The sequence below is a fragment of the Devosia soli genome, assembly GCF_000970455.1.
Classification (GTDB): domain Bacteria; phylum Pseudomonadota; class Alphaproteobacteria; order Rhizobiales; family Devosiaceae; genus Devosia; species Devosia soli.
The window spans coordinates 57,672-282,951 of the sequence record NZ_LAJG01000014.1; the positions used below are offsets into that span (position 1 = coordinate 57,672).

A 225,280-nucleotide genomic window follows, 5' to 3' on the forward strand; every position below is an offset into this window, starting at 1 on the left:
CTCGTCGGTAGCCCCGAGATCGCCATAAGCAATGTTCTCGCGCAATGTTCCGCCAAAAAGGAACACGTCCTGCTGAACCACCCCGATCTGCCGTCGCAGGGACGCCTGTGTCATATCCGCAATGTCGATCCCATCGATGGTGATCCGGCCGTCGGTTGGATCGTAAAACCGCGGCAGCAACGAACAGAGCGTTGTCTTGCCTGCGCCCGATGGCCCCACGATCGCTATCGTTTCCCCGGGCGCCACGTCGAGATTGACGTCGCGCAGAATGCTCCGGCCGGCATCGTAAGAAAAGGAAACGTCCTCATAGCGGATGTGCCCGTTGAGCCGCTGAACCTCGATGGCATCCGGCTTGTCTGCGATATCGGGCTCGGTATCGATCAGCGTCGTAAAGCGCCGGAAACCGGCGATCCCCTTGGGATAGCTTTCGAGCACCCCGGTAATCTTGTCGATCGGGCGAAGGAACACGTCGACCAGCAGCAGGAAGCTGACAAAACCGCCATAGGTCAGTTCCCCGATCACGACCAGCCAGGCGCCCGCCAGCATGATCACGAGCTGCACGAGGCGCGTCGACATGAAGGTGATGAGCAGGCTTGCCGTCATGATCCCGTAGGCCTGAAGCTTGGTCTGTCGATAGGCGAGGTTGTTGCGGTGAAACAGCCCCGACTCGTGGCTCTCATTGGCAAATGCCTTGACCACTCGAATGCCGCCGATCGCGTCTTCCACCCGCACATTGAAATCCCCGACCCGCCGGAACAGCTCCTGCCAATTTTGTGTCATGCGTGAGCCATAGCGACCGACGAGCCAGCTGATGACCGGCACCAGCGCGATGGCGATCATTGCGAGCTTCCAGTTGGTCGCAAACATCAGCGCAAAAGCGCCGATAAAGGTCATGATGGCGATGAAGACGTCTTCCGGCCCGTGATGCGCCACCTCGCCTACGTCTTCGAGATCCTTGGTGACGTGGGTAATGAGATGCCCCGTCTTGTGGTTATCGAAGAAGCGGAAGCTCAGCTTCTGCATGTGGTCGAAAGCCTGCCGCCGCATGTCGGTTTCCATCGACACCCCGAGAACATGGCCGAAATAGTTGACCACGGCCTTCAGCCCCGCGCTGACGAGATAAACCGCCAGGAGGCCGGCACAAGCGGCAAGGATCAGCGAATAATTGGACTGCGGCAGGAGCTTGTCGATGACATAGGCGACGGCCAGCGGGAAGACGAGCTCGAGCAGCCCCGCGATCACGGCGCAGCCGAAATCGAGGACGAACAGCCCGGTATAGGGGCGATAGTAGGAGTAAAAGCGCTTGAGCATGGCAGGTCCATCAAAGGGCAAATACTGCCGCGATGGTAGGCCGGCAGGAAGCGCCCTAGGGCTTAGTCAGCTTTGGGCGCCGTGGCAACTTGCCCCCATGCACCGTCTTGACCTTGTCGCATGACTTGGGCATGACCCCGGCACAGTTTTTTTCCTTAGAAGTCCATGCCCACCGGTTGCACCGACATCGATCCTTATGCCGAGCTCGAAAGCCGGGCGGACGCAGCCGAACTGTCGGACGGGTATCGCCCGCCGGTGGCTGTGCACCGGCGCGCGCCGCGCAGCCGCAAGGGCGATTTTCCCACCGGGCGGCATCGCTGACGGCTGCCAGAATCGCGCTGTCGCCTTAAAGTGCCGGCGAAACCCATTTCAGGAGGCGGCGTGTCTCAAGATACAATGGATCTTCTCAAGGTCCTTGCAGCTGTGCTCCTCGTGTTTGCCGCTTCGACGCTGGCGATGCTCTATGTCATTTATCTGATGGCGCAATATGGCGCGAACCTGCCCATGGTCGGCGCCGTGCCGCTGACTGCGCCGCCCGAACTCATCCCGCTCCTTGCGCAGAACCAGGTCTTTGCCACTCTGGCCGCCGTCCACGTCACGGCCACCGGCATCGCCCTGGCGCTGGCCAGCAATACGCTCGATACGGCGCTCCTCATCACCGCCAAGGCGGTGACGGTCGTCATCACTTCGCTGATCGGCTTTGCCGGCGGCCACATGATCTACTTGCAACTCAACGAAAACACGCCACTCTCGGCCAGCGGCATTGCTCCGGCGCTGATCGCGTTGGCTGGCTACTTCGCGCTGTCGACGGCGTTGAGCGTGCCGTCGCTGCGGCAGCTGGGAAATCTGCGGTTTGCAGTCGCCATCGGCCTCGTGCTTCTCGGGCCGCTGCTGCTGGTCTGGCTGTAACGTCCTAGGGAGAGCCCCCCAGATCCACCGCCTGTCACCCCGGTGAGGGCCGGGATGACATCGCGTTTGTTATAGCTTCAGTCGGCAACCGAGCTGCCGAATACCCCAACTTAAATCAAGCTGCCAGCGTCACCACCAAGGCTCCGCGCGGCGTCGCGACGATCGTGTGTTCATATTGCACGCAAGGCGCCATCGGCTCGGCAATCAAGGTCCACTCGTCGTCGTCGCTCTTTTGCGCCGCCATCTGCCCACCCATCGAGAGAAACGGCTCAATGGTGAAAACGAGGCCGTTCGAGATCCGCCGGCGCTCCGAGCGGTCGGGCCACGTCGGGATTTCGCCCGGCTCGTCGTGGAGACTGTCGCCGACGCCATGGCTCGCGAGGTTGCGGATCAACGTATAGCGGCCCTTTTTCGCCACCTTGCCGATGGCATGTCCGATATCGGCAAAACCCGCGCCGGCCTTGACCGCATTGATCCCGGCCCACATCGCCTTCTTGCCATCGCGGCACAGAACGTCGAGCCGAGGGTCGCCCTTGCCCAAGACGTACGACGCGCCGCAATCGGCAAAGACGCCATCAAGCTCTGCCGAAACGTCGATGTTGACGAGATCGCCCTCATGCAGGACCCGGTCGCCCGGAATGCCGTGCGCGATTTCCTCGTTCACCGAAATGCAGGTCGTGCCCGGAAAATCATAGGTGAGGATCGGGGCTGAAACTGCCCCGTGCTCGGCCAGGATTTTGGCGCCGATCTCGTCGAGCTCCAGCGTCGTCATCCCCGGTCGCATCGCCGCCGCCATCGCCTCGCGGGCCACGGCACAGATCCGGCCAATGGCCTTGAGCTTTTCGAGCTGCTCGTCAGTGGTAATGGTCAATGGTCAGGCCTTGTTGGCGAGGTAGTATTTGAGAAGGCCCTGGGTCGAGCTGTCGTGCCCTTCCCCGCTTGCTTCACCCTGCACCTTCGGGAGCAGCGCCTTGGCAAGTTGCTTGCCCAGCTCCACGCCCCACTGGTCATAGGAATTGACGTTCCAGATCACACCCTGCACGAACACCTTGTGCTCATAAAGGGCAACGAGCGAACCCAGCATTTCCGGCGTCAGCTGCTTGTAAAAGAGTGTATTGGACGGACGATTGCCCGGAAAAACCTTATGGGGCGCGAGCTCCTTGATCTTGTCCTTGTCGAGCCCCTGCGCCTTGAGTTCGGCGACAACCTCTTCCTTGGTCTTGCCCAGCATCAGCGCTTCGGACTGCGCCAGGACGTTGGCGACCAGCTTGTCGTGATGCGGCGGCAGCGATTCATGCGGCTGCGCCGCGATGAGGAAATCGGCCGGGATCACGTCGGTGCCCTGGTGAATGAGCTGGTAGAAGGCGTGCTGGCCATTGGTCCCCGGCTCGCCCCAGACGATCGGCCCCGTCGACCAGCCGACCTTCTTGCCCGACAGCGTCACCGACTTGCCGTTCGATTCCATATCCTGCTGCTGCAGGTAAGCTGGGAAACGGCTCAGCCGCTGGTCGTAGGGCAACACGGCATGGGTCGAAAAACCCCAGGCATTGCGATACCAGACGCCGATCAACGCCATAATGACGGGAAGGTTCTGCTCGAGCGGCGTTTCAAGGAAATGCCGGTCCATGGCATCGGCGCCGGCGAGGAACTTTGCGAAATTGTCGTAGCCAACGGCCAGCGCCACCGGCAGGCCGATCGCCGACCACACCGAATAGCGGCCCCCGACCCAGTCCCAGAACCCAAAAATCCGGTCCTCGCGAATGCCGAACTTGGCGCATGCCTCGATATTGGTCGAAACGGCAGCAAAGTGGTTGGGTACCGCTTCTTCACCCAGCGCACCCGCCAGCCACTTCCGGGCCGAATGGGCATTGGTCATCGTCTCGTCTGTCGTAAACGTCTTCGAGGCGATGATGAACAGCGTCTTGGCCGGATCGAGGCTCTTGAGAATGTCGTGGATATGGGCGCCATCGACATTGGACACGTAATGGGCGCGCAGGTCAGGCCGCGTATAGGGCGCCAGCGCCAGCGTCACCATCACCGGACCAAGATCGGACCCGCCAATGCCGATATTGACGACATCGGTGATCTGCTCGCCGCCGTGGCCGCGAATGTCGCCATTGCGCACCGCATTGGTGTAATTCTCGATGGCTTTGAGCACGGCGCGAACGTCGGGCATCACGTCCTTGCCATCAACCATCACCGGCTTGTCGCCCTGATAGCGCAGCGCCATGTGCATGACAGCACGGTCTTCGGTGATGTTGATATGCTCGCCTTCGCACATCTGGGTGCGGCGCTCTTCAACGCCAGCCGCCCGAGCCAGATCGACAAGCGCGGCCATGACGTCTTCGTCGATTCTGTTTTTCGAATAGTCGAGCAGGATGCCGGCGCCGGAAGCCGAAAAGCGCTGGAAACGGTTCGGATCGAGCGCGAACATTTCGCGCATGGTCGTCTCGGCAAGCCGCTTGCGGTGCTTGTTGAGCGAATTGAATCCAGCGTCCTTGGCCATGTTTTCCTCTTACAGAACCGGCAAATCGCCAGCGGCCCAGGCCGCCCGCGTTTCCGCCGCAAAATCAGTCATGCGCTGGGCCTTGATTGCGGCCCGCGCGCCTGCGGTCAGCTCTTGATAATAGGCAAGGTTGATCTGCGAAAGCACCATCGCGCCCAAAATCTCCTCAGTCCTTACCAGATGGTGGAGATAGGCGCGGCTCCAGCGCCGGCAGTTTGGGTTTGGCGAAGCCTCGTCGAGCGGCCGGTGATCGTCCTTATGCCGCGCGTTCTTGAGGTTGATGACGCCGAAGCGCGTATAGGCATGGCCATGCCGCCCTGCGCGCGTCGGATGCACGCAGTCGAACATGTCGACGCCGCGCTCGATGGCGCCCAGAATATCGTCAGGCTTGCCGACGCCCATAAGGTAGCGCGGCCGGTCCCAAGGCAGATCCGGCGTAATGTCAGAGAGCACGCGGAACATGACGTCCTGCGGCTCACCAACGGCCAATCCGCCAATCGAATAGCCGTCAAAGCCGATCGACTTCAGACCCGCCGCCGACTTCGCCCTCAGCTCGGCATCATCGCCGCCTTGCACGATGCCGAACAGCATCCTGTTCTGCTGATTGTTGAACGCTGTCTTCGAGCGATCTGCCCAACGCAGCGACAATTCCATCGCGCGCTCGATTTCCTTGCGCTCAGCCGGCAGGGCGATGCATTCGTCGAGCTGCATGATGATGTCGCTATCGAGCAGCGTCTGGATTTCGATCGATCGCTCCGGGGTCAGCTCATAAGCCGAACCGTCGATATGGGACTTGAAGGTCACGCCCTTCTCGGTGAGCTTCCTGAGCTTGGCGAGCGACATGACCTGGAAGCCGCCGCTATCGGTCAGAATCGGTCGCTGCCAATCCATGAAATCATGCAGGCCGCCGAGCGAGGCGACGCGTTCCGCACCAGGGCGCAGCATCAGGTGATAGGTATTGCCGAGAAGAATATCCGCGCCAGTCTCGCGCACCTGCTCGGGATACATGGCCTTGACCGTGCCGGCCGTGCCCACCGGCATGAATGCAGGCGTACTGATCTCGCCGCGTGGCGTATCGATCCGGCCGCATCGGGCCATGCCGTCGCTCGCCGTCAGGGAGAAGGTAACAAGTTTGCTCGTCGTGCTCATGGGGCGGGTTCTAGCGGGTTGGCCCGCCGGAAGAAAGGCCCTGCCCCATTTGCAGCCAGTTCAAAACTCAGGCAGTTGCCGGAGCGAAATTGTTGTTCTCTTCGAGCGTATTCTTGATCCGCTCCTGGATGATGGAACGGGCATCCCACCAATCGCGGCTGCGAACCGGCACGCGGGCAGCCAGCGTCATGGTGGTATCGGCCAGGGTATCAAGCCAGATTTCGGGTTTCATGCCCGTATCCGAAAACTCTGTTGCGAGCGCACTGCCGATGGCGGCTCGGACCGCACCGAGATTGGCCGAACGCGGCACATTGAATTTGACCTCGACCACCCGAGATTTTTCGCGGCTATAATTGATAATCTTGGCATTGGAGAGCTTCGAATTCGGCGCGAAGAGATATAGCCCATCGATGGTTCGCAACTGCGTTGCAAACAGCCCAACCTCGACAACCGTACCGACGATCCCATCCGCATCGATATAGTCGCCGGTATTAAAAGGCCGCAGGAAGACCAGCATGATCCCGGCCGCGATATTTGAGAGCGTGCCCTGTAAAGCCAAGGCAATGGCCAAGCCCGCCGCGCCGAGCACGGCGAGAATGGAGGCCGTTTCGACGCCAAACTGACCCAGCACGATAATGATCGTGACGAACAAGATGCCGTAGCGCACTGCCTGCCCTGCGAGCGGCGCCACGGTCGCGTTGTTGCGCAGACGGGTGCCAAGCAGGCTTGTGACGTAGCGCGAAACGAGGTTGGCGATCAGCCAGCCTGCCACCAAAACAACAATGGCGATCACGACTGACCAGACATTTGCGATGATCCAGGCGGTTGAGATTCCAAAAATTTCGGCTTCCTGCACGACGCGCTCCTTGGTGTGGCTCCCTTTCGAAAAATCCCCACGCCAGAGATGGTTGCAGCGCGAGGTGGCCGGATTTTCGCCATCCTGCCCTGCACAAATCGCAAGTCTGTGATCAATGAAAGAGGCTGTCCATGTTTCGCACCGCACTTCTCGCCGTCGCCCTTCTCGGGACGACCATCCATGCCTTTGCTCAGGATGTGCCCGACTACAGCGGAACGTATCTCGGCAGCGGCGAGGGCGACCTGACCTTGGAGCTGAACAGAATCGAGGATGATCGCTACGGCATTTCCATCGAAACCGTGGTGCCGATCGAAAACGACATGCCCGGCTGCGCCGGTGGCATCGACGGCGAAATGCTGCTGTCAGAAGGCGGTGGGAATTTCTTCGTCGAGAACGAGATGTACGACCCCGAGAGCGACTCGCCCATGTTTTCCGAGCGCTACTGCGAGATCGGCATCATCTTCAACGAGGATGGCACCGTGACAACAGAAGAGCGGGACGGTTGCCTCGAATATCATGGCGCCTCATGCGGCTTTTCGGGCAATCTCACTCACGCCAATGCCGCCGGTTGAGCTAGAACACCGCATTCCATGCCTGGCCGCCGAGATTGACGGCCGCCAGGATCAGGGCAATCTCGACCCCTAGCCCGATGATGCAGATCAGGGTGCCGACGATGACGCCGGCCCCGTCGCGGTTGAGCATCGAAAACGCCAAAACACATAGCCCGACATTGGGAATGGCATTGGTAAGTGGGATCGGCACGGTCATCGCGATGCTGATCACCATGGCAAATATGCCATAGGGCACGGTCGCTGCCGCCCCCGTCATCCAGCGCAGGCGCGGCTTCGAAAAGCGCGCGATGATGCCTGTGACTTTTGCGACTTGCTGGCTCGCCTTGAGCAGCGGCGCAACAGGGAGTTTGCGCTTGCCAATCAATTCCGGCAGCCGTATTGGCCTCCCCATAACCATGAACAGCGCCACGGCAAAGGTGGTCCACGCGATCGTGCCGCCGAACCCTGGCGGCCCGGGGATCATATTGAGCAGCGTCAGCATAAGGATCAACAGGCGATGCGCGCCCGGTCCCATGGCGTCGATCAGGCGATCGAATGTAAGCTTCTGATCCCCGCTCGCCGCTATGGTTTCAAGAACGGAGACGATCCGCCGCGTGTATCGAAGGATCGGCCGGCGCCGTACCGTCACACCTCGTCATCCCTGTCCGCGGACCGGTCGCGGAACAGCAGCGAAGAGTCGCCATAGGAATAGAAGCGGTAACCGTTCGCTATCGCGTGATGATAGGCCGCCTTCATCGTGTCGAGCCCGGAAAAGGCACTGACCAGCATGAAGAGCGTCGATTTGGGCAGATGGAAATTGGTCATCAGCACATCGACCGTGCGGAACCGAAACCCGGGCGTGATGAAAATGTCGGTATCGCCCATAAAGGGCTGCAGCATCCCCGTCGCCCGCGACGCTGTTTCCAGCAAGCGGAGGCTCGTCGTACCGACCGCAATAACGCGTCCGCCCGCGGCGCGCTTGGCATTGATGCGCTCGACCGTCGCCTGGTCGATTTCGCCCCATTCCGAATGCATGACGTGGTCTTCGGTGTCGTCGACCTTCATCGGCAAGAAGGTCCCTGCCCCGACATGGAGCGTCACCCGCTCCATACTGACGCCGCGCTCGACCAGCTGCTGCAGAAGTTTTTCGGTGAAATGCAGCCCAGCGGTTGGCGCTGCAACAGCGCCATCCTCGGCGGCATAGACCGTCTGGTAGTCAACCTTGTCGCGCTCTTCGACATCGCGCTTTGCGCCGATATAGGGCGGCAGCGGCATGGCGCCATGCGATTTGATCGCTTCGTCGAGCTGCGCTCCGCCCAGCTCGAATTCAAGCGTGACTTCGCCCGTGTCGCCCTTGCCGGCCACGCGGGCCTTGAGCGCGTCGGTTTGCCCATTCCCAAGTTCGAGCTCGTCGAGCAGCGCCAGTTTCTTGGCCGGCCGCGCAAAAGCGCGCCAGGTATGCGCGTCGACCCGCTTGTGGAGGTTGAACGAAACATTGGCCCGCGTCTCCCCGCGCACCCGCACGCCCCGCAATTCAGCGGGCAATACCCGCGTGTCGTTGACCACCAGCACGTCGCCCGGCTGCAGGATCTCGAGAAGATCGGGAATATGCCGGTCTTCCACGCCACGACCGGGCCTGACAACCAGCAAGCGGGCGGAATCGCGCGGCTCGGCAGGGTGAAGAGCGATCAGGTTTTCAGGCAGGTCGAAGTCGAATTCAGATACACGCATGGCCGCTCGTTAGCATGTGTTCAGCCGATCGAAAACGGTGCATCGCAGCCTAAGTTGCCACAGCACGCGGCCAACCAGCCATACGCTAAAGCACGCGGATCATCACCGCCCCGACGATCAGCAGCGCCGCGCCGGCCACCCGGCCGAGCGAAATCTCGCGCACGGCCATGCCCATGAACCCGACCTTGTCGAGCAAGAGGCCCGCGATGAGCTGTCCAGCCACCGACAGCGCCATCACCGCGGCAGCACCGATCATCGGCGTTAGCGTGATATTGGAGAAGACGTAGAACGCCCCGAGCAGCCCGCCCGCAATCAGCGTCCAATGCGCCGGCGCGGCAAAGTTGATCGGCGTGGCCGTGAGGTGGCTATAGCCAAAGGCCAACGCCCATAGGACCACGCCACCGGCGAGGAACGAGACCGCTGCGGCCGCGATCGGCACCTCGAGCGCGCGCCCCAGATTGGCGTTGATCGGCGCCTGCACGGCAATGCAGGCACCTGCAAAGACGCCCATCAGCGCCCAAAGCACAGTGTCCATCTTCAACTTCGAACCGTCCAATTGGCCGAGCCACAAAAAACTGGCGGCCCGAGAGCCGCCAGTTCACTTATTCTGCGATATCGGCCGCAACCTTGACCGAGACCATCTTGTCCGGATTGATCACCGGCTCACCGCGCTTGATCTGGTCGACATTTTCCATGCCTTCGATCACCTGGCCCCAGACCGTGTACTGACGGTCGAGGAAGCGTGCGTCCTGGAAGCAGATGAAAAACTGCGAATTGGCACTGTTCGGGTCCTGCGCGCGGGCCATCGAGGCGACGCCACGCACATGCGGCTCAGCCGAAAATTCCTGCTTGAGGTTCGGATACTGCGAACCACCGGTGCCGGCGCGCGAGGGGTTGAATTCGGGCTTCTCGGAATTGCCGAACTTGACGTCGCCGGTCTGGGCCATGAAGCCGTCGATCACGCGGTGAAACACCACGCCGTCATAAGCGCCTTCGCGGGCCAGCTTCTTGATGTGTTCGACATGGCCGGGAGCCAGGTCCGGACGCATCGCGATAACCACTTTGCCCTTGGTCGTTTCGATGACGAGGGTGTTTTCGGGATCGGCGTAATCAGCCATGATTTTCGCTTTCTGATGAAATGAAGTGGCCCGGATTTAGGCCGAAAGGTGGGAGAGCGCAAGGTTTTGAGGGAGCGACGCAGTCACTCCCTCCCGGCCTCCCGCATCAAGGGGGAGGTGTCCGGCTGAAGCGTGCCGCTAGATCGTGCCAAACACTCGATGCGACACCTCCCCCGATAAGGGAGAGGATGGGAGGAGGTAACCGGCAAGCACCACTACCCTCACTTATACTCGATAACGGCCTTCACGATCTTGTCCGGATTGGCCACGGCGCCATTGGCTTCCTGCGGGCCCTTTTCGAGTCCATCAACGGCTTCCATGCCGGAAACGACCTTGCCGAAGACGGTATACTGGCCATTAAGGAAGCTCGCATCGGCGTAAACGATGAAGAATTGCGAGTTAAACGAGTTCGGGTCTTGCGCACGGGCCGCGCCGACCGCGCCACGCTGAAAGCTTTCCGAATTGAATTCGGCCTCGACATCGGGCAGGTCCGATCCGCCCATGCCGGCCTGCGACAGGTTGAAGCCCGGCGCATCGGTCTTACCATATTGCACGTCGCCGGTCTGGGCCATGAAGCCGTCGATCACGCGGTGAAACACCACGCCGTCATAGGCGCCTTCATTGGTCAGCGTGATGATGCGTTCGACATGCTTGGGCGCGATTGCGGGCAGCAGTTCGATATCGACTGTGCCGTCTTCGAGCGTGAGGATCAGATGCGGCTGGCCCCCCTGCGCAAACGCGGGAGCAGCAGAAGCGACGAGGGCGGCGATGGCGAGGCCACCAAAAAGGCGACGGGAAAGGGTCATCGTGTTGCTTTCAAAGCCTTGAGGACGATGGGTGGTACGAAAGCGGAGATATCTCCGCCCATCTCGGCGATCTGACGCACCAATGTGGCCGAGATATGCCGCACGGGCGGGCTCGATGGCAGGAAAACGGTCTGCAGGTCCGGCGCCATCTGCGCGTTCATGCCCACCATCTGCATTTCATAATTGTAGTCCGTCGTGTCGCGCAGCCCGCGAATAATGAGCTTGGCCCCGTTCTCGCGCGCCGCATTGACCATGAGCCCGGCGAAATCGACGATCTTGAATTCGGTATTTGTGCGAATGCCGATCGGCCCCAGTACCTGTTCGAGAATGGCGCGACGGTCGCCATGCGAAAACATCGGGTTCTTCTTGGTGGCGCTGACGCCCACTCCAACCACAAGTGTGTCGACCAGTTTGCAGGCTCGCTCGATCACATCGAGATGGCCGTTGGTCAGCGGATCGAATGAACCGGGATAGAACCCGACAAGACCGTTCATCGGCCCCTCCCTCTTGATTTCATTCGGGTTTTCTCACGCGTCGCCTCGCGAGGCAAGAGTCACCGCGCCAAGGACGATGAGCAGCAGCCCTCCGGCAAGAAAGGCAACCGGCGTACCGAACCGCTCCGCAACAAAACTGCCGATCAGTGGCGCGGAAAGCATGGTAAGCGTTATGACCGCCTCGCCGGCCGCGTAAACGCGCGCGATCCGATCCGCTGGCGCCTCCGCCTGAATGACAGTGCGATAGGGCACCAGCATGAAGGCGGTCGCGCCGCCCATGAAGCAGAGAACAAGCAGAAAAAGCGGCAGCGGCACAGGCCATCCATAGCTGGCCGCCAGTGATACGGTAGCTGTTGTTCCACCCGAAATAATCGCAGCAGACGACATGGTCAGCATGGGGCGCGCGCCCGAAACGCGGCCCGCCATCAGCGCTCCAATAAGACCGCCGAGCCCCGAGGCCGATATCGAAAGCCCGAACGCCGTCGCATCAAATCCGAGCTCTCCTGCCAGGAGCGCGAGGAGTGCGTCGTAAAGAAAGAACGCGAAGTAGGCGCAAGCCGAAAAGATGAGTGCGACCAGAAGTGGCCGCTTCCGCCGGAATTCGCTAATCCCCACAAGCGATTCGGTGAAGAACTTGCCGCGCTCTGCGGCGCTCTCGGTGCGTGGCGGCAAGAACACCGTCAACGCGATCCCCGCAGCGATCAGCGACAACAATGCATTGAGCATAAAGACCTGCTGCGGCGCCAAGAAGGCCAGCAAGATGCCGCCGAGCGCCGGCCCTGCGATCTTGGACGTCTGGTTGATCGCCTGATGCAGCCCATTGGCGACACCGCGCAGATGCTCGGGTGTACTAGCCTGGATCGCAGCCTGCCGCCCTGGCGTAAATGCAGAATCGACCGCTCCACGCACGAAAACGAGCGCCAGCAAGAGCGCCGTATCGCTAGCGAAAGCAAAGCTCAGCGTAACGATTGCCCGGCCAAGATTGCTCAACACCAGCACCGCCCGAGTGGGCGCCCGGTCGACGATCACGGCTAGAAAGGGTCCGACAAGAATGTATGGAAGAGTGAGCGCCAGCGCGAAAAGCGCCAGGGCAAACGGTCCTTCATTCCAGCCAAATGCCAGCAACGCGACGATAGCGGCATAGTCCAGCCAATCGGCAAAATCCGCTGGAACACTCGCCAACGCCAGGCGCCGCGGCACGGACAACCTTAGGAGTGCGACGTAGCCGCCCTTCTCTGCCTCACTCACCGCGCGGTCCTATGTCCAGAATGAAAATATCAAGACGATCGGCTCCAATGCCTTCTTCAATCAGTCGCCAGCCATAACGAAGATAGTAGGATCGCAAGTGCTGGCGTGCTGCTAAAAAACACTGCCGATAGCCTAGTGACAGCAATCCTCTGAGCGCGCAGTCCATCAATGCATGGCCAACCTTGTTCCCCCGCGCGCCAGGCTCGACCCAAAGCGCAGCAATCCATGGGCTGAAGCTTGGCCGCTCGGCAATGTCAGAACCGATGGTGGTGACCGTACCGAGAAACTTGTCGTCTGCGACAGATACAAGTGTGACCGGGAAACGCGAGGCAGCAACGACTTCGCGCAACGCGCTCTCAACGTCAGTCAAAGTCCTGCCGTCCGGCCGCCAAAAGGCATTCCAGATCCGGTCAGCGACCACATCAAAAAATTCGGTCCGTTCGCGAAGATTGAAGATTGCTATCAAGTGCGCCTCTGCGAAATCAACTGGATACCTCGGGCAATCCATCCCGACTAGGCGTGAGACGTATAGACCCGTTCAGTGCACTCGGGAGACGTAAGATCTCAAGATAAAGGGGCGCCAAAGCGCCCCTTACGAAGGTCAGATGCCGAGAGCTAGAGAGGCTTCAATCCCCTGAGTTTTCCCCGCCTTCAGCTGCCGGCGGCGCAACGTCATCGCCGTCTTCGGCTTCCGGCTCGCTGATGCGTTCTACCGACACCACCTTCTCGCCCTCAGCCGTATCGAACACGATCACGCCCTGCGAGCCGCGGCTGACGATGCGGATCGGCTTGTCGCCGCCAACCGGCAGGCGAATAGTCTGGCCGCCGTCGCTGATCAGCATGATCTGGTCTTCGTCTTCCACCGGGAAGCTCGCGACCAGGTTGCCGTTGCGCTTATTGACCGCCATGGCAACGATGCCCTTACCGCCGCGACCGGTAATCCGGTATTCGTGGCTCGAGGTGCGCTTGCCATAGCCGTTCTCGGAAATGGTGAGGATGAACTGCTCGGTCGCGCTCATCTGCGCATAGAGCTCGGGGCTCAGCTCCCCGGCGACAACGTCGCCTTCGTCCGAGCTGCCCTCTTCGCTCTCGGCTTCGCCACGTACCGCCCGGCTCATCTTGAGATAAGCAGCGCGTTGCTCGGCATCGGCATCCGAATGGTTGATCACGGCCATCGAGATGACCTTATCGCCATCGGCAAGCTGGATGCCGCGCACGCCCATCGAATCGCGGCCCTTGAAGAGGCGCACGTCGTCAACGCGGAAGCGGATGGCCTGGCCGAGCGCCGTCGTCAGCAGCAGGTCGTCGTTTACCGTGCAGGTGTCGACGCCGACGATCTCGTCGCCATCGTCGAGCTTCATGGCGATCTTGCCATTCTGGCGTACTTCGACGAAGTCGGCGAGCGAGTTGCGGCGAACCGTGCCGCGCGTCGTCGCGAACATGATGTCGAGATTTCCCCAGGAGGTTTCGTCCTCCGGCAGCGGCATGATCGAGGTGACGCGTTCGCCCTGTTCAAGCGGTAGGATGTTGATCAGCGCCTTGCCGCGGGCATTGGCGGCCGCCAGCGGCAAGCGCCAGACCTTGAGCTTGTAGGCAATGCCGCGATTGGTGAAGAACAGCACTGGCGTGTGCGTATTGGCCACGAACAGCCGGGCGACGAAATCCTCCTCGCGCGTCGACATGCCGGAGCGTCCCTTACCGCCGCGGTTCTGAGCCCGATAGGTCGAAAGCGGCACGCGCTTGATGTAGCCGCCATGGCTCACGGTGACGACCATGTCTTCGCGCGCGATCAGGTCTTCGTCTTCGAAGTCTGCAGCATGATCGCTGATTTCCGTGCGGCGCGGCGTCGCAAATTCATCGCGCAACGCTTCGAGTTCTTCGCGGATAATCGTCCGCACGCGCTCGCGCGAGCGAAGGATATCGAGATAATCCTCGATTTCCGCGCCAAGGCCATTCAGTTCCTCGCCAATTTCGTCGCGGCCGAGCGCCGTGAGGCGGGCGAGACGCAGCTCGAGAATGGCGCGCGCCTGCTCTTCGGAAAGGTTGAAGGTGCCGTCCTCGTTGATCCGATGGCGCGGATCGTCGATCAGCTTGATCAGCGGCTCGACGTCTGCCGCCGGCCAACGCCGCGACATCAGCTGCTCGCGCGCCGTCGCCGGATCGGGGGCCGTCCGGATGAGCGCGATGACTTCGTCGATATTGGCCACGGCAACCGCTAGGCCAACGAGAATATGGGCGCGATCGCGCGCCTTGTTGAGCAGGAACCGCGCGCGCCGCGTCACCACTTCCTCGCGGAAGGCGACAAACGCGTCGAGGATCTGCTTGAGGTTCATCAACTCCGGCTTGCCGCCATTGAGCGCAACGAAATTGCAGCCGAACGAAGACTGCAGCGCCGTGAACCGGTAAAGCTGGTTGAGCACCACATCCGGCAGTGCGTCGCGCTTGACCTCGATGACGACGCGCATGCCTTCGCGGCTCGATTCATCACGAAGGTCGGCAATCCCCTCTATCCGCTTTTCGCGCACGAGTTCGGCGATCCGCTCCACCATCGCCGCCTTGTTCACCTGATAGGGGATCTCGGTGATGACGATGGCCTCGCGCTCCTTGCGCACCTCTTCCACGCTCGAGCGTCCGCGCACGATGATCGAGCCCCTGCCCGTCTCATAGGCCTGGCGGATGCCAGCACGGCCCAGGATCACGCCGCCCGTCGGAAAATCCGGTCCCGGCAGGTGCTCCAGCAGCTCTTCCGTCGTGATCGAGGGATTATCGAGTACGGCGAGCGTCGCGTTGATCGTCTCGGCAAGATTATGCGTCGGGATATTGGTCGCCATGCCCACGGCAATGCCGCCGCCGCCATTGACCAGCATATTGGGGAAGCGCGACGGCAACACGGTCGGCTCGCGTTCCGAGCCGTCATAGTTGTCGCGATAATCGACCGTATCCTTGTCGAGATCATCAAGCATGAGGCCCGTGATCTTGCGCATGCGGACTTCGGTGTAACGCATTGCCGCTGGCATATCGCCATCGACCGAACCGAAATTGCCCTGGCCCTCGACGAGCATCTGGCCCATCGAGAATTCCTGCGCCATGCGCACGAGTGCCATATAGACCGCGCTGTCGCCATGCGGGTGATACTTACCGATCACGTCGCCGACGACGCGCGCCGATTTGCGGAATGGCTTGTTATATTCGTAGCCATTCTCGCTCATCGAGAAGAGAATGCGGCGGTGCACCGGCTTGAGACCGTCGCGAACATCGGGTAGCGCGCGGCTGACAATCACGCTCATGGCGTAATCGAGATAGCTCTTGCGCATTTCGTCGGTGATGTAGATCGGAGCGATGTCGCCGCCCGAACCTTGTGGCGTATCTGTCACGGGGTGATTCTACGTTGGTTTTTCTTGGGTGATATGTAGGTCATTTCAGCCAAAAATGCCAATTTTGCCCCAAAAGCCTGTGGAGAGCATTGATCGCCCTCTCAACGACGCAACTGACCGACCCGCGCATCGCCGTTGACATGCTCAAAATCATGGCGCATCGTATTTGCATCATTGGCTAAATACGCAAATGCAAGATCACCTGACATCGACTTTCTCCGCGCTTGCCGATCCCACCCGCCGCGCCATGCTGGCGCGCCTGGCTCAGGGACCAGCCACCGTTACCGAGCTCGCCGAGCCCTTCGCGCTTGCCCTGCCGACGATCTCACGACACCTCAAAGTGCTTGAAGGCGCAGGTCTCATAACCCGCGAGAAGTCGGCGCAATTCCGTCCGTGCCGGCTCGAAGCAAGACCGCTTGAAGAAGCCGATGCCTGGATAGGCACCTATCGGGAGTTTTTCTCCCAGCGTTTCGACGCCCTTGAAGCGCAGCTCAAAACCATGATGGCCGCAAAGGCCAAAGAGGAGGACAAACAATGACTCATCCTGCTTTTTCGCTCGGGCGAGGGTTTACGCTCACCCGAACGTTCGAAGCGCCGCCGGAAATGGTTTTCGCCGCCTGGACGCAGCCAGAGCACCTGAATTGGTTCTTCAACCCCGGCTTCACCAGTGACCTGCCGATTACAGTCGACCTCCGGGTGGGCGGCGCCTGGCGTCAGGAAATGATCGTCAGCGATGAGCTGCGCTATATGACCGGCGGCATCTTCCGTGAAATAGAGCCGTTCAGGAAACTCGTCTTCACCTGGGGTGCCATAGACGGCTGGCCCAAGATCGATCCCGACCGGCTAGACCTCGCGCCGCAGGTTACTCTTTTGTTCAACGAAGTCGCCGAAGGCACGCAGATGGTTCTGAAGGTGCAACTGGCAGATCAGTTGACCGAAGCCGAGACCACAGAGTGGATGAGCACAGGGATGTTCGCCGGCTGGAACATGACGATCGATCGGCTGCCGTTTTAGTGTCGAGAGCAGTGTCATCCCCGCCTTCGCGGAGTGGCACGCGCCCAGCTTGCTTTTGCGCAGTCACCGCAATGCAGTATTCAACGGAAAAATGCAGCGGATGAAATATCTGCGCGCCCACTAACTCTGCTGCATCGCATCAATCAGATCTTGCCGTCAAACACTTGCCGCGCAGCCCCGATCTGCCCGATGCTGCGATTGGCCCATTCGATCAGATGGCCGAACGGCACGATGAGCGAGTGCCCCAGGTCCGTCAGCCGATATTCCACGGATGGCGGCTTGGTGTCGAACACCTGCCGGGAAACAAGCCCGTCGCGCTGCAGATCGCGCAGCGTCTGTGTCAGCATTTTTTGCGAAATGTCCGGCACTTCGCGATGCAGTTCGTTGAAACGCTTCGGCCCGCCCGCCAGGGTCATCACCAGCAGCATGCTCCACTTGTCGCCGATCTTGTCCAGCACGTCGCGCACCGGACAGGGCCCGCTCTCCCCGGACGCAGCATTCCAGCGCTGGATATAAATGGCGGCAGTTTCGATCTGGTCCAGCATGCACTTACCTCCAGGTAATCTTCGCTCGAAAAAGTGCCTCCTTTTCAGTCCGTCCCAAAAGACCTAGTTAGCACTCTCCTTTTGATACTTACTCTCCGATATGTATGAGAGCAAGTCCGTCGAAACAGCAAGCTTTATGGGAGACTGAAATGACTACTTTTGCCAATTCCGCCCTGCTCGTTACCGGTGCCTCCGGCAATCTCGGCCGCATTGCGGTCGAGGAGCTTCTGGCACGCGGCGCCACGCGCGTCATCGCCGGCACGCGCGATCCGGCCAAGCTTCAGGATCTTGCGGCCAAGGGTGTCGAAGTGCGTAAGCTCGATTTCGACGATGCCTCGACCTTTGCTTCAGCCCTTGCCGGCGTCGAGCGCCTCCTGATCGTCAGCACCGACGCCGTCGGCCGCCGCGCCGAGCAGCAGAAGGCGATCATCCATGCGGCCAAGACCGCTGGCGTCAAGCACATCGTCTACACCTCCGCCCCGGCTGCCCGGCCTGATGCCGATGCCGGCCTCAATCCCGAACATTTCTGGACTGAAGTCGAAATCGCTGCCAGCGGCCTCGATTTTACGATCCTCCGCAATCACATGTATGCCGAAAACACGCTGGCAGACGCCGCCCATGTCGTCTCCTCCGGCCAGCTCTTTGGACTCATCGGCGACCGCGGCACGTCCTATGTCACGCGTGAAGATGCTGCCCGCACCGCTGCCGGCGCCTTGCTCAAGGCTGAAGGCAAGACCGTCGAGGACGTCACCGGCTCCGCTCCCGTAACCAATGTCGAACGCGCCGCGCTCTTTTCGAAGCTGGCAGGCAAGCCGGTCCAGGTCATCGCCATCACCCCGGCTGAACTGCAAAAGGGCATGGTCGCTGCCGGCCTTCCAGAAGGCTTCGCCGGCGCGCTCGTTGCATTCCAACGCGACGCTGTGATTGGATACCATGGCGTCGTCACCGACGTCGTCGAGCGCTACACCGGCCGCAAGCCGACGAGCTTTGCCGATTTCATCTCCGCCAACAAATCAGCGCTTGGCGCCTGATCGGCCTCTGGCGCGGTTGCAACACTCGACCGCGCCACACTTCCCGCCCTGCTGCGACCGCTGGACGCACCAGCGATAAACACATAGACATCTCTGAGATTGCCTCATCTGGCGGAGTCGGGTCTCGGTGTCGTCTTCCTCTGTGTTCAAGCGCGTTCTGGCCCGTCTGACTTATGATCGCTCCATTGGTTTCGGCCTCGAACACATCGGCCTGACCACGGTTCGCTTTCCGCGGCTGATGGCCTTTCTTGTTCTGGCCTTCTCAATTCTTTGCTTCACGCAGATTCCCAAGGTCAATGTCGATGGTGACCTGCTGCGCGTCTATGCGCATTCGGGCCATTACTATGATGCCTACGAGCATCTGTCGGAAACTTTCGGCACCTTCGAAAACGACCTCTATATCCTCGTCAATTCGCCGCGCCTTGCCGATCCCGAAATCATCGAGCAGGTGCGCAATCTCGCCTTCGAGCTCGAGCTCAATGATTTCGCTGTCGGCACCATGTCGCCGTTCACGCTGCGCAAACCATCGCCCGGCGGCGGCTCCGAGCCAGCCGTGCCCGAGGGCTTGCAAACGGCCGATGAAGTCGCTTTTGCGCTCATGGATTTGCAGCAGAACGATCCGATGATGCGCAACCTCATCACGCCGGATCTCGATGGCGTGGTGCTGATCATGTTCCCCAACCAGGAATTGGTGGCCGAGCGCGGCGCCAAGGCCATGATCCAGAACCTTCGCGACACCATCGCGCCTTTCCAGTCGGACGACATCTCCATCGAAATCACCGGCCCGCCGGTGTGGACGACGGAAATGCTCAATGCCGCGGTCGACGATCAGGTCAAGTTTACCGTCTATGGTTTTGCCCTGGGCTCGATCATCGCCCTTCTCGCCCTCCGGTCCATTGCCGGCGCCCTGATCGTCGCCGCAACACCGTTCCTGGCCGTCATGTGGGCCATGGGGATGATCCTGCTTTTCTTCGGCTCGTTCTCCTTCCTCACCATCATCGTCACGACATTGGTGCTGGTCATTTCCTTTGCAGAGTCGATGTTCTTCACCTTCAATTGGCTTGCCTATTGGCGCGACGGCATGGAGCCCAACAAGGCAGTCGACGCGACGATCAAGCTTGTGGGTCCAGCGACAGCGCTCACCATGCTCATCTCCATGGTGAGCTTCGCGTCCCTGTCGCTCACCCCCGGCCAGGGCGTTCGTGAATTCTCCATGGCCGGCGCGATGGGATCGTTCCTGCTCTTTGCCTGCACCATGACATTCCAGCCGCTGCTGCTCAAATTCGCGGTGCGCGTCGGCTTCAAAGCCCCGCCGAAGTCGAGCGTAGTCTTGACCGCGCCTCTGCCCCTGTCCTGGTTTCTCGCCAGCCGCTTTGGCCGCCCGATCGCCATCGCCGGCATCGTCGTCACTGGCCTCCTGCTGATCCCCTATTTCCTAATTCAGCCACGGTTCTCCTTCGAGGATTTCGTCGCCACCAATTCGACGGCGCTCACAGCGGCGGAAAATATCGATCAGGGCGTCGGCGGCGTTGCGCCGCTTTACGTCCGCGTGCCTCTCATCGAAAACAACCCCGATGTCGGCGAAGTCGATTTCCAGCGGATCAAGGTCGTCCACGATATCCTTGAAAAGGAGCTCGGGGAGAACAAGGTCATCTCCGCCGCGAGCATGACCAATTATACCGAATCCGGGTTTACCCGCGCCGAAGTGCTCGATGCCGTTGGTCCCTTCATGCGCCAGCGCTTCGTCACCGATGATGGCTCGCAGGCCCTCGTCACCGGCTTCATGCCCACCATCATCGACAGCACAGTCCTCAAGGATCTCGTCCATCGCGTCGAAAACGAACTGACTGCTGCCGGCATAGACGGCGCCGAAGTTGGCGGCTTCCGCGTGCTCACCACCTTTGCCACCGATGATATCGTCCGAGGGCTTCAGCTCGATCTGACGGTCAGCGTGCTTGTCAATCTCGGGCTCATCGGCTTCGCCTTCCAGTCCTTCCGCGTTGCCGCCGCCTCGGCTATTCCCAATCTGTTCCCGATCCTCGGTACCGAGGCCTGGCTCTGGTGGTCGGGATCGGGCCTACAGCTCACCACCGTCATCGCGCTCACCATCGCCTTCGGCATTGCCGTCGACGATACGGTGCATTTCCTGTCTCACTATCTCCATGGCCGACGAGAAGAAGGCCGCACGCATGAAGATGCAGTCAAGCACACGCTCCTGCGCATCGGCGGCGCTATCGTGGCGACCACCATCATTTTGTGTGCCGGCACGGCCATCATCATGTTCTCCGAACTTCCACAGGTGGCGCTTTTTGGCTCCCTCTTCGTCATCACCCTGGCGCTCGCCATTCTGGGCGATCTCTTTATCCTTCCTGCGCTTCTCATGGCCGGCGGAAAGTTCTTTCATCCCCTCGGCAAGATTCGTGTACGCACCGCCGACCATGACGCCACCCCGGACGATCCGACCGGCGATACATTGACCGGCGACGATGGAATGGAAGGCGGAGTTGCAGCTGCCAAGGGCGTGTGAACACTGGGTCCTCTTGATTCCCACTGTTCACTGTTGCGAAAACACAGCGCCGAATCTGGCAATATTTGCTATTGAGGCAAGCGAACGACCAGCGGGGGGGCTAGTTGTGACACTTGGAGGCTTAGCGCTATGACCTTTCTCGGACCCCTGTCCCGTGCCGTCGCACTGACAGGTCTCCTTTTTTCGGCAGGTTTTACAGTCGCGCCGGCCTTTGCGGGCCCGGCCGAAGTGGCTTTGCTGAAATCCTATATCGGTGAGTGGCGCGGCCGCGGCACGCTCGTCGGCGCATCGACCGAAAGCGTCGTCTGCCGCTTGTCCCTCACCCCGGGCAATCAGGATAAGGTCAACTATAACGGGCGCTGCACCCTCGCTGGCACGAACCTCTCGGTCAAAGGCACCCTCGCCTATGTCGACGCATCGCGGCGCTACGAAGCGGCCATGACGTCGAACGCCACCTTCTCCGGCATCGCCGTCGGTCAGAAACGCGGCGGCGGGCTGATCTTCAACCTGCGCGAGCGCACGCCGGACGAAGAAGGCAAGGACATGAACATTTCCGCCTCGATCGGCCTGACCGACGAAGCGATCAGCGTTTCGTTCGAAGTGGTCTACGTCGAATCCGGCGACAGCCTCTCCGCGCAGGTGCCGTTTGCGCGCTGACCAGCGGCCCAGTTTCCTTGCAAGGGCGGCCATCGTGCCGCCCTTTGATTTTTTGAGTCGAGGTTCTCGCGCAATCAAAACTTCAATTCGTTAGGCCTTTCTTCAGCACGTTTTGAGTTCCTAGGCAGCCATTCAACCGCCGCGCGTTCTCTGTCCACATCACCCCGTGACTTCGTGAGTTCGCCGATGCCGCAGTCGCACAATGCCGAGCCGTCCGTTCCTGCCGTCCTCGATATTGTCGAGCGCGCCGTTCTTGCGGTGATGTTCAGCTTTTTTGCCTGGGGTCTGCTCCGCTCATTTCTCGATACCGGCAATTTCCTCTCGCTGATGTTGCTCGTCTCCGAGGGCGCCGTCGTGGTCTTCGTCCTCATCCGCCGCCCAACCGGCGAAATCTCCATCCGCCCCATTGATTGGGCCATCGCCTTCATCGGCACCGCCCTGCCGCTCTTTGCCAAGCCGGACGGCGAGCCACTTGTCGCTCCGCTCTTCTGCGCCATCGTCATGCTGTTCGGCATCAGCCTGCAACTGGCCGCCAAGTTGACCCTCCGGCGCAGTTTCGGCGTCGTCGCGGCCAATCGCGGCGTCAAGGTCAGCGGCCCCTATCGCTTCGTACGCCATCCCATGTATGCCGGCTATGTGCTGACCCATATCGGCTTTCTCCTTGCCAACCCGGCCTTCGCCAATCTCGCGGTCTATGTCGCCGCCTTCGGCTGTCAGCTCGCCCGCATCCTTGCCGAAGAAAACATTCTCTCGCGCGATCCCGCCTATCGCGACTTCGCCCAATCGGTGCGCTACCGCCTGCTGCCCGGCATCTTCTGATGACGCAGCCGCGTTTTTCCTGCTGACGCGACCCGGCTCTTGGGTTTAAGCAAGCGCCATGCGAGCCCTCGTCCAACGCGTCCAATCCGCCTCCGTCACCGTCGATGGCCAAGTCACCGGTGCAATCGGCATAGGCTCGCTCGTCTTCGTCTGCGCCATGCTGGACGACACCTGCGCAACTGGTGATTGGCTTGCCGCAAAAATCGTAAAGCTGCGCATCTTCCCCGACGATGCCGGCACGATGAACCGCTCGCTCCTCGATATCGCTGGTTCCGCCCTCGTCGTCAGCCAGTTTACCTTGGCTGCAGATACGCGCGGCAACCGCCCCGGCTTTTCCCGCGCCGCGCCGCCCGATCGTGGTCGCGTGCTATACGAGCGCTTTTCCGCCTCTCTTGCGGCCGCCGGCGTTCCGGTCGCCAACGGCATTTTCGGAGCCGATATGAAGGTGGCGCTTGTCAACGACGGTCCTGTCACTATCTGGCTGGACACGGCGGAATGACGCCGCCCCCGCTGCCGAACCGATTGGTCCGCGCCCTCTACTTCGTTCTCGGCATCCTGCTCCTCCTCGCCGGCATCATCGGCATCTTCGTGCCGCTCATGCCCACGACGATTTTCCTGATCCTAGCCGCCTGGTGCTTCTCGCGCTCTTCCCGTCGCCTCGAAACCTGGCTCCTCGGCCACAAGACCCTCGGCCCCACGATCGTCAATTGGCGCCGGCATGGCGTCATTCCGCGCCGCGCTAAAATCCTCGCCTCGACCGGCATGATGCTCGGCTTCGTGATCTTCCTGATGGCCGCCCATCCAGCCTGGTGGCTGGTCCTCCTCGTCGCCTTCAGTCTTGCCGCTTGCGCCTGGTATGTGCTGTCGCGCCCGTCCCAACCCTCTCCGGAAGCCTGAAACGAAAAAGGGCCGCTCCCGCGACCCCTTTGCCAAAATCCTCAGAACGGGATGTCGTCGTCGAGCCCGCCCGGCTCGAAGGCCGGTGCGTTGGACGATGGCCGGCGGCCGCCGCCGCCTCCGCCATTGTTGCTGACGCCGCGGAAGCCGCCGTCGTCGCTGTTGCGATATCCGCCGCTGCCTTCGCTCGCGCCGGCGCCATCGCCGCGACCGTCGAGCAGCACCATCGAGGCGTTGAAACCCTGCAGCACGATCTCGGTCGAATACTTGTCCTGGCCCGACTGATCCTGCCACTTGCGCGTCTGCAACTGGCCCTCGAGGTAAACCTTGCTCCCCTTATGGAGATACTGTTCGGCGACCTTGGCCAGCCCTTCCGAAAAGATCACCACGCGATGCCATTCGGTCTTTTCGCGCTGTTCGCCGGTATTGCGATCGCGCCAGCGTTCCGAAGTCGCAACGGACAGGTTTACCACCTTGCCCCCGCTCGGCAGGTTCCGCACCTCGGGCTCATTGCCCAGATTGCCGACCAGGATCACCTTGTTGACACTGCCTGCCATCGCTCGTTCCTTTCAATTCAGTCCCGGGCCTTGCGCCAAGCGGAACCCTCACATCCATAGCGGCGCGACTCTACCCCTCCGCGCCTTCCCCCGCCTGCATCTTGCCGGAGTTTTGAACACAAGTTTTGTTCCCTTTATGTTCCATTTTCACTCCAACGAGTCAACAGCCATTTTACCTCCCCAGTTCTCACCCCCAAGGACGGGCCCTATTGTAGCTCAGGAGCGCAAATTGACCGGTCCATTCAAATCCCTCCCCTCGGCCTCATTCTCGCCAAACCAACGCTTTCGTCTTCGCGCAACATATTGAGCGGATTTGAATTGATGATTGGCACCATTCTCAGACCACTCGGTCTCGTCGCCCTCGCCCTCGCCGCCTGCCTGCCCGCTAGTGCCAAGGAAATGACATTGGGGGGCGCAGTATTCGACGTTCCCGACGGTTGGGAAAAACAGGATGACGCCGAGGGCATCCTGCTCGTCCGGTCCTTTCCGGAGACCGAAGATACCGAACAGGCCGCGGCCATGATCCAGCTCCTCAATATCAAGGGCGCGCCCGCCTCGCTCGATGCCAACATCGCCGAAATGGTAAGTTGGGTCGACGGCATGTACGAGGAAGACCCGATGGTCGACAGCGCCGGCACGACACTTCATGGCCATTCGATCAAGGTCGAATACCGTTGCTGTAGCTATTCCAGTGATGTGCCCATGGGCCAGACCATCGCCGGCGTCGCCGCCGAAAACGAACAACTTCTTGCCGGCCTGATTTTCGTCAACACGAGCAGCGACCATCAGGATGAGGCCGATGAGGCTTTCGAAGCGCTGGTTCGCTCGGTCCGCTTCAAGGGCGACAGCGCCGAAGGCATGAAACCGCAAGCAGGCGATGGCGGGCTCGATGGCGTCTTCACCCATCTCGATACGGGCCTGATGCCCAATGCCTTCGGTGGCCTCGATTTCAATTCCGAAAGCGAGATCATGGTCTTCGATCCCGATGGCCTCTTCAGCTCCGCCATCCCCGCCGGCGGCGATATGGAAACCCATTGCGCCGCCAATCCCACCGATTGCGGCACCTATAAAGTCTCCGGCGGTGGCTGGTTTGGCGGCGCGCGGCAGATCGAGATGCGCTCCATGGTCGATGGCTATGGTGTCATCGAAACCGAAACGCTGCCTCTGGAAAAGTCTGGGAACGATCTCAAGATCGACGGAGGCGATTACTTTCGCCTGCCCCCGTTCGACAATGGCACCACGTTCGACGGCACCTGGACCTACACCTGGGCCTCGAGTGGCATGACGGCCACGTCCTCGGGCGGCGTTGCTGTCGAGCGCACCCTCGTCTTCAAGCCGGATGGCACCTTTACCCGCCGCGGTTGGAGCGGCGGGTCGTCGAGCGGCGACATGGGCGGCGTTACGGTCTCCTCCAAGCGGGCGGGCAGCTCGGGTACCTACGAGGTCTCGGGTTATCAGCTGGTCCTCACCGCCAGGAACGGCACCTCCGAAACCCTGTCGATCTTCGCCCCCGATCGCGACGACACGGACCTGCTCGTCATCGACGGCGCCAATTATCTCAAACAAGACTGAGTCGGCCGCAGCCGCCCCGCCCCTTCTTTCTCCTGACACACCCTGTCAGCACGCCTGCGCCATCGAGGCTGCCTCAATCGGAGCCCTCAATGGATTATGCGCAGGCCCTCTGGCTTTATACGCTCCTGGTCTTTGGCATCATCGCCGTACCGGGCATGGATATGGCCTATGTCATCGCCAATGCAATCACCGGCGGTCGGCAGATGGGCATGGCCGCCATCGCCGGCATTATGTTGGGCGGCGCGATCCACACGCTTTTTGGCGCCCTTGCCGTCGGCGCTTTCACCCAATTACCGGCCCTTGTCTTCCAATCCATGATCCTGATCGGCGCCGCCTACATGGCGTGGATTGGCTTCACCCTCCTTCGCAGCGCTATCAGCGTTGATGCTATTGGCAGCGCTTCCCTTCGCACCCGCTCGTCGGCCTTTTGCCAAGGCACAATCACCTGCCTTCTCAATCCCAAGGCTTATCTCTTCGTGCTGGCGGTCTTTCCGCAGTTCATGCGGCCCGGCTTCGGCCCGCTCTGGTCGCAAGCGCTCGTGCTCGCCACCATCACTCTTCTCATGCAGGCGCTCATCTATGGCGCACTCGCTCTCGCGGCCGGCCGCAGTCGTGATGCGCTCATCGGCAACCCAACCGCTACGATCTGGATTGGTCGATCTGTCGGCGCGCTGTTCCTGCTCGCAGCGCTCATCGCCGCCTGGCATGGCATTACTATGACGGCCTTCACTTGACCGAATCTTGGACGTTCTGCAATTGTTCACATTGCTCGAAGATGGTTTTGCCGGCGCCGGAAGACACGCTAAGGTGACGACAGCGCGGGTCGGCCATGTGCGCCCTCTGCTTGCAGCGCGGCCCAGCAACGCTTATTTCAGGGGCTCCCCAGCCTCAAAGACCCCACTTGCCTCTGCGCCGATCCACGGCGCATCGAGCCACGGACGAGAACTATGAAGCCAACGCCCAGCCAGAACCGTGAAATCATTGTGCGCGGCGCCCGCGAGCACAATCTGAAGGGCATCGACGTCAAGCTGCCACGCGACAGCCTCATCGTCATGACTGGCCTTTCCGGCTCCGGCAAATCGTCTTTGGCCTTCGATACAATCTATGCCGAAGGCCAGCGGCGCTACGTGGAATCGCTCTCGGCCTACGCGCGCCAGTTTCTTGAAATGATGCAGAAGCCCGATGTCGAGCACATCGAAGGCCTCTCGCCCGCCATTTCCATCGAGCAGAAAACAACCTCGCGTAACCCGCGGTCGACCGTTGGCACGGTTACCGAGATCTACGATTACCTGCGCCTTCTGTTCGCGCGTGTCGGCATCCCCTATTCTCCGGCGACAGGCCTGCCGATCGAGAGCCAGACCGTGTCGCAGATGGTCGATCGCACCCTGGAGCTGCCCGAGGGTACGCGCCTTTATCTGCTGGCCCCCATCGCCCGGGGACGCAAAGGCGAGTTCAAGAAGGAACTGGCCGATCTCATGCGCAAGGGCTTTCAGCGCGTAAAGATCGACGGCGAATATCACGAGATCGAAGACGCCCCGGCGCTCGACAAGAAATACAAGCACGACATCGAAGTCGTGGTCGATCGCGTCGTGGTTTCCCCCGACATTTCCGGCCGCCTGGCCGAGAGTTTCGAGACTGCGCTGAAACTCGCCGAAGGCATTGCGCTGGTCGAATTCGCTGACGAGAAAAACGAAGACGGCTCTGCCCGCCAGATCACCTTCTCCGAAAAATTCGCCTGCCCCGTGTCTGGCTTTACCATTGCCGAAATCGAGCCGCGTCTCTTTTCCTTCAACAATCCTTTCGGCGCCTGCCCGGTCTGCGATGGCCTCGGCACCGAGCAAAAGATCGACCCCGATCAGATCGTCCCTGATCCGACGCTGTCGCTGCGTGATGGCGCGATTCTGCCGTGGTCAAAGACGTCCGCGCCCTACTATCAGCAGACCCTGCAGGCCGTCGTGAAGCATTATGGCGCTTCGACGGGTACCGCCTGGAACGAACTGCCGCTCGACGTCCAGCACGCCGTTCTCTACGGCACCGACAAGACCAAGATCGATTTCGTTTATGACGATGGCCTACGCCAATACAAAACCCAAAAGGTTTTCGAAGGCGTCATCGGCAACCTTGAGCGCCGCTACAAGGAAACCGAAAGCGCCGGCATGCGCGAGGAAATCGAAAGGTACATGTCGGCCAAGCCCTGCAAGGCCTGCGGCGGCTATCGCCTCAAGCCCGAAACGCTGGCGGTGAAGATCGATGGCCTCCACATCGGCCAGGTCAGCGACATGTCGATCAAGGTCGCATCCAAGTGGTCCGTCGACCTGTCGGACAAGCTCAACGCCACCCAGAGCCAGATCGGCGAACGCATCCTCAAGGAAATCCGCGAGCGCCTCAACTTCCTCAACGATGTCGGCCTCGAATATCTGTCGATGTCGCGCAATTCCGGCACCCTGTCAGGCGGCGAATCTCAGCGCATCCGTCTCGCCAGCCAGATCGGCTCCGGTCTGACCGGCGTTCTCTATGTGCTCGACGAGCCGTCCATCGGTCTCCACCAGCGCGACAATGCCCGGCTTCTGGAAACCCTGCAGCGCCTCCGCGATCTCGGCAACACCGTCATTGTCGTCGAACACGACGAAGACGCGATCCTGACCGCGGACTACGTCCTCGATATCGGCCCCGGCGCTGGCGTCAACGGCGGCAATATCGTTGCCGAAGGCACGCCGCAAGACATCCTCAATCACCCAGATTCCCTCACCGGTAAATATCTGTCGGGCCGCATGGGCATTCAGGTGCCGGCCGAACGCCGCGAGGGCAAGAAGGGCAAGGCGCTCTCCATCAAGGGCGCGACCGGCAACAACCTCAAGAACGTCTCGGTCGACGTACCGCTCGGCCTCTTCGTCGCGATCACCGGCGTGTCCGGCGGCGGCAAGTCCACCTTGATGATCGACACCATGTATCAAGCCATCGCCCGTCGCCTGAATGGCGCGCGCGTGGTCCCTGCCCCACATGAATCGCTCACCGGCCTCGAATTCCTCGACAAGGTCATCGATATCGATCAGTCCCCAATTGGCCGCACCCCGCGCTCTAATCCCGCCACCTATACCGGCGCCTTCACGCCCCTGCGCGAATGGTTCGCTGGCTTGCCCGAAGCGAAAGCGCGCGGTTACGGACCGGGTCGGTTCTCCTTCAACGTCAAGGGTGGCCGCTGCGAAAAGTGCGAGGGGGATGGCGTCCTCAAGATCGAGATGCACTTCCTGCCGGATGTTTACGTCACCTGCGACGTCTGCAAGGGCAAGCGCTACAATCGCGAAACGCTGGAAGTCCAGTTCAAGGGCAAGTCGATCTCCGACGTCCTCGACATGACCATCGACGAAGGCGTCGAGTTCTTCTCGGCCGTCCCGGTCATCCGTGACAAGTTCGCAACGCTGCAGCGCGTCGGCCTTGGCTATGTCAAGGTTGGCCAGCCGGCCACGACCCTCTCCGGCGGCGAAGCCCAGCGCGTCAAACTCTCCAAGGAACTGAGCAAACGCGCCACCGGCCGCACGCTCTACATGCTCGACGAGCCGACGACGGGGCTACACTTCCACGACGTGGCCAAGCTTCTCGAAGTTCTTCACGAGCTCGTCGACGGTGGTAATACGGTGGTGGTGATCGAGCACAATCTCGAAGTCATTAAAACGGCCGACTGGATCATCGACATGGGCCCGGAAGGCGGCGATGGCGGCGGTGAGGTCGTTGCCATTGGTACGCCCGAAGAGGTCGCCTCCAACAAGCGATCCCACACCGGCCACTTCCTCAAGGAAGTCATGGACCGCCGACCGCATTACGCGACCCGTGCAGCAGAATAGATAAGGGGCCCTTCGGGGCCCTTTTTGCTGGTCTATGTCTGCCCGTTACCAAAAGGACCGCCAAATCGCCGTCCGCCAGATGTCGACGGTAACGGAGTGCTACCCGATTGGAGGCCGCAATTGCCCATAAATCCATAGGTCAGACCCATCAGCCGCTGAAAATGCCATGCACGCTACGCATGCAAAGCCTGCTCTTCCCATGATGGCTCAAGGCCGCAAATCAAGCCATGCTCACCTTGTGCTGCCAACCCATAAGGGGAAAGACCCATGTTTGTACGTGCTGTCTGGCGCATGCGGCGCCTCGTGGATATTAAGCAGACGTTAAGGGAAATGGACGTCCCTTCCACCCGAGAGGCAGATATGCTGGGCCTTTCAGGGCCCGACTTTTCCAAGATGACCCGGTCGCTGTTCGATCGCTGATCCGTCCACCTCCCAAAAACCATCTGGCCGCCGGATTGCCCTCCGGCGGCCAAACTTTTGCCTGCCACCTTAACCGAGGTTTAACGCCATCGCCCAATGCCCTGCACAAATTGCATGGCTTCTTTGACCAATCTCTATCTGCTCGGTCGCCTTGGTCTAATCTATATCTCTCCTTGCAAACGACAGGAGAACTCAAATGGACATTCGCAAGACCTTCAAGAAGTGGGCCGCTTACCAGCAGACGGTTCGTGAACTTGCTTCGCTCGACAATCGTCAGCTGAACGACCTCGGCATTGCGCGCAACGATATCAATCGCATTGCTCGCGATCATGCCAATTCGCTCTAAGTCTTATAGCGCGAATACTTCGAACCGAACGCCCGCATCTCTCTGAGACGCGGGTGTTTTCGTTTCCGGTCTTTGTGACCAAGCGCGTAGGAACTCCTTTCTTCTCCCTCCGTTGCCCTTGCCGACCCAAGCAACAGAGGAGTTATCCCCGTGCAGAATCTTTCCGGTAAAATGATCGCCATCGTCGCCACCAACGGCTTCGAGCAGTCGGAACTCGAAGTTCCGCTGAACAAGCTACGGGAGGCCGGCGCAACTGTTCACGTCGTTTCGCTTGAACCAGGCGAGATCAAGGGTTGGGATAAAAAGGATTGGGGCAACTCTGTCCCCGTCGACAAGACGCTCTCCGAAGCCAAGCCGGACGACTATGACGCACTCGTTCTCCCTGGCGGCCAGATCAATCCAGATCTCCTGCGCGTCGAACCAGATGCCATCGCCTTCATCAAGTCCTTCTGGCAACAGAAGAAAGTCGTTGCCGCCATTTGCCACGCCCCTTGGCTGCTCGTTGAAGCCGGCATTGTGAAGGGCCGTAAGGTCACGTCCTTCAACTCGATCAAGACTGACGTCATCAACGCCGGTGGGCTCTGGGAGGATAGCCAGGTCGTCACAGACCAGGGCCTCATCACCAGCCGCAACCCGGGCGACCTTGATGCCTTCTGCGAAAAGATCGCTGAAGAGGTCAATGAAGGACGCCACGAGCGCCGCGCCGCCTAACTCACCCATTGCCGCGACATGGCGGGCTTGCTATCTGGCTCGCCATGTCAAATGAACCTATTCACATCATCGGCGGCGGCCTCGCCGGCTCCGAAGCTGCATGGCAGGCCGCTGAAGCTGGCGCCACCGTCATCGTCCACGAAATGCGCGGCGTCAAAGCCACAGACGCGCATTCGACAACCGATTTCGCCGAGCTCGTCTGCTCAAACAGCTTCCGCTCTGATGATCACGAGCAAAACGCCGTCGGCCTCCTCCACGAAGAGATGCGCCGCTGCAACTCGCTGATCATGCGCGCTGCCGACGAGCACAAGCTCCCCGCCGGCGGCGCCCTGGCCGTAGATCGTCACGGCTTTTCTGCCGCTGTGACGCAAGCCGTTGAAAATCATCCACGAATCTCCATTCAGCGAGAAGAGATTGCTGGCTGGCCGCCTGAGGATTGGCGCCATGTCATCATTGCCAGCGGGCCTCTAACTTCGCCTGCTCTGGCCGATGCAATCCTTGCCAAAACCGGCGAAGACTCCCTTGCCTTTTTCGATGCGATTGCGCCGATCGTTCATTACGACAGCATCGATCACGATATCGCCTGGAAGCAGTCGCGCTACGATAAGGCTGGTCCCGGCGGCACTGGCGCCGACTATCTGAACCTGCCGATGGACCGCGATCAGTACTATGCCTTTGTAGAGGCTCTTAAAACCGCGCCGCTGCATGAGTTCAAGGATTGGGAGAAGGTCCCGTATTTTGATGGCTGTCTGCCCATCGAAGTCATGGCCGAGCGCGGCGACGAGACGCTCCGCCACGGCCCGATGAAGCCGGTTGGTCTCACCAATCCGCGCAACCCGACCGTCAAGCCTTATGCCATCGTCCAGCTTCGTCAGGACAACGCCTTGGGAACGCTCTGGAACATGGTCGGCTTCCAGACCAAGATGCGCTACGGCATTCAGGCCGAAATCTTCCGGATGATCCCCGGCCTCGCCAATGCCCAATTCGCCCGCCTGGGCGGTCTGCACCGCAACACGTTCATCAATTCTCCCAAGGTGTTGGGGTCAGACATGCGCCTCAAAGCCGACCCACGCATCCGCTTCGCTGGCCAGGTGACGGGGGTTGAAGGCTATGTAGAGAGCGCTGCCGTCGGCCTCATCACCGGCCGCCTGACAGCCGCGGAGGCGCGGGGCGATTCCATGCCGCTCCCTCCGCCAACAACCGCTTTGGGCGCCCTGATCGGGCATGTCACCGGTGGCCATATCGAAGCCGAGAGCTATAGCGGCGCCCGAAGCTTCCAGCCGATGAACGTTAATTTCGGCCTCTTCCCGGATGTGACGATCATCAAGCCAGAAGGTGTAAAGCGCTGGCGCGGTGCGGAAAAAACGATCGCCAAGCGCAAGGCTATCACCAGCCGGGCCCTTGAAGACCTAAAAGTCTGGCAATGAACGCCAACGCGCTCCAGCGGTACCTTCACACCCACATTCCGCTCTCGAGCGCCATGGGTGTGGAAGTGCTCGAGGCCAGCGTCGATCGCGTCCGGCTCGCCGCGCCCCTTGCGCCAAATCTCAACATGCACGGCACCGTTTTCGGCGGCAGCGGCGCGACACTCGCGCTTCTGGCCGCCTGGTCCGTTGTGCATTTACGGCTGGAAGCCGAAGGGCTTGCCAGCCAGTTGGTCATCCATCATTCGACAATGGACTATTTGTTGCCCATCCACGGGAGCTTTGCCGCAACCGCCTCGTTGGAGGCCGTCGACACGTCGGATTTCTTCACAAAATATCGACGCAAAGGCCGCGCCCGACTGAGCCTTTCAGCGGAACTCACGTCAGAAAACGCAATAGCCGGACGCTTCACCGGAGAATTCGTTGCGATTTCAGCGCCCTAACGGTTCCGCCAGGCCCACCAGCTGACCCGTGCGATCTTCCGCCAGTCGGGGTCGTCGTCCGGCGCAGAAAAGGGCGACGAACTATCTCGGTTCCAAAGCTGGAGTTGCGCCTCGATCACCGGAAGAATGGCAAATGCCGGCCGTAAGCCGCGCGGCAAAGCGGCAATGGCACGCCTAGCCTGTGCGAGATGCTCACTCGCCAATTCGGCGATCTGTGCCAGCGCTTCGTGCAAACCATCACTATCCTGGCCCGAGAATATCTCCCCTTCGCGAACGCCATTCGCCTCGAAGATAGACCAGGGCAGCATGATGCGGCCCTGTGAAGCGACGAACCCAAAAGCCCTCAGATGCCCCACTAAAGCCTGCGCCACCCCCAGGTGTCCAGCGGCGTCGCCGGGCTCCACGGTCAGGCCTTCGTTGAGGATCATCGCCGAAAGCTGTAGCAACGTGGACGCCGTCTCGCCAGCATAGCCTTCAAACGTTTCGAGATCAGGCATCGGGTCGTCATAAAGATCGAATCGTCGCGCGCCGATCAGCCGCTGGAGTGTTCCCGGCGGCAATGCGTAACGGTCAAGGGTCGTCAGCAAAGCGTCCGCAAGCGGGTTTTGGCGGACTGCGCCGTGTCCGTCGCCGGTCAGCGCATCATTCCACCATTGCAGGCGAATCTCCCCCGGAGCCGGGCCCGAAACCCGTTCGCGGATGGCCGCGACATCGGCGTTGAACGCATAGATAGCCGTCACGCCATCGCGCTTTGCCGCAGGCAGCGCCAGCGTCGAAAGATACCGGTCGCGGTCGCTTTCTCGCAAAACCTGCGCTGCATAGGCAAAACTGTCTATGGTCATTACCGAGCGTTCTCGACGGCGATAAACGCGCCAGCCACGGCCCGCTCCTCAGCCAGCAACACGTTATAGGTACGCACGGCTCCGCCAGTTCCGACAGCTTCGATGATGACACGCCGCTCGCGGAAAGCGTCGCGAATGGCCGGATCGATTGCTGCGATGTCCATGCCGAGGCCGATCAGCAGAACGTCGATCGTGTCTGCGATATCGAGGACTGGTTGCAGGCTTTCGAGGGTCAGCTCGGCCGGCGACGCAACGTCCCAGCCTTTCATGCCAGACGGCAAGCACAGCAACGAACCGCGATGCGACATGTCAGCAAAGCGAAAACCGCCATTGCCATAGGCGTCGATACCGACCTGGCGCGGGAAAAACCCCGCGCCGCTTGTGGAAAGTTCAGACGGAGGCGCCATCCGCCGGTTTTTCCTTCTTGGCTACAAGTTCCTCGTCGGTCTTCTGCTTGAGGCCGAAGTTGATGAGGATTGGGCCGTTGACGATGACCGACGAATACATGCCGACGAGCGAACCGAACGTCATGGCGATCGTGAAGCTGCGCAGCACTTCGCCCCCGAACAGCACCAGCGGCACGAGCGCCAGAAGCACGGTAAACTGGGTGAGCGAGGTACGCACGATGGTCTGGTTGATCGACAGATCGATCAACTCCGGCAGCGGCATCTTCCTATATTTGAGGAGGTTTTCACGAATACGGTCGGACACAACCACGGTTTCGTTAAGCGATAGGCCCACGAGCGTCAGCACTGCCGCGATGGAACTGAGGTTGAATTCGAGCCCCGTTATCGAGAAGAGGCCGATGGTCATGATGATGTCGTGCGACGTCGTCGTGACTGCAGCCAGTGCAAACTGCCATTCGAACCGGAACCAGATGTAGATCAGAATACAGGCGAGCGCGATGATCACGGCAATGGTACCGGTCCAGGCAAGTTCCCCAGAGACGGTACCGCTAACAGCTTCTGTGCGCCGAACCTCGTAATTGTCGCCGGCAAGCGCTTGCTGAACCTTCTGGACGGCCACCTGGTCGGCGGACTGGCCGCCTTCCTGGGCCTGGACGCGGACCAGAACGTCTTCCGGCGTACCAAAACCCTGCACCTGTACTTCGCCAAGCTCGAGCCCATCGAGCAGTTCGCGAACCCGGCCGACGTCCGCCGGCCCACCCACATGCTGTACTTCGATAGCTGTGCCGCCAACGAAGTCGATGCCGAGGTTGAAGCCCTTGAAATAGGCCGCGCCAATCGAAACGACCGACATGATGATCGACAGCGCGATAACGTAGCGCGAGATCTTCATGAACGGGATTTTGGTGCCGTCGGGAATGAACCGGAAATGCTGGATCTTCAGCTCTTTCGGCCGAACGCGCTTGTACCAGAGATTCACCTGGTAGGACGTGACCGTATAGGAAGTGAACAGCGAGGTCAGAATGCCGAGGCCGAGCGTAACGGCAAAGCCCTGCACCGGGCCTGAGCCCATGAAATAGAGCACAACGGCAGCCACAAGCTGGGTCAGGTGCGAGTCGACGATCGTCCCCCACGCGCGCTCAAAGCCAGCATTGATCGCCTGCAATGGTGTGCGCCCTGCCCGCTGCTCTTCACGCATTCGTTCATAGATGAGCACGTTGGCGTCGACCGCCATACCGATCGTGAGGACGATACCGGCGATGCCCGGCAGTGTCAGGGTCGAGCCCAGTACCGACAGCGCGGCAAAGATCAGGATGACGTTGAGCACCAGCGAAACGTTGGCGAAAACGCCCCAAAGCCCATAGGCGATGACCATGAAGCTGACGACCAGCACCGATGCCACGACACCGGCGGTGAGACCAGCGCGGATCGAGTCAGCACCAAGGCTGGCGTCGACCGTACGTTCCTCGATGACGTTAAGGCTGGCCGGCAAGGCACCCGCGCGCAGCAAAACGGCCAGGTCATTGGCCGACGCCGTCGTGAAATTGCCGCTGATCTGGCCTGAGCCGCCGGTGATCGGCTGCTGGATGACCGGCGCGGTAATTACTGTGTTGTCGAGCACGATGGCAAAACGCTGCCCGACATTGGCCGAGGTGATTTCGCTGAACGTAACCGCGCCACGCGTGTCGAACTTGAAGCTGACAACCGGGATGCCCCGCTGCGGATCATAGGACGGCTGCGCGTCGACCAGCGACTCCCCGCCAAGGGCGACGTCTTCGTAAAGCAGCTCACGCCCGCCATCCTGGCTTGGGACGATCATCGTGCCGGCCGGCAGACCCTGCGCTTCCGCCTGGTCGGCAGTGAGACCCGGATAGACCATGTGGAATGTCAGGCGCGCCGTCTGCGAGACGATGTTCTTGAGGCGAGTGGAATCGCCGAAGCCCGGGACCTGCACGAGGACGCGGGTGTCGCCCTGGCGCTGGATGGTCGGTTCGGTCGTACCCAGTTCGTCGATACGGCTGCGGATGACTTCGATCGACTGCGCGACGAGCGAGCTCATGCGCTGCGTAATGCCCTCTGGCGTCAGCGTAACCGAGAGGCGTCCATCCGGCAGTTCGCCGAAGGCCAGTTCGTTGACGCCCGTTCCCGTCGAGAACAGAGAGTTGTTGACCGTATTCTGGATCGACTGCAGCGCTGTCAGCGCCTGCTCCTTCTGCGAAGGATCGGTCAGTTCGATGTAAATGGCATTCTTGGCTTCATCGGTGGTGATGATGTTGCCGATACCGTTCTGATTGGCGAGGACGTTTCGCGCATCGCGACGGACGTCGGAAAGTCGTTGCGTGACGATCCCCGCGCGATCGACTTCGAGCAACAGATGCGAACCGCCCTGAAGATCAAGACCAAGAACCAGGCCAGGCTTAGGCAACCATCCAGGGAGTGAATCCCGCACTTGCTGCGGCAAGAAATTGGGTGCGGCGAACACGATGCCCAAGAGCGCGACGATCAGAATGATGGCTACGCGAAACGGCGACTGGTGCATGAAACGGCGTCCTAGAGCATGCCTTCACAGACATGCGGCTTCAAAGAGTCAGAAAGCCGGAGCCTTTGGTGGCTCCGGCTGATCGTGTCCGGCTCAGGCCGGCTTGTTGTCGTTGACCGGCTCGGCTTTCGAACGCACGTCGGCAACCATGCCGCGCACGAGCTTGACCTTCACGCCCTGGGAGATCTCGACTTCCAGGTCTTCGCCATCAACGGCTTTGGTGACCTTGCCAACGATGCCGCCCGTGGTGACGACGGTGTCGCCACGACGGATCGCCGAGAGCATAGCCTGTTGCGCCTTGAGACGCTTCTGCTGCGGACGGAAGATCAAGAGCCAGAAAATCACCACCAGCAACAGGATCGGCATGAGCTGAATGGCGATATCGGCAAAACCTCCCGTGGCGGGTGCTGCTGCATCCTGCGCAAAAGCGGGCGTAACGAACATCAGGCGAACTCCTTATGATTCTTCTTGAGTGGGGAGAAAGGCGCCACAGCCTTGGGCTGAACAACTAGACGCGAAAGGGGTCTTGTGCACTTGCACCCCGGCCAAAATCGCGCGGACTATACATTTGGCCCCTTATGAATGCAAAGCCATTCAAGGAACACATTGCCGCGCCTGAACCGAAGGACTGAACCGGTGAAGACCAAAGATCATCTGGGCCGTATCGCCACTGCACTCGAAACCATCGCCGAGGCATTGCAACTCGCAAAATCTTCCGAACAGACGCTTAATCTCAGCGAGGCAAGCGCTTTCCACTGGCAGGGCGAAGACGGCACTCTTCTGCCGGTTCCAACGGTGAGTCGTGTGCCGCTCGACATGCTGCGCGGCATCGAACATGTGCGCGACGTGCTTCTGAAAAATACCGAGCAATTCGCGCGAGGCCACGGCGCCAACAATGCGCTGCTCTGGGGCGCCCGCGGAATGGGCAAGAGTTCGCTGGTCAAGGCAATCCATGCCGATATCCTCGACCGTGAGGGGTTCGAGAAGCTTGTGCTGATCGAGATCGCGCGAGAGGATCTCGACACCCTGCCCCAACTCATGCGGACCATTTCAGGCCATCCCGCACGTTTTATCGTCTTCTGCGACGACCTCAGCTTCGATAGTGGCGAAACAAGCTACAAGTCCCTGAAAACCATCCTGGACGGCGGCCTCGAGGGACGACCCGAAAATGTTCTTTTCTATGCAACGTCCAACCGGCGCCATCTCATGCCTCGCGACATGATCGAGAACGAGCGCTCCACGGCGATCAATCCAAGCGAGGCGGTTGAAGAAAAGGTCTCTCTGTCTGATCGCTTCGGCTTGTGGCTGGGCTTCCACAATTCGGACCAGGACACTTACCTGTCCATGGTTCGCGGCTATGCCGACTATTATGGCCTCGATCTCGATGACGAAACTCTTCGCGCACGCGCTATAGAGTGGGCCGCTACACGCGGCGCGCGCTCGGGCCGCGTCGCCATCCAGCTGATCCGCACCCTCGCTGGCGAACAAGGCAAGGTGGTTTGACCTAAAGAATGCTCTCAGCCAGATAACGCTCATACCACTCTGTGCTTGTCGCGTCCGACATCTTGCGGGTTGGCGTCTGCATCGATCCCGCAATCTTCGGATCTTTTCCGAGGCGCTCCAGCACCTTTGCCAGAACCGCCTGCGGGTTTTTGGAGATCTCGGAATACGCGATCAGCACTGGTTCTATTGCCTGCGAGCAGAAAAACGCCGTCCAGGCGGCGTCATCTTCCTCTAGCTGAGCCACGGCGTTAGCAATCACCGTACGATCGTACTCGATTGGCCGCTCGCATTCATCGCCCTCCATGACGGACCCATCTGCCTTAATGTGCCAAAGGCCACTCTGTCGGGCCCGTACCAGCGAGATCGCTTGAGCCAGCTTGTCCGCCCGGGAGAGGTGGATGAACAGGGTGGGTCCGAAAGCCTTTTGGACCTGAATATGGAAGTCGGCCCTTCCGCCCTGCAATTGCTGCAAGCACCGCGTTGCCTCATCAACGCTATTCCACATCAGCCTGAGGCCGAAGATATCGCTGCCGTTACGGCCCTCGCGTAGCATGGCTTCGAAATAGTTCTGTTCAAACTTGAGGCTATCGACACCAACCTGACCGGTCACGCCCCAACGTTCGGCCCAATAGCCAAAGTCTTCGGCCCGAAAATAGGAGTTCGGCTTTCCTGTCCCGCTTGCAGCCAGCATCTCGCAAAGCAGCGTACTGCCTGAGCGCGGCGTGCCGCAGATGATGTACGAAGAATAATTCGCCATCGATGGTGTCCTTGCCGAAGCCACTTCGAACATCAAATACAAAAATCCCCGCCGAAGCGGGGATTTTTCACATAGCCATTCACTCTCAGCTTGCGAGAAGCGGAACCGGATCAACCGGCGTGGCGCCCTTGCGCAGCTCGAAGTGGAGCTGGGGCTTGGAGACGGAACCAGTCATGCCGACGGTACCGATGGAGTCACCGCGATTGACCACTGCGCCCTTGGCAACGCTCATGCCATTGAGATGAGCATAGGCCGACACATAACCATTGGGGTGACGGATCAGGATGAGGTTGCCGTAGCCTTCGACACCCGAGCCGACATAGATCACTGTGCCATTTTCGGCAGCCTTGACCGTCGAGCCTTCCGGCACGTCGATGTTGATGCCAGTCCCCCGGGATGCTGCGAAGTCGGTTATGACGCGACCGCTGACCGGCCAGCGGAACTTATCGTTACCCGAAGCCACAGGTTCGGCAGCAGGTACGTTGGCGACCTGGGTCGGTGCCGGCGTTGCCGCTGGTTGCGCGACCGGCGCAGGCGTTGCTGCCGGAGCGACTGCTGTCTGGGGCTGCGGCGTCGCCTGAGGAGTTGCCGGACGACTGCCAAGAGGGGCTGGCGGGGCGCCGAGATTGGCTGAAGCGCTAGCCACCTGAGTGACAGGCTGCACAGCGGGGGTCTGCGGCGTGCGAACGAGATCTGGGCGGCCCGGGATGATCAGCGTCTGCCCGACAACGATTTTGTCCGGCGAGGAAAGGCCATTCGCCTGGACGAGAGCCTGGGTTGTTACCTCATAGCGCCGCGCGATCGTATAAAGCGACTCGCCGCCAGCGATGGTGTGCGTGTAGGCGCCGTTGGCAGCCGGCTGGCCAGTGGCGGCTGCGGGCTGCGCTGTCGGCACATTGCTGTTGACCGGCAGGGCCGCGTTGAGCGTGCTTGGAGGGGCGCCCAGATTGCTTGGCATCGGGGCGAGTGCGGCGACAGGCGGCATCGAGGGCGCCGCGGGAAGAGATTGCGTGGCGGGCATGGCTTGCGGGGTTCCCATGGGAGCAGCAGAAGAACTCAGTACAGGAAGATCCTGGGATTGAACCGTCGGGGCGGCACCGCCCACGGCGATCGGCGAGGTCGTGCCAGCCGGCCGCATGAAGCCAGATTGCACTGGCGCCTGCTGCACAGGCGCCCCACCCCACGACGATCCGACGGGCGCAGGCGGCAGGAAGCGCGACTCGGCGACCTGCATAGTTGGCTGCGCGCCGAGCGAATTCGGCATGGGCTGATTGATATTGGGAGAGGTCAGCGGTCGAGAAACCGAACCCGTGGTTGTCGGATCACCAAATGTTCGTGACCCAAGGCTCGAACATCCGGACAGTCCGACGGCGGCCACTAATAGACCAGCCACGGCCACTGCACCTTTTGGCACCCTGACAGATAGGCTTTTACGCATCGGCTAACTCGTACGCAGGGACTTAACACTGGAATCGAGACTAGGCCGGTAAGGTAAAGACGGGTTTAAGAGCGATGCGATTTGAGTGAAATCGCAGGCGCCAAATTGTCGAATAGGTAAGGTTAAGATCGTTCGGCTGGGAACAAAACCAGGCCGGAGAGCTGGCTGATGGCCGAGGGTTCCGTCTGCTGCAAGGCGAAGGGGGTCACGGTGATGCAATATTGGCTGCGCAACACCTCGAAATCCGCTTTGGGATCAAGCGGCTTTGGCGTCTCTGGAATCGCAACGTAAAACCCGCCGCTGTTGTCGCTCGGATAATAACGAAAGGCGGACCGCGAGAATCGTTGATGGGGGACAGCTGCGATTCCCGTGACGTCCTCGGGTGCACAGGCTGGGAAATTGACGTTGTAAAAGACGTCATGGTTACCTTTGGCCTTCAGTATCGCGCTGACAACATCGGCCCCGTGGTGGATTGACGACGCCCAATCGATGTTGGGGCTCTTTTCGTAGTCAATCGCCTGGCTCATGGCGATGCCGATCGCGCCTTGCAGCGCGCCTTCCCGTGCGCCGGCGGCTGTACCGGAACAATGAACGATGTCGCCAAGGTTCTGCCCGGCATTGACGCCGGAAAGGACGAGATCGGCCGGGTGATCGCCCAGAATATGGGTCATACCTGCTACAACACAGTCGGCAGGTGATCCGCCGACTACCGCAAAGCGGCGAGACCCACGCTGCTCAAGCGCCAATTCACGGCCAAGCGTAAATCTGTGCCCTGCCCCCGATTGGTTTCCGTCCGGCGCAACAATCCAGACGTCGTCGGAAAGAGCGCGCGCGATATCGGCCATGATGGCGATGCCAGGCGCATCCACACCATCGTCGTTAGTGATGAGGATGCGCATGACTCTACTTTCCGCCGATCGAGGTCCAACCACCCATATACGGACGCAGTGCCTCCGGAATCAGCACGGAGCCATCCTCTTGCTGATAATTTTCCATAACGGCAATCAGGCAACGCCCAACTGCCGTGCCGGAGCCGTTGAGCGTGTGTACATAGCGTGGCGCCTGCTTTTCGCCAGACGGCCGATATCGCGCCTCCATGCGGCGGGCCTGGAAATCTCCACAGACCGAAACGGACGAGATTTCGCGATAGGTAGCCTGGCCCGGCAGCCACACCTCGATGTCATATGTCTTACGGGCCCCGAAACCCATGTCGCCCGTGCAAAGCGTCATAACGCGATAATGAAGACCGAGCCGCTGCAATACCGTCTCCGCGCAAGCGAGCATGCGCTCGTGCTCATCGATCGATTCTTCCGGCGTCGTGATCGACACCATCTCGACCTTGTTGAACTGGTGCTGCCGCAGCATTCCGCGCGTGTCCCGGCCAGCCGAGCCCGCCTCAGAGCGGAAACAAGGCGTCAGGGCAGCAAACCGCAGTGGCAGTTCTTCCTCGGACAAAATCGACTCGCGAACAAGGTTCGTGAGGGGCACCTCGGCCGTGGGGATCAAGGCAAGACGCGAGTCGCCGTGGGACGTGAAGAACAGATCTTCTTCAAACTTCGGGAGCTGGTTGGTACCAAAGAGCGCGTCATCGCGTACGAGTAGCGGCGGTTGCACCTCGAGATATCCATGCTCGGTCGTGTGCAGATCGAGCATGAACTGTCCAATGGCGCGCTCAAGCCGCGCCAGTTGTCCCTTGAGGACCACAAAGCGACTACCCGACAATTTTGCAGCGACCTCGAAGTCCATATTGTTCTCGGCAACGCCGATCTCAAAATGCTCCTTGGGCGCAAAGCTCAAAGTGGGCTTTGGCGGGCGCTGCTTGGCAGCTGTGGCTGATGTGCCGTTCGGGCCGAAATATTCGACATTGTCGTGCTCATCATCGCCTTGCGGCACCTCGTCGAGCGCCAGGTTAGGAATGACCGAAAGCGCGCTGCGCAGTTCCGCTTCAACAGCCCGTTCTTCCGCCTCACCTGTCGGGATGAAATCCTTGAGGCGGCTGACTTCTGCCATCAGCTCCTGGGCCTTGGCTTCGTCTTTCTGGGCCTTGGCCTGACCGATCTGCTTGGATAGCGCATTACGCTTTTCCTGCGCTTCATTGAGCCGGACGATGATTTCGCGGCGCCGGTCGTCGATAGCGAGAAGATCGGAAGACCGCACGGAAACATTCTTGCGCCGCGAAATGGCAGCGTCGAAGGTTTCGGCGTTGGCTCTGATCCACTTGATATCGAACATCGGTCACACGGGCCGCAGCCCGCCTCTGGTTTGACGCAGGCCCTTGGTCTTGCAACCCCGGGCACGCCTGCCAGCGCCACGGAGCAGAACGGTCTGCATCCGCGGGAACACGCGGTGCAGTTACTCGGTAGATGAACCGGAAAGCTCGGCTTCTTCGGCCGCAAGCTTTGCTTCACGCCGCTTCTGCACCATCCGAACAGACAGGATCGCCAGTTCGTAAAGCCCGTACATGGGCAGGGCAAGCCCGATCTGGGAAATCGGATCAGGCGGCGTGATCAGCGCAGCAACCACCAAGATCCCCACAATCGCATAACGACGGCCCTTTTTCAGCATATCGACATTGACGAGGTCGATCTGCGCGAGGAGCGTCAGCACCACCGGCAACTGGAAGCAGATGCCGAAAGCAAGGATCAATGTCATCGCGAAGCCGAGATATTCGGAAACGCGTGGCATGAGGGTAATTTCTTCCGTCTGCATGCTAGCAAAGAAGTGCAGGGCCATAGGCAGAACGGTGAAATAAACCATCAGCGCGCCGAGAATGAAGAAGACTGGCGTAGCGATGAGATAAGGCACAAGCGCCTTGCGCTCATGCTTGTAGAGACCCGGCGCCACAAACAGGTAGATCTGCGTGGCGATGAAGGGAAAGCCGAGGAAGATGGCACCGAAAAAGGCTAGGTTCAGTTCTGTGAAGAACAGTTCCTGTGGCGCGGTGTAGATGAGTTCGATCTTGTGGGTCGGATCGTTGGCGTAGACGCCACGATAAGGTCCGAGAAGAATATCGAAAATATTCTTCGAGATAAGGAAACACCCCATCATCAGGACAATGATGGCAACGGCGCTGTAAATGAGCCGCTTGCGGAGCTCGATCAAATGCTCGAGCAATGGAGCTTCGCTACCGGCGAGCTCATCTTCGACTTCAGGCTTGCTCTTGTCTTCGAGCTGGGGCTTGGCGTCGACCATTTTTAATTTGTTCCTGCCGGTTCATCCGGCTTCTTTCGGGGCGCTCGGGGCTTTTTCGCAGGCGCAGGCGCTCCTTCGACCGAAACGGTCGTTGTAGCCTTCGGAGCTCGCGGCTTTTTAACCGGCTTTGCGTCGACTTCGACGACCTTCTCGCCATCCGGCTTGACGACTGTCCGCTTTACCGCCGGCTTCTTGGCTACAGGCTTAGATGCCTTGATGACCTCCACGGGCGGAAGATCAGCCGTCGTGACAGGGGCCGTCGGCGCAGCTGCAGCTGGTTCAGGAGGGGTAACTTGCGCCGCTTTGACGGGAGCGGGCGTGACCGGGGGCAACTCAGTTGGCTTGAAGCCGTATTCGGCGACCAGTTCCTCGTTGGTTTTTGGCCTTGGCGGCATGCCGGCGGCGGTGCGGAGTTCGTCCACAACGCTCTCTGACTGAGGGTCGGCTGGTTTGATCGCACCGCTCGGCTTTGGGCCGGTCGGCGTCATCGTATTGAATTCCCTGCGGATCTCTTCAGCAGTTTTTTTCAGTGGCGACGTGATCGAATTGCGCAGGTTGCGAACTTCGTCGAGCCCGGTCGTGCGATTGATCTCACGCTGGAACTCGTTGCCCATGCGGCGGATCTGGCCAACGAACTTGCCGACCCGTCCCATGACAACCGGCAAGTCTTTTGGGCCGATGACGATCAGCGCAACGACGCCGATCACCAGCATCTCTGTCCAGCCTAAGCCGAGCATAGGGGTAGTCTCCGAGCGCGGCCAATGGCCGCAAAGTCAGGCGAAATGGATCAGACGTCCTTGCGCTCGGTCTCTCGCGCGTCGACTTCCGAAGTCGTAGCAACGCGTTCGACTGGCTTGTCGTCGTCGCGCATGCCTTTCTGGAAGGCTTTGATGCCGGAGGCGACTTCGCCCATCATACCGGAAATCTTGCCACGGCCGAACAACAGAACGACGACGACGGCTACGACGAGAATGCCCCAAATGGATGGCGCGTGCATAATTTTGTCTCCCTAGGCTTCCAGAGCGCGTTACACCCCATAGATAAAGCGAGAAATAGGTTCAATCGCGGCCAAACACAAGAACGTGTTGGTTTTCTGCCCTCACGAATGCGCCACCTGTGCAAGCTCATTCATCTTCAGCGCGCTCGCTATCGCCATCATCATCTGGATCGATGGGGTCTTCGTCATCCCGCAAAGAGCCATCGAAAGGCAACGGTATCTGCATAGAAGCTGGAATCTGGGACGATAAAAGTCCGGAACCTTTGAGTTCATCGAGTCCGGGAAGATCGGACAGTCTTTCAAGTCCGAAATGGTCGAGGAACGCCTCGGTGGTCCCGTATGTCACCGGGCGCCCAGGCGTTCGCCGGCGACCTCGCATGCGGACCCAGCCCGCTTCCATGAGAAGGTCCAGCGTTCCCTTACCCGTCGCCACACCGCGAATTTCCTCTATCTCGGCGCGCGTGCTCGGCTGATGATAGGCAATGATAGCCAGTGTTTCGAGGGCGGCGCGGGATAGCGGCCGGGTTTCTTGTTCTTCACGTCGCAAGAGAAAACCCAGATCTTCAGCCGTGCGAAAGGCCCAGCGGTCGCCGCGGCGGACGAGATTTATCCCGCGAGAAGCGTAACGAGTTTGCAACTCGTCGACCAGCGAGCGAACGTCGGGCCCCTGCCCTAGATATGGCGCCATTTCAGGAAGTGAAAGCGGCTCGGCACTGGCAAAGAGAAGCGCTTCAAGAATACGCAATTGCCGCTCGCGAATTTCGTTGGGTTCGTCAACACTCACCGCTTGTCACTCCGCCGACGCAGATAGATAGGGCCGAACGTTTCCGTCTGCCGCACTTCGATCTCACCTTGCCGGACAAGCTCGAGACTTGAGGCAAAAGTAGAGGCACGGACGGTGGCGCGCTCATCTGGTCGCGCGAGATAATGCGACAGGTAGGTTTCCATCGCGACCCATTCGGCGCTGTCGCCTATCAGCCGTTGCAAAATATCTCTCGCGTCTTGCAGTGCCCACACTGTGCGCGTGTGGGGGCGGTATTCAGTGACAATTCCGCGTTCGCGTTGCGCGGTATAGGCCTTGAGCAATTCGTAATAGCTGGCCTCCCAGATCGAGCGGCGAGAAATTTCAAGCGGCTCCGGAGCTCCGCGCCCAAAAACCTGAAGGCCAAGCCTCGAACGCGAAAAGAGTCGGCTGGCGGCGAGCCGCATGGCTTCGAGACGCCTGAGGCGAAACTGCAGCATAGCAGCAAGCATTTCGCCCGAAGGTTCATCATCATCGGGCGCCTGCGGCACCATGAGCCGGCTTTTCAGATAGGCTAGCCACGCCGCCATGACCAAGTAATCGGCCGCGACCTCAATCCTACGCTCGCGTACGGTATCGATGAATGCCAGATACTGCTCTGCCAGAGCCAGGATAGAGATCGAGGACAGATCCACTTTCTGCCGCCGCGCCATATCAAGAAGCAGATCCAGCGGGCCTTCATAACCGTCGACGTCGACATGCAGAATCTCGCTGGGCGGTTCCCCCTGGGGGTCGATCCAATCGATTGCAGTCGCACTCATCCCAGTCCGCCGGCCCAGCTTTTGACTTCATTCTTGACGGCCTGCCACGTGAGCGTCAAGCAAAGCTCAAAAGCTGAAGGTGCCTTCCACCGGAACATGGTCACTCGGTTTGTCCCAGCCGCGCACATCTTTATGAACAGTAACGTCGTCCAGGCGATCCGCCGCCTGCGGCGATAGCATCAGATGATCGATGCGAATGCCGGCATTCCGGCGCCAGGCACCGGCCTGGAAGTCCCAGAAGGTGAACGCCTGCTCCCCGGTGATCGAGCGCAGTGCGTCACTCATCCCGAGATTTGTCAGAGTGCGAAACCGCTCGAGGCTTTCCGGCCGATAGAGAGCGTCGCCCCACCAAGCGCTCGGATCATGTGCGTCGATCGGCGCAGGGATGAGGTTGAAGTCACCCATCAACACAAATGGCTCTTCAAGGGCGAGCCGTCCTTCGACGAAACTGTTGAGCCGATCCATCCAGCGCAGCTTGTAGGGAAATTTTTCCGTGTCGACCGGATTGCCGTTTGGCAAATAGATGTTGCAGACACGGATTGCCGCGCCTTCTACCGAGAACACGCCTTCTATGAGTCGGGATTGCTCGTCGACGTCATCGCCAGGCAAGCGGCGATTTATCTCGTCGAATGGGAGCTTCGACAGAAGCGCAACACCGTTCCAACTTTTCTGTCCATGCGTTGCCACATTGTATCCGAGCGCCTCGATCTCAGCGCTCGGAAAGCCTTCGTCGACGGTCTTGATTTCCTGAAGGCCAACGATGTCTGGCTTTTCCTCATCCAGCCAGCGCAGCAGCAGTTCAAGGCGAGCCTTGATGCCGTTGATATTCCAGGTGGCGATGCGCAGGGCCATGAAAGCCTCCAGATAAAGAGCCGCCATCCTACTCGCCGACGGATCGAGGGCAACAGGCTTAAAGGCCTAAAGCCCGGTATATAGCGTCCGTCGTATCGTGCCGGTAGCGACCGTCGGATCCCTCAAGACCCGTGTTGGTCATGGAAAGAATCGTCAGCTCGTTCGCTGGGTCAACAACCCAGTGGTGGCCGTAGATGCCACCCCAGCGGTTCGTTCCGAGGGCGCCCCTATGTGAGGTTTTATCCTTATCCGTGAGGCACGCGCCGAGAAAGCTGAACCCCCAGCCCGGCTCAACGGCCTGGGCGAGGCTTGGCGTTTGGTTTGCCAGAGCTGACCTGACCGCTCCAGATTTCAGCACACCCTCTCCGCCCCGACGCATGGTTTCGAGGAACGTCATGATGTCTCGTGCCGAGCCGGCCATGCCACCACCACCCGATTGGAAGACATCTGGGTTGAAGATGCGCGGCGGATCGTATCTCACCTCATCACCCCAAGGTGCCTTGACCACATGAACGTCCTTCATCCGTTCAGGTCCATTCGGCCCATCGCCATAGGGCACCGCAAGGCGAGACCGATCCGTCACCGAAAATCGGGTATCGGCCATGCCAAGTGGATCAAGCACGAACTGACGCAAGGCGTCTTCTGGACGTCCGCCGACCAGCTTGCCAGCTATTGCACCTAGGACATCGATGGATGGGCCATAGGACCAAGATGTGCCAGGCGCGAAAAGCAGCGGACGACCCGCTATGGTACTCAGCACCGCGTTAGTCCCCTCAGACCATGGCAAAGGACCCGCAGCGAGCCCCGAGGTGTGAGTTAGAAGCTGCCAGATCAGAATTTTTGGGACCGAGCCGTCCGAAAGCTTGGGTCTGAATTCCGGAAAGAAGCTATCGACTGCATCGTCGAGCCGAAGAAGCCCGGCATCGGCCAGCGCAAGAATCGTTGCAGCCACGATTGGTTTAGTGACCGAGGAAAGCCGAAAAATGGCGTCAGTCTGCATCGGACGCCGCGCTTCGCGATCCGCCATCCCGAAGGCTTTTTGGTAGACGAGATCGCCTTGATGACTGACCATCATCACTGCGCCAACAATGCGTCGGTCCGTAATCGCGTCATCAATCGTCTGGTCTATGAGTTCAACCGAAGCCATCGCTGCAATCTCCTGAAGCCTCAGAAGATTAGCGAGAGCGGTCAGCGGACGCTAGACGGCAAAGCTCGTGCCGCAACCACAGGAGGCGACGGCGTTGGGGTTCTTGATTTGAAACGATTGGCCAACGAGATCATCGACGAAGTCGATTTCCGAACCACCCATGAACTCCAGACTCATCGAATCGATCAACACCGTTGCGTCGCCTTTTTGAAGGACCAGGTCGTCCTCTGCAGCGTGCTCCTGAACGAGATTGTATTCGTACTGAAACCCCGAACACCCGCCCCCAGCCACCGAAATCCGTAACACGGTGCCTGCCGGCTCCTTGGAAAGAATGCGAGAGACACGCTTGGCAGCGCGGTCCGAGAGTGTCACGGAAGGGGAAACAGCAAGGGCAACATCGGTCATGGAGAAAGTCCGGTCGATCGTTATGTCATAACGCTGGCACTAAAATAGGCGCATGAGACGCCATTGCAAAGGCCCGGAACGAAAAGATGAGCGAAACCGCCTCCTATGCCAGCCAGCCAGAGCAAACGCTTGGCCGACTGTACGGCACTGGCCCGAGCCCAACCCGCTCCGAATTCCAGCGCGATCGAGATCGAATCATTCATTCCACCGCCTTCCGCCGTCTGCAGCACAAGACCCAGGTCTTCCTTCATCATGAAGGACGGCACTTTCGGAACCGCCTGACCCATACGCTGGAAGTGAGCCAGATTGCCCGTTCCATCGCGCGCGCGCTGAGATTAAATGAGGATTTGGCGGAAGCCGTCGCTCTTAGCCACGATCTCGGGCATACCCCATTTGGTCATGCAGGCGAACGCGCCCTGCATAAGGTCATGACGCCCTTTGGCGGTTTTGATCACAACGTGCAGGCGCTCCGTGTCGTCACGCGGCTCGAAAACCGCTACGCCGAACACGACGGGCTCAACCTGACTTGGGAAACGCTCGAAGGCATCCTCAAGCATAACGGGCCCCTTATCGACAGCGACGGGCGCCCGGTCGGCCGCTATGAACGCGAGGGATTGCCTTCTGGCCTTGCGGAAATTCCAGCGGTTGCCGATTTACGGCTTTCAAGCCATGCAAGCCTCGAGGCGCAGGTCGCCGCCATAGCCGACGACATCGCCTATAACGCACACGATATCGATGATGCCTTGCGGGCCGGACTTGTCAGACTCGATGATTTTGGCGACGCACCGATGGCTGGGGCAATCGTTCGAGAGGTGCAGTCTCTCTACCCAGGCGTAGTTGCGAAAAGACAGACCCACGAAGTTCAGCGACGGATGATTACACGCGCAATCGAAGACGTGATCCGGACGAGCGCAGCCAATATCACGGCCTCAGGGGTAGCTAGCGCCGAAGATGTGCGCAGTGCCGGCCGGACTCTTGTAGCATTTTCCCCGGAAATGGCTGTAGCCGAGAAGGGGCTGAAAGAGGTCCTTTATGCGCGGGTTTATCGAAGCGAAGCTGTGATGCGGCCGGTTCGCGAAAGCGAAGCGGTGGTCGAGCGTCTTTTTGAGGGCTATATGCAAACCGCAGACATGCCCGACCGATGGGCTCAGGCAATGAAATCCGCAGAGACTGCGGAAGGCAGAGCACGCATCGTTGCCGACTTCGTGGCTGGCATGACCGACCCCTATGCACTTGACGAGCATCAGCGCTTGTTTGACGCTCGCCCGGAATTCCGCTAACCGCCTGCCAGCATTTCCAGCGGGTTTGTAATGGATATCTTTGCCATCTTCACCACACGGGTCACCGAGGCCCTGCTTGCCGATCACCCCGAGCTGGGCGCCGATCTGCTTTCGCGCGTGGTGGTGGAGCCTCCGCGAGATTCGGCGCACGGGGATCTGTCCACCAACGCCGCCATGGTTGTCGCAAAGCCGCTCGGCAAGAATCCGAGGGAAGTCGCTGCGTCACTTGTCGAACGTTTTAAAGAAGACGCTGACGTAACATCGGTGGACGTCGCCGGGCCTGGATTTATCAATTTCCGACTGGCAACGCCGATTCTCCATCAGGTGCTGCGGGCCATCGCCGAGCAGAAAGAGAATTTTGGCAAGTCCAACCTCGGCAAGGGGGAGCGCGTCAACGTCGAATACGTCTCAGCCAACCCGACTGGGCCCATGCATGTCGGTCACACGCGCGGCGCTGTTTTCGGCGACACGCTGGCATCGCTCATGGCTTATTCCGGCTACGACGTTACCCGCGAATATTACATCAACGACGCTGGCGGCCAGATCACCATTCTGGCCCAGTCGACACTGCTGCGGTACCGTGAGGCTCTCGGAGAAAAGATCGAAATCCCGCCTGGCCTCTACCCTGGCGATTATCTCGTCCCCGTTGGCGAGGCGCTGAAGGCGGAATTCGGCAACAGCCTGCTTTCAAAACCTGAGCATGAAGTCATGCCGATCGTGAAGGATCGCGTCCTCTCGGCAATGATGGAGTTGATCAGGGCGGACTTGGCGCAACTGAACATTCATCACGACGTGTTTTTCTCCGAACGTACCCTCCATGGCCAGGGTGGCGACATAGACACGACCCTCGAGTGGCTGCGTCAGGAAGGCATGGTCTACGAGGGTCGGCTCGACGCCCCAAAGGGCAAGACACCAGAAGACTGGGAAGACCGCGAACAGACCCTGTTCCGAGCCAAGGATTATGGCGACGATACCGACCGAGCGCTGATCAAGTCTGACGGCAACTATACATACTTTGCCGCTGATATCGCATACCACCGGAACAAATACCTGCGCGGCTTCAAGCACATGGTCAACGTGCTCGGGGCCGATCACTCAGGATATGTCAAACGCCTACAGGCTGCCGTGAAGGCCGTGTCGCATGGCGAGGCCGATATCGACGTTCGCATCTGCCAGCTTGTGCGCCTCCTCAAGAACGGCGAGCCGTTCAAGATGTCGAAACGCTCAGGCGATCTCGTCACGCTTTCCGACGTGGTGGAAGAAGTCGGCGCCGACGCTACCCGCTTCATGCTGCTTTTCCGGCGCAACGATGCCGCGATGGATTTCGATTTTGCCTTGGTCAAAGAGCAGACGCGCGATAATCCAGTCTTCTACGTGCAGTATGCACATGCACGTGCCTGCTCGGTATTCCGAAAGACGCAGGAAGAAGTGCCCGGGCTCGATACGAGCGCAGCTGCTCTCGCGGTCGCGGAAGTCGAGCTCCTCACTTCCGCCGCCGATCTCGAGCTCATTCGGCTCCTCGCCGCCTGGCCGCGGACGGTCGCAGCGGCCGCGGTAGCCCATGAGCCGCATCGTATCGCCTTCTATGTTCACGACCTCGCAGCTGCCTTCCATGGCTTCTGGGCTAAAGGCAAGGACGACGCCTCGTTACGCTTTGTTAATGCTGCCGATCCAAAGCTTACGCTTGCTAGACTCGCTCTGGTCGATGCTGTGCGCCAGGTAATTCGCAACGGCCTCGGTATCCTCAGCGTCTCGGCACCCGAAGAACTTTCATAATTCGGGCGCATTGGTGTGAAAACTCGCGGCAAACTCCCAAGCGGAGGGACTTTGCAGCAATCTAGGGGCGCTGCCTGATGACGTCAGCGAAACCGAAACTTATGGCAGGACAGAACGATAGTGCGGACGACCTGATCGCCGAACTGGCTCGACTGATGGCGGAAGATGCCCAGGACAAGCCGAAGTCGGAGTCTGCGCCCGTTCGAATTCCTGGTGGTGAAGCCGCCGCAGCCCCTACAGCACGGAAAGAGCCCCAAGCCGAACCTCAGATAAGGCCGGTTCGTATCCCTGGCGATGCGGCCACTAACGCTCCATCGCCCTTTTCATTCGACTTCGATCGGTCGCGGCGCCAGGAGACTGAGCCGAAGGCGGAGGGCGAAAGTGCTCATATCGAGCCTACGGTCTTTGCTTTTGAGCAGCCGAAAGCAGCTCCAGCCGAAGCACCTGTCGAGCCGCAGGCCTACGTGCCCGCAGCCGAGCGCAGCATCGAGCCGCAAGTAGCTGTCCCGGCAGAACCTGTTGCAGTGACACCTCAGGAGGTCGCTCCGGCTGCAGAAGCTCCCGTTATGCCTGATCTCGATCAGGATAGCTTGGCGAGCTTGATCGCTGCCGAGCTGGCGGTCGCTGAGAAGGTCGAAGAAGCTGAAAAGACCTTCGAGCCTGAGCAAGCCAGAACCGAAGAGATCGACGTCCCGAAAGAAGTTGCCGGACAGGATCTGCCGCGCAATGTCGATTCTTTCGGCATTCCGCCGGTGTTCGGACTGGCGTCCAAGCCGGCTGCTCAACCAGAAGTTCACCCTGAGCCGCCTGCTCCCGTCGTACCAGAAGTTAATATCGCTTCACGCGATACGGAAGACGCATTTGTTCCGCCGCCGGCCCATCGCGCCGCGCCCCTTCCCGATCCTCTCGAAGAAATCGAGCGTCTGATCGGACCGGCCGCCCGTGTGCAGCATAATCCGCCTGCGCCAAGCCCGGCATTGCGGAGCCTTGCGACCCCGGTCATTCCAAAGCGTGAGCCGGAAGCGGCAAAGGTTTCACCGCCAAGCCACGGGGCCAATGTATCCTCGATTGAGGAAGCCATCCTAGCTGCTGCCGCCACAAGCGGGGCAAAGGTGGAATGGGTCGAGTCCAGCATTGCGGCCACGCTTCCGGCCATGGATGACGACATCAAGGAACGCGCACCGCGTGGCAGGATCATGGGTATGGGGCGCTCGATCGCCGGTCCATTGGTCGCTACTCTTCTTCTGGCCGTCGCGGCCGTAGGGCTCTATACGGTTCTTGGTCTCGGCAGCAACGGGACAACAGGGCCTGCCCCGCTTCTGGTGGCCGATACAGCGCCCACCAAGGAAGTTCCCGCCGAAGCGCCTGACGCTTCGGAAGCCAATCAGTCCGTTGTCTTCAACGAAATTTCCGGCGCCAACACAGCGGCCGATGAGCAGATCGTCTCTCGCGACCAGACTGACGTCGACGCGGTCACGGCTGTAGCGGCCAACGACGTCAACACCGAAGGGTTGGTCAATCGCAAGGTTCGCACGGTGACCGTCCGTCCAGATGGCACAATCGTCAGTGGCAGCGATAGCCTCGCTGGCTCAGCCATGCTGCCTGTCGATCGCCCGACCGTTCCTAATGTTCCGGGGGCCGATTTTTCGACCCCTGAGCTCATCGCAAATGCGGACGCCAATGCCGCGGCCACAACTTCGACGCCTGCCGCTCAGACCGCGTCTGTGCCTGCGACGCCGACCTTGCCGCCCGTAACGCCAGGCTCCACTGTGCAGGCGGTAGACATGGCTGGCAATCCGATCAGGGGCAAGACCGCTCCGGTGCCGCTTTCCCGACCGGCAAATCTCGCGCCTCAGGCCGCGGTCACCACGCCATCTGCGCCGGCTGCGCAGAATACGACAACAACTGCTGCAGCCACGACGACGCTGCCTGAGCCGGCCCCGACCGCTCCCCAGCAATCGGCTCAACCCGTTCAGGCAGCCGCGGTTACCGCACCGGAAGGTAATCCTGCCCCTGCATACGTACAATTGTCATCTCAGCGGTCGGAAGAAGCTGCCCGCCAGACCGCGCAGCAGATTGTCAATCGGTATGGACCCCTTTTTGGCGGGGCCAGCCTCGAAGTGCAGCGCGTTGATCTCGGCGAGCGCGGAATTTTCTATCGCGTGAGGGTGCCGGCAAATTCGCTCGAAAGCGCGATGAATATCTGCACCAACGTGAAGGCCGCCGGCGGCGACTGCTTTACTCTGTGAGCTAGACGCAGCGTCCAATAGCTGCGTCCATTCTTGTCAGAAATTCGCGAATTGTGGGGCGATAGACTGCGCTAGCGAAGCCGCATTCGCCCGATCCTCGGGCTTAGCAATTGACGACGCCCGGTTGAGCATCTCGTCGATCTGGGCCTGGTCCGCTGTCCCTTGACACCGCTCATGCGAAAGATTGAGCCACATCAGGCCTTCGACCGGCTGCGCCGCAATCCCCTCAATGCCGTTGAACAGCATGTCGCCCAGCCGAGCCTGGGCCAAGCAATGACCCTTGCGCGCTGCCAGCGACAACCACCGTGCACTTTGAAGCGGATTAATGCCCAAGCCTTCGTCCTGAAGGTACAACAGCCCGACACGATACTGCGCATCCGCATCGCCGAAATAGGTCGCCGCGTGGAGCAGCAAGGCATGGGAGCGCTCGATATCAGCCGGAATGCCGGCATCAGGCAGGCCTTGACGGTAGTAGTCGCCCATTTTCACGAACGACTGGGCAACAATATCGGCTTCGACGCCACGCGGCGCAGCATCAGCATGTTGATTGGCAATTTGGGAAAAATAGCTGAAAGCCTTGACCGGATCCTTGGCCACGCCCTCGCCATTTTCATACATCGTTCCAAGCTGCCACATCGCCATTGGCTGGCCGGCTTCGGCAGCATTTTCGAGCGCCGACAGATAGGCGTCACCGGATACGCCGCCGCCTGCCCCATCCAGCATGTTGGCCAGGTCAAGGGCCGCGTCCGCGGCGGTTTGAGCGTGTGCAGGAATAGCCGCTGCCAAAATCGACAGCGCCACACCTGTTACCGCGGATGCCAGGGAAAAAGCCGGCAATTTCCGCATCTTACTCCTTTTGGCCAACAAACTCTGGGCCGATCCTACGAATGAATTTTGCCCAACCATAAGCCGCGGGGAATGTGACGCTGGAGCTAGCCGACGGGAAGCAAAGTATGAAAGATTGGTAAACCCGCTTTGCGGCAGGATTCGTTCAGGCGTCCGCACATCCGCGCATACCAGACCAAGGCTTGCTGCGGAGAAGACAGACTCTGACTGAATGACATTCCGTTTGCGCACGTGCTCACCAAAACCAGCGGAAGGTCCGCCTCTGTTGGCAATTCGGTGCGTCGCGGCCATCCTGTCACGTAGCGCTGTCGCTGCGATCCAAAGCTGCCGACACCCGCCCCTGAATGCCTAGCCATCTCGTTTAAGAGCAGATTGTGGCGGGAAACATCGCCAAATTATTGATGGGTTGCATCGTGGAATTGAATCCGCATCGATGTTGCAACTTCGTCACAGAGCGCTCATGCAGGCCCGCGTCTTATTGCGCGCTCTTCTATCGAGGCCTAGTCTGCTTCACGCCTGAATGAGGAGATAAAGATGAAAACGATCATGTCCAGCTTTGCCGCCCTTCGTCTGCAACAGGACATGAATGTTCATGCATCCCACTTCTTCTTCCGGGAAACATCGCCCGAAAAAACGCTTTAGCCCCTTTTTTTTCGGTCTTCTTGACGCTGCCTCTCCCGCTGAAGCGCCGAGCGCTGCACGCTCGCGCTTTCGCCGTTTTCTTTCTTATTACCGGCCGCACATGCCCTTGCTGGCTGCGGACCTTGCTTGTGCCACGCTTGTCGCGGGCACCGCGCTAGCCCTGCCGCTGATCGCAAACTTCATCGTCTCGCGTCTACCGCAACTGGCAGCCGAGCCCGATACACTGTCCAAGATTCTCCTTCTTGGAGGCGTGATGCTCGGCGTGTTCGTCGTGCAGTCCCTCGCCACCTTCTTCGTCGACTATCAGGGCCATGCCATGGGCGCGAAGATCGAGGCTCAGGTGCGCCAGGAACTGTTCGAGCACTGCCAAAAACTGTCCTTCAGCTTTTACGACCAGCAGCGCACGGGCCAGTTGATGAGCCGGATCAGCAACGACTCCCTGTGGCTTGGCGAGCTTTTCCATCACGGCCCAGAAGATATCGCAATTTCGACTCTGAAGTTTGCCGGAGCCATGGCGGTACTCTTCTGGATTGATCCCGTCATCGCACTGCTGATCGCCTTGATCATTCCTTTCGCGGTCGCGTACGCGCTACATTTCAACCGCAAAATGAACGTGGCATTACGAACGACGAAAGAGCGCATTGGCACCATTAACGAGCGCGTTGAAGACGCCTTGGCAGGTATCCGCGTCGTTCAGTCCTTCGCCAATGAGGCCGCTGAACTCAAGCGCTTCGACACTGAAAACCAGCGCTTCCTCGATAGCCGGAAGGCTGGATATCGCAGCGAGGCGATGCTCTGGGTTGGCATGGATGGATTTGCCCAGATCGTAACGATTCTTGTGATCACGGTTGGCGCCTTCCGTATTCTGACAGGGAATCTCAGCACTGCCGATCTGTTGACGCTTTTGCTATGCGTTGGGGTTCTGGTTGATCCTGTACGTCGGCTCGATAACTTCATCCGCCTTTGGCAGGAAGGCTATACCGGCTTCGTACGCGCCATGGAGCTCCTGGAGAAGCAGCCAGATATCGTCGATGAAGAAGGCTCAATGCCTCTTACCGGTGTGAAGGGACGCATCAAATTCGATAAAGTCAGCTTCCGTTATGCTGAAAACTGCCGGGAAGTACTGAGCAATGTTTCGCTCTCGATCAAACCCGGCGAATTCGTCGCTTTGGTTGGCCCCTCTGGCGTTGGAAAAAGCACGCTATGCAGCCTGATTCCACGGTTCTACGATGCAAACCAAGGCAGCGTTTCGATAGACGGACATGATGTCCGTACTCTCACACTTGCCTCGCTGAGGCGTGCAATAGGCGTGGTGCAGCAGGATCTTTACCTCTTCAGCGGCACTGTCGCCGAAAATCTGCTCTACGGCCGGCCAGTCGCTTCGATGGAGGAAGTCTTGGCCGCAGCCAAGGCTGCAAACGCTCACGATTTCATCATGGCCCTACCCCGAGGCTACGATACCGATATCGGTCAACGCGGCGTAAAACTCTCGGGCGGACAGAAGCAGCGTATTACGATAGCGCGGGCTTTCCTCAAGAACCCACCGATCCTGATCTTCGACGAGGCAACCAGCGCACTCGATACCGAGAGTGAGCGCGCTATCCAGAAAGCCCTCCTTGGTCTTGCAAAAGATCGAACGACAATCGTCATCGCCCATCGGCTCTCGACCGTCAGACACGCCGACCGCATTCTGGTGTTGACCGAGGATGGCATCGTCGAAGAAGGCAGCCATGACGCTCTCATGACGGCAAACGGCGTCTACGCCCGGTTGCAAACGGTACAAGCAAGCATTTGAGTTTAGTGGACTCTCCCCTCGGAAGAGTCGTCACTAGAACAAGCGGATTTTTCGCATCCACCAAAAGATGCCCATGGCCAACAAAACCAACACGCCGGTCACGATCCAGAACGTGCCGCCAAAGTCGGCAAGCGGAATACCCGGCACGTTCATGCCGAGCAGCCCGGTAATAAGGGTAAGCGGCGAGAAGACTACGGTGACCGCCGCAAGCAGCAGCATTGTGCGGTTCATTTGCTCGGCGCGATCGTCGATGATTTCTTCATGGACGAGCACTGCGCGCTCTGACAGAGCCTGCAACTCGTCGCCAATCCGGGCCGTACGCATCGCGGCATCACGCAGTCGCAGTCGATCACGATCGGAAAAGAACGAAAGATCTTCGATCTCAAGCGTGGTCAAAGCGTCCCGCTGCGGCCAGACCAGACGACGGAAGTTGATCAGGTTCCGTCGCAAATGCTCAAGATTATCCTGCGCGCGCTCGCTGCGATGCGTGATGAGGGTTTCTTCGACCTCATCAAGGCGGTCGCCCAGCATCTCGATGAGCGGCTCCAACCGATCGGTGGCGCGAAGGGCCAATCGCGCGATCAAGTCCGCAGGGGAGACCGGCGCATGAGCGATCTGCTCCCATTTGTTGAGCCCCAGGAAATCAAGAATATTGAGCTCCGAAGCGATGATAACTCGCGAGCGTTCAATCCAGACGGTGAGAAACTGCCGCCCGATGTCGTGCGGTGCCGCACCGGGCCGCACGACGCGTAGCATAATAAGCGCACGGTCATCCATCACCGTGCAGCGCGCCCGCGAACTGGGTGCCGTGATGAGGCCAGAGTTGAACTCGCCTAGTTCGCCCCGGAGCCAGAGCTTGAACTCTGGCCCTTTGGAATTGCCAACGATCAGCTTGAAGCCTTGAGGCGGTATAACCGGTGGCGCGCCACTCGGCTCATACCGCATCATTCCACCCTTACCGTCAAAGATTAGGACTGCGCCGATGCCAACGAGCCCATTGTGCTGTGCACGCTCGCTGTGCGCCTTCGGCAATTCATCCATTTTCAACTCAGGCGTTTGAGGGCTTCGAGAATCCTTTCCCGCCGGTCAATGGCGGTTTCACGACGCGCTTTTTGTTCCTCGATGACTTCCTCGGGAGCCTTTGAGACAAACTGCTCGTTGCCAAGCTTCTTGTCGATCTGGGCCACTTCAGCGTCGAGCTTGGTGACTTCTTTTTCGAGCCGCCCCTTCTCGGTCTCAAGGTCAATTACGCCAGCAAGCGGTAGCGCAAAAGTCGCTTCGCCCACAACGAACTGTGCCGACTCGCCCGGAACCTGGTTCTGTGGCGAAATCTCTTCGAGTCGCGCGAGGCGCGTGATCAGCGAAGTGCCTGCCACGAGACGGCGGAGCGTTTCTTCGCCCGCGCCGGTAACGACAAGCTGCAGCTTGGCGCCCGCTGGCACATTCATTTCAGCACGAACGGACCGCACGTTCGAGATCACGTCGATGAGCCAGGCCAGCTCAGCGTCTGCGGCCAGGTCTTCAAGACCCTGATGGCTCGGCCATTCGGTTAGGATCAGCAAATCGCTCCGCGTCTCGCCGAATTTGCCCGTCTCGGCCCAGAGTTCTTCCGTGACGAATGGCATCATCGGATGAAGCATGATCAAAATCTGATCAAGCGCCCAAGCCGCAGTGGCGCGCGTTTCAGCCTTGGCAGTCTCGTCTTCGCCGTTAAATACGGGCTTGGCGAACTCAACATACCAATCGCAGAACGTGCCCCAGACGAAGTCATAAGCATTGTTTGCGGCTTCGTTGAACTTGTAGTCTTCGATGCCTTGGCGAACCGCAGCGAGCGCACGCACTGTTGACCCTGCAATCCAGCGGTTCAGCGGCAGCTTATTGGTTTTTGGATCGTATCCGGCAACGCGGCGGCACTCGTTCATCTCGAGAAAGCGAGCGGCGTTCCAAAGCTTGGTCACGAAATTGCGGTAGCCTTCGACACGGCCGATCGCCAGCTTCAGATCCCGTCCCTGTGCAGCCATGGCCGCAAGCGTGAAACGCGTCGCGTCAGCGCCATACTCGTCGACGAGCTTGAGAGGATCGATGACGTTCCCCTTGGTCTTACTCATCTTCTGGCCCTTTTCGTCGCGGACCAGAGCATGCATGTAGACCGTGTGGAACGGTTCCTCGCTGAGGAACTCAAGGCCCATCATCATCATTCGGGCGACCCAGAAGAAGATGATATCAAAGCCGGTCACCAGCACATCGGTCGGATAGTAGCGCTTCAGCTCTTCCGTCTCGTCTGGCCAGCCGAGTGTCGAAAACGGCCATAGCGCGGACGAAAACCACGTGTCGAGCACATCTTCGTCTCGCCAGATTGGCAAGGTCGTCAGCTTTTCGCCCTTCTGCAGAGCCGCTGTCCATAACGCGACGGCAGCGGCCCGATTGGCGACCACGATCACGTCGGCGCCGTAATGAGCCACAGCCTGTTCGGCTGCATACTTCTCAGAGGCGGCTACGAAAGCATGCGGCTCGACGTCGAGGCTGAAGGCGCCGATCGCTTCATCCGTACCGAAGCCATACCAAGCGGGGATCTGATGGCCCCACCAAAGCTGGCGCGAGATGCACCACGGCTTGATATTTTCGAGCCAGGCGAAATAGGTGTTTTCGTACTGCTGCGGAACAAACTTGGTGCGGCCCTCACGCACCGACTTCAGCGCCGGCTCAGCGAGGACATCGGCCTTGACCCACCATTGGTCGGTCAGGAAAGGCTCGATGACGACCAGTTTGCTCTTCTCGTCATGCGGCACCATGATCTTTTTGTCTTCGATATGGTCGAGCCCGCGTGTTGGGTTATCCTCGGCGAGTGCCGTCAAATCCGCCACGATCACCTTGCGTGCTTCGAACCGATCGAGCCCGCGATACTTCGCCGGAATGAACTCGGCATCGATGATGGCGCCGCGCGTCGTAAAAACGTTGATAGGGTCGACTCCAGCTCGGACGCCAACCTCGAAGTCGTTGAAGTCGTGCGCTGGCGTGATTTTGACCGCACCCGTGCCGAGCGTTGGATCGGCATACTCATCGGCCACAATCGGGATGAGTCGCCCAACGAGAGGCAGTTCGACGAACTTGCCCACCAGCGCCTGGTAACGTTCATCGTCGGGATGCACGGCAACAGCGACGTCCCCCAACATCGTTTCGGGGCGTGTGGTAGCGACGATGATGTAATCGCGCGTTTCGGTACCAATGACGTTGCCGTCTTCGTCCTTGGTCGGGAACTCATAGGTAACGCCATCCGCAAGCGGATAGCGTAGGTGCCACATGTGGCCCTTCACTTCGATGTTCTCGACCTCGAGATCAGAGATCGCCGTCTCAAGGCCGGGATGCCAGTTCACAAGGCGCTTGGCGCGATAGATCAAGCCCCGGTTGTGCAGCTCGACAAAAACCTTGGTAACGGCGCGGACCATCTGGTCATCGGGCGCGCCATTCTGGCCCATGGTGAATCGTTCACGGGAGAAGTCTGCTGAAGCACCCAGGCGCTTCAACTGGTGCATGATAGTTCCGCCGCTTTCGGCCTTCCATTCCCAGACACGCTCGATGAACTTATCGCGGCCCATGTCACGGCGGTTCATCTGCCTTTCCGCAAGCTGGCGCTCGACGATCATTTGCGTCGCAATGCCAGCGTGGTCGGTGCCCGGCTGCCAGAGCACGTCCTTCTTTAGCATCCGGTTGAAGCGGATCAGGATATCCTGGATCGTATTGTTCAACGCGTGCCCGATATGGAGCGACCCTGTGACATTGGGTGGCGGAATGACGATCGTGAAGGTTTCCGCTCCCGGCTTGGCACCAGCTCCAGCCGCAAAAGCCTTTGCCTCGAGCCATGCATCGTAGATGCGGCTTTCCACGGCAGCAGGCTCATAGGTCTTTTCAAGCATAGGTCACTCGCAAACAGCATAGACCCGCCAAGCTGAACATGGCGGGCCTCAAATAAGGTTGGCAACTTCAAGCAAAAGCGCGTCGCAGGGTCAACTGCGGCGGACAGGAAAAGCACCCTGCGCGCTTATCGATCCGATCATTCGCCGCGCGCGACCCGGGCGATTTCCTTTTCGACCATGCGCTCGACCACAGACGGCAGATTTTCGTCCAGCCATTCCTTGAGCATCGGACGCAACATTTCACGAACCATGGACTCGATGGTCATGTTGCCATTGCCGAGCGCTGGCGACGCCAGCATGCCCAGCCCTGCGGCCGAAAGCTTGCTGATTGACCCACGCACGGCAGCTTTGGTGGTGGTCTCCAACAGACTGTCGGCCAAGTCGGAACTGAGCTTCGGATCGGGCATCGGAGAAACCGAAGCAACAGAAGGACGCGGTGCAAAAACAGGCTCCGGTGCAGCTTCGGCTACGGGCTGATCGTCATCGTGGCTAAAGGAAGATAGCACTGGCGCAGACTCGACTTCTGGTTCGTCAACAAATTCTGGTTCGGCCGGTTCAGGATCGGCGGAAAAGCTTGGAGCCGGATTAAACGTCGGCAATTCGGCAATCTCCGGCTCTGGCTCCGGAGCTGCAAAGCTGACATCATCCGGAACGACGAGCCGCGGCCCATCGTCGCGCTTCGATTCCTTCTGAGCGTCAGCGAGCAAAGCCTCGAAGCCCATGTCGGCCACGACTTCATTTTCAGGCACGATCTGTGCAGACGAGAGCGCTAGCGGCTCGTTATCGTCTTCATCGTCGTGATCCTCGCCAAAATTGGTCGAGGCGACCGAAGCTGCCTGCATCGGATCCGGAGCAACCTGAAGAGACGGCCGGCGCGGTGCCGAACTTTCGTCATCGTCGGCAATGATCTGCCTGATCGAGGACAGGATTTCGTCCATCGACGGTTCTTTGGCGGCCGGCTTGTTCATAAGTGCCTCTCAACTCATGCGCGACGCACGAAACGAGCATCCGCATCCACCCGTTCCGATTCGTTACACATAGATTAACCGGTTCCGTCAGACATAGGAATCCACCGGCGCCCCCCAAGAGCGTCTTCCACAAAAACTTGTGGCCGGGACGAGCCCGGCCACAAGAACTGGATACCACTGCGTTTACTCCGCGACGGTGCGAAGTTCCTGCCAAACGTCCTCGACGGACTGAGTATAATTAACGGCGGACTTGACCTCGACCGGCAGCCCCAGGTCAGACGCGGTCAGTCTTCCCATTGCCGAGAGGAGCGAGAACGTCGCAATGACCTTCTGGGTCTGGGCATTGATGAGGCCTTCGCGAGCGCTGGTGAGCTCGGCCTGCGAATTCAGCACGTCGAGCGTCGTACTCGTTCCAAGATCGCGTTCCTGGATGGTCCCCTCCAGCACTGTATTGCCGGCTTGCACTGCCGATTGCGCCGCCTGGATCTGCGCATCCGCACTTTGAATTCCGGCCCACGCCGAAATAACGGCCTCGCGCACCTGATCGTAAGTCGACATGGCGTCGACTTCGGACTTGATCTGATTAAGGTTGGCCTTGCGCACCCCTGCGCCGATCGCACCGCCGGCATAGATCGGCACAGTCACCTGGAAGCCCAGGGAACCGCTCAAGCCATCAGTCGGCCCGCCATTTGTCCAACGGCTGCCGACCTGGCCATTGATCGTCGCAGTTGGACCAAATGCGGCTTCGGCTGCGTCGCTGCCCGCTTGCGCGGCGCGGATAGCTGCCTTGGAAATCATGATCGCCGGATGGCCGACCTCTGCTTCCGCCAGCGCCGCATCGAGCGAAGCGGGAATGAGGCGGGCATAGTTGTGCGAAGAACTGAGTTCACCCGGACGAGCGCCGACAAGGCGCTGGAACGTTGCCTGGCTGACTTCAAGGGACGAAAGCGACGCACGATAGGCTGCTTCGCCCTGTGCCAGGCGAGCCTGCGCCTGCGCAACGTCAATCCGGGTACCCTCACCGACATCGAGGCGATCCTGCGCCGACTGCAACTGGGCCTGGAAGAAGCTGCGGTTATCTTGGCGAAGAGCGACGAGCTGTCGTCCGCTCAGCACGTTCATATAGGCTTCGACAACCGAGAGCAGCACGTTCTGCTCTGAGTTGCGGATCTGGTATTCGGCCAGTTCAGCGGCTGCGCGGGCCTGCTCGATCTGCGCTTCGGTCTGGAAATTATCGAAGATGGTCTGGTTGTACGAAACGCCCGTGGTGATCTGGCTTCCGGTCGTGATCTGGCCGCCCACAAGGCTCCAGCTTTGACTGCCGGCCACCGAAGCACCGATCGTCGGCAACTTTTGCGATTTGGCTTGGACGATGCTTTCTGCCGAAGCTTTCGCTTCGAGTAGCGCAGACTGCAGGTCCGGCGCGTGATCATAAGCCGCCGTCAACGCTTGGGTGATCGACTGGCCATGTGCTGCGCCACTAGCCGAGAGCGCCAGCAGAAGGGCGAACGTGCTCGCCGAAATAAACCTATTCACCATGGATACCCCGACTTCGACCCATTACCCATACGCCCAGCAGCTGGGGTCTACAACGACTCACACCATGCCAGAAAAATATTAACTCAGGCTTCGTGCGAAGAGGTGACCGATTCGCAACAACGCGCCAATTAGAAGACGAATTGCTGCTCGGGCGTCCAATTCCACAAGCGCGGCATAGTCGCATCGAACTCTGACGTGGAGATTACGCCGTCTGCGGTATTAACAAAAACATGGACTACCGCGACCCCGCGCCTGAGGATAGGCGCGACGAGCCGCCCATTCTTTCCAAGCAGCGCGATCAAGTCATCCGGACGATCGTCCACCGCCCCTTCTAGAATGACCACATCGAAAATCTCGTCACGCACGGAATCGGGCCGTCCATGGACGACGGTGGCATTCTCGATGACCAATTTTCTAAGATTCTCTACCGCTTGCACAACAAGATCGGCGTCAAATTCCAACCCGACAACGTCTCGAGCGACCTGAGAAAGAATTGCCGTCGTATAGCCTGTACTGGCACCAACATCGAGAACACGATCGGTTTCGCAGACGTTGGCGAGCTGCGCCATCCGCGCAAAATGGCTTGGCGACAGCAAAAACCTGCCCTCATGCCCAAGGGGTTGCAAATCGTCGACATAGGCGACCGTGCGCCGGTGAGGCGCAACAAAGCGTTCGCGAGGTAATGTGGCAATAGCGTTCAAGATGCGCCGGTCCGAAACCCCACTGCTGCGCAGCTGGCTGTCGATCATCGCCATACGCGCGCTAGAGAACTCGTCCATGTCCGACCGTCGAATAAACTTTCATATGGCGGACGTGAATATAGGCGTCGATAAATGCTGGCAAGCCGACAATCGCGCGTGAGCAACGCTTTGCTCGCGAACCAAAACAGAAGTGAAGGAAATTTTGGAGGCCGCGCCCGGAATCGAACCGGGGTGCACGGATTTGCAATCCGCTGCGTCACCACTCCGCCACGCGGCCTCTGGGGCTGTACCTATTTGACCTCTTGATATGATGCAACAGGATTTGCACTATGCGATGGATTTCCCAAAGCTTTGGAAAATGCTTCGTTCAGTTCTCAGTCGCCATGGGAATAAGCCGACGTTCAAGCCCGAGCTTTTGCTGAGCGAAATGGTCGACGGCGTTGCGCAAGCCGCGCCTGATCCCCGTTCTCAGCTTGGACGCGCGGTGCCGAAGCGGGTGACGCTGCGCATAAATATGCGTGATGCCATCTGCGACGATATTGCTCTGACCAACTTTTTGGTCGAGTTCCCCCACCTGCTGGCAAAGAGCTGGATCGGTCAGCACACGGGATATTCGAGCGCCGGGTCCGTCAAATGGATCATAGAGAGCCAGATCGACAGGCCGGTGCCGAAGATCAGGATCGCCGAGCAGCTTGCGCGCGGCTGATGCCGAGATCACGTACCCAGCGGCCCCGATGGGCGTCGACCTGAATTTTCGCAGCCGGATACCTCCAGCCTCGGCATGGGGCGGATAAACTCGGATCGTGCCGCCCAAGGCATCGATTCGGATCAGCTCTGCATCCACCTGGCTGACCGCTTTTAGGAACGCTGGCAATGCGGAGGCCAAGCGGACGTCATCTTCAAAAACAAGGGCCCGTTCGGCTCCACTATCGAGCATGGATTGCCAGCATCGCTCGTGGCTGAGCGTGCACGCCAGCTCATTTCTGCGAAGAAAGCTCGGCCGCAAAGGATTGCAGAACCGGTCAATGTCCTCTGCGGAGATGTCTGCCGGCGTGACAGCCTCGATCCGGGTCCCGCTCAACTGCAGCCGAGAAAACTGGTTCTCCATGAAAGCGCGGCGGTCGCGCCGGTTTGCCAGATTGATATAGTAGATCGGCAGCATTCAGGTGGCTCCGCGTTTGCCGGGACCAATAGAAAGACCAGCGCCTCTTGGCAATGGAGCCATTAGCCACCTGCCCCCAGCATCACATTAACTGCGGCAGCAAGCAGGATCGTGTTGTAGAAATGAGCAAACACCAGATGCACCATGACGCGACGGCGCATCGCACTGCTGGCGACCTTTGTGTCCGAGGTGGCGACCGAAGTCCCAACCGTAAAGGAGAAATAGAAGAAAGATATGCCGTCAGGATCCTCGTCACCGGGAAAGTTTAGCCCGCCTTCGAATCTTTCACCGTCTGAAGAGTCGGCCACCTGATAGTATTCGTAGGCATAATGCAGCGCGCCCATCACCTGAACGGTGAACCAGCCCAGGATCACAGACGCAACGCTGGCGATAACCTCGCCGATTTCCGGGCCGCCGTCCTGATTGAGCGCCAGAAAGAGCGAGACGACGGATGCGACGACCACAACCAAGACGACAACGATGATGCCGGAGCCTGGCGTATCTTCGTCGCGAGCATGCTCGCGCAGATAAGCCGCGGTCAAACGTGGCAGCTTGATCGCTGTCAGTCCAAGATAAGCCGCAAAAAGACAGTTGGCGCCAAAGCTAATTGCATATTTGGGTGCTACGAGCAGCGCGATCAGCAATCCAACCACGCCAAAAAGCAGGCCGAAGTAGAACGGCGCATGGCGCGGCATCACGCGCTCTATCGCGAAGGACGCAAATCTTCGCTCTGTTTCCTGTGACATTTGACGCTCCACACCGCCTATAGGGGTGAGCACGCAACGTCCTCACCCAGCAATGGCTCCCGGACCTGGCCGGGCGCCAGGCGGCACTTTACCCATGATGATCATGCCCAGCACTTCGTCTTTCGTCACCTCGCTTGTCCGCGCCTCGCCCACCACCTGGCCGTTTTTCATGACAACCACCCGATCGGCGAGATCGAAGACATCATGGATGTCGTGTGAAATCAGGAAAATGCCGATGCCGTCGGATTTGAGCTGTTTGATCAGATCTCCAACCTGAGCGGTTTCCTGCGGCCCTAGAGCTGCAGTTGGCTCATCCATGATTAGGATCCGCGCGTTGAACAGGATGGCACGCGCGATGGCGACCGACTGCCTTTGCCCGCCGGAAAGCGCCTTCACCGGCTCCTTGAAGCGCCGGAAGTTTGGGTTAAGGCGCCCCATGACTTCCCGGGCCCGCGATTCCATGGCGGCGTCATCCAGCGTCCCAAGAGGTGTGATCATTTCACGACCGAGAAATAGATTGGCCGCCGCGTCGACATTGTCGGCCACGGCGAGCTGTTGGTAGATGGTTTCAATCCCGTAAGATTTGGCGTCACGCGGATTGTTGATCGTCGCCGTTTCGCCGTTAATCCGAATGTCGCCGGCATCGCGCTTATAGGCTCCGGACAGGATCTTGATCAGCGTCGATTTCCCCGCGCCATTGTGGCCTAGCAGACCGACGACCTCGCCCCGGTTCAGGCTGATCGAAGCATGATCGACCGCCTTGATGCCACCGAAGGCAATCGAGATATCGGTCATTTCGACGAGGGGCGTGCTGGCGTCCAGCATGGTGTCACTCCCACCCATGATACTATTGCTTGTTCCGGCGGTAGAGCGTGTCGAGCCATACGGCGAACACCAGGACGATACCGACAACGATGGATTGCAGCGGGCTATCAAGCCCCATCAACACCATCCCCGATTGCAGCGACTGCATAACCACGGCGCCCAACAGCGCGCCTGCGATCGTGCCGACGCCGCCAGCCAGGGATGTGCCGCCGATAACAGCAGCTGCGATGACATAGAGCTCGTCGAGCGTTCCGAGAGCATTGGTTGCGGCGTTGAGGCGCGCGCTCGATATGGCCGCCGCGATGGCGCAGAGTCCGCCCATCAGCATGAAAATCTTGACCGTCACCCAGCGGGTATTGATGCCCGCGAGTTCGGCGGCTTCAGGGTTGCCACCCATGGCATAGACGTAGCGACCGAACCGTGTGCGGCGGCTGAGGAACGTCATTGCCACACCGACGGCAACGGCGATTATCACCGGTATGGCAATGCCGTGCGAGATGAAAAGGCCGCCGTCTGGCACAGCCAAGCCGTTGGCCTTTGCGTAGTTTTCAGCGATGCGAACCGGCCAGGGATAGGCGTTTGCCACCCACACGGCGGCGATGGTCGCGCCGCAGCCGAGAATGGCCAGGGAAAGCTCGGCCCATAACGGCCGCTGGGGGAAATTGAACCGGCGTCTTTGTTGGCGGCCGAAGAAGATACCCGCCCCGATGGCGCAGCAGGCGATGACGGCGACAACCCAACTCCAGGTAAAGCCGATCGAACCTGCCGGCCCGCCGCCGATGAGCTGGAACGTGGAATCCATGGGTGCGACTGTTCGGCCCATCGTGACCCACCAGGCTGCGCCACGCCACACGAGGTAGCCGCCAAGCGTCACGATAAACGCCGGGACGCGCAGATAGGCGATGATCGCGCCCTGCAATGCGCCAATCCCAACACCAACGACCAACCCTGCGAGAAGGGAGAGCATCCAGATCAGCGGATGCCCGAGACCCAGGCCCAATTGCACCGGCAAAATTTCGGTTTGGGTGATCCCCATGACCATTGCGACGAGCCCGAGGATCGAGCCCACCGAAAGGTCGATATTGCGCGTTACGATTACCAGCACCATGCCCGTAACCATCACGGCCACTGAGGCGGTCTGGACAGACAAATTCCAGAGGTTGCGCGGCGTCAGGAATAATCCGCCCGAAAATATGTTGAAGCCGACCCAGATGATGGCCAGCGCGCCGATCATGCCAAGCAGACGCGTATCAATCTCAGTCGCCACCAGAAAGCGCTGGATTGGGTTTTGCGCAAAGCTGCTGGGATGGGTAGGGGTGGAAATGGCGTGCTGATCGGCCATTCAGGTCTCCCGTGCAAACGGCGCTCCGGCATTCGGCCGGAGCGCAGTCTGATTACTGTAGCGCCACGCGTGCGCAAGCAACCAGTTTAGCCGTTTTGGCTCTTAGTTACAGGCAGCTACCGTACCAGCGGCAACACCCTGACAGACCACGTCCTTGGTTACCCAACCCGCGTCGATAACGACGTTGAGGTTGTCCTTGGTGATGGGGATCGGCGCCAGCAACACGGCATTCATTTCGACGCCCTTCGGGCCATCGGAGAACTTGGTCGCGCCAGTCACCGCGTCCAGCGCCGTGCCACCAGCCAGTTCGACCGCGATTTCCGCGGCGCGCTTGCCGAGTTCGCGAGCGTCTTTCCAAACCGACACTGTCTGGGTGCCCAGCGCAATGCGGTTGAGGGCAGCATGGTCACCGTCCTGACCGGAAACGGGCACTGACCCCGCCAAACCCTGTGCGGAGAGCGCGGCAATGGCGCCACCGGCGGTGCCATCGTTCGACGCCACGACTGCATCGACTTCGTTGTTATTGGCGGTCAGGAACTGTTCCATGTTCGCCTGAGCGACTTCCGGGTTCCAGTTGTCGGTATAGGCTTCGCCGACGTTCTTGATCTTGCCTGCGTCGATGGCAGCCTGCAGCACTTCCATCTGGCCGGCGAACAGGAAGTCCGCGTTGGGGTCGGCCGAATTGCCTTTGATGAACACGTAGTTGCCTTCAGGCTGGACATCGAAGACGCCCTGAGCCTGCATGCGGCCTACTTCCTTATTGTCGAACGTCAGATAGAACGCATCTGGATTTTCGATGAGCCGATCATAGCCAACCACCGGAATGCCTTCGGCGACAGCAGCAGCGACGGCGGGCCCGATGGCCTCACTGTCCTGAGCCAACACGATGATCGCATCGGCACCCTGGCTGATTAGGCTTTCAATATCGGTGAGCTGCTTGGAAGCGGACGACTGAGCGTCAGCCGAAATATACTGAGCGCCAGCAGCTTCGAGGGCCGCCTTGATGGCGCCTTCATCCGTTTTCCAGCGTTCTTCCTGGAAGTTGTTCCAAGACACGCCGACGGTGATTGCATCCTGCGCCACAACGGCACCGGTCAAGACGGTCGAGGCGAGCAAGACCGCAAAGAGCTTATTCATGATGTCCTCCCAATGGGCATCGCCTGCCCAAAATGCCGTGTCTGGCCCCCTACTCCCAAGGCCGATCAACACCTGCCAGAGCATTATTTTCAATGCTCGAAAAAAGAAGTCGCATGTCGTGTCGCAACGTGTCAACGTCAATTTCGAGCCCCGAAGAAAATCCCTGTTGCTTCCTTTCCGCAGCTTTGGTGTCTTGGGGCCGGGAGTAAGGGAGTTAGCCGCTTGACGCGTACCGTCAGCGACAGCGATAGCGTCCGGCGGCACAACCGGGGACTGGTTTTAAGTGCGCTGCGCATGCAGGGCGCACAGTCGCGCACAGCGCTGGCGACCCTGACAGGACTTAGCCACGCCAGCATTACCGCAATCATGTCCGATCTGCTTGTCCAAGGTCTGGTCGCCGAGCTACCGGCGGAGCGTCCCGACGGGCGTTCGCGGGGGCGCCCCGCCACTTTTGTCAATTTCGAACGCAATGCCGCCCACGCTGCGCTCTTCGAAATCGACGTCAATCGCGCCCGGCTTTCCCTTGTCGATTATGGCGGTGTGCTTGTCGACCGCATCGAGACCGATCTGGCGCCAACGACGTTTGCAAAGCTGGCGCCCAGCGAGTTCCTTTCCGATCGGCTGACGGCCCTGCTTTCACGGACGCCTACTGCTCCCGCTACGCTTCGTCGTGTTGCAATCTCGGTTCAAGGTATTCTTGATCGCGAGGGCAAAGGCCTCCGCTGGTCTCCCATCCAGCACCTTGCCGGCTCCGCTTTTGCGGATGAGTTAGCGCAGATCTGCAACCTGCCCGTTACGCTTCACAAACGCGGAAGGCTTCTCGCTGAAGGCGCGAGATGGCTTGATCCGGCTCTCCATGAAGCAAGCGTGGCGACTGTTTTTATCGGGTCCACCGTCGCTATGGGCGTGACCTTCCGCGGTCAGATCATGGGTCGCGGAGACGAGGGCGCCACGGAATTCGGCCACATGAATCACATGCCGAATGGCGCTTTGTGCCGTTGCGGCATGCGTGGATGCATCGAGGCCTATGCGGCCGATTATGCAGTCCTCCGCAATGCGTATTCGGTGCCTGAGACCGCCCAGCCTGCTCCGGCGGTTCCGGCTCAGCAATATGAAGCCCTTATGCACCGAGCTGAAGGCGGGGATCGCGCAGCCACCTACGCCTTCAACATTGCCGGTCGCGCCATCGGATATGGCCTGAGCCGTATGCTGGCCATTTACGATCCTTCACACGTCTTGATCGTCGGTCCTGGTGCCCGCGCGCTGGAGCTCATGCGCCCGGAAATCGATCAGGCGATCAAGTCCTCGCTCGTCGGCAAGATCAATGGTTCGCCCTTGATCGTCGGACACCGCGACGAAACCGAGCCCGTCTTCCGCGGCCTTCTCATGAAGACGCTCAATGACATCGACCAGTCCGACTTTGCCCCGCTGCCAAATTCCGAACGCATCGGGGCAACAGGCTAAATCTTGAGCCAACCGTAAAGTTCATCGGCCAAGGCTTCGGGCTCGTGCGTGCCGCCATGGAGCACCAATTCCGGATTGCCGGGCCTTTCAAACGGGCTGTCGAGGCCGGTAAAGTTCTTGATCTCGCCGGCACGGGCACGCTTATACAAGCCCTTGGGGTCGCGCGCTTCGGCAACTTCGAGCGGGGTATCGACGTAAACTTCGGTGAACCGGATGTCGCCCGCGATCTCCCGCGCCAGGCGCCTTTCGTTTTCGAAGGGCGAGATGAACGACACCAGGACGATCAAGCCCGCATCGGCCATAAGCTTGGCGACTTCGGCAACGCGACGAATATTCTCGACACGCGCAGCTTCGGTAAAGCCCAGATCCTTGTTGAGGCCATGGCGCACGTTATCGCCATCGAGAATGTAGCAGTGCCGGCCCTCGGCGGTGAGGCGCTTCTCGAGGAGATTGGCAATGGTGGACTTGCCCGAGCCCGAAAGCCCGGTGAACCAGACGATCTGTGCCTCCTGCCCTTTCATCTTCGCGCGCACCTGGCGGTCCACGTCAAAGGACTGGTAGGTCAGGTTCTGAGCCCGGCGGAGACCGAACTCGATCGTACCTGCACCAAGCGTGGCGTTGGAAAGGCGGTCAATCAGAATGAAGCCGCCGGTCAGCGGATTTGTTGTGTACGCGTCAAAGGCTAGCGGGCGATCCGTGGCGATGGTAACTGTGCCCACCTCGTTCAGATCGAGCTTGTTGGCTGCTGCCTGTTCCAGCGTATTGACGTTGGTGCGGAATTTGATGTCGGTGATCGTTGCCGGCATCACCTGGGCCCCGATCTTGAGCAGATATGAACGCCCCTGGAAGGCGGGCTCGTCGTTCATCCAGATCAGTCGCGCCTGGAATTGGTTGGAATAATCCGGCACGCTGCCCGGGTGAGCAAGCACATCGCCCCGCGAGACATCGATCTCACGGTCGAGGACAAGCGTAACCGCCTGTCCGGCAATGGCGGAATCGAGATCGCCATCCATGGTAACAATGCGGGCGATCTTGGCGGGTTTTCGCGAAGCCGCGACCAGGACATCGTCGCCAACGGTGAGACGGCCCCAAGCCACCGTACCGGAAAAGCCGCGGAAATCGAGATTGGGCCGGTTGACCCATTGAACAGGAAAGCGGAATGCCCCTTGCGTGCGATCCTGTGCCACTTCGATAGCTTCGAGATAAGGCACCAGCGGCGAGCCGGCAAACCATGGCATGCGCTCGCTCTTTTCAACAATGTTGTCCCCGCGCAAAGCCGAAACCGGAACTGCCGCCAGGGTTTGGAAACCGAGATCCTTCGCAAAGGCGCGATAGTCTGCCTCGATGCGGTCGAAGACCGCCTGGTCGTAGCCGACGAGGTCGATTTTGTTAACCACCAGCACCACGTGCTTCACGCCCACCAGCGAGAGAATGAAGCTGTGGCGGCGCGTCTGGGTCAGCAGGCCCTTACGCGCGTCGACAAGCAGGAGTGCGAGGTCGGCGTTCGAGGCGCCCGTCGCCATATTGCGGGTATATTGCTCGTGGCCGGGCGTATCGGCGACAATGAACTTGCGCTTGTCGGTGGAAAAGAAGCGATAGGCCACATCGATGGTGATGCCCTGTTCGCGCTCGGCGGCAAGGCCATCCACCAGCAGCGAAAAGTCGATGCCTTCCTCGCCCACCGTGCGATTGTGGCTCTCCTTTCTGAGGCTGGCGAGCTGGTCATCAAGGATCAACTGGCTGTCATAGAGCAGACGCCCGATCAGGGTCGACTTGCCGTCATCGACGCTCCCGCAGGTCAGAAAGCGCAGCAGCGATTTATCAGTCTGCTGGGCGAGCCAAAGATCAAGGTCGGTGTCGGGAGTGGCCAAGTCAGAAATCATGCTCAGAAATAGCCTTCCTGCTTCTTCTTTTCCATCGACCCGACGGAGTCGCTGTCGATGAGGCGCCCCTCGCGTTCTGAGGTGCGGCTTGCCTGCATTTCCATGATGATCGAGGGCAGATCGGCCGCCTCGGAGCGGATCGCACCGGTCAGCGGATAGCAGCCCAGCGTGCGGAATCGCACGGTCTCCAGGCGCGGGGTTTCGCCCGGCGCCAGCGGCAGGCGGTCGTCATCGACCATGATCAAGGTGCCGGAGCGCTCCACCACCGGCCGCGGCTTGGCGAAATAGAGCGGCACGATGGGGATGTTCTCGGCGTAGATATAGGTCCAGACGTCGAGCTCGGTCCAATTGGAGATCGGAAACACGCGCATGCTTTCGCCCGGATTGAGGCGGGTATTGAACACCCGCCAGAGTTCGGGCCGCTGGTTCTTCGGATCCCAGGCGTGACTCGCATTGCGATGGGAGAACACACGCTCCTTGGCCCGGCTCTTTTCCTCGTCGCGCCGCGCACCGCCGATCGCCGCATCGTAACGCCCGGCATTGAGCGCCTGCCGCAAAGCTTGCGTTTTCATGATGTCGGTATACCGCGAGGATCCATGGTCGAACGGATTGATCCCATCGCGCACGCCATCTGCATTGGTATGGCGGATGAGGTCAAAGCCGTAGTCCTCGGCCGTCTGATCGCGAAAGGCGATCATCTCCTTGAACTTGAACGTCGTATCGACATGGAGCAGCGGGAAGGGAATCTTGCTCGGATAAAACGCCTTGCGCGCCAGATGCAGCAGAACGCTCGAATCCTTGCCGATCGAATACATCATCACCGGCCGCTCAAAACTCGCCGCAACCTCGCGAAGAACCTCAATGCTTTCCGCTTCAAGCGCTTGGAGATGGGTCAGCCGGTTGAGGGTCACGGTCACTAGCCTTTAGATCGTCATTTGCGTACAGACGTCGGATCGTTTCTAGGTACTGGTCCGCCCTACACGCAGCAAGGCTGAAAACGCTGGAAATGCTGGGCTTTCTTGCGCCCAAAGCAAATTTGTGCGGCGCCGTCACAGACGGTGCCAAGCCATCGCGGGCTGTCCCATTTTCACTTGATGCCCGCTTCGCCCGGACCACCGATCGCGCAAAAAAAATTCTCTCAAATGCCCCCAGCATCTCGACAGCTGGCGGGGAACTTCTGGAACGCAGCAGGATTGGACCTTGAGCAAAAAGGAGCCAACCATGACTAAGGAACAATCCAAACCTGCACCGCTGGAGACCGGCGCGGGCGAACAGATGGACGACAATGTCGATGATCTTGGCAAAAAGGCCAACAAGCCCGAGAAGGTCGAGCAACCGACGGACGCTGGAGCACAAGACAAAAGCAAGAAAACACCGTGAATATGCATCAGGTGCTGTGACGCCCTTGCGGGTGTCCAGCCCCAATGCTAAACGGCCTCCACCACGCCGGTATAGCTCAGTTGGTAGAGCACCTGATTTGTAATCAGGGGGTCGCGGGTTCGAACCCTGCTGCCGGCACCATTACCGCAGCATTGGCGGCATCTCGCCCGCATTCATTTGGGGTACAATGTGAGCGGTCAAGGCAATCCACGCGTCTCAGTCGTCACCAATGAGACCCCCGGCGCTGATGCGGCGGCAGCGCGCTTGCGCCAGCAATTCGGCGATATTGCCCCGGAGGACGCCGACTTCGTGATCGCTTTGGGCGGCGATGGCTTGATGCTTCAAACGCTGCACCGCGTGATGACGAGCGATGTGCCGGTCTACGGCATGAATTTCGGCTCGGTCGGCTTCATGATGAACGACTTTTCCGAGCAGGACATCGTGCAACGCCTCATCTCAGCGCAGAGAACAAAAATCTACCCCCTTTCGATGGATGTTCTCGATGCGTCTGGGAATCGCCAGAAAGCATTGGCCTTCAACGAGGTTTCGCTGTTCCGCTCCACCCACCAGGCCGCTAAAATTCAGATTAGCGTCGACAACGAGATCCGTCTCGACGAGCTGATTTGTGACGGGATACTTCTGTCCACTCCTGCCGGCTCGACGGCCTATAACCTCTCCGCACATGGGCCGATCCTGCCGATCGAAGCGCCATTGCTCGCACTGACGCCGCTGTCTCCCTTCCGCCCCCGCCGCTGGCGCGGTGCTATCCTCAGCAATCGCGCCGAGGTGCGGTTCACCTTGCGCGAAGCGGAAAAGCGCCCCGTCAGCGCCGTGGCGGATAACGTCGAAATCCAGAACGTGCGGGAAGTGACCGTGCGTGAGGATAGATCTCACGGCGTCACCTTGCTGTTCGACCCCGGCAAGAGCCTTGAAGAACGCGTCCTCAGCGAACAATTCAAATTCTGATTACGCCGCGGGCAGTTGCAGGCGCGGTGCCCCTTGCAGAGCCGCCAGCGACATTGCCGACTGCGTCATTTCGGAAAAGGCCTTCATAACCCCGCGCGCCGCCCTGCGGGCCAGCGCGATGTTCTGCTCGCTAAGATAGGCAAACGTCTCTTCGAGCTCGGGAGGGATCGCACCCTCGAAGTCAGCAATGAGTTCTTCGGTCAGCGCCGTCACGACATAGTGGCGCGCGGCGATGTCGTCAGCAAGATCCGCCGTTCGCGCGTGAAGCACGAGGCGCACCAAGACCTTGCCAAGTTCGCCCGCCAATCCGGCACGCAGAAACAGCGCCGAAAGCGCGGCGCGGCTGCCATTTTCAAGCAAGCTGAAGACCTTATCCCGCGTGACGTCGGCGAGTTCGGCAATGCAGGAAGCGAAAAACATCACGTGGCCGGTAACGACGGCATGCAGAAGGATGCGGGAATTGAGCTGGCTCGAACCGACCAGATCCTGAACAAAATCGCGCCGCCGATGACAGGCCTCAGCCTCCCCGATTGTCGAGACGGCGGTGTCAGCGCCATCGCGCAGCAAACGGTTCAACCGGTCGGCCGTGAGCGCCCCTCGGACGATCCGCGTCTCTCGGAGCGCCTCGGCCACGCGCTGCACGAGAATCAGCCGCGCCGGCGCGGGCAGGTCCGTTCGCGACAGGAGTGCTCCGCGCCACTTAGCGACTGTCCCATGATCGCGGGCAAGGTCGATCAGCAGCGCGGGCTCGATCGTGATATCGCTTCGGCGCAGCAGCAACAGAGCTATTTCGTCGTCGCCGTGATCGATGAGCGCCGCGGCAATACGGACGGAAATCTTGGTGCGCTGGGCGATCGCGAGCCAGATTGAAGCATCGCCCTTGCGAATCGCACTCAGGAGGTCAGCATCGATAAGCAACGGGGAATACTGCAGAATCGCCCGTGAAATGATCGGACTGTCCTGCAATAGCGCCATGATGATCGGCCGTGGCGCCTCGGTCGAATGCAGCAAACCATAGGCCAGTGCCGCGCGAACCTTGACGGAAGGATCATCGAGAAAACCGATCAGTGCTGCATAGAGCGCTGCGTGCTCGTCGGCAGGACCGTCGTGGTCGAGATAAGCCAAGGCGGCCAAATGGGCTGCGTGGCCGCGCTCGTCGCTGTCGGTGGACCGGGAAAGCCGGACAAACTCGCTATACTCGACCATAACAAAACTCTCCGCACTCGAGCGAAGAGAAGCCTAGTGCAGACTGCTTAAGGAACGGTTCACCATAAGCGAAAACAGTCGCTTAACCTTCAGCGGGCGTAGAGCTGAGTGAAAAATGCGGCGCCGCCGGCGGGAGGGGCGTCGGGCGTTTCCGCTTCGTTCTTGAAGAGGCCCGTGAAGGACATGTTGGCTGGGGAGAATCGCGACGGCACGGGCGGCAGCTGCGCGGCCGGCACGGGGTTATCCCCGGACATCTGCTGGGTCGAAAAGGCGGCGTTCGTGCCACCTTCGTGCTTGGCCACGAGCACGCGATAAACCTCGCGGATCGTGCGCGGCTGGCCATTGCTATAAAAGATTGCCTGGTTCGCATCTGCTTGGCGCGGAAAGAGATTTACCGCCAGCTGGTCAGGGTTTTCGAGACCCGCCTTGAACATGCGCTCCGCCCCCTCGGCGCCAAGGAAATGGGCGATATAGAGCTCGCCGCCGCTCGGGTTCCGTCCGAATCGCTGGCGGAGATATTCACCGTTCGATCGGGTAAAGGCAGCGGCTAGATCGGCGGCAATTTGAGGGTCTTCGCGCAGCTTGAGGATGGCTTCTTTCCGCGCGGGGTCCGCAACGGTGTAGGAGCCATCGCTGCGCCGGGTGATCTCGGCGGCATATTGGCCGTAGCCGAGGCGGGGCCCCTGCTCTTTCATGACCTGCAACCAGGTGCTTTCGAGGAACTGAAAGAGCCCGACGGCTGACGAAGTGCTTGCTTTTGCTGATGGATTAAGGCTGCTCTCCCGCATTGCCGTCTGCAGCAGATAAGAAAAGTCCACGCCGCTGCGATCGCCAGCCGAGGTCAAGGCGGAGGCGAGATACTGCGGAACGGAGATGGACTGAACGCCCATAAATGGCCTGCGGCTAATGCTAAGATTGCATTAACCAATGCCTCAGGATCGTTAACAGTCCGTTATCGCCGACAGCGTCAAGCGCGCCATTCCGTTACAATTTCGCTTAAATCGGGACGTGGGCGGTCTTCGATGGCAATCGTCGGGGTTCCGATGTGGACAAAGCCGATGAAACGTTCGCCCTCCTTCGCCCCGAGCATGGCGGCAGCCTCCTCATCGAAAGTGAACCAGCGGGTGGTCCAGCTGGCGGCAAAGCCGAGGGCATAGGCTGCGTGTTCCAGATTGAACGCGACATTGCCGGCCGAGAGCAGCTGCTCGAACTCTGGAATTTTGACATGCGGCTTGGCGGTCGAAATGACCCCGACGACCAGCGGCGCTGGCAGAAATTGGCGGCGCTCGTTTTCAAGGCTGGCGTCATCGAGCTCGGGGCGACGGCGCTTAGCGATTTCAGCGAGCTTTTCGCCAGCGGCGCGGCGCGCATCGCCGGTAAACGTCACCAAACGCCAGGGAGCGAGCTTGCCATGATCGGGAACGCGGGTGGCGATCGTGAAAAGCGTCTTCATCTCTTCGGGCGTCGGGCCGGGTTCGGCGAGAAATGCCTGGCCAACGGAGCGGCGGGTAAGGAGGTAATCGCGCAGGGCGGGATTTGCTGGCATAATGGGTTCCTGGCAGAACGGTGTGTGGGCCTTGGGAAAATGCTTTGGCCCAAACTACTACCGGTTTTCAAGCCGCACTGGTTGTGACACAGCTTTTCCGCATTCGCTTCGTAAGGCTCCCCGGAGTCGCGGGCGATGTTCCCGACGTGACGCGATGGCCCGAACACATATGCCACCTCTCTTTCGCCTGATTGCCTGTGCCATGCTCAGCCTGAGCGCAATTTCCCTTGCCGTCGACCCGGTCGTCATTGCGCAGGAAAGTGCAGAAATTCCGCCCCTGCCCCGTCCACGGCCGGATCGTGATGCGACGACGGCAATTCCTGCTGGCGAGGCGAAGGGCACTGCGACGCAGGCGATCGAGGCGATAACGACTACGCCGCAATCGGTAACGCTTTCCGCTCGGATCACGCAGGACGGCCCGGCCATCCCCGACGGCGTCGTTTGGCGCGTGTTCGATACAGTGCCGGATGCATCAGGCAACATGAAGCTGGTCGCTAAATCTGAGGAAGGCACGGCCAAGCTCGATCTGCCGCCCGGCGAATATGTTGTGCACGTCGCCTATGGCCGGGCGCAGTTGAGCGAAGCTCTTTCTGTGACGACCGGGAACAACGAAAAGATCATCGACCTTGAGGCCGGCGCGCTGCGCCTCAACTCAGCTGTAACGGGCGATATCCCGATCGAGCCCACGCAACTGCACTTTGACATTTTTACCGCTGGTGAGGAAAGCAATCGCGTTCTGATCGCGGAAAACCTGCCGCCGAACGACATCATCACCCTCAACGCCGGCACCTATCACATCGTCTCACATTTCGGGACCATCAATGCCGTCGTTCGCGCCGATCTGCGGGTCGAGGCGGGCGAACTGACCGATGCAACGCTCTACCACCACGCAAGCGAAGTTTCGCTGAAACTGGTTTCGGTCGAAGGCGGCGAGGCGATCGCCGACGTGGAATGGACCATCAAGACTCCTGACGGCGCCACCGTCTTTACCGACCGCGGCGCGTTCCCCACGACCGTTCTTGCGGAAGGCGACTATCTGGTTTTGGCCAAGCAGGGCGAGAAGGTTTATAACCGCGAAGTCCAGGTGGTTTCAGGCGGCTCACGCGAAATCGAGGTGCTGACCAGCGTTTATCAGGGCGGGTAGGCTAGACTCGGCTACGGCCCCCAGGCTCCATGTGCCGTCACCACCGGGCTTGTCCCGGTAATCCAGGCGAAGGCTAGATGGATTGCCGGGACACGCCCGGCAATGACGATGTAGCTTACGTCCCGGACGACCTCATCGAGCCGCGAGTGATCTACTTTCCGTAAACGTTTTTCGGATCGAACAGTCTGTGCAGACCCGTGTCTTGAAGCCGTGCCGAGCCATCCGTGAGCTCCACACGCCGATAAAAGCAGCTTTTGCGGCCGGTGTGGCAGGCGGCGCCGCGGCCGGTTTGGCGGACGGTCATGACGAGGCAATCCTGGTCGCAGTCGGTGCGCAGCTCGACAACCTCCTGTAGCTCTCCTGAGGTCTCGCCCTTCTTCCAGATCGCCTTGCGCGACCGCGACCAATAGTGGGCGATGCCGGTCTCTAGAGTAAGGCCAAGCGTTTCGGCGTTCATATGCGCGACCATGAGAACGTCCTTGCTGCCCTCTTCGATCGTCACGACAGTGATCAGCCCGTGCGCGTCAAAGCGTGGGGCGAACTCGGCGCCCTCTTCGAGTTCTTCGTGGCTCAGGGATTTGGGATCGGCAAAAATGGTCATTCGGATCAAGCTCATCAGGTTGCGTGGCTCTAGCGCGACTTCGCAGCAAATGCCACTGCCGAAATCTGGCATGTCTCCGGTCTAGTCTCTGAAGCAAAGGAGATGGTTCATGACAAAATTCTGGATCGCAGTGGCGTCAGCCGGGCATGCGCGCCGGGGCAAGGTCGGCTTCATGCAAGTCAACCACGGCAAGAAAGCCCCGCTTCAGCGCATTCGCGCCGGTGATGGCATTGTTTATTATTCGCCAGCAGAAACGATCGACGGCAAGGACAAACTGCAGAGCTTTACGACCATCGGGCGCGTCCGAGACGAAGAGCTCTATCAGGGCGAGATGGGCGGTGATTTCACGCCCTGGCGCCGCAATGTCGATTACCTTGATGCCACCGAAGCGCCGATTACGCCTCTGCTCGACGGGCTCGAATTCACACGCGGAAACCGCAACTGGGGTTACCAGATGCGGTTCGGTATCTTCGAAATCTCCGAAAACGACTTCCGGGTCATTGCGGAGGCGATGCGCGCCGAAATCTGAGCGGGCAGCGGAAACCTCTAGCGCCGGTTGATCATCACGAAGAAGCGATCCTGCTCGATCCGGTCTTCCGCGAAGACGCCGGTGAACCGATGGGTGATGGTCTTGACGTCGTGCGCTCGCACACCGCGCATAGTCATGCACATGTGCTCGGCCTCGAGCATCACGGCGGCACCGCGCGGATTGAGGTTTTCGTTGATGGCATCGATGATCTGCGCGGTCATCGTTTCCTGCGTCTGCAGGCGACGGGCGAAAACTTCCACCAAGCGGGCCAGCTTGGAGAGGCCGACCACGCCATCATGCGGCAAGTATGCGATATGCGCCTTGCCGTAGAACGGCACCATGTGGTGCTCGCAATGGGCATAGAATGGGATATCGCGCACGAAGACGATGTCATCATAGCCGCCGACTTCCCGGAAGGTTTTTGAGAGGATTTCCTTGGCGTCCTGGCCATAGCCGGCGAAGAGTTCGCCATAAGCTTTGGCGACACGCGAAGGCGTTTCAAGCAAGCCTTCACGGTTCGGATCGTCACCGGCCCAGGCAATCAGGGTACGCACGGCTGCCTCTGCTTCTTCGCGCGTCGGACGCGGCAGAGCCGTGGATGACAAAGGCGCAGGAAAAACCGATTTGATAGACGCGTCCACGGCGAACTCCTAAGGCTCATTGACCAGGGTTAACTACGCAACCTCATGCCGTTTGGACCAGTCGGGGATCTTATAACCCTGGCAGTCCTTATAGGTCCCCCTATATAGAAGGCGGACAAGACAGGAACAAGAAGCCGAATTTTTGTAGATGGCGCTGAGCGAGCTCTATTCGGACAAGATTCTCGAGATTGCTGGAAATGCAATCCAGCCGGGCCGTTTGGCGGCTCCGGACGCATCTGCGCGCAAAGTTAGCCGCGTCTGCGGCTCGATCATCGAGGTCGACATCGCCGTGGCCGATGGGATCATCACCGGATATGGCCACACGGTTTCCGCCTGTGCCCTGGGGCAGACTTCAGCGGCGATCGTGGCCAAGGCCGTCGTCGGGACAAGCGTTTCAGATTTCACGGCACTGCGCGCACAGATGCTGGCTATGCTGAAGGATGGGGGGCAACCGCCAGACGGAAAATGGTCGAATCTGGCCTATCTCGAACCGGTAAGGGATTTTCCGGCGCGCCATGCCTCGACCATGCTGGTGTTCGACGCGGTCTGCGACGCTATCGAGAGCTTGAAGGCTCGATGAGAGACGCCCTTTTGCTTCTTGGGCGCGCTATCGATTTTCCGTTCAAGCTCGCGGCCGTTTTTCTGATTACGCTCTATCGCTACACTCTGTCGGCATTCGTCGGGCGGACATGCCGGCACATGCCGAGCTGCTCTGAATATACGCGAGACGCCATCTGGCAATTCGGTTTCTGGCCGGGCGGCTGGATGGGGTTGTCGCGGTTCTCCCGGTGCCGTCCGGGAGGCACGCATGGCTACGATCCGTTGCCGGAGGCAGCGCCCAGCAGGGCACGGTGGTATTTGCCCTGGACCTATGGGCGGTGGCGGTGATCGGCTGAGTGCTCGCCCTGCGACGGACAGCCATCTGTGAGCTCAAAGGTCCATCGTCATCGCCCGGCTCGTCCGGGCAATCCACCTTGCCTCCGCATGGACCACCGGGACAGGCCCGGCGCTGACGACATGGAGATGCGGGCAGAAGGGTGGGCGCGGCACCATCTCTCCACTCGCACGTCATCGTGGTTCGAGGGCTCACCTTGTGCGGCACCTCGCCATTCGGACTTCAGAAGACTTGCGCCAAACCAATGACACCAGTGCATCCCTAAGGGCTGGCATGACGGCAAAAGCATGCTATTCAGGCCGCCTTGCAGCGAATGGCGCTGCATAATTTCCAATTTTCTGGAGACTTCAAATGTCGATCATGGTGACGTTCCCCGATGGTGCATCTCGCGAATTTCCGCGCGGCACCACCGGCACCACCGTGGTCGAGGGAATCTCCAAGTCGCTGGCCAAGAAGACGGTTGCGATGCGCTGGAACGGCGTGCTTTCGGATCTTTCCGATGTGCTGGAAGCCGACGGCAAGATCGAATTTGTGACGCGCGATTCCGGCTCCAAGGACGTGTTGGAGCTGATCCGGCACGATGCCGCGCACGTGCTTGCCGAAGCCGTGCAGGAGCTTTGGCCGGATACGCAGGTGACGATCGGTCCCGTGATCGAGAACGGCTTTTATTACGACTTCTACCGTCCGGCAGGTCCGTTCACGGAAGATGAGCTGCGCATCATCGAAAAGAAGATGAGCGAGATCATCGAACGCGGTGCGGCCTTCACCAAGGAGGTCTGGAGCCGCGATCAGGCCAAGGATTTTTTCCGCGCCAAGGGCGAAGACTTCAAGGTCGAGCTGGTTGATGCGATTCCGGCCGATCAATCGCTGAAGATGTATAAGCAGGGCCAGTGGATCGACCTCTGCCGCGGGCCGCACATGCGAACCGTCAAGGATGTCGGCCAGGCGTTCAAGCTGACCAAGGTGGCCGGCGCCTATTGGCGCGGCGACAGCAATCGCGAAGTGCTGAGCCGCATCTACGGCACGGCTTTTGCCACCAAGGAAGAGCTCGACGCCTATCTCCTGATGATGGAAGAGGCGGAAAAGCGCGACCATCGCAAGATCGGCCAGGACCTCGACCTATTCCACTTCCAGGCCGAGGCGCAGGGTTCGGTGTTCTGGCATCCGCGCGGCTTCGTCATCTATAATCAAATGGAAGCCTATATCCGCCGTCGTCTCAACTCCTCAGGCTATGTCGAGGTGAAGACGCCGCAGCTGATGCATTCCAAATTCTGGGAAATGTCAGGCCACTGGGGCAAGTATCGCGAAAACATGTTCGTGGTGCCCGACCAGGTGCCGAACACGGAAGACGACAAGCCGATCTTCGAGAACGGCGGCGACCTCCTGGCGCTCAAGCCGATGAACTGCCCGGCACACGTGCAGATTTTCAACCAGGGCATCAAGAGCTATCGCGACCTGCCGCTGCGCATGGCCGAGTTCGGCTGCTGTCACCGCAACGAGGCCCATGGTGCACTTCATGGCCTGATGCGCGTGCGGCAGATGACCCAGGACGACGCGCACATCTTCTGCCGCGAAGACCAGATTCAGAGCGAGACGGAGCACTTTGTGCACCTGCTCTATTCGGTTTACGGGCACCTCGGGTTCGACAATGTGGTGATCAAGCTCGCGACGCGGCCGGAGAAATTCGGCGGCACGATCGAGCGCTGGGATACGGCCGAGAAGGCGCTGGGCGATGCCCTGCGCGCAACAGGCTATGACTTCGAGATCGCCGAAGGCGAAGGCGCGTTTTATGCGCCCAAACTCGAATTCCATCTCAAGGACGCGATCGGCCGCTCGTGGCAGGTCGGGACGCTGCAGCTCGACTATGTGCTGCCCGAGCGCCTGAATGCGACCTATGTCGCCGAGGACGGTTCGCGGCAGTTTGCCGTGATGCTGCATCGCGCGATCCTGGGATCGCTCGAGCGCTTCATCGGCATCCTGATCGAGAATCACGCCGGCAAGATGCCGATGTGGCTGGCGCCGACCCAGGTCGTCGTTGCGACTATTGTGTCGGAAGCGGATGAGTATGGGCAGAAGTTGGTCAACCAGCTTCAGGCTGCCGGCATCCGCGCCGAGCTCGATACGCGCAACGAGAAGATCAACTACAAGGTGCGTGAGCACTCGGTCCAAAAAGTGCCGCTGATGTTCGTCGTGGGCAAGCGCGAGGCCGAGGAAGGCACGGTTTCCGTGCGTCGCCTGGGCACCGAGGGTCAGAAGGTGATGCCATCGATGGAAGCGATCGTCTCGCTTCTCGCCGAGGCGACTCCGCCCGATCTCAAGGACAAGGCGCAGGCAGCCTAAGAATGCCGCAGCGTCCGTCCAATCGCGAAATGAAGGCGCTTTATCATCTGGGCGAGGACAATGTCCTTGGCCCGGATGACTTCAAGGATATCGGCGAAAAGACCTTTGCCGGCATGCTGAAGAAGAAGTGGGTCGAAGAGGTCGAGCCGGGCAAATTCCGGACGACGGAAAAGGGCCGCATCATCCATGATGAAGAGGTCTATTTCACTGGCCGCTGGAAACGATAAGGACAGCGCGGGATCATGGCCGACCCAATCGCCATTACCCGCTCTGTTTCCATCGATCCATCCGAGATCGAGGAAACGTTCGTTCGCGGCGCAGGACCCGGCGGACAAAACGTCAATAAGGTCGCAAGCGCGGTGCAGTTGCGCTTCGATCTAGAGAATTCCCCAAACATTCCCGAGCCGATGAAGCGGCGCGTCGCGGTGCTTGCGGGCAGCCGGCTGACCAAGGATGGCGTGATCGTCATCCAATCCAACAGCCATCGCGACCAGCCGCTCAATCGCGCCGAGGCGCTGGCGCGGCTCGTGGCATTGCTGCGCGAGGGTGCCTTCGTGCCCAAGCCGCGCATTGCAACCCGCCCTACCCTTGCCTCGAAGAAGCGGCGGCTCGATGCCAAGACCAACCGGTCGGGCATCAAGCAGGGCCGCGGCAAACCAACATTCGAAGACTGAACCTCAACCCTCCGGAAGCATTCATGACCCTGAAATTCGGCACCAGCGGCGTACGTGGCCTTGTCGTTGACCTCAAGGGCCAGCCGGCCCGGCGCTATGTCGCCGCGTTTCTCAAGCATCTGCAGAGTTCGAAGCAGATGACTGGCGGACGGGTGCTGGTGGGCTATGACCTACGGCCATCGAGCCCGGGGATCGCCGATGATTGCCTTGCGGCGATCGCGGCATCGGGCTTCGAGCCCATCGACTGCGGCGCCGTACCGACGCCGGCGCTGGCGCTGCAGGCCATGACGACGGGAAGCGCGGCGGTGATGATCACGGGCAGCCATATTCCGGCCGACCGCAACGGGCTCAAGTTTTACAAACCCGCGGGCGAAGTCAGCAAGGCGGACGAACTCGGGATCGTTGCCGCGCTGAGCGAAGCCGACGTGGCCGATTGGGATGGCGAAGCGAAGAACGAACATGTCGTGACGCTCAAGGCCTATCGCGATCGGTGCGTCGGGCTGCTGGCCAAAGGCGAGCTCAAGGGCTGGACGATCGGTGTTTTCGAGCACTCGACCGTGTCCCGCGATCTTCTCGGCGACGTGCTCGGTGCGCTCGGTGCCCAGATCGTACCACTCGGCCGGAGCGAGACTTTCGTGCCGGTCGATACCGAGGCCTTTTCCGATTCTCTTTTTGCCCCGCTGCCGGGATGGGTCAACGATCATGGCCTCGACGCTATCGTCTCCGCCGATGGGGACGCGGATCGGCCGCTGGTGATGGATGCGGAGGGAAAGTTCGTGCGGGGCGATGCGCTGGGACTTCTTGCGGCGCGGTTCCTTGGGGCCAAGACGGTGGTCACGCCGGTGACGTCAAACTCCGCCATCGAGCGCACCGGCTATTTCAGCGATGTCGTCCGCACGCGCGTGGGGTCGCCCTTCGTTGTCGCGGAGATGGAGAACGCCGAAAAGGTCGTGGGCTTTGAGGCCAATGGCGGAACTTTCGTGGGCGATGGGTTTGACCTTGCGCCGCTGCCGACCCGCGACGCTATCCTTCCCGTAATCGCTGCCCTCGGCCTTGCCGCCGCCGAGGGAATATCGGTGGCAGAGCTTATCCGGCGCCTGCCGCTGCAGGTTGCCGTTGCCGATCGCCTGCAGAATGTGCCGGCCGAACGTAGCGGGCCGTTTCTTGCGCGATTGCAGGAAGACAGCGCTTATGCTGCCGAGGTTTTCGCGCCGCTCGAAATTGCCAATGTGAATGCAATCGACGGACTGCAGTTTCACCTCAAGAGCGGCGAGACTGTCCACTTCCGGGCATCAGGGAATGCCCCCGAATTGCGATCCTATGTTGAAGCCGGAACAGCGGAACGCGCAGCGGGATTACTCGCCTGGTCGATGCGTGCATTGGAAAAAGCAGTTCGGTAAGAAGCTGCCCAAAACGACAGCGGAATAGAACGGGGCGGCTCCAAGGCCGCCCCTTCTGCATTATTTCGCGGAAGCGCTGATGTTGACCTTTTCGATCAGCGCAGCGGGGTTTTGTTCGGCGGCCGCGAACTCCTCCATACCGATGCCGGGATCGTCCTTAGCTTCGATGGAAATATTGAGAGACTTGGCCGTGCCACTGACGAACTGGTTGATCGCCTTGCCGAGCTTGGCGGCATCAGCAGCACCGGCGAGCATGCCGACGACCGTGCCTTCTGCCAGCCCCGCGAAGACCGGTCTGAGCGTTGCTGGATCGGCGCCCTGCTCCTTGCCGACGACGGCGAGGATAATATCAGACAGGCCCGAATCGGTGACGTCGAGGTTCAGCGCCTTCACGGCGACGCCCATGCCGGCCATCAAGGCTTCGTTTTCATCCATCGAGAACAGCGCCGCCGTCGCATTGGCGATCGTGCCGGACAAGACGATGCTGGCAAGATCAACCCCGCTGACCGAAACCTCTTCGATATCGATGGCCTCGGTCTCGGCATTCCAGGCAGCCGCAATGCGGAACCCGGCGTCGATATCCTTGACGCCGAGGGCGATTAACTGGGCGAGTTGCTCGTCGCTGGAATCTTCGGGCAGCTTGGCCCGGATACCGGTCGCAGACGTATCGACATCGCTCGGGATCCCGTTGATGTAGTTGGCCAGCGTCATTTCAAAATTGTCGACATCGGCCACGATGCGTTCCCCGTCGGATTCCGGGTCAGCAATGTCTATGGCGAGACCGGTCAGCGAGAAGCCTTCAAACGCCGGGATGAGAGCGCGCGCATTCTCATCGAACCAGGATTCTTCGATTTCTGCGGGAGCATTGGAGAGCGCATCGATGGTCGTCGTCAGATCGAACGGCTTCATGGTGAAATTGTCGAGCGAGACTTTGCCATCCCCCTCAACCGAGATGGCGAAATCGTTCATCGAGATTTCGGGATAGATGCCGGGGGACAGGCCAGCCATTGTCATGCTGCCGACCGAGAAGGACATGGGCGCGCCTTCATCATCGACACCGTCGCAGGCAAAGCCGTCAAAGGTGAACTCCGAACTTTCGAAGGCCGTCAGAATATCGGCGTACATGGCGACAAACTTGCCGAGTAGAGCCGGGTCGGTTGATTCGGGGTTGGCTTCCATTTCCTGGGCCAACGCCATCACGTCGACGAAGGACGTCTTGATCGGCCGGCCACGAACTTCCGCGCCGCTGATGGGACCGATGTCGCAGCTTACGTCTTCGGCTTCGAACGTGCCGCCGTCCATGATGAAGTCTGCATAGAGCGTCTCCATCTCATCGGAGGAGCCTGCTTCGACGAGGCCATAAATACCCAGCATGCCGCCGATGTTCAGGTTCTTGACCGACATGGCGTTGAGATCGGCATGTCCCTCCTTGCCGGTGATGAAGGACGAACCGTCGATGCTGGCGCTCGCTGCGACGCCGTCGACAACATCCTCGAGCACTAGATTGGTGAAGGTCAGGGTGGCGGTTTCATCCTCGGCGGTAACCGTCACGGTGATTTCTGGTACCGTGATGCTCGATGCATCAAGGGTTGCCAAAGCCTCGGCATTTTCAACGAGATCGCCGCTGAGAATGGCCTTGATGGTGTCGGCATCGATGCTCGAATCAACCGCATCGACCGAGGGAACGGACACTTCGATTTCTGCCGGCGCCGTCGGCGCGGCTGTTTCAGCAGCAGGCTGCTCGGCAGCAGGTTTGGTCTTGGTTTTCTGAGCCATGGCGGGAACGGCAGGCAGCGCGACGCTGACGAGACATGCTGCAGCGATCGTTGCCAGGCCGCGCCTGTTGGTGACGTTCAAAAACATGTGGTTCTCCCATCGGCTGGCGGACTTATGCACCGTCCCGCCCAGCAATCTCAGTGAAAAGAAATATCCGCGTATTTTTCGTCGTGCAAATGCAAGTGGTGCCACAAAGACCAAGAAATGAGGCGCTTTTGGAGCTTCAGCTGCGACGCTCGAAGAGACCGACCATGAGAAGACCTGCAAAGAAGCCACCGAGATGGGCCTGCCAGGCAACGCCAAGGCTGCTGCCCATCAACAGGGGCGCCAAGGGCACGGCCGCGTTGAGCACCAGCCAGATGAGCGTAAAGAAGCGCGATCGTGGATTGACGAAAACTTCCTTAAGGCTTGCAAGCCTCCGACCGAGAACGATGCGCTCGCCGGTTTCGGACTGGGCATAAAGAACAGGCTGAAAGATGAACCGCACCGCTGCGCCCGTCAGCCCGGCGACACCACCCGAAGCACCGACGAGATAGGCGCCCGAATTCAACGAAGTGGCCGCAAAAGCTGCTGCACCACCGGCCGCCGAGACAAGAAAAATAGCCAGCATCGGCCCTGCCCCATAACGGCGCGCGACCGGCGTCGCAAAAATCACGAGCCAGGCGACGTTGACGAGCAAATGATCCCAGCCTCCATGGATGAAGGCGTGGGAAAACGGGGTCCAGAGCAGCGGGATGGCGACTGTCCAATCCTGGGACGCCAGCACGATCCGCAAGGGCTGGAAGGCGAACCAGAAATAAAACTGCGTGAGCGCCTCCTCGTTAAGCACCGTGGTTGACGCCAGGTGAATCGCAACCAAAACGCCCACGAGGACGGTAACCGCGCCTGGCAGCAGGAAAATCGGCTCACGCGCCGATTTGCCTTCAGAACCGGGCGATTGGTCAATTTCACTCATCATGTCACTCCTCGGCCCGCGCACGCCCTGGCTTACGTCGATCTTTTCCACATTGGGACACCGGCGTTAACCTTAATTAATCTTTAAGCGGGCATTCGCCGCGCCGATTTGCCATTGTCTCGATGCGGCTGGCTCTCTGGGGAGAGAGGATGCCGCTCACCAAATAAGCGGGTCCATACCATGCAGATGCCGAGCACCAATACGCTCTATACCTATTGGAACACGATTCGTGGCGCCCGCAGCGCTCCGGACCGCAAGGACATCGACCCGACCCGCATTCGTGAAGCGCTGGCCAACACCTTCATTCTCGAACTGAACGAAGACGATAAGTTTTCATTCCGTCTGGCCGGTTCGCATCTCTGCACCAGCTATTGCCGTGAACTCAAAGGCCGCTCCTTCTCGGCGCTTTGGCACGATCGCGACCAGGACGCGATGGAAACCCTGATCCGCGCCGTGACCGAAGACCATGCGGTTGCGCTCGTCACCTTCCAGGGCTCGACCGCACTTCACACCAAGACATCGTTTGAAATGGTTTTGATGCCCCTCAAGCATAATGGCTCGAGCCACACACGCATCCTGGGCGGCATGACCGCCACGGACGAGCCCTATTGGCTCGGTGTGCAGCCGATTGCCGAGCAGCGGATCACTGGCCTGCGGCTTATCTGGCCGGACGAAATGCCGCGCGAGGAAAGCATCCGCGAAGTGGCGACCAATGTGGTCAACGACATTGCTTTTGCCGCACCGGCCGCCAGCCTGGGCATGACGACAACGCTGTTCGGGCGCACTGCCCGCCGCTACGCACACCTTGCCGTCATCGATGGCGGCCGCAACTAAACCTCACCATGCGTTAACCAAGACCCGATAGCCTACTTGCACTTTTGGTGCGCGCAGGGACCGGTGAACGCATGCTTAGTGATGACCTCGATTCCGCACGCCTGACCCTTGCTGCCTCGTCCAAAATGTCTGATGCGAAATTCCAGCGCGTCAAGGTTTCGATTCTTGGGCGCTACATGCTTGCCGACCGGCGCGAATTTCCCTGCCAGGTGCTTGAAATGTCACCGGGCGATGCTGTCGTCATCGCTCCCGTGGCAGGGATCGAGGGCGAGCGAATCATCGCCTATCTCGACCATCTCGGCCGCATCGAAGGCTCGATCCTCAAGCAGGTGGATGGCGGCTTCCTGATGGACATCGCCGCCACGCCGCGCAAGCGCGACAAGATGGCAGCGCAGCTCACCTGGCTTGCCAACAAGGACCTGCTCAACCTGCCCGAAGATCGCCGCCACGAGCGCGTGGTGCCCGATATCAGGCATTCGACGGTCGTGCTCGACGACGGTCGCCGCTATAATTGCAAGATCATCGATATCTCGCTTTCCGGCGCAGCCATCGAGCTCGACGTGCGCCCGGCCATGGGCACTCCGGTAACGCTCGGGCGCATGCGCGCGCGCGTCGTGCGGCATTTCCAGAACGGGGTTGCGGTCGAATTCGCGGCGGCCCAGGAAATGCTCAACGTCGTGCAGCAGAATCTGCGCGTCATGAACTGAGGCGCCTGGCGCTTTATCTCTACATCCAGGTCATCTTGTCCCAGCCCTCCCTTAAAGAGAGTGGCTGGGAACGGCTATTGGCGCGCCCTCGCAGGACGGTAAACAACTCCCTGCCCCCGCCCCTAAAACTCGCGTCAAATTCGCCTAAAACACGCGTAAAAACTGCCCTTTAGTTTTCGGACCGGGGCAAGCGGCGGTCCTTAGCGTGGTCTCCATCAGGGAGATCGCGTTATGGCAATCAATTACAGGCGTCTTGTCGCCGCAACTTTGGCGATGGCGACGCTGGCGCTCGGAGCGCAACCGAGTGCGGCAATCGACTTTACCAATGCCGCCTTCGTGCAGGTGGCTCAGGGCAATGCATCTATCCCCGTGGGTCACCTCGACTTCTGCCGGAGCCGGCCGGCAGAATGCCAGGCCAATGCGACGGTTGAGCCGGCCGTGTCGCTAACGGAAACCAACTGGCAGCAGCTGGTTTCGATCAATGCCCACTTCAACCAGACCATCATTCCGGTGACGGACGAAGAGCTCTATAAGGTGGAAGAGTTCTGGACCTATCCGACGGGCGGATATGGCGATTGCGAAGACTTCGTGTTGGCCAAGCGGCGCGCGCTGATCGAGGCCGGCTGGTCCCCAAGCACATTGCTGATCGCTGTCGTGCGCCAGAGCGATGGCAGTGGCCATGCCGTGCTCATGGTGCGCACCGATCGCGGCGATCTCGTGCTCGATAACCAGGCTTCCGCCATCCGCCTCTGGAACGAGACTCCATACCAATACATCAAGCGCCAGTCCCAGGCGAATGCCGGCCAGTGGGTCGATATGCTGGACGATCGCATGACCATCGTGGCGACGAGCCGATAACAGTTTCCGGGCCCGCCCATCCAATCCCTGATAGGGCCTGAAGAGCAGAGCCGGCTTCGCAAGAGGCCGGCTTTGCTGTTTTTCAGAATGGACCGCGGGTGGTCATCACATAAACGCTCATGAAAAAGAGGCCGGTAACGAAGGCCCAGCTGAAGGCGACCAGCGCGCCAATCAGCGCCGAGGTCATCGACAGGGTGCCGTCGTCTTCATGCTGCCAGCCCATTTGCAGCATGATGTAGGGCCCGCAGACGATGCTCATGGCCAGGTGCCCCGCTGCGCCGAAAAGCGTGCGGCCATCAATGCGCAATATCGCCTGCTGCCGGGCGAGCGCCTGATAAAGATGCGTGCCCGCCCCAGCAATGCACAGCCCCACACCCATGATGAACGCCGCAAGCAGAAGTTCGCGCGTCATGACAGCCCTCCGTACGCCTACCGACCCGGAAGGCGACAACTCTTAACCCTTCGGTAACCATATTGCGGCTGAAGTGGGCTGTCACCTTGCACCACGAGAACTGGTTAACGCTGGTCATGTCCGTTTCTCCGCAGTCTGCTCCTGCCCCGGCGCATATTTCGGCCATGGTGCAGAACCTGGCCCTGATCGCCCTTGGCGTCATGCTGGCGGCTGTCGGCGCGGCCTATCTTGTCGATCAGGCAAGCCGTTCGGACGGCAGGCGCTTGCCGGCCCTGACCGATAGCGCGGTCATCGCGCAGACGGTTGGCGGCCGTGAACTGACGATTCCGGAAAACTGGTTCCGCTTCGGCGAACAGATGCAAAGCGGCTTTGTCAGCCAGGTCGATCTCTCGGTCGAGCTCGCGCTCGGTCCGGTCGAAGTGACGCTGCTACCGCGATCGCGCGCCAAAACAAGCAGCGAGCTGCTCGACACGGTCTATGTGCACCAATTCAAGCCGGGGCAGATCAATGGCGTGCCGGGGCTGGTCGGCCAGCGGCTCGACGATAAGGACGGCTATGTCGGGGAAACGGTGTGGTACGACGCGCTGGCGCCAAGACCCTTCGTCGCCAAATGCATTGCGGCGGTAGAACCGGGCGCGCCGGACAAGTGCGTCCGCACGGTGCATCTCGCATCGGGCCTCGCGGCTATCTATAGCTTTGAGGCTGGTGTGTTGCTGCGCTGGCGCGACTTCGACGCGGACATGGCGCTCTGGCTCGATCGCATCGGCGCCCAATAGGCCACGTGCACCGCCCGTCAGGCGATGCACGGATCAGCTTATTCGATGTCGTCGAGATCGATATCGAGGATCGACATCGAAAACATGTAGGATTTGTCGCCGTCTTCGTCGTCGACATGGATGAGGCCGATCGATTCTTCGCCGATGAAGACCTCGACGGAGTCGTTGAGCTTGGCGCGCGGACGGACGTCGATGTTCTTGTTGTTGAACGTCCGTTGCAGGAATTTCTGCAGCTTGATGATTTCGGGATGGTTCACGGCAAACGTCCTGCTGTCTGAGATTGGGCGCAATCTAGTGTTTGAGGGGCGGCTGGCAACCCCCGAAAAACCCTTTTTAGCGGTGACAACCCGAGCCGGCAGCTTGGCGCGCGGTCTCAGTTCTTGTCGTAGACAAGCACCATCTGGTCCATCACCAGGGCCGGCTGGGCGCAGCCGGCTTCGCCAATGACCTTGGCCGGAACGCCGGCGACGGTGGTCCGCGGCGGCACTTCCTTGAGCACGACCGAGCCGGCGCCGATACGCGAGCAATCACCGACCTGGATATTGCCAAGCACTTTGGCGCCAGCGCCGATCAACACGCCATTGCCGATCTTGGGATGACGATCCTGATCGGACTTGCCGGTGCCGCCAAGGGTGACATTTTGCAGCATCGAAACATTGTCGCCGACGACGGCGGTCTCACCGATCACAAGGCCGGTGCCGTGATCGAGCATGATGCCCTTGCCCATGACGACGGCTGGATTGATATCGACCTGAAAAACCTGGCTCGCGCGGCTTTGGAGGTAAAGCGCGAAATCGCGGCGCCCGGCTTTGAACAGCGCGTGGGCGAAGCGATGTGTCTGGATCGCCTGGTAGCCCTTGAAATAAAGAAGCGGCTCGATGGCGCGGTGGCATGCGGGATCGCGTTCGAGGGTTGCAGCGAGATCAACGCGCGCGGCTTCACCGATCGCCGGCGTATCGCGCAGGACTTCCGCGAACGTCTGGCGGATGATGTCGGCGGAAACGTCTTCGTGATCGAGGCGGGAGGCCAAGCGATGCGCAAGGGCCTCTTCGAAGGTTTCGTGATTAAGCACCGTCGTCAGCGCCATCTTGCCGAGCGCAGGATCGGTATCGAGGATCTGGCGGGCACCGGCGCGGACCGCTTCCCAGACAGGATCCACCGTCTTGATCTGTGCCGACTTGTGGGCAATGCCGGTCATGGCGCCAAACTCCGCTTTATCGAGACTTACCGATATAAGCCATCTCATTGCCCAACTCAAAGGGTTGGCGACGGATTTGGTTCACGGTTTCCGATGAGAAGGAAAAGTTCTTCCCAGAAACTCCAGCGCCGCTGCCTTGAATTTGGTGTCGCCAGTCGCCCGCATATGGTCGCGGCGCGGAATGACGAAGCTTTCGCCATGGGGCAACAGCTCGGCCAGCGGCTCCGGCGGCGCAGCCATTTCGTCCACTTCGCCGATGGCAACCAGCACCGGCACCTCGATCCTTCGCACATCGGCACGAGCCATTGGCTGGCGCGAAGTTTCCATGCATGCGGCAAGCGCTTCGCGATCCGAGCCGGTGTGATCAGCAAAAATCCGGAACTGTCGGGCTGTCGGATGCGTGAGATCGGCGAGGCGCGGTGCGCGAAGACCGGCAATAATGTCATTGCCGTCTGTGAGGCCGTTGATGAGATTCATTCCCATGCCGCCGAAAATGGCCGCGGCGACGCGCTCCGGATGATGGAACGCGAGGAAGGCCGCGACGCGTGCGCCCATGGAATAGCCGAGTAGCGCCACATGCTCTTCCCCCAGATGGTCGAGGAGCGCGATGGCATCCTCCATCATCCGTTCGGGATAATAGGCTTCAGGATCATGGGGCTTGTCCGACTGCCCATGGCCGCGATGATCAAAGGTGATGGCGCGATATCCAGCGCCAACCAGTGTCTCGACCCAGCCTGTGTCGATCCAGTTGACTTTGCCGCTCGAAGCAAAGCCATGAATGCACAGCACGCCAGGCCCGTCACCGGCGGTTTCATAGGCGAGGGAATAGCCGCTGGACTGAAACATCGGCATGGCGAACTCCTTTTGAGGGAGTGTTTAGCTGCGAGAAGACGGATGTGCCAAGACCGATGTCATGATCGGGAATCGCAGGCGCCCTTTGTTGACGACGCTTAGAAGGGTGATCAAGAATGGCGCGGACGCTGCAAACGTCGACCGCGTGGCCATCCCACCCCGCCCCTTCCCTTCTGCGCCTCACTTGGCTATGGTCCGGCGCAAATCCCGACCCCACAGGTTTGACTATGGCACACGGCACCACGCCTCATTTCCACAACACCGAAGGCCTGCGCAGCATCGAGGTTGGCTCCAAGGAATTCCAGTGTGTCGGCGCCCTGCCCCCGTTCGATCATCCCCATGTCTTTCTCGACATGGGCAAGGACACCGAAATCGTCTGCCCCTATTGCTCGACGCTCTACGTGTTCAAGGCAGAGCTCGGCGCCGGCCAGGCCAAACCCGCTTCGGCGATCTTCAAGGCCTACGCTGCCTGAGCCTGAACATGCCCGCATCGGGCCGTAGCTATATCATTGCCGGGGCCGGCATTTCCGGCCTCACCCTGGCGCTGACCCTCGCCAAGTTCGGGGCGACCGTTGTCGTGCTCGAACGGAATGCGACGCTGCAGGAGGCTGGCGCCGGCCTGCAGATCAGCCCCAATGCGCGGCATGTGCTCGACAGGTTAGGGCTTGATGTTGCCATGGCCCATTATGCCATGGAGCCGGCAGCTCTCGACAGCTACCGCGGCTGGGAGACCAAGCCGTTTTTCAGCATGGAACTCGGGCCGCTGATGACTGAAAAGTTCGGCGCTCCCTATGCCGTGATGCACCGGGCCGACCTTGCCGACGCGCTTTACAAAGCTACGCGGCGGTTCGCCAATATCGATATCATCTTTGGCGTGCGGAACTGGGACGTGGCCTCCCATGCGCGTGGGGTCACCGTTTCTGTCGATGAAGCCGACGGGCAGACCCGAACGACGCGGGCCAATGCCTTCATCGGCGCCGATGGCGTTCATTCGCATACGCGCCGCGCAATTCTACAAGGGCCCGATGCAAAATTCGGCGGACGAATCGCCTGGCGGGCCTTGGTCTCGGCGGACTCTGTTGCAGGCCAGATCGCTCCCGATCGTGTTTCGGTGTTCTTCGCTGCCGGCTATCATCTCGTTTGCTATCCCCTGCCACATCGTCGCCAGGTCAATCTGGCGCTTTTCCTGCCCGGCAAGGCAGAGGCACAACCGCAGCTACCCAAGCTGCAAGCCCGCGGCGTTATCGGTGTCTTGCTCGCGGCAGCTGGACAGAACTGGACGCCGTGGCCGCTCTACACGGTCGAGACGCCGGTCTGGCATCGGGGGAATATCGGCCTCGTCGGGGATGCCGCACACGCCATGGTGCCCTTCCAGGCCCAGGGAGCAGCCATGGGCATCGAGGACGCGGCGACACTCGGTCCGCTGCTTGCCGAATCCGACGAACCGGAATCGGCCCTCATGCGTTACGAGGCGATAAGACGGCCGCGGGTTCAGCGCGTAGCGAAACTCTCGGCAGCCAATGGGCGGATTTTTCATATGCGATGGCCACTCACCCTGGCGCGCGACACGGTGATGCGACTGCAAGGACCGCAGGGGCATCTCAAAAGACTGGGCTGGATTTACGGGCACAATGTCGCGCCGGAGGAAACCGGACTTTAGGGCTTCGGCCCTTGCGTTGCGTTGGTGGCCCGTGTCAATTGCCCGACACTGGCGAGTGGGACTGAAAGGGAACGGAACACCGCATGCAAGCTGCGACACGCTCCCGACTGGCCCTTGCCTGCATTCTCACCACAGTTCTCATCGACATGATCGGCGTCGGCATAATCGTGCCGGTTTTGCCAGAACTGCTCGAGGAATTGACCAGAGGCAGCGTTGCCAATGCCGCGGTCATCGGCGGCTATCTGGTGTTTGCTTATGCCTCCATGCAGTTCTTGTTTTCCCCTGTTCTCGGCAACCTTTCCGATCGCTTTGGACGCCGGCCGATCCTGCTGGCGTCACTCCTCGGGCTGACGTTTGATTATCTGATGATGTCGATTGCGCCCTTCGTCTGGTATCTTTTCATCGGGCGGATCATTGCGGGTATTGCGGGCGCTGCGCTGGCTACCGCAACCGCCTATATGGCTGATATTACCCCGCCTCATAAACGGACCCACCGGTTCGGGCTGATCGGCGCCGCTTTCGGGCTCGGTTTTATCATCGGGCCGGTGATCGGCGGCGAACTCGGCGAACTGGGGCCACGCGTGCCGTTCTATGCTGCGGCAGCTCTCGCCTTTTCAAACTTTCTTTTCGGCCTTTTGGTATTGCCTGAGAGCCTGCCCAAGGCCAATCGGCGCAAGTTCAACATCAAGCGTGCCAACCCCTTGGGTGCAGTGGCGGCTCTTCGGCAGTATCCCTCGGTGCTGTGGCTCCTAGCGGTACTGTTTTTCCTCCAGCTCGCAACTCAGGCGCTGCCGACCATCTTCAGCTATTTCACGGTCGAGGTGTTCAACTTCACCTCGTCGACCATCGGCCGAACGCTTGGAGCCTTCGGCATCGGCTTTGCGTTCAGCCAGGCCGTGCTGGCCGGGCCGCTATCCAAAGGCATCGGCGAACCGGCGATCGGCATTGTGGGCCTCTTGGCGGCAGCAGCAGCTTTCGCCGGCATTGCGTTTTCGGCCGACGTCTATCAGCTCTACCTCTTTATCGCGATCGGAACGGTCAGCGGTCTCGCTCCGCCGGCCATCAACGGTTTGCTGTCGCGTCAGGTGCCCGACAATAGCCAGGGCGAATTACAGGGCGCCGTCAACGCGGCGAGCTCGCTTGCGACCATCATCGGGCCGCTGGCAGCGACGCAGATCTTTTCCTATTATTCTGACACATCCGTTTCGGGCCATTATTTCCCGGGTGCACCCTTTATCGCCTGCGGCGTGGCGGTGGTAATCGCGCTCCTGATTTTTGCCGCCGCGGCCTGGCGCTTCGAGCTTGGCCACCGGCCGAGCATTGCGGACTACCCGCATGTCCCGGATCTGCCCAAGCCTGGCCAATTGCGCATTGCCCCGATCGAGGAAGACAATGACGACAATACGCGCCGCCGTTGACGATGATCGAGACGCGATCCTCTCGATCATCGCGCCGGTTTTGCGCGCCGGCGAAACCTACGCGATCGACACAGACCTCAGCGATGAGCAGATCCTCGATTACTGGTTCATGCCGGCGCATGCGGTGTTCGTAGCTGACGACAGCGGCAAAATACTCGGCACGTATTACCTGATGGCCAACCAGCGTGGCGGCGGCAAGCATGTCGCCAATTGCGGCTATATGGTTTCGCCGGAAGCGCAGGGGCGTGGGCTGGCGCAGGCAATGTGCGAACATTCCCAAGGCATTGCCAAGAACCGCGGCTTTCTCGCGATGCAGTTCAACCATGTTGTTTCGACCAACACGCGCGCCGTAGCGCTTTGGCAGCGCCTCGGATTCGAAATCGTCGGCACGCTGCCCAAGGCATTCCGGCACCCGGTGCATGGGCTCGTCGACAGCTACGTGATGTTCAAGACGCTCTGAACCGGCAAGGGGCCAGAAGCGTAATAGCTACATGGCTATCCTGCGCTTCATCCTCGGCGACCAACTTTCACGAAACATCGCAACACTGCGGGATCTCGATCCCGAGCGGGATGTGGTGCTTATGGCAGAGGTGGGCAGCGAGTCGACGGTTGTGGGATTTCACAAGCAGAAGCTTGCCTTCATCTATTCGGGGATGCGGCACTTCGCCGAGGATCTGCGGCGTGAGGGCATCACGGTCGACTATGTGGCGCTGACCGAAGCGGACAATACTCAAAACCTCGAGGGCGAACTCAATCGAGCCCTGGCGCGACACAATGTCGATGGCGTCGTCGTTACCGAGCCTGGGGCGTGGCGCGTCAAGGACATGATGACCGGCTGGGAAAGCCATCTGGGCGTGCCCGTCGAGGTGCGCGAGGACGATCGGTTTATCTGCAGTCACGCTCGCTTTGCGGCCTGGGCTGAAGGCCGGCAGAGCTTTCGTATGGAATACTTCTACCGCGAGATGCGTCGCGAAACTGGCCTGCTGATGGAGAACGACGGACCAATCGGCGGGCAGTGGAATTTCGACGCTGAGAATCGGCAATCGCTGCCCGATAACTACCGGCCACCGGAGCGGCTACGGTTTGAGCCAGACGCCATAACGCGCGCAGTGCTGGAACTCGTCACCGAGCGATACCACAAAAATTTCGGCGATCTCGAACCCTTCGAATGGGCCGTGACCCGTCAAGGCGCGCTGCAGGCGCTTGATCATTTCATCGAGCATTGCCTGCCTGACTTCGGCACCTATCAGGATGCGATGAAATCGGGCGAGCCGTTTCTAAACCATGGGCTGATTTCACCCTACCTCAATATCGGTTTGCTGGACCCGCTGGAGGTGTGCCGGGCGGCGGAGCGGGCGTATCTCGATGGGCAGGCGCCTCTGAACGCTGCCGAGGGCTTCATTCGGCAGATCATCGGCTGGCGCGAATATGTGCGCGGAATCTATTGGCTGAAGATGCCGGACTATGCGGAAACGAACCATCTCAAGGCCAATCGTGACCTTCCGTGGTTCTACTGGTCCGGCAAGACGCGAATGAATTGCCTCGCAAATGCGATCGGCGACACGCGGCGGCATGCCTATGCGCACCATATCCAGCGGCTGATGGTCACCGGCAATTTCGCGCTTCTGGCGGGGATCGAGCCGCGGCAGATCGAAGCCTGGTATCTGGCGGTCTATATCGACGCCTTTGACTGGGTCGAGCTGCCAAACACCCATGGCATGGTCATGTTTGCCGATGGCGGCCTTCTGGCTTCGAAGCCCTATGCGGCGTCCGGCGCCTATATCAACCGCATGTCGGACTATTGCAGCGGTTGCGTCTATAGCCCGGCGACCAAGGATGGCGAGAAGGCCTGTCCGATCACCCTGCTCTACTGGAATTTTCTGATCGAGAACCGACAGAAGCTGCAGGGCAACCGGCGCATGGCGATGCCATATCGGAACCTCGACCGGATGAATGCCACGCAGCGGAAGAGTATCGAGGCGCGCGCGAGCGCGTTTCTGAATGGGCTATCGGCCACCGAAGACGAGCCGGAGGCGCCGCAGATGCGGCTGGATGTCTGAGCTTTTCTGCAGCCACAATGAAAACACCCTCGGGTTGGGCCCGAGGGTGATGCTTCAGATGGGGTTGGCGCTTCCGCGCCGGACGGATTATTTGCCCAGCGTTGACGGCCAGGTGCCGTGGAGGTCGGTGCCACGGCCCTCGATTTCAAAGCCGTGTGCGCCGAAGAAGTCGCGCTGGCCCTGAATGAGATTGGCGGTGCCCTGAGCCTGGCGATAGCTGTCGAAATAGCTCAGCGCAGCCGAGAGACAGATCATCGGGAATTCGCCGATGGCAGCGGCAGCGACGACCTTACGCAGGCTCGGGTGCGCGTCCTTCATGATCTCGACAAAGTCGGGAACAACGAGAAGGTTAGTCGCTTCGCCCTTGGCGTAGGCGGATGACATCTGGTCGAGGAAGCGCGAGCGGATGATGCAGCCGGCGCGCCAGATCTTGGCGATCGTGGCGAGCGGCAGCGCCCAGCCGTTTTCTTCCGATGCCTTGGCGATCACCGCAAAACCCTGAGCGTAGGACACGATCTTGCCGGCGAGGAGTGCCTTTTCGAGATCGGCCAGGGTGACGTCGGTTTTGGCGCGGTTCGGCTTGCCGTAGATGCCTTCGGCAGCAACGCGTTCCGACTTGCGCGACGAAATCGAGCGAGCAGCGACGGCGCCTTCGATGGCGGTTGCCGGCACGCCCATCTGCTGGGCAGCGATCGCGGACCACACACCCGTGCCCTTCTGGCCGGCCTTATCGAGGATCAGATCGACAAGCGGCTTGCCCGTCTGATCATCGACCGCGTCAAGAACGTGGCCGGTGATTTCGATAAGGTACGAATTGAGCGGCCCCTTGTTCCATTCCTTGAAGACGTCGGCGCAAGCCTTTGGCGACATGCCCAAACCGTCGCGCATGACACCATAGACTTCAGCGATCATCTGCATGTCGCCATATTCGATGCCGTTGTGGATGGTCTTGACGAAATGGCCCGCGCCACCTTCGCCGAGATAGGCGCAGCAGCTTTCGCCGTTGAATTTGGCGGCGATCGCCGTGAGCACGGGCTCAGCGTTATGCCACTGTTCCTTGGAGCCGCCGACCATGATCGAGGGACCATGACGAGCGCCTTCCTCGCCACCGGAAACACCGACGCCGAGATAACCGATGCCCTTGGGCTTGAGGTAATCGAAGCGGCGCTGGGTGTCGGTAAAGAGCGAATTGCCGCATTCAATAATGGCGTCGCCCTTTTCGAGGTGCGGCAGGAGCTGTTCGATCATTTCGTCGACGGGCTTGCCGGCCTTGACCATGATGATGATCGAGCGCGGGGCCTTCACCGCCTGGACGAATTCGGCGAGGTCATATTTCGCCGTGACCTTGCCATCGAGGCCTTCCTTCTTGGCCTCTTCCACGAACTCGTCGATGCGGCCGGGCGACCGATTGTGGACGGCGATGGAATAGCCCTTTTCCGCGATGTTGAGCGCGAGGTTGGAACCCATCACCGCCAAGCCGATCAGGCCGATATCTGCATTCGCCATGAAGCTGTCCTTCCGAAGTCTTCGTCGCCGTCAAAATGTCGTGCGCCATGCGCGCGGTGCATAGCATGCGGCCGCGACAATGACCACAAAGCGGGCGAGCTGGAAAGGGCGAAGCGGGCAATTTTCGACCATTTCGTCGTGCTTGTATGGAAGGTTTGGCGTGTGTCTTGCCTCATAGCGCTTTGGATGGGTAGAAGGCTTCAGGCAAGAAGGATTGCATATGAGCCAACGCTCGCCATTTGATCTCCAGGGCCAGCGCGCGCTTGTCACCGGCTCAAGCCGCGGGCTTGGTTTTGCTATGGCGAAGGCACTGGCTAGCGCGGGCGCCGATATTATCCTCAACGGGCGTGACACCGTGGCGCTCGGTGCGGCGGCGGAAGACCTTGCGAACACGGGGGTCGAGGTCAAGGCGCTGGCTTTCGATGTGACGAGCGAGGATAGCGTTGCAGAGGCAATGCTCTATTGCGAGCGCGAGATCGGACCGATCGACATTCTTGTCAACAATGCCGGCATGATGGTCGGTGGAGCGCTAGAAACCTATCCGCTCGATCGGTTCGAAGCGCTGTTGTCGGCCAATCTGGTCTCCGCCCTTCTCGTCTCGCAAGTCGTTTCAAAAGGCATGCTGCAGCGTGGTCGGGGCAAGATCATCAACATCTGCTCGACACGCGCCGATCGCCCCCTGCCCGGCAATGGACCTTATGCGGCGACCAAGGCTGCGCTGGTAAACCTGACGCGGAGCATGGCGCTCGAATGGGCGCCGCGTGGTCTCCACGTTAACGGCATCGCGCCCGGCTTTTTCGCGACCGAGATGAACGCCGCGCGCATGGCCGATCCAAACTTTCAGCCGTTCATGTCTCGCGTCTCGCCGATGGGGCGCTGGGGCGAACCTGACGAAATGGGCGGCGCGGTCGTCTTTCTGGCGTCCGCAGCGTCCAGCTTTGTCAATGGACACATACTTTACGTCGATGGAGGCCACAATGCAGCAGTCTGAACCCGCGCGCATCATTATCGTCATGGGCGTCAGTTCTTCGGGCAAATCCACTGTCGGCGCAGCGCTCGGCCGGGCCCTCCACGCGCCATTTCTCGATGGCGACCGATACCATCCGGAAGCCAATGTCGAAAAGATGCGGGCCGGTATTCCGCTGACCGATGATGATCGCTGGCCGTGGCTCGAGGCCCTCGCGGCTGCGCTCAAGGAAGCGGCGGATAAGAAAAAGGGAATTGCCGTGGGGGCTTGCTCAGCGCTGAAGAAAGCCTATCGCGATTTTATCACCGAGAAAGCAGGCGAGCCGGTGTGCTTTGTCTATCTTCACGGCAGCCGTGATGTCATTGGCGAGCGCATGGCCAAGCGCAGCCATGAATACATGCCAACCAGCTTGCTCGACAGCCAGTTCGCGACGCTCGAAGTGCCCGACCCGGCAACTGAGAACGTCATCGTCGTGCCCGTGACCGATCCGGTCAACCGGATCGTGACGACGGTGACCGACAAACTCGAACACCTCAAAAGTTTCAAGCGCTGGCAGTAGTTTTCGACCGAAACGCCCCTGTTATAACCTGGGTGGGATCACGGACTGGGCAATGAGCCCATGGTTGCGATTCCCACCCTGTCCCGCAAGAGCCGATTACTGCGCGGCGTAGCCGCCATCGACCAGATGGTAAGAGCCGGTAATGAACGAAGCCGCGTCGGAGAGAAGGAAGAGGGTCAGCGCCGCAACTTCGTCGGACTGACCGAGGCGGCCGACCGGATGCAGGGCGCGCAGGCCATTCAGCGTTTCCGAGGGTGTGGCGGAGCCAAGCAGCGGCGTTTCGATGAAGCCGGGACCCACTGCGGTGACGCGAATGCCGTCCTTGGCATAATCGATGGCAGCGGCCTTGGTTAGACCGACAACGCCATGCTTGGCCGAGACGTAGGCCGGGGCGCTGGCAAAGCCATTGGTGCCAAGAATCGAGGCCATATTCACGATAGCGCCGCCGCCATTTTTGAGCATGGCCGCGATCTCGTACTTCATCGAATAGAAGACGGAGTTGAGATTGACGTCGATGACCTTGTGCCAATCTTCAAAAGTATAGTCGCCGGCCTTGGCTGCCTTGCCACCGATGCCGGCATTGTTCACGGCAAGGTCGAGCTTGCCAAAAGTATCCACGGCGAACTGTACGGCCTTTTCAACCTGGTCGATCTTGCTGACGTCAACCGCGACGGCAGCAGCCTCGCCACCGGATGCCTTCACGGCATCGACGGTTGCTTGCGCTGCATCGAGCTTGAGATCGGCAACAACGACCTTAGCGCCGCGCGCCGCCAACTGCTTGACGACGGCCTCGCCGATGCCGGATGCGCCACCCGTTACGAATGCGACCTTTCCCGAAAAATCCTGTGACATAGCAATCTCCTTTGTCTCTCCTGGAGATATGCAGTTTGGGCGGCGGCGCAACGTGGATTGCAATCGCCTCTCGTGAACGGATTGTTCAAACGCGATGCGAACTTATTCGGGAACGCCGGGAGTACGGGATAGGCTCGCATTGGCATAGCGGTCATCGTCGGTGACTTCCTCGCCCACCCAATCGGGCAGGATGACAATGTCCTCTTCGGTCTCCATCTCAACCTCGGCGAGAACGAGCCCAGCGTGGTGCCCTTCAAAGACATCGATCTCCCACAGATGTTCGCCGAAAGGCACTTTGTAGCGGCGCTTTTCGACGATGTTGGGAAATGACAGCGTCATCATCTGACGGGCGTCGTCGAGCGGCACCTCATATTCGAATTCCGGGCGAGTCAGCCCTATGGGCGCGCCCTTGAGAGTAAGGACGGCACGCTCGTCATCGAAAATACGGATGCGTACGGTGGCCTTGGCGCTGGTGGATAGATAGCCCTGCTGGAGCCGCGAGGAACTCTCCGCCGCGTTCTTCCAAGCATCGCCCTTCAGCAGAAACTTGCGTTCGATTTCCGCAGCCAATTCAATCTTCCTTCGCCACGCGTTTCAAATTTGCCGCCCCTTCTGTCAGCGCCGTCCAAGGGCAATTTTGCCTTAATCTCAGAGGATTTGGGTAACGAAAATGGTACCGATGTGTTTGGTCCGCTGAACCTGTAAAAGCATGGCCCCGCTCAGAAGGCGAATTGCATCTGCCCGGGCGGTGCACCAAGGTTTACGCCCTCCAACGCCAGCATGACGCGCTTGGTCGCGGTGCCGCCGGGCGCCGAGAACCCACCAGCCCCGCCTTTGGCAGCCACCACGCGATGGCAGGGAATGATCAGCGGGACAGGATTGGCGCCCATGGCCTGACCGACGGCGCGCGACAAGCCGATGTCGCCCAATTGCCGCGCCATGTCGCCATAGGTCGTGGTCGAGCCGCGCGGGATGGTCAGCAGCATGTCGTAGCACCGGCGGTGAAATGACGGTATCCCGTCAAGATCGAGCGCCGTTTCAGCAAAATCGACGCTCTCGCCATCGGCATAGTCTTCGATTTTGTCGATGACGCTTGCAACAGCCCGCGGCGGCTCGCCCCTTTCGGCACCGAGTATGTCAAGGCGATACTCAAGCGCTATCGCTTCGTTTCCGGGCAGGAAAACGCGGCGGATGCCACGGTCGGTCCAAACCAGGGCGAATTGCCCAAGAGCGGTGTCGAAGGTCGTGCTGAACATGAGGAGAGCATAGTAGGGTTGGTGAAAGCGGCCAAGCTCTGCTAAAGCCGCGGCATGCCCGGTCCCATGCCAACCCTCCTTAACTATTTTCCACCCACCGATCCCTATCTCAACGTCATCCATGTCGATGACGATATCCTCGTCGTCGACAAGCAGAGCGGACTTCTGAGCGTACCGGGCAAGGATCCGAGCCTTTGGGACTGTGTCGAATATCGCGCGCGCCAGACCTGGCCGACAGCCGGTATGTGTCATCGGCTCGATAAGGACACGTCAGGCGTGCTTGTCCTCGCGCTCAACAAGCGCGCCCACGGCCGTATCGGCAGCCAGTTCGAACATCGGCAGACGACCAAAAGCTACATAGCCCGCGTATCCGGGATCATCGCCGAAGACAGGGGCTTGGTGGACCTGCCGCTGGCGACCGATTGGGAAAACAAGCCGCGCCAGCGCGTCGATTTCGAAAACGGCCGTCACGCAACGACCGAATGGGAAGTTCTCGAGCGCGAAACCAATGCCACACGAGTGAGGCTCGTGCCGCTCACCGGCCGGACGCATCAGTTGCGCGTCCATATGAAGGCATTGGGCCACGTGATCCTCGGCGACGCCTTTTACGCCGAAGGCGCGGATTTTGCCGCAGCGGACCGTCTGCAACTGCATGCGGCCGAACTCGGCTTGACGCATCCGACTAGCGGCCAATTCATGGCCTTCGTCGCGCCGACGCCGTTCTGATCAGTCCTTGAACGCCACTTCGATCCGCTGGAAAATGCTGCCTTCCTTCATGGTATCGAGCCATCTGCGGAAGTCTGCGACATCATTGAAGCCAGCGCGGCGGGCATCGGCATCGGTAACGTCGTCGGCGTTCATATCGGTGACGGAGAGGATCGAAAGTACGCCAAGCTTGGTTTTGAGCGTGCCTCCCGTCTTGACCGTCGGGCGATTCCAGCGGCGGAAGATCACGTCGACCTTGCCTGCCTTGATGTCTTCGAGGAGCGAGAGTTTGAGCAGCATCAGTCTAGAACCGCCGTGGCCGTGATCTCGATTCGGAGACCCTTGGCCAGCAATTCCTTGACGACGACGGTGGCGCGAACCGGAAAGGGTTGCTGAGTGAAGAACTCGCGATAGACCGCGTTCATGCCGGGGGCATCGGCGCTATCGATGAGGAAAATCTGTACCATCGCGAGATTGGCAAGCGTACCGCCAGCGGCCTTGAGCGCAATCTGCAGGTTTTCGATGCAGCGGCGCGCCTGCGCCTCGACGCCGCCTTCGACGATCTCGCCGGTGACGGGGTCTTCGGCGATGGCGACCAGCCAGAGATGCTTGCCGGCGCGCACCGCGTCATTGATCGGCGCCGAGGATGGGGCAATGCCGGTTTCGATGCGTTCGATCATCTGGCCTCCGGGGTTGAGAATCGTCACAGCGCAATTGTCTTGCGCACCGCCTTGTGACAAACACGGGCCACCGAGCCAAGCGGGCGTGGTGAAACTGGTAGACACAAGGGACTTAAAATCCCTCGGCTAACGCTGTACGGGTTCGATTCCCGTCGCCCGCACCATACCCTGTCCCGAGCGCTCATGAGACCCTGGATCCATCTCGATACGGCCAATGTCCCGGGGGACAAGACCCAGCTCAGGCTGATGCAGCGCGGGGAAGAATTTTCGATCATGCTCGGCACCAACGAGCTGATGAACAGCCGGCTGAGCGGCTCGGAAGAAGCGCTGGCGACGCTGAGTGCGGCACGGATCGGCAAGCGGACAAAGGCGCGGATTCTCATTGGCGGTCTCGGCATGGGCTTTACCCTGCGCGCCGCGCAGGCGAGTTTTGGGCCGGACAGCGAACTCATCGTTGCCGAACTGGTTCCTGAGATTATCGTCTGGGCCCGAGGCCCGCTCGCGCCGGTTTTCGGTGCTTGCCTCGATGATCGGCGGGTCAGCATCGTAAACGACGATGTTGGCAAGGTGATCGCAGCGGCCAAGGCGACGTATGACGCCATTCTGCTCGATGTGGACAATGGGCCGGATGGCGTGAGCCGGGAACAGAACGATCGGCTCTATGGGCTCAAGGCGCTGCGAAAATCCCGGGACGCCTTGCGCCCGGGTGGCGTATTGGCCGTCTGGTCTGCGCATCCCAGCGAAGCGTTCGTGAAGCGCCTGGGATCAGCTGGATTTGCCGTCGAGGAGGTCAAGGTGCGCGCGCGCAGCGGTGGACGCGGCGCGCGGCACTTTATCTGGATCGGGACAAAATCGGGCTGATCAGTCCGTGCCGCCCGAGATCGGCGCGACATAGGCCACATCAAGATCCCACGGGAAGAAGATCCAGGTGTCCTGGCTGACTTCCGTGATGAACGTATCGACCATCTCGCGGCCCTTGGGCTTGGCATAGACGGTGGCGAAGTGCGCGCCGGGCAGCATATCACGGACGACGCGGGCTGTGTTGCCGGTATCGACGAGATCATCGACGATCAAGATCTTGCCGCCGCTCTTTGCGAGGTCGAAAACCGGCTGGCTGATTTCCTTGAGAATCTTGATGCCGGTTTGGTTCTGATGGTCGTAGCTCTTGGCCGCGACCGTTTCGACCGTGCGGATATTGAGTTCGCGTGCGACGATCGCGGCCGGCACAAGACCGCCGCGGGCGATGGCGACGACGGCGTCGAACGGGCCAAGGCTCGCAAGGCGCCAGGCGAGCGCGCGGCTATCGCGGTGAAACTGGTCCCAGGTGACGGGAAACGACTTCTGGTTGGGATTGCTCAACGCTCAAATCTCCGAGGGGCGGCGCTTGTCTGTTCGTGTGGGCACGTCCTTAGCAAAAGCCAAGGCTCCCGCCAATCATTCCCCTGCGGGGGCGGCGATACCAGCCTTGGCGTGTGCCTCTGCCACCATGGCGCGCACTTTCCCGGCGGCCTCGGCAAGGCGGGCGTCGTCCGAAGACCGCAACACCAGTTCGGTCATGACCCGGTCCTTACCCATCTGCGGGTATGAGCCCATCTTTACGTCCGGAAATTCGGCCTGCAGCGTCGCGAGTGCGCCGCCAATGGTGCCTTCACCCACCGCCGCCTTGATCGTGACCGACTGGACCTTCTTGCCGCCCTGAAGCGTCGGCGCCAAGGCTTCGAGCATGGCGCGCATGATAACCGGCACGCCGGCCATCACGTGGACATTGCCGATCCGGAATCCGGGGGCGGCGCTGACCGAGTTGACGATCAGATCGGCGCCTTCCGGAATGCGGGCCATGCGCAGGCGGGCTTCGTTGACTTCGGTGCCGGTCTGCGCCCAGCGCGCTTCAAGCATGGCACGCGCCTGATCGTTGATCGGCAAGGCAACGCCAAATGCTTTGGCGATGGCGTCTGCGGTAATGTCGTCGTGAGTGGGGCCGATGCCGCCGGTGGTGAAAACGTATGTGTAGCGATGCCGAAGCGCGTTGACCGCCTCGATGATGGATTCCTCCACGTCGCTGACCACGCGCACTTCTGTCAGATCGATGCCAAGATCGGTGCAGAAATCGGCAACTGCGCCGATGTTCACGTCCTTGGTCCGGCCGGACAGGATTTCGTCACCGATCACCAAAAGACCGGCAGTCACGCGAGTTTGGGTGGACATGGAAGCATCCGTTTCTATGAAAGACCACAGATGACTGCCGCCCGGCACGGCGTCAAGCGCGCCGACTGAAGCCCTTTCAAACAGCGCAGCAGTTGACTAGGTTAAGGCGTCCCCTGGAGTCCTCAATGGTTACCTTCGTCGAAGCATCCGCCAAGTCTCGTCGCACGCCCGGCGTCATTCCGCTGCATGGCGAGGATGGGTTTGCCGGCATGCGCAAGGCCGGGGCTTTGACGGCAAAGGCGCTGGACATCCTCACAGAATTCGTCGAGCCGGGCGTGCCGACATCGAAGCTCGACCAGATCGCTTATGAGTTCGCGCGCGATAACAATGCCATCCCGGCTACGCTCTTTTACAAGGGCTATCGCCACTCGATCTGCACCTCGATCAATCACGTCGTTTGCCATGGCATTCCTGATGAGCGGGGCCTGCGCGAAGGCGACATCGTCAATATCGACCTTACGCTGATCGTCGACGGCTGGTATGGCGATTCGAGCCGCATGTATCCGGTCGGCGAGATTTCGCGGAAGGCCGAAAGGCTGATCGAAGTCACTTATGAAAGCCTCGCAGCAGGCCTTGCTGCAGCAAAGCCGGGCAATACGACGGGCGATATCGGTGCCGCTATCCAAGCGGTAGCGGAAGGCGAACGCATGAGCGTCGTGCGCGATTTCGTCGGCCATGGCGTTGGGCGGCTTTTCCACGACGAGCCCAACATTCTCCATTTCGGCACCCCCGGAACGGGCGTGCCGCTTAAGCCGGGCATGATCTTCACCATCGAACCGATGATCAATCTCGGCAAGCCACACGTCAAAATTTTGTCCGATGGCTGGACGGCCGTGACCCGCGACCGCACGTTGTCCTCGCAATGCGAGCATTCGATCGGCATCACCGAAACCGGCAACGAGGTTTTTACGCTTTCTCCTGGTGGGCTCTTCAATCCTCTGGCAGCGCGAGCAGCCTAATGCCCAAGCGCCCCGACGAATTCGACGAGGCGCTTTTTCCCCTCCCTGATGGCTCAGCGGTCATTCCCCCATCGGCCAAGCCGGCGAAGCAAGGCAAAGACACAGCTACCCCCGCCGCGCACGACCACAAAGGGCACCGCGACCGGGTTCGGCAGCGTTTCCTCAAGGTTGGTGGCGACGCCTTCGAGTATTATGAACTGCTCGAGATGGTGTTGTTTTTGGCTATTCCCTTCAAGGACACCAAGCCTCTAGCCAAGGCGCTGCTGCGCGAGTTCGGGTCCTTTTCTGCAGTGTTCAGCGCCAGCCACGCCCGCCTGTCGAAATTTCCAGGCCTTAGTCCAAGTTCGGCGGCTAATCTGAAGGTTATCCAATCCGTCGCGGCGCGCTTTGGGCGCGAAGGGATCGATAAGCAAAAGCCGATTCTCTCGTCGTGGCAGGAGTTGATCGACTACTGCCGAAGCGCCATGGCCTTCGAGAACGTCGAACAGTTTCGCATCTTGTTTCTCGACAAGAAAAACCGACTGATCGCCGACGAAGTGCAGCAGGTGGGAACAGTCGACCACACGCCGGTTTACCCGCGCGAAGTCATGCGTCGCACGCTCGAATTATCGGCTTCTGCGCTGATCCTCGTTCACAACCATCCCTCCGGCGATCCATCCCCATCGGCGGCAGACGTCAGGATGACGCGCGATATCGCGGACATCGCGCGACAGCTCGGCATCACGCTTCACGATCACATCATCATCGGGCGGTCGGGTCATGCCTCGTTGCGCGCTCTAAAGCTAATCTGACGGCTGCTGCTGAGCCTTCTGGCGACCGGTGAGCTTGTCGGTGATCTGCCGAATGTGACGCAGCCCGCTTTTGACCCGCGGATTTGCTTTCGCCTGCGCCCGAAATTTCTGGAACTGCTGGTGCAGGCCGACGGACAGATGGCCCTTGAGAGTCCGGCCGATATAATGCTGCCGGATCGGCATCTGCACATTGCACCAATGGCGCTTTTCGTCGGTGAAACCCGAGCCCATGTCGAACATGGTGAAGCCCGATTCGAAAACTGTCTGCATGACGCGCAGAAGGCATTGCTTGCCCGGCGAGCCACCCTGGATGGCGGGGTCGTCGCTCATCGAGGAGATGAGGCAGAAGATGCGCGAGCCATGGACGATGTTGTAGCGCACGGCGACAATCTCGCCATTGAGCCTGAGGACGTGGAGCCGCACATCGAGGCCGGAGCCCGGCTGCATGGCCTTCTGATAAAACGCGATAAGCTTGTCGTGGACGAACGTGTCGCGAATGCCTTGGGCACGAAAACGCGCAGATCGCTGACGGAACATCACCTCGATTGCCGCGCGGCCCTCGACAGGATCGGTAACCAGCTCGAAGCCGATTTCGCCAAGTGCGGCGAGGCGATCGCCCTGCTGCCGATCGTGCTTGCGGCGGCTGCGGCTGCGCTGGATTTTGTCGGCCTCGTCCCAGGACGAAAACTCCGAACGATAGAGCGTTTCGACAGCAAGACTGTCGCCGAGCTCATCGAAGAGCCCGCCAAAGCCGCTGATCTCTTTAGGGATGGCCCGAAGATAAACCGCGTCGGCATCACTTAGCTGCGCGACCATGGTCTGCCAAAGCCGCGCCCGCCCTGCCGGGCCGAGCTTGGAGAGCTTACGGTAATCCGAAATCGGCGCATAGCAGCCGACCTGGGATCGCGGAAACCATGTGTAAACGGTAACGCCGAGCTGACGGCGACGGTGGAGCGGCAGCAGCGCAACGGGCTCGCCATCGACCTCGCCAATGACGAAGCACTGGTCTTTAGTCGCGATCCCCCTGTCGGCAATCCAAAGGCGGATGAAATCAAAACTCTGACCGGGCGACTCGATGATCTCGGCAGTGAGCATCCGCCACACTGCTTCGACCTCTTCGATGTTGCGCGTGGCGCGCGCCGTAAGCCTGGCGCCGAAATGCACGCCAACCTCGGCCGAGAGGCTGGTATTCTCACTCTCTTCCGAGAGAGCGCGCAATATTGGCTGGCTTTCCACGCTGGCCGTGCCCATTTTTTCCGCCCCAATGACCGCGCCACTTTGGCTCAACCGAGTAAATCCCGGCTGAAGATTACGGATATATACGGCGATGGCGGCTGGAAAATTTCTGAAGGTTAAGGAAGTGCTGCTACGTCGGCATCAACCGAAATTGGCCAGCGCCGGAAACGTCTCGAGAAACCAGTATGAGATACGGGTGAAATTGCCCGTGAGAAAGAGCACGCCGGTGACGACCAGCAATCCGCCCATGACGCGCTCGACCGTGCGGAGGTGACGCTTGAAGGAATGGAAGAAGGTCAGGAACGGACCGATGGCGAGACCGGCCAGAAAGAACGGAATGCCAAGGCCCAGCGAATAAAGCCCGAGGAGCGAAGCGCCTTCCCAGGCAGTATCGCGGCTGGCAGCAACTGACAGAATGGCGGCGAGGACCGGCCCAATGCATGGCGTCCAGCCGATGGCGAAGGCGAGACCGAGAAGGAAACCGCCAAGAGGACCAGATGCCACGCCCGGTCCATTGTGGCGCATCTGCCGATCGAGCACCGCGAGCCGATAGACGCCGAGAAAATGCAATCCCATGGCTATGATGACGACGCCAGCGACCGGGGTCAGCAGCGGCAGAAGCTGACGGAAGGCCTGACCAAAGGCGGTAGCAGTGGCCCCGAGAGCCACGAACACAACGGAAAAGCCGAGGATAAAGAAGATCGAGGTGACGGCGACCTTGATGGTCAACTTGCCCGGCCCGTCAGCTTCGGCGCGCAGCTGATCGAAACTTGCTCCGCTCATATAGGTGAGATAGGGCGGCACAAGTGGCAGCACGCATGGGCTGAGAAAGCTCAAGACGCCAGCGCCGAGCACCAAAGGCAAAGAGAATTCCACGTCTGACGCTCCAGATTGGTGCCCCTCTTTAGCGCAGCAAGCGCAGAAGGCAATGTGCAGCACTGTCGCGTCGCGCCGTTGTGAGCTTTGCGGGGCTTACAGTTAATCTAGTTTAATGCCGCGCTGTTGCAGATACGGTAGGTTTCATCGTCGCTGCCTTTTCATTGGCATCAGCGACGACAGTCAATTGCCCTTAGCAAGAGGTTCAAGCTGCCGCCATAAAACAAGGGTGGCGCTCGTGAGCTCTCATCTGCATTTGACCATGGCCTGCCCGCATTGCCGTTCGGCAAATTCCATCACCACCGCCGATCTGCCGATCGGTACGCTGCTCGGCTGTTCCCGCTGCGGCACAACGCTTGCCTTCTGGCGCGGGCCGCGTCAGGGGTTTGAGCCCCTTTCTCTGACCGACGTCGCGCGAGTGGGTGAGAGCGAGGGGATGCCCGACATGGAGCGCCGCGCTTAGATCTTCACGGCGCCGCCTAGCAGACATTGGCCGCGGCAAGGGCTGTTTGAAATGATACGGACGGTATCGACGCACTAGGCCGCAACTGTCTCGGCGCTTGCCCCTTGGCGCTGGCGGCCCTATAGCACGCTTGTTCCTCCAAGTTTCTGCCGGCTGAGGTGCCACGTTATGTCCACCCGTCCCCTCCGCATTGCGCCTTCCATCCTTTCTGCCGATTTCGCAAGGCTGGGAGATGAGGTCAGAGCGATTGTCGAAGCGGGTGCGGATTACATCCATGTCGATGTGATGGACGGGCATTTCGTTCCCAATATCAGCTTTGGCGCGCCGATCATGAAGTCCGTTCGCGGTGTGACCGATAAGGTGTTCGACGTTCACCTGATGATTGCGCCCGTCGACGCCTACCTTTCGGATTTCGCGGCTGGCGGCGCCGATATCATCACCGTCCACGCAGAAGCGGGACCGCATCTGCATCGCACCCTCCAGGCCATTCGCGGGCTCGGCAAAAAAGTCGGCGTGGCGCTCAATCCGGCAACGCCCGTTTCCGCGATCCAGCATGTGATCGACGATGTGGACCTCGTGCTGATCATGAGCGTCAATCCGGGTTTCGGCGGCCAGAGCTTTATTCCGGAATCCGTCAACAAGATCCGTCAGGCGAAGGCACTGATCGGCGGCCGTACCATCGATCTGGAAGTCGATGGCGGCATCACCGCCGACAACGCACGCGCCGTCGTCGATGCTGGCGCAAACGTGCTTGTTGCCGGTTCCTCGATCTATGGCGGCAATGACCCTGAAACCTATGCAGGTCGCATTGCAGCCATTCGCGCGGCGGCGACAAGCCGCATCGCTTGACTCAATTTCTGACCTTTCAAGGCTAAGCCCATGATTCCGCGCTATTCCCGTCCCGAAATGGTGGCCAACTGGTCAGCCGAAACTCGTTTCGCCATCTGGTTCGAAATCGAGGCACATGCGACGAGCAAGCTTGCCGAACTGGGTGTCGTGCCCAAGGAAAGCGCGCAGAAGATCTGGGACGTCATGAACGCCCGCAAGGCGGAATTGGGTGATTATGGCTTCGATGTCGAACGCATCGACGAGATCGAGCGGACAACCAAGCACGACGTCATTGCCTTCCTGACTCACCTTTCGGAAATCGTCGGACCCGATGCGCGATTCGTGCATCAAGGCATGACATCGTCCGATATTCTCGACACGACGCTCTCGGTGCAGATGAAGCGCGCGGCCGATATCCTGCTGACCGATATCGATGCCCTGCTGGCCGCACTCAAGCGCCGGGCCCTCGAGCACAAGAACACGATCACCATCGGCCGCAGTCACGGCATTCACGCCGAGCCAACGACGTTTGGCGTGAAGCTTGCTGAAGCTTATGCCGAATTTTCTCGCAACCGCGCGCGACTCGTCGCGGCGCGTGACGAAATTGCGACCTGCGCCATTTCCGGCGCCATCGGCACCTTTGCCAATATCGACCCGCAGGTCGAGGAATACGTCGCTGAAAAACTAGGGCTTTCGATCGAGCCTGTTTCAACCCAGGTCATTCCGCGCGATCGTCATGCCATGTTCTTTGCGACCCTTGGCGTCATCGCCTCGTCTATCGAACGCGTCGCCGTCGAAATCCGCCACCTGCAACGCACTGAAGTGCTGGAAGCGGAAGAGTATTTTTCGCCGGGCCAGAAAGGCTCGTCGGCCATGCCGCACAAGCGTAACCCGGTTCTGACCGAAAACCTCACGGGCCTTGCGCGCCTTGTGCGCGGCATGGTGACCCCGGCGCTCGAAAACGTCGCGCTCTGGCACGAGCGCGATATTTCGCACTCTTCGGTCGAACGCATGATCGGGCCGGACGCGACGATTACGCTCGACTTCGCGCTGGCGCGCCTCACTGGCGTCATCGACAAGCTGGTCGTCTATCCGGAAAACATGCGCAAAAACCTCGACCTGCTCGGCGGCCTCCACAATTCCCAGCGCGTTTTGCTCGCCCTGACCCAGGCCGGTTACAGTCGCGAAGATTCCTACTCCGCCGTACAGCGCAACGCCATGAAGGTTTGGGAACATCGCGGCGATCGCGCCGGGCTGTTCGCGCAAAACCTCAAGAGCGATACGGCCGTCACGCTATCGGATGCGCAGATCGACGATATGTTTGACGACGCTTACCACCTCAAGCACGTCGATACGATCTTCTCGCGGGTTTTCGGCGAATGAGAATAGCCGACACCGACATCCTCATACTGCCAGGACTGGGCAATTCCGAGCCCGGCCACTGGCAGGTGCGGTGGGCCGAAAAAATGTCGACAGCGGCCTTGGTCGAGCAGGCGGATTGGGACGACCCCGACCCGGAGGACTGGGTCGATACGATCATCCAGGCCGTCGAATTAGCCAAGCGGCCGGTCGTGATCGTCGCTCACTCGCTGGCCTGCATCGCCCTCTCGCAGGCAGCTTCACGTTTTCCCCAAGGCAAGGTCCGAGGCGCATTGCTGGTGTCGCCGCCGGATATCGAGCTCAATGCCAATGTGCCGGAAGAAGCCACTGCCTTCGCGCCGGTCTCGCGCGATCCCCTGCCCTTTCCCTCGCTCCTCGTAATTTCGGACACCGATCCCTACTGCTCGCTCGAGCGCGCAGCCGATTATGCGGCCGCCTGGGGGTCCGACTTCCACCAGGCAGGGGACGCCGGCCACATCAACGTCCAATCCGGCCATGGCCCGTGGCCAGAGGGATTGATGATGTTCACCCGGCTGATGCAGCGACTATGATGGTCGGCTACACGCTGGTCCATGAGGCGCCCGGCGTCGACGACTACATGCGGCTCCGCGCGGTATCCGGGCTCAGCCCCAAGACGCGCGAGGGCGCTGCCGCTGGTTTGCCGAACACCTGGCATGGCGTCCACTTCCTCTTCGAGGGGCGGCCGGTCGCGATGGGCCGCATTATCGGCGACGGCGGAACGGCCTTCCAGATCGTTGATATGGCGGTCGAGCCGGAGCATCAAGGCAAGGGCCTCGGCAAGGCGATCATGACTGCGCTGGTTGAAGAGCTGCAAAGCCGCGCGCCTTCGGGCGCTTATGTGAGCCTCGTAGCCGACGGCGAGGCTAGGCACCTCTACGCAAAGTATGGCTTCGAGCCAGTCATGCCCAGATCGATCGGCATGGCCATAGTAATCCGTCGCTGAAGAGAAGTGGCTCGAGTTCGACGCCGAGTTGCCCGCTTTCTGCCTAACTTACTGAAATCTGGGCGAAATCTGGCGGACCGGAATTAAATCTTCTTAACTTGAGAGCGCGTTTGCCGAGGCTTAAACCCGTTCTCGTCGGTTTGGAGCCGCCGGCGGGGTACGAAGGATCCTGCGACGCGACGACCCCCGAAAACCGACTTATGGCCGCGCATCGGCCCGTCTCATGGAGACATAAATCATGCGCAACTTCGTCGCCCCACTCTTTATTGCCCTGCTCGTTGCCGCCCCGGCAAGCGGCGCCTTTGCCGCATCGGCCATGGCACCTGCTGCAAAGCCTGCGGCTGCTGCTTCGATCTCCGCAGACCAGTCCATCAATGGCACGGTCAAGAGCTTCAACCTGACTGCTCGCTCGCTGCAGCTTGCCGATGGCAGCTGGTATTTCCTGCCACTGAACACCAAGTTTCCTGACGTCAAAGCGGGAGATAAGGTCACAGTGCACTTCAAACAGGACGGTTCGAACCACGACGTGACGGCCATCGACGTCGGCTGATCAACCCCCGCTCACCAATTTCCTTGCGTTAAGGCCGTCCGGCGATCGGGCGGCCTTTTCGCTTTTTATCGTGGGTTTTCGAACCTGGCTTAGAACCGCTCCAGATCGACGCCAATTCGCCGAAATCCCGCCTAACTCACTGAATTCGAGGCTAAATCTGGATTGCCGGAATTAAATCTTCTTAACTTGAGAAGCGGTTTTGGCGGGCCTAAACCAGTCCTCGTCGGTTTGGAGCCGCCGGCGGGAAACGAAGGATCCCGCGACGCGACGACCCCCGAAAACCGACTTTTGGCCGCGCATCGGCCAGTCTCATGGAGACCATCATGCGCAAATTTATTGCCCCGCTCTTCGTTGCCCTGCTTATCGCCGCACCTGCAAGCGGCGCATTTGCCGCCACGGCAATGGCGCCAGCTGCCAAGCCGGCCGTTTCGGCACAGGCTGAGCAGTCTATTTCAAGCACCGTGAAGTCCATCGACCTCAAGGCACACACGCTTACACTTGCGGACGGGAAGACCTACCAGTTGCCGACCACGTTCAAGGACCCCGGCCTAAAGGCGGGTGAAAAGGTAACGGTGCAGTGGAAGATGAATGGCCGCAACTATGAAGCGACCAAGGTAACGATTGGCTAGTCCAGCCAAGGGAGCCGGCCACGGCCGGCTCCTCGCTCTTTCGAATTTCGTCGATCAGCCCTCGGAGGCGATCTGCTCGTTGGCGACGGCAACGAGCGTAGACATCTTCTGACGAATCACGTCGTCACCGATCGAGATGCCCTTGGCCTTAAGATCGCCCGAGACCTTCCGGAACACGTCTTCGTCTCCGGCTTCCTCGAAATCGGCAGCGACGACTTCGGCGGCATAGGCCTTGGCTTCATCGCCCGAGAGGCTCATCAGTTCCGCAGCCCAGATACCAAGCAACTTGTTGCGCCGAGCCTCGGCCTTGAACTTCTTTTCAGAGTCGAAGGCAAACTTGGCTTCCTGGCCCTTCTGACGATCGTCGAACCCGCTCATGGTCTCTCCCATATGACTTGGCGCGCCGGTACTCCGGCCGTTCACCAACGACATAGGCGGTCAGGCTTGCCAAATCAACGGCCCGGCGGTGGATGCGACCTTGTGTGCCTAGCGCAACAGGTCAGCCCGCGCGGACCAGCCAAAAACGAAAGAGCTTGCAATTTTGTCTCGTTGTAGCGCATGAAGCGCGCCTAAACGGTGCGCTTTTTCACGGCAGCGGAAACCCCATGAATCGTCGACGCAAAATCTATGAGGGCAAGGCCAAGATCCTTTTCGAAGGTCCTGAGCCGGGCACTCTGGTCCAGTATTTCAAGGACGACGCCACGGCCGGGAACGGCGCGCGGCACGAAGTCATCGACGGTAAGGGTGTGTTGAACAACCGAATCTCGGAATTCGTGTTCACCAAGCTCAATTCCATGGGCATCCCGACGCACTTCCTGCGCCGCATCAACATGCGCGAGCAGTTGATCAAGGAAGTCGAGATCATCCCGCTCGAAATCATCGTGCGCAATTTCGCCGCCGGCTCGCTCGTCAAGCGCCTCGGCCTTGAACCGGGCACCCAACTGCCCCGCTCGATCATCGAATTCTGCTACAAGGACGATGCGCTCGGCGACCCGATGGTCTCCGAAGAGCACATCACGGCTTTCGGCTGGGCCACCCCGGCCGAACTCGACGACATCATGAGCCTTGCCATCCGCGTCAACGACTTCCTGACCGGCCTGTTCATGGGCGTCGGCATTCAGCTCGTCGATTTCAAGATCGAATGCGGCCGTCTTTATGAAGGCGACCTGATGCGCATCGTGCTGGCAGACGAAATCAGCCCGGACAATTGCCGCCTCTGGGATATCAAGACCCGCAACAAGCTCGACAAGGATCGTTTCCGCGAAAACCTTGGCGGTCTCGTCGAAAGCTATCGCGAAGTGGCCCAGCGCCTCGGTATCCTGGTTGAAAACGACAATGCGCTGACCACCGGTCCGCGCCTCGTCCAGTAATTTTCGGGAAAAGCTCATGAAAGCGCGCGTCACCGTCACGCTCAAGAATGGCGTTCTCGACCCCCAGGGCCAAGCCATCGAAGGCTCACTAGCCTCGCTCGGCTTTGGCGGCGTCAAGGGCGTCCGCCAAGGTAAGGTTTTCGATTTGGTGCTCGAAGCGACCGATGAGGCTGCCGCCCGAACGCAGTTGACCGGTATGTGCGAGAAACTTCTCGCCAATACCGTGATCGAAAACTACCAGATCGAAATCTCCAATTAACGCTTAATTGCGATAACCAACTGGCGCGCCCCATTATGGCGCAGGACAGTACCATCATGCGTAAAACCCAGATTGCTCTTTCGGTCTTGTTCTTCGCCTCCATCGGCCTGCTGTTTGCAGCCTATGCATCGGTGCCAGTGCCGGTCTGAGCCGGCTTTAGGCATTAATTACCAAGCCAGCAAATGCTTCCAACCCGACCTATCGGTTTAACCTGATAGTCGAGAGGTCGCGCTAGCGTGTGCCCGTCATCATGCGGGGAACGCGGTTATGGGCTTGAACAAACAAAGGCTCGACTGGGTGGATATGGCCAAGGGCCTGTCCATCTTTCTGGTCGTCATCATGTATTGTGCGTCGAGCGTCGGCGAGGATACCGGACAGACCGGTTTCCTCCATTGGACGATCGCCTTCGCCATGCCCTTCCGCATGCCGGAATTCTTTCTTATCTCGGGCCTGTTCCTCAGCCAGGTCATCGATCGGCCCTGGCGCGCCTATACAGACCGCCGCGTCGTTCACTACCTTTATTTCTACGTTCTGTGGGCAGTGATCCACATCCTGTTCAAGGTCGCTCTCATCGGCCGTGATCCTGGCACAGCGATCAGCTATCTCGCCTGGGCAGTCGTCGAGCCATATGGCGTCCTCTGGTTCATCTATATGCTGGCTGTCTTCGGACTCGTCAGCAAGCTTGCCTATCAGTTCCAACTCCCACACTGGCTCGTGCTCGCTGTTGGCGCTGTTCTGCAGATGGCTGCGATCCATACCGGCAGCTATCTCATCGATCAGTTCTGCGCCTACTTCGTCTATTTCTACGCTGGCTACGTCTTTGCCCCGGCAATCTTCCGCTTGGCAGATTGGGCGGGGCAACATGTCGGCGCGGCGCTCGCTGTGCTAGCGGCTTGGGCCGTGGTCAACGCCGTGCTGGTATTTTCGCCAGGCTTCCGGCTTGATCCGGTTCACATACAGATGGGCTGGGGCGCCCTGCCCGGCGTTCACCTTCTGGCCGCCATTGCCGGCGCCATCGCCATCTGCATCGCCTCGGCGCTTCTGGTTCGTTTGCCCTGGATGAACTGGCTGCGCTGGATGGGTGGCAAGTCGCTTGTGGTCTATGTCGCCTTCGTCCTGCCCATGGGTATAGCCCGCACCGTGCTGCTCGCGCTTGGCATCGAGGAGCCCAACCTCGTAAGCCTCATCATCATGGTCATCGCCATCGGCTCGCCGCTCATTCTCTGGTGGCTCACCGAAAAAACTGGCTTGGGCAAGTTCCTCTTCGAGCGGCCCGCTTGGGCGCATATGCCCGGCACCGGCAAGCCCCTTTCCCCAAACCCAAAGGCTGTCCCCGCCGAATAGGTCACGAAGTAGACAAATCGCGTCGCTAGGTCGGCAGGGCACAAAAAGATGGAGCCCTGCCGATGCGTTTTCCCCTTGCCTGCTTGGCCTTTCTGCCGGTCCTCCTCGCGCCAATGTCTGCTCGGGCCGAATTCCTCTCTCCAACATTCGAGACGCTGGCGATCGAAGGCATAGCGATGCCAGATTGGATCTCCGGCGTGCGCGAGGGCGCCTATATCGGCATGTGCGGCGGCTGCGAAGGCGGCACCATGATGCTCGAAGTCAAAGTGCTCGATGACGATGGAACCGGCGACCGCGTTCGGTCGGGCGAAACCACCGCCGAAAAGTACACCGAAATCGGCAAGTCTAACGCGCGCTCCATGGGAGGAGAAGCCGACTATTTCGGCACCAAGAAGGTCGAATATGGTCCGGCTGTCGGCTTCAAGACCAGAGCCAAGACGGCGACCGGCGACTTCTCGTCCACGTATCAGTTGTGGAGCGACGGCAAACAATTGCTGATCAGAGTCTACGGCAAAGACCAAAGCATGGTGGACAACGTCGCGGAGAAAGCCTATTCCGCCGCTGCACCCCAGACCTTCAGGTGACCTGATGAAAGCTGCCGTCCTCGTGTTCCCCGGCCTCAATCGCGACCGCGACATGATCGCGGCGTTGAACAAGATCGGAGGCACGGCGCCAGCCGTCGTCTGGCATCAGGATGCCGATATACCCGATGTCGACCTGATCGTCATTCCCGGTGGCTTTTCCTATGGCGATTATCTGCGCTGCGGCGCGATTGCCGCGCGCTCGCCGATGATGGATAAGGTGCGCGAGCGGGCCGCTCGGGGCGTCAAGGTTCTGGGTGTCTGCAATGGCTTCCAGATCCTGATCGAAGCAGGTCTCCTGCCCGGCGCGCTCATGCGCAATACGTCGCTCAAATTCGTCTGCCGCGAGGTCAAGCTCGAGGTGACCAACACGGACAATGCCTTCACCAGCGGGTACGCCAAGGGCCAGATTATCCGTTGTCCGGTCGCCCACCACGACGGCAATTACTTCGCAGACACCGAAACCCTGGCGCGCCTTGAAGGCGACGGTCGCGTGGCATTCCGCTATGCTGATGGGACTAACCCTAACGGCTCGATCAACGATATTGCGGGCATTCTCAACGCAGAAAAGAACGTGCTCGGGCTGATGCCGCATCCCGAGAACCTGATCGAAAGCGCCCATGGTGGGGATGACGGTCGCGCTCTTTTCGCCACCCTTCTCAACAAGGCAGCTTGATTGAGCAGTTTGCGAGGCCGGCAGGAAGTGCACCATGGTTGACGCCAATAATCCGCTCCAAGTGGGCATCGTCGTGTTTCCCGAGATCGAGGAACTCGACTTCGTCGGTCCCTGGGAAGTTTTTACCATGGCCGCCAAGATCGGCGCGCCGGTGAACACCTTCACCGTCGCCTGGCCCGAAAAGGCGCTACGCTGCGCCAAGGGTTTGCGAATCGAGGCGGACCACGATTTTTCCGATGCCCCGCATGCCGATCTGGTCATCGTCCCGGGCGGCGCCGGCACGCGTACGATCATCATGGACGACGCCTTCATAGATACGCTGCGCGATTATCTCGCCGCAGCCAAGTGGCAAGCCTCGGTCTGCACCGGCGCGGCGCTCCTCGGCCAGACCGGCTTTCTCGACGGGAAACGGGCAACGACCAACCACGCCGCCATCGACTGGGTGCGGAGCATGGCGCGCAAGGCCTATTTCACCACCGAAGAGCGCTATGTCCGCCACGGCAGCGTGGTGACCAGCGGCGGCGTTTCCGCAGGCATCGACATGTCGCTCTGGTTCGTCGGCCATCTCTTTGGCCACGATACCGCCCGCGAGACGCAACGCGTCATGGAATATTACCCCGAGCCCCCCTACGGACCGACTCGATGACCCTGAGAAACGACATCGCCATCACCCCGCAGCTAGTCGCCGACCATGGGCTGAAGCCGGATGAATACCAGAAGATCCTGGACCTGATCGGTCGCGAGCCGACTTATACCGAGCTCGGCATCTTCTCGGCGATGTGGAACGAGCACTGCTCTTACAAAAGCTCGAAGAAGTGGCTGCGTACGCTGCCGACCCAGGGGCCACGGGTCATCCAGGGTCCGGGCGAAAACGCCGGCGTCGTCGATATCGGCGATGGCCAGGCAGTCGTCTTCAAGATGGAATCGCACAACCACCCTAGCTTCATCGAGCCCTATCAGGGCGCGGCGACCGGCGTTGGCGGCATCCTGCGCGACGTCTTCACCATGGGCGCCCGCCCCGTTGCGGCGATGAACGCCTTGCGCTTCGGTGCGCCGGAGCATGAAAAGACCCGCCACCTCGTCAATGGCGTCGTTGCAGGCGTTGGCGGCTATGGCAATTCCTTCGGCGTGCCGACGGTAGGCGGCGAAGTCGAGTTCGATGCGCGGTACAACGGAAACATCCTCGTCAATGCCTTTGCGGCGGGCCTGGCTGACACTGATAAGATTTTCTATTCCAAGGCCGAAGGCGTTGGCCTGCCTGTCGTCTATCTCGGCGCCAAGACTGGCCGGGATGGCGTCGGCGGCGCCACCATGGCCTCTGCTGAATTCGGCGACGACATCGAGGAAAAGCGTCCGACGGTTCAGGTCGGCGATCCATTTACCGAAAAGCGGCTGCTCGAAGCCTGCCTGGAGCTCATGGCTACGGGTGCCGTTATCGCCATCCAGGACATGGGCGCGGCGGGTTTGACCTGTTCTGCGGTGGAAATGGGCGCCAAGGGCGATCTCGGCATCGAGCTCGATCTCGATAAGGTGCCCGTGCGCGAAGAGCGCATGAGTGCTTACGAGATGATGCTCTCCGAAAGTCAGGAGCGCATGCTCATGGTGCTGCATCCGGAAAAGGAAGCAGCCGCCCGCGCCGTCTTCGAAAAGTGGGAGCTCGATTTCGCGACGGTCGGCAAGACCACCGACGACCTGCGTTTCCGCGTGCTTTGGCAGGGCGAGGAAGTTGCCAATCTGCCGATCAAGGAACTCGGCGATGAAGCGCCGGAATACGATCGTCCCTGGATCGAGCCAAAGAGCCCTCCCGCGCTGGAAGCCGATGACGTTCCGCAGATGGACATCGCCGAAGCGCTTCTAAGACTCATCGGCGGCCATCAGTGCTCTTCGCGCCGCTGGGTTTACGAGCAATACGACACCCTGATCCAGGGGAACAGCATTCAGCGTCCCGGCGGCGATGCGGGCGTCATCCGCGTGCTGGGTCACGACAGCAAAGGCCTTGCTTTCACCTCCGACGTCAATCCGCGCTATTGCGAGGCCAATCCCTACGAGGGCGGCAAGCAGGCAGTTGCCGAATGCTGGCGTAACCTGACCGCGACCGGTGCGGAGCCGCTTGCCGCTACCGACAACCTCAACTTCGGCAATCCCGAACGCCCCGAAATCATGGGCCAGCTCGTGAAAGCCGTCGGCGGTATTGGTGACGCCTGCCGTGCGCTCGATTTCCCGATCGTTTCGGGCAATGTGTCGCTTTACAACGAAACCAATGGTCGCGGCATTCTGCCGACGCCGACCATTGGCGGCGTCGGTCTCCTGCCCGATTGGCAGAAAAGCGTGCGGATCGGGTTCGCCGCTGCCAACCAGCCGATCCTCCTGATAGGCGGTCCGGCGGAGCGCGGCACGCATCTGGGTCAGTCGATCTATCTGCGCGATCTCTTCGACCGGCGCGACGGCGATGCTCCGCATGTCGACCTTGCCGCGGAAAAGAAAACCGGAGACTTCGTGCGCAAACTGATCCGTTCGGGCGTGGCTACGGCTTGCCACGATCTCTCCGATGGCGGCTTGGGCGTTGCACTGGCAGAAATGGCGATTGCCGGTGGCATCGGTGCGAACATCGTCGATATCGAAGACCACAATCCCATCCTCCAATATTTCGGCGAGGACCAGGGGCGTTATCTCGTCACACTCAATCTCGATCCGCAAGGTGACGAGATCGCTGCTCTTTGGAACGAAGCCAAGTCGCTCGGCATCGAGGCGCCGTGGATCGGCACGACCGGCGGCACCGAGCTGATTCTGGGCAAGGCCCGAGCTGTCTCGGTCGCGGAGTTGACGCACGCACACGAGAGTTGGTTCCCCAGCTATATGTCTGCCTGAGATCGCGCCGCGTCAGCTTTGCCTTATGATCGCCACCCTTTGGTACGCCAAAGGGTGGCTTAGTTTTTTAGGAGCGTCCGATGCGATCGAACCGGCTGTTGATGGTCATTGTGGGTCTGGGGGCGGCAGCCATGCCAGTTGCCGCAACCGCCCAGAGCGTCAACGTCACGCGGTCGATCTTTCCGGATCAGCCTTATACCTTGATCTACCCCGAGGCGATGGTCGCGACAGGCGGAGCCGGCGAACCGCTAACCATCAATCATCCGAATGCGCCGCTGCAGTGCGACCTGTCCGTTGTTCCAGTGGAAGACGGACAATGGACCGCCGAAAGCGCCCTTTCGAGCCTCGACACCGACGCCATCACTGCGGCCTGGGCTGAGACTTTTCCCGGCTTCGTGCTTGGCCCTTCAGGCACAACGCAATATCAGGACGCCACCGCGCTGATCTATGAAGGCACCAGCAAGAGTTCGGCGATGGGCGTTCCGATCACGCTCGTGCATACCGAAACCGTTGCGTCGAACCTCGGCTATTCGCTCGACTGCATCTATTCGACCGCAGTCTCGGAGCAGGTCCGGCCGGCAGTCGATTTCATCATCGCCAATTTTGCGACTCGGTCGGATGCCGATTGCTGCGTCGGTGCAACGCCAGCCACCGAAGACACGACCGCTCAATAGCGCTACCTCGATATTGATGCCTGCCGGTCCACATGCCATATCAAAGGCATGTGCCGGTGACGGCAGTGTTGAGCTTGGGAGATTACAAATGCCGATGGACGCCCACGAGATCGAGCGCCGTATCAAGGCAGCCCTGCCCGATGCCGAAATCGAAATCCGCGACCTTGCCGGCGACGGCGATCATTATGCCGCGACAGTGATTTCCGAAAGCTTCCGTGGCAAGAGCCGCGTCCAGCAGCATCAGCTCGTCTACGCCGCCCTGCAGGGCGATATGGGCGGCGCCCTTCACGCGCTGGCTCTCCAAACCAGCGTGCCCGAATAGCCAATGCCCGGCCTACGCGAATCTCTCGACCTGATCAGGATGGTCCGGCCAGATGCCGGTACCGCTGCCATTGAACACGAGATCGCCGCAGAGCGCGCCAATTCCATCGGCGCCGCCGAAGAGCGCGTCATCAAGACGCTGGCCCTTTTGCGCGACAACCCAGCCGATCGTGACGCTGCTCTTGGCAACGCGCAGCAGGCGGTGTGGGCCTATTTCGTGCAGCGCGAGCTTATCGGCTTTCGGCGACACGCGGAGGTCATCCAGGACTTGAAGATACCCGGCGAAGTGCTTGCCGGCCTTGGTGCGGTTCGCAAGTGAGCGGAAGTGAGCCAGGCTGCCGCTTCTGCTTGGCGAATGAGCTGCTGTCGGATAGACCGATCCTGGAAACCGAGCATTTCTATATGCTCGCCAGCATCGATCCGGTGGTGCCTGTCGCCGGAATGGTCATTCCCAAGCGCCACAGCGTCGACCCGTTTGAAATGAACGGCGAAGAGTGGGCCGATTTCGCAAATGCGCTTGCGGCTGCCAAGGCCCATTTCGAGGACCATAAGCCGGCAGGCTTTACGCTGGGCTGGAATGTCGGTGCGGTGGGTGGGCAGCATGTATTCCACACCCATCTCCACATCATTCCGCGCTTCGAAGGCGAGCCCAATCAAGGGGTCGGCATTCGTCGCATTTTCCGTCCTGCCGATTGGAGACCTGCGAATTGACCCGGGCAGTGATCTTCGACGTCGATGGTGTCCTTATCGAGGGATATCACTCCAACCCGGCTCGCGTCCGCGCCTGGGACAAAGACATGCTGACCGAGATCGGCGTCGATCCAGACCGGCTGCGCGAAGAATTCACTTTCGATGTCTTCGTCAAGAAAGTCATCGTCGGCCAGATGAGCTTCATCGAGGCCCTTGATCGCTATCTCCCAAGTGTCGGCTACAAACATGGCGGCATGGTCTTTGCGCATTATTGGCTCAAAAAGGACTCGACGCTCAATGCCCCGGTGGTCGAGATCGCACGCAAGCTCAAGGCGCGTGGCGATTGCATGCTCTATATTGCCACCAACCAGGAGCACCTGCGCGCCATGTGGCTGTGGGGCAAACTGGGGCTCGGCGAAATTTTCGATGACATGTTCTATTCGGCGCGTCTTGGCGTACGCAAACCGGAGAACCGGTTCTTCGAACACGTCAATCTGGCTATCGGCTCGCAGGCCGAGCCGCCCCTGTTCTTCGACGATACGCCAAAGGTCGTAGCCGCTGCCCGCGTGCATGGCTGGGAAGCGATCGAGTTCGATACGGTCGCCGATTGCGCCAACCACCCCTGGATTGCCGATCGGATCGGCACCATCAATTTGAAAGACGCCCCATGATCCGCTTCGCTGCCTTGGCTGCGCTCGCCCTCGCCGGCTGCTCTGCACCAGCTTTCGCCGAGGACGCCCAATGCTTCCAGAACGAAACCGCGCTCGTCATTGCGCAAACGCGCACCGACGAGGCCGGCACCGATATCCTCGTTCGGGCGCCGGCCAAGGGAAAGATCAAGTGTGAATACGAAGAGCGTGAAGGCGACTGGATCATCGGATCGCCCGGCGATCCGCTTTGGTATGAAGCGCTTGCCGGCAAGTTCCTCGTGTTGACGCGCTCGACCGGCCCGGACGGCGATATTGTCATCTACGACCTGGCAATCCGGGAAAAGCTTGTAGACGAACCCGCGGACGACGAAATCGTGGTTACCGAAGATGCCGTGACCTACTGGCAGCGGATCGCATCTGGCACGGCTGACAATTGCGACAGATTTGCCGAGTATAGCGAAATGGGGCTTGGCGCCGTTGTCGCCGAGGAGCGCGTGCTCGACTTAGCTTCAGGTACCATCAAGCAGACTGGCCAATCCCGCTGCAGCTCGACGCAATAACAAACATCGCCAACTGCCGATGCTGATCTCGACAGAGCCATAGTCCTGTCCTATCTAGTGCAGGAATGCACCCGGCCCTTGACCCCGGTTTCCTGAAAGGCTTCTCACATGACCGACATCAACGCCTTTATCGACGAGAAGGTGAAGAACAACGACGTGTTCCTCTTCATGAAGGGCACGCCCGATTTTCCGCAGTGCGGCTTCTCTGGCCAGGTTGTCCAGATCCTGAGCTATCTCGGCGTCGACTACGACAGCGCCAATGTCCTTGAAAGCCCCGAGCTTCGCGATGGCATCAAGGCCTATTCGAACTGGCCGACCATCCCGCAGCTCTATGTGAAGGGCGAGTTCATCGGTGGCGCCGATATCACGCGCGAAATGTTCCAGTCTGGCGAATTGCAGCAGCACCTGCAGAAGGCCGGCATCGAGGTCAAGCAGAGCGCCTGATCGCACAGTATTCAAAAGCCCGGTTAGTGACCGGGCTTTTCTTTTGCATCACTCGAATTGATCGGACCCATTCCGCAAAGTCGCTTTGCGGAAATCGAGTGCGGGCGTAGACAAGTCATCCTCTTTAGGATGCTTGCCATGACTTCCACAGCGCTTCGCCCGGCTGTTCCGCTGCTTGTTCTCATCATCGTCGGTTGTATCGTAGCGGCCATCGGCAACGGCGTGCGCACCAGTTTTGGGCTCTTTACGCTGCCGATGACCGGCGACTTGGGGCTGACGCGCGAAAGCTGGGGCATGGCCATGGCGATCCAGAACCTCGCCTGGGGGATCGCCCAACCCTTTGCCGGTGCCTATGCCGACCGAGTCGGCACCGGACGCACCGTTGCCATGGGTGCCGCGATCTACGCCTTTGGCGTCCTCGGGATGGCAATTTCGCCGGATGCTGGCTGGTTGACTCTCTCTGCAGGCATCGTCACCGGCGTCGGCATTGCAGTTTCGTCTTTCTCGGTTGTCATGGCAGCCTTTGGCCGCTCGGTGCCGGTCGAAAAGCGCTCACTGATCTTCGGTGTCGCCACTGCTGCGTCATCCTTCGGCCAGTTCGCCTTCGCGCCCATCAGCCAGGGCTTCATCAATGCATTTGGCTGGCAATCAGCGCTTGTTTATCTTGGGATGGCCCTGCTGCTGATCATTCCACTGAGCTACGCGCTCCGCGGCCGCACCGAAAACCCAGTGGGCCAAGCCGACCTGCGCTTCATGCAGGCCCTCTCCAAGGCCTGGGGACATGGCTCGTACCGCCTACTCGTGATCGGCTTTTTCGTCTGTGGCTTTCACCTCGCCTTCATCAACGTCCACATGCCCGCTTACCTGGTGCAATGCGGCCTCACGCCGGAAGTCGGAAGCTGGACCATCGCTGTCATCGGCCTATTCAACATTGTCGGCTCGCTGATGGCCGGCTATCTTGGTGGTAAGCTGCCCAAGCAACTCCTGCTGGCGACCATCTATTTCCTGCGTTCACTCGCCATTGCCCTCTTCCTGCTGATTCCAGTCAGCGAGATCACCGCCTACGCCTTCGCCGCCGCTATGGGCCTCCTCTGGCTCTCGACCGTGCCGCTCACGGCCGGGCTTGTGTCGCTGTTCTTCGGCGCTCGCTATATGGGCATGCTCTACGGCGTCGCGTTTTTCAGCCACCAGCTCGGCTCGTTCGTCGGCGTTTGGCTCGGCGGCTTCGCTTACGACCAGACGGGCTCTTATGCGCTCGTCTGGTATCTGGGCATCGTTCTGGGGCTTGCTTCCGCCGCGCTGCACATCCCGATCAATGAGCGCAGCGCCAGCAATTTTAGCCTCAAGCCGGCCTGAAACCTTCGACTATCGTTTTTTACCGATAAAGGCTTGCCATCGCGGCCGGACGGGTTCATGGTCCGGCCCATATTTGCGCCCTTCGTCTGGCGCCCTTCCTGTCTGAGCAATAATTATGTCCGATCACTTTACACGGGTGCTTTCGCGCCCTGAATTCATTGCCCTTATTGCTGCGCTGATGGCTTTGAATGCGCTTGCCATCGACGTTATGTTGCCGGCCCTGCCCTATATGGGCCACGCCTTGGGTGTCGCCAGCGAGAACGAACGGCAGTACGTCGTCTCGTCCTATATGCTGGGCATGGGTATCGCCGTGCTCGCGTTCGGACCGCTATCGGACCGTTTTGGCCGCCGGGGTCCCCTCCTCGTCGGCATCGGCATCTACATCATCGCCGCCATCGCGGCAGTCTTTGCGCCGAGCTTTGCCGTTCTTCTGGTTCTGCGCTTCATTCAGGGCATGGGCGCGGCCAGCGTGCGCGTTATCGCCATGTCCGTGGTGCGCGATCGCTATTCGGGCCGCGAGATGGCGGAAGTGATGTCGCTGACCTTCATGGTGTTCATGGCCATTCCGATCATCGCTCCGGGCGTTGGACAAGTCCTGCTGTTGACCGGTCCGTGGCAGACCATTTTCATCTTCATGGGTGGCCTTGCCGCCATCTTCTGGTTCTGGACCTTCCGTCGCCTGCCCGAATCCCTTCCAATGGACGCGCGTCGCCCGCTGACGCTGTCCGGCATCGCGCAGAGCTTCAAGATCGTCTTCACCAACCGCGCAGCCATTTCCTATGGCCTGGCCGGCACCTTCCTCTTTGGTGCGCTTTTCGGCTTCATCAGCTCGAGTCAGCAGATCTATGTCGATATCTATGGCCTTGGTGTCTATTTCCCCGTCGCCTTCGCGGCAATGGCTGGCCTTATGGCAGTGTCGTCCTTTACCAATTCGCGGATCGTGCGCCGCTTCGGCATGCGGCGCCTGTCCCATGGCGCGATGCTGACCTTCACTATTTTCAGTGGCATCTGGCTGGCCTTTGCCATGAGCGGCTTCCTGCCGCTTTGGCTCTTCTTCTCGTTGCTCGCCATCATCATGTTTAGCTTTGGCTGGGCATCGTCGAACATGAATTCGCTCTCAATGGAGCCATTGGGCAATGTCGCCGGCACGGCATCGTCCGTCTTCGGTTTCATTCAGACCGTCGGCGGCGCGCTGATCGGGGGCTATACCGGCCAGCACTTCGACGGCACAACCGTCCCGGCGGCGACCGGATATTTTCTCATGGGCATCCTTGCCTTGATCTGCGTCCTGATCGCAGAAAAAGGCCGCCTCTTCGGTGTCGGCGAACAATATTCCCATGCCGGCGCCGAGCCGGTCATGGAAGCACACTGATTGAAAAGGCCACCCCGCGGGGGTGGCCTTTTTGTTCGCCTAGTTGCTGACCGCGCTTTGCGGCGGAGACAGTTGGCTTCGGTCAGCATAGACGTGATCGACCAGGCCCCAGGCCAAGGCTTCTTGCGGCGGCATATAGCGATCACGCTCGAGCGCCGCTTCAACCTCTTCGTAGGTCCGGCCGCAATGCTTGGCATAAATCATATTGGTCAGGCGCTTGAGGCGCATGCTCTCTTCGGCGTGGATTAGGATGTCCGTGACCTTGCCCTGGTAGCCCCCTGAGGGCTGATGCAGCATGATCGAGGTATTGGGCAGGCTAGCGCGAAACCCAGCTTCCCCGGCCGCTAGAACAAGCGTTGCCGCCGACGCGGCCATACCCATGCAGAGCGTACCGACCGGCGCCTTGATGAACTGCATCGTGTCATACATCGACAGCGCCGCCGTCACCACGCCGCCTGGCGAGTTTATGTAAAGATAAATCGGCTTATTTGGCGCTTCGGCTTCCAGAAACAGGAGCTGGGCGCAGACGAGCGAGGCCATGTTGTCCTCGATGTCGCCATTTAGAAAAATGATCCGCTCGCGCAAGAGCCGCGAGTAGATGTCGAAAGCGCGCTCGCCACGGCTCGACTGTTCAACGACCATAGGGACGAGTTGCATCATGTCGCGCATAGGCGACCTCCGTTCGGTTGCGATGTCTGCAGGATGGCGTTAAGCGCTGACCTCAGGCGGCCAGCATCATCGCCGGTTCGTTGCTGTTGGCCGGCACCGGCATGGTCAGCGGCGCGTGCGTCAGCCGGAACCAGGTGCCGCCATCTTCGCGCGGCGCGATCTCGAAGGTGACGAGGCTTTCTTCCGGCTCCGAGGTCTGCCCGTTCTCGCGCCAGCGATATGTCAGGCGGCGGTTCTCATCCGAGGAGACGACCGAAATCTCGGCATTCTCTGGCCGCTGAAGCCACCGGTCGAGATATTCGGGGATGGACAGCGCCCGCCAGACCTTTTCCGGCGGGGCATCGAGCGTCGTCTCGAAGACGAGCGTTCCGGTGTTGTCCGTCATTGGTCCATCTCCTTGAGAAGATCCTTGAGATTATCGATTCGGCTGGGCCAGAAATCGCGATAGCGTGCCAGCCACCCATGGAGCGGTGCGAAACCTTCGGGGTCGATCCGGTAATGTGCGAACCGCCCTTCGCGTCGCTCGCTGATGAGCCCGGCACCCTTGAGCACCGCGATATGCTGCGACATTGCCGGCTGCGAAATGGCGAACCCCTCGCGCAAAACGGTAGCCGTCAGCTCGTCGCCGGACAGCCGCTCGAGTATTGCGCGGCGTGTCGGATCAGCCAGAACCTTGAATATCTCTGCTTCGTTCATGCAAACACATAAGCACACACTTATGAGTCGGCGCAAGATGACATCTTCTGGTCTTTGCGATGGTGTCCAGGAACGATAGGCTGGGCGTTCTTCCCTGCGGATTCTCCCATGACCGGTCGCACCTATCTCGCCATTCCCGGGCCATCGGTCGTTCCCGACCGCGTGCTCAACGCCATGCATCGCGCCGCGCCCAATATCTACGAGGGTGATGTCGTAGCCATGATGGACCAGCTGATGGCCGACCTCAAACGCGTGGCCGTGACCAGCCAGAATGCCGCGATCTATATCGCCAACGGTCACGGCGCCTGGGAAGCCGGAAATGCCAATCTGTTTTCGCGCGGCGATAAGGCTCTTCTCGTCGCCACAGGTCTTTTTGGCATGAGCTGGGCCAATTCGGCGATCCGCATGGGCGTCGACGTCGAAATTCTCGATTGCGGCAAGTCCGGCGCCGCCGACCCTGCCCGCGTTGCCGAGCGCTTGCGGGCCGATAAGGCCCACGAATTCAAAGTCGTCATGGTCACCCATGTCGACACCGCCTCTTCGGCCAAGAACGACATCCGCGCCATGCGAAAGGCGTTGGACGATGCCGGCCATCCGGCCCTTTTCGCCGTTGACGCCGTTGCAAGCCTTGGCTGTGACGAGCTGAGGATGGATGAGTGGGGCGTCGATGTCGTCGTCGGCGCGAGCCAGAAGGGCCTGATGATGCCGCCCGGCCTCGGCTTCCTCTGGTTCTCCGATAAGGCGCGCAAGCGGACTGCGGGCGGCGACCTTCGGACGCCCTATTGGGATTGGGAGCCGCGCACGGTCGGCGCAGAGTTCTGGCAATATTTTGGCGGCACCGCCCCCACCCAGCATCTCTTCGGAATGCGGGAAGCGCTCACCATGATTCTCGATGAAGAAGGTCTCGAAAACGTTTGGACACGCCACAGTAGGCTTGCCCGCGCAGTCTGGGCGGCTGTTGACGCCTGGGCTGCCGGCAATCCCGACATCGGCCTCAACATCGCTTCCCCTACCGCCCGTGGCCACTCCGTCACCGCGGCGCGCCTCGCCAGCGGCGGTGCCGGCCGCCTGCGCTCATGGCTCGAAAAGGAAACTGGCGTGACGCTTGGCATCGGGCTTGGCATGGCTATGGCGCACGAGCCCGCCTACGCCGACTTCTTCCGCATCGGCCATATGGGACACGTCAATGCCCATATGGTCCTTGGCGTGCTTGCCAGCATTGAGGCGGGGCTGACCGCACTCGATATTGCCCACGGCGGTGGCGCAGTCGAGGCCGCTGCAGCGGCATTCGCTAGACCGTAAATACCTCGTGGCGCAGAGCTTCCCAGCTCCCCTTATCGGGCGCGACAAGAAGCCCGCCATCGGTATGGCTTGCGTTATAGCCTGAGCCATCGAACCGTGCCGTATAGGCGCCGGCCTCGCGCATCATCAGTTCGCCAGCGACATGGTCCCAGGGCATGAGCTTGTTATACATCAGGAAATGCACGTGGCCGCCCGCCGCCATACGATATTCGTGCCCTGCGCAGCGATAATTGGCAAACATCTTGACCTTGGCGAGATTGCCAAGGATTTGCGGCCGCGTCGCCTCTGGCAAGTATGAGACGGACGCCAACCCGCCCATGTCGAATAACGCTACCGGATCGGCGAATTTCTGGCGCACACGGCGGCCATCGGGGAAAACCTGCCATGTGCCGCAACCGCGCTCGGTCATCATGAAATCGTCGCCCATCGGATCGTAGATCACCCCGGCAACGGTCTCGCCATTTTGGACCACCGCCGCCATGACGGCAAATAACGGGAGGCCAGCCGCAAAATTGTACGTCCCGTCGACCGGATCGACATAGATGACCGTCCGGTCGTCAAACTTCCACATCAGCAATGCCGGATTCGCCGCCACCGCTTCCTCGCCGATCACGACAGTATCGGGCGAATGCGCATTGATCGCGGCCGTAATGACGCGTTCGGCATTTTCGTCGGCCTCGGTCACGAGGTCGAATGCGCCGGTCTTGGTGCGAATATCTCCCTCGTCCAGCCGGCGGAAGCGCGGCATGATTTCGTCCTTGGCGGCCTGGCGGAGAATGGCGGCAAGGCGTTCGATATTCATGCGTCTGCGTCCTTCGGTTTCAGAGTTAGGCCCGCAAAATCGAAAAGACGCGGGTCGAGCATATGGCTGGGATTGATGTTGCCCAGTGCGCGGATCATCACATCCTTGCGGCCGGGCATTCGCTTTTCGATGTCGGTAAGCATTGCCTTCATCGCATTGCGCTCGAGGCCATCCTGCGATCCGCAAAGGTCGCAGGGGATGATGGGGAACTGCATTGCATCGGAAAAGCGCTGTAGGTCTTCCTCCGCGCAATAGATCAGCGGCCGGAGCACTTCGAGGTCGCCCTCGTCGTTGACGAGCTTGGCCGGCATCGCCGCCAGCTTGCCGCCATGGAAGAAGTTCATGAAAAAGGTTTCGAGACTGTCATCGCGATGGTGGCCGAGCACCAGCGCCGTGCATCCCTCTTCGCGCGCAATGCGATAAAGATTGCCCCGGCGAAGGCGCGAGCAGAGCGAGCAATAGGTCGCGCCCTGCGGCAGCTTGTCGGTCACGATGGAATAGGTGTCCTGATATTCGATCCGATGCTCGATGCCGAGTTCTTCAAGGAATTGGGGCAGGATGTGCTTGGGAAAGTTCGGCTGCCCCTGGTCGAGATTGCAGGCGAGGAGCTCGACGGGCAGGAGACCGCGCCATTTGAGATCAAGCAGCAGCGCCAGCATCCCATAGCTATCCTTGCCCCCGGACAGCGCGATCAACCACTTCTCCCCTGGCCGCACCATGGCGAACTTTTCGAGCGCCTCGCGCGTGTTCCGGATCAGCCGCTTGCGGAGCTTGTTGAACTCCACCGAACGCGGCGCCTTTGCGTAGATCGGATGGGCGCCGGCATCCGAGTCGTCGGCGGGCGTCGCAGGGGCATCCATCACCGCGGTCATGGCAAATCTCTCATAAACTTCCGTGCCCTGCTGATACCCCCTGCCGCCGATGAGGGAAAGCGAAAGCGACGGCGTTCAACCTTACCAAAGCTTAACTTCCCGTCCTTGTTTTATGCTTATTGCCACAGTTAGATGACACATTCCCTCGACACCCTGGAGTCTCCCGGTGTTTCGCTCCTTCTTCCCTGTCCCAAAGATTTTCTTCTCGTCGGCGGCGCTGTGGCTATTGGCTGCCGTATTGATCTGGTTTGCCATCGGCGAGCCGATCCGCAGCGCCATCGGCATCGACCGGTTCACCCATCCTCAGGTCGCCGCACCTCAGACCCCCGCATCCGACCAGCCCACGACGGCTGATGATGCTGTGGCTGCGCAGCCGGCGGCGGGTGCCGACCAGACAAATCCCAATGCACCGGCCACTACGGAAAGCGCTGCCTCGCCATCGCAGCAGGCAGCGGCCGCAGGAGCTGCAGAATCTTCGGTCGGCAACTTCCTCAATGGCGATCGGATCTGGCTCTATCAGTACGTGCTGATGGTCTCGCTGATCTTTTGCGTGTTCTGGTATTTTTATAAGCGCAACGAATGGTACTGGTGGAGCGTCGTTGGTTCGACCGGTATCCTCCTCGTCATCTATTTCCAGGTGCAGGTCGAAGCCTTCGTCAACGAATGGTCAGGCGTCTTCTTCGACATGATCCAGCTGGCGTTGACCCAGCCACGCTCGGTTACCCCTGAGCGGTTCTACGGTGAAGTCTTCACACTGCTTATCGTGCTGATGCCGACCATCCTTGTATCGGTGCTCTTGGCCTTCTTCACCTCGCACTATGTGTTCCGGTGGCGCAAGGCGATGAACTTTTACTACATGGCCCACTGGCCGGCGATCCGCCAAACTGAAGGCGCTGCGCAGCGCGTACAGGAAGACACGATGCGTTTCGCAACCATCGTCGAGGATCTCGGCACCGCCTTCTTCGGCTCTCTCATTACCCTCGTCGTCTTCCTGCCGATGCTCTGGGGTCTTTCAAGCACGATCACCGAACTGCCGTTCTTCGGCGAAGTCCCCGGGAGCCTCGTCTGGGTTGCCCTCGCCGCCGCCATCATTGGTACGGTTCTCCTGGCCGTCGTCGGCATCAAGTTGCCGGGTCTCAACTTTGCCAACCAGCGCGTGGAGGCAGCCTACCGCAAGGAGCTGGTGTTCGGCGAGGACCATGCAGAACGCGCCGATCCGCCGACTGTGAAAGAGCTCTTTGCCAATGTGCAGAAGAACTACTTCCGGCTCTATTTCCACTACACCTACTTCAACCTCGCCCGGTACGCCTACCTCAACATGGTCGGATATGTGCCGCTGCTCACCATGGCCCCTACGATCCTGGCCGGCGGCCTGACTATGGGTGTCTACCAGCAAGTGCAGCTGGCCTTCGGCCAAGTGTCGTCCTCGTTCCAGTTCTTCGCTCGCGCATGGACCACCATCGTCGAACTGCAGTCCGTCTACCTCCGCCTGCGTCTCTTCGAGAGCTTTATCCCGAAAGCCCAAGAGCCGATAAAAGCCAGCGTCAGCGACGCTGCAACGACCTGACACCCCAAGAAAAGGGCCACCCAAGGGTGGCCCTTTGTTTCGGTACCATTGCTGCTTTGTAATACAATCGAGCCATGGACGACCAAAAACAAAAGGGCCGCCCCGAGGGACGGCCCTTTCCAGTTTGATGCGTCGTTTCGCTTAGCGCGAATAGAATTCGACGACGAGGTTCGGTTCCATCTGGACCGGGTACGGCACGTCGGACAGAGCCGGAATGCGGACGAAGCTGGCGACCATCTTGTTGTGGTCGACTTCGACGTAATCCGGCACGTCGCGTTCAGCGAGCTGGACGGCTTCAAGAACGACGGTGAGCTGCTTGGAGCGCTCCTTGACCTCGATCTTGTCGCCAACCTTGACCTGGTAGGACGGAATGTTGACGCGCTGGCCGTTGACGGTCACGTGGCCATGGGACACGAACTGACGGGCGGCAAAAACGGTCGACACGAACTTTGCGCGGTAGACGATCGCGTCGAGGCGCGACTCGAGCAGACCGATCAGGTTTTCGCCGGTATCGCCCTTGCGGCGCGATGCTTCGTCATAAAGACGGCGGAAAGCCTTTTCGGTGATCGAGCCATAATAGCCCTTCAGCTTCTGCTTGGCGCGCAGCTGCAGACCGTAGTCCGAAAGCTTGCCCTTGCGGCGCTGACCGTGCTGGCCGGGGCCATAGGCACGTGCGTTCAAGGGGGACTTCGGACGGCCCCAGATGTTCTCGCCAAGACGGCGGTCAATCTTGTATTTTACAGAATGACGCTTCGACATCGCGTATCCCTTTCTAAGTTAGAATGGATCGCGCCCTCCTTTGCCTCTCGCGGGAGAGGCCGACAGATTCCCAAATATTCAGGAGATCCCGGGTGCGCCTATTAGGCCCGAGGGCCGGATAGGTGGGCGCTTGATAGGGGCGCGAGCCTACGCTGTCAAGCACTGCAAGGGGTTCAGGCCATCTTCTTGTCGAGGCTGTCCTGCTCCCGCAATTGCGGAAAGAGTCGACTCCAAAGCCCCGCGACGACCATGGCACCAACACCACCCACGGCGACAGCGGCCACCGGCCCGATGAAGTGCGCTACCGTGCCGGCCCGGAATTCCCCAAGCTCGTTCGAGGCGCCGATAAACACTGAATTGACGGCATTGACGCGACCGCGCACCTCTTCGGGCGTCCAAAGTTGCATGATGGTTTCGCGAATGGTGACGCTGACCATATCCGCAGCACCGACGAGCATCAGCGCAGCGATGGAGAGCCATACGCTGGTCGAAAGCCCAAAAACGAGCGTGAAGAGACCGAAAAGGGCGACGAACGCAAATAGTGTCTTCCCCGCATGCTTGCGAATGGGAAAGCGCGTCAAAACCAGGGCCATGATCAGCGCGCCAATGCCCGGCGAGGCACGCAGGATGCCGAATTCGATCGGCCCGCCATGCAGGATTTCTTCGGTAAAGGCCGGCAGCAACGCCACCGCACCGCCCATCAGCACCGCGAACATGTCGAGCGAAATGGCGCCCAGCACGACCTTGTTGGAAAGGATATAGCGGAAACCGCCAAAGATGGTTTCAAGGCTTGTCGCCTGCTGCGCCCGCTGCTGCATGGGTTTGGGGATCAACACGACACAGATAGCGCCACACAGAAGCAGCACGGCTGCGGTGCCGAAGGCGACGATCGGGCTGATCGCGTAGAGCACGCCACCCACCGACGGTCCGGCAATACTGGCAACTTGCCAGGCCGAGGCATTGACCGTGATGGCATTGGAAAGTGCCTCTGGCGGCACGAGATTGGGCGCAAGCGACTGCGCCGCGGGACCCCAGAAGGCGCGGGCGGTGCCGAGTACGATCAGAATCGCGAATATTGGCCACACCTGATGCGCCTCGACTTCGACGAGCATGAGGAAGCTGATCGCGCAGATCAATTCGACGGAAAGGCAAACGGCCATTATTCCGCGTCGATTGAAGCGATCAGCCGTGAGGCCCGTCACGAGAATGAGGCAAAGCGCCGGCAGGAAAAGGCAGAGGCCCACAAGCCCGAGCAGGAAATAATCGCCGGTGACCTCGAAAATCTGCCAGGCGATCGAGACCGACATGATCTGCACGGCAAAGCTGACGAGCAGCGTCGTCAGCCAAAAGAAGCGGAAACCTTTATAGGTGAAAGCGAGCCGGGACGGCTCAGTCGGCGAGGGCGTATTCATGATGCTCCCGCATGACATTTTGCCGCAGCCGCGTCAAAGGCGAAAACGCCCAGATGCGTTCGGCAGGCTAATCCGTGATCGGTTTATCTGTTGCCGGCTTTTGTCGATTGGGATTGGGCCGCTCGTGACGCCGGTCGATCGAGGAGATCACGCCGCGCAGCGTGCGGATTTCCTGGCTCGTGAACCGGCCGCGCGTCAGGGCGGTGCGCAGGTTGTTGACCATGCTCGGCCGCTTGTCTGGCGTCGTGAAGAAACCGGTCTGGTCGAGAACACCTTCGAGATGCTCGAAAAGACCGACAAGTTCGTTGCGAGGAGCAGCTTCATCCAAGCCGTCACCGAAAGGCAGGTCCTTGCCCGGCCCACCATGGCGACGCCACTCATACGCCATCAGCAAAACGGCCTGGGCGATATTAAGCGATGCGAAAGCCGGCTCGACGGGCAGCGTAACGATGGCGTCCGAGAGCGCAACTTCGTCGTTGAGAAGTCCCCAGCGTTCGCGGCCAAACAACAGTCCTGCGCCCTGCCCGGCATTGATACGCTGAGCCATGTTGATGGAGGCTTCCTCCGGCCCGAGCACTTCCTTCTGCATGTCGCGGGATCGGGCTGTCGTTGCATAGACAAGCTTAAGATCGGCAATCGCTTCTTCGAGCGTTTCGAAAACCCGAACCCGCTCAAGCACATGGTCGGCCCGAGAGGCGGCAGCAACCGCCTTTTCGTTTGGCCAGCCATCGCGAGGCCGAACGAGACGCATGTCCCAAAGACCGAAATTGGCCATGGCGCGCGCAGCCGTGCCGATGTTTTCACCGAGCTGCGGCTCACACAAGATAATCGCTGGCCCGGGGGCCAGCGTTATGGGGAGGGAAGTATCAGTACCTGCCATCTGCGCCATCCAGCGAAAGTCGCGGCGACATAGCGCAGATGCGCTTTAGGTGCAAATCAGGCCACGCGTTCCCGGATCGGCAGCGGATGGACCTTAGACGAAGCCTGCCATTCCCGATCTAGAATCGCGAAGTGCAATTCTTCGTCCCACTCGCCCTGGAACAGCGCATGTTCGCGATAATGGGCCTCAAGACGCATGCCGAGCTTTTGCATGAGCTTGGCGGAGTGATGGTTGCGACCATCGCATCGGACGAACACGCGATGAATGCGGAAATGATCGAACGCCATATTCATCATTGCAGTCAGAGCTTCCGTAAGAAAACCATTACCGGCATGGGCCGGGTCGATCGCAAACAGAAGTTCGCCCTGACCGGCGGTCGCATCGGACCAGCGGAGCGAAACATGACCGATCACGGCCTTATCGAGCTTCCGTTCGAGCGCGAGGGTGAGCGTGTCGCCTGGACGCTGAAGACCGCGCTGAGCGGACATCACGTCAACAGCGCCGGCCACGTCTTCCTGATAGCGCGTCGGACGAATGAGATAGCGCTGCACGGTGGGAAGAACGTGATAACGCGCAACATGTGCGGCATCCTGGCGCTCGAAAGGGCGGAGCACTAGACGCTCAGTGGAAATAGGAAGATCAAAAACGCTCATAATGGACACCGCCCCTGCAAGAAAAGCTACTGCATGCTTTCGAGGGAGAACGGCGATATTCGCCGTAAGTTCCTTGCACGGCTAATAAATTTCGGCTCAGCCGGTGAAGACAAAAAAACTCTGCATCGGATCAACGAGAGGCTGATCCGTGAGGGCACCAGAGGGCGGTGGGACCGGGAGTTTGCACGGAATTAGACACCATCGCGCCACTCACGGCGAAGAACAGCATAGATGAATTCTTCGTCCCAGCCACCCTTGAAGATAGCGTGCTCGCGAAAATGTGCCTCACGCCGCATGCCCAGGCGTTCCATCAACCGCCAGGACGACCCGTTGCGCGCATCGCACCGGGCAAAGATCCGATGGATCGACGCATCGCGAAACGCCAGATCGAACATCGCGCCCGCCGCTTCGGTAGCGTAACCCCTGCCCTGATACTCGGGATGGAAAATCCATCCGACTTCCGCCTGCCGCGCTTCTTCAGAGCGCCAGATGAGCGATAATTCGCCAATCAATGTACCGGTCTCGCGCAGCTCGGCGCCGAGAACGATCTTATCTTCCGGCTCGTTCCAGCCAATCTGAACCACCCGCTGCTGCACGGCTGTCGCGACTTCGTCCCGGCTTAGGGGCCCATCGAAAAGATAGAAGGCAACATCGCGCCGGCCGCGATAGTCAAAAACTGCATCGACATCGCCGCGCGTGAAGGGACGCAGAATCAAACGCGGCGTTACGATTGGGAAGTCGGGAAAAAATCCCATGATGGCCTCATTGGCTGAGGCACTTTCCTTGACATGGATCGCTCTGGCAAGCGGCTTGCCGCAGCTCCGCTCCCGTGCGAGCCTTCGCCTATGACCGGCCATGACCCCCAACATATCGACCAAACTGGACGCTGCGACTGCGGCGCGATCACGCTCAATGCCCAGGGCCGCGTGGTTTCCATGTTTCTGTGCGCCTGTGAGAACTGCCAGCGCTCGACCGGCACTGGGCACTCTTCCGTTGTCGTGGTCCACACGGAAGCCATCCGAACTGTCGGCGCCACCAAAGCCTTTTCACGCCCGGCCGCTTCTGGCGCTGTCTTTACGCGGCAGTTTTGCCCGGAATGCGGCACGACGGTTTTTGGTCAAAGCTCGCGAGCCCCTGCCCTGCGCATTCTACCCATCGGCATCTTTGTCAACCACAACGACTGGTTCGCTCCCAACCAACTGATTTTTGCGCGCAGCCACCAGGCTTGGGACCTGATCGAGGATCACTTGCCGCAGCACATGGCTTATCGAGAGGACGGCACGCCATGAGCATGGCTGTTGATGAACTGGCCGAGCGCATCCGTATGGCCCTGCCGCCCAATCTCCATTACGTCGAAAAGCGCATGTTTGGCGGCATTGCCTTCATGCTTCGTGGCAATATGCTGGTCTGCCCGATGAAAGACGGCAGCATGCTGGCGCGCGTCGGCAAGGACGGCATGGACGACGCCCTGGCCGTGCCCGGCGCAACCATCATGGATATGGCCGGGCGCAGCATGAGCGGCTTCGTCGTCGTTTCCGGCGATGCCATCGAAGACGATGAGACGCTGCGCGTTTGGATCGGCCGATGCAGCCGTTTCGTCGAAACGCTCCCGCCCAAGTAACGCGACCCGCGAATTTGCCGAGCCGTCGTCGCCGGTGGCTCTGCCGCACGCCGGATCGATCGCCTCACCTGCCCGCCAGCAGATAGTCCCGCGCCGGCAGGAGGTACGTCAACGGCATGCCCCCTTGCCCACCCTGCCTTTGCGCTTTTGCCTCATGATGCTATAGGGGCACCGACCATGGCCGAGGGGCCAGACCAAGGATTTTTAGGGAGTTATCCGATGAGCAAGATCAAAGTCGCCAATCCGGTTGTGGACCTCGACGGCGATGAAATGACCCGCATCATCTGGCAGGCGATCAAGGACAAGCTGATCCATCCCTACCTTGATCTCGACATCAAGTATTATGACCTGTCGATCCAGAACCGCGACGCCACCAACGATCAGGTGACCATCGATTCCGCTAATGCAATCAAGCAGTACGGCGTCGGCATCAAGTGCGCCACCATCACGCCGGACGAGCAGCGCGTTGAGGAATTCGGCCTCAAGAAGATGTGGAAGTCGCCCAACGGCACCATCCGCAATATCCTTGGCGGCGTGATCTTCCGCGAGCCCATCATCTGCAAGAACGTGCCGCGCCTCGTCCCCGGCTGGACCCAGCCGATCATCGTCGGCCGTCACGCCTTCGGCGACCAGTATCGCGCCACCGACTTCACCTTCCCCGGCAAGGGCAAGCTGACCATCAAGTTCGCCGGCGAAGACGGCACCGTCATCGAGCACGAAGTGTTCCAGGCACCGGGTTCGGGCGTGGCCATGGCGATGTACAACCTCGACGACTCGATCCGCGACTTTGCCTATTCGAGCTTCAACTATGGCCTCGCCCGCGGCGTGCCGGTCTACCTCTCGACCAAGAACACCATCCTCAAGGCCTATGACGGCCGCTTCAAGGACATCTTCCAGGAGATTTACGAGAAGGAATTCAAGGAGCAGTTCGAAGCCAAGAAGATCTGGTACGAGCACCGTCTGATCGACGACATGGTTGCTTCGGCCCTGAAATGGTCCGGCGGCTATGTCTGGGCCTGTAAGAACTACGACGGCGACGTTCAGTCCGATATCGTGGCCCAGGGCTTTGGCTCGCTGGGCCTCATGACCTCGGTTCTGGCAACGCCCGATGGCAAGATCGTCGAAGCCGAAGCCGCCCACGGCACCGTGACCCGTCACTACCGCCAGCACCAGCAGGGCAAGGAAACTTCGACGAACTCGACCGCGTCGATCTTCGCCTGGACCCGTGGCCTCGCCCACCGTGCCAAGCTCGACGACAATGCAGAGCTCGCCAAGTTCGCCGCGACGCTCGAAAAGGTCACCGTCGACACCATCGAGGAAGGCAAGATGACCAAGGATCTGTCCCTGCTCGTCGGTCCGGATCAGCCGTGGCTGTCGACCATCGGCTTCCTCGACGCCATCGACGCCAACCTCCAGAAGGCCATGGCGTAAGCTCTCAGAGCTTCCAGAAATGATGAAGGCCGGGTTTTGCGACCCGGCCTTTTTGTTTATCGCGCTAGCCTGAGGCTTGTTCTTTCCTGTCGGCCCCGCATCGACATTGAGTTTCAAGCGATCCCGCCTTGAGCATCGTCGGCTCCGGTCCCTAGCGGAAATCGAACGATTTGACGTAGCCGCTGCTGGCGACAACACTATCTAGCGAAAGGCGATTGATGAAGGCGTGACCGCAAGCAGCAAGCTTTGTATGGTAGTTTACTCGCCCTGAGTCCAAGCCCAGATTTTTCAGGTAGTTGCGATGCCCGCCGGCGTCATTCTGGCCTTTTTGGCCTATGCCAGTTTTTCTATCGCCGACGCGCTCATCAAGGCGACGGGACCCGCGCTGTCGGTCTTCGAAATCGCCTTTTTCACCACGAGCTTTTCCATCATTCCCGCCATCGTCACGAAGCGTGGGGAGCGCTGGCGGGATATGTATAAGCTGCACCACCCCTGGCTTGTGCACCTGCGGTGCCTGACGGCGATTTCTGGCACGGCCTGCGTCATGTTCGCGTTCACGCACATCGCCTTTGCCGATGTCTATGCCATTGGTTTTACAACGCCTTTGTTCGTGACACTGCTGTCCGTGCTCGTCCTTCGCGAATACGTGGCGGTGCATCGCTGGGCGCTGCTGCTGGTCAGTTTCCTGGGCGTGGTCCTCGTTATTCGTCCCGGCATGCGCGAGCTTGAATTGGGACACTATGTGATGATGGTCGCCGCTTGTCTCGGCGCTATCACCACCACTGTCCTGCGCCATATCGCGCCCAAGGAGCGACGCGTCAGCCTCGTCGGCGTGCAGGTGCTCTATTCCGGAATCTTCAATGCAATCATGATGATACCGACCTTTGTCGTGCCCAGCCCGGAGCAGCTGGCTATCCTCTTGGGCATCGGCCTTCTCGGTGGGGTCGGCGGGTTGCTGCTCATCCAGGCGAGCAAGCAGACGCCGGCAAACCTGATCGCGCCGGTGCAATATAGCCAACTGATCTGGGCGATCCTGTTTGGCGCGCTGTTTTTTGGCGAATATCCCGACTGGATCGCCATTGTCGGCATGCTGATCGTCGTCGGTGCGGGGCTGCTCAATGTGTTGAGCGAGAAGCGACCTATCAGATGGAAACCGCGGGTGTTTTTCTTCCGTATCGGGGAGTGATCGGGTAGCACTCCGTTACCCCTGACGGCTTTCAATGGGCTGATCGGCTGCAAAAACGACAAACCCCGCGCCGATGACGCGGGGTTTTCGCTTTTTGTCGGCGTCGATCAGATCAGCGCGCGGATCGCGGCGACAGCATCGTCGGCCTTGCTCGCGTCCGGACCACCACCCTGGGCCATGTCCGGACGGCCACCACCACCCTGCCCGCCGAGGGCGGCGGTTGCGGACTTGATCAGCGTGCCGGCGGCGTACTTGCCTGTAAGATCTTCGGTGACGCCGATGGCAACCGTGCCCTTGCCGTCTTCGCCCTTGAGGACGATGACCACCACGCCCGAACCGATGCGCTTCTTTTCCGCGTCGACGACGGTCTTGATGTCCTTGGCAGCGACGCCTTCGACGACGCGACCGACGAAGGTCACGCCATTGACGGTCTCGGTAGCGTTGCCGCCATCACTGCTGCCGCCGAGAGCGAGCTTCTGTCGCGCGTCGCTGAGAGCCTTTTCAGCACTCTTGAGCTGGTTCTGGAGCGCTTCGATCCGGTCAAGCACTTCATGGGTGCCCGAACGCAGAAGGCCGGCAGCCGAAGAGACGATGTTGACATTGGCATTGCCGCGATGACGTGCGGCTTTGCCGGTCAGGGCTTCGATGCGGCGAACACCGGCAGCCGATGCCGTCTCGGTAACGATGGAAACGAGACCGATATCGCCGGTGCGGCGCACATGCGTGCCGCCGCAAAGTTCGACGGACCAGCCAAGAGCATTGCCGGTCGGCTCGCCCATGGACACAACGCGGACTTCGTCGCCATATTTCTCGCCGAAGAGCGCACGAGCGCCCGACTCCTTGGCTTCCTCGACGCCCATCAGCCGTGTTTCGACCGGGGTGTTCTGGAGAACGATCTCGTTGGCGATATCTTCGACTTCAGCGATTTCCTGCGGGGTCATCGGCTTGGTGTGCACGAAGTCGAAGCGCAGGCGATCGGCCGAAACCATGGAGCCCTTCTGGGCGACGTGGTCGCCGAGAACGAGGCGGAGGGCTTCGTGCAACAGATGGGTCGCCGAGTGGTTCGAGCGGATGGACGAACGGCGCTCGTGGTCGACAATAAGCTCAACAGCCTGGCCGACCTTGAGCGTGCCCTCGGTGACCTTCACCTTATGGCTGAAAACGCCATGATGCTTACTGGTGTCGCGAACGTCAGCGGCAAAGCCATCGCCCTTTATCGTGCCGGTATCACCGACTTGGCCGCCGCTTTCGCCATAGAACGGCGTCTGATTGACGACGACGAAACCTTCCTGGCCGGCCGCGATCTCAGCGACTTCAGCGCCATCGACGAGCAGAGCCTTGATCTCGCCCTCCGCCCTTTCCGTTTCATAGCCGAGGAACTCGGTGGGACCGAGCTTATCGGCAAGGCCATACCAGACGGTATCGGTGGCGGCTTCGCCCGAACCAGCCCAGTTCTTGCGGGCTTCGGCCTTCTGTTGCGCCATAGCCGCGTCGAACCCGGCCTGGTCGACGGAAATGTTGCGCGAACGAAGGGCGTCCTGCGTCAGATCGAGCGGGAAGCCGTAAGTGTCATGAAGTTTGAAGGCCGTGGCGCCATCAAGGGTTGCACCTTCCGCGAGGTCGGCGGTCTCGGCCTCGAGAACCTGCAGGCCGCGACCAAGAGTCTTGAGGAAGCGCCCTTCTTCAAGCCTGACCGTTTCGGTGATCATGGCTTCGCCGCGCGACAACTCGGGATAGGCCTGGCCCATTTCGCGGACCAGGGTCGGCACCAGCTTGAAGATCGTGGGTTCGTTCGCACCGAGCAGGCTGGCGTGGCGCATGGCGCGGCGCATGATGCGTCGCAGGACGTAACCGCGGCCCTCGTTAGATGGGAGGACGCCTTCGGCGATGAGGAAGCTCATCGAGCGCAGGTGGTCGGCTATGACGCGCAGACTGCGGTTACCTGGGCCATCGACGTCCGAATTGGTGGCGTTGGCAGCAGCCGAGATCAGCGCCTTGAAGAGGTCGATGTCATAATTGTCGTGGACGCCCTGCATGACGGCCGAGACGCGCTCAAGACCCATGCCGGTATCGATCGAAGGACGCGGCAGGCCGGTGCGCGAACCATCGGCATGCTGCTCGAACTGCATGAAGACGAGGTTCCAGATTTCGATCCAACGATCGCCGTCTTCGTCCGGAGAACCGGGAGGGCCACCCCAGACCTTGTCGCCGTGGTCATAGAAGATTTCCGAGCACGGACCGCAGGGGCCAGTGTCGCCCATCTGCCAGAAATTGGATTTCGCGCCGAGCCGGACGATGCGGTCTTCGGAAAGCCCGGCAATCTTCTTCCAGAGTTCGAGCGCCTCGTCATCGTCCTGATAGACGGTGACCATGAGCTTTTCGCGCGGCAGGCCCCAATCCTTGGTGAGGAGGTTCCAGGCCAGCTCGATGGCGCGATCCTTGAAATAGTCGCCGAACGAGAAATTGCCCAGCATCTCAAAGAAGGTGTGGTGGCGCGCAGTGAAGCCCACATTGTCGAGATCGTTATGCTTGCCGCCGGCGCGAACGCATTTCTGCGCCGTCGTCGCCGTCGAATACGGACGTTTTTCAACGCCGGTAAAGACGTTCTTGAACTGCACCATGCCGGCGTTGGTGAACATCAGCGTCGGATCATTGCGCGGGACGAGCGGGCTCGACGCGACGGCTTCATGTCCGTTGCGGGCGAAGTAATCGACAAAGCTCGAACGGAGATCGTTTACGCTGGTCATCAACTAGCTTTCATGGCGCAGAGGGACGCGCAACGCGTCCAAGAGAAACGTGGCTTTCTATCGTGGCAAACGCGGCACTGTCCAGCATTGCGGCGATATTGGGGATGAAGAAAGTAACCCACGCTTGACCCAAGGCGGTTGGTCACTGCCGGGCTTGTCCCGGCAATCTATCTCGTTTCCGCATGGACCACCGGGACAAGCCCGGTGGTGACTATAGATCGGATCATCCTGCAGCAACCTGCGGATGCTGGTCATCAAGAAAAAAGACCCCCGCTTTTGGCGAGGGTCGAAGGCATGCATGGGATTTTGGAAGTTTATTCGTCGCTGCCCGCGTCGTCGTCGCCGCCGGCAACCAGGAGCACTTCGCCGAGGAGGCCCGAGCTTTCGCGGACGCCCTGTTCGATGGCAGCAGCCGCTTCCGGATTATCCTTGAGGAATTGACGGGCATTTTCGCGCCCCTGCCCCAGGCGCTGGCTATCCCAGGAGAACCAGGCGCCGGACTTGTCGACGATGCCGGATTTGACGCCAAGATCGAGCAATTCGCCGGTCTTGGAAATGCCTTCGCCATACATGATGTCGAATTCGACCTGACGGAACGGCGGGGCGAGCTTGTTCTTGACGACCTTGACGCGCGTCTGGTTGCCTACGATCTCTTCGCGATCCTTGAGCGCGCCGATGCGGCGGATATCGAGACGAACCGAAGCATAAAACTTCAGCGCATTGCCGCCCGTCGTCGTTTCGGGCGAGCCATACATGACGCCGATCTTCATGCGGATCTGGTTGATGAAAATCACCAGACACTTGGACTTCGAAATCGACGAGGTCAGCTTGCGCATGGCCTGGCTCATCAGGCGCGCCTGAAGGCCGGGAAGCGCATCGCCCATTTCGCCTTCGAGTTCGGCACGCGGGGTGAGCGCTGCAACCGAGTCGACGACAAGAACGTCGATGGCGCCGGAGCGCACCAGGGTGTCGGTGATTTCGAGAGCCTGTTCGCCAGCATCCGGCTGAGAAATCAGCAGGTCATCGACATTGACGCCGAGCTTGCGGGCATAGACCGGATCGAGCGCATGTTCGGCGTCGACGAAGGCGCAGATGCCGCCCTTGCGCTGCGCTTCGGCAATGACATGCAGAGCCAGCGTCGTCTTGCCAGAGCTTTCCGGCCCGAAAATTTCGACGATACGGCCCTTGGGCAGGCCGCCTATGCCAAGCGCGATATCGAGGCCGAGCGAGCCGGTCGAGATCGATTCCACTTCGATCGCGGAATTTTCGCCAAGGCGCATGATCGAGCCCTTGCCGAAATTCCGTTCGATCTGGCTCAGCGCTGCCGCAAGAGCCTTGTCCTTATCCATCGATCCACCCTCAACAACGCGAAGCGGCGAGCTAGCCATGATTTCTCTCCTTATTTCACGCTCTCGAAGGCCACGCAACGCGCCGGATCGAGAGATCAATGTCCATTTATCGTGCTATGTTTGTTCTCATTTTGTTTCCATGAAGTCAAGGCACAAAATGAGAACATCGAAAGCGCAATAACCAGGCTGCCCCCTAGTGATTCTCCGCCAGTCCGCCCGCCGGTTACAAAAGTATGATTTTTGACTGGACAGCGTGCGACGGGATGCGTTTTATGCGCGCGAGCCGCTGAACGCCCCAGGAGGCAGGAAGATCATGCACCTCATTCAATATCTCGACGACAAAGGCGCGCGCGCAGTGGGCGTGACGCAGAATGGGGAAACCCGCCAGGTGCAGGGCGTTACGAGCGTCTATGAACTGGCGCAGGAGGCCCTGAACGGCCTTGGCGGTCTTTCGGCAGCTGTGGCTGCGCGCGGTCTCGGCGCGGCGGTCGACAAAGCAGCGCTCCTTGCGGAAAAGCGGCTCCTCTCGCCCATCGACCATCCCGATCCGACGCACCTTCATGTCACCGGCACCGGCCTCACTCATCTCGGTTCCGCCGCGACGCGCGACGCGATGCACAAGGCCAATGGCGAAAAGCCGGCCAACGAGCTGACCGACAGCATGAAGATGTTCCGCATGGGCCTTGAGAACGGCAAGCCGCAGAACGGAGAAAAGGGCGTGCAGCCCGAGTGGTTCTACAAAGGCAATGGCCATATCGTCGCCAATCCCGGCCAGGCCATCCCCTCCCCGTCCTTCGCGCTCGACGCCGGCGAAGAGCCGGAGATTGCCGGCATCTATCTGATCGACGCCAACGGCCAGCCGCGGCGCCTCGGCTTTGCGCTTGCCAACGAATTTTCCGATCATGTGACCGAGCGGATCAACTATCTCTATCTGGCGCACTCGAAGCTGCGCGCCTGCTCATTAGGCCCCGAATTGCGCGTCGGCGATCTGCCCAACCATATCGAGGGCATGTCGCGCATCCTGCGCGATGGCCAGGTGCTGTGGGAAAAGCCGTTCCTCTCCGGCGAGGACAATATGAGCCACACCATCGCCAACCTCGAATATCACCACTTCAAGTATGATCTCTTCTGCCAGCCCGGCGACGTGCACGTTCATTGCTTCGGCACGGCAACACTGAGCTTTGCCGACGGCATCTCGACGCGGGAAAACGACGTCTTCGAAATCGAGGAAGCCCAGTTCGGGCTGCCGCTGCGCAATCCGGTCCACGTGGAAGCGGAGAAGCCGGTGGTGATCAACGGCCTTTATTGAGCCAAAAGACGCGACCTTTCAGGGCCTTCCGCGCATGCGGGAGGCCCTTTTGCTTGGGCGCCGCTTTACTCAAGGCAACTAACATGTCAGTTGTTTTGCCGCGAACTGAGGAGGCCGCGCATGACCCAAAGAGCATTCGAAAAGCGCCGGATCGGCGAGACCGCGCTAGAGGTCACGACGCTTGGCCTCGGCTGCGCATCGCTCGCGGGAATCTTCTCGGCCGTGCCGGCGGATCAGGCGCGGGCAACCGTGCGGCACGCGCTTGCAACCGGCATCAATTATGTCGATACCGCCCCTCAATATGGCCTCGGGCGCTCCGAGCACCTGGTGGGGGATGTTCTGCGGGAAGCCAGGTCGCGTCCGATCCTCTCGACCAAGGTCGGGCGCCTCCTGAGGCCGGTCGATCCCGCGGCGCAGGATAAGGGCAACTGGATCGACCCGCTGCCCTTCAACCAGCAATATGACTATAGCTATGACGGGGTGATGCGCTCCTTCGAGGATAGCCAGCAGCGGCTCGGCCTCGAAAAAGTCGACATCCTTTATGTCCACGATATCGGCACTGCGACCCATGGCGTCGAGGGCAACAAGCCGCTCTGGGCGCAATTGGCCGGCGGCGGCTACAAGGCGCTGCGCGAATTGCGGGATGCGGGCGTGGTCAAGGCCATCGGGCTCGGCGTCAATGAGTGGCAGATCCTGATGGACGCCTTCGCGCTCGGGGATTGGGACGTGTTCCTGCTCGCGGGCCGCTATACGCTGCTCGAGCAGACTTCACTGACCCCGTTCATGACCACCTGCATCGCGCGCAAGGCCTCGGTGGTCATTGGCGGGCCGTTCAATTCCGGAATTCTGGTTGGCGGTGACAAGTTCAATTACGCCAAGGCGCCCGAAGATGTCGTGGCGCGGGTCCGGGCCATCGAGACAGTCTGCAAGGAGTTCGGCGTGCCCCTGCCCGCGGCGGCGCTGCAATTTCCGTTGACGCATCCGGCTGTCTGCAATGTCCTTCCGGGGCCGCGTTCGCCCGAGGAACTCGACGGCATTCTCGACTGGTGGGACGCACACATTCCGGACGCGCTATGGACGACGCTTGCCGAAAAAGGTCTGCTGGCGGAAGGCACCCCGATCCCGGGCGCAACGGCTTGACCGGATCGGACAGGCAACCCTATAAATAACCACTTAGTTCTGTACCGGAGTGGTTATGGCCTTGGAAGCTGCCGAGCTAGACGCAACGTTTCATGCCTTGTCGGATCCCACACGGCGAGCGATCCTTGCCCGTCTTGCGCAAGAGGGCGATGTGACGGTCATGGAGCTGGCCGAACCATTTGCAATGAGCCAGCCTGCCATTTCCAAGCATCTGAAGGTGCTGGAAAAGGCCGGGCTCGTGTCGCGGGGCCGCGATGCGCAGCGCCGGCCGGTGCATCTTGAAGCGCAACCGCTGGCGGAAGTGACCGACTGGCTATTGGGCTATCGCCAATTCTGGCAGGCCCAGTTCGACCGCCTCGACGATGTTCTCGACCAGTTGCAGGCCCTCGAAAAGCAGGCCGGCAAAAACTAGGACAATGGCAATGCAATTCGGCGATCCGCTTTCCGTGACGGCACCCAGTGATACTCAACTGCTGATCGAGCGCGTCTTCAAGGCGCCTCCGCACCTCGTTTATGCCTGCTACACCCAGCCCGCGCTGATCCAGCGCTGGCTGACGGGACCCGATGGCTGGTCCATGAAGATTTGCACGTACGACGCGCGCGATGGCGGAAACTATCGGTTCGAGTGGCAGGGCCCCGAAGACGCTTTTCTCGCGGTGGGCGGCGTTATCTCGAGGATCGAAGCGCCGCGTTTGATTGACGCCGAGGAAACGTTCGATCATGGCGTTATGGGTCCAACCTATCGCAGCGACATGACGTTCGCGGACGATAGCGACGGCACGCTTTTAAAGCAGATGCTGACATATGCCTCCATGGCCCAACGCGACATGATTGTTGCGGAAGGCATGACCGGCGGGATGGAGATGAGTTTCAAAAGCCTCGACCGGCTTCTTTTCGAACAGAACTCAAGCTGACGCTTTAGTTCAAATCGAGAGCGTAACCTTTTAAAATCTCGAACGGAATCAGTTCGAGGACTTTGCTGTTGGTGGCGCCGAGATAGATGCGCGGCGCCTTGCCGGCCTCATGCGCCTGCAGCCAGCGCGCCGCCACGAGGCACCAGCGGTTGCCCGCCACAAGTCCAGGAAAGGCGAATTCGGGTCGCGGGGTCGTTAGGTCGTTTCCGACGCTTTTCGAATAGGCCAGAAACGCCTCGGTCGCCTCGATGCAGATGAGGTGGACTGCCGCATTTTCCGGCCCGGCGGCGCAATAGCCGGAGCGGAAGAAACCGGTCAGCGGATCTTCCGAGCATGGCTGGAGCGGCTCGCCGAGCACGTTGAATTCAGCAACACCTTCGATGCCTGGTTCGTCCGTCACGAGGGATTATCCTGTCGGCGCAGCACGTCCTTGACCTTGGTGTTGATCTGGTCGAGCGAATAGGGCTTGGGCAGGAAATCAACGCTCCGGTCATCCTCGATATCGCGGCGCACACTCTCCTCGGCATAGCCCGAGACGAAGATGATCTTAAGGTTGGTCATCTTCTCGCGAATGACCTTGAGCATGGTCGGGCCATCCATCTCCGGCATGACGACGTCGGAGATGATGAGGTCGACTTTATAGTCGAGATCTTCGAGCACTTCGAGCGCCTCTTCGCCGCCCTCGGCCTCGAACACTTCATAGCCCGTGGTGCGCAGGGCGCGTGCCGAGAAGGCGCGGACGCTCTCCTCGTCCTCTACGAGCAGGATACGTTCATGACCGGTCAGGTCTTTTGCTGGTGCGGTCGCTGCAGCAACCTTGGCAGCAGCTTCCTCCGCGGTCGGCACGTAGCGCGGCAGGAAGATCTTGAATGTCGTGCCTTCGCCCAGTGTCGAGACCGGATAGATGAAACCCTCGGTCTGCTTGACGATGCCATAGACGGTCGAAAGACCGAGACCAGTCCCCTTCCCCAATTCCTTGGTAGTGAAGAACGGCTCGAAAATCTTGGCCATGATCTCGGGGGACATGCCGGTGCCGGTATCCTGGACGTCGATGAGGACGTAATCGGCCGGCACGAGGCCCTCGAATTTGAGCGCCTTGGTTTCTTCTTCGGTGACGTTGCTGGTGCGGACCGTGATCGAGCCGCCATCGGGCATGGCATCACGCGCATTGACGACGAGATTGATGATGACCTGCTCGAGCTGCACCACGTCGGCGCGGACGGGCCAGATATTGCGGCCATGTTCGACGGAAAGCTGGTTCTTCTCGCCGATCATGCGCTTCAGCAGTACTGTCAGGTCATCGACGATCAAGGGCAGTTCTAGCACTTGTGGTCGCAGCGTCTGCCGGCGCGAGAATGCGAGAAGCTGGCGCGTCAGGCCGGCGGCGCGATTGGCGTTCTGCTTGATCTGCATCAGCTCGCTGAACGACGGATCGCCCGGCTTGTGCTTGAGAAGAAGCAGGTCCGAAAAGCCGATGATCGCGGTCAGCAGGTTGTTGAAATCGTGCGCGACACCGCCTGCGAGCTGGCCCACCGCCTGCATCTTCTGGCTCTGAGCGAACTGGGCTTCGAGCTTGCGCTGGTCGGTCATGTCGAGCGCATAGACATTGACCTGCTCGGGCGAGCCGGCGCTCACTTCCGAAGCTGAAATGTAGAGCCGTACCGCATGCTCGCCCTCGACGCTGAGCAGCGCATCGACGGGCTCGACTTCGGTCCGCTGGGCGGTGGCGTCCGAAAGGGCGCGCGCGAGCTTGTCGCGGCTGCCTTCGCCGATGAGATCGTTGAGCGGCTGCAGTTCAAGGCTTTTTTCTTCGCCCGACCAGCGGAAAATCCGGCCGAACGGCGCATTGGTGCGTACAATCCGGCCTTCGCCATCAAGCGTTGCAATGGCAAAGGGCGTATCATTGAAAAAGCGCGAGAAGCGCACTTCGGCGGCGCGCAGTTCTTCTTCATTTTCCGGCGCGCTCGATCGGTCGAGCACCAGCGTCCGCGTTTCGCCGAGCTCACCATCGGCAAGGCGCGCAGCGCGATGGAGAAGACGCACGGGAAGCGCCGTACCATTACGGCGAACAAGGTCGATATCGATGATCTCTGTTGTGATCTCGCCATCGCGCCGCCCACGCACGAGCAACGTCGCGCCATCGCCGCGAACCACGTCGTCGAGGCGCAACTGCCCTGCGTTGAACTCGGCAAGATCATAACCGAGCCAATCAGCGAGGGTGGAATTGAGGTATTGGATGCGCCCGTGCGCGTCGGCAGAGAAGAAGCCAGCCGGCGAATGATCGAGATAATCGATCGCGCGTTGCAGGTCGAGAAAGGCGGTTTCGTTGTTCTCGCGGTCCCGCGTGATGTCTTCGACGGTCCAGGCGACGACAGGCTTGCTGGTGTCCTCCGTCTGCGGCAAGGGGCGAACGGACACCCGATACCAGAAGGCGCGGGTTGTTTCGGTCTGCGAGCCGCCAAGGCCGCCGATGATGCGGATATCTTCGACCGCATTGCGCCCATCCTTGGCAGCGCGGGTCAAACGGTACATCGCTTCGCCGGCATCGGCCTGGCCCGAAAAAAGGCGCGGAACGCTGACGGGAACGCCATTGTTGAGGGCGCCGAGAAAAGTGCCGTAATGGGCGTTCACATAGGCGATCTTGCCGTCGCGATCGGCAACGACGATGCCGCGCGGCACGGTATCGACCAGCGCATGGGCCAGGGTGCGGCGCTCCTCGGCGGCGGCGAAGCGAAAGAGCCCCGCGGCGAGCCCGAAGAGGAAGAACACGCCGGCAACGGCAAGAAGCCCGACGAATGTCATGACGACTTCAACCGGGATGCGCTCGCCAAAAAGCGCAAAGGCAGCCGCAGCCCCGATAAGGAACAGCCCTAAGGCCGCAACGCGCCACAATCCGGCACCGCCCCGCGGCGAGGAGATCAGCGGATCGGGATAGTTGTCCTCGCCGAGCGGCGTCGTGGCCATGGGATAAAAGCTCCAGCGCGCGAAAATTGCCCCGATTCGGGACAGTCCAGTTTGGTGTAGCAAATGGACTGCTGCGTTGGGAGGGCGAAGGCGGCTTTTCCCGCGCCTTGGGCCAGATTTGTCTCTCGGCGCATCTCCCCGCTACGCGCAGGTCGCAATGCAATTACGCTGCCGGAGGGGCCGAAAAAGCATAGCCGACCAGTGCGCCGACGAGGAAAAAGAACGGAACGGCGCAGAAAAGCGTGGCGCTGACGATCAGCGCCGACCATCCCTTGCCGATCGATGTCGTCTGCGCCAGCCAGCGCGTCTCGACGATGCCGAACCAGATGAGCCCGAGCGCAAGAACCCCTACGCCGATCCAACCATCGACCGGTGAATCCGGGAACTCGGCCATCAGGTTGATGCCGAGGCTGACGGCAATGACGAATGGCACGGTGACGAAACACTGGCTGTAGAAGACAGGCTTGAAGGTCGACCGCGTAATGCGCGCCTTTGCGACCTTCAGGCGGATCAAGCCGAAAAGCAGCGGGAAGAAGCTGAAGGCAACGGCGCGGAACGCCAGCAGATTGCGCTCGTCCGCCATGATACCGGTCATTACTGCGGCATTCTCAGTTTCCACCAGCCGCCCCAGCAAGTGAAGGAGCCCCAGCGTGATCAGCAGGAGGATAGGCGGGCTGATGGCATCGTCGAATTGCCGCTCTTCAGGCTCCTGCAATTCCCGCTCAGCATAAGCGAGCGAGGCCAGCGGATGCCGGACGATGCGCCAGACGGTCAGCGGATAGAAGATGACCCAGCTGACCAGTTCGTAGAGCAGTTCCTCGATCGATTTGAGGATACCCATAAAGTCCATGCGACAATCCCCCAATGGTCGCGGAAGGCGGCTATGTCACCCACGACCTGGGGCGCCGGCAAGCCTAGGCGTCAGCGGGCCTTCCAGCTCTGCCCGTGCTTGAGGCGCATGACGAAGCCAATGATTTCTGCAACTGCCTTGTAGTGATCGGCCGGAATGTCCTCGTCCACATCGACCGAAGCGTAGAGCGCCCGCGCCAGCGGCGGGTTTTCGATGATCGGCACATCGTTTTCCTTGGCGACCGTTCGGATCCGCAACGCCACCGCGTCTGCGCCTTTGGCAACGCATTTCGGCGCCCCCATGCCCTTGTCGTATTTCAGTGCCACCGCGTAGTGCGTCGGGTTGGTCACGACCACGGTTGCGTCCGGCACCGCCTGCATCATGCGCTTGCGCGCCTTCTCCTGCCGCAGCTGGCGGATGCGGCCCTTGACGTGCGGATCGCCTTCCATCTGCTTATATTCGTCGCGGGTTTCCTGCATGGTCATCATCTGCCGCTTCCACCACTTATTGCGCGTGTAGAAGTAGTCGGCAGCGGCGATGAAGGTGACGACGATCAGAACCGAGGTCAGGATCTTGACCGCCAGTTCCTGAAAATCGAGGAGGATAATGACCGGATCGGCGGTCATCATCGTATCGAGCCTGTCGCGCTCGGGCCAGACCGTCATGACGACAACGACGCCGACCACCGCGATCTTGACGAGGCCCTTGGCGAAATTGACCAGCGCCTCACCAGAGAAGAGACGTTTCGCGCCCGCGAGCGGCGAGATCTTGGAGAATTTCGGCGTCACTGGTTCGGCGGAAAAGAGCGGCTTGTGCTGGATGAGATTAGCGACGATGCCGCACACATAAAGAATGCCGAGCGGCGCCATCACCGCGCCGATCATGGCAAAGGCGAGTCCGTTGAAAAAGGCGGAAAAGCCCGAACCCTCGACATCGAACCGGTCCGCATTCATCATGATGAGCTGTAGTGGATTGCTCACCTGCTGGGCTACCCACGGCGCCATCGACGAGCAGACGATGGCCGTGCCGACCAGCATGAACCAGGTGGTCACCTCCTGGCTCTTGGCGACGTCGCCCTTCTTGTGTGCTTCCTCGAGCTTTCGCTGGGAAGGATCTTCTGTTTTGCTTTCCTGCTCCGGGGCTTCGTCTGACATCGACTACCCCCGCCACATGGCCAGATGATTTTCGAAGGAGGTGAGATACCACCCCATCATCATCATCAGCAAAAGCGCAAAAAGGATGAGCCCAGCCAGGATGTTGGCGGGCATCAGGATGAAATAGACCTGCAGCGCAGGCATTAGCCGCGCGAGGATGCCTGCTCCGAGGTTGAAGACCAGGCCAAAGACGATAAACGGCGCCGACATCTGCACGCCCACAGAAAAAGCGCCCGAAACGGTCCGCAGCGCCAGCTGCATGGCATCTTCGGACATGATCGGCATGGTCGGCTCGAAAACCGAGTAGCTGTCATAGATCGCGGCCAGCGCCATATGGTGCAAGTCGGTCGCGAAGATCAGCGTGATGCCGAGAAACGAGAGAAAGCTCGTAAACACCGCGCTCTGCATGCCCTGCTGGGTCGGATCGGCCGCCATGGCGCCGGAAAGTCCGCTCTGGAAGGCGACGATCGAGCCGGCAATCTGCGTCGCCATGGTCGTCAGCCGAATAATTGCACCGATGATGAGCCCGACAGCCAGTTCATGGAACAGAAGGCTCACGAGTCCACCGAGCCCGGCCGGCATCGGCGGAATGACGCTGCCGAGGAGCGGATAAAGCACCACCGAGAACATCACCGCAAAAGCGAGCCGCAAGCGCGCGGGGATAGTGTCCTCGCCGAGCGCGGGCAAAAGCATCAGCATCGCGCCGATGCGCGCAAAGAGCATGAGATAGGTGAAGGCGACCGCTGGCGCCCAGTTGAGGTCGAGCGCCACCGTCAGCCGCCGACGATGATCATATCGACCACGCGCGTCATATAGGCCGACATGGTCGCGCCGAGAAACGGCAGCGCGATCAGCATGGTGATGAAGATGGCGATGATCTTGGGCACGAAGACCAGGGTCTGTTCCTGGATCTGCGTGAGCGCCTGGAAGAGCGCGATGACGACGCCGACGACCAGCCCCACCAGCATCATCGGCAGGGAAACGATGATCAGCACCCAGATGCCCTGGTTGGCAATGTCGAGCACTTCGGCGCCGGTCATGGTCTCGCTCCGCGAACAGAATCGCGGAGCCATAGGTAACTGATTCCTGAATCGGCTGCGAATTCTATGCAGCCCCCGCGCTCAAAGTTGCGCGAGGAAACGCGCTCGATCAGATCGGCATGCTCATGATCGATTCATAGGACTGGATCACGCGATCGCGGATGGTCACGATGCTGTCGATGGCAAACTCGGTCTGGGACAGCGCAGTTACCATGTCGACCACGTTGGCCTTGCCGTTGACCATGTCGATCGCCAGCTGGTCCGAAGTCCGGCCGGTATCGACGACGCCCTGCACGGACTGGGCGAGCATGGAGGCGAAATCCGGGCTCGTGCGGCCGGCGCCGGTGCCGAGCTGTGCGCCCGGCTGGGCCGCCTGCGTCAGCATGCGGCTTGCCGCATCGTTGAGGCTGGCAATGGCGGTCGGATCGGCGGCGCGGCTCGATTCCGTTACCGCCTGGACCGATTGGGCCAGCATCTGCGCGAAGTTGGGACCGGCAGCAACGCCGGCGACAGCGCTTTCGGCTTCCGGACGGAGGGCACTGGTGGCGAGGCGGCTGGCATTGCCATAGGCCGCTGCGGCGATATTGAAAGGCGTAGCCATTTCGAAAAGCTCCTGAGGCGTCAGCCGCGCAGGATGTCGAGCGTCTGCCCGAGCATCTGGCGAGAGATGGAAACCACGTTGAGGTTGGCCTCGTAGCTGCGCTGGGCCTCGCGCATGTCCATGGTTTCGATCAACGTATTGACGTTGGGATACTGGACATAGCCATTCGCGTCGGCCGCCGGGTGGCCGGGTTCATAGCGGTTGTTGAAGTCGGACTGGTCGAGGGACAGCTTGCCCATGGTGACCACATGCCCGCCGAGCTCGTTGTTCATCACCGTCTCAAAGGTCGGTACGCGGCGGCGATAGGGTTCGCCGCCCGGCGTCGTCGCCGTCGAGTCGGCATTGGCGATGTTTTCGGCGATGATGCGCATGCGGGCCGACTGTGCGTGGAGCCCGGTTGCCGCGATGCCGATTGAGGTGTTGAAGTCCATGGATCAGCCCTTCCTTAAGCCGTCTTGCCCAGCGCGGTCTTCAGGATTTTGACCGACTTCTGGTAAAGGGAGGTCGCGGCCTGATAGTCCATCATATTGGTCGTGACCTTCATCATCTCGTCTTCGAGGGTCACGCCATTGCCTTTGGGCGTGATTTCGAAGTTCACCATCCTCTGGTCGGCAAAGCCTGCCGCACCGCCGAGGGAGGTTGAAAAATGCTTGGGCTGGGTGGCGGCAGTGGTGACCGTGGGAGGTTGCACCTGGCTGAAGCGTTCTTCGAAGTTATACTGCTTCAGGTCGCGGCCCTTGTAGCCGGGGTTGTCGGCGTTGGCGACATTCTCGGCCAACAGCCCCTGACGGGCCTGATGCCAGCGCATCTTGTCCGTCAGCGCCGTAAAGACCGGCATATCCAGCAATCCCATCGCCACCGCTCCTTGAGTCCAGGCTATCTGGGCAAAACCTGCCCATTTGTGGTTAAGGAAGGGTTAATTCCGGGTGATTTGGGCGTATGAAGCCTCGCAATACGCACGATTGCCCGGTTTGACTGGGCAGAAAATGCCCGTCAGAATCACGCGGTCACCTTAGGAGTTAGAATCAGTGCAGTTCATCACGAGCCTGTTCGGCGGAAGCGGCAACATGTATCTCACCGCCCTTTTCGCCCTCGGCGCAGTCATCGTGCTCATCCTGCTCGGCGTCTGGCTGCTCAAGCTGGTGTTCAATGTCTCGAGCAATGGCGTGCGCGGCCGCAACAAGCGCCTCGCCATCATCGATAGCCTCGTGCTCGACCAGAAGCGGCAATTGCTGATCGTGCGCCGCGACAATACCGAACATCTGCTCCTCGTCGGTGGCCCTCAGGACGTCGTCGTCGAAACCGGCTTCGCCGCGCCCGAAGCGCCAGCCACGCAACCGACGCGCCGCCCCGTGCCCATGGTCGGCAATCGCGCTGGCGGTGCGGGCAGTGCCGGGCGCACGGACAAATCGGCGCTCGTTCCAGCCGCTACCGTCGCCGCCGGCCCCGGCGCCGCCATCGATCGCGCCCGCGAGGCCAACAAGGTCCGTGAGCAGAGCCAGCCGCCCCGCTCCATCCGCCACACGGGCCTTCTGCGCCCCGTCACGACGCACGAACCGGCACCGGCCGGGTATAAGCCGGACATTTCGCCCGTATCGGCGGCCGACTCAGCTAAAGAGGACGGCGAACAACCGGTTAACGAAAGCGTAACGCGTGACCACGAAGCGCAGGGCGAAGCCAACCGAAACTAACAAGGGCCGGGCGCGCCTCAAGAAACACGCCCTGATCGGCCTTTTTGTCGCTGTCGGCCTGTCCCTCGCCGGCATCGGCGTTGCGCATGCCCAGGATCTGTCGATCGGCCTTGGCGACAACACCGCGCTGACCGAGCGCGCCATCCAGCTTATCGGCCTTTTGACGGTGCTGTCCCTGGCGCCGTCGATCCTCGTGATGGTCACAAGCTTCACCCGCATCGTCGTGGTGCTGTCGCTCCTTCGCACCGCGATCGGGCTCCAGACCGCGCCACCGAACTCGGTGATGATCTCGCTGGCGCTGTTCCTGACCTTCTTCATCATGCAGCCCACCCTGCAGCAGAGCTACGACAACGGCATCGCGCCGGTGCTCGCCGGCACGCTCGAGATTTCCGAAGCTTTTGAGCCAACGACGGCGCCCATTCACGCCTTCATGCGCGCCAATGTCCGCGAACAAGACCTGCAGCTTTTTTACGACCTGACCGAGGCCGAGGTGCCCACCGAGCCCGAAGCCATCCCGCTCCAGCTCCTCATTCCGGCTTTCCTCATCTCCGAACTCCGCCGCGCCTTCGAGATCGGCTTCTTGCTCTTCCTGCCCTTCGTCATCATCGACATGGTCGTTGCCTCGGTCCTGATGAGCATGGGCATGATGATGCTCCCCCCCGTCGTCATCTCGTTGCCCTTCAAGCTCATCTTCTTCGTGCTTGTAGACGGCTGGTACCTCGTCGTCGGCTCCCTTGTCCGAAGTTTTGCGACGTAGTGGAAGGATAGTGGGAGAAGCACGTCTCAGGCCTGCTGGACAATGATCGGATATCAGGCGCGGGGTAGCGAACCGCGCTCGATGATGGGCATGGTGACCAGTTCGGGCGCGTTTGCGTCGCTGAGAAGTAATTCGACCGCACGTCGCCCCATATCCTCATGTGGCAGGCCGATAGTGGTAAGGCCTGGCCGCAGATATGAGGCGAGCTCGTCATTGTCGAACGAGACGAGGGCCACATCGTCAGGCACTTCGAGCCCAGCTTCACCCAGCGCCTGGTAAGCGCCGAATGCCAGTCGATCATTGAGGCAGAGGATTGCCCGCGGACGCGCGGTCTTGAGTTGCTTGCGCGTCAGCTCATAACCGTGGCTTGGCTCCCAATTCCAGCAACTGAGTTCGGCAAGAAACGTCATCCCCGCGGACTGCATCGCGGCGCGGATGCCGGCAAAGCGTTGCGCGATAGATTCTGATCGAAAGAGCCCAGCCTCCTGCTCCGCATTATGGCCTAGAAGGACGATTCCGTCATTGATGCCCGCGGCTTTTAGCAGTGCCACGGCCTGTTCTCCGCCACGATACTCGTCCGGCAACACGGAGACCGGGAAGCGCGCGCTGGTGCCATTGAGCATAACCGTCGGCACATTGATCGGCAGGTCTGGCACGAACACCTCGCGGGCGCGCATGGCAGCGAAAATAACGCCATCGACCTGGCGATCGAGGGCGGCTTCAAGCGCCTGTATTTCGCGAGCCGGTTCGCCGCCGGTTTCGAGCACCAGCATCACATGCTTGGCCTCCTCGGCAGCTGCCAGCGCCCCGCGAATAAGGCCACTGGCAAAACGCGTGGTCGCCACATAGTCAGAGATGAATGCAATCAGGCGCGACTTGTCGGTCCGCAGCGCGCGGGCCGCCACATTGGGTCGATAGCCAAGGCTGGCCGCCGCCGCATGCACCTTGGCATGAGCATCGGCGGAAAGCCGCGTATCCGGCCGTCCGGTCAGGATCATCGAGGCAGCCGTGGTGGAGAGGCCGGCAAGACGCGCCACGTCGGCCAGCGTAACCCTTTTCTTCGTCAAGCCGTTTGCCTCCCTGCCCCGAAGTGTGGGCGACCATTAAGGTCGTTGCATAACCACGCTACTCTCGCTTGACAACCAGAGCGCGTCATTGCATCTGCTAAATGCTTTTAGCAGGGGGAGTGAATGGGTTTCAACCTATCCGATCACTGGGTCTGGGATTTTTGGCTGGCCGATGACGGCGCCGATTATCACCTTTATTATCTCCACGCGCCCAAGTCGCTCGGCAATCCGGACCTGCGCCACCGGAATGCGCGCATTGGCCACGCCACCTCCACGGACCTTGCCACCTGGACAGATCACGGGCGCGCCTTCGATGCCGGCGCGCCTGGCAGTTTTGACGGCAGCGCAACCTGGACCGGCAGCGTCGTACGCGATCCCACTGGGCTCTGGCGCATGTTCTATACCGGCTCGCGCTTCCTTTCGCCCGACAGCGCAGCCAATATAGAGACCGTTTGCCTTGCCACCTCGGCTGATCTTTCCACTTGGACCAAGCAGCCCGGCCCCATCCTCAGCGCCGATCCTGCGCTCTATGAGACGCTAGGCACGTCGAGCTGGCCCGAAGAAGCCTGGCGCGACCCATGGGTCTTCTGGGACGAGCAGAGCCAGCTCTGGCATATGCTCATCACTGCCCGCAGCAAGACCGGCACCGAACCCGATCGAGGCGTCATGGCCCATGCCACGTCAAGCGATCTCTTCAACTGGACGATACAACCCGCGCTGAGCCAGCCCGGCTCCGGCTTTGCCCATCTGGAAGTTTTCCACATCGTTGAAGCGGGCGGGCGGAAGCACGTCGTTTTCTGCTGCGACAGCGCCAAGCTTTGCGGCGACCGGAGCGGCGCCGTTGGCGGCATCTGGACCCAGCCCCTCGAGAGCTTCCCCGCGGACGTCGATTTCAGACAGGCGCGGCTCCTCGTCGATGAGCGCCTTTATGCCGGCCGCGTCGTCTTCGACCGCACTGGCAGGCCGAATCTGCTCGCCTTCAACAATGTCGGCGCCGCCGGCGATTTCCTCGGCGGCATTTCCGATCCCCTGCCCTTGGTCATCGGCAAGGACGGCTATCTCGAACTGGAGAGCGCAGCATGAGCGTCACCGTTTCCGGCTCCGCCGCCCCTGGCTACGAAGCCGTCGCCGAGGCGTTCACTCGTAGCTTCGATGACCGTCCCGAAATGGGCGCCGCGCTTCATATCATCCGGGACGGAAAAACCGTCGTCGACCTCTGGGCCGGAATCGCCGATGCCCGCACCAGCCGAGCTTGGGATCAGAACACACCTTCGGTGATCTTCTCCTGCACCAAGGGCCTTGTCTCCATTCTTGCCGCCCGCCTCGTTGGGGAAGGCCGGCTCGACTATGAAGCGCCGGTCAGCCGTTACTGGCCCGAGTTTGCTGCCGCAGGTAAGGGTGCTGTCACCGTCGGCGATGCCCTAGCTCACCGCGCCGGTCTCTCCGCGCCCCGCCTCGATCTCACCGAAGACGAGATCGTCGATTGGGACCGGATGGCCGCGGTATTGGCCGAGCAGGAGCCGCTCTGGCCGCTCGGTAGCGGCTACGCCTATCACGCGCTCACCCACGGCTGGGTCGCCGGCGAAATCATCCGCCGCGTTACAGGCCAGTCGGTCGGCCAATATTTCGCGGACCTCATCACCAGCCCGCTAGGCGTCGACGCCTGGATCGGCCTTCCTCAAAGCGAAGCAGACCGCGTCGCGCATTTGCGCGTCAGCCCGCCGCTCTCCGCCCTCTGGGCCGGGGAGGCTGCAAAGCCGGCGCCCAACTGGCCCTATAAGGCTATGACTCTCGGCAACGCACTGCCAGCCGATCTCGTCTCGGAAACCGGTGGCTTCAACGCCCAGCGTATTCGTGCGGCCGAAATTCCCGGTGCCGGTGGCATTGCCTCGGCCGAGGCACTCGCAACCATCTGGTCGGCAACCGTTACCTCAACGCGCGGCGTCAAATTGCTCGATCCCAAGGTGATCGCGGAAGCCACCCGCCCCCGGAGCGAAGGCGTCTCGGCTTTTCGGCGGCGAGCCACCCTATTCCCGCTGGGGCTGCGGCTTCCAGCTCGATTCCGAAGCGCGTCGCTATCTCGACGATCACTGCTTCGGCCATGACGGTGCCGGAGGACAAGTCGGCTTTGCCGATCCCCGGCATAAAATCGGTTTCGGCTTCGTCACCAATTGGATGATGGGGCCGGAGGACCAGCGCGCGACCGCCATTATCTCGGCCTTGCGCGCCAGTCTGTAGTCACCGCGCACAAGCGAACGCCGTCCATATTGACACCGCGTTGCGCCCATGCGCTAAATCCATTTAGCAGACGGAAACATCCCTGCGACTTCATCCTGGAGGAGGCAAGTCTTGAACACCCCATCCCGCTACGCCCTGCGCATTCTCGCCACGCTGTCCGTCGCCGCAAGCGCCGGCACGGCCATCGCCGCCCCGAGCTGCGGCACCGATCCGGTTGTCCTCAACGCTTATTTTGAAACCGGCTTCCCCCTGCCGACGCGGCTGAGCGAAGAATTCACCAAGCAGTTCCCCAATGTCACCTTCGACATCAAGGAAGACCAGTTTGCCAATATGATGGAGAACTCGCCGCGCATCCTGTCCGAAGACAATGCGCCCGACCTTATCCGTCTGCCTTCGCTGACCGACCTCGTCGCGAACAACCTGCTGCTCAATCTCGATACCTATTTCACCGAGTTTGGCTGGGACAAGTTCCCTGCCGGACAGTTGGTGCAGCTGCGCGTCGAGGAAGGCGGCCGTCCGCGCGGTACGGGCTCGCTCTTCGGCATGGGTCTCAACTATTCGATGACCGGCGTCTTCTACAACAAGGCGCTGGCCGAGCAGATCGGGATGACCGAGCCGCCCAAGACCGTTGCGGAACTCGATGCCCTTCTGGCCAAGGCTAAGGAAGCCGGCATCCAGCCGATCATGCAGTGGAACAAGGGGACCGCCGGTCTTGCCTTCCCGCTGCAGAACCTGATGGGCGCCTATGGTCCGCCGGAGCCGATCAACGACTGGATTTTCCAGAAGGACGGCGCCACCATCAATACGCCCGAAGCGCTCAAGGCTGCGGAACATCTGGATGGCTGGATCAAGGCCGGCTACTTCCCGCCCGACGCCAATGCCATCGAATATTTCCAGATGATGAGCCGCTTCATCGGCGGCGAAGGCCTCTTCATGTTCAATGGCGATTGGGAATCGGGCAATCTCGACACCAATGCCAAGGACAAGTTCGGCTTCTTCATCATGCCGAGCGCTGAAGAAGGTGGCCGTCACGCCTCGATGTCCGCGCCACTGAGCTACGGCATCGGCGCCAAGGCTGCCAATCCCGATTGCGCCGCGTTCTTCCTTGATTGGGTCGCGACCAACGAAGAAGCCCGCAAGATCAACGTCGCCGTCGGCGGCTCCAATCCGGGCGGTCCGGCCGATATGGCGATCCCGCCGGTCGAGCCCGGCTCTGTGACCGAACAGTCGCTCGCTGCTGGCGCGCAGCTGGCGCAGGATAATGGCGCGATGGACTTCATCGCCAATGCCACCGGCGCCATCTTCGCCGCGGGCTGGACCCCTGAGCTGCAGAAGATGATCGGTGGTCAACAGACCGCGACAGGGCTCCTCGAAGCCGTGCAGAAGGAATACGAGACTCAGCTCTCCCGCTGAGTTTCGGCACCAGGGAGGGGCGGCACTGGCTCCAGGACGCCCCTCCGACCTCTGGCCTTGCGAAGCGACCGGAATGAACCATGACTGAAAATGCATCGTCCGTTCCGGACGCAAGACACCAAATCCCGCTGCCCGCGGCGCGGCGCGGCCGCAGGAAGAGCCTCACCGCCTGGCTCTTCATCACCCCGGCCTTCCTCTTTTACGCCGCCTTCGTGCTCGTGCCTTTGATCATGAGCCTTTACTATTCGTTCCTGCGCTGGGACGGTATCGGCGAAGCCCGCTTCCATGGGCTCACCAACTATATAACCGTCCTCACCGACAGCGATCTTCTCCAGATCATCGGCAACGCGTTTCAGCTGGTGCTTTACTTCACCATTATCCCGGTCGGCCTCGGCCTTGCCGTCGCCTCCGCCATTCGCGGGCAGATGAATGGCCGGTTCGGCATGGCGACGCGCACCATCCTCTTCCTGCCGCAGGTCATTCCGCTGGTTGCCGCCGGTATCGCCTGGAGCTGGATGTTTGCCTCGACTGGTCTCGTCAATCAGGCGCTCAAGTCTGTTGGATTGTCGAGCTGGGTCAAGGGTTGGCTCGGCGATTTCGTCTGGGCCCTGCCCGCGGTCGGCGTCATCGGCGCCTGGGTGCTTCTCGGTCTTTGCACCATGCTGCTGGTTACCGGCATTACCAAGATCGACACCAGCCTTTATGAGGCTGCGCGCCTCGATGGGGCCCGCCCCTGGCACGAGTTCCGCTACATCACCCTGCCCGGCCTCCGCCAGGAGATCGGCGTCTGCATCACCGTCACGGTGATCGCTGCGCTTGCCAGCTTCGATATCGTCTACATTTCAACCCAGGGCGGCCCGGGCATTACCACCACCGTGCCGGGGCTTGAAATCTATCGCCTTGCCTTCGCGCATCGTCAGGTCGGCCTCGCCTCGGCGCTGGCCATCGTCCTCATGGTCCTGGTGCTCCTCTCCATCGCCCCGGTCCAATGGTTCACGCGGGACAAGAAATGAAGAGCGCCACCACCAACACTCTGCTCGCCCGCGCGCTTATCGTGCTGCTGATGGCGATCACCCTCCTGCCATTCCTCAGCATGCTCTCGGCCGCGCTCGCTCCGGCCGGCTCCTATCCCAATGGCCTGCAATGGCCTGCCGATCCGCAATGGGGCAATTTCGTCCGCGCCTTCGAAGTCGCCAAGATGGATCAGCTCCTGCTCTCGAGCGGCCTGATCGTCCTCGGCGTCGTACCGGTTGCGGTCCTTCTTGCCACCATGGCCGGTTATGGCTTGGCCAAGCTCACCACCGATAAATACAAGTGGCTCTATCTGGCCTTCGTCTTCGGCCTCACCCTGCCCTTCGAGGCGGTTATCACCCCGCTTTATTATGAAGTGCGGGCCATGGGCCTCCTCAACACGCGCTTTGCCATCATCCTTCCGCTCATCGGCCTCTACATGCCTTTCGGCGTTTATTGGATGCGCGCCCATTTCCTCAATGTGCCGCAGGATCTGAGCGAAGCCGCACAAATCGATGGCGCAACCCGCTGGACCGAATTCTGGTACGTGCAGGTGCCGCTGGCCCGGCCCGCCATCATGTCGCTGACCATCCTCCTGTTCCTCTGGACCTGGAACCAGTTTCTTCTGCCGGTGGTCTTGGTACAGGACCCCATGCAGCGCACCATGGCCGGCGCGCTCGGCGCCTTCCAGGGCCAGTGGGGCACCGACATTCCGCTCCTCTGCGCGGGATCGTTGCTGATCCTTACCCCCACCGTCGTCATCTTCCTTATTTTCCAGCGCCAGTTCGTCGCCGCCCTCATGCAGGGCGCGGTCAAGGGCTGATCGGAGTTTCATCATGGCCGGATTGAGCCTGAAATCGCTGCACAAGACCTATGGCAAGGTCGAGGTCATCAAGGGCGTAGACCTCGAGATCGAGGATGGCGAATTCGTCGTCTTCGTCGGCCCGTCGGGCTGCGGCAAGTCCACCCTCTTGCGGATGATCGCCGGTCTCGAGGACATCACCGGCGGCGAGCTCTATATCGGGGACAAGCTCTGCAACGACGTCGAGCCGCGCGACCGCTCGATTGCCATGGTGTTCCAGTCCTATGCGCTCTATCCGCATATGACGGTCTACGACAATGTCGGCTTTGGCCTCAAACTCGCCAAGACGCCCAAGGATGTCCGCGACCAAAAGATCCGCGAAGCGGCGCGCATCCTGAAAATGGAGCACCTGCTCGATCGCAAACCCGGCCAATTGTCGGGCGGCCAGCGCCAGCGCGTCGCCATCGGCCGTGCCATTGTGCGGCAGCCCGAAGTCTTCCTGTTCGACGAGCCGCTGTCCAATCTCGACGCCGCCCTGCGTGTCGACACGCGCATGGAAATCGCCAAGCTCCATGCCGACCTTGGCGCCACCATGATCTATGTGACGCATGACCAGGTCGAAGCCATGACCTTGGCCGACAAGATCGTCGTGCTCGATGCCGGCGTCGTGCAGCAGGTCGGCAGCCCGATCGAACTTTATCAGCGGCCGCAGAACCTCTTTGTCGCTGGCTTCATCGGATCGCCGAAGATGAACTTTGTCGAGGTGGCGGTTGAGGCCGTGGACGGCGACACAGTCACGGTCGCGAGCAAGGATGTGGCAAGCCTGCGCATTCCAGCCAATTCAACCAGCCTGAACATTGGCGACAAGCTGACCCTCGGCATCCGCCCTCACGACCTCCTTCCGGCCAGCAATGGCGCCATTGTTGGCCGCGTGAGCCTTGTCGAGCGTCTCGGTAACGAGACCATCGTCAATCTGGAGCTGTCCTCCGGCGCTGCCTGGCTTGCCGTGCTCGAAGGCGACCAGCCCCTGCGCATCGGCGAAAGCCTTATCCTGTCGGCCGAGCCACAAAAGGCCATCCTCTTCGACAGGAACGGACTCGCGCTGCTTCGAGCAGCGTAAGTGTCGGCGCTGCCCTGCCATCAAGGCCTACAAGCGAAACAGCATCACGCTCGCCTCCGTCCAGAATAACAGCCGGTCCCAACCGGTCGATCATGGCGCGTTTTTCTGGACGATGCAGTTGCCGCCTGAGGCGATGAGCCTGTCGCACAGGTTTTCGGCCTCCTGGCGCGTCGGAAGTCCGACCATGGCGGAGAACCGGGTGCGCGATCCGAAGCGGGGGTTGCGCACGGTGATGAGGAGCAGGCTCTTGTTTCCGAGAACATCGCCAAATTGCTGCTGCGCGGCGGAAAAACGCGCCTGGGCTTGTTCGGCTGAAGCGCTCTGCGCGATCAGCACGCCCCATGGTTGCCATTCTCCGGACCGGGCCAAGAGATCAGGCGTTCGCACAGCTTCCGCCATGTTCAGGCAGGCGCTATGGAAATCGGCGTCGCTATCGAGGCTGTAATCGACCGCATCGACCGTGCCTGCGAGCCACGCATCGACCGAATGGCTCGTGACGATCATGACATAGGCGCGCGTTTCCGCCGGCAAAGCTCCGCCGCCGTTGGCAACATAGCGCGCAATGCGGGCTTCCCCGCCATTATAGGCCGCGGCCGCAAGGCCGAGATTGCCGAACTTGCGTTCGAGAAACTGCAAATATTCCGCCGATCGCGCCATGGCTTCTGCGGGGTCGAACGGATCGACCAATCCGCGCAGCCGACCGGTCGCAGGCATGAACTGCGCGATTCCCTGAGCGCCGGCCGGGCTAATGGCGGCGGGGTCGAAGCGGCTCTCCTGCCAGATAAGCCGCGCGAAATATCCCACCGGAAGCTGGTAGTGAGCCGCGAACACCTCGATCGCAGTGCAAACGTCCTCTCGATAGCTGTCCTGGCCAATGCAGACGTCCTGCCCACCCACGCCAAAGCATGTCGAACTCTCTTCCGCTTGACCGGCAACCGGTCGCATCAATCCGGCGCTCCCGACAGCAAGCAGGCCAACCACCACGACGGATCGCATCCTCGACCTCAAACCGTGCTGGTACCACCTTCGACGCGCCAACGAGTTCCCCTGTCCATCAATACCGGTTGGTGGGAACAGTAGGTCTTCAATCACGAATAAAAAAGCCCGTGAGACCATGCCTTAACGAAAGGAGTGACGCCGGAGAGCAAGTCAACCTTGCTCAGCCAAGACGCCAGATAAATACGTTGAGAATTGTCCAAAGCATGAAAGGTCGGACCAGGGGTGGAAAGCGGTCAGGCGGGATTTGGCCGGCAACGCCGGAAGGCTGCCGCCGATTCTTTCATGGCCGGATTCCCGTTTTCAATGGGAATGGTCAGAGTAAAGGCGTATCGTCTCGCTTTGGGAGACGTGTAATGGCCTTATCGAGGGTGCTTCTGGACACTGAGATGAGCGTGGCATGCGAAAAATGCGGCGAGCCGATAATACATCAGGGGCGTTGGTTTGCGTCGGTCTGGCGGCTGCGATGCCCGTGTGTGGTACGGTCACGGCCTGGGGCTACGACAAGAAGCTTAAGCTATTCGAGATATACAGAAAGCACATTTAACGCCCGCTATACAATTGGCAATCACCACTCAGGGACTTCCGAAGCCCTAGGTTAGACTTGGCGCGTTATGCTTGCCGCTCCGTAACATTTGCGCGTCCCATCTCTCAAGCAGCGTTAGCCAATCAAAAGATAACGAATGGATTTGATAGAGCCAGGTCATGGTTGCAGGTCTGGTCTGTGTATACTGGCCTCACAGGATTGTTCAAATCATCTTCGCGTTAGTGAACGCCACGATCAAGGCACCAGAACTCCGCCAAGTTCGACGCCTTCGTGCGTTATGACAAGTTGATTTTCAGTGCGTTCGGCCAAGCCACGAGACACAAGAAAGAACACTGCCGCTTCATCGTCAGTACCGAAAAGTCCGTGCAGGAGTACAGGACCTTCCGCCAACTTCCGCAAGAGGCCGTAAGCGTAGGTAGGAATGTGCTCGATGCGGCGCGGACCGGCTGTCCGGTCCTTGTGGAAAGCAGCAGGTTCCACCGTTGGACGCATCAAGTCCGAGGCTTCGTGGGTAAAGCATAAAGCTTCCACCCAAGACCCGACGTTTACCGGAATTTCAGCCTCGCCCGACATCCAAGATTCTACTGTTGCAGGGTCCACCTTCAGCGAATGCGCCAAAGTGGGTGGAGACCACCGAATAATTTCCAAACATTCGCCGAGCCTGTGTGCGCGCAAAATTAGAACTCCTTGGGTTACCATGCCCAGTTTTGACATCGGTAATTGCTGGGTGCAGTAGATTGAACGCTTTTACTCCAGGCCATTTGATCTTCATCAAATGGCGGGATCAACGACCGCGCAGCCTGTCAAATTTCCGTCCTCGCTCTTGGTGAAACAGCCATCGTATCTCCTGTGCCACCAATTCTTGACCCAAAACCGAAAGTTCATAGATTGAAATCATGACCGCAATCACTGTAGCGGTGCCATCCACTACCGGCTCAGTTGCCATGCGGACTGAGATTACCCCGCCTTCGCCATCGCTAAACTGAGCCTCCACCCCCGGCCTGACCGGTGTCCCGCGTACCGCTTGTACGTCGGGCCATGGCCCATTAGCGGGCAGCGTTTTCCTGAAGTCCCAAGACGAGATGTTCTCCAAATCATAGGATGGCATATCGAGAGGCATGAAGCGAACCATGGCCATGTTCTTGGTTGAGCAGAGGCCGGTATGGCTGCCCAATGCCATCCCCACGGGCACCCTTTCAATCACCGCTTTGAATTCTCGCGACGTATGGATGAACCCCTGCGCACCGCAATTATCGAACAGTTCAGCGGCCCATTCCGCCAACAACGTGAGAAGCTCCATAAGGTCACGTTCAGCGTCATCCGCCTGCAATTGTCCAAAGATACGCTCTTCCTCGATCAGAAGCTTCTCGACCATTAACCTTTGATCGGCATTGAGAGCCCCAGCCAGAGTTTTCGAAAAACTTACTATGTTCAGCCGGGCTATAAAGATGGCACGGTTCCAAGGCATCTCTATAGCTTTCTGAAACGATTACACTTCTGCACCAAATTTATCTGATCTTTTCTGCAGCTATTTTATAAACGGGCTCCAGCACTAATTTTTTTTCTTTACTTAGAACTTATCTCGCAGGCCAACAAGACACGCGGGCTGTCCTATTCACCTGGGTCCGGACGCGCGGGACCTACTCGACGCGCCGGAACCTTTGGAGGACCAGTCACTCGATCGTGCGAGAGGGGCATTTGTGACCAATCAGATTGACGACCTTTCTGCAGCCTCCTGCGACGGGCAATGACCGCTTTTGAAAAATTCTTTCAAGAAGACGAACGCCCGAATTAGGGTCGACTTCGGACTTCCGGCAAATCATTGCCCACTTTTGGGATCTGATATCGTCGAAGCGAGCGTGAGCGTCAAATCGGCAAGGCGGCTCATGATGGCGATCAATTGATCTGCGTCGAGGCACCTGGGGCGCTGATAGGGCGGCTCGGGGGCTCGGCCTGCCGGCGATTGGTAGATTTGATTGCAGAGAATGGCAAAGGTCGAGCGCTCGCCCGAAGCGTGGATGATGAGATCCGTTTCAACATACGCACTGCTGCCAATGATGTAGTTCAGGCCGATCCCCTCACCCGGAGTGAGGAGTTCGGCCCCGGCCCAGAGAGCTTTCTGATACCGATGATCCCGCGCGCGGACTCCATGATCTGCTTCGCACTCAGCGTCGGCCCGAGGTGGTCAAGACGAGGGGGATAAACGCGGCAGAGGCGATAGTAATCCGAACAAAGGTCGGAAGCTGCCAATATTGGCAAAAGGTCAGTGCTGATGGTCATGATTGGATGATTGCACCGAAAGCAATTTTTGCCAGCGCTTTATCGCAGGCAATCAATTGAATTTCCTAGGAAACCCGGCATGGGACGTAAACATGTCATCTCCGGATGTTTTCATTCCCGTCCGGCATTCATGCAAAAGGTCGCCGATGCCAATCTCTGTTGAGAGTGACACGCAACTCGAGAACATGACATGGCAAAGGTGCCAACCAAGCAAGCCTCTGAAAGTAAAACCGAAGAACTTCCCGATAGCCTGCTCGAGAAAGTGGCCGGCGGCGGTCAACGCGGCACGAGCGTAGGGGATATCGTGCAGCCCGGCCGCACCGACAATAAGTAGTGATGTTCCGCTAACCAGCGACCGACCGCATCGAATACTTTCATGCGTCCTCGCCGCATGCCATCCTGCCTTGATAGCGATACGGCAGGGAAGATGGTCTCGATGACCGAACCCTGCCGCCTCCTATTTCAGCGACGCCACCGATCCGCCGCCTTCGGATGCGGCAGAGATCGGCGTCAGGGCGCCTTCGGCGCCATAGACTTCACGATACGAGGCCAGGAAGGTTTCGAGGCCGTCGACTGCCGCGATCTGGTTTGCAACCTGGCGGAACTCGTTGCTCGTCGCTTCGATCGGGCCGGTGATGTAGTCGAACATCGGCCACTCGGGCGACGCGACCATGGCATCGGAGTATTTTGAGCGCAGGCGCGCAAGGCCCGCAGCGTCGTTGGTCAGCACATAGCCAACGCCAGCCTGCAACAAACCCATCCGTGCCGTCTTGCTCAGCGGCACGCCGGCTGGTGTCGCGCCATAGAGCGCTTCGATCATCTGGCCCGCCTGCGCATAGCGCTTGGCCTGCCAATGAGCGTCGATGCGCATCAGTTCGACATCCTGGCCCGATAGATCGCGCAACAGGTCGAGCGCCAGCTGGTCACGGCCGCCATCGAGCATGGCGCGCGCTTCAAGGATGCGCCGCTGGCGCTGTACCAATTCCGGCAGGTCCGGCAGACGCGTGTCGTTGAGGACGCGCATGGCGTCGGCCGGCTTGTGTTCGGCGAGATAGATGACGGCAAGATCGGACGCCACCTGTGTCTTGGCGACCCCGCGCAGGCGATTGTCGAGCTGATATTGCAGCAGTTCCGCTGCCTGCGGCAGAAGATCGACCTGGACGAGACGACGCGCCAGGTTCCGGATCATTTCGTCGCCGCGCGCACCGGGCGGGGTCAGCTGCCGGAAATCATAATAGATGCTCAGCGCTTCGACCGGGCCGATGGAATCGGCAAGCCCATTGAGAAAGAGGTCGTTGAACATCTTCTGGGCATCGTCGCTCAGCGCCTGGACCTGGTTGCTTTCCGGGTCGCTGTCGACTGCGGCCATCACCGACTCAAAGCCCTGGCGGTATTCGCCGGTGCGAAAATAGAGATCGGCGAGCATGCCCTGCATCGAGGCTTCCAGCGCATCGCCGCGCCAGAGCAAGGCCTCGGCCGCGAGCGTCTGCGCGCCCTTGACCACGTCGAGCCGCTTTTCCTCGTCGAGAAGCTGCAGCGTGCGGTAGACCGCTTCGGCACGCGACGGACGCACTTCGCTGGCGATCACCTGGCCATAGATGGCAATGGCTTCTTCGGGCTTGCCTTCTTCTTCGGCAATCCGGCCGGAGAGGAGATTGAACTCGGCCACCTGGTCTTCGGTGAGCGAGGCAAAGACCACGTCGCCGATCATTTCCTTGGCCTGTTCGGCGTAATGCTCTTCGAGCGCGGCGCGCGTTGCGGCGAGGAGGAAGGTTTCCCGTGCCCAGGCGGGATAGCTGTCGATGATCGAATAGGCCTGGATCGCATCGGCGCGGGCGCCGCTATAGTCCCCGGTCTTGGAACGGGCAATGGAACGCCAGAAGAGCGCGTCGATATCCTGGTCAAAGCCCGGAGCGCCCAGGGTCGTCAGAGCATCCTTGGGCCGCCCGCCCATGATGTTGGCGATGGCTTCGCTCATATGAACCTTGTCGAGCAGCTCCTCGTTGCGCAGCGTCTCCTCGATAACCCGCAGGATGCCGAGCGCCTCGTATTGCAGGCCATTGGCGATGAAGAAGTTCGCCAGGTCGAGCCGCGCCGCATCACGCGCGCGCCCGTCGCTGGCGGCGGCTGCCGCTTCCAGTTCCTCGCGCTGCGCATTGAACAGCGCATAATCGGGCTGCAGGAGCGGATCGAAATCGACAAAGCTCGCCCGCTGCGTCGGTGCCGACGAGGCCAGATTCTGGCGCAGGGTATCGGTCGCCGAAACTTCGAGCCCATCGTCGGCGCTGATGACGGCGAGGGCATTGTCGAGGCTGACCTGCACCGTGTCCGACTTGGGGCGGATGACGAGGCCGTGCACGCTCTGAAGCGCCGAGAAATCAACATAGTCGAGCGAGCGCGTAATGCCCCTCGCCGGCGGATAGGCCGTGATCACCTCGAGCATATCGCCCACGAGCGGATCCTGGAAGGCATGGATGCGGCCGGGGCGCTCGATATCGGCGACCATTTCGAGATCGCCCCGCATGTCGCGGCGGCGCGTCAGCTGCATCGGTTCAGTCGGCGCCATCATCACGTCGCCCAGCGACAAGACCCACGCCTGCCCTTCCGAGCCCATGGTCGCGAGCCTATCCTGGGAAAGATCGATCCGCACGATCTGCGCATCGTCAGAGCTCGTCACGACGAACTCGCGCGCGATGTTGGACAGGTCCTTCGGATCGTCCGGCGGCTGAATGGCGCTCTGGGTGTCGAACACCAGCCACACCGAATCTCCGCGGCGGAAAATCGCGGCGGGGATATCCTGCTCGAACGGGAAGACGACCCGCACCGTGCTGCCGAGCATCGTGACGAATGGCTTGAGTTTCGGCGGCGCCTCGGCGGTCAGATCTGCCGGCAGCGCAGTGCGCTCGGCCACGGCATTGTGCGTGGTTTCGCCCGACGGTTGCTCCTTGGGCAATTCCGACGCCAGCGCTTCGGCCGTTATTTCCGGCAGCGTGCTGCCTTCGATATCGATATCGATCACGTATTGATTAGGCCCCGTCGAATAGAACCGCGGCGCCACGCCCTTGGCGAACTTGAGCTGCACCGCGCTGCCATCGAGGGAAACGATGTTCTTGGCCGTGACGATCTCCGCAGGGAGATCGGTGACGAGATCGCGCAGGTCGATATCGACCGGCCACTCGAAATCGAGCACCCCCTGCTCGCCCGTCATGTCGAACTTGCCGGCGGTGGGGATCGTCCAGTCGAACTGCAGGCGCAGGAAGGTCGGGTTGCGCCCGATCCTGAGCTGCGCCTTGGGCGCCTGGTCGGCAACCACCCGTGCCTTGCGTTCCTGGTCGGCCCGCAGCGCCACCCGCTCGGCCTTGGCGTTCATTTCGTCTATCGCGTCCTGCGGCAGAGCCGGCGGCGCACCCTGCCAGTTGGACGGCAAAAGATCGATGAACAGCCGCGTTCCCGCTTCGGTGCGGTTAAAGTTGAAAGTCGTCCTCAGCGCGATGCGCAGCCCCTTGCCGGAGGGGTCGAGCCGCGCCACCGAGAGATATTCTGGCATCGTCGCCGTAACGTCGGGCAAGACCATAGAGACCGGCTCGGCAAATTCGAGGCTGAGCACGCCATTGCTCATCCGCATCGAATATTCGGGCATGGTGTCGCGATCGGGAAAACTGATGACGAGCCGGCCATAGCCCTGCTCCTGGGTCGCGAAAAACTGCGCCTGATCCTCAGCCATAGCTGCCGAAATCGAGAGGAAGCTCGCCGACATCATGGCTGCCGCAAGGATGTTCCGCGGCCGCAGCCAACCTTTATCGAACGACTTCTTCACGGCTTCCACCTGCCCGACGCAGTCTGCCAATCGCCACCTAAAGAGGCGAAAAGCCGACGAACTCACTACTGCGCTCAGATTAGGCAGGCATGCTTAACACCCGATTACGCCCGGGCGCTAAAGGCGTTTCGGGCACGCCGATTTTTGCGCCCCTTGCATGAAAAAGGCCCGCAGTTTCAAGGCTGCGGGCCTGATATTTGGCTTACTGCCCGACGATCTGTGGCAAGGCCGCAAGATCGGCCGCGCCCATCTGTTCGGGATTGTCCGAAGTCTCGGCCGCGAGTCGCACGGTCAGCTCTTGGGCCCGCGGCGTCGTCATCGCCGCCAGAATCGGCGCCATATTGCGCGGCGGCATCATCTTGGCGACGCGCAGGAGAACGTCCATCTCCAGCTGATCGAAGATCGCCGCGGCATCTTTGGGCTTCATCGTCTTGTACATCGCAACGATCGAGGCGAACTGGTCTTCCTCGAGCTTCTTGCGCTCGTCGACGAGCGCCGCGATCTGCGCCTCGAGCGATTGCAGCGTGGCTGTCCGCTCGTTGACGCGCTTTTCGGCTGCATCGATCAGCGATGCGCGCATCGAAAGTTCCTGCTCATAGGTTTCGAGTTCGGTGCGGCGCGCTGCGAGACGATCGAGCAGCAGCTGCTCGGTCAGGCCCGGATCGCCCGCCGCGAGGTCGACATTGCCCGATGGCGTCGTCAATTGCGGCACGGCATCCTTGAGCGGCGGACAATCCCCTGGCACGACCGTGAGCTGGCCGCCTTCCGATTCTCCGACCGGCCGTGGCGCACAGGCATTGGCGTCGGCGACGCTGTTTCCGCCATGCTCGCCGCTCGGCGGCGCATTGCCGGCCGCGATGTCCGTCGTTAGCCCCGCAGCCTCGGCGACATCGCCATGGCCAGCCTCGGGCGCTGGCGTCGCGCTGCCTTCCGCCGCAGGTGCACCGTGGCCACCGGCTTCGGCCGCCGGCTGCCCGCCGACTGTCGGCGCCGTGTCGCCAAGCGTGGGCGACGTATCGGCAATGGTCGGCTGCTGCAGGGTCGTCGTGCCTGTGGGCGCCGCGGCGCCGCCATGGTCGCCACCGCTCGGCGCGCCGCCACCGCCGGCAGCTATGGCCTCGGTGACCCCGCTTAGCGCATAATGTCCCTGCGTCACGAGCCCGGCAGTCTTGAGCACCAGGAGCGCGGCGATCACCAGGATGACGACGGGAAGCAGGCGGATCCTGTTCACGCGGCAACTCCACGATTACGGACATGGGTCGACAGCTGTTCGAGCGCCGCGCGCACCTTGTTCGGCTCCTTGCCGTTCATGCGATCGGCATTTTCCGGCGTCACCGGCACCGGCGCGAGAACCGGATGCTGACGGGCGACATTGGTCAGTCGCACGATGCGCTGCATCATGGCCGCGCCCGAATTGATGTGGTTGGCCAGTTCGATTCCGAAGCGCTCGGCTTCTTCGAGCCGCGAGCTCAGCGTCATGTCGGCCTCGATCGCGGTCGACTTCAATTCCTTGATTGCCTGGTTGGCGAGGTTGGTGGCGGTCACGAGATCGCCGACCATTTGCTTGAGGGCCTCGCGGTCGGCATGAAGGCGCGCCAGACGGCGGTTGAGAACAATGCAATACCCCAGGGTCAGCGCCATCAGAACCGCTACCGCAGATTCAATGAACAATCCTGTCGAGAAACCCAACATCAGCGGCCTTCCATAGATTCATCAATTGCCTCGAACGCCGCCATCGTGACCTTGGGCGGGTTGAGGGGGCGGATAACCCGCACGGACACATAATTTCCGATATGGCCCATGATGGCCTCGGTCAGTTCCACATCGCCGCAGCGCAGCAGGATCGGGTCGCTCGGTGAGCGCTCGAACATCACCGTGTCACCGGGCTTGAGCGCGAGAAGACGCGATAGCGGCAGCTCCTGCTCGTGCAATACGGCCTCGATTTCTACGTCCGCCTGGTAGATTTCGGTGGCCAGATGGCCTTCCCAGATCGGATCGCGGCCAAACTTTTCACCCATGAACATCTGCAGCAGCTGTTCGCGGATCGGTTCGATGGTCGCATAGGGCAGAAGGATTTCGATCTTGCCGCCGCGCTCATCCATTTCGATGCGCAGCTCGATCAGGATCGCCGCATTGTTGGGGCGGGAAATCGCTGCAAAGCGCGGATTGGTTTCCATGCGCTCGAGCTTGAAATTAACAGCCGTCACCGGCTCGAAGGCACGCTTGGTATCTTCGAGGATGACCTCGATCAGCCGCTGCGCCAGCGCCAGCTCGATGGTCGTATAGGGCCGGCCTTCGATGCGCATGGTAACGCCAGTGCGGCGGCCGCCGAGCAGCACGTCGATCATCGAATAGATCAGGCTCGAGTCGACCGTGAGCAGCCCATAATTCTCCCATTCCTCGGCCTTGATGACCGAGAGGATGGCAGGCAACGGGATGGAGTTGAGATAGTCCCCGAAGCGGACCGACGAGATCGAGTCGAGAGAGACTTCGACATTGTCGGAGGTGAAATTGCGCAGCGAAGTCGTCGCCAGACGCACGAGGCGGTCGAAGACAATTTCGAGCATCGGCAGACGCTCGTAGCTGACGAGCGCGTTGTTGATGAGCGCCTGCACGCCGCTCAATTCGACATTGCCCGCAGAAGTCGCATCGAACCCGAAGAGGTTGTCGATCTCGTCCTGATTGAGGACGCGCTCGACACCGTCCGAAGCGCCTTCCTGGCTCGCCTTGAGCATGGCAGCCCAGTCTTCTTCGCCGTCTTCACCCTCGCCGGGAATGTTGAAGGTCGGCTTGTCGCTGTCGAGGTCGTCGAGACCCCAATCTTCGGAAAGCTTGTCTTGATCGGAAGGACCGGCCATCACTGCACCAGGAGTTCCTTGAAGAGAATGCTTTCGATCCGAGCGGGATAGACCGCCAGGTTCACGCGGCGTAGCAACTCTTCCTTGAGCCGGTAGACGCCGGCCGAACCTTCGAGATCGCTCTTGCGCAGTTCGCGCATATAGACCTGGAAAGCATCGACCACCTTGGCCAGACGCGGCTGGATTTCCGTCATCATGTGCTCGTCGGCCACTTCCAGGGCGACGGTAAGCTTCATGTAGTTCTGCGCGCCATCGGCACTTTGCAGGTTCACCATCATCGGTTCGAGATTGAAGATGAAGGTATCGGCCGCGCCGGCTGCGCCATGTTCGCCAGAAGCGGCAGCGTCGTGCTCGCCGGCCGCAGCTGCGCCATGCTCTTCCGTCGCCGCAGCGCTGGCGCCGCCCGAAGAGGACATGAAGAAAAACAGGCCCGCGCCGCCGATCAGCACCACAGCGACCGCGGCACCTATGATAATGAAGAGCTTGTTGATGCCCTTCTTGGCAGGCGCCTCGCCGCCAACTTCTGCTTCCGTCGCCATCGCGAACCCCAAGAGATGAATTCGTAGACCGGTCGATTCCGGCCCCCTCTCCACCTAATGCCATCTTGGTTAATGCTTGGTTACTTTTACCCCTGACCCGGCAAGTTCTGCCGAGCAGGATTTGCCGCCGCACCAGATGTAGCACCGGCAGGATTAACCTACCGAATTCAGCAACATATTGATTTTACTTAAGTTCTGAGCTTGGCACGGTTTCTGCATTTTGAGAGACGAGGCGGCAGGCTTGGGGAAGCAGGCCATCTCGGGGATACGTAACCGGGGATCGAGATGATCGAAAACGCACAACTGATCGGCCTGTCGCGCCAGATGGCGCTGCAGCGGCAGATGGACATGGTGGCGAACAATATCGCCAACATCAACACGACCGGCTTCAAGGCCGAACAGGTCCTGTATGAAGAATACAAGATGCCGGTCGCCGCGCATGGCGATTTCGCTGGGCAGGACCGCACTCTGTCTTATGTGCAGGATTGGGCGACGGTGCAGGATTTCGCGGCCGGCGCCATGGTCCAGACCGACTCGCCTCTCGATGTCGCTATTTCCGGCGATGGCTTTTTTGCCGTGCAGACCCCGGGTGGCGACCGCTGGAGCCGGTCCGGCGCCTTCCAGATCGACAATACCGGTGTTCTCGTTGATTCTTCGGGCAACCCGGTTCTCGGCGAAGGCGGGCAGATCCAGTTTGGCCCCGAAGAAAGCGACATCAAGATCTCGTCTGACGGCACCATCTCTTCGAGCGCCGGCGACAAGGGCAAGCTTCGCATCGTCGAGTTTGCCGATCCGCAGGCGCTGACCCGGGAAGGCAACAACCTGATGTCGGGCGGCACGCCGATTGCGCCGACCAATTCTCGCGTCCTCCAGGGCTTCACCGAGAAGTCCAACGTCTCCGGCGTTGCCGAAATGGCCGAGATGATCCGCGTCACCCGCGCCTACGAATCCATCGCCTCGCTCGGCCAGAAGCAGGACGACATGCGTCGCGATGCCATCAAGCGCCTCGGCTCCATGAACGCCTGACACTGAGAACCCGCCATGAAAGCTCTTTATATCGCATCGACCGGCATGAGCGCGCAGGAACGCAATGTCGAAGTCATCTCCAACAACATCGCCAACATGCGAACGCCCGGCTTCAAGCGTCAGCGCGCAGAGTTCGAGGACCTGCTTTATCAGCAGATCTCCCGCGCCGGCTCGCAGACCTCTGACCAGGGCACGCTGGTGCCGGCCGGCCTCGAAATCGGTTCGGGTGTGCGCACCGTTGCCACCCCGCGCGTCATGAGCCAGGGCAGCGTCAACGTCACCGAACGCGAACTCGACGTCGCCATCCGCGGTGAAGGCTTCTTCATGGTCGATCTGCCCGATGGCCGTACCGCCTATACCCGCGACGGCTCGTTCGAACGCAACCAGGACGGTACGCTGGTCAATTCGAGCGGTTTTGCCATCTCCGGCGGCATCACCATCCCGGGCGATGCCAACTCGGTATCGATTTCGCCCGACGGTACCGTCGAAGCCTTTATCGGCACTGGCGGCGTCCCGACCCAGCTCGGCCAGCTCCAGCTCGCCCGCTTCGTCAACAAGTCCGGCCTTGAATCGATGGGAGACAATCTCTTCCTCGAAACGCCGGCCAGCGGCCCTGCGCAGGTCGGCATCCCGAATGCCGACGGCAACGGCAACCTCCTGCAGTCCTATCTGGAAATGGCCAACGTCAATTCGGTGACCGAAATCGCCGATCTGATCGCCGCTCAGCGCGCCTATGAGATGAACGCTCGCGTCATCTCCGGCGCCGACCAGATGATGCAGGCCACAAGCCAGCTTCGCTGATAGGAGGCCGCATTGACCCCCATCCGCAAATTGACCCTGGTCAGCGTCTTCTCGCTTCTTGCCGCCACGGCCGAAGCGGCGCCGACGCTGCGCGGCGATATCACCGTGCTCAATTCGGTCGTCACCGTCGCCGACATGTTCGACGATGCCGGCGCGCTTGCCGAAACCGCGATCTTCAGCGCCCCTGCGCCGGGCACCACCGGCACGGTTGATCTCGCCAGCATCCGTGCTGCCGCCTCTCGCGTCGGCATCGAAAGCTTTGAAAGCAACGGGCTCGAGGCCATCAAGGTCACCCGCGGCGGCACGACGGTCGACGAGCAGCTGCTCGAGGATTTGGTTCTCGCCGATCTCTCCGGCCGCGGGCTTCTCGGGCCCGGCGTCGAGACCAATATCCAGTTCTCGCGATTCATCGATCCGGTGCTGGTCTCGACCAACGGCGTCCCTGCCCGCCTCGATAGCTTGCGCTACACCGCCGGCAATCGCGACTTCTCGGCGCGCTTCATTCTCGCCGACAACGAGCGGATCATCGACGTCAGCGGCACCATCGACATGACCGTCGAGATGCCGCACCTGGCAGCGAACCTGCCCGCCGGCACGATCCTGCTGCCCGAGCACATCGTCATGCGCCCCGTGCCCGTCGGTCAGGCCGATGCCTATGGCTATATGCCGATGGACCAGATCCTGGGCATGTCGCTCAATCGCCAGAGCCGGGAAGGCATGCTGCTGCGCGCCAGCGACATCAGCCCGCCGCTCGCCGTCGCCAAGAACGATCTCGTCACCATCATCTACCGGCGTGGCCCCATGACCCTCACGGTCAAGGGCCAGGCCGTCACCAGCGCCAGCCGCGGCTCAAGCCTGCAGGTGCTCAATCTCATGTCCAAGCGCGTGATCAACGCGACGGCCGTAGCGCCGGGCACGGTCGAAGTGACCGGTGCTCCCGTGTCGCTCGCCGGTCTCTAAGGGGACGCAGAATTATGAACAGCTTCAAGATTGTCACTCTCCTCAGCCTCTCGGCCCTGCTCGCCGGCTGCAACACCATGGATCGCCTGGCCGATGTCGGCAATGCGCCCGCGCTAACCCAGATCCAGGACCCGACCACCCTCGCCGGCTATCAGCCGGTGCGCATGCCGATGCCGGAGCCAATCGCCGACACCTATCAGGCCAATTCGCTCTACCGCACCTCGGCCAAGGGCTTCTTCAAGGACGAGCGCGCCCACCGCGTCGGCGATATCCTGACCGTCATCGTGACTGTGGACGATAGCGCCAAGATCAGCAATTCGACCAATCGCGCCCGCTCGTCGTCCAATTCCGCGGGCATGGGCGGCATCTTCGGCGCCGCCGTCGAGAACGTTACCGCCGGCGCCGTCGACCCATCCGCCGCCATCGACCTGACCTCGGGCACCAAGGACGCCGGCAACGGTTCGGTCAACCGCTCGGAAGCGCTCGAAACCTCCATCGCCGCCGTCATCACCCAGGTTCTGCCCAACGGCAATCTCGTGATCGAAGGCCGCCAGGAAGTGCGCGTCAATTTCGAAGTCCGCGACCTGATCGTCTCGGGCATCGTCCGCCCCTCCGATATCCAGGCGAACAACACCATCGCCTCGACCAAGATCGCCGAGGCCCGCATCTCCTATGGCGGCCGCGGCCAGATCACCGATGTACAGCAGCCGCGCTACGGCCAGCAGGTGCTCGACGCCATCCTGCCCTTCTGAGGCAAGTCCAGTTTCGGCGGCGCGCCGTCCCCATTTCGCGCCGCCGCTCCCCGGACCGATCCAGAAGGATCGATCCGGCCGAAGGCAGAAGCCGAACGGCCATCCCCAAGAGGCGCAGCTCCCCGGCTGCGCCTCTGCCTGTTTTGGGGGCCCTGCTGCCTTGATCCGAAGCCGCTGCTGTGGAACACCTTCCCAGCACTTCGGAGACCGCCTCATGTCCTTTGCCAAGCTCGACACCCTCGGCCGCAAGCTCGAATCCCTCGAGCATGCGCTTTCGATCCTCGGCGCCGACGAGGCGACACACATGGCGGTGGGAGGCGGGGAAAAGCGCGCCGAGGCCATGGCGAACCTTGCCGGCATGTATCACGCCCAGGCCACCGCCCCCGAAATCGCCGACTGGATCGAAGCGGCCAAGGCAGAAGACCTCGACACCGATCAAAAGCTCGCTATCGCCGAGTTCGAGCGCAGCTATGTCAGCGCCACCTGCCTGCCGACCGAATTCGTCGAGCGCCGCACCGCCGCCACCATGCGCTCCGAACAACTCTGGCGCGACCTGCGCGCCAAGGGCGATTGGGACTCCTTCCTCCCCGCCCTCGAAGGCGTCGTCGCGCTCGTCCGCGAAGAAGCCGCCCTCCGCTCCGCCGCCACCGGCCTCGCCCCCTACGACGCACTGATGGACCAATACGACCCCGGCAATCGCACCGCCGACATCGACCCCATCTTTGCCGACCTCAAAACCTTCCTCAGGGATTTCGTCCCAGAAGCCCTCGCCGTCCAGGAAGAGCGCCTCGCCAAGCGTCCGCGCAAATCGCTCAACGGTCCCTACCCGATCGAAAAGCAGCGCGAACTGGGCTTAGCCGCCATGCGCGCCGTCGGCTTCGATTTCACCCACGGTTCTCTCGCCGTCTCGCATCACCCCTTCTGCGGCGGCGTGCCCACCGACGTGCGCATGACGACACGCTACCGCACCGATGAATTCCTCTCCTCGCTCATGGGCGTCCTCCACGAGACTGGCCACGCGCTTTATGAGCAGGGCCTTCCCAAGGATTGGTCGCACTGGCCCCTCGGCAAGGCGCGCGGCATGGGCATGCACGAGAGCCAGAGCCTCTTTGTCGAGATGCAGGTCTCGCGCAGTCCCGAATTCTGGGAATTCTTGCTGCCTCTCGTCACCCAGCATCTTGGCGCAGATGCGATCCCCGGATGGGACATCGCCGACATCCTCAACGAAGTGAACCACGTCGAGCGCGGTTATATCCGCGTCGATGCCGACGAAGTCACCTACCCGCTCCACGTCATCCTGCGCTACGAGCTCGAGCAGGAGCTCGTCGCCGGCAAGCTCGAAGCAAGCCAGGTCCCCGAGGCCTGGGACGCCAAGATGACCGAATATCTCGGCATCTCGACCCTCGACGACCCCAAGGACGGTCCCATGCAGGACGTTCATTGGCCCGGTGGCGCCTTCGGCTATTTCCCGAGCTATACCCTCGGCGCCATGATCGCCGCCCAGCAGTGGGCCGCGATGGAAAAGGTGGTGCCTGACGCTCGGGCGCAAATGCGCAAGGGCGACTTTTCCGCCATCAACCAGTGGCGCTCGGACAATATCTGGAATGAGGCATCGCGCTATTCGACGCCTGACCTGATCACGCGGGCAACGGGTGAGCCGCTGAATGCGGACTTTTTCAAGAGCCACCTGAAGCGGCGGTATGGGCGGGTTTGAAGGAGACTTGTGGTTCACTCCACCCGCTCCCGGCCTCCCCCATCGAGGAGGGAATGTTCATTTCGGACCCGCGCAGCCTTTCTAATTTCCACGTTGGGAAGGCAGGCTATCGAGAGTTTAAGTGCACACTCCCCATCGCGGAACGTGTCGCGGCCGGGGTTTGACTGGATCGAATCTCGAACTCGATCCGCACTTCCCCCTTGATGGGGGAGGATGGGAGGGGGTGTGGGAACCACGAAACTCCAAGCCACCAGCCTCCATTTAAGCAAAATCATTGAATCTCAAGCGCTTACGCCAAACCCCGGAATCATGTCGGCATCTTTCTGCCCATGAACGAATTCTGAATTCCCGCTTCAGCCACCGTTCCGGATCACCCGCCTAAAACAGTCTCCATCAACGACGCGGTCGGAGGGACCGCAGCAAACCTGGAGACGTTCAAATGATCCGCAAGTTCATCATCACCGCCGTAGCCGCCACTGTCATCGCTGCGTCCGCAGCCCCCGCCATGGCCGGCGGCATCCATATCGACCAGTCCGGCTTCGGAAATCAGGTCGGCGGTGGCCAGTCCGGCTGGAACCACAGCTTCGCCACCAAGCAGACCGGCTGGTGGAACAAGGCGGTGAGTCAGCAGTTCGGCGGCAACAACGTCTCCGCCATCGGCCAGCAGGGCAACAACAATTACGGCGATGTCTACCAGAACGGCTGGAACAACCAGGGTGGCGTCGGTCAGTTCGGGGACAACCACACTGCCGTCATTACGCAGGATGGCAACGGCAATATCGCTGCGGGCGTACAGGTGGGCAATAATTGCAATGCCAACGTCACCCAGAATGGCTCGGGCAATGTGACCGCCTTCGTTCAGGCCTGTCCGTAACCTTTGCGAAACGGGGCCGGCCACGCCGGCCCCTTCCATTCTTCAGGAGGCCCAGATGTTACACCCCATGATCCAGACCATCTTCGCAGCGGCTGCCGCCGTCTCTGCCGTCGGTTTTGCCGCCAATGCCAATGCATCGGGCGGCGATTTCGCCTGTGGCGTCGTTACTAAAACCCAGAACGGCATGATGTCGGTTGAGGGAACCTTGCTCAGCCCCACCGCTTTGATTGGCCAATATCGCTTCGCCTTCAAAAGCTCCGGCAATGGCGGCTCGACCAATATCAGCCAGGGCGGTCAATTCACGGCCGCGCCCAATGCCGAAGTCTCGCTGGGCCAGGTGATGGTCAACGCTGGCTCCAGCATCAGCGTCGACTTCACCGTCACGGTCAATGGCAAGACCTTTGATTGCTCGCAGATCGCGACGCGAACCTGAACATTACATCGCCACTTTGGCGATGGTGAGCCAGGCGTGACCTTCCCCTGGCTCAAGACTGCCCCGGCTCCGGCCGGGGCTTTTTTGTGCCCGTCCCGATTTGGTGAATGCTCTCTGAACGCCCTGCTCCACATGGGTTCAGCCGCCCCCTCCTACTCTTGTTTCATGAGCTGGAAACACCAGCACCGTGAACGCAAACAATCAGGAGAACATCATGACCAAGACCGTCACCAAGACCATCGCCGCCGCTGTCGTCGCCCTCGCCGTCGGCGCCTCGCCCGCTTTCGCCGGCGGCCAGATTTCGATCGGCTTTGCCCCAACCGATTCCGACCAGGCCCAGGCCCTCGGTCTTGGCCTGCAAATGTTCTCGCTGGTTCAGGGCATGTCCGCCACCGGCGCCAATTCCTATCAGAACGGCAATGGCAATTCGGCCGGCTTCAACCAGAACGGGTCCGGCAATCACGGCGTCATCTTCCAGGAAGGCAATGGCCACAACGGCACTATCAGCCAGAACGGCAGCAACAATAGCTGCGGCCTTTTCCAGTTCGGCAACGCCACCAATGCGCAGTGCATGCAGAACGGCAATGGTCAGAGCGGCATCACTACGGTGTTCGGCTTCTGAACAGACACAAAATGAGCCGCAGAACAGCGGGGCCGCAGGGCCCCGTTTCTTTTTCGCCTTTTTGTTTGCGCCAAATGTCGAAGCGCCCGACTGAGGTTCGTCGAATGGGCAGCAGGCAAATGGTGCCTGGCAGAAGGAGAGAGCGATGCGTGTCGTTGTTTTTGTGAAAGCTACCGCAGATAGCGAAGCTGAAGTCATGCCCGGAACGGACCTATTGGACGCAATGACGCGCTACAACGAGCAATTGGTCGATGCTGGCATCATGCTCGGCGGCGATGGTCTTAAACCCAGTAAATATGCCAAGCGCATCCGTTTCAGTGGCCCGGAGCGCACTGTTGTCGATGGTCCCTTCGCTGAAACCAAGGAACTCGTTGCCGGATACTGGATCTGGGAAGTGCGCGACATGGACGAGGCGGTCGCCTGGGTTAAACGGTGCCCCAATCCCATGCTGACCGACAGCGACATCGACATCCGGCCGGTTTTTGAAATGTCGGATTTTGCCGAGATCTCGACGCCAGAAATCGACGCCATTCAGGAGCGCAATCGGGCTCGTCTCGAAAGCTGAGGTCCCCAGCCACCCCTCGGTGTCATTCCGAATATGGCGGGAGCCACCTCTTAGGGACTATTTGTTCCAAACCTTCAGGCAGCTGAACCGCATCAGTCTGCCCGCGCCTTCCCCGGCCACTAAGCTTCCCTCGGGCTTGACCCGAGGGCAACTCCCCGCATTCAAAAGTATGGCGACCCGCACACAGAACCTCGGATCGAGCCCAAGGAGAACACCGGTCATTAGCCCGCGCGTATCAGACAAAAAAAGCCCGCCGATCAGCGGGCTTTTGTTATTCGTCGCGGTAGACCTTTTCGCGGCGCTCGTGCAGTTCCTGAGCTTCGAGGCTCAGCGTCGCGGTGGGGCGGGCATCGAGCCGGGCGACGCCGATTGGATCGCCGGTTTCTTCGCAGTAGCCATAGGTGCCGTCATCGATCCGCTTGAGGGCGGCATCGATCTTGCCGATCAGCTTGCGCTGGCGATCGCGAGTTCGCAGCTCTAGGGCACGGTCGCTTTCCGAGCTTGCCCGATCTGCCATGTCCGGATGATTCTGGCTTTCTTCCTGGAGGTTTTCCAGGGTGCCGCGGCTCTCGCGAAGGATTTCGTCCTTCCAGGCCAGCAGCTTGTTACGGAAGTATTCCCGCTGCCGCGGGTTCATGAACGGCTCGTCTTCACTCGGCCGGTATTCAATCACTTCAACCGAAGACATTAGCTACTCGACTCCAATGCGCCCCTCGGCGGCCTATATAGGCCCCTCGTCAAACCCGGGCAAGCGAACTTCTTTGAGACCCTTAATCGAGAAAAGCCCCATTGCATCAGGCGCATAACCTAAGACTGACAACAATTTGATGAAGCCTGGCGCGTCGCTTGAGCGCGATTTTCTTCAAAACTCGGGAAAACGGCCCTGCTTGGCAAGCTCGACCCGCACGCGCAGTTCGATATCGTCGAGAAGAGAATCGAGGCCCGGCTCGGTGCGATCGCGATAGACGCTGAGCTCTTCTACAAGAGCGTCGAGCCGTTCCGCAGTAATGCCGCCAACGAGGATATCGGCCTTGATGCCGTCGAGCAGATCAAGCAGCGCCGTTCCCCGCTTGACCGCCTTGCGCTTGCCGCCCATTGCATCGCCGACCGACTGCAAGGCAAGGATGGCGTCGAGCGCGGCAACCTGCGCGACGGGAGCAGCCCGCGCCACGCGCGCCGGGCCGGCGACGTCTGACATTGAGAAAGTCTGGCCGGCCGCATATTTCCCGACGCTGGCGCGAGACGATACACTGGCCATGCGGTTGGCGGATTCGATACGCACGGGACTCAATCACTCCCAAATTCCTGTCACAGGCAAAATCTGCCCGACATGGTTAATGGCGGCTTAATAGCCCCGGCAAGAATTGCACACCGGAGCTATCCAGAAGCACCGCCCACCATGACCAGTCTCTAAAAATCAATAAACTTCAGGGACTTACAAACCAAAAGTCAGTTTGGCACGGTTCTGGCATTGCTCTTGGCGATCGCGGCGCCATGGGGATGGTGCAGCTTCGTACCGGGGATAAAGATGCCGAACACACTCTTTCGTATAGGGCTTGCAGCAGCGCTCAGCGCCGCGCTCGTCCTCGCGCCGATCGCCCAGGCCGTGGCGGCTCCCGCCCGCATCAAGGATATCGTCGACGTCGAAGGCATCCGCGAGAATCAGCTCGTCGGGTATGGTCTCGTCGTCGGCCTCGATGGCACGGGCGACAGCCTCAACAATTCCCCGTTCACCCGCCAATCCCTGCAGTCGATGCTCGAACGCCTCGGCGTCAACACCCAGGGCGAAAACGTCCGCACCGCCAATATTGCGGCAGTGATGGTGACGGCGAGCCTGCCGCCATTCGCCACCCAGGGCTCGCGCATAGACGTCTCCGTCGCTTCGCTCGGCAATGCCAAGAGCCTGCAGGGCGGCACGTTGCTCGTCACCCCCCTCCTCGGCGCCGATGGCGAAGTCTTTGCCATCGCCCAGGGTCCAGTCACCATCAATGGCTTCAAGGCCGAAGGGGACGCGGCAAGCATCGTTTCGGGCGTCCCCACCACCGGCCGCATCTCTTCAGGCGCCCTGGTCGAGCGCGAAATCGGGTTCGCCCTCGGGACCCAGACCTCGCTGCGCCTCGCGCTTCGCAACCCCGACCTGACCACGGCTCGCCGCATCGCCATGTCGGTCAACGATTTCATCGGCGCACCGACGGCGGTGCCGGAAGATCCCTCCACCGTCCGCCTGACGCTGCCAACCGGTTTCAACGGCAATATCGTCGATCTTCTGACCGACATCGAACAGCTCATTATCCAGACCGACCAATCGGCCAAGATCGTCATCGACGAAAACAGCGGCATCATCGTCATGGGCAAGGATGTGCGCGTATCGAGTGTTGCAGTCGCACAATCCAACCTCACTGTCTCGATCGCCGAAAACCCGACGGTCGTGCAGCCGGCGCCCTTCAGCCAGGGCCAGACCGCCGTCCAGCCCAGCACCGATCTCAGCGTCGATCAGACCGACACCACCCTGCAGGTCATCAATGAATCCGTAACCCTGCAGGAACTGGTCGATGGCCTCAACGCGCTCGGAATCTCGCCGCGCGATCTCATCGCCATCCTCCAGGCCATCAAGGCGACCGGCGCCCTTCAGGCCGAGATCGAGGTGCTGTGATGGAAACCAATACCGTCAACGGCATCAAGACCACCCTTTCCACCCATCAGATCGACAAGCTGCGCAAGCAGGCCGAAGATTTCGAGGGCGTGTTCCTCAATCTCCTCACCAAGGAAATGTTCGCCACGGCCAAGTCCGACAACGGCTTTGGCGGCGGCTTTGGCGAGGAAACCTGGCGCTCGATGCAGTCCGAACAGCTCGCCAACACCATGGCGCAGAATGGCGGACTTGGCATCGCCGACCAGCTCCTGGGCGACATGATCGCCCTCCAAGAAGCCAACCAGAACAACAACAATTCGCGTCCATCAGGAGTGTACCGTTAATGTCCGCAGCAGCCGATCGTATTGCGTCCCTCGACAGCCTGCCGGCCGAAGAGCTTTGCACCCAGGCAGAAGTTGCCCTGCAGGCACTCGTCACCATCATGAACGAGGAAACCACCCTCCTCCGCGCCGGCCGCTTCCGCGATGCCGGTGGCCTCACCGCCCAAAAGACGCAGCTCGCTCAGGATTACGTGGTCTTTGCTCGCTCCGTGCAGCGCCAGACCGAACGCCTTTCGACCGAAGCCCCGGCTTCGCTCGACCGCCTGCACCGCAATCACGATAGCCTTGCAACCCAGATGGCAGAGAACCTTCGCGTCATCGCCACGGCCAAGACGCTCGCCGAAGACATCCTGGTCGACGTGGCCGACACTGTCGGCGCCAAGGATCGCACCCGCACCTATGATCGCAGTGGCGAGGTCAAGATGCCCCGCGCCGTTTCGGCTCGCGGCATCGCCATCAACCGCGCCCTCTGACGCGCAACCGAATCGCCGCGGCGCTCTACCTCGATGGGAATAGGGGTAGGCTCTCCAGAAGGAGCGCCAGCATCGCTACCGGCTTTGGGGCCCTCGCAGGAGCGAGGGCCCTTTCATTTGCTCGACGTTAACGGAATGCTACCGGACTGGCCGTCTATCGCATCAAATACGCCCGTTTCATCCAATGGAGCGGAAGCAATCCTTCCGTAGCCTGACCTCGGCCAATTGTGGCTCCAGGACAGGATCATGAGCGCCAGAATAGCGCCGAGAACCGATACCATCGGTATCGCTTTCTCGCCGCATCTTCCAAGGTTCAATCGTCCGCCCGGACGACGCGAACCCAAAACCCCGGAGGGGGATAACATTGCCGGAGAAGCCGATTCCCTGGGTTTGCCCAAAGAGTTCGGCGCGCTGGAGACCGAGGGTAGTCTACCGCCCGAGACCATCTTCGAAGCCGCCCTCCTCGGACTTCAGCAGTCGATCGACCCGCTGACCCCTCAGGAAGTCGCCCGCCGCCTCCGCAACGAATGGTCACCCCCCTCCTCGGGATTTCAGCTGACCGACAAGACCATCTGAAAATCAAAGCCCGGACCGCTCATCGGCCCGGGCTTTTTCTTGCCTAAACATCTGCAAAGACAAACAAAAAGGCCCGCCTCGAAAGGCGGGCCAAGTTCAGTGATGCAGTAAGACCTCTTACGAGATCAGGCGCAGAGCGGTGGTTTCCGACGACTGCATGATCGACAGAGCGGTCGTCGCCATCTGCTGGCGGGTCTGGAGAGCAACGAGGTTCGCAGCTTCCTGATCCATGTCAGCGGCGGTCAATGCCGAAGAGCTGGACTTGAGAATGTCCGACAGCGAAGCGTTGAATTCCTTGCGGGCATTGATGATCGACTGGTTCGAAGAGAACGAGGCGGCTGTGGCTTCCAGCGTATCGGCAGCGCCGATCAGGGCATCCAGCGAGTCGTTGATGTCATCGTCCGACTGCCATGTATTGGATGCAGCGGTAATGTTGAGCGACGTCGCGTTCACTGTGGTGCCGTCGATCGTCGTGGACGAAGAACCGTCTTCATTAAGCGCCAGCTTGATTTTGTCACCATTAAGCAGGTTGGTGCCATTGATGCCAGCGTCCTTCGCGATCCGGTCGATTTCGGAGCGGAGGGCTTCGAACTGCTTGGACAGGGCCTCACGAGTTGCGTTTTTCGGCGGATTGGTGGTCCCAGCGGTCAAACCGGTCGCAGTCAGGCCAGTGCCGGTACCGGCAATCGTGATGTCGTCGTTATTGGAACCAGTCAGGGTGAGCTTGCCGTCGACCAAGGCCGCCTTCACACCGACGTCGGTGTCGGCATTGATGCCGTCGATGACGGTTTGAACAGTGTTGCCGGCTGCGGCGGTGAAGCTGTACGAACCGCTGCCCGTCGTGATCGTAAGAGTGTCGGCGGCTGTGATGGCCGTTGCGGCAGTGGTCGCAGTGCCAGTCACGGTGGCATTGGTAGCCGAAGAGGTCAGCGCCTGGCTGGTCAGGCCGCGAGCTTCCTTGATCAGGCCCTGGATGCCCTTGATACCTTCGGAAGCAGCCTTCATCGACGACTGGGCGGCATTGATGTTGTCCATCAGAGCATCAATCGAAGCAGCGCGGGTATCCATCGAAGAAGCAGTAAAAAACTTCGAGACATTGTCCAGCGGGCTGTTGACGGCCTTGCCGGTAACAAGACGGCTCTGGGTGGTGGCCATCTGATCTGCGACGTTACGGAGAACGGTGAGACCGGTACGGGCGTTTGCGGAGAGATTGATGCTCATTGTTTGGACTTCCTGTTCCAGAGATTTGTTTTCTTCCGGCGTTTCTTGCCGGCGAGAACAGGTTTAGGGTCCAAACCCTGCGCCCCCCTTCCACGAAAGCGCGCAATTTATTTCAAATTTTATCGAATGTCGGCGGAGGCAAATTTGGTCGACTTATCCATCTTCTCAACGCCCCCTCCCCACACGCTAATTTACTCATCCAACCCCGCACGGACGGTCTGCAGACGACAGTAGCGGGAGGGCCAACCGCGAGGAATCGTCTCCCACGCGCGTTCGGGACTGGCCGCCTTGCGACAAGCGATCAAAAAGGCGCTGCGAGACCCGTCCGAAAAATTGGCGCCCCGGGACGTCTGTCGTCTCACTTTCAAAAATCATCGAGGCGAAAGACGTCTCGGGGTCCGTCCACTCCTCGCCAACCGGAAGCGGCCCGCGCTGTCCGGCGAACTCTGCTGCGCTTAGCCGATTCCCCTGCGCGCACCCCACAGCGCATATCGAAGGGCCCCAAATCCAATCCCGTAGGTGCGAATATTTAGGTGTCAGAGCGCAGGAACCACCCGGAAAACCCCAGCAAATCCAGGAAAAACCGTGGTGAATGAACGGCTTACGGACAAAGTAAAGATGTCGCCAATTTAAGAAGTTTTTAGCAAGTCCGGGGCATTCTGCAGGGGTCTCAAGAATTGAGGCAATGCACCACACGTCCAGAAGGAAAACCTAGTATGGGTTCCGATGTTTCTCTCTCGAAGGCCGTTCGCTCGAACCTTTTGAGCCTCCAGAATACCGCCTCGATGATGGACAAGACGCAGAACCGTCTTGCCACCGGTAACAAGGTGAATTCTGCCCTCGACAATCCGTCGAACTTCTTCACGGCATCGGCGCTCAACAGCCGTGCTGCCGACATGAGCAATCTGCTCGACTCGATGGCCTCGGGTATCAAGGTCATCGAAGCCGCCAACAACGGCATCACCGCCCTGACCAAGAACCTGGAATCCATGCAGTCGACCCTGCGCCAGGCCCGTCAGGACAAGTCCTTCCAGACCAAGTCTTTCGAAGTCAACGATAACACCAAGATCAAGCTTGGCGGCGGTCAGTTCGGCGATCTCGATGCCGACATTAGTCTTGCTGCAGCGACTGTTGCCGGTACGAAAGCCCAGATCACGACCGACGACGCAACCGCGTACCTGGGTCCGCAGTCCTCCACAGCCACCGCTCAGGGCGCAGGTGCCCGTTCAGTAATTTCCGGTTTGACTGGCTTCACCACCGGCGACCAATTCACGGTTGCTGGCGTAAACGTCACTGCCGGCGCTGACGTCACCGCTACTGGCCTCAAGGCCACTATCGAGACCGCACTGGCTGGCAGCACCTCAACCGCCGGCAAGTACACGGTTTCGGTCGGTACCGGCGACAATGCCAACAAGCTTATCATCGAGACAGTCGATACTGCCGGCGCAGCTGCAGCCATCAACCTTGATCCCGATAACAACGCCGCAACGGGTGTGAACAACGCCACCAAGGGCGCTGTTTCGTTCAACTATTCTTCGGTGAGCACTTCGATCACCGCTGGTGGACAGACGATTCCCACCGGCGCGTCCTTCGACGACTTCGTTGCCAACCTGCAGGCTGGTGCTGAAGCCGGTGGCTACACTGTCGTTTCCGACAGCAGCACCAAGGATATCACGCTCACGAGCACGCAGTGGGGTGGCGCTGTCCCGACCGTTTCGGGCGTTCCGACCTACGCTGCCGGCACTGCAGCGACGAAGGCAAATACCACCTTCACGCTGAACACGGCCAATGGCGCCCAGAACTTGACCATCGCTGGCGCCACGGGTCCGATCGCTGTTGCCAGCGGCGCAACTGACGCAACGGTCCTTGCCGCTCTGCAGGCCGACACCAATCTCGCTGCTGCCTACGACATCACCAGCGACGGCTCGTTCGGTTTCACCCTCACGGCAAAGACTGCCGGTGCTGCCACGGCTGCGACGGTTACCTCCGACAAGACCTATGTTGCAGCCGCAACGGCGACCGACTCAGGTCCGCTGATGGCGGGTGTAGACTTCACGTCCGCCGGTACGGACCTTCAGGCCTATGCTGGGCAGACGATTTCCGTCGGCGCACAGAGCTTCACGTTCAACGGCACCGATGACAACGCCACACAGGCAGCAGCTCTGCAAACTGCTCTGCAAGGCGGTGGTAGCGGTCTGACGGTAACCCTCACGAACGCTGGCTTCTCTATTACGAAGGCAGACGGCACGGACTTCACCATCAACACGAGCGGCACCCTTGGCACCGCTATTGGTGCTACTGCCGGTTCGCTCGCCGTGACCAATGGTACCCCGGTTTCTTCGGGTCTCAGCGTTGCAGCTGCAGGCACCAACGGCACCGCAGCTGTTGCTGAAGTTGACGGCCTCCAGACTACGACTGCAACCGCTGCTGGTGCATCGGTTGAAACCGTTGCAGCAGCAGAAAACACCTTCACCGTCTCTTATGACGGCAAGACTGCCGACATTTCGATCGGTGGCGTGAAGGGTGGTGTGGGTTCGGCGGTAAATGCGCTCGATATCAAGAATTGGCAGGATTCGACCATTGCGGCCGTGAACTCCGATCTTGAAGCTGCTGGCATCAACGGTGTCGAAGCCAAGTTCGATGCAGCCGGTAAGTTCCAGCTCGTTGCAAAGACCGCTGAAGCCAAGACCCTGGCTGTGTCGGGCGATGATGCTGTGTCCCTCTTCGGCACCAACGGTGTGAACACCGGTGTGGCTGAGAAGAGCCAGCTCAACGCGACCAAGACCGTCGATAAGTTCGTCGAACTGATCAACCGCGACCATGGCGGCAAGGTTCGTGCTTCGAACGACAACGGCAAGCTGCGTATCGAAAACCTGTCGACCCAGGAACTCGATATCGGTGTCGATCTGAATGGCAATGACGCCGTTACCGCCCTCAAGATTGATGGCAACACTGTCCGTGCCAACCTGTCCAAGCAGTTCAACGAACTGCGCGATCAGCTCGACAAGCTGGCTGATGACTCGTCCTTCAACGGCATCAACCTGCTCCGTGGCGACAAGCTGAAGATCACCTTCAACGAGTCGGGCACGTCCTCGATCGACATCCAGGCCAAGGATGCCAACGGTAATGTTCGCGGCATCAACGCTTCGAACCTCAGCGTTGAAAGCCTTGTCGCTGAAGATCTCGACACCGACGAAAAGATCGACGCCTTCCTCGGCAAGCTGTCTTCGGCTCTGACCGAACTCCGCTCGCAGGCTTCGGCCTTCGGTTCGAACCTGTCGTCTGTCGAAAACCGTCAGTCGTTCACCAAGAACATGATCAACACGCTCGAAACCGGCGCGGCGAACCTGACCTTGGCGGACACCAACGAAGAAGCTGCGAACCTTCTGGCTCTCCAGACCCGCCAGCAGCTCTCCTCGTCGGCTCTGTCGATGGCGTCGCAGCAGGATCAGGCTGTGCTGCAGCTCCTGCGTTAATCGCTGGCGTCATAACGAAAAATGGAAGGCGGGCCACAAGCCCGCCTTCTTGTTTTGGCTGAGCTGCATCGAGGATTCGTTCCCCGCTCGCATCGCCAGGGTGTATGCTCAATGCGAACTTCCCACCCAAGCCCGCCAAAAGACCGGCGGCATTCCCAGAATAGGAAACACAACCGATGTCTCTCAAAGTCGAACTCAAGCCCGGCGAGCGCCTGATCATCGGTGGCTGCATCATTACCAATTCCGACCAGCGGACACGGCTTTTCATCGATGGCAAGGCCCCGATTCTGCGCGAAAAGGACATCCTGACGATCGCGACGGCCGATACGCCGGCCAAGCGCATCTATCTGGCGGTACAGCTCATGTACCTGGCAGATGACACAACCGGACTGACCGAAGAATATTTCAGGCTTGTCAATGAGATAATCCAGGCGGCGCCCTCGATGATCACGCTGATCAACGCGATCAACAACGAGATTTTAACCGGCGCCCTGTACAAAGCTCTCAAGGCAGCCCGCAAGTTAATTCAGTACGAACAGGACCTTCTTGCAAATGTACCATCAGGGAGCGCAGGCCTACCAGCAGGTGGCCCGCAAAACGGAAGCCCCGCGTGATCGCGAAGCAAATCTGCTATCGCGGGCGGCTGCCAATCTCCAGCTTATCCACGATGCCTGGGAGCTGAAGCAGGATAGCCTGAACGAGGCACTTCTCTTCAACCGTCGCATCTGGAACATCTTCCTCACCTCGGTTACCCGCGAGGATAACCCTCTTCCCGCACAGGTCCGCCAGAACATCGCCAATCTCGGCCTATTCGTCATGAACGAGACCCGCGAGCTCCACATGGAGCCGATCAAGGCCAAGCTGCTGCCGCTGATCAACATCAACCGGCAGCTTGCCGCCGGTCTGCGCGGTTCTGAAGAAGCCGCCGCCTGAAGAACTCTTCAATACCGTCGCCTCGACGCGACACAACGAGCCTCCGGACCAAACCGGAGGCTTTCGTGTTTCTGGGGTGAGAACAACAGGAGCGGTAGCAGCAACCGCGCAAAATGAAACGGGGCGCTTTCGCGCCCCGCTCTCATTCCGGCCTTCTGGCCTCTCCGCGCCTTCTGGCGGCTTACTTCAGGTAATTGACCAAGCTCAGATTAGCCACGCTCGCCGTCGTCTGATAGCTGGCCTCGAGACGCGTCTTGAGCGCCAGAAGCTGCATGGCCGTTTCTTCCATGCTCACCGTCTCGACTTCGCTCAGCAGCGTCTCGATCTGACCGGCAAAGGCGGTGTTCCGCTCCTTCGCTCCGCCGACCGTCGCGCGTACCACGCCAAGTTCGAGACCGATCTGCTCGACCGAGCCCTCGTGGGTTGCCGTGGAACTCGAGGTCGCCGCCATCTGCTTTTCGACCATGGCACTGAAGCGCGCCTTGGAGGTGCTATCGTTGATGTCGTATTCCTGGCTGCTCATAGCGGCCAGCGTCTTGACCAGTTCGCGAAGTCCGGATTCGTTGGCGCGAACGCCATAGCCAACCTTGGTCGAGTCATCGACAGACGCCGTGGCCGAGCGGCGGGGATTGTCTCCGGCCGCGCCCACTTCGCCGACATACCACTTTACCGTATCGCGAGTGCCCGGATTGGCGAAGACGGTTGCCGTTTCCGGGTCGCCACCGGTCATGTCGATGCGGCGCGCGACGCCGTCCGTGGTGAAGAAGTCGTCGGCCGCGGCATAGCTCGATGCGGCAACGAGATCGGTCTTGCTCGTCTGATCGAGCTGGATCTTGAGGGCCGCCTCGAAATTGGCTGCGGTCTCTTCCTTGTTGGCGCCGATCACGAACTGGCCGGTTGCCGGCTGCCGATCGACCGCCTGCAGGGTCATGGCCTTGCTCGTGCCGTCGGGCATTGTCAGGTTGATCGTCACGGATTCACCGGCCCGCGGCACGCCCATGAATTCGACCGTCATGTTGGCCGGATTGCCGGCGACAGCGCTGACATTAATCCGGCTGCTGGTGGTCGACGCAGAGGCAAGCTTGTAGCCAAAAACAGTAGGCGGAGACTGTTCCGCGATGCGCACCTTCTCGGGCGTCACCGCATCCACACCAGCCTCAAGCCTACCCGTCTTGATCGGCGCTTCGAGGCCGCCAAGATGGGCCTTGAGCGCGCCCTGAAGGTTTTTGAGGGTTTCTTCACGGCTCACACCGATCTGGTATTCCTTGGGGTTCGCAGCGGGGTCTGGCGTACCGGCGACGGCCTTAAAGGCGTAGTCGGTCGTTACACCCGTCTCGGCGTTCTTGATACCGATGGTGATGGTTTCACCATCAATCGGCTGCGTCTGGAACTTCACCGATACGGCCTTCATGCCATCGGAATAGCCGATGACCTTTACGTCGGCATCCGAGGACAGGAACTGCTTGAAATTGTCGAGATTGCCAAGCTTCTGTCCCATCAGATTTTCGAGGTTCTTGGCGGTATCTTCGAGCGTCGCGCCGATGGAATATTCGGGCGGCGTAGCCGAACTGTCCGGCACGCTCGGCGCAGCGACGGCCTTGGCCGTCAGCGTCTGCGTAGTGCCGTCGCGGCGGGTCATGTTGAACGTGACCAATTCGCCATCGAGCGGCTGGGTCGAAACCTGCACGGTGGGCGCCAGCGGGTCCGCCGTCGGGCCCATGGTCTGGGTCGAATCCGAATTGCCAGAGATCGAGGTGATCGAATAGCCGAAGCGCTCGAACTCGGCGGAAGAAAGAACGAGGTTGTTCTTCCATGGGCCAGTGATGGTCGTGCGTGGCAGCCCCACATTGGAGAGCGTATCCGAGGAATCCTTACCAAGGTCGGCCTTGCGGCGTTCTTCGGCGCCCCTTAGATAGCCGTCCGAGGTGCCATCCCCGTTCATGATCTGGTCGTAGGTGGCAACCGGTGCAGTCTCGGTCTTGTTGCCCCCCATCAGGTAGCGGCCGGCAACGCTCAGGTTCAGCGTTTCGAGCAACTGCGAAAGACGGTTCTGCGAGTCTTTCTGCAGGCTCACCATGGTGAGATTGTTTTCGCCATAGCTGGTCGGAGTAGCCGAAGTGCGGGTCTCTGACTTCAGCTTGCTCAGCGAAGTGAAGGCCTGGTCGAGGAAGTTGAGGCGCAGGTTCACCGTGTCGATATTGGCCGCAAAGGAATCTAGCTTGGTCAGCCGATTGCGCGAGGCCAGAGACACGGTCCGGTCGAACCCCATCTCCGAGAGCGTCTCGGCCTTCTGACCACTGCCCAGCTGGGTTTGAAGCTTTCCAAGTTGGGCCTGCATGGTCGAGATAGCGCTGTAGCCTGCCTTGACCGGATACATGGACTTATTGATCAGCATTGGTCAGGCTCCTTTAGGTGAACGACTGCATGAGGGTATCGAGCAATTCCTGCACGACGGACGCGACACGCGCATTGGCAGCATAGGCGTTCTGCAACTCCATAAGGCGCGCGACTTCTTCGTTGATATCGACGCCATAGCTTTCATCCATGCGCGACGTGATCGCATCGAGTGTCTGGGTATTAGTCTGGCTGGTGGCGAGCGCAGTCTGGATGGCGCTCCCCTGATACTCCATCACCTGGGAGACCATGTCGGTCAGCGAGCCCGATAGACGGAAGCCGCCGCTCTTGGTGCCGACCATGGTGTTCGAGCCGAAGCGCATGGTCTCGAACTGCTCGACAAGATAATCGACGCGCTTGCTATCGCCCGAAGCGGTAGTAGCCGTGTAATTCACCAAGGTCTTGTTGTCGGTCACGACGCCCGGATTGACGACGATGCGGCCGGCAAAGCCGAGACGCTGACCGTTGCCACCCAAAGAATTGGTGAAAGCCTTGTTGCCATCGGAGTCGATAAAAAGCGGCATGCCGAGCGCGCCTGATGCGCTGGTCAGCTCATCGGCCGTCCAGCGGGTCATCGCCGAAACCGGCGTACTATTACCATTGCCGCGGATCGAAAGGTTCGCTCCAGACCCCGAGAAGCTGGGACCATAGGCCAAAGCGCTGTTGAGCGTGCTGGTGACAAAATTCATGTCGACCGTGCCAGCGGGACCGGTCCCTGCAAGGCGCAGGCCGACAACCTGATTACCGAAGCTGTCCGGGCTTTGAAGCGGCAGCTTGGACTCGTCGTCGACCCGAACGATGCGTGCGGTCCGCTCGACGCCGTCTTCGCCGCGATACTTGATCATCGCGTCGTCGCCGTCCTTGAGCTTGCTCAGGTCGATATCGTAGCCGGACGGCGGGCCGCTGATGGCCGTGCCCGGCTCCTGCACCGTCGAAAAGACCTGCGACAGCGCGGCGGCAACGTCGTCGAGCTGCTTTTGCGCATCCTGCAGGGTCACGTCGCGCATTTCGATCAGGGCGCCGAGCGTGCCGGTGCGAATCGCGCCTTCCTTGACCAGATCGACCTTGGTGCCATTCGGCGTTTCGAGGATGAACTTGCCGACGCCGCTCTGCTGGTCGTCGACGTTGAATTCGCTCGTCGGGGTCAGGGAGCCCGACTGCCCGAAGCGGACCACCGAAGGCTTGACGTCAATCAACGACGTACCGGACTTGGTCGAAAGACGCACGGTGCCATCGGGATTGTAGTCGACGCGAACGTCCATCATTTCCGAAATGCCGGAAACGATGCGGTCGCGCTGGTCGAGAAGGCTGTTGCGCGTGTTGTTGTCGACGCCGTAATCGGCCAGGACGAGGTTCACGTCGCGCAGCGAACCCAGCATCGAGTTAATCTGATCGACTGAGGACGCCATCCGCGTCTCGGTTTCGCGGCGCATGGCCTGCACTTCGAGCGAGAGGCGGTTGAGCGTATTGGCCATGTCGGTGGCCTTGGTCACGACATCAGCTCGCGTGGCATAATTGTCGGGGCTCGTCCCAAGGGCATCGAGCGCGTTCTGCAGGGCGCCGAGCGAGGAGTCGAGCGAGCCGGCAGTACCGGGCTTGCCGAGCGCTGTCTGCAGCCGGTCCATGAAGGTCGCGCGCGTCGAGGAATACGCGGTCTCGGGAACTTGCTTGGTGTAATAATTCTGAAGGATGGAGTCGAAGGCGCGCTCGACGGTGCCGGCGCGGACATAGGAGTTGTCGCCGCGACCGACTTCCAGCGCGTTCAGCGTCTGCTTGTGATAGCCGGGGGTACCGGCATTCGAAATGTTGCGGGATATGACTTCCAGCGCCGTCTGGCTGGCCTTGAGGCCCGAAAGTGCATTCCCGATCGCTACTGTCAAACCCATTGCGGGTCTCCTTTGGCGCCGCGCCCCTCCCCGTCCCTAAGGACGGCGACCGCGCGAAGAATCTGAGAAACGGCGAGTCCCGGCGCGAGCGCCGGGACCATGAAGAAAAAGGGAATGTTGCTCAGTCGCCTGCCCAGGCGAGGCATTGACCGGCCAGACAGCCCGAAAGGCCGGTAGGTGAATGAGCGACATTCCAAAAGCATCGGAGAACCTCAGCGGATCATGTTGAGGGCTTCTTTGAGCATCTCGTCAGCCGCCGTCACGATCTTGGTATTGGCTGAATAGGCCTGCTGGGTGACGATCAGCTTCGTGAATTCTTCCGAAATGTCGGTGTTGGAGGCTTCGGTAGAGCTCCCCACGATGCCAGCGCCGGACTGGTCGATGATCGGCTCTCCCGATTCAGTCGTGGCAGTGTAGGTGCCGCCGTCGCCGCGCTTGAGGGCATTGGCGTTGTTGAAGCTCGCCGTCACGATCTGCGCAACTTCGCGGGTTTCACCATTGGTGTACGAGGCGACGACGCGGCCCTCGTCGGAAATACCGACCGAGATGAATTCGCCGGCGCCAAAGCCGTTCTGCTTGAGCGCGGTGGTGCTGGCCGCACCGCTATTGTCGGCGAACTGCGTCATGCCCTTGAGGCCATGGTTGATGCTGATCTGGCCGAGAGACGTGCCGTTGACGGTCAGATTGCTGACGGTCAGCTGCTCGGTGCCGGTCGCCGTGGCCACGCCACCTGCGGGCGCGATGCCGCTGAGGACGCCATTGTCATACGTGTAGTCAGCGAGCTTCGTCCAGGCGACAGAAGCGCCAGGACGGCTGTCGGAGGCGTAGAAGAGGCCCCAGGTTTCGTTGCCAGTGGTGCTGGTCATCTTTGCCCAGCGCATCTGCACGTTCACCGGCTCGCCGGTGTTCGAATAGAGCGTGATTCCGCCGCCCGAGATGGATTCGGAGACGAAGCGATCCGAGTCGGCCGAAAGGATATTGTCCACCGAACCGGAGGTCGCGTTGTAGCTTCCGGCGATATCGAGCTTGGCGGGGCCAGCGGCATTGCCGGAGATCATGACGTTCTGGGTGTAGTTGCCCGGGAAGGTCACGCTCAGGCGGCCGCCGACCATGTCGACGTCGACATTGGCTGCGCCCGGTCCACCATTGGCCTTGAGGTCGGCCTCGATGGACGCCAGCATATCGGCAACCGTGCCAGTCGCGTTGATGCGCGTTTCACCGGCCCCTACCGCGAGCGAACCCGAAGTGTCGAGACGATAGGTGCGCGTGGTGCTGCCGACCTGGATCGAGAGCGTATCGCCATGGTCGATCAGGAGGCTAGCAAGCGTATTGGTCGGCTTGACGTCGACGCCTGCCGCAGTGTCCGTGGTCAGGCTAAGGCCCAGAGCGTCGCCGCTGATGGAGCCGACCCGATCGGTGGTGAAGGAAAGCGACTGCGTGCTGGCATCGCCCATGACGACGGCGACGCGGCCATTGCGGATACCAACGGTCATGCCGGCGTCGCCGGTCAGGGCGCGCAGCTTGGTCTCCATATCGGCGAGCATCGTGGTGATGTTCCCATTGGCAGCCACTTCCGTGCCGGAGCCGGTCACCGTGGTATCGGCAACGCGAGCGCCGGCAGGATAGGTAATGGTCAGCTGACCGGTAACGGCGTCATAGGCGGCGGTTGCCGGAGCGATGGCGGTGTTCACCGAGGCCTGGAAGTCTGCCGGAGTGATTAGACCGGTTGCAGGCAGGATGGTGACGGAAGTGCCGTTGATATTGAAATTGCCAGCGGCGCGAAGGTTGGCGAGTTCTTCCTTCGGCACGGTGACGACGGTCATGGCTGATGTCGCCAGGGTACCGGCACGGGTGCCCGGAGCATTGAGAGCGGTGCCGGCACCAGCAACCGACGTTTCTGCCGGAGATGCGCCGGCGGGATAGTCGATGACCAACGATGCACCGGTGAGCACGGCAGAACCAGCGGGCAGCCCCAAAGCCGTTTCGATCGCCGACTGGAACTGAGCGTCCGTTGTGACGCCGGCGAGCGGAATGGCCGTCGAGCCGATGACGAAATCATCTGCAGTGACGAGTGCAGCGCGGCTTGCAACATCGATTGTGGTGCGCTTGGCGACTGCCGCGTTGCCCCCAGTAGCGCTTGTAAGCGTTGCCGCCGGCGTGGAAACGCCGTTGGTATTGAAGCGAATGCCGTAGGTAATGCCCCCAACGGTGACGTTCAGGCGGTCATTGTCCGTGACAATCGTATTGGCGGCAGCCGTGCCGTTGACCGTCGCGCCGAAAGCATAAGCCGGCGTTGTGGCAGGCAGCGTCGCGCCAGAACCGCTCGGGGTCTTGGGGAAAGACGGCGAGCCCTGGACGTTGGAATAGTTCCACGGCTTGAAGAGTTCGCTCCCCGGTGTCGTCGACACGTAGGACGAGGTTTTTGGAACCTGCGGCAGGTTGAGCTGATAGTCGATGGTGGTCGAGCGGCGCGCCGGAAGGAACGAGTTGTCGATCTTGATGGCTTCGGCGACCGAACCAGTCACGACCCCATTGTTCATGCCAAGGCCGGTCAAGCGATAGCCCGCACCGTTGACGAGGTAACCGTTGCGATCGATGTCGAAGTCGCCGCGACGAGTATAGAAGGTGCCGCCCGAGCCATCACCCTTTTCGGTGACGAAGAATCCATTGCCGTTAAGGGCCATATAAGTTTCGGTGTCGGCGTTCTGGATGTCGCCGCGCAGCGTGTTCATCGAGCGCGAATAGGAGGAGACCGCACCAGCAATCTGCTGCTTGACGGGCGCGTCGGGGATCATGTCGACAAAGCTGGTATCGATCCGCTTATAGCCGATGGTCTGCGAATTGGCGATGTTGCCGGAGATGTTCTCCATGGCATGCGACTGGGCCTTGAGGCCGGACACCGCACTTTGAAGAGCGCCAAAAATACCCATTTATAACTCCAGTTCCCCAAACGACGAGGCAAGCGCCTGTTTGCTCACAGCAATGCAAGGGCAATGCCAAGTCGATAGAGCATTGCTTTTGCTATGTTTTTGGACTTCCGGTGGCACGAGAGACCGTTGTCCACCGGCAGAAAAGGACGTGAGGCTGGCAAAAAATGCCGCCTGACTCGCGCGGATGGTTCGGCTATGGGATTGCGCTAGCAACGCTTCGAGACGAAAAGCCTTAAAATGCTGTTTGATACGCCCGACCAGTTCATCAATACGCCGCGCCGCGCCGTCACGGTGTTCGGCATGGCGGGCGTGGGCAAGACGCGGCTGTCGAACCTTCTGCGCAAGAACCGCTGGTTCCACTACTCGGTCGATTATCGCATCGGCACCCGGCACATGGGCGAGTACATCGTCGACAATTTCAAGGCCGAAGCCATGAAGGTGACGTTCCTTGCCGAGCTGTTGCGGTCGGACTCGATCTATATCTCGTCCAACATCACCTTCGACAATCTCGACCCACTGTCGACTTACCTCGGCACGCCCGGCGATCCGACCAAAGGCGGGTTACCGTTGGCCGAATATCAGCGCCGTCAGGAGCAGCATCGAGTGGCGGAAATTTCTGCCTTGCTCGACGTGCCGCATTTCATCAAGCGCGCCAAGACCCTCTATGACTACGATGACTTCATCGCCGACACCGGTGGCTCACTGATCGAAGTGATCGATCACGACAATGCCGATGATCCGGTCGTCAGGACGCTCGCCGACAATACTTTGCTGCTCTACATCCGCGGCACCGACAAAGACGCCGCCGAGCTCGTCCGCCGATTTAAGCGGAGCCCCAAGCCGATGTACTATCGTCCGCCTTTCCTCTTGGAAAAGTGGGCCGAGTTCAAGCACATGCACGGCATTCTAGAAGACAACGACGTCGACCCGGCAAAATTCGGCGCCTGGGGGTTCGAGGCCCTGCTGCACGATCGCCTGCCCCGCTACCAGGCGCTGGCGGATAATTTCGGCTATACTGTCGAGGCCTCCGACCTGGCCCTCGTCCGGGATGGTGACGAATTCGTCGATCTCGTCGCGGCGGCCATTGAGAAGCGAATGCGTTAGCGCGTGCCCTTTGGGGACGCGCTCAAACGCGACAGACGCTTCCGATCGTTCCTTTTACGAGGCTCCTATGCCTATTCGAATTCCCGATAATCTGCCCGCCCGAAAGATCCTTGAAGACGAGGGCGTCAATGTCATGGATACCAGCCGCGCCGCGCGGCAGGATATCCGCCCGCTCGAGATCGGCCTCCTCAACCTGATGCCGAACAAGGAGCGCACCGAGACGCAGTTTTCGCGGCTGATCGGCGCGACGCCGCTTCAGGTCAATCTCTCGCTCGTGCGCATCACCGACCATCAGTCCAAGCACACGTCAGAGGACTATCTCAAGACCTTTTACCAGACCTGGGAAGAGGTAAAGGAGCGCAAGTTCGACGGCTTCATCGTTACCGGTGCGCCTATCGCCCACATCCCGTTCGAAGACGTGCGCTACTGGAACGAAATGCTCGAGATCATGGCCTGGACGCGCACCAATGTGCACCGGACCATGTTCATCTGCTGGGGTGCGCAGGCCGCGCTTCACCATTTCCATGGCGTCAAGCGCTACCGCATGGACGAAAAGGCTTTCGGGGTCTTTCGTCATCGCATCGTCAATTCGCGCTCGCCTTATCTGCGCGGCATGTCCGATAGCCCGATGATTCCGGTCTCGCGCTACAACGACATGGACCGGGCGAGCGTCGGCGACGATCTCGAAGTTCTGGTCGATGGCGATATCGGGCTCTGCATGCTCGGCGACAGGGATGGACGAGCGGTCTATTTCCTCAATCATCTCGAATATGACAACCGCTCGCTCGCCGATGAATACGAGCGCGACATCAAGTCGGGCATCAACACGCCGCCACCGGCCAACCTGTTCCCCAACGGGGACACGTCCGTTGAGCCGGAAAACCGCTGGCGCAGCCACGCGCATCTCTTGTTTCAGAACTGGATCAACGAGATGTATCAGACGACCCCTTATGATCTCAATGAGATCGGCGCAAAATAGCAACAAGGGGCAATGCGGCTCCGTCGCATTGCCTCCGCCCTTGCAAATGGTTCTCCAAGCCCTACCTTGCAGGAACCTCCGGGGATCCGACCTTTGCCGCAGCCGCCGACGACCATCACCGACGAACTGGGCATAGCCCTCGCCAACCTTGCCGATAGCGCCACGGGCGTCTTGACGCCAACCTTGCGGCTGGGAGTCACCGGCCTCAGCCGCGCCGGCAAGACGATCTTCATCACCGCGCTGATCCATAACCTCCTTACGCAAGGACGCCTGCCCGGCTTCGCGCCGCTCGCCGAGGGGCGTTTTATCGGCGCCAAGCTCGCCGAATATCCGGACGCCACCATCCCGCGCTTCGCCTACGAGCAACATCTGGCGGCGCTGACCGGTCGCCCTGCCACCTGGCCCGAAAGCACGCGCCGTATCTCGCAGCTCCGGATCGTTCTGAAATATCAGTCCGCCAAGTGGTGGGGTGGGTTTTCAGGTCCGGCAACGCTCAATCTCGACATCGTCGATTATCCCGGCGAATGGCTCCTCGACCTCCCGCTTCTGGGCAAGAGTTTTGCCGAATGGAGCGAGGAAGCTCTCGCCCGCGCGCGGCAACCGGGACATGCCGACGAGGCCGGCGCTTTTTTAGCCGAACTCGACAAAACCGATCCCCTCAAGGACGCGAGCGATCCTGATGCCGAGCGCCTTGCGGCCGCCTTCGCCACCTATTTGCGTCGCAGCCGCGAACATGGCGCGCTTTCGACTTTGCCGCCGGGGCGCTTCCTGCTCCCCGGTGATCTCGAAGGCTCACCAGCCCTCACCTTCGCCCCCTTGCCGCGCCCGAACCAGCCGATCCGCGGCACCAGCCTCTACACCATGCTGGAGAACCGCTTCGAGGCCTATAAATCTCAGGTCATCCGGCCCTTTTTTCGCGATCATTTCGCGCGTCTTGATCGGCAGGTGGTTCTCGTGGATACGCTACGGGCCCTCAACACCGGTCCCGCCGCCGTCGCCGATCTCGAAACGGCGCTGACGGCTGTCATGGCATGCTTCCGCCAAGGAGAAGCCAACCCGCTGCTGCGCCCGTTCAGCCGCCGCATCGATCGCATCCTTTTTGCAGCGACGAAAGCCGATCACGTCCATCACACCAGTCACGATCGGCTGGAAGCTATCCTCAACCGGCTCGTTGCCAACGCCTCGAAGCGCGCCAGATTTGCCGGTGCCGAAACCAGATCTCTGGCTCTAGCCGCTATCCGCGCGACGAGCGAAGGCACCATTCGCGAGGCGGGCGAAACGCTGCCCACCTTGATCGGCACCCCGCAGGCCGGGGAAGAACTCGATGGCATCATCTATGATGGTAAGACCGAAATAGCCTTGTTTCCCGGTGACTTACCAGCAAAACCGGATTCACTTTACGAAGACGGCAAACCGGTCGCGCTTAATTTCCTCCGCTTCACGCCGCCCCAGCGGCTCGACACCAATGCCGATGGCGAGGTGGTCTTGCCTCATATCCGCTTCGACCGTGCCCTGGACTATCTCATCGGAGACTGGATGGCATGAAGCGCCCCATTGCTCGCCCAACAGCAACCATGGACGAACCGTCTGCCCCGCTGCGAACGCCACGTGCTTTCGCACCGAGCGAAGCGGAATTGGTTGAGGCGTCTTTCGAGCCTGATCCCGAACCTGACCTCGTCGGCCCCATGCCGCGGACCATGGGCTGGATCGGTCGCTTCGCCTGGACCACAGGCGGTATTCTTGTATCCGCCGGCCTCGCGCTCGCGGCTGATCGGCTGATCCGGGACCTATTCGCAGCCCAGCCCTGGCTTGGCTATATCGGCCTCGGCGTCCTCGGCGCTTTTATCATGGCGGTTCTGGCGCTTGGTGCCCGCGAGATTTTTGCGCTGCGCCGTCTGCGCGTTCTCGACGCTCTCAAGCGCGACGCTGCCGAGGCCCGCGCGAGCGACGACCACAAGCGCGCACAGCATGTGGCAAACCGTCTTGATGCAATCTATGCAGATCGCCCGGACTTGGCGCGCGGCCGCGAGACGGTCAAAGCCAACCTGCCCCATCTTTTCGATGGCACCGAAATCGTCACTCTCGCCGAGCGCAGCCTCATGGCGCAGCTCGACGCCCGGGCCAAGGCGTTGACGGCCTCATCAGCCCGCCGGGTCGCGCTAGTGACGGCCGTTTCGCCGCGCGCCCTGATCGACGTGGCTTTTGTCATCTATGAAAGTATCCGGCTCGCCGGTGCCATTGCAGCGCTTTACGGCGCCCGCCCCGGCTTCTTCGGCTTCTGGCGGCTGGCCGGCGCCATTCTCGCCCATCTCGCTGTAACCGGCGGGCTGGTGCTGACCGACGGGATCGTCGAGCAGCTGGTTGGCCAGGGCCTTGCTGCGAAACTTTCAGCACGGCTCGGCGAGGGGGTGGTCAATGGACTGATGACGGTCCGTGTCGGCATTGCCGCCATGCGGGTCGTTCGTCCCCTGCCCTTTGACACACTTCCGCAACCAACGGTTCGGGATTTCATCCCCGAACTCGTTAAGGTCACAAGCGACGCCGGCCGCGGCTCAGGCAGCCAGACTTAGGGTCGGCGCCTCGAACATTTCGACGCGCGGCTTGGCAAAATAATAGCCTTGGAACAGATCGATTCCGGCGGCATGAAGGACCATCAGCTCCGCTTCTGTCTCGACACCCTCGGCCAGCACCAGAATATCGAGCTGGCGAGCGATCCCGACGATGCCCGCAATAATTGCCTGCCGTGCTGCCGAGCCGTTGACGTCGCGCAGCAGTTCCATATCGATCTTGATCAAGTCCGGCTGGAACTTGGCCAAAAGGCCAAGACCGGCATATCCCGCACCGAAATCATCGAGCGCGGTCATGAAACCCATGCGTTTATATTCGGCGACGATATTAGCGACATGGTCGACATCGGGCATGCGCTCGTTTTCGGTAAATTCGAACATCAAGCGCTTAGGGTCGAATTGCACGCGAGCCGCTGCGCCAAGCGTTGCGCGGATGCAGGCGCGCGGCTCATAGACGGCATTGGGCATAAAATTGATCGATAGCCGCGCCGTAGACGACACGGGCAGGTTGGTGCCGGCTAGCTCGATGGCCTTCACCCGACAGGCCTGGTCGAAAACATAGCGGTTGGCATCGGTCACGGCTGACAGAACGCTCGCGGCCCCCTGCCCGTCGGCGCCGCGGACCAGCGCTTCGTAACCCCAGACCACTTTATTGCTGACATCGACTATGGGCTGGAACGCCATAGTGAATGGCACCGGAAAACTTTCTCCGTTCCGACAGGCTTCGCAAGAAGCGCCCATTTCAATTAACCTATGTTACTGTCATATATAGTATTTCCCCCAGTGTGACCGACGCTGATTAAAACAATGACAATAGCGACTAAGTCCTGCCACACCGGGAAGCGACGTTCACCGCGTTACCGTGGAGCCCGACGATGAAAATCATTGCCATCCTTGCCCTCACAATCGCCTGTGTCTCAACCGCACATGCACAGGGCCTTAAGCAATTTCCCAACGCATCGGAAACGACGCCGGAGCTGATTGATCTTTATGAGGATGCAAATGCCGTCTGCCGCGGGGCCAGCGGCAATGACGTAACGACTTGGGCCAATTGCGCCGCCCGCTCGGTTTATGGCACTGCACTCAATGAGCAGGACTGGTGCTTTGGCAAGGAAGATCAGGCCGGCGCCGAAATGGAATGGCACGAATGCGAAGCGAGTTCGCTCCGCTTTAAGCCGATCGATATCAACGCGCTCTAGGCGTCCTTGGCAGCGCTCGGCGCAAGAGTCAGCTTGAGGCCGTCGAGATCGTCCGAGCAGAGGATCTGGCACGAGAGGCGCGAGTTCGACTTCACGTCGCCGACGCTGTCGAGCATGTCCTCTTCCTCGTCGCTCGGCGCACCGACTGCTTCAAGCCAGTCATTGTCGACATAGACATGGCACGTGGCGCAGCTCAGCGCGCCGCCGCACTCCGCCTTGATGTTAAGGCCCCAGTCGCGAATGACCTCCATGACGCGCCAGCCTTCAAGCCCTTCGAGCTCGTGCACATCGCCTGCCTGGTCGGTAACGGAAATCTTCATGGGGCGCTCCTCAACAGCGCGATGGGGATAGCGGGTTGAAGACCTGCTCGCAAGCGCATCAATTCCTTCGTCACCACCCGCTTGTCCGGGTGGTCCATTGGATCGCTAAGATGGATCGCCCGAACAAGTCGCGCAATGACGGCGAAGGAAGGGATGGCGCAGGCTGAAGGCCTAAGCCACACCCAGCTTCTTCTGCAGCTTCGTGCTAGAGGTCGTGTATTGGAACACCACGCGCTCGCCCGGCGAGATGATGGACTTTGCCGCCTGCGCCATCAGCGCCGCTTCATGAAAGCCCGAAAGGATCAGCTTGAGCTTGCCTGGGTAATAGTTGATGTCACCGATGGCAAAAATGCCGGGCACCGATGTCTGGAACTTCTCGGTATCGACGACGATCGTGTTGTCGTTGAGCTCAAGCCCCCAATCGGCAACCGGACCAAGCTTCATGGTAAGGCCGAAGAACGGCAGGAGGCGCGTAGCCGGGATCGAGAGATCGCCGGCATCCGTCGTCAAATGCACGTGGTCGATCTGGCCATCCTTGCCGTCGAGCTTGGCGATCTGGCCGAGCTGGAAGTTGACCTTGCCCTCGGCGACCAGCTCCTTCATCTTATTGACCGACGCCGGGGCCGCCTTGAACGCATCGCGACGGTGAACCAGCGTCAGGGTGCGCACGATCGGCTGCAGGTTGAGCGTCCAATCGAGCGCCGAGTCACCGCCACCCACGATCACGACGTCCTGGCCGCGGAAGTCTTCCATCTTGCGAACGGCATAGAACACCGACTTGTTCTCGAACTGTTCGATCTCGGGCACCGGAGGACGCTTGGGCTGGAATGAGCCGCCACCAGCCGCGATGACGACGACCTTGGTGTAGAAGGTCTCATCGGCATCGGTCTGCAGTTTAAAGGAGCCGTCTTCTAGCTTCTCAATCGAATTGACCATGCGAGAATAGTGGAATTCGGGGGAGAATGGCGCGATCTGCGCCATGAGGTTGTCGGTGAGCTGCTGACCGGTGATCATCGGGAAAGCCGGAATGTCATAGATCGGCTTTTCCGGATAAAGCTCGGCGCACTGTCCTCCGGGACGGTCAAGGATGTCGATGAAGTGGCATTTGATATCCAAGAGCCCGAGTTCGAAGGCCGCAAAGAGGCCGCATGGCCCAGCGCCGATGACGACAACGTCGGTAGTGATCTCAGTGCTCATTTTCAAAGTCCATTCGACACCAGAACCGCGCTGGTTCCGGAATTGGTCCCATCGGGGCCCCAATGCCCCGCATCTGATGATTGGGAACTGCCGCTGTCACCAGCGCCCCCGGCTTGCCCTTCAAAGGCGACTAACGCGCTCCACTTATCTTAGGAGACACGGCGAAGGAAGGGCCGAGTGCCGAGCGGAACTTCGGTGACCCCTACAGGCTGATAGAACAGCGCCATTTCCGGCAGACGATTTTCGATCAGCGCCTGGCGGGTCGGCCCATGGGTCACCACAAGCGCATTGAAGCCACAGCGGCGCATGTGCGGAATCTGATCCTGAAGGACATCGCCGAGAGCCCTGATTTCGCCGGCATATTTGAATCGCTCGACCAGGAGCCGCGCGGTGGAATAACCGCGTCCATCCGTAAAGGCGGGAAATTTGATGGCAATGGAGGCGAAACGCCCGAGGTCATCGGCAACGTCCTCGATCTTTTCTCCAGGCGACACCAAGAGACCGAGCGGATGCTGGCTGGCGAGATACTCATCGCGGTGACCCAAAAATTCAGGCAGCGGCACGTGGGTATAACGAGCCTCGGCTGGTGCAGTGCCTTCGACCCATTCCTTGAACGGATCGGCGATAAAGGCACCGTCTTTCCAGAGCGTATGGCGGGCAGCAGCAGTCATCGGGTTCGCGATCGCTCCAGAAAAATCGTAGTGGATGCCGCATTCCTTCTTATTGAGGCCGCGCCACCGTCCGGCGCGCGGATCCTCGCCCTCGGCAACGACCGAGGTGCAGGGCGCGCAACCGATTGACTTGTAGCCTTTGGCATAGAGCGGATGCTCGGGCAAGTTATGCTTCTGGCGGTATTCGACGACATCCGTGTCGGAGAAATAGGCCAGTGGATTGACCTTGATGCGATCATCGCTCGTCAGCTCGAAATGCGGCAGCACGCCACGTTCCTTGGTCTGGTAGCGCTTGCGGCCCGTGACCCAGCCGCCATATTGCTCGGTGATCGGCTCAAGCGGCTCAGTCTTGCGGATATGGCAGCAGGAGTCCGGATCAGTCTCCCAAAGGTCGCCATTAGGATCGAACCGGGCAACATCCTTCGGGTCAGGATGAATCGCATGGACGTTGATCAGGCCGAACTGCTTTTTTAGCGTTTCGACATAGTCGAGCGTCTCGGCAAAGTGCTTGCCCGTCTCGAGGAAATAGACCGGCATGGATGGATCGACCTGCGCCACCATATGGAGCAGCACCGCCGAGTCTGCCCCGAAAGACGAGACGATGGCGAGGTCACCGGGGAGCACGTCGGAGACGGCATAGCGCAGGACGCCGACCGCATCCATTTCGTCGAACATGCCGTTGAGCGCCAGAATCCCCAGCGCCTTGAGCTTGTCATGTGCCGCTTGGGCGGGTGCGAGTTTAGGCAGTCCCATAAAGCGCCTCCTTGAACGGCGCTTCACCCAGGCGCCGATAGGCTTCAATGAACGTCTCGTCAGCGTCCTCGCGCTGGGCGATGTAGAAATCGACCAGCTTCTCGATCGCACCCGGCACCTGCTCGGCCTCAAAGCCTGGCCCGATGATCTTTCCCACCGAAGCATGCTCGGTGGCATCACCGCCCAGCGTAATCTGATAGAGCTCGCCACCCTTCTTCTCGACGCCGAGAATGCCGATGTGGCCCACATGATGGTGCCCGCAGGCATTTATGCAGCCGGAAATCTTGATCTTGAGCTCGCCGATTTCCTTCTGTCGCGCCGGCTCGGCGAACTTGCGAGAAATCTCCTGAGCGATCGGGATCGAGCGGGCATTGGCGAGCGCACAGAAATCGAGGCCCGGGCAGCAGATCATGTCGGCGATGGTATTGGTGTTCCCCTCGGCCAGACCGGCTTCCACCAGCGCATCATAGACCGTCCGTAAATCCTTCAGCGCCACATGTGGCAACACGAGGTTCTGCTCGTGGGTAACGCGCAGCTCGTCATAAGAGAATTTCTCCGCCAGATCCGCCACGACCTCCATCTGCGTGTCCGTCGCATCGCCCGGTGCGCCACCGACAGGCTTGAGCGAAATTGTCACCGAGGCATAACCCGGCTGACGGTGTGCATGGATATTGTTGTCGAGCCAGCGACCATAGGCTGGGTCGATGATCGACTCGTAGGCGACATCGAGCTTGGTCACGTCCTGCGGCGTAAAGTCAGGCGCGGCGAAATAGGCGCTGATGCGGTCGACCTCAGCTTCCGGCAGCGTCAGCACGCCGCCGCGCACTTCGGCAAATTCCGCTTCGACTTGGCCCTTGATTGTCTCGAGACCCTCTTCGTGCACGAGGATCTTGATCCGGGCTTTGTACTTGTTGTCCCGGCGGCCATAGCGGTTGTAAACGCGCATGATGCTTTCGAGATAGGCCAGCAGATGCTCGTTGGGCACGAAGCTGTTGATCAGCTTGGCGATCATCGGCGTACGGCCCAGGCCACCACCAACCCAAACTTCCCAGCCGATCTCGCCCGACGCGTTCACCGCGGCCTGAAGACCGATATCATGGAACCGGATAGCAGCACGGTCATGCGGCGCGCCAGTGATGGCGATCTTGAATTTACGCGGCAGATACGAGAATTCCGGGTGGAGGCTCGACCATTGGCGCAGGATTTCGGCAACCGGACGCGGGTCGATGATCTCGTCGCCTGCAGCGCCGGCAAATTGATCCGTCGTGACGTTGCGGATGCAATTGCCCGAAGTCTGGATCGCGTGCATCTCGACCGATGCCAGCTCTTCCAGGATGACCGGAATGTCCTTGAGCTTGGGCCAGTTGTACTGGATGTTCTGGCGCGTCGTAAAATGACCATAGCCGCGGTCATAGACGCGGGCGATATGAGCGAGCTTGCGCATCTGCCGCGACGACAGCGTGCCATAGGGCACAGCGACGCGAAGCATATAGGCGTGAAGCTGCAGATAGAGCCCGTTCATCAGCCGCAGGGGCCGGAACTGATCTTCGCTCAGCTCGCCAGACAGGCGGCGCTTCACTTGATCCGCAAATTGCGCCGTGCGACCCGCAACGAAAGCCGCGTCGAATTCATCATATCGATACATGACCGTCCTCACCCATATGTTGGCGGTCGTAGGCCTGCCCGTTGAGAGTAAGCGGCGCGGTGGGGCCCGCCGCACGAATACGTTCGCGAAGCCGCTTGGGCACGATCTGCCCATCGACGACATCGACCTCCTCGATTTCTAGGCTGATGATTCGACCCGTCGCCTTGGTCGCTGCCAGCGCCGCATCGCGCTCAGCCGCGTCCTCCTTGGCAAACAAGCGCGCCGCAGAGAGCGCCTCAACCCAGTCCCCCGAGACCGACAGATAAACCGTCGCCCCCGAGGTCAATTCGTTCCCCGTAAGGATTTCCTTGCTCATGCTACCTTGAAACTTTCCAACTCTCCGGCGACGGCCTCAACCCATTCACCAAATGCCACGGCCCGGCCGACGAGAATGACGGCAGGACCGTCCTCGAATGCGACCGCACCACGCGCCAATTCACCCAGATTTCCCGCATACGATCGGCTGTTCGCCCGCCCTGCATTGACGACGATACCGATCGGCAGGTCTGCCTCGGCTCCCGCCGCCAGCAGCCGCCCTGCGGTCTCCGCCGCAATCGATTTGCCCATGTAGAGCGCCAGGGTCAGTCCCGTCAGTGACAGCGCCGCCCAGTGCGCCAGTTCGCTATCTTCGGCCCCATGTGCCGTTGCGACGACGAGGCCAGTCGAAACTTTCCGCAACGTCACCGGCGTCGCAGTATCGGCCGCAGCCGCCAAAGCCGACGTGACGCCCGGCACGATCTCAAAGCCGATGCCGGCCGCGCGCAGCGCTTCGATCTCTTCGCCTGCGCGCCCGAAAACCATCGGGTCGCCCGACTTGAGCCGCGCCACGCGCTTGCCCTCACCGGCCAGCCGGACGATCAGCGCGTTGATCTGTCCTTGCGTGAAACTGTGATTGCCCTTGGATTTACCGACTGAAATCTGTTCAGCATCACGCCGACCCATCTGCACGACTTCGGCCGGCACAAGCTGATCATAGACCACTACATCGGCCTGTTGCAGATAGCGCTGCGCGCGAAGGGTCAGCAGATCAGCTGATCCCGGCCCTGCCCCGATCAGCCAGACGACGCCAGCACCGGAACCGGTCGCGACGTGGCTCTCCAGCAGCTTAACCGCTTCACTCACGCCTTGCCCCTGTGCCAAGGCGCGCTCGACGGCGGGCGAGGTCACCAGATCTTCGTAATAGCGCCGACGGGCCGCGCCGTCGTGAATCAAGCTCTCAACCTTCTGACGCAAACCACCGGCGAGGCTTGCAATTTTGCCAACACCCGGCGCCAGAAGCGCCTCGATCTGCGCCCGAACGAGCCGGGCCAAAACTGGCGCATCGCCCTCGCTCGAAATCGCAACCGAAAGCGGCGCGCGATCAACGATTGACGGCGTGTAAAAATCGCACTGGTCCGGAACGTCGACGACATTCAGCGGAATATTCAGCCGCCTCGCCTCGGCAGCGGCGAATTCGCCATCCGGGCCTTCATCGGCCACGAAGACCAGCGCCGCGCCGTCGATATCCCCGACAGCGAGCGGTCGTTCGAAAACGATTAGGTCATAACCGGTAAAATCGGTCTCAACCTGCCGCGCATAAATCTCTATAGAAGCAGTCGTCTTAGCGACCAACCGGACTTTGTTCAGGGCCTCGTCGGTGCCGCCGACGATGATGATGCGCTTGCCCTTGACCTTATAGCTCAACGGAAATGTGTTGAGACGAGTCATACTAGTCCTGTTCCAATCGTGCGCCAAAATAGTCGCAGGCAAGGGACTGGAGCAAGGCGTTGAAATTCAATCGCTTTTATATTTCCCTTGGCAGGGTTACCTTAGAATGACGCCAAGGTGAATTGGCGGTGGCAGGCAAAAAAATGCGGCCAACCGCCTCTGCGCGAAATGCTGGAATTGCCTGGGGCGCTCAGCCTTGCCGCGTCGGTACGTGAACGACGAGCCCATCCAGATCATCTTTGACCTTTATCTGGCATGACAACCGGCTCGCGTCCTTCACGTCGAAGGCGAAGTCGAGCATGTCTTCTTCCATCATCGACGGCCCGCCAACAGTCTCGCGCCAGGCATCGTCGACATAGACATGGCAGGTCGCGCAGGTGCAGGCGCCGCCGCATTCGGCGACGATGCCCGGCACGGCATTGATGATAGCCGTTTCCATAACGGTCGCGCCGTTCTCGGCTTCAGTTTCGATCCGTTCGCCGCTGGCAGTAACAAAGGTGATCTTGGTCATGGGGACCTTTTAGGCTTGCTGGTACAAGAGGATATAGGCCACCGGCGTCGACTTGGGTAGGCGCCTGGCAACCTAAAGCCCCAGCAACCGCTCAAGATAGTGCCGCTCGATCCCGAACATGGTCTTGACCTCAGCCACCTTCTTTAGCGCCGCCTCACGCGAACCCGCCTTGCCTTTCTGCGCAACGATCAGATTGTTCTTCGGCGTATGGGCGTCAGAGACAAACTCAAACACCTTGGTCCGGTAGCCCGACGCTTCGAGCAACAGCGCGCGCAGCCCGTCGGTCACCATTTCCGCCTGCTTTTCCATGAACGTGCCATGGCGTAGCAAGAAGTCCAGCCGATTGTCCGAAGACCCCTGCTCCATCTGGCGCCGCACCTGCTTGTGGCAGCATGGCGCCACCGCGATCAGCTCAGCACCGGCTGAAATCCCCTTAAAGATGGCGTCGTCAGTGGCGGTATCGCAGGCATGTAGCGCAATGACTGCATCGGCACCGCTCGCGTCGTAATCGAGGATCGAGGCAGGCACGAAACGCAGCGTCTGGAATCCGCTCCTCTCCGCCAGCCTGTTCCCATCTTCGACGAGCTTCGGACGCATCTCGACGCCGATCACCTCAGCCGTTTTGCCTTCGCCGTTAAGATAATCGAACAGCGCAAAATCGAGATAGCCCTTGCCCGCGCCCATATCGACGATGCGCGGCGTCCTAGCCGAAAGCTCATGAATCAACGGGGCAAAAATCTCGACCATCTTGTTGATCTGTCGAAACTTATCCTGCGACGCCGCCAGCACCTTCCCGTCCGCGCCGGAAATGCCGAGCGCCTGCATCCAGACCTTGTCGCCCAAAGCCAGCGGCCGGTTCTTGACCCGGTCATGTCCGCCCTGCACTGCTTCTCGCCCGGCGACCTCGGTCTTTTTCAGCCGGAATTTGTCGCCCTGCCGCTCGAATTGCAGATCAAAATCCACCGTCTCGAGCCGCGCGCTGCGATACTCTTTCATCAGCCCGTCGCGGACAAAGCTCATCGCTTCGTCGATGATCAGATTTTTGGTGATGTCGCGCGTCTTGTAGCGGAAAACAAAGCTCATCCGCTCCCCCGCCTTAAGCGCGACTTTCCGCGCCTCGACGCTCTTCAGGTCAACCTCGGCACCATGATAGCCGCCGAGTTTGAGCTTCGTGATCGACCCGTCGATAAAGCCGGTCTGCAGAGCGAGGACAAATTCCTCTATGCGATCGGGCGCGCTCAATGCCGTTCCTTGGTGGTGAGGAACCGGATTTTTGGCCAATCCTGCTTGGCCCGATCCGCCCACCACGCATTCTGCGCCAGGAACACGGGCGCATTGGCCCGGTCCTCGGCCATATTGGTTTTTTGGGCCGCAATGAAGCGCTTCAATTCATCCGGATCATCGCTCTCGACCCAGCGCGCCACTTCAAAGCCCATGGGCTCGAAGGTGATCGGAACGCCATATTCTTTCGCGACGCGGCTCGCCAGAACTTCAAGCTGCAGCTGGCCCACGACGCCAACGATCCAGTCCGCGCCAACCATGCGGCGGAACACCTGGGTAACGCCTTCCTCGGCAAGGTCCGACAGCGCCTTGGACATCTGCTTGGTCTTCATCGCATCAGTCAGGCGCACGCGGCGGATGATTTCGGGCGCGAAATTCGGGATGCCAGTCACATTGATCGTCGCGCCCTCGGTCAGCGTATCCCCCACCGACAGCGTTCCGTGATTGGGAATGCCGACGATATCGCCTGCCACGGCCTCTTCGGCCAGCTCGCGATTATTGCCGAAAAAGAACATCGGATTGGCCACAGCCATATCCTTGCCCGACCGCACGTTCTTCAGGCGCATCCCGCGCGTAAAGGTCCCCGAGCAGAGGCGCACGAAAGCGATACGGTCGCGATGGTTCGCGTCCATGTTCGCCTGCACCTTGAAGACGAAACCCGACACCTTCTTTTCGTCGGGCGCAATCGGCGCTGGCAGCGCCGGCTGAGGTCGCGGCTCCGGACCCCAGTCGCCCAGCGTACGCAGCAGTTCCGCCACGCCAATGCCCTTGAGTGCCGAGCCGAATAGCACCGGGCTCATATGGCCCTCATGGAAAACCTTAAGATCGAACGCGGGCAACATCGCCCGCGCCAATTCGAGCGTTTCCAGCGCCGTCATGAATACCGGGTTGTCGACTAGGCTCTCCACATCGAGCAGATCATCGATCGCCTCGAACTCGGCGAGTGTCTTGCCCTGCGGCGTGACAACCCGCTTCTCGAGAAGGTCGATGTAGCCGCCAAAATCGACGCCCTGCCCGATCGGCCAGAGCACCGGAGTCAGGTCGAGCGCCAGTTTGCCCTGGATCTCGTCGATAAGGTCGAGCGGCGCCAGGCCCTCGCGGTCCACCTTATTGATAAAGGTGATAATCGGAATATCGCGCAACCGGCAGACTTCGAAAAGCTTCAGCGTCTGGCTTTCGATGCCTTTGGCCGCGTCGATCACCATGATGGCCGCGTCGACGGCCGTCAGCGTGCGATAGGTGTCTTCTGAAAAGTCCGAGTGACCCGGCGTATCGAGCAAGTTCATGGTGAGCCCGTCGAATTCGAAGGTCATCACCGAGGACGAGATGGAAATCCCGCGTTGCTGCTCCATTTCCATCCAGTCAGAACGCGTCGAGCGCTGGCCGGCCTTGCCGCGCACGGCGCCCGCTTGCTGGATGGCGCCGGCGGCTGAAAGCAAGCGCTCGGTCAGCGTCGTCTTACCGGCGTCGGGGTGCGAAATGATCGCAAAAGTCCGTCGGGTGCGAAACGGTTCGAGATGAGACCGAGACGGCGCCTCGGCGGCATGGGCAAGGGACATGGAAACTGCTGATGGCTAGGCCACCCGCAAACGAAGCGAGGCGGCGACAAGTGTCATATGGGGCGCTCTATAGAATCTGCCAACTCTGCGGTCAAACCGCGAGTGCCCCTATCTGTCCCGCACTCAGCGCATGAACGTTACGCTGCCTCGTTGGTGACCATCCGCGCAATGAAGCCGCGCACGTCTTCGACCATCAGGCCCAGATCGGCAATGCGTTCCTGCGTCAACGGGCGGCCGCTGCGCATTTCGTGTTCCATCGCCTTGGCGATGTCGGCGATGGACCATGCGCCAACACCCGAGGCCGCTCCTTTGATCGAATGCAGCACCAAGGCAATATCGTCAAAGCTCGCAGCCAGCTGCAGCTTTTCATAGTAAGTCTTAAGCGTGGTATCGAAAAGTCGCAGCACTTCCAGCTCCAGCGACTCATCGCCCAGACATTGCTTGGCAAGGTGCACGAGATCGACCGGTCGAACGGCGCGGGTTGTGGTTTCGGTGAGCGTTTCGGTTTTCGCAGCCGGGCTGGCGGGGGGCATTTCGGTTGCTCCAAGCACGCGGCTGCGCATCGGCAGCCGACAATTCTTTTGCCAGAGCCTAGAGTGACCTCATGAACAGGCTGTTAAGCCCCAACTTCGCCTTTGTTTGCCGCCTATGTGCGCCGGTTTCCACGGCAAAAATTAACCTTTAGGTAGGAAATCGTTCGGATTGCATCAAATTGAATGTAATAGTGAACGCTGAACCAGCGCGCGGCGGCGAAGGGTTCGGGAACTGGCGATCATTTGCATCGAATTGTTCCGGTTTGACCACGGGGCCAGAAACGCCTCCGGGGGTAAATCTACTCCTGAAGTCCGCTTTGTCGCTGCACTGCCGACGCGAGAGTTGTAGAGAGTATGGCCAATAATCAGAATAACCAGAACGATCCGGCGGCGCTGGCCTTTTCTGCGGTAGAAGACGCTCTCAAGGATTCGGTGTTCAGCCTCGATCCGGCCAACCGCGCCAAGACTGAGAAGAAGCCCGAGCAGCCCCGCTCCGAACGTTTACGCGCTGCCGATAAGATCGCGCAGCAGGCCGGCTCCGTCGCCAATGACGATCGCGCCTCCGCTGCACGGCTTCTCTATGGTCTACAGAATCGCTCCTCCGCCGCGCCCACCTGGCTTGCCCTACTCCTCTCGCTCCTCTGGGTCGGCGTCGCCGGCACTGTGGGCGCAGTGCGTTATGGCGCGCAGATGGCCAATTTCGGTCAGTTCGCCGGCACGATCGAATTCATCTCTCTAGTCGCCATTATCGTTCTGCCGGTCCTCGGCTTCTTTGCTGTCGCGACGCTGATCCGTCGCGCGCAAGATCTGCGCAATGCTGCCTCCTCCATCACCCAGGCCGCTATCCGCCTCGCCGAGCCTGAAGTGACTGCCGCTGATAAGGTCGCTTCCGTGGGCCAAGCCGTGCGCCGCGAAGTCAATGCTCTCGGCGATGGCCTCGAACGCGCGCTCTCCCGCGCCGGCGAGCTCGAAGTGATGATCCATAACGAGGTCACCGCGCTCGAACGCACCTATTCGGACAACGAGTCGCGCATGCGCGCCCTCATCGCCGAACTCGCCAACCAGCGCGAGAGCGTTCTCACCAATACCGAGCGCGTGCGCGAAGCGATCACCGAGAGCCACACCGGCCTCGTCTTCGACCTCGACATGATCAGCCAGCGCATCGCTGGCACCATCGTCGAAAGCGGCGGCAATCTCGCCCGCGCTCTCGAAAGCGGTGGCGAAGCGATCAATGCCTCCTTCTCGGAACGCGCTGATAACTTTGCCCAGTTGATGGACAATCGCACCACCGATTTTCTCAGCGCGCTCGATGAAAGCGCCGGCCGCGTCTCCGGCGTCGTCGAAGACAGTACCGCCTTGGTCAATTCGAGCTTTGAGAATCGTACCCGCGACTTCCAGGCCAATATCGAACGTCATATCGAAAGCCTGACCGAGGCGCTCGATGCCCGCGCCGGCACAATCGGCTCTTCGCTCGATAGCCAGACGCTGATGCTGACAGCCGCCATCCAGGACAAGACTGATGCGCTTGCCAATCTCCTGGCCATCAATTCGACCAAGCTTATCGAGCAGTGGGGTCAGCGCGGTGATCTGATCAACCGTGCGCTTGAGGATCTCGGTAGCCGTGTGGGCGAAGACGTCACCGGTCGCGCTCGCGAGGCCGAAACCATGCTGAGCCAGCTCTCGCGCCAGCTCGATGAGTCGGTGTCGATCCAGCTCAACGCTCTCGAAAGCCGCCTCCAGTCGGCGATCATCGAAATCAACGGCGCTCTCGACGATACCGCCGAGCGTGCGCGCGTCACCGTTTCGACCGCGGGCCAGGAGTCGCTCGGTCAGTTCGATACGCGTCTCACCGAAATCACCGGCCTCCTCGATGAACGTCTGTCGGCGCTCGACAACGTCATCGGCGACAAGGGCGACCAGCTGCTCAACCGCCTCGACCAGCACGGCACGAGCTTCCAGACGCGCGCCAACGTCCTCGAAATGGCGCTCAACGAAGAGTCCGGCCGCTTCAACGATATCGTTTCCGAGCGCACGCGCGAGATGAACGAGGTCATCGGGGCCAAGGCCGCTGCCATCACCGAGAGCCTGACCAATCGCACCCGCGACATTTCCGAACGTCTCGACACCTACGCCGAGAGCCTCGGTGAAACGCTCGATTCACGCACGAGCCGGATCGACGAAGTTCTGACGAGCCGTTCCGAAACGCTCGCTAACCGCCTCGATAGCTATGTTGGCGCAATCGATACGAGCCTCGATAGCCGCACGGCCCGCATCGACGACGTCCTCTCGAACCGGTCGCAATCGCTGACCACGCGTCTGGACTCCTATGCCGAAACGCTCAATCTCGACCTCGACAGCCGCACAAGTCAGATCGACGAGGTCCTGACGAGCCGTTCCGAGACCTTGGCAAACCGCCTCGATAGCCACGCGGAGACACTTCGCAGCGATCTCGACGGCAGGACCAATCAGATCGACCAAGTGCTGACCAGCCGGTCCCAGACCCTGGCAGACCGCCTCGACACGCATGCCGAGACACTCCGCGGCGATCTCGACAGCCGGACCAATCAGATCGATCAGGTCCTGCTCAACCGGTCACAGACCTTGGCGAACCGCCTCGATTCCTATGCCGAGACGCTGAACCTCGATCTCGAAGGCCGCGCCGGCCAGATCGAAGAAGTGCTCGCAAGCCGCGTCGGCGAGATCGGCAATGCCATCGCCGCGGGTGCGGAGGCGCTCGAAAACACCCTGTCCGGCCGCAGCGTCGAACTGTCCGAAGCCATCCGTCAGCGTTCGCAAGAACTCGGCCAGACGCTCACCACCAGCACCCAGGCGTTCGACCAGGCCATTGCCGGCCGCACCCAGCGCCTCGCCGATACTCTTTCGGAGCGAACCAACACGCTTTCGCTCGAAATCGAAAGCCGCACCGGTGCACTTTCGGGCCAGCTCGAAGAGCGCACGCAGACCCTCGCGGCAACGCTCGACGAAAAGCAGAGCGAATTTGCCGCTGCGCTTGATCAGCGCCAAGGCGTTTTCGCCTCGGCCATCGAAGAACGCGCCGGCCGCTTCGTTGCCGATCTCGAAGCGCGCACCGCCACAATGGCGGGCGCTCTCGATACCCGCACGAGCGAACTCAACGCTTCCTTCGAGCGCCAGACCGGCGCCCTCTCCGAAGCCATCTCGCGCGAAGGCGCCGCCCTCACCGAAGCGCTCGACGCACGCACCCAGGAACTCGCCTCGACCGTCGGCACTCGCACACAGCAGCTGTCCGCCGCTCTTGCGGCCCGCACCCAGGCTCTGTCCGATACCCTGGCGACGCAAACGAGCTCCATGGGCGAAACCATCGGCCTTCACACGGCCGAACTCGCCCAGACGCTCGACCAGCACAGCGCCGCTGCACGCGAGTCGGTCGATGCCTCGCTGCGCAACGCCACGGAAACCATGTCGAGCCGTCTCGGTGAACTGTCGTCGGCGGTTGCCGGCAAGGTGGCCGATATCGGCACGGCCATGTCCGAACAGCTCAACACCGCGCTCACCCGCGTCGATGAAGCACAGTCGGGCGTCACTGGCCGCATCGACGCCGCCAGCGCCAGTTTCGACGACAGCGTCCGCCGCGCCACGGAAATCGTGGAAACCGGCGTCAATGCCGCCCGTCAGTCGATGGTCGACCTCGTCGACAAGCGCCTCGGCACCCTGCCCGAAGCCATCACGGCTCGTGCAGACATCACAGCCGAGCGCCTTGCCGCGCTTAACGCGTCGATCAATACGTCCATCACCCAGTCGATGGCCGATCTCGAAGCCGGCGCCGATCGGATCGAGGAAACCATCTCGACGCGCATCACCGCCGCAACCCACGCCATCTCCGACGACGTGGCCAATACGGCCAATCGGATGGACTCGGCCGTTCGCTCTGCTCTCGAGCAAATCCGCCTCGCGGCCGGTACCATCGACGACATCGTCTCGGTCCGTGCCGTGAACACGGTCGATTCCATCGAGCGCCGCCTGTCGGACATCAACCAGTCGGTCGAAAGCCACACCTCCGAATTCGCTGCTCTCGTCGATCAGAAGTCGAGCGAACTGCAATCGGCCCTGCGCAGCCATGGCAACCTCCTGAGCCAGGCGCTCGCCGACAACGCCCGCGGCGCCGAAGAGCTGATGTCGGTTTCCACCAGCCGCATCCTCACGGACGTTACCGCGGCCCTCAACAAGCTCAACGATTCCAATCTGCTGCTCCAGCGCGTCCTCGACGCCTCGACCACCAACCTTGCCACGCTTGAAACCAGCATCGCCCAGCAGACCGCCAGCTATGCCGGCACCATGCGTGATGCCATGGGCCAGACCGAGCAGGCTGGTGAACTGGTCAGCCGCCATGTCGGCGCGCTGCAGAACACCATTCGTGGCATGGTCGAAGAGTTTTCCAGCATCCTCGGCAAGCTCGACATGGAAGTCGTCAGCATGTCCCAGGCGTCCCGCGCCCTCGAATCGACCAGCGAAAACGCGCTGGAATCGCTCGAGGAACGTCGTGCCGCCATGGACGCTCTGGCCCACAGCTTCGCCACGCGCGCCGACGACATCGACGGCCGCATGCGCATGTTCGCCCAGTCGATCGCCGACACGGTCAACGACACGGAACGCCGCATGATTGCCGCGCGCCGCGCCATGGATGACGCGCTGCAGTCGACCTCGGCCAATGTCAATGACGCGCTCACGACCACTACGAGCGCCATTACCGAGGCCCTGTCCAGCGCCACTTCGAACGTCAGCGATGCGCTTTACGTCACCAACGAGCGGTTCACCTCGACGATCAACGAGCGTACCTCGCAGGTCGACAATGTCGTCCAGCGCGCTGCAGAAGCTGCCGCCGCCGCCCTTGGGCAGACGGCATCGACTGTCCGCGCTGCCCTCTCGAGCCAGACCGAGCAGGTCAACACCGCGCTCGAGGACAATGCCGCCCGCGTCAGCGATCTCCTCGCCTCGACCGCCGGCAGCGTCACCGACGTTCTGACCTCCACTACCAGCACCCTGGCGGACACGATCAACGACTCGACCAACACGGTCCGCTCCGCCATCGCGTCCAACACCAGCCAGCTGCGCCAGGCCGTCGATCAATCGACTGCGGTTTTCCGCCAGTCGCTCGACCAGACCTCGGAGGACGTTACCTCCAAGCTTGGCGATTTCCGCGAAACGGCCGACGGCGAAAGCCGTCGCACGAATGCCGTTCTCCAGGACGCACAGCGTCGCCTGGTCAGCGAAATGCAGCAGGCCATCGAGGAAGCCACCCAGCGCTTCAGCGAAACGGCCCGCGCCATGCGCGAAACGGCCCGCGAAGTCGGCCACGAGCTCGAAGCGACGCGCGCCGAACTGGCTCGCGGCGTCAATGAGCTGCCCGAAGAAACCCGCGCCAGCGCCGCAGCCATGCGTCGTGT

General features: G+C 60.4%; 227 protein-coding genes, 3 tRNA genes and 1 pseudogene (2 of these 231 only partly in view). 116 read left to right on the forward strand and 115 right to left on the reverse strand.

The window, feature by feature from the left end:
* A protein-coding gene (locus tag VW35_RS04345) for an ABC transporter ATP-binding protein (RefSeq protein ID WP_046141813.1) crosses the window boundary here: on the reverse strand, positions 1 to 1,311 show its 5' portion. The gene continues 414 nt to the left of window position 1, outside the view; 1,311 of the gene's 1,725 nt are visible here — the first part of the coding sequence; its start codon is at positions 1,309 to 1,311; its stop codon lies off the left edge, out of view.
* A gap of 165 nt (positions 1,312 to 1,476) precedes the next feature.
* Between VW35_RS04345 and VW35_RS21490 the strand changes: the two genes are divergently transcribed.
* On the forward strand, positions 1,477 to 1,632 hold the full coding sequence (locus tag VW35_RS21490; protein ID WP_161796855.1) for a hypothetical protein: 156 nt from the start codon (positions 1,477 to 1,479) through the stop codon (positions 1,630 to 1,632).
* A gap of 60 nt (positions 1,633 to 1,692) precedes the next feature.
* Entirely contained in the window at positions 1,693 to 2,220 is a 528-nt protein-coding gene (locus tag VW35_RS04350) for a hypothetical protein (RefSeq protein ID WP_152662477.1), read from the forward strand.
* Between the two features lie 115 nt (positions 2,221 to 2,335).
* Here VW35_RS04350 and map (VW35_RS04355) read toward each other — a convergent pair whose 3' ends face one another.
* The 4 genes from map (VW35_RS04355) to VW35_RS04370 all read right to left on the reverse strand — a co-directional run bounded on the left by map (VW35_RS04355) (position 2,336) and on the right by VW35_RS04370 (position 6,731).
* Entirely contained in the window at positions 2,336 to 3,091 is a 756-nt protein-coding gene (map, locus tag VW35_RS04355; protein ID WP_046141815.1) for a type I methionyl aminopeptidase, read from the reverse strand.
* A gap of 3 nt (positions 3,092 to 3,094) precedes the next feature.
* Positions 3,095 to 4,726 carry a glucose-6-phosphate isomerase gene (gene pgi, locus VW35_RS04360; RefSeq protein ID WP_046141816.1) on the reverse strand — a complete coding sequence of 544 codons (1,632 nt, stop codon included), beginning with the start codon at positions 4,724 to 4,726 and terminating at the stop codon, positions 3,095 to 3,097.
* Between the two features lie 9 nt (positions 4,727 to 4,735).
* Positions 4,736 to 5,875, reverse strand: a complete 1,140-nt coding sequence (gene tgt / locus VW35_RS04365; RefSeq protein ID WP_046141817.1) for a tRNA guanosine(34) transglycosylase Tgt — start codon at positions 5,873 to 5,875, stop codon at positions 4,736 to 4,738.
* Between the two features lie 67 nt (positions 5,876 to 5,942).
* Positions 5,943 to 6,731: a mechanosensitive ion channel family protein gene (locus VW35_RS04370; protein ID WP_046141818.1), complete on the reverse strand. Its 789-nt coding sequence runs from the start codon at positions 6,729 to 6,731 to the stop codon at positions 5,943 to 5,945.
* A 131-nt stretch (positions 6,732 to 6,862) separates the two neighbouring features.
* On the opposite strand from VW35_RS04370, the gene VW35_RS21495 reads away from it, so the two are divergent.
* A complete protein-coding gene (locus VW35_RS21495) occupies positions 6,863 to 7,303 on the forward strand; it encodes a hypothetical protein (RefSeq protein ID WP_046141819.1) in 441 nt (146 codons plus the stop codon).
* Position 7,304: 1 nt separating this feature from the next.
* Here the strand turns inward: VW35_RS21495 and VW35_RS04380 are convergent, their stop codons facing one another.
* The 9 genes from VW35_RS04380 to gyrA all read right to left on the reverse strand — a co-directional run bounded on the left by VW35_RS04380 (position 7,305) and on the right by gyrA (position 15,993).
* Positions 7,305 to 7,931 (reverse strand): exopolysaccharide biosynthesis protein, encoded by a 627-nt coding sequence (locus VW35_RS04380; RefSeq protein ID WP_046141820.1) that lies wholly within the window; start codon positions 7,929 to 7,931, stop codon positions 7,305 to 7,307.
* Positions 7,928 to 9,013, reverse strand: coding sequence for a tRNA preQ1(34) S-adenosylmethionine ribosyltransferase-isomerase QueA (queA, locus tag VW35_RS04385; RefSeq protein WP_046141821.1), 1,086 nt, complete (start codon positions 9,011 to 9,013; stop codon positions 7,928 to 7,930). The genes VW35_RS04380 and queA overlap by 4 nt, the downstream gene beginning before the upstream one ends.
* 85 nt (positions 9,014 to 9,098) lie before the next feature.
* Complete coding sequence (locus VW35_RS04390) at positions 9,099 to 9,548, reverse strand: DMT family transporter (RefSeq protein ID WP_152662478.1); 450 nt, start codon at positions 9,546 to 9,548, stop codon at positions 9,099 to 9,101.
* A gap of 67 nt (positions 9,549 to 9,615) precedes the next feature.
* Positions 9,616 to 10,131 carry a peptidylprolyl isomerase gene (locus VW35_RS04395; protein ID WP_046141822.1) on the reverse strand — a complete coding sequence of 172 codons (516 nt, stop codon included), beginning with the start codon at positions 10,129 to 10,131 and terminating at the stop codon, positions 9,616 to 9,618.
* 221 nt (positions 10,132 to 10,352) lie between these two features.
* Complete coding sequence (locus VW35_RS04400; protein WP_046141823.1) at positions 10,353 to 10,937, reverse strand: peptidylprolyl isomerase; 585 nt, start codon at positions 10,935 to 10,937, stop codon at positions 10,353 to 10,355.
* Positions 10,934 to 11,431, reverse strand: a complete 498-nt coding sequence (gene coaD / locus VW35_RS04405) for a pantetheine-phosphate adenylyltransferase (RefSeq protein WP_046141824.1) — start codon at positions 11,429 to 11,431, stop codon at positions 10,934 to 10,936. Before coaD ends, VW35_RS04400 begins: the two co-directional genes overlap by 4 nt.
* Before the next feature lie 33 nt (positions 11,432 to 11,464).
* Positions 11,465 to 12,679, reverse strand: a complete 1,215-nt coding sequence (locus VW35_RS04410) for an MFS transporter (RefSeq protein WP_083982422.1) — start codon at positions 12,677 to 12,679, stop codon at positions 11,465 to 11,467.
* On the reverse strand, positions 12,672 to 13,145 hold the full coding sequence (locus tag VW35_RS04415) for a GNAT family N-acetyltransferase (protein WP_052951492.1): 474 nt from the start codon (positions 13,143 to 13,145) through the stop codon (positions 12,672 to 12,674). Before VW35_RS04415 ends, VW35_RS04410 begins: the two co-directional genes overlap by 8 nt.
* Before the next feature lie 160 nt (positions 13,146 to 13,305).
* On the reverse strand, positions 13,306 to 15,993 hold the full coding sequence (gene gyrA, locus VW35_RS04420) for a DNA gyrase subunit A (RefSeq protein ID WP_083982539.1): 2,688 nt from the start codon (positions 15,991 to 15,993) through the stop codon (positions 13,306 to 13,308).
* A gap of 250 nt (positions 15,994 to 16,243) precedes the next feature.
* Between gyrA and VW35_RS04425 the strand changes: the two genes are divergently transcribed.
* Both VW35_RS04425 and VW35_RS20415 read left to right on the forward strand, forming a co-directional pair.
* Positions 16,244 to 16,591, forward strand: a complete 348-nt coding sequence (locus VW35_RS04425) for an ArsR/SmtB family transcription factor (RefSeq protein WP_046141828.1) — start codon at positions 16,244 to 16,246, stop codon at positions 16,589 to 16,591.
* On the forward strand, positions 16,588 to 17,067 hold the full coding sequence (locus VW35_RS20415) for an SRPBCC family protein (RefSeq protein ID WP_052951493.1): 480 nt from the start codon (positions 16,588 to 16,590) through the stop codon (positions 17,065 to 17,067). The genes VW35_RS04425 and VW35_RS20415 overlap by 4 nt, the downstream gene beginning before the upstream one ends.
* A gap of 143 nt (positions 17,068 to 17,210) precedes the next feature.
* On the opposite strand, the gene VW35_RS04435 is transcribed toward VW35_RS20415, so the two are convergent.
* Entirely contained in the window at positions 17,211 to 17,612 is a 402-nt protein-coding gene (locus tag VW35_RS04435) for a winged helix-turn-helix transcriptional regulator (protein WP_046141829.1), read from the reverse strand.
* Positions 17,613 to 17,761: 149 nt separating this feature from the next.
* On the opposite strand from VW35_RS04435, the gene VW35_RS04440 reads away from it, so the two are divergent.
* The 6 genes from VW35_RS04440 (at position 17,762) to VW35_RS04465 (ending at position 23,543) form a co-directional block, all read left to right on the forward strand.
* Positions 17,762 to 18,643 (forward strand): SDR family oxidoreductase, encoded by an 882-nt coding sequence (locus tag VW35_RS04440; RefSeq protein WP_046141830.1) that lies wholly within the window; start codon positions 17,762 to 17,764, stop codon positions 18,641 to 18,643.
* Positions 18,644 to 18,770: 127 nt separating this feature from the next.
* Entirely contained in the window at positions 18,771 to 21,170 is a 2,400-nt protein-coding gene (locus VW35_RS04445; RefSeq protein ID WP_152662479.1) for an efflux RND transporter permease subunit, read from the forward strand.
* A 129-nt stretch (positions 21,171 to 21,299) separates the two neighbouring features.
* Positions 21,300 to 21,827, forward strand: a complete 528-nt coding sequence (locus VW35_RS04450) for a hypothetical protein (RefSeq protein WP_046141832.1) — start codon at positions 21,300 to 21,302, stop codon at positions 21,825 to 21,827.
* 186 nt (positions 21,828 to 22,013) lie between these two features.
* Entirely contained in the window at positions 22,014 to 22,646 is a 633-nt protein-coding gene (locus VW35_RS04455; protein ID WP_046141833.1) for a methyltransferase family protein, read from the forward strand.
* Between the two features lie 58 nt (positions 22,647 to 22,704).
* Positions 22,705 to 23,145: a D-aminoacyl-tRNA deacylase gene (dtd, locus tag VW35_RS04460; RefSeq protein WP_046141834.1), complete on the forward strand. Its 441-nt coding sequence runs from the start codon at positions 22,705 to 22,707 to the stop codon at positions 23,143 to 23,145.
* Positions 23,142 to 23,543, forward strand: coding sequence for a YbaN family protein (locus VW35_RS04465; RefSeq protein WP_046141835.1), 402 nt, complete (start codon positions 23,142 to 23,144; stop codon positions 23,541 to 23,543). Before dtd ends, VW35_RS04465 begins: the two co-directional genes overlap by 4 nt.
* 41 nt (positions 23,544 to 23,584) lie before the next feature.
* Here VW35_RS04465 and ssb read toward each other — a convergent pair whose 3' ends face one another.
* On the reverse strand, positions 23,585 to 24,100 hold the full coding sequence (gene ssb, locus VW35_RS04470; protein ID WP_046141836.1) for a single-stranded DNA-binding protein: 516 nt from the start codon (positions 24,098 to 24,100) through the stop codon (positions 23,585 to 23,587).
* Positions 24,101 to 24,421: 321 nt separating this feature from the next.
* On the opposite strand from ssb, the gene VW35_RS04475 reads away from it, so the two are divergent.
* The 7 genes from VW35_RS04475 (at position 24,422) to VW35_RS04500 (ending at position 32,858) form a co-directional block, all read left to right on the forward strand.
* The gene (locus tag VW35_RS04475) at positions 24,422 to 25,672 is read left to right on the forward strand and encodes a hypothetical protein (RefSeq protein WP_046141837.1); all 1,251 of its coding nucleotides are present in this window, start codon (positions 24,422 to 24,424) and stop codon (positions 25,670 to 25,672) included.
* A gap of 89 nt (positions 25,673 to 25,761) precedes the next feature.
* Entirely contained in the window at positions 25,762 to 26,406 is a 645-nt protein-coding gene (locus VW35_RS04480; protein WP_046141838.1) for a LysE family translocator, read from the forward strand.
* Positions 26,407 to 26,619: 213 nt separating this feature from the next.
* The gene (gene uvrA, locus VW35_RS04485) at positions 26,620 to 29,514 is read left to right on the forward strand and encodes an excinuclease ABC subunit UvrA (RefSeq protein ID WP_046141839.1); all 2,895 of its coding nucleotides are present in this window, start codon (positions 26,620 to 26,622) and stop codon (positions 29,512 to 29,514) included.
* 616 nt (positions 29,515 to 30,130) lie between these two features.
* Positions 30,131 to 30,280, forward strand: coding sequence for a DUF1127 domain-containing protein (locus tag VW35_RS20895; RefSeq protein WP_083982424.1), 150 nt, complete (start codon positions 30,131 to 30,133; stop codon positions 30,278 to 30,280).
* A gap of 150 nt (positions 30,281 to 30,430) precedes the next feature.
* Positions 30,431 to 30,991 (forward strand): type 1 glutamine amidotransferase domain-containing protein, encoded by a 561-nt coding sequence (locus tag VW35_RS04490; RefSeq protein ID WP_046141840.1) that lies wholly within the window; start codon positions 30,431 to 30,433, stop codon positions 30,989 to 30,991.
* A 44-nt stretch (positions 30,992 to 31,035) separates the two neighbouring features.
* Positions 31,036 to 32,418, forward strand: a complete 1,383-nt coding sequence (gene trmFO / locus VW35_RS04495; RefSeq protein ID WP_046141841.1) for a methylenetetrahydrofolate--tRNA-(uracil(54)-C(5))-methyltransferase (FADH(2)-oxidizing) TrmFO — start codon at positions 31,036 to 31,038, stop codon at positions 32,416 to 32,418.
* Positions 32,415 to 32,858 carry a YiiD C-terminal domain-containing protein gene (locus VW35_RS04500; RefSeq protein WP_046141842.1) on the forward strand — a complete coding sequence of 148 codons (444 nt, stop codon included), beginning with the start codon at positions 32,415 to 32,417 and terminating at the stop codon, positions 32,856 to 32,858. The genes trmFO and VW35_RS04500 overlap by 4 nt, the downstream gene beginning before the upstream one ends.
* On the opposite strand, the gene VW35_RS04505 is transcribed toward VW35_RS04500, so the two are convergent.
* From VW35_RS04505 to yajC, 4 genes are all read right to left on the reverse strand, one after another.
* Positions 32,855 to 33,700 carry a phytoene/squalene synthase family protein gene (locus VW35_RS04505; protein ID WP_046141843.1) on the reverse strand — a complete coding sequence of 282 codons (846 nt, stop codon included), beginning with the start codon at positions 33,698 to 33,700 and terminating at the stop codon, positions 32,855 to 32,857. The two genes, VW35_RS04500 and VW35_RS04505, sit on opposite strands and share 4 nt — an antisense overlap.
* Positions 33,700 to 34,107 (reverse strand): Mth938-like domain-containing protein, encoded by a 408-nt coding sequence (locus VW35_RS04510; protein ID WP_046141844.1) that lies wholly within the window; start codon positions 34,105 to 34,107, stop codon positions 33,700 to 33,702. The genes VW35_RS04505 and VW35_RS04510 overlap by 1 nt, the downstream gene beginning before the upstream one ends.
* Positions 34,091 to 36,646 (reverse strand): protein translocase subunit SecD, encoded by a 2,556-nt coding sequence (gene secD / locus VW35_RS04515; protein ID WP_046141845.1) that lies wholly within the window; start codon positions 36,644 to 36,646, stop codon positions 34,091 to 34,093. The genes VW35_RS04510 and secD overlap by 17 nt, the downstream gene beginning before the upstream one ends.
* Positions 36,647 to 36,739: 93 nt before the next feature.
* Positions 36,740 to 37,090, reverse strand: a complete 351-nt coding sequence (gene yajC / locus VW35_RS04520; protein ID WP_046141846.1) for a preprotein translocase subunit YajC — start codon at positions 37,088 to 37,090, stop codon at positions 36,740 to 36,742.
* 138 nt (positions 37,091 to 37,228) lie between these two features.
* Here yajC and VW35_RS04525 point away from each other — a divergent pair, with 138 nt between their 5' ends.
* A complete protein-coding gene (locus VW35_RS04525) occupies positions 37,229 to 38,149 on the forward strand; it encodes an ATP-binding protein (RefSeq protein ID WP_083982426.1) in 921 nt (306 codons plus the stop codon).
* Between the two features lies 1 nt (position 38,150).
* Here the strand turns inward: VW35_RS04525 and VW35_RS04530 are convergent, their stop codons facing one another.
* The 12 genes from VW35_RS04530 to VW35_RS04585 all read right to left on the reverse strand — a co-directional run bounded on the left by VW35_RS04530 (position 38,151) and on the right by VW35_RS04585 (position 48,500).
* A complete protein-coding gene (locus tag VW35_RS04530) occupies positions 38,151 to 39,020 on the reverse strand; it encodes a Stf0 family sulfotransferase (protein WP_152662480.1) in 870 nt (289 codons plus the stop codon).
* Complete coding sequence (locus VW35_RS04535; protein WP_161796856.1) at positions 38,992 to 40,299, reverse strand: M23 family metallopeptidase; 1,308 nt, start codon at positions 40,297 to 40,299, stop codon at positions 38,992 to 38,994. The genes VW35_RS04530 and VW35_RS04535 overlap by 29 nt, the downstream gene beginning before the upstream one ends.
* Positions 40,300 to 40,466: 167 nt before the next feature.
* Positions 40,467 to 41,243: a 5'/3'-nucleotidase SurE gene (gene surE / locus VW35_RS04540; protein ID WP_046141849.1), complete on the reverse strand. Its 777-nt coding sequence runs from the start codon at positions 41,241 to 41,243 to the stop codon at positions 40,467 to 40,469.
* Between the two features lie 4 nt (positions 41,244 to 41,247).
* Positions 41,248 to 42,576, reverse strand: coding sequence for a serine--tRNA ligase (serS, locus tag VW35_RS04545; RefSeq protein WP_046141850.1), 1,329 nt, complete (start codon positions 42,574 to 42,576; stop codon positions 41,248 to 41,250).
* A 120-nt stretch (positions 42,577 to 42,696) separates the two neighbouring features.
* The gene (gene tatC / locus VW35_RS04550) at positions 42,697 to 43,536 is read right to left on the reverse strand and encodes a twin-arginine translocase subunit TatC (protein ID WP_046141851.1); all 840 of its coding nucleotides are present in this window, start codon (positions 43,534 to 43,536) and stop codon (positions 42,697 to 42,699) included.
* A gap of 2 nt (positions 43,537 to 43,538) precedes the next feature.
* A complete protein-coding gene (tatB, locus tag VW35_RS20420) occupies positions 43,539 to 44,273 on the reverse strand; it encodes a Sec-independent protein translocase protein TatB (RefSeq protein ID WP_052951495.1) in 735 nt (244 codons plus the stop codon).
* A 50-nt stretch (positions 44,274 to 44,323) separates the two neighbouring features.
* Positions 44,324 to 44,533 (reverse strand): twin-arginine translocase TatA/TatE family subunit, encoded by a 210-nt coding sequence (locus tag VW35_RS04560; protein ID WP_046141852.1) that lies wholly within the window; start codon positions 44,531 to 44,533, stop codon positions 44,324 to 44,326.
* Positions 44,534 to 44,660: 127 nt separating this feature from the next.
* Positions 44,661 to 45,317 (reverse strand): SMC-Scp complex subunit ScpB, encoded by a 657-nt coding sequence (scpB, locus tag VW35_RS04565; RefSeq protein ID WP_046141853.1) that lies wholly within the window; start codon positions 45,315 to 45,317, stop codon positions 44,661 to 44,663.
* Positions 45,314 to 46,096 carry a segregation and condensation protein A gene (locus VW35_RS04570; protein WP_046141854.1) on the reverse strand — a complete coding sequence of 261 codons (783 nt, stop codon included), beginning with the start codon at positions 46,094 to 46,096 and terminating at the stop codon, positions 45,314 to 45,316. The genes scpB and VW35_RS04570 overlap by 4 nt, the downstream gene beginning before the upstream one ends.
* A 66-nt stretch (positions 46,097 to 46,162) precedes the next feature.
* Positions 46,163 to 46,942, reverse strand: coding sequence for an exodeoxyribonuclease III (xth, locus tag VW35_RS04575; protein ID WP_046142479.1), 780 nt, complete (start codon positions 46,940 to 46,942; stop codon positions 46,163 to 46,165).
* 64 nt (positions 46,943 to 47,006) lie between these two features.
* Positions 47,007 to 48,095, reverse strand: a complete 1,089-nt coding sequence (locus tag VW35_RS04580) for a serine hydrolase domain-containing protein (protein WP_046141855.1) — start codon at positions 48,093 to 48,095, stop codon at positions 47,007 to 47,009.
* A 51-nt stretch (positions 48,096 to 48,146) separates the two neighbouring features.
* On the reverse strand, positions 48,147 to 48,500 hold the full coding sequence (locus VW35_RS04585; RefSeq protein WP_046141856.1) for a HesB/IscA family protein: 354 nt from the start codon (positions 48,498 to 48,500) through the stop codon (positions 48,147 to 48,149).
* A gap of 86 nt (positions 48,501 to 48,586) precedes the next feature.
* On the opposite strand from VW35_RS04585, the gene VW35_RS04590 reads away from it, so the two are divergent.
* From VW35_RS04590 to VW35_RS04600, 3 genes are all read left to right on the forward strand, one after another.
* Positions 48,587 to 49,780, forward strand: a complete 1,194-nt coding sequence (locus tag VW35_RS04590; protein WP_046141857.1) for a deoxyguanosinetriphosphate triphosphohydrolase — start codon at positions 48,587 to 48,589, stop codon at positions 49,778 to 49,780.
* Positions 49,781 to 49,810: 30 nt separating this feature from the next.
* On the forward strand, positions 49,811 to 51,556 hold the full coding sequence (gene argS / locus VW35_RS04595) for an arginine--tRNA ligase (RefSeq protein WP_046141858.1): 1,746 nt from the start codon (positions 49,811 to 49,813) through the stop codon (positions 51,554 to 51,556).
* A gap of 77 nt (positions 51,557 to 51,633) precedes the next feature.
* Positions 51,634 to 53,805, forward strand: a complete 2,172-nt coding sequence (locus tag VW35_RS04600; protein WP_046141859.1) for an SPOR domain-containing protein — start codon at positions 51,634 to 51,636, stop codon at positions 53,803 to 53,805.
* A 36-nt stretch (positions 53,806 to 53,841) separates the two neighbouring features.
* Here VW35_RS04600 and VW35_RS04605 read toward each other — a convergent pair whose 3' ends face one another.
* On the reverse strand, positions 53,842 to 54,651 hold the full coding sequence (locus VW35_RS04605) for a tetratricopeptide repeat protein (protein WP_161796857.1): 810 nt from the start codon (positions 54,649 to 54,651) through the stop codon (positions 53,842 to 53,844).
* Positions 54,652 to 55,243: 592 nt separating this feature from the next.
* On the opposite strand from VW35_RS04605, the gene VW35_RS04610 reads away from it, so the two are divergent.
* Entirely contained in the window at positions 55,244 to 57,088 is a 1,845-nt protein-coding gene (locus VW35_RS04610) for an ABC transporter ATP-binding protein (protein WP_046142480.1), read from the forward strand.
* Between the two features lie 33 nt (positions 57,089 to 57,121).
* Here VW35_RS04610 and VW35_RS04615 read toward each other — a convergent pair whose 3' ends face one another.
* The 6 genes from VW35_RS04615 to VW35_RS04640 all read right to left on the reverse strand — a co-directional run bounded on the left by VW35_RS04615 (position 57,122) and on the right by VW35_RS04640 (position 64,487).
* Positions 57,122 to 58,129 (reverse strand): CorA family divalent cation transporter, encoded by a 1,008-nt coding sequence (locus VW35_RS04615; RefSeq protein WP_052951496.1) that lies wholly within the window; start codon positions 58,127 to 58,129, stop codon positions 57,122 to 57,124.
* A 2-nt stretch (positions 58,130 to 58,131) separates the two neighbouring features.
* On the reverse strand, positions 58,132 to 61,002 hold the full coding sequence (locus VW35_RS04620) for a valine--tRNA ligase (protein WP_046141861.1): 2,871 nt from the start codon (positions 61,000 to 61,002) through the stop codon (positions 58,132 to 58,134).
* Between the two features lie 137 nt (positions 61,003 to 61,139).
* Positions 61,140 to 61,970 (reverse strand): DUF2497 domain-containing protein, encoded by an 831-nt coding sequence (locus VW35_RS22120; RefSeq protein WP_046141862.1) that lies wholly within the window; start codon positions 61,968 to 61,970, stop codon positions 61,140 to 61,142.
* A 183-nt stretch (positions 61,971 to 62,153) separates the two neighbouring features.
* Positions 62,154 to 63,509 carry a TolC family outer membrane protein gene (locus tag VW35_RS04630; RefSeq protein ID WP_046141863.1) on the reverse strand — a complete coding sequence of 452 codons (1,356 nt, stop codon included), beginning with the start codon at positions 63,507 to 63,509 and terminating at the stop codon, positions 62,154 to 62,156.
* Positions 63,510 to 63,637: 128 nt separating this feature from the next.
* Complete coding sequence (locus tag VW35_RS04635) at positions 63,638 to 64,288, reverse strand: protein-L-isoaspartate O-methyltransferase family protein (RefSeq protein ID WP_046141864.1); 651 nt, start codon at positions 64,286 to 64,288, stop codon at positions 63,638 to 63,640.
* Positions 64,289 to 64,413: 125 nt separating this feature from the next.
* Positions 64,414 to 64,487 (reverse strand) — tRNA-Cys (locus tag VW35_RS04640).
* Positions 64,488 to 64,517: 30 nt separating this feature from the next.
* On the opposite strand from VW35_RS04640, the gene VW35_RS21925 reads away from it, so the two are divergent.
* On the forward strand, positions 64,518 to 64,916 hold the full coding sequence (locus VW35_RS21925; protein WP_244465830.1) for a hypothetical protein: 399 nt from the start codon (positions 64,518 to 64,520) through the stop codon (positions 64,914 to 64,916).
* Between the two features lie 36 nt (positions 64,917 to 64,952).
* Here the strand turns inward: VW35_RS21925 and VW35_RS22250 are convergent.
* The 5 genes and pseudogenes from VW35_RS22250 to xylF all read right to left on the reverse strand — a co-directional run.
* Positions 64,953 to 65,372, reverse strand: a pseudogene (locus VW35_RS22250) (glycosyltransferase family 25 protein); the annotation flags it as partial.
* Positions 65,373 to 65,434: 62 nt separating this feature from the next.
* Positions 65,435 to 66,118 carry a DUF1345 domain-containing protein gene (locus VW35_RS04650; protein WP_046141866.1) on the reverse strand — a complete coding sequence of 228 codons (684 nt, stop codon included), beginning with the start codon at positions 66,116 to 66,118 and terminating at the stop codon, positions 65,435 to 65,437.
* A gap of 42 nt (positions 66,119 to 66,160) precedes the next feature.
* A complete protein-coding gene (locus VW35_RS04655; RefSeq protein WP_046141867.1) occupies positions 66,161 to 66,943 on the reverse strand; it encodes an ATP-binding cassette domain-containing protein in 783 nt (260 codons plus the stop codon).
* A 22-nt stretch (positions 66,944 to 66,965) separates the two neighbouring features.
* Complete coding sequence (locus tag VW35_RS04660; RefSeq protein ID WP_046141868.1) at positions 66,966 to 68,285, reverse strand: sugar ABC transporter permease; 1,320 nt, start codon at positions 68,283 to 68,285, stop codon at positions 66,966 to 66,968.
* Between the two features lie 102 nt (positions 68,286 to 68,387).
* Positions 68,388 to 69,422 (reverse strand): D-xylose ABC transporter substrate-binding protein, encoded by a 1,035-nt coding sequence (gene xylF / locus VW35_RS04665; protein WP_046142482.1) that lies wholly within the window; start codon positions 69,420 to 69,422, stop codon positions 68,388 to 68,390.
* Between the two features lie 222 nt (positions 69,423 to 69,644).
* Between xylF and VW35_RS04670 the strand changes: the two genes are divergently transcribed.
* Positions 69,645 to 70,886 (forward strand): ROK family transcriptional regulator, encoded by a 1,242-nt coding sequence (locus VW35_RS04670; RefSeq protein ID WP_161796858.1) that lies wholly within the window; start codon positions 69,645 to 69,647, stop codon positions 70,884 to 70,886.
* Here VW35_RS04670 and cysN read toward each other — a convergent pair.
* Both cysN and cysD read right to left on the reverse strand, forming a co-directional pair.
* The gene (gene cysN / locus VW35_RS04675) at positions 70,883 to 72,769 is read right to left on the reverse strand and encodes a sulfate adenylyltransferase subunit CysN (RefSeq protein ID WP_046141870.1); all 1,887 of its coding nucleotides are present in this window, start codon (positions 72,767 to 72,769) and stop codon (positions 70,883 to 70,885) included. The genes VW35_RS04670 and cysN overlap by 4 nt on opposite strands.
* Before the next feature lie 2 nt (positions 72,770 to 72,771).
* A complete protein-coding gene (gene cysD, locus VW35_RS04680; protein WP_425283744.1) occupies positions 72,772 to 73,680 on the reverse strand; it encodes a sulfate adenylyltransferase subunit CysD in 909 nt (302 codons plus the stop codon).
* A gap of 289 nt (positions 73,681 to 73,969) precedes the next feature.
* Between cysD and VW35_RS04685 the strand changes: the two genes are divergently transcribed.
* From VW35_RS04685 to VW35_RS04695, 3 genes are all read left to right on the forward strand, one after another.
* Positions 73,970 to 74,149 (forward strand): hypothetical protein, encoded by a 180-nt coding sequence (locus tag VW35_RS04685; protein ID WP_046141872.1) that lies wholly within the window; start codon positions 73,970 to 73,972, stop codon positions 74,147 to 74,149.
* Positions 74,150 to 74,214: 65 nt separating this feature from the next.
* Positions 74,215 to 74,290: transfer RNA gene (locus VW35_RS04690), tRNA-Thr, on the forward strand.
* 48 nt (positions 74,291 to 74,338) lie between these two features.
* Positions 74,339 to 75,115 carry an NAD kinase gene (locus VW35_RS04695; protein WP_046141873.1) on the forward strand — a complete coding sequence of 259 codons (777 nt, stop codon included), beginning with the start codon at positions 74,339 to 74,341 and terminating at the stop codon, positions 75,113 to 75,115.
* On the opposite strand, the gene VW35_RS04700 is transcribed toward VW35_RS04695, so the two are convergent.
* From VW35_RS04700 to VW35_RS04710, 3 genes are all read right to left on the reverse strand, one after another.
* Positions 75,116 to 76,321, reverse strand: coding sequence for a DUF2336 domain-containing protein (locus VW35_RS04700; protein WP_046141874.1), 1,206 nt, complete (start codon positions 76,319 to 76,321; stop codon positions 75,116 to 75,118).
* 89 nt (positions 76,322 to 76,410) lie between these two features.
* Positions 76,411 to 77,211 (reverse strand): transglycosylase SLT domain-containing protein, encoded by an 801-nt coding sequence (locus VW35_RS04705; RefSeq protein WP_052951498.1) that lies wholly within the window; start codon positions 77,209 to 77,211, stop codon positions 76,411 to 76,413.
* A 77-nt stretch (positions 77,212 to 77,288) separates the two neighbouring features.
* Positions 77,289 to 77,867 (reverse strand): nitroreductase family protein, encoded by a 579-nt coding sequence (locus VW35_RS04710; RefSeq protein ID WP_046141875.1) that lies wholly within the window; start codon positions 77,865 to 77,867, stop codon positions 77,289 to 77,291.
* A 202-nt stretch (positions 77,868 to 78,069) separates the two neighbouring features.
* Between VW35_RS04710 and VW35_RS04715 the strand changes: the two genes are divergently transcribed.
* Complete coding sequence (locus VW35_RS04715) at positions 78,070 to 79,011, forward strand: hypothetical protein (RefSeq protein WP_052951499.1); 942 nt, start codon at positions 78,070 to 78,072, stop codon at positions 79,009 to 79,011.
* Between the two features lie 151 nt (positions 79,012 to 79,162).
* On the opposite strand, the gene hisI is transcribed toward VW35_RS04715, so the two are convergent.
* Entirely contained in the window at positions 79,163 to 79,612 is a 450-nt protein-coding gene (gene hisI, locus VW35_RS04720) for a phosphoribosyl-AMP cyclohydrolase (RefSeq protein WP_046142484.1), read from the reverse strand.
* A gap of 109 nt (positions 79,613 to 79,721) precedes the next feature.
* Here hisI and VW35_RS04725 point away from each other — a divergent pair, with 109 nt between their 5' ends.
* The gene (locus VW35_RS04725) at positions 79,722 to 80,141 is read left to right on the forward strand and encodes an EVE domain-containing protein (protein ID WP_046141877.1); all 420 of its coding nucleotides are present in this window, start codon (positions 79,722 to 79,724) and stop codon (positions 80,139 to 80,141) included.
* A gap of 17 nt (positions 80,142 to 80,158) precedes the next feature.
* On the opposite strand, the gene folE is transcribed toward VW35_RS04725, so the two are convergent.
* The gene (folE, locus tag VW35_RS04730) at positions 80,159 to 80,782 is read right to left on the reverse strand and encodes a GTP cyclohydrolase I FolE (protein ID WP_046141878.1); all 624 of its coding nucleotides are present in this window, start codon (positions 80,780 to 80,782) and stop codon (positions 80,159 to 80,161) included.
* Between the two features lie 148 nt (positions 80,783 to 80,930).
* Between folE and VW35_RS04735 the strand changes: the two genes are divergently transcribed.
* From VW35_RS04735 to VW35_RS04755, 6 genes are all read left to right on the forward strand, one after another.
* Positions 80,931 to 81,362: an iron-sulfur cluster assembly scaffold protein gene (locus tag VW35_RS04735; protein ID WP_046141879.1), complete on the forward strand. Its 432-nt coding sequence runs from the start codon at positions 80,931 to 80,933 to the stop codon at positions 81,360 to 81,362.
* Positions 81,359 to 81,670 carry a membrane protein insertion efficiency factor YidD gene (yidD, locus tag VW35_RS20900; RefSeq protein WP_083982434.1) on the forward strand — a complete coding sequence of 104 codons (312 nt, stop codon included), beginning with the start codon at positions 81,359 to 81,361 and terminating at the stop codon, positions 81,668 to 81,670. The genes VW35_RS04735 and yidD overlap by 4 nt, the downstream gene beginning before the upstream one ends.
* Positions 81,671 to 82,028: 358 nt before the next feature.
* The gene (thrS, locus tag VW35_RS04740) at positions 82,029 to 84,017 is read left to right on the forward strand and encodes a threonine--tRNA ligase (protein WP_046141880.1); all 1,989 of its coding nucleotides are present in this window, start codon (positions 82,029 to 82,031) and stop codon (positions 84,015 to 84,017) included.
* 2 nt (positions 84,018 to 84,019) lie between these two features.
* Positions 84,020 to 84,244 carry a hypothetical protein gene (locus tag VW35_RS04745; protein ID WP_046141881.1) on the forward strand — a complete coding sequence of 75 codons (225 nt, stop codon included), beginning with the start codon at positions 84,020 to 84,022 and terminating at the stop codon, positions 84,242 to 84,244.
* Between the two features lie 15 nt (positions 84,245 to 84,259).
* Entirely contained in the window at positions 84,260 to 84,691 is a 432-nt protein-coding gene (gene arfB / locus VW35_RS04750) for an alternative ribosome rescue aminoacyl-tRNA hydrolase ArfB (protein WP_046141882.1), read from the forward strand.
* Between the two features lie 23 nt (positions 84,692 to 84,714).
* A complete protein-coding gene (locus VW35_RS04755) occupies positions 84,715 to 86,091 on the forward strand; it encodes a phosphohexomutase domain-containing protein (protein WP_046141883.1) in 1,377 nt (458 codons plus the stop codon).
* Between the two features lie 60 nt (positions 86,092 to 86,151).
* On the opposite strand, the gene VW35_RS04760 is transcribed toward VW35_RS04755, so the two are convergent.
* Both VW35_RS04760 and VW35_RS20425 read right to left on the reverse strand, forming a co-directional pair.
* The gene (locus VW35_RS04760; RefSeq protein WP_046141884.1) at positions 86,152 to 87,954 is read right to left on the reverse strand and encodes a hypothetical protein; all 1,803 of its coding nucleotides are present in this window, start codon (positions 87,952 to 87,954) and stop codon (positions 86,152 to 86,154) included.
* Positions 87,955 to 88,090: 136 nt separating this feature from the next.
* Positions 88,091 to 88,822, reverse strand: a complete 732-nt coding sequence (locus VW35_RS20425; protein WP_161796859.1) for a rhomboid family intramembrane serine protease — start codon at positions 88,820 to 88,822, stop codon at positions 88,091 to 88,093.
* 180 nt (positions 88,823 to 89,002) lie between these two features.
* On the opposite strand from VW35_RS20425, the gene VW35_RS04770 reads away from it, so the two are divergent.
* The 3 genes from VW35_RS04770 to VW35_RS04780 all read left to right on the forward strand — a co-directional run bounded on the left by VW35_RS04770 (position 89,003) and on the right by VW35_RS04780 (position 91,221).
* Positions 89,003 to 89,656, forward strand: coding sequence for a PAS domain-containing protein (locus VW35_RS04770; protein WP_046141885.1), 654 nt, complete (start codon positions 89,003 to 89,005; stop codon positions 89,654 to 89,656).
* Positions 89,657 to 89,781: 125 nt separating this feature from the next.
* The gene (locus tag VW35_RS04775; protein ID WP_046142486.1) at positions 89,782 to 90,363 is read left to right on the forward strand and encodes a PilZ domain-containing protein; all 582 of its coding nucleotides are present in this window, start codon (positions 89,782 to 89,784) and stop codon (positions 90,361 to 90,363) included.
* Between the two features lie 231 nt (positions 90,364 to 90,594).
* The gene (locus VW35_RS04780; RefSeq protein ID WP_052951501.1) at positions 90,595 to 91,221 is read left to right on the forward strand and encodes a transglutaminase-like cysteine peptidase; all 627 of its coding nucleotides are present in this window, start codon (positions 90,595 to 90,597) and stop codon (positions 91,219 to 91,221) included.
* Between the two features lie 82 nt (positions 91,222 to 91,303).
* Here the strand turns inward: VW35_RS04780 and VW35_RS04785 are convergent, their stop codons facing one another.
* Positions 91,304 to 91,633: a DUF6949 family protein gene (locus VW35_RS04785; protein ID WP_046141887.1), complete on the reverse strand. Its 330-nt coding sequence runs from the start codon at positions 91,631 to 91,633 to the stop codon at positions 91,304 to 91,306.
* A gap of 116 nt (positions 91,634 to 91,749) precedes the next feature.
* Here VW35_RS04785 and VW35_RS04790 point away from each other — a divergent pair, with 116 nt between their 5' ends.
* Positions 91,750 to 92,409, forward strand: a complete 660-nt coding sequence (locus VW35_RS04790) for a hypothetical protein (RefSeq protein ID WP_152662483.1) — start codon at positions 91,750 to 91,752, stop codon at positions 92,407 to 92,409.
* Between the two features lie 38 nt (positions 92,410 to 92,447).
* Here VW35_RS04790 and VW35_RS04795 read toward each other — a convergent pair whose 3' ends face one another.
* The 3 genes from VW35_RS04795 to VW35_RS04805 form a co-directional block, all read right to left on the reverse strand.
* Positions 92,448 to 92,666: a DUF3126 family protein gene (locus tag VW35_RS04795; protein ID WP_046141889.1), complete on the reverse strand. Its 219-nt coding sequence runs from the start codon at positions 92,664 to 92,666 to the stop codon at positions 92,448 to 92,450.
* A 116-nt stretch (positions 92,667 to 92,782) separates the two neighbouring features.
* On the reverse strand, positions 92,783 to 93,607 hold the full coding sequence (cysE, locus tag VW35_RS04800) for a serine O-acetyltransferase (protein ID WP_046141890.1): 825 nt from the start codon (positions 93,605 to 93,607) through the stop codon (positions 92,783 to 92,785).
* A gap of 81 nt (positions 93,608 to 93,688) precedes the next feature.
* Positions 93,689 to 94,459: an alpha/beta fold hydrolase gene (locus VW35_RS04805; protein ID WP_046141891.1), complete on the reverse strand. Its 771-nt coding sequence runs from the start codon at positions 94,457 to 94,459 to the stop codon at positions 93,689 to 93,691.
* A gap of 227 nt (positions 94,460 to 94,686) precedes the next feature.
* Between VW35_RS04805 and VW35_RS04810 the strand changes: the two genes are divergently transcribed.
* The 5 genes from VW35_RS04810 (at position 94,687) to VW35_RS04830 (ending at position 99,597) form a co-directional block, all read left to right on the forward strand.
* Complete coding sequence (locus VW35_RS04810) at positions 94,687 to 94,932, forward strand: zinc-finger domain-containing protein (protein ID WP_046141892.1); 246 nt, start codon at positions 94,687 to 94,689, stop codon at positions 94,930 to 94,932.
* An 8-nt stretch (positions 94,933 to 94,940) separates the two neighbouring features.
* The gene (locus VW35_RS04815; protein WP_046141893.1) at positions 94,941 to 96,119 is read left to right on the forward strand and encodes an FAD-dependent monooxygenase; all 1,179 of its coding nucleotides are present in this window, start codon (positions 94,941 to 94,943) and stop codon (positions 96,117 to 96,119) included.
* A gap of 83 nt (positions 96,120 to 96,202) precedes the next feature.
* Entirely contained in the window at positions 96,203 to 97,537 is a 1,335-nt protein-coding gene (locus VW35_RS04820) for a TCR/Tet family MFS transporter (protein ID WP_083982438.1), read from the forward strand.
* A complete protein-coding gene (locus VW35_RS04825; protein ID WP_046141894.1) occupies positions 97,512 to 97,997 on the forward strand; it encodes a GNAT family N-acetyltransferase in 486 nt (161 codons plus the stop codon). The genes VW35_RS04820 and VW35_RS04825 overlap by 26 nt, the downstream gene beginning before the upstream one ends.
* A gap of 31 nt (positions 97,998 to 98,028) precedes the next feature.
* Complete coding sequence (locus tag VW35_RS04830; protein ID WP_046141895.1) at positions 98,029 to 99,597, forward strand: cryptochrome/photolyase family protein; 1,569 nt, start codon at positions 98,029 to 98,031, stop codon at positions 99,595 to 99,597.
* Positions 99,598 to 99,684: 87 nt separating this feature from the next.
* Here VW35_RS04830 and gndA read toward each other — a convergent pair whose 3' ends face one another.
* Positions 99,685 to 101,103: an NADP-dependent phosphogluconate dehydrogenase gene (gndA, locus tag VW35_RS04835; RefSeq protein ID WP_046141896.1), complete on the reverse strand. Its 1,419-nt coding sequence runs from the start codon at positions 101,101 to 101,103 to the stop codon at positions 99,685 to 99,687.
* 220 nt (positions 101,104 to 101,323) lie between these two features.
* On the opposite strand from gndA, the gene VW35_RS04840 reads away from it, so the two are divergent.
* On the forward strand, positions 101,324 to 102,094 hold the full coding sequence (locus VW35_RS04840; RefSeq protein WP_046141897.1) for an SDR family oxidoreductase: 771 nt from the start codon (positions 101,324 to 101,326) through the stop codon (positions 102,092 to 102,094).
* Complete coding sequence (locus tag VW35_RS04845; RefSeq protein ID WP_046141898.1) at positions 102,081 to 102,629, forward strand: gluconokinase; 549 nt, start codon at positions 102,081 to 102,083, stop codon at positions 102,627 to 102,629. Before VW35_RS04840 ends, VW35_RS04845 begins: the two co-directional genes overlap by 14 nt.
* Positions 102,630 to 102,725: 96 nt before the next feature.
* On the opposite strand, the gene VW35_RS04850 is transcribed toward VW35_RS04845, so the two are convergent.
* The 3 genes from VW35_RS04850 to VW35_RS04860 all read right to left on the reverse strand — a co-directional run bounded on the left by VW35_RS04850 (position 102,726) and on the right by VW35_RS04860 (position 104,737).
* Positions 102,726 to 103,481 (reverse strand): SDR family NAD(P)-dependent oxidoreductase, encoded by a 756-nt coding sequence (locus tag VW35_RS04850; protein ID WP_046141899.1) that lies wholly within the window; start codon positions 103,479 to 103,481, stop codon positions 102,726 to 102,728.
* Positions 103,482 to 103,583: 102 nt separating this feature from the next.
* The gene (locus tag VW35_RS04855) at positions 103,584 to 104,051 is read right to left on the reverse strand and encodes a CYTH domain-containing protein (protein ID WP_046141900.1); all 468 of its coding nucleotides are present in this window, start codon (positions 104,049 to 104,051) and stop codon (positions 103,584 to 103,586) included.
* A 149-nt stretch (positions 104,052 to 104,200) separates the two neighbouring features.
* Positions 104,201 to 104,737: a methylated-DNA--[protein]-cysteine S-methyltransferase gene (locus VW35_RS04860; protein WP_046141901.1), complete on the reverse strand. Its 537-nt coding sequence runs from the start codon at positions 104,735 to 104,737 to the stop codon at positions 104,201 to 104,203.
* Between the two features lie 54 nt (positions 104,738 to 104,791).
* On the opposite strand from VW35_RS04860, the gene VW35_RS04865 reads away from it, so the two are divergent.
* Positions 104,792 to 105,463, forward strand: coding sequence for an RluA family pseudouridine synthase (locus tag VW35_RS04865; RefSeq protein WP_046141902.1), 672 nt, complete (start codon positions 104,792 to 104,794; stop codon positions 105,461 to 105,463).
* Here the strand turns inward: VW35_RS04865 and VW35_RS04870 are convergent, their stop codons facing one another.
* The gene (locus VW35_RS04870) at positions 105,464 to 105,742 is read right to left on the reverse strand and encodes an ASCH domain-containing protein (RefSeq protein WP_052951503.1); all 279 of its coding nucleotides are present in this window, start codon (positions 105,740 to 105,742) and stop codon (positions 105,464 to 105,466) included.
* Positions 105,742 to 106,122: a RidA family protein gene (locus tag VW35_RS04875; RefSeq protein WP_046141903.1), complete on the reverse strand. Its 381-nt coding sequence runs from the start codon at positions 106,120 to 106,122 to the stop codon at positions 105,742 to 105,744. The genes VW35_RS04870 and VW35_RS04875 overlap by 1 nt, the downstream gene beginning before the upstream one ends.
* 79 nt (positions 106,123 to 106,201) lie before the next feature.
* Here VW35_RS04875 and VW35_RS04880 point away from each other — a divergent pair.
* Positions 106,202 to 106,286: transfer RNA gene (locus VW35_RS04880), tRNA-Leu, on the forward strand.
* 19 nt (positions 106,287 to 106,305) lie between these two features.
* Positions 106,306 to 106,983 (forward strand): spermidine synthase, encoded by a 678-nt coding sequence (locus VW35_RS04885; protein WP_046141904.1) that lies wholly within the window; start codon positions 106,306 to 106,308, stop codon positions 106,981 to 106,983.
* Here VW35_RS04885 and gpt read toward each other — a convergent pair whose 3' ends face one another.
* Positions 106,984 to 107,481 (reverse strand): xanthine phosphoribosyltransferase, encoded by a 498-nt coding sequence (gene gpt / locus VW35_RS04890; RefSeq protein ID WP_046141905.1) that lies wholly within the window; start codon positions 107,479 to 107,481, stop codon positions 106,984 to 106,986.
* A gap of 75 nt (positions 107,482 to 107,556) precedes the next feature.
* Positions 107,557 to 108,327 carry a competence/damage-inducible protein A gene (locus VW35_RS04895; protein WP_046141906.1) on the reverse strand — a complete coding sequence of 257 codons (771 nt, stop codon included), beginning with the start codon at positions 108,325 to 108,327 and terminating at the stop codon, positions 107,557 to 107,559.
* A 125-nt stretch (positions 108,328 to 108,452) separates the two neighbouring features.
* On the opposite strand from VW35_RS04895, the gene map (VW35_RS04900) reads away from it, so the two are divergent.
* Entirely contained in the window at positions 108,453 to 109,286 is an 834-nt protein-coding gene (gene map / locus VW35_RS04900) for a type I methionyl aminopeptidase (protein ID WP_046141907.1), read from the forward strand.
* Positions 109,286 to 110,077 (forward strand): RadC family protein, encoded by a 792-nt coding sequence (radC, locus tag VW35_RS04905; protein WP_083982440.1) that lies wholly within the window; start codon positions 109,286 to 109,288, stop codon positions 110,075 to 110,077. The genes map (VW35_RS04900) and radC overlap by 1 nt, the downstream gene beginning before the upstream one ends.
* On the opposite strand, the gene VW35_RS04910 is transcribed toward radC, so the two are convergent.
* Entirely contained in the window at positions 110,069 to 111,328 is a 1,260-nt protein-coding gene (locus tag VW35_RS04910) for a GNAT family N-acetyltransferase (RefSeq protein WP_046141908.1), read from the reverse strand. The genes radC and VW35_RS04910 overlap by 9 nt on opposite strands.
* 126 nt (positions 111,329 to 111,454) lie before the next feature.
* Complete coding sequence (locus VW35_RS04915; protein WP_046141909.1) at positions 111,455 to 112,189, reverse strand: cytochrome c biogenesis CcdA family protein; 735 nt, start codon at positions 112,187 to 112,189, stop codon at positions 111,455 to 111,457.
* A gap of 238 nt (positions 112,190 to 112,427) precedes the next feature.
* Between VW35_RS04915 and VW35_RS04920 the strand changes: the two genes are divergently transcribed.
* From VW35_RS04920 to VW35_RS04950, 7 genes are all read left to right on the forward strand, one after another.
* Positions 112,428 to 112,652, forward strand: a complete 225-nt coding sequence (locus VW35_RS04920; RefSeq protein ID WP_152662485.1) for a hypothetical protein — start codon at positions 112,428 to 112,430, stop codon at positions 112,650 to 112,652.
* A 168-nt stretch (positions 112,653 to 112,820) separates the two neighbouring features.
* Positions 112,821 to 113,501 (forward strand): ribulose-phosphate 3-epimerase, encoded by a 681-nt coding sequence (rpe, locus tag VW35_RS04925; RefSeq protein ID WP_046141911.1) that lies wholly within the window; start codon positions 112,821 to 112,823, stop codon positions 113,499 to 113,501.
* A 30-nt stretch (positions 113,502 to 113,531) separates the two neighbouring features.
* A complete protein-coding gene (purB, locus tag VW35_RS04930; RefSeq protein WP_046141912.1) occupies positions 113,532 to 114,863 on the forward strand; it encodes an adenylosuccinate lyase in 1,332 nt (443 codons plus the stop codon).
* The gene (locus VW35_RS04935; RefSeq protein ID WP_046141913.1) at positions 114,860 to 115,411 is read left to right on the forward strand and encodes an RBBP9/YdeN family alpha/beta hydrolase; all 552 of its coding nucleotides are present in this window, start codon (positions 114,860 to 114,862) and stop codon (positions 115,409 to 115,411) included. The genes purB and VW35_RS04935 overlap by 4 nt, the downstream gene beginning before the upstream one ends.
* Entirely contained in the window at positions 115,408 to 115,824 is a 417-nt protein-coding gene (locus VW35_RS04940; protein WP_152662486.1) for a GNAT family N-acetyltransferase, read from the forward strand. Before VW35_RS04935 ends, VW35_RS04940 begins: the two co-directional genes overlap by 4 nt.
* A gap of 238 nt (positions 115,825 to 116,062) precedes the next feature.
* Entirely contained in the window at positions 116,063 to 116,374 is a 312-nt protein-coding gene (locus tag VW35_RS04945) for a DUF1344 domain-containing protein (RefSeq protein WP_052951504.1), read from the forward strand.
* Between the two features lie 323 nt (positions 116,375 to 116,697).
* The gene (locus VW35_RS04950) at positions 116,698 to 117,003 is read left to right on the forward strand and encodes a DUF1344 domain-containing protein (RefSeq protein ID WP_046142492.1); all 306 of its coding nucleotides are present in this window, start codon (positions 116,698 to 116,700) and stop codon (positions 117,001 to 117,003) included.
* A 54-nt stretch (positions 117,004 to 117,057) separates the two neighbouring features.
* Here VW35_RS04950 and VW35_RS04955 read toward each other — a convergent pair whose 3' ends face one another.
* On the reverse strand, positions 117,058 to 117,381 hold the full coding sequence (locus VW35_RS04955) for a DUF1476 domain-containing protein (RefSeq protein ID WP_046142493.1): 324 nt from the start codon (positions 117,379 to 117,381) through the stop codon (positions 117,058 to 117,060).
* Between the two features lie 227 nt (positions 117,382 to 117,608).
* On the opposite strand from VW35_RS04955, the gene purC reads away from it, so the two are divergent.
* From purC to VW35_RS05035, 16 genes are all read left to right on the forward strand, one after another.
* Complete coding sequence (gene purC, locus VW35_RS04960) at positions 117,609 to 118,373, forward strand: phosphoribosylaminoimidazolesuccinocarboxamide synthase (RefSeq protein WP_046141914.1); 765 nt, start codon at positions 117,609 to 117,611, stop codon at positions 118,371 to 118,373.
* A 16-nt stretch (positions 118,374 to 118,389) separates the two neighbouring features.
* Positions 118,390 to 118,632 carry a phosphoribosylformylglycinamidine synthase subunit PurS gene (purS, locus tag VW35_RS04965; protein ID WP_046141915.1) on the forward strand — a complete coding sequence of 81 codons (243 nt, stop codon included), beginning with the start codon at positions 118,390 to 118,392 and terminating at the stop codon, positions 118,630 to 118,632.
* Between the two features lie 267 nt (positions 118,633 to 118,899).
* Positions 118,900 to 119,976, forward strand: coding sequence for an acyltransferase family protein (locus VW35_RS04970; protein ID WP_046141916.1), 1,077 nt, complete (start codon positions 118,900 to 118,902; stop codon positions 119,974 to 119,976).
* A gap of 62 nt (positions 119,977 to 120,038) precedes the next feature.
* Entirely contained in the window at positions 120,039 to 120,560 is a 522-nt protein-coding gene (locus tag VW35_RS04975) for a hypothetical protein (protein ID WP_046141917.1), read from the forward strand.
* A 4-nt stretch (positions 120,561 to 120,564) separates the two neighbouring features.
* Complete coding sequence (gene purQ / locus VW35_RS04980) at positions 120,565 to 121,233, forward strand: phosphoribosylformylglycinamidine synthase subunit PurQ (protein ID WP_046141918.1); 669 nt, start codon at positions 120,565 to 120,567, stop codon at positions 121,231 to 121,233.
* A 34-nt stretch (positions 121,234 to 121,267) separates the two neighbouring features.
* Positions 121,268 to 121,879, forward strand: coding sequence for a DJ-1/PfpI family protein (locus VW35_RS04985; RefSeq protein WP_046141919.1), 612 nt, complete (start codon positions 121,268 to 121,270; stop codon positions 121,877 to 121,879).
* A complete protein-coding gene (gene purL, locus VW35_RS04990; RefSeq protein WP_046141920.1) occupies positions 121,876 to 124,101 on the forward strand; it encodes a phosphoribosylformylglycinamidine synthase subunit PurL in 2,226 nt (741 codons plus the stop codon). The genes VW35_RS04985 and purL overlap by 4 nt, the downstream gene beginning before the upstream one ends.
* A gap of 80 nt (positions 124,102 to 124,181) precedes the next feature.
* The gene (locus VW35_RS04995) at positions 124,182 to 124,775 is read left to right on the forward strand and encodes a hypothetical protein (RefSeq protein WP_152662487.1); all 594 of its coding nucleotides are present in this window, start codon (positions 124,182 to 124,184) and stop codon (positions 124,773 to 124,775) included.
* 88 nt (positions 124,776 to 124,863) lie between these two features.
* Positions 124,864 to 125,097, forward strand: coding sequence for a BolA family protein (locus VW35_RS05000; protein WP_046141922.1), 234 nt, complete (start codon positions 124,864 to 124,866; stop codon positions 125,095 to 125,097).
* A 3-nt stretch (positions 125,098 to 125,100) separates the two neighbouring features.
* Complete coding sequence (locus VW35_RS05005) at positions 125,101 to 125,415, forward strand: DUF6665 family protein (protein ID WP_244465831.1); 315 nt, start codon at positions 125,101 to 125,103, stop codon at positions 125,413 to 125,415.
* A 29-nt stretch (positions 125,416 to 125,444) separates the two neighbouring features.
* Positions 125,445 to 125,807 carry an HIT family protein gene (locus VW35_RS05010; RefSeq protein WP_052951505.1) on the forward strand — a complete coding sequence of 121 codons (363 nt, stop codon included), beginning with the start codon at positions 125,445 to 125,447 and terminating at the stop codon, positions 125,805 to 125,807.
* On the forward strand, positions 125,804 to 126,457 hold the full coding sequence (locus VW35_RS05015) for an HAD-IA family hydrolase (protein WP_046142496.1): 654 nt from the start codon (positions 125,804 to 125,806) through the stop codon (positions 126,455 to 126,457). Before VW35_RS05010 ends, VW35_RS05015 begins: the two co-directional genes overlap by 4 nt.
* Positions 126,454 to 126,996: a hypothetical protein gene (locus tag VW35_RS05020; RefSeq protein WP_046141923.1), complete on the forward strand. Its 543-nt coding sequence runs from the start codon at positions 126,454 to 126,456 to the stop codon at positions 126,994 to 126,996. The genes VW35_RS05015 and VW35_RS05020 overlap by 4 nt, the downstream gene beginning before the upstream one ends.
* Before the next feature lie 108 nt (positions 126,997 to 127,104).
* Positions 127,105 to 127,440 (forward strand): Grx4 family monothiol glutaredoxin, encoded by a 336-nt coding sequence (gene grxD / locus VW35_RS05025; RefSeq protein ID WP_046141924.1) that lies wholly within the window; start codon positions 127,105 to 127,107, stop codon positions 127,438 to 127,440.
* A gap of 138 nt (positions 127,441 to 127,578) precedes the next feature.
* A complete protein-coding gene (locus VW35_RS05030; RefSeq protein ID WP_342016358.1) occupies positions 127,579 to 128,796 on the forward strand; it encodes an MFS transporter in 1,218 nt (405 codons plus the stop codon).
* A 115-nt stretch (positions 128,797 to 128,911) separates the two neighbouring features.
* Positions 128,912 to 130,168, forward strand: coding sequence for a multidrug effflux MFS transporter (locus VW35_RS05035; protein WP_046141926.1), 1,257 nt, complete (start codon positions 128,912 to 128,914; stop codon positions 130,166 to 130,168).
* Positions 130,169 to 130,207: 39 nt separating this feature from the next.
* Here VW35_RS05035 and VW35_RS05040 read toward each other — a convergent pair whose 3' ends face one another.
* Genes VW35_RS05040 through VW35_RS05050 form a run of 3 tightly spaced genes read right to left on the reverse strand, consistent with a single transcriptional unit; the run spans position 130,208 to position 131,533 of the window.
* The gene (locus VW35_RS05040) at positions 130,208 to 130,837 is read right to left on the reverse strand and encodes an ATP-dependent Clp protease proteolytic subunit (protein WP_046141927.1); all 630 of its coding nucleotides are present in this window, start codon (positions 130,835 to 130,837) and stop codon (positions 130,208 to 130,210) included.
* Positions 130,838 to 130,889: 52 nt separating this feature from the next.
* Positions 130,890 to 131,222, reverse strand: coding sequence for an SRPBCC domain-containing protein (locus VW35_RS05045; protein ID WP_046141928.1), 333 nt, complete (start codon positions 131,220 to 131,222; stop codon positions 130,890 to 130,892).
* Positions 131,219 to 131,533 (reverse strand): ArsR/SmtB family transcription factor, encoded by a 315-nt coding sequence (locus tag VW35_RS05050; protein ID WP_046141929.1) that lies wholly within the window; start codon positions 131,531 to 131,533, stop codon positions 131,219 to 131,221. The genes VW35_RS05045 and VW35_RS05050 overlap by 4 nt, the downstream gene beginning before the upstream one ends.
* Before the next feature lie 108 nt (positions 131,534 to 131,641).
* Here VW35_RS05050 and VW35_RS05055 point away from each other — a divergent pair, with 108 nt between their 5' ends.
* Entirely contained in the window at positions 131,642 to 132,835 is a 1,194-nt protein-coding gene (locus VW35_RS05055) for a pyridoxal-phosphate-dependent aminotransferase family protein (protein WP_046141930.1), read from the forward strand.
* Here the strand turns inward: VW35_RS05055 and VW35_RS05060 are convergent.
* Positions 132,825 to 133,637: an inositol monophosphatase family protein gene (locus VW35_RS05060; protein ID WP_046141931.1), complete on the reverse strand. Its 813-nt coding sequence runs from the start codon at positions 133,635 to 133,637 to the stop codon at positions 132,825 to 132,827. The two genes, VW35_RS05055 and VW35_RS05060, sit on opposite strands and share 11 nt — an antisense overlap.
* Positions 133,634 to 134,497 carry a tRNA 2-thiocytidine(32) synthetase TtcA gene (gene ttcA, locus VW35_RS05065; protein ID WP_161796880.1) on the reverse strand — a complete coding sequence of 288 codons (864 nt, stop codon included), beginning with the start codon at positions 134,495 to 134,497 and terminating at the stop codon, positions 133,634 to 133,636. Before ttcA ends, VW35_RS05060 begins: the two co-directional genes overlap by 4 nt.
* A gap of 178 nt (positions 134,498 to 134,675) precedes the next feature.
* Between ttcA and VW35_RS05070 the strand changes: the two genes are divergently transcribed.
* A complete protein-coding gene (locus VW35_RS05070; protein WP_046141933.1) occupies positions 134,676 to 136,076 on the forward strand; it encodes a peptide transporter in 1,401 nt (466 codons plus the stop codon).
* 141 nt (positions 136,077 to 136,217) lie between these two features.
* Here the strand turns inward: VW35_RS05070 and rpsD are convergent, their stop codons facing one another.
* The 5 genes from rpsD to VW35_RS05095 all read right to left on the reverse strand — a co-directional run bounded on the left by rpsD (position 136,218) and on the right by VW35_RS05095 (position 140,535).
* Positions 136,218 to 136,835: a 30S ribosomal protein S4 gene (gene rpsD, locus VW35_RS05075; protein ID WP_046141934.1), complete on the reverse strand. Its 618-nt coding sequence runs from the start codon at positions 136,833 to 136,835 to the stop codon at positions 136,218 to 136,220.
* Positions 136,836 to 137,008: 173 nt separating this feature from the next.
* Positions 137,009 to 138,247, reverse strand: a complete 1,239-nt coding sequence (locus VW35_RS05080; RefSeq protein ID WP_046141935.1) for an MFS transporter — start codon at positions 138,245 to 138,247, stop codon at positions 137,009 to 137,011.
* A 67-nt stretch (positions 138,248 to 138,314) separates the two neighbouring features.
* The gene (locus tag VW35_RS05085) at positions 138,315 to 139,127 is read right to left on the reverse strand and encodes an RNA methyltransferase (RefSeq protein WP_046142497.1); all 813 of its coding nucleotides are present in this window, start codon (positions 139,125 to 139,127) and stop codon (positions 138,315 to 138,317) included.
* A gap of 56 nt (positions 139,128 to 139,183) precedes the next feature.
* Positions 139,184 to 139,780 (reverse strand): GNAT family N-acetyltransferase, encoded by a 597-nt coding sequence (locus tag VW35_RS05090; protein ID WP_046141936.1) that lies wholly within the window; start codon positions 139,778 to 139,780, stop codon positions 139,184 to 139,186.
* A 191-nt stretch (positions 139,781 to 139,971) separates the two neighbouring features.
* Positions 139,972 to 140,535 (reverse strand): GNAT family N-acetyltransferase, encoded by a 564-nt coding sequence (locus VW35_RS05095; protein ID WP_046142498.1) that lies wholly within the window; start codon positions 140,533 to 140,535, stop codon positions 139,972 to 139,974.
* 90 nt (positions 140,536 to 140,625) lie between these two features.
* On the opposite strand from VW35_RS05095, the gene VW35_RS20430 reads away from it, so the two are divergent.
* The 4 genes from VW35_RS20430 (at position 140,626) to VW35_RS05115 (ending at position 144,018) form a co-directional block, all read left to right on the forward strand.
* Complete coding sequence (locus tag VW35_RS20430; protein WP_052951507.1) at positions 140,626 to 141,069, forward strand: GFA family protein; 444 nt, start codon at positions 140,626 to 140,628, stop codon at positions 141,067 to 141,069.
* Positions 141,066 to 141,401: a TfoX/Sxy family protein gene (locus VW35_RS05105; RefSeq protein ID WP_244465832.1), complete on the forward strand. Its 336-nt coding sequence runs from the start codon at positions 141,066 to 141,068 to the stop codon at positions 141,399 to 141,401. The genes VW35_RS20430 and VW35_RS05105 overlap by 4 nt, the downstream gene beginning before the upstream one ends.
* A 219-nt stretch (positions 141,402 to 141,620) precedes the next feature.
* Positions 141,621 to 142,832, forward strand: a complete 1,212-nt coding sequence (locus VW35_RS05110) for an NADP-dependent isocitrate dehydrogenase (RefSeq protein WP_046141938.1) — start codon at positions 141,621 to 141,623, stop codon at positions 142,830 to 142,832.
* A 301-nt stretch (positions 142,833 to 143,133) separates the two neighbouring features.
* Positions 143,134 to 144,018: a DMT family transporter gene (locus VW35_RS05115; RefSeq protein WP_046141939.1), complete on the forward strand. Its 885-nt coding sequence runs from the start codon at positions 143,134 to 143,136 to the stop codon at positions 144,016 to 144,018.
* Between the two features lie 107 nt (positions 144,019 to 144,125).
* Here VW35_RS05115 and alaS read toward each other — a convergent pair whose 3' ends face one another.
* Positions 144,126 to 146,765 carry an alanine--tRNA ligase gene (alaS, locus tag VW35_RS05120; protein WP_046141940.1) on the reverse strand — a complete coding sequence of 880 codons (2,640 nt, stop codon included), beginning with the start codon at positions 146,763 to 146,765 and terminating at the stop codon, positions 144,126 to 144,128.
* 314 nt (positions 146,766 to 147,079) lie between these two features.
* A complete protein-coding gene (gene recA / locus VW35_RS05125) occupies positions 147,080 to 148,153 on the reverse strand; it encodes a recombinase RecA (RefSeq protein ID WP_200896866.1) in 1,074 nt (357 codons plus the stop codon).
* 274 nt (positions 148,154 to 148,427) lie between these two features.
* Here recA and araD1 point away from each other — a divergent pair, with 274 nt between their 5' ends.
* From araD1 to VW35_RS20435, 4 genes are all read left to right on the forward strand, one after another.
* Positions 148,428 to 149,423 carry an AraD1 family protein gene (gene araD1 / locus VW35_RS05130; protein ID WP_046141941.1) on the forward strand — a complete coding sequence of 332 codons (996 nt, stop codon included), beginning with the start codon at positions 148,428 to 148,430 and terminating at the stop codon, positions 149,421 to 149,423.
* A gap of 120 nt (positions 149,424 to 149,543) precedes the next feature.
* Positions 149,544 to 150,563, forward strand: coding sequence for an aldo/keto reductase (locus VW35_RS05135; RefSeq protein WP_046141942.1), 1,020 nt, complete (start codon positions 149,544 to 149,546; stop codon positions 150,561 to 150,563).
* Positions 150,564 to 150,618: 55 nt separating this feature from the next.
* Positions 150,619 to 150,975, forward strand: a complete 357-nt coding sequence (locus VW35_RS05140; protein WP_046141943.1) for an ArsR/SmtB family transcription factor — start codon at positions 150,619 to 150,621, stop codon at positions 150,973 to 150,975.
* Positions 150,976 to 150,985: 10 nt separating this feature from the next.
* Positions 150,986 to 151,477, forward strand: coding sequence for an SRPBCC domain-containing protein (locus tag VW35_RS20435; RefSeq protein WP_052951509.1), 492 nt, complete (start codon positions 150,986 to 150,988; stop codon positions 151,475 to 151,477).
* Positions 151,478 to 151,481: 4 nt separating this feature from the next.
* Here the strand turns inward: VW35_RS20435 and VW35_RS05150 are convergent, their stop codons facing one another.
* The 9 genes from VW35_RS05150 to flgB all read right to left on the reverse strand — a co-directional run bounded on the left by VW35_RS05150 (position 151,482) and on the right by flgB (position 158,939).
* Positions 151,482 to 151,877 (reverse strand): DUF2237 family protein, encoded by a 396-nt coding sequence (locus tag VW35_RS05150; protein ID WP_244465833.1) that lies wholly within the window; start codon positions 151,875 to 151,877, stop codon positions 151,482 to 151,484.
* A complete protein-coding gene (cckA, locus tag VW35_RS05155; protein ID WP_046141944.1) occupies positions 151,874 to 154,441 on the reverse strand; it encodes a cell cycle histidine kinase CckA in 2,568 nt (855 codons plus the stop codon). The genes VW35_RS05150 and cckA overlap by 4 nt, the downstream gene beginning before the upstream one ends.
* 163 nt (positions 154,442 to 154,604) lie before the next feature.
* A complete protein-coding gene (locus tag VW35_RS05160) occupies positions 154,605 to 155,291 on the reverse strand; it encodes a hypothetical protein (RefSeq protein ID WP_052954047.1) in 687 nt (228 codons plus the stop codon).
* Between the two features lie 71 nt (positions 155,292 to 155,362).
* Positions 155,363 to 156,445 (reverse strand): flagellar biosynthesis protein FlhB, encoded by a 1,083-nt coding sequence (gene flhB / locus VW35_RS05165; protein ID WP_046141945.1) that lies wholly within the window; start codon positions 156,443 to 156,445, stop codon positions 155,363 to 155,365.
* 3 nt (positions 156,446 to 156,448) lie between these two features.
* Positions 156,449 to 157,216, reverse strand: coding sequence for a flagellar biosynthetic protein FliR (fliR, locus tag VW35_RS05170; protein WP_046141946.1), 768 nt, complete (start codon positions 157,214 to 157,216; stop codon positions 156,449 to 156,451).
* 2 nt (positions 157,217 to 157,218) lie between these two features.
* Positions 157,219 to 157,485: a flagellar biosynthesis protein FliQ gene (fliQ, locus tag VW35_RS05175; RefSeq protein WP_046142504.1), complete on the reverse strand. Its 267-nt coding sequence runs from the start codon at positions 157,483 to 157,485 to the stop codon at positions 157,219 to 157,221.
* 109 nt (positions 157,486 to 157,594) lie between these two features.
* Complete coding sequence (gene fliE / locus VW35_RS21930) at positions 157,595 to 158,086, reverse strand: flagellar hook-basal body complex protein FliE (protein ID WP_052951511.1); 492 nt, start codon at positions 158,084 to 158,086, stop codon at positions 157,595 to 157,597.
* 20 nt (positions 158,087 to 158,106) lie between these two features.
* Complete coding sequence (flgC, locus tag VW35_RS05185) at positions 158,107 to 158,517, reverse strand: flagellar basal body rod protein FlgC (RefSeq protein ID WP_046141947.1); 411 nt, start codon at positions 158,515 to 158,517, stop codon at positions 158,107 to 158,109.
* A 14-nt stretch (positions 158,518 to 158,531) separates the two neighbouring features.
* Positions 158,532 to 158,939, reverse strand: coding sequence for a flagellar basal body rod protein FlgB (gene flgB / locus VW35_RS05190; RefSeq protein WP_046141948.1), 408 nt, complete (start codon positions 158,937 to 158,939; stop codon positions 158,532 to 158,534).
* 175 nt (positions 158,940 to 159,114) lie between these two features.
* Between flgB and VW35_RS20440 the strand changes: the two genes are divergently transcribed.
* On the forward strand, positions 159,115 to 159,777 hold the full coding sequence (locus tag VW35_RS20440) for a FliO/MopB family protein (RefSeq protein WP_052951512.1): 663 nt from the start codon (positions 159,115 to 159,117) through the stop codon (positions 159,775 to 159,777).
* 31 nt (positions 159,778 to 159,808) lie between these two features.
* Entirely contained in the window at positions 159,809 to 160,534 is a 726-nt protein-coding gene (gene fliP / locus VW35_RS05200) for a flagellar type III secretion system pore protein FliP (protein ID WP_046142507.1), read from the forward strand.
* Positions 160,535 to 160,587: 53 nt separating this feature from the next.
* Here fliP and VW35_RS05205 read toward each other — a convergent pair whose 3' ends face one another.
* Complete coding sequence (locus VW35_RS05205; protein ID WP_046141949.1) at positions 160,588 to 161,601, reverse strand: LacI family DNA-binding transcriptional regulator; 1,014 nt, start codon at positions 161,599 to 161,601, stop codon at positions 160,588 to 160,590.
* Positions 161,602 to 161,724: 123 nt separating this feature from the next.
* Here VW35_RS05205 and VW35_RS05210 point away from each other — a divergent pair, with 123 nt between their 5' ends.
* The 6 genes from VW35_RS05210 (at position 161,725) to VW35_RS05235 (ending at position 168,185) form a co-directional block, all read left to right on the forward strand.
* Entirely contained in the window at positions 161,725 to 162,684 is a 960-nt protein-coding gene (locus VW35_RS05210; RefSeq protein WP_046141950.1) for a glycoside hydrolase family protein, read from the forward strand.
* Positions 162,681 to 163,706 carry a serine hydrolase domain-containing protein gene (locus tag VW35_RS05215; protein ID WP_200896867.1) on the forward strand — a complete coding sequence of 342 codons (1,026 nt, stop codon included), beginning with the start codon at positions 162,681 to 162,683 and terminating at the stop codon, positions 163,704 to 163,706. The genes VW35_RS05210 and VW35_RS05215 overlap by 4 nt, the downstream gene beginning before the upstream one ends.
* A 244-nt stretch (positions 163,707 to 163,950) precedes the next feature.
* The gene (locus VW35_RS05220; protein WP_046141951.1) at positions 163,951 to 165,252 is read left to right on the forward strand and encodes an ABC transporter substrate-binding protein; all 1,302 of its coding nucleotides are present in this window, start codon (positions 163,951 to 163,953) and stop codon (positions 165,250 to 165,252) included.
* Between the two features lie 80 nt (positions 165,253 to 165,332).
* Positions 165,333 to 166,265, forward strand: a complete 933-nt coding sequence (locus tag VW35_RS05225; protein ID WP_083982448.1) for a carbohydrate ABC transporter permease — start codon at positions 165,333 to 165,335, stop codon at positions 166,263 to 166,265.
* Positions 166,262 to 167,086, forward strand: a complete 825-nt coding sequence (locus VW35_RS05230; protein ID WP_046141952.1) for a carbohydrate ABC transporter permease — start codon at positions 166,262 to 166,264, stop codon at positions 167,084 to 167,086. The genes VW35_RS05225 and VW35_RS05230 overlap by 4 nt, the downstream gene beginning before the upstream one ends.
* Positions 167,087 to 167,099: 13 nt before the next feature.
* A complete protein-coding gene (locus tag VW35_RS05235) occupies positions 167,100 to 168,185 on the forward strand; it encodes an ABC transporter ATP-binding protein (RefSeq protein ID WP_046141953.1) in 1,086 nt (361 codons plus the stop codon).
* A gap of 90 nt (positions 168,186 to 168,275) precedes the next feature.
* Here VW35_RS05235 and VW35_RS05240 read toward each other — a convergent pair whose 3' ends face one another.
* The 3 genes from VW35_RS05240 to VW35_RS05250 all read right to left on the reverse strand — a co-directional run bounded on the left by VW35_RS05240 (position 168,276) and on the right by VW35_RS05250 (position 171,103).
* Positions 168,276 to 169,130 carry a lytic transglycosylase domain-containing protein gene (locus tag VW35_RS05240; RefSeq protein WP_046142510.1) on the reverse strand — a complete coding sequence of 285 codons (855 nt, stop codon included), beginning with the start codon at positions 169,128 to 169,130 and terminating at the stop codon, positions 168,276 to 168,278.
* Positions 169,131 to 169,962: 832 nt separating this feature from the next.
* Positions 169,963 to 170,442 (reverse strand): hypothetical protein, encoded by a 480-nt coding sequence (locus VW35_RS05245; protein ID WP_152662488.1) that lies wholly within the window; start codon positions 170,440 to 170,442, stop codon positions 169,963 to 169,965.
* Positions 170,443 to 170,512: 70 nt separating this feature from the next.
* Positions 170,513 to 171,103 (reverse strand): hypothetical protein, encoded by a 591-nt coding sequence (locus VW35_RS05250; protein WP_152662489.1) that lies wholly within the window; start codon positions 171,101 to 171,103, stop codon positions 170,513 to 170,515.
* A 1,095-nt stretch (positions 171,104 to 172,198) separates the two neighbouring features.
* Between VW35_RS05250 and VW35_RS21500 the strand changes: the two genes are divergently transcribed.
* Entirely contained in the window at positions 172,199 to 172,342 is a 144-nt protein-coding gene (locus VW35_RS21500) for a hypothetical protein (protein ID WP_161796860.1), read from the forward strand.
* 123 nt (positions 172,343 to 172,465) lie between these two features.
* Here the strand turns inward: VW35_RS21500 and VW35_RS05255 are convergent, their stop codons facing one another.
* The 5 genes from VW35_RS05255 to VW35_RS05275 all read right to left on the reverse strand — a co-directional run bounded on the left by VW35_RS05255 (position 172,466) and on the right by VW35_RS05275 (position 179,222).
* Positions 172,466 to 175,825: a tetratricopeptide repeat protein gene (locus VW35_RS05255; RefSeq protein ID WP_152662490.1), complete on the reverse strand. Its 3,360-nt coding sequence runs from the start codon at positions 175,823 to 175,825 to the stop codon at positions 172,466 to 172,468.
* 202 nt (positions 175,826 to 176,027) lie between these two features.
* Positions 176,028 to 177,056, reverse strand: coding sequence for a MotE family protein (locus tag VW35_RS20445; RefSeq protein WP_052951514.1), 1,029 nt, complete (start codon positions 177,054 to 177,056; stop codon positions 176,028 to 176,030).
* On the reverse strand, positions 177,053 to 177,517 hold the full coding sequence (locus VW35_RS05265; protein ID WP_052951515.1) for a DUF6468 domain-containing protein: 465 nt from the start codon (positions 177,515 to 177,517) through the stop codon (positions 177,053 to 177,055). Before VW35_RS05265 ends, VW35_RS20445 begins: the two co-directional genes overlap by 4 nt.
* A complete protein-coding gene (gene fliM, locus VW35_RS05270) occupies positions 177,517 to 178,683 on the reverse strand; it encodes a flagellar motor switch protein FliM (RefSeq protein ID WP_046141957.1) in 1,167 nt (388 codons plus the stop codon). Before fliM ends, VW35_RS05265 begins: the two co-directional genes overlap by 1 nt.
* A complete protein-coding gene (locus tag VW35_RS05275) occupies positions 178,683 to 179,222 on the reverse strand; it encodes a flagellar basal body-associated FliL family protein (protein WP_046141958.1) in 540 nt (179 codons plus the stop codon). Before VW35_RS05275 ends, fliM begins: the two co-directional genes overlap by 1 nt.
* Before the next feature lie 288 nt (positions 179,223 to 179,510).
* On the opposite strand from VW35_RS05275, the gene flgF reads away from it, so the two are divergent.
* The 9 genes from flgF (at position 179,511) to VW35_RS05320 (ending at position 186,969) form a co-directional block, all read left to right on the forward strand.
* Entirely contained in the window at positions 179,511 to 180,248 is a 738-nt protein-coding gene (gene flgF / locus VW35_RS05280; RefSeq protein WP_046142513.1) for a flagellar basal-body rod protein FlgF, read from the forward strand.
* Between the two features lie 15 nt (positions 180,249 to 180,263).
* A complete protein-coding gene (flgG, locus tag VW35_RS05285; RefSeq protein WP_046141959.1) occupies positions 180,264 to 181,049 on the forward strand; it encodes a flagellar basal-body rod protein FlgG in 786 nt (261 codons plus the stop codon).
* Positions 181,050 to 181,061: 12 nt separating this feature from the next.
* A complete protein-coding gene (gene flgA, locus VW35_RS05290; protein ID WP_046141960.1) occupies positions 181,062 to 182,009 on the forward strand; it encodes a flagellar basal body P-ring formation chaperone FlgA in 948 nt (315 codons plus the stop codon).
* Between the two features lie 14 nt (positions 182,010 to 182,023).
* Positions 182,024 to 182,761 (forward strand): flagellar basal body L-ring protein FlgH, encoded by a 738-nt coding sequence (gene flgH / locus VW35_RS05295; protein WP_046141961.1) that lies wholly within the window; start codon positions 182,024 to 182,026, stop codon positions 182,759 to 182,761.
* Between the two features lie 214 nt (positions 182,762 to 182,975).
* On the forward strand, positions 182,976 to 184,475 hold the full coding sequence (locus VW35_RS05300; RefSeq protein WP_046141962.1) for a carboxypeptidase M32: 1,500 nt from the start codon (positions 182,976 to 182,978) through the stop codon (positions 184,473 to 184,475).
* A 439-nt stretch (positions 184,476 to 184,914) separates the two neighbouring features.
* Positions 184,915 to 185,349, forward strand: a complete 435-nt coding sequence (locus tag VW35_RS05305) for a curlin (protein WP_046141963.1) — start codon at positions 184,915 to 184,917, stop codon at positions 185,347 to 185,349.
* A gap of 55 nt (positions 185,350 to 185,404) precedes the next feature.
* Positions 185,405 to 185,782, forward strand: a complete 378-nt coding sequence (csgH, locus tag VW35_RS05310; protein ID WP_152662491.1) for a curli-like amyloid fiber formation chaperone CsgH — start codon at positions 185,405 to 185,407, stop codon at positions 185,780 to 185,782.
* Positions 185,783 to 185,996: 214 nt separating this feature from the next.
* A complete protein-coding gene (locus tag VW35_RS05315) occupies positions 185,997 to 186,404 on the forward strand; it encodes a hypothetical protein (protein WP_046142514.1) in 408 nt (135 codons plus the stop codon).
* A 145-nt stretch (positions 186,405 to 186,549) separates the two neighbouring features.
* Positions 186,550 to 186,969, forward strand: coding sequence for a YciI family protein (locus tag VW35_RS05320; protein ID WP_046141965.1), 420 nt, complete (start codon positions 186,550 to 186,552; stop codon positions 186,967 to 186,969).
* A 271-nt stretch (positions 186,970 to 187,240) separates the two neighbouring features.
* On the opposite strand, the gene dksA is transcribed toward VW35_RS05320, so the two are convergent.
* Positions 187,241 to 187,657, reverse strand: coding sequence for an RNA polymerase-binding protein DksA (gene dksA / locus VW35_RS05325; protein WP_046141966.1), 417 nt, complete (start codon positions 187,655 to 187,657; stop codon positions 187,241 to 187,243).
* Between the two features lie 174 nt (positions 187,658 to 187,831).
* Positions 187,832 to 188,251 carry a flagellar assembly protein FliX gene (locus VW35_RS05330; protein WP_052951517.1) on the reverse strand — a complete coding sequence of 140 codons (420 nt, stop codon included), beginning with the start codon at positions 188,249 to 188,251 and terminating at the stop codon, positions 187,832 to 187,834.
* A 246-nt stretch (positions 188,252 to 188,497) separates the two neighbouring features.
* Between VW35_RS05330 and VW35_RS05335 the strand changes: the two genes are divergently transcribed.
* From VW35_RS05335 to VW35_RS05350, 4 genes are all read left to right on the forward strand, one after another.
* Entirely contained in the window at positions 188,498 to 189,622 is a 1,125-nt protein-coding gene (locus VW35_RS05335) for a flagellar basal body P-ring protein FlgI (RefSeq protein ID WP_083982452.1), read from the forward strand.
* Positions 189,622 to 189,945 (forward strand): rod-binding protein, encoded by a 324-nt coding sequence (locus VW35_RS05340; RefSeq protein WP_046141967.1) that lies wholly within the window; start codon positions 189,622 to 189,624, stop codon positions 189,943 to 189,945. Before VW35_RS05335 ends, VW35_RS05340 begins: the two co-directional genes overlap by 1 nt.
* Positions 189,945 to 190,415, forward strand: a complete 471-nt coding sequence (locus tag VW35_RS05345) for a flagellar protein FlgN (RefSeq protein WP_046141968.1) — start codon at positions 189,945 to 189,947, stop codon at positions 190,413 to 190,415. Before VW35_RS05340 ends, VW35_RS05345 begins: the two co-directional genes overlap by 1 nt.
* 246 nt (positions 190,416 to 190,661) lie before the next feature.
* Positions 190,662 to 190,991 carry a hypothetical protein gene (locus VW35_RS05350; RefSeq protein ID WP_046141969.1) on the forward strand — a complete coding sequence of 110 codons (330 nt, stop codon included), beginning with the start codon at positions 190,662 to 190,664 and terminating at the stop codon, positions 190,989 to 190,991.
* A 117-nt stretch (positions 190,992 to 191,108) separates the two neighbouring features.
* Here the strand turns inward: VW35_RS05350 and VW35_RS05355 are convergent, their stop codons facing one another.
* The gene (locus tag VW35_RS05355) at positions 191,109 to 192,212 is read right to left on the reverse strand and encodes a flagellin N-terminal helical domain-containing protein (RefSeq protein WP_046141970.1); all 1,104 of its coding nucleotides are present in this window, start codon (positions 192,210 to 192,212) and stop codon (positions 191,109 to 191,111) included.
* 716 nt (positions 192,213 to 192,928) lie between these two features.
* On the opposite strand from VW35_RS05355, the gene VW35_RS05360 reads away from it, so the two are divergent.
* From VW35_RS05360 to flaF, 3 genes are all read left to right on the forward strand, one after another.
* Positions 192,929 to 195,688 carry a flagellin N-terminal helical domain-containing protein gene (locus VW35_RS05360; RefSeq protein ID WP_046141971.1) on the forward strand — a complete coding sequence of 920 codons (2,760 nt, stop codon included), beginning with the start codon at positions 192,929 to 192,931 and terminating at the stop codon, positions 195,686 to 195,688.
* A 176-nt stretch (positions 195,689 to 195,864) separates the two neighbouring features.
* The gene (flbT, locus tag VW35_RS05365; protein WP_046141972.1) at positions 195,865 to 196,302 is read left to right on the forward strand and encodes a flagellar biosynthesis repressor FlbT; all 438 of its coding nucleotides are present in this window, start codon (positions 195,865 to 195,867) and stop codon (positions 196,300 to 196,302) included.
* A complete protein-coding gene (gene flaF, locus VW35_RS05370; RefSeq protein WP_200896868.1) occupies positions 196,274 to 196,621 on the forward strand; it encodes a flagellar biosynthesis regulator FlaF in 348 nt (115 codons plus the stop codon). The genes flbT and flaF overlap by 29 nt, the downstream gene beginning before the upstream one ends.
* A 181-nt stretch (positions 196,622 to 196,802) precedes the next feature.
* Here flaF and VW35_RS05375 read toward each other — a convergent pair whose 3' ends face one another.
* The 3 genes from VW35_RS05375 to VW35_RS20450 form a co-directional block, all read right to left on the reverse strand.
* The gene (locus tag VW35_RS05375) at positions 196,803 to 199,016 is read right to left on the reverse strand and encodes a hypothetical protein (RefSeq protein ID WP_046141974.1); all 2,214 of its coding nucleotides are present in this window, start codon (positions 199,014 to 199,016) and stop codon (positions 196,803 to 196,805) included.
* Positions 199,017 to 199,029: 13 nt separating this feature from the next.
* Entirely contained in the window at positions 199,030 to 200,901 is a 1,872-nt protein-coding gene (gene flgK, locus VW35_RS05380; RefSeq protein ID WP_083982454.1) for a flagellar hook-associated protein FlgK, read from the reverse strand.
* Between the two features lie 212 nt (positions 200,902 to 201,113).
* A complete protein-coding gene (locus tag VW35_RS20450) occupies positions 201,114 to 203,831 on the reverse strand; it encodes a flagellar hook-basal body complex protein (RefSeq protein WP_052951518.1) in 2,718 nt (905 codons plus the stop codon).
* Between the two features lie 237 nt (positions 203,832 to 204,068).
* Here VW35_RS20450 and VW35_RS05395 point away from each other — a divergent pair, with 237 nt between their 5' ends.
* The 4 genes from VW35_RS05395 to VW35_RS05410 all read left to right on the forward strand — a co-directional run bounded on the left by VW35_RS05395 (position 204,069) and on the right by VW35_RS05410 (position 208,484).
* Positions 204,069 to 204,935, forward strand: coding sequence for a hypothetical protein (locus tag VW35_RS05395; protein ID WP_046141976.1), 867 nt, complete (start codon positions 204,069 to 204,071; stop codon positions 204,933 to 204,935).
* Between the two features lie 67 nt (positions 204,936 to 205,002).
* Positions 205,003 to 205,914 (forward strand): homoserine O-succinyltransferase, encoded by a 912-nt coding sequence (locus tag VW35_RS05400; protein ID WP_046141977.1) that lies wholly within the window; start codon positions 205,003 to 205,005, stop codon positions 205,912 to 205,914.
* 93 nt (positions 205,915 to 206,007) lie between these two features.
* Positions 206,008 to 207,459 carry a YcjX family GTP-binding protein gene (locus tag VW35_RS05405; protein ID WP_046141978.1) on the forward strand — a complete coding sequence of 484 codons (1,452 nt, stop codon included), beginning with the start codon at positions 206,008 to 206,010 and terminating at the stop codon, positions 207,457 to 207,459.
* The gene (locus tag VW35_RS05410; RefSeq protein ID WP_046141979.1) at positions 207,456 to 208,484 is read left to right on the forward strand and encodes a YcjF family protein; all 1,029 of its coding nucleotides are present in this window, start codon (positions 207,456 to 207,458) and stop codon (positions 208,482 to 208,484) included. The genes VW35_RS05405 and VW35_RS05410 overlap by 4 nt, the downstream gene beginning before the upstream one ends.
* Here the strand turns inward: VW35_RS05410 and VW35_RS05415 are convergent.
* Entirely contained in the window at positions 208,467 to 209,222 is a 756-nt protein-coding gene (locus tag VW35_RS05415; RefSeq protein WP_046141980.1) for an EAL domain-containing protein, read from the reverse strand. The two genes, VW35_RS05410 and VW35_RS05415, sit on opposite strands and share 18 nt — an antisense overlap.
* A 134-nt stretch (positions 209,223 to 209,356) precedes the next feature.
* Here VW35_RS05415 and VW35_RS05420 point away from each other — a divergent pair, with 134 nt between their 5' ends.
* A complete protein-coding gene (locus tag VW35_RS05420; protein WP_046141981.1) occupies positions 209,357 to 209,680 on the forward strand; it encodes a hypothetical protein in 324 nt (107 codons plus the stop codon).
* Here the strand turns inward: VW35_RS05420 and VW35_RS05425 are convergent.
* The 10 genes from VW35_RS05425 to VW35_RS05470 form a co-directional block, all read right to left on the reverse strand.
* Positions 209,677 to 210,000: a 2Fe-2S iron-sulfur cluster-binding protein gene (locus tag VW35_RS05425; RefSeq protein WP_046141982.1), complete on the reverse strand. Its 324-nt coding sequence runs from the start codon at positions 209,998 to 210,000 to the stop codon at positions 209,677 to 209,679. The two genes, VW35_RS05420 and VW35_RS05425, sit on opposite strands and share 4 nt — an antisense overlap.
* A gap of 171 nt (positions 210,001 to 210,171) precedes the next feature.
* The gene (locus VW35_RS05430) at positions 210,172 to 211,197 is read right to left on the reverse strand and encodes an NAD(P)/FAD-dependent oxidoreductase (protein WP_046141983.1); all 1,026 of its coding nucleotides are present in this window, start codon (positions 211,195 to 211,197) and stop codon (positions 210,172 to 210,174) included.
* Between the two features lie 149 nt (positions 211,198 to 211,346).
* Positions 211,347 to 212,621, reverse strand: coding sequence for a phosphoadenylyl-sulfate reductase (locus VW35_RS20910; protein WP_083982458.1), 1,275 nt, complete (start codon positions 212,619 to 212,621; stop codon positions 211,347 to 211,349).
* The gene (locus VW35_RS05440) at positions 212,608 to 214,266 is read right to left on the reverse strand and encodes a nitrite/sulfite reductase (protein ID WP_046141984.1); all 1,659 of its coding nucleotides are present in this window, start codon (positions 214,264 to 214,266) and stop codon (positions 212,608 to 212,610) included. Before VW35_RS05440 ends, VW35_RS20910 begins: the two co-directional genes overlap by 14 nt.
* On the reverse strand, positions 214,253 to 214,582 hold the full coding sequence (locus VW35_RS05445; protein WP_046141985.1) for a DUF2849 domain-containing protein: 330 nt from the start codon (positions 214,580 to 214,582) through the stop codon (positions 214,253 to 214,255). Before VW35_RS05445 ends, VW35_RS05440 begins: the two co-directional genes overlap by 14 nt.
* The gene (gene cysG / locus VW35_RS05450) at positions 214,579 to 215,973 is read right to left on the reverse strand and encodes a siroheme synthase CysG (protein WP_046141986.1); all 1,395 of its coding nucleotides are present in this window, start codon (positions 215,971 to 215,973) and stop codon (positions 214,579 to 214,581) included. The genes VW35_RS05445 and cysG overlap by 4 nt, the downstream gene beginning before the upstream one ends.
* A 190-nt stretch (positions 215,974 to 216,163) precedes the next feature.
* A complete protein-coding gene (locus VW35_RS05455) occupies positions 216,164 to 216,484 on the reverse strand; it encodes a 2Fe-2S iron-sulfur cluster-binding protein (RefSeq protein ID WP_046141987.1) in 321 nt (106 codons plus the stop codon).
* 72 nt (positions 216,485 to 216,556) lie between these two features.
* Positions 216,557 to 217,726: a class I SAM-dependent methyltransferase gene (locus VW35_RS05460; RefSeq protein WP_052951519.1), complete on the reverse strand. Its 1,170-nt coding sequence runs from the start codon at positions 217,724 to 217,726 to the stop codon at positions 216,557 to 216,559.
* Positions 217,723 to 219,324, reverse strand: a complete 1,602-nt coding sequence (locus VW35_RS05465; protein ID WP_046141988.1) for a peptide chain release factor 3 — start codon at positions 219,322 to 219,324, stop codon at positions 217,723 to 217,725. Before VW35_RS05465 ends, VW35_RS05460 begins: the two co-directional genes overlap by 4 nt.
* A gap of 137 nt (positions 219,325 to 219,461) precedes the next feature.
* Entirely contained in the window at positions 219,462 to 219,857 is a 396-nt protein-coding gene (locus VW35_RS05470; protein ID WP_046142521.1) for an Hpt domain-containing protein, read from the reverse strand.
* Positions 219,858 to 220,211: 354 nt separating this feature from the next.
* Between VW35_RS05470 and VW35_RS05475 the strand changes: the two genes are divergently transcribed.
* Positions 220,212 to 225,280 carry the 5' portion of an apolipoprotein A-IV repeat region-like domain-containing protein gene (locus VW35_RS05475; protein WP_046141989.1) on the forward strand. It continues 805 nt past the right edge of the window, so 5,069 of the gene's 5,874 nt are visible here — the first part of the coding sequence; the start codon lies at positions 220,212 to 220,214; the stop codon falls past the right edge of the window.

Bases quoted from the DNA above. Each gene is read 5' to 3' on its own strand.
- VW35_RS04780 (WP_052951501.1), top strand. From the start codon at position 90,595: ATGGCAATCAATTACAGGCGTCTTGTCGCCGCAACTTTGGCGATGGCG.
- fliE (WP_052951511.1), bottom strand. From the start codon at position 158,086: ATGGCTACGCCTTTCAATATCGCCGCAGCGGCCTATGGCAATGCCAGC.
- VW35_RS04935 (WP_046141913.1), top strand. From the start codon at position 114,860: ATGAGAATAGCCGACACCGACATCCTCATACTGCCAGGACTGGGCAAT.
- VW35_RS04785 (WP_046141887.1), bottom strand. From the start codon at position 91,633: ATGACGCGCGAACTTCTGCTTGCGGCGTTCATCATGGGTGTGGGGCTG.
- VW35_RS05340 (WP_046141967.1), top strand. From the start codon at position 189,622: ATGGAAACCAATACCGTCAACGGCATCAAGACCACCCTTTCCACCCAT.
- VW35_RS04790 (WP_152662483.1), top strand. From the start codon at position 91,750: ATGTCCGTTTCTCCGCAGTCTGCTCCTGCCCCGGCGCATATTTCGGCC.
- yidD (WP_083982434.1), top strand. From the start codon at position 81,359: ATGAGAGACGCCCTTTTGCTTCTTGGGCGCGCTATCGATTTTCCGTTC.
- argS (WP_046141858.1), top strand. From the start codon at position 49,811: ATGGATATCTTTGCCATCTTCACCACACGGGTCACCGAGGCCCTGCTT.
- VW35_RS04700 (WP_046141874.1), bottom strand. From the start codon at position 76,321: ATGGTCGAGTATAGCGAGTTTGTCCGGCTTTCCCGGTCCACCGACAGC.
- VW35_RS04610 (WP_046142480.1), top strand. From the start codon at position 55,244: ATGCATCCCACTTCTTCTTCCGGGAAACATCGCCCGAAAAAACGCTTT.
- VW35_RS04715 (WP_052951499.1), top strand. From the start codon at position 78,070: ATGCTCAGCCTGAGCGCAATTTCCCTTGCCGTCGACCCGGTCGTCATT.
- VW35_RS05050 (WP_046141929.1), bottom strand. From the start codon at position 131,533: ATGAACGAAGCAGAGATATTCAAGGTTCTGGCTGATCCGACACGCCGC.
- VW35_RS21500 (WP_161796860.1), top strand. From the start codon at position 172,199: ATGGCAAAGGTGCCAACCAAGCAAGCCTCTGAAAGTAAAACCGAAGAA.
- VW35_RS05090 (WP_046141936.1), bottom strand. From the start codon at position 139,780: ATGAGCGTTTTTGATCTTCCTATTTCCACTGAGCGTCTAGTGCTCCGC.
- VW35_RS05160 (WP_052954047.1), bottom strand. From the start codon at position 155,291: ATGGACTTTATGGGTATCCTCAAATCGATCGAGGAACTGCTCTACGAA.
- dtd (WP_046141834.1), top strand. From the start codon at position 22,705: ATGCGAGCCCTCGTCCAACGCGTCCAATCCGCCTCCGTCACCGTCGAT.
- VW35_RS04975 (WP_046141917.1), top strand. From the start codon at position 120,039: ATGCGTTTTCCCCTTGCCTGCTTGGCCTTTCTGCCGGTCCTCCTCGCG.
- VW35_RS05030 (WP_342016358.1), top strand. From the start codon at position 127,579: ATGACTTCCACAGCGCTTCGCCCGGCTGTTCCGCTGCTTGTTCTCATC.
- VW35_RS04425 (WP_046141828.1), top strand. From the start codon at position 16,244: ATGCAAGATCACCTGACATCGACTTTCTCCGCGCTTGCCGATCCCACC.
- VW35_RS04910 (WP_046141908.1), bottom strand. From the start codon at position 111,328: ATGGGCACGGCCAGCGTGGAAAGCCAGCCAATATTGCGCGCTCTCTCG.
- VW35_RS04895 (WP_046141906.1), bottom strand. From the start codon at position 108,327: ATGTCCACCCAAACTCGCGTGACTGCCGGTCTTTTGGTGATCGGTGAC.
- VW35_RS04525 (WP_083982426.1), top strand. From the start codon at position 37,229: ATGCAAAGCCATTCAAGGAACACATTGCCGCGCCTGAACCGAAGGACT.
- VW35_RS05035 (WP_046141926.1), top strand. From the start codon at position 128,912: ATGTCCGATCACTTTACACGGGTGCTTTCGCGCCCTGAATTCATTGCC.
- VW35_RS04770 (WP_046141885.1), top strand. From the start codon at position 89,003: ATGCAGATGCCGAGCACCAATACGCTCTATACCTATTGGAACACGATT.
- flgG (WP_046141959.1), top strand. From the start codon at position 180,264: ATGAAAGCTCTTTATATCGCATCGACCGGCATGAGCGCGCAGGAACGC.
- VW35_RS05345 (WP_046141968.1), top strand. From the start codon at position 189,945: ATGTCCGCAGCAGCCGATCGTATTGCGTCCCTCGACAGCCTGCCGGCC.
- VW35_RS04945 (WP_052951504.1), top strand. From the start codon at position 116,063: ATGCGCAACTTCGTCGCCCCACTCTTTATTGCCCTGCTCGTTGCCGCC.
- VW35_RS05245 (WP_152662488.1), bottom strand. From the start codon at position 170,442: ATGTCAAAACTGGGCATGGTAACCCAAGGAGTTCTAATTTTGCGCGCA.
- ttcA (WP_161796880.1), bottom strand. From the start codon at position 134,497: ATGGATGCCCCTGCGACGCCCGCCGACGACTCGGATGCCGGCGCCCAT.
- VW35_RS05350 (WP_046141969.1), top strand. From the start codon at position 190,662: ATGAGCGCCAGAATAGCGCCGAGAACCGATACCATCGGTATCGCTTTC.
- VW35_RS04620 (WP_046141861.1), bottom strand. From the start codon at position 61,002: ATGCTTGAAAAGACCTATGAGCCTGCTGCCGTGGAAAGCCGCATCTAC.
- VW35_RS04455 (WP_046141833.1), top strand. From the start codon at position 22,014: ATGCCGCAGTCGCACAATGCCGAGCCGTCCGTTCCTGCCGTCCTCGAT.
- VW35_RS21495 (WP_046141819.1), top strand. From the start codon at position 6,863: ATGTTTCGCACCGCACTTCTCGCCGTCGCCCTTCTCGGGACGACCATC.
- VW35_RS05400 (WP_046141977.1), top strand. From the start codon at position 205,003: ATGCCTATTCGAATTCCCGATAATCTGCCCGCCCGAAAGATCCTTGAA.
- cysN (WP_046141870.1), bottom strand. From the start codon at position 72,769: ATGATTTCTGACTTGGCCACTCCCGACACCGACCTTGATCTTTGGCTC.
- VW35_RS04725 (WP_046141877.1), top strand. From the start codon at position 79,722: ATGACAAAATTCTGGATCGCAGTGGCGTCAGCCGGGCATGCGCGCCGG.
- VW35_RS21925 (WP_244465830.1), top strand. From the start codon at position 64,518: ATGATGCAACAGGATTTGCACTATGCGATGGATTTCCCAAAGCTTTGG.
- VW35_RS05275 (WP_046141958.1), bottom strand. From the start codon at position 179,222: ATGGCGACGGAAGCAGAAGTTGGCGGCGAGGCGCCTGCCAAGAAGGGC.
- VW35_RS20415 (WP_052951493.1), top strand. From the start codon at position 16,588: ATGACTCATCCTGCTTTTTCGCTCGGGCGAGGGTTTACGCTCACCCGA.
- VW35_RS20450 (WP_052951518.1), bottom strand. From the start codon at position 203,831: ATGGGTATTTTTGGCGCTCTTCAAAGTGCGGTGTCCGGCCTCAAGGCC.
- VW35_RS04480 (WP_046141838.1), top strand. From the start codon at position 25,762: ATGGATTATGCGCAGGCCCTCTGGCTTTATACGCTCCTGGTCTTTGGC.
- VW35_RS04810 (WP_046141892.1), top strand. From the start codon at position 94,687: ATGGCACACGGCACCACGCCTCATTTCCACAACACCGAAGGCCTGCGC.
- VW35_RS04830 (WP_046141895.1), top strand. From the start codon at position 98,029: ATGGCTATCCTGCGCTTCATCCTCGGCGACCAACTTTCACGAAACATC.
- VW35_RS05360 (WP_046141971.1), top strand. From the start codon at position 192,929: ATGGGTTCCGATGTTTCTCTCTCGAAGGCCGTTCGCTCGAACCTTTTG.
- VW35_RS20430 (WP_052951507.1), top strand. From the start codon at position 140,626: ATGACCGGCCATGACCCCCAACATATCGACCAAACTGGACGCTGCGAC.
- VW35_RS04560 (WP_046141852.1), bottom strand. From the start codon at position 44,533: ATGCACGCGCCATCCATTTGGGGCATTCTCGTCGTAGCCGTCGTCGTC.
- VW35_RS05000 (WP_046141922.1), top strand. From the start codon at position 124,864: ATGCCGATGGACGCCCACGAGATCGAGCGCCGTATCAAGGCAGCCCTG.
- purL (WP_046141920.1), top strand. From the start codon at position 121,876: ATGACCCTGAGAAACGACATCGCCATCACCCCGCAGCTAGTCGCCGAC.
- VW35_RS22120 (WP_046141862.1), bottom strand. From the start codon at position 61,970: ATGAACAAGCCGGCCGCCAAAGAACCGTCGATGGACGAAATCCTGTCC.
- VW35_RS04735 (WP_046141879.1), top strand. From the start codon at position 80,931: ATGGCGCTGAGCGAGCTCTATTCGGACAAGATTCTCGAGATTGCTGGA.
- VW35_RS05230 (WP_046141952.1), top strand. From the start codon at position 166,262: ATGAAGAGCGCCACCACCAACACTCTGCTCGCCCGCGCGCTTATCGTG.
- VW35_RS04885 (WP_046141904.1), top strand. From the start codon at position 106,306: ATGAGACCCTGGATCCATCTCGATACGGCCAATGTCCCGGGGGACAAG.
- hisI (WP_046142484.1), bottom strand. From the start codon at position 79,612: ATGACCATTTTTGCCGATCCCAAATCCCTGAGCCACGAAGAACTCGAA.
- VW35_RS05140 (WP_046141943.1), top strand. From the start codon at position 150,619: ATGGCCTTGGAAGCTGCCGAGCTAGACGCAACGTTTCATGCCTTGTCG.
- VW35_RS04805 (WP_046141891.1), bottom strand. From the start codon at position 94,459: ATGCCGATGTTTCAGTCCAGCGGCTATTCCCTCGCCTATGAAACCGCC.
- recA (WP_200896866.1), bottom strand. From the start codon at position 148,153: ATGGCTAGCTCGCCGCTTCGCGTTGTTGAGGGTGGATCGATGGATAAG.
- VW35_RS04710 (WP_046141875.1), bottom strand. From the start codon at position 77,867: ATGCCAGCAAATCCCGCCCTGCGCGATTACCTCCTTACCCGCCGCTCC.
- VW35_RS05115 (WP_046141939.1), top strand. From the start codon at position 143,134: ATGCCCGCCGGCGTCATTCTGGCCTTTTTGGCCTATGCCAGTTTTTCT.
- VW35_RS04825 (WP_046141894.1), top strand. From the start codon at position 97,512: ATGACGACAATACGCGCCGCCGTTGACGATGATCGAGACGCGATCCTC.
- cysE (WP_046141890.1), bottom strand. From the start codon at position 93,607: ATGACCGGCATTGCCCACAAGTCGGCACAGATCAAGACGGTGGATCCT.
- arfB (WP_046141882.1), top strand. From the start codon at position 84,260: ATGGCCGACCCAATCGCCATTACCCGCTCTGTTTCCATCGATCCATCC.
- VW35_RS04600 (WP_046141859.1), top strand. From the start codon at position 51,634: ATGACGTCAGCGAAACCGAAACTTATGGCAGGACAGAACGATAGTGCG.
- VW35_RS04820 (WP_083982438.1), top strand. From the start codon at position 96,203: ATGCAAGCTGCGACACGCTCCCGACTGGCCCTTGCCTGCATTCTCACC.
- araD1 (WP_046141941.1), top strand. From the start codon at position 148,428: ATGCACCTCATTCAATATCTCGACGACAAAGGCGCGCGCGCAGTGGGC.
- map (WP_046141907.1), top strand. From the start codon at position 108,453: ATGGTTACCTTCGTCGAAGCATCCGCCAAGTCTCGTCGCACGCCCGGC.
- thrS (WP_046141880.1), top strand. From the start codon at position 82,029: ATGTCGATCATGGTGACGTTCCCCGATGGTGCATCTCGCGAATTTCCG.
- VW35_RS04985 (WP_046141919.1), top strand. From the start codon at position 121,268: ATGGTTGACGCCAATAATCCGCTCCAAGTGGGCATCGTCGTGTTTCCC.
- VW35_RS04870 (WP_052951503.1), bottom strand. From the start codon at position 105,742: ATGCTGCTCAAACTCTCGCTCCTCGAAGACATCAAGGCAGGCAAGGTC.
- grxD (WP_046141924.1), top strand. From the start codon at position 127,105: ATGACCGACATCAACGCCTTTATCGACGAGAAGGTGAAGAACAACGAC.
- flgH (WP_046141961.1), top strand. From the start codon at position 182,024: ATGAACAGCTTCAAGATTGTCACTCTCCTCAGCCTCTCGGCCCTGCTC.
- VW35_RS05415 (WP_046141980.1), bottom strand. From the start codon at position 209,222: ATGGGCGCTTCTTGCGAAGCCTGTCGGAACGGAGAAAGTTTTCCGGTG.
- VW35_RS05410 (WP_046141979.1), top strand. From the start codon at position 207,456: ATGAAGCGCCCCATTGCTCGCCCAACAGCAACCATGGACGAACCGTCT.
- VW35_RS04655 (WP_046141867.1), bottom strand. From the start codon at position 66,943: ATGCTGGACGCCAGCACGCCCCTCGTCGAAATGACCGATATCTCGATT.
- cysG (WP_046141986.1), bottom strand. From the start codon at position 215,973: ATGACTCGTCTCAACACATTTCCGTTGAGCTATAAGGTCAAGGGCAAG.
- VW35_RS05045 (WP_046141928.1), bottom strand. From the start codon at position 131,222: ATGACGGACAACACCGGAACGCTCGTCTTCGAGACGACGCTCGATGCC.
- alaS (WP_046141940.1), bottom strand. From the start codon at position 146,765: ATGACCAGCGTAAACGATCTCCGTTCGAGCTTTGTCGATTACTTCGCC.
- VW35_RS04475 (WP_046141837.1), top strand. From the start codon at position 24,422: ATGATTGGCACCATTCTCAGACCACTCGGTCTCGTCGCCCTCGCCCTC.
- xylF (WP_046142482.1), bottom strand. From the start codon at position 69,422: ATGAATAAGCTCTTTGCGGTCTTGCTCGCCTCGACCGTCTTGACCGGT.
- purB (WP_046141912.1), top strand. From the start codon at position 113,532: ATGATTCCGCGCTATTCCCGTCCCGAAATGGTGGCCAACTGGTCAGCC.
- VW35_RS05300 (WP_046141962.1), top strand. From the start codon at position 182,976: ATGTCCTTTGCCAAGCTCGACACCCTCGGCCGCAAGCTCGAATCCCTC.
- VW35_RS05305 (WP_046141963.1), top strand. From the start codon at position 184,915: ATGATCCGCAAGTTCATCATCACCGCCGTAGCCGCCACTGTCATCGCT.
- VW35_RS04510 (WP_046141844.1), bottom strand. From the start codon at position 34,107: ATGGCGCCTCCGTCTGAACTTTCCACAAGCGGCGCGGGGTTTTTCCCG.
- VW35_RS05355 (WP_046141970.1), bottom strand. From the start codon at position 192,212: ATGAGCATCAATCTCTCCGCAAACGCCCGTACCGGTCTCACCGTTCTC.
- cckA (WP_046141944.1), bottom strand. From the start codon at position 154,441: ATGGCCACGACGCCGCTCGGCGAGGACAACTATCCCGATCCGCTGATC.
- VW35_RS05080 (WP_046141935.1), bottom strand. From the start codon at position 138,247: ATGAATACGCCCTCGCCGACTGAGCCGTCCCGGCTCGCTTTCACCTAT.
- VW35_RS04755 (WP_046141883.1), top strand. From the start codon at position 84,715: ATGACCCTGAAATTCGGCACCAGCGGCGTACGTGGCCTTGTCGTTGAC.
- secD (WP_046141845.1), bottom strand. From the start codon at position 36,646: ATGCACCAGTCGCCGTTTCGCGTAGCCATCATTCTGATCGTCGCGCTC.
- VW35_RS04465 (WP_046141835.1), top strand. From the start codon at position 23,142: ATGACGCCGCCCCCGCTGCCGAACCGATTGGTCCGCGCCCTCTACTTC.
- gndA (WP_046141896.1), bottom strand. From the start codon at position 101,103: ATGGCGAATGCAGATATCGGCCTGATCGGCTTGGCGGTGATGGGTTCC.
- VW35_RS20895 (WP_083982424.1), top strand. From the start codon at position 30,131: ATGGACATTCGCAAGACCTTCAAGAAGTGGGCCGCTTACCAGCAGACG.
- purQ (WP_046141918.1), top strand. From the start codon at position 120,565: ATGAAAGCTGCCGTCCTCGTGTTCCCCGGCCTCAATCGCGACCGCGAC.
- flgK (WP_083982454.1), bottom strand. From the start codon at position 200,901: ATGGGTTTGACAGTAGCGATCGGGAATGCACTTTCGGGCCTCAAGGCC.
- VW35_RS05430 (WP_046141983.1), bottom strand. From the start codon at position 211,197: ATGAGCACTGAGATCACTACCGACGTTGTCGTCATCGGCGCTGGGCCA.
- serS (WP_046141850.1), bottom strand. From the start codon at position 42,576: ATGTTCGATATCAAGTGGATCAGAGCCAACGCCGAAACCTTCGACGCT.
- VW35_RS05060 (WP_046141931.1), bottom strand. From the start codon at position 133,637: ATGAATATCGAACGCCTTGCCGCCATTCTCCGCCAGGCCGCCAAGGAC.
- VW35_RS05470 (WP_046142521.1), bottom strand. From the start codon at position 219,857: ATGCCCCCCGCCAGCCCGGCTGCGAAAACCGAAACGCTCACCGAAACC.
- flgC (WP_046141947.1), bottom strand. From the start codon at position 158,517: ATGGACTTCAACACCTCAATCGGCATCGCGGCAACCGGGCTCCACGCA.
- VW35_RS04450 (WP_046141832.1), top strand. From the start codon at position 21,300: ATGACCTTTCTCGGACCCCTGTCCCGTGCCGTCGCACTGACAGGTCTC.
- VW35_RS05085 (WP_046142497.1), bottom strand. From the start codon at position 139,127: ATGGCAGGTACTGATACTTCCCTCCCCATAACGCTGGCCCCCGGGCCA.
- VW35_RS05005 (WP_244465831.1), top strand. From the start codon at position 125,101: ATGCCCGGCCTACGCGAATCTCTCGACCTGATCAGGATGGTCCGGCCA.
- purS (WP_046141915.1), top strand. From the start codon at position 118,390: ATGAAAGCGCGCGTCACCGTCACGCTCAAGAATGGCGTTCTCGACCCC.
- VW35_RS04860 (WP_046141901.1), bottom strand. From the start codon at position 104,737: ATGTTCAGCACGACCTTCGACACCGCTCTTGGGCAATTCGCCCTGGTT.
- VW35_RS04705 (WP_052951498.1), bottom strand. From the start codon at position 77,211: ATGGGCGTTCAGTCCATCTCCGTTCCGCAGTATCTCGCCTCCGCCTTG.
- VW35_RS05215 (WP_200896867.1), top strand. From the start codon at position 162,681: ATGAGCGTCACCGTTTCCGGCTCCGCCGCCCCTGGCTACGAAGCCGTC.
- VW35_RS05040 (WP_046141927.1), bottom strand. From the start codon at position 130,837: ATGCGCGACATGATGCAACTCGTCCCTATGGTCGTTGAACAGTCGAGC.
- VW35_RS04955 (WP_046142493.1), bottom strand. From the start codon at position 117,381: ATGAGCGGGTTCGACGATCGTCAGAAGGGCCAGGAAGCCAAGTTTGCC.
- VW35_RS05250 (WP_152662489.1), bottom strand. From the start codon at position 171,103: ATGGTCGAGAAGCTTCTGATCGAGGAAGAGCGTATCTTTGGACAATTG.
- VW35_RS05095 (WP_046142498.1), bottom strand. From the start codon at position 140,535: ATGGGATTTTTTCCCGACTTCCCAATCGTAACGCCGCGTTTGATTCTG.
- VW35_RS20425 (WP_161796859.1), bottom strand. From the start codon at position 88,822: ATGAGTGAAATTGACCAATCGCCCGGTTCTGAAGGCAAATCGGCGCGT.
- VW35_RS04585 (WP_046141856.1), bottom strand. From the start codon at position 48,500: ATGACCGATGTTGCCCTTGCTGTTTCCCCTTCCGTGACACTCTCGGAC.
- trmFO (WP_046141841.1), top strand. From the start codon at position 31,036: ATGTCAAATGAACCTATTCACATCATCGGCGGCGGCCTCGCCGGCTCC.
- VW35_RS04435 (WP_046141829.1), bottom strand. From the start codon at position 17,612: ATGCTGGACCAGATCGAAACTGCCGCCATTTATATCCAGCGCTGGAAT.
- VW35_RS04505 (WP_046141843.1), bottom strand. From the start codon at position 33,700: ATGACCATAGACAGTTTTGCCTATGCAGCGCAGGTTTTGCGAGAAAGC.
- csgH (WP_152662491.1), top strand. From the start codon at position 185,405: ATGTTACACCCCATGATCCAGACCATCTTCGCAGCGGCTGCCGCCGTC.
- VW35_RS04400 (WP_046141823.1), bottom strand. From the start codon at position 10,937: ATGACCCTTTCCCGTCGCCTTTTTGGTGGCCTCGCCATCGCCGCCCTC.
- uvrA (WP_046141839.1), top strand. From the start codon at position 26,620: ATGAAGCCAACGCCCAGCCAGAACCGTGAAATCATTGTGCGCGGCGCC.
- VW35_RS21490 (WP_161796855.1), top strand. From the start codon at position 1,477: ATGCCCACCGGTTGCACCGACATCGATCCTTATGCCGAGCTCGAAAGC.
- VW35_RS05020 (WP_046141923.1), top strand. From the start codon at position 126,454: ATGATCCGCTTCGCTGCCTTGGCTGCGCTCGCCCTCGCCGGCTGCTCT.
- yajC (WP_046141846.1), bottom strand. From the start codon at position 37,090: ATGTTCGTTACGCCCGCTTTTGCGCAGGATGCAGCAGCACCCGCCACG.
- VW35_RS04440 (WP_046141830.1), top strand. From the start codon at position 17,762: ATGACTACTTTTGCCAATTCCGCCCTGCTCGTTACCGGTGCCTCCGGC.
- VW35_RS05425 (WP_046141982.1), bottom strand. From the start codon at position 210,000: ATGAAGATTTCCGTTACCGACCAGGCAGGCGATGTGCACGAGCTCGAA.
- VW35_RS20910 (WP_083982458.1), bottom strand. From the start codon at position 212,621: ATGGGACTGCCTAAACTCGCACCCGCCCAAGCGGCACATGACAAGCTC.
- flhB (WP_046141945.1), bottom strand. From the start codon at position 156,445: ATGTCAGACGAAGCCCCGGAGCAGGAAAGCAAAACAGAAGATCCTTCC.
- surE (WP_046141849.1), bottom strand. From the start codon at position 41,243: ATGCGCATCCTCATCACTAACGACGATGGTGTGGATGCGCCTGGCATC.
- VW35_RS05210 (WP_046141950.1), top strand. From the start codon at position 161,725: ATGGGTTTCAACCTATCCGATCACTGGGTCTGGGATTTTTGGCTGGCC.
- flbT (WP_046141972.1), top strand. From the start codon at position 195,865: ATGTCTCTCAAAGTCGAACTCAAGCCCGGCGAGCGCCTGATCATCGGT.
- tatC (WP_046141851.1), bottom strand. From the start codon at position 43,536: ATGGTCGACGCCAAGCCCCAGCTCGAAGACAAGAGCAAGCCTGAAGTC.
- VW35_RS04815 (WP_046141893.1), top strand. From the start codon at position 94,941: ATGCCCGCATCGGGCCGTAGCTATATCATTGCCGGGGCCGGCATTTCC.
- VW35_RS04650 (WP_046141866.1), bottom strand. From the start codon at position 66,118: ATGTCACAGGAAACAGAGCGAAGATTTGCGTCCTTCGCGATAGAGCGC.
- VW35_RS04775 (WP_046142486.1), top strand. From the start codon at position 89,782: ATGTCTGATGCGAAATTCCAGCGCGTCAAGGTTTCGATTCTTGGGCGC.
- VW35_RS04635 (WP_046141864.1), bottom strand. From the start codon at position 64,288: ATGGACGAGTTCTCTAGCGCGCGTATGGCGATGATCGACAGCCAGCTG.
- VW35_RS04875 (WP_046141903.1), bottom strand. From the start codon at position 106,122: ATGATCGAACGCATCGAAACCGGCATTGCCCCATCCTCGGCGCCGATC.
- VW35_RS04390 (WP_152662478.1), bottom strand. From the start codon at position 9,548: ATGGACACTGTGCTTTGGGCGCTGATGGGCGTCTTTGCAGGTGCCTGC.
- tgt (WP_046141817.1), bottom strand. From the start codon at position 5,875: ATGAGCACGACGAGCAAACTTGTTACCTTCTCCCTGACGGCGAGCGAC.
- queA (WP_046141821.1), bottom strand. From the start codon at position 9,013: ATGCGTGTATCTGAATTCGACTTCGACCTGCCTGAAAACCTGATCGCT.
- radC (WP_083982440.1), top strand. From the start codon at position 109,286: ATGCCCAAGCGCCCCGACGAATTCGACGAGGCGCTTTTTCCCCTCCCT.
- VW35_RS04570 (WP_046141854.1), bottom strand. From the start codon at position 46,096: ATGAGTGCGACTGCAATCGATTGGATCGACCCCCAGGGGGAACCGCCC.
- VW35_RS20435 (WP_052951509.1), top strand. From the start codon at position 150,986: ATGCAATTCGGCGATCCGCTTTCCGTGACGGCACCCAGTGATACTCAA.
- coaD (WP_046141824.1), bottom strand. From the start codon at position 11,431: ATGAACGGTCTTGTCGGGTTCTATCCCGGTTCATTCGATCCGCTGACC.
- VW35_RS04500 (WP_046141842.1), top strand. From the start codon at position 32,415: ATGAACGCCAACGCGCTCCAGCGGTACCTTCACACCCACATTCCGCTC.
- VW35_RS05135 (WP_046141942.1), top strand. From the start codon at position 149,544: ATGACCCAAAGAGCATTCGAAAAGCGCCGGATCGGCGAGACCGCGCTA.
- VW35_RS04845 (WP_046141898.1), top strand. From the start codon at position 102,081: ATGCAGCAGTCTGAACCCGCGCGCATCATTATCGTCATGGGCGTCAGT.
- VW35_RS05240 (WP_046142510.1), bottom strand. From the start codon at position 169,130: ATGCGACCGGTTGCCGGTCAAGCGGAAGAGAGTTCGACATGCTTTGGC.
- pgi (WP_046141816.1), bottom strand. From the start codon at position 4,726: ATGGCCAAGGACGCTGGATTCAATTCGCTCAACAAGCACCGCAAGCGG.
- VW35_RS05265 (WP_052951515.1), bottom strand. From the start codon at position 177,517: ATGTTGGGTTTCTCGACAGGATTGTTCATTGAATCTGCGGTAGCGGTT.
- fliM (WP_046141957.1), bottom strand. From the start codon at position 178,683: ATGGCCGGTCCTTCCGATCAAGACAAGCTTTCCGAAGATTGGGGTCTC.
- VW35_RS05320 (WP_046141965.1), top strand. From the start codon at position 186,550: ATGCGTGTCGTTGTTTTTGTGAAAGCTACCGCAGATAGCGAAGCTGAA.
- purC (WP_046141914.1), top strand. From the start codon at position 117,609: ATGAATCGTCGACGCAAAATCTATGAGGGCAAGGCCAAGATCCTTTTC.
- VW35_RS05235 (WP_046141953.1), top strand. From the start codon at position 167,100: ATGGCCGGATTGAGCCTGAAATCGCTGCACAAGACCTATGGCAAGGTC.
- VW35_RS04970 (WP_046141916.1), top strand. From the start codon at position 118,900: ATGGGCTTGAACAAACAAAGGCTCGACTGGGTGGATATGGCCAAGGGC.
- VW35_RS04615 (WP_052951496.1), bottom strand. From the start codon at position 58,129: ATGGATGAATTGCCGAAGGCGCACAGCGAGCGTGCACAGCACAATGGG.
- VW35_RS04950 (WP_046142492.1), top strand. From the start codon at position 116,698: ATGCGCAAATTTATTGCCCCGCTCTTCGTTGCCCTGCTTATCGCCGCA.
- VW35_RS04605 (WP_161796857.1), bottom strand. From the start codon at position 54,651: ATGCGGAAATTGCCGGCTTTTTCCCTGGCATCCGCGGTAACAGGTGTG.
- VW35_RS05420 (WP_046141981.1), top strand. From the start codon at position 209,357: ATGAAAATCATTGCCATCCTTGCCCTCACAATCGCCTGTGTCTCAACC.
- VW35_RS04760 (WP_046141884.1), bottom strand. From the start codon at position 87,954: ATGTTTTTGAACGTCACCAACAGGCGCGGCCTGGCAACGATCGCTGCA.
- VW35_RS05335 (WP_083982452.1), top strand. From the start codon at position 188,498: ATGCCGAACACACTCTTTCGTATAGGGCTTGCAGCAGCGCTCAGCGCC.
- VW35_RS04865 (WP_046141902.1), top strand. From the start codon at position 104,792: ATGCCCGGTCCCATGCCAACCCTCCTTAACTATTTTCCACCCACCGAT.
- VW35_RS04630 (WP_046141863.1), bottom strand. From the start codon at position 63,509: ATGGTGAATAGGTTTATTTCGGCGAGCACGTTCGCCCTTCTGCTGGCG.
- VW35_RS05375 (WP_046141974.1), bottom strand. From the start codon at position 199,016: ATGCTGATCAATAAGTCCATGTATCCGGTCAAGGCAGGCTACAGCGCT.
- VW35_RS05465 (WP_046141988.1), bottom strand. From the start codon at position 219,324: ATGTCCCTTGCCCATGCCGCCGAGGCGCCGTCTCGGTCTCATCTCGAA.
- VW35_RS04940 (WP_152662486.1), top strand. From the start codon at position 115,408: ATGATGGTCGGCTACACGCTGGTCCATGAGGCGCCCGGCGTCGACGAC.
- rpsD (WP_046141934.1), bottom strand. From the start codon at position 136,835: ATGTCGAAGCGTCATTCTGTAAAATACAAGATTGACCGCCGTCTTGGC.
- tatB (WP_052951495.1), bottom strand. From the start codon at position 44,273: ATGCTCGGCTTAGGCTGGACAGAGATGCTGGTGATCGGCGTCGTTGCG.
- dksA (WP_046141966.1), bottom strand. From the start codon at position 187,657: ATGTCTTCGGTTGAAGTGATTGAATACCGGCCGAGTGAAGACGAGCCG.
- VW35_RS04850 (WP_046141899.1), bottom strand. From the start codon at position 103,481: ATGTCACAGGATTTTTCGGGAAAGGTCGCATTCGTAACGGGTGGCGCA.
- flgB (WP_046141948.1), bottom strand. From the start codon at position 158,939: ATGGGATTGCTGGATATGCCGGTCTTTACGGCGCTGACGGACAAGATG.
- VW35_RS04590 (WP_046141857.1), top strand. From the start codon at position 48,587: ATGAGCGAAACCGCCTCCTATGCCAGCCAGCCAGAGCAAACGCTTGGC.
- VW35_RS05315 (WP_046142514.1), top strand. From the start codon at position 185,997: ATGACCAAGACCGTCACCAAGACCATCGCCGCCGCTGTCGTCGCCCTC.
- VW35_RS05395 (WP_046141976.1), top strand. From the start codon at position 204,069: ATGCTGTTTGATACGCCCGACCAGTTCATCAATACGCCGCGCCGCGCC.
- VW35_RS05445 (WP_046141985.1), bottom strand. From the start codon at position 214,582: ATGAGCAAGGAAATCCTTACGGGGAACGAATTGACCTCGGGGGCGACG.
- VW35_RS05455 (WP_046141987.1), bottom strand. From the start codon at position 216,484: ATGACCAAGATCACCTTTGTTACTGCCAGCGGCGAACGGATCGAAACT.
- ssb (WP_046141836.1), bottom strand. From the start codon at position 24,100: ATGGCAGGCAGTGTCAACAAGGTGATCCTGGTCGGCAATCTGGGCAAT.
- VW35_RS05110 (WP_046141938.1), top strand. From the start codon at position 141,621: ATGAGCAAGATCAAAGTCGCCAATCCGGTTGTGGACCTCGACGGCGAT.
- VW35_RS05105 (WP_244465832.1), top strand. From the start codon at position 141,066: ATGAGCATGGCTGTTGATGAACTGGCCGAGCGCATCCGTATGGCCCTG.
- VW35_RS04660 (WP_046141868.1), bottom strand. From the start codon at position 68,285: ATGGCCGATCAGCACGCCATTTCCACCCCTACCCATCCCAGCAGCTTT.
- VW35_RS04995 (WP_152662487.1), top strand. From the start codon at position 124,182: ATGCGATCGAACCGGCTGTTGATGGTCATTGTGGGTCTGGGGGCGGCA.
- VW35_RS04580 (WP_046141855.1), bottom strand. From the start codon at position 48,095: ATGGCTTCGGTTGAACTCATAGACCAGACGATTGATGACGCGATTACG.
- VW35_RS05225 (WP_083982448.1), top strand. From the start codon at position 165,333: ATGACTGAAAATGCATCGTCCGTTCCGGACGCAAGACACCAAATCCCG.
- VW35_RS05440 (WP_046141984.1), bottom strand. From the start codon at position 214,266: ATGTATCGATATGATGAATTCGACGCGGCTTTCGTTGCGGGTCGCACG.
- VW35_RS04395 (WP_046141822.1), bottom strand. From the start codon at position 10,131: ATGGCTGATTACGCCGATCCCGAAAACACCCTCGTCATCGAAACGACC.
- gyrA (WP_083982539.1), bottom strand. From the start codon at position 15,993: ATGCGCAAGAGCTATCTCGATTACGCCATGAGCGTGATTGTCAGCCGC.
- rpe (WP_046141911.1), top strand. From the start codon at position 112,821: ATGTCCACCCGTCCCCTCCGCATTGCGCCTTCCATCCTTTCTGCCGAT.
- fliQ (WP_046142504.1), bottom strand. From the start codon at position 157,485: ATGACCGGCGCCGAAGTGCTCGACATTGCCAACCAGGGCATCTGGGTG.
- VW35_RS05055 (WP_046141930.1), top strand. From the start codon at position 131,642: ATGACCGGTCGCACCTATCTCGCCATTCCCGGGCCATCGGTCGTTCCC.
- VW35_RS04840 (WP_046141897.1), top strand. From the start codon at position 101,324: ATGAGCCAACGCTCGCCATTTGATCTCCAGGGCCAGCGCGCGCTTGTC.
- VW35_RS04745 (WP_046141881.1), top strand. From the start codon at position 84,020: ATGCCGCAGCGTCCGTCCAATCGCGAAATGAAGGCGCTTTATCATCTG.